The following is a 221800-nucleotide window of genomic DNA, read 5'->3' on the forward strand; positions in this document are numbered from 1 at the left end:
CTCCGTGGCCTGCTGGGTCCCGCTCTGCGCAGCAGCGTAAGAACGCTGCAGCGCGTCCGGGACACGCCCGTATCGCCTTCGCACGACCGTCATAGTGTCTAACGCGCACTAACCAACGCCCGACTTAAAACTGTCATAATCGCCGAATGGAACCCGGACCCCCGCGCTTTTTACATGTCGTTAAGTGCGCCTGCATTGGATGCGGCGGGAAAGTGCGTTGGGGACTGCCATGAATACCGCGAAGAAAGTGTCGGGAAAACCGGCCGCCGAAATGTTCGACGACATTCCGGTGCTTCAGCGCAAATGGCGTGCCGCGCTGAGGCCCGGCGATCGGCTGCCACGCTACGAGGATGTGATGCTCGGCAGTCTCGGACGGCTCGCCGATCACATCGCGCTGCTGAGGAACGACGGCGCGCTCGAACTGTCGCGCAGCGGACGCTACGTGCAGAAATGGCTCGGCGACGAGCGCTGGGATATCCCCGTCGCCGAACTGTCGCCGGATTGCGCCACAGCGCTGTCGCAAGCGGCGACGAGCGCGCTTGCCAAGGGACGACCGCATCAGGCCAGCGCACATTGCGTGCGCGACGGCATGGTGCGGACCTACGACGTGCTGGCGTTGCCGACGGCCTCGCGCTGGGGCTCCACGCTGGTCGGCGCCTATGTCAACGAGCGCGGCGCGCAGTACAATCTGCTGGACGCGATCTTCGCTTCCACCGACGACGCGGTGGTCTCGCTGGCCGTCTTGCGCGATGCCGGGGGCAAGCCGTTCGATCTACAGATCGTGCATCACAACAACAGCGCGGGCGCAATGCTGAAGGTTGCGAGCGAAAGCCTGTTGTGGCGGCGAATTGGCGAGGGGACCCCGCTGCTGGCCTTGCCCGACGTCATGGACTTCCTGCTCAAGGCCGTCGCGGGCGGCCGCGGCGAGCAGCTCGAGATCGAGAGCGAGGGCCGGCACCTTCGCCTCGGCGCCACGGCTTTCGCCGACGTGGTCTCGCTGACGATCTCCGATGTTACCGCCTTGAAGCGGCGCGATGCCTCGTTCCGCCTGCTGTTCGACAGCAATCCCATGCCGATGTGGGTGTTCGACGCGCGGACCAAGGAATTTCTTGGCGTCAACGATGCCGCGGTCCAGCATTACGGCTACAGCCGCGCCACCTTCCTGCGCATGAAGCTGCATGAGATCTGGCCGGAAGACGAGTGGGACAGCCACGCCGAGGCGCTCGAACGCGTCGGCGATGCCTATCATTCCTCACGCAACTGGCGGCACCTGCGCGCCGACGGCAGCGAGATCGAAGTGCTCACCTTCGGCCGCCGCGTCGCCTTCGACGGTCGCGACGGCTATCTGGTCGCGGTGGTCGACATCACCGAGCGGCGCAAGGCCGAGGCGCGCATCGCGCACATGGCCCACCATGACGGGCTCACCGACCTGCCGAATCGCGAATATTTCCAGGAGCGTCTGAAGCAGGCCCTGGACCAGGCGGGGGACAAGCGCGTCGGCGTGCTCTACATCGATCTCGACCTGTTCAAGAACATCAACGATTCCTTCGGTCATCCCGTGGGCGACCGCCTGCTCAAGCAGGTGGCCGAACGCCTGACCAACGCGGTCCGCGGCGCCAATCTGGCGGCCCGGCTCGGCGGCGACGAGTTCGCGGTGATCCTTGCGGCCGACGTCTCGCCGAACGAGGCCAGCGCCTGCGCAGGCCTGCTGATCGACATGCTGAAGGCGCCCTATGATCTCGACGGTCAGGAGATGGTGATCGGCGCCAGTATCGGCATCGCGCTGTCGCCCGGTGACGGCACGACGCCGGAAGAGTTGATGCGAAACGCCGACATGGCGCTGTACCGGGCCAAGTCCGACGGCGGCAGCGTGCACCATTTCTTCGAGCGTGAGATGGACCTCCAGGCGCAGAAGCGCCGCGACATGGAGCTCGATCTGCGCCGCGCGTTCGCCAATGGCGAGTTCGAGCTGCACTACCAGCCGCTGGTGTCGATCGCCTCCGACCGCATCTCCGGCTTCGAATCGCTGCTGCGCTGGCGTCATCCGGACAAGGGCATGATCTCGCCGGCGGAGTTCATCCCGGTCGCAGAGGACATCGGACTGATCACCCAGTTGGGGGAGTGGGTGCTGCGCGAAGCCTGCGCCGAGGCGGTCAAATGGCCTGCCGACGTCAAGGTCGCGGTCAATCTGTCGCCGGCGCAATTCCGCAGCCGCAATTTGGTTCAGGTCGTGATCTCGGCCCTGGCGCAGTCAGGCCTGTCGCCGAGGCGGCTCGAGCTCGAGATCACCGAGTCGATCTTCCTCGCCGAGACCGATGCCAATCTCGCCATCCTGCACCAGCTCCGCGAACTCGGCGTCAGCATTTCCATGGACGATTTCGGCACCGGCTATTCCAGCCTCAGCTACCTGCGCAGCTTTCCCTTCGACAAGATCAAGATCGACCGTTCCTTCGTCAAGGATCTGGCGCTGCGGCCCGATTGCGGTGCGATCGTGCGCGCGATCTCGGGCCTCGGCCGCAGCCTCAACATCACCACGACCGCCGAAGGGGTCGAGACGGAGGATCAGCTCGACTGGCTCCGCGCCGAAGGCTGCAACGAGGTGCAGGGTTTTCTGTTCAGCGCGGCGCGGCCCGCCGGCGAGATCGCAAAGCTGCTCGCAGATTTCGGCCAGCGCGCCTCACGGGCGGCGTAGCCCCTCGGGGTAGCAGTCGTAGACCAGCGCCTTGAACGCGGGTGTGATGCGGCCGCGCTCGTTCTGGGTCTGCTGCATCATGAGGTAGACCATGTCGAGCTTGGGATCGACGCCGAAATAGGTGCCGCTGCCACTGTCCCATTTCAACTCGCCGAGCGAGCCCGGCGGCGGCGGTTTTGCGTTGCCCGGATCGGTCCGCACCGCAAGGCCGTAGCCATAGCCGAAGCCGTCGCCCGGGTAATAGAAGTAATCGCGTCCGACGCCGGAGCCTGGCCCGATATGATCGGTCGTCATGGCCTTGAACGCGGCGGGGCTCAGGTAGCGCTTGCCCTCGAATTCGCCGCCGTTGAGGAGCATTTGCGAAAATCGCTGATAGTCGGTGATGGTCGAGAGCAGGCCGCCGCCGCCGGACTGCCATTCGGGATGGTCGAGACGCTCGCGCTCGCCGGCGAGCAGGATGAAATCGTTCGGCAGCGGTCGCGCCATCCGCGCCAGCTCGTCCTCCGTCGTCAGTGCGAATTTGGTGCTGCTCATGCCGAGCGGATCGAAGATGCGCTGCTTCAGGAACTGATACAGCGTCTGGCCGGAGATGATCTCGATGACGCTGCCGAGCACGTCGGTGGAATGGCCGTAGCGCCACAGCGTTCCAGGCTGCCGCGCCAGCGGCAGCCTGGCGATGCGATCGGCGAATTCCCTGTTGTTGAAGGGGCCCGCGAAAATGTTGGCCATCTTGTAGGCGTGCTCGACCCATTCGCTGCCGATGTAATCGTAGCTGATGCCCGAAGTATGCCGCAGCAGATCCTCGATGTTGACGGGGCGGTCCGGTGGGTCGAGGTCCAGCTCCACCGTGCCGTTGGGCAGGGTAACCTCGCGGCCCACCTTGGTCTCGGCGAACAGCGGGACGTATTTCGACACGGGGTCGGTCAGCGCAAGCCTGCCGTCGTCGATCAGCATCATCGCGCCGAGGCACGTGATCGGCTTGGTCATCGAGTGGATGGCGAAGATCGTGTCCGGCGTCATGGCAAGGCCGGTTCGGGTGTCACGCACGCCGAACGTCTTGAGATAGACCGGCTTGCCGTGCTGCTGCACCAGGATGACGGCGCCGGGCAGCCGGCCGCTCGTGACCTCGTTGTCGAAGAAGGCCGTGATGCGGTCGAGCCCCGCGGACGAGGGGGCGGGGATGTCGGCGGCCCGGCTTCGCGCCATCGAGCCGGCGAGCAGCGCGGCTCCGACCAGAAAATCACGACGTCTCATCCGGGCTTCCTCCCTGCTCGGGAACAAAGCCGCAAGACGTCGAACGCGTCAACAAGACTCCGATTAAAATCGTGTCACGATTCGGCGCGGACGGTCTTGCTCGGCTGATGGGCTGGCAGACATGGACGACCCGGGCGAGCTCTCGTCCGGATCGAGGCTGACATCGCCGGGCATCTCGCCAACCGAAGGTACTCCGGCCGCTCGACCAGCAGATCGTTCCGGCCTCAATGGTGCAGTTGGAGCTCCGGCTACATAGCGCGAACGCTCGCGAGGAATTTATCGACTTGAACCTCCAACGCGGATGCATTCTTGGCCAGGCTGCCGGAGGCGGTCAGAACATTCCCCGCTGCGTCGCTTGTGTCGCCGACGGCCTGGTTGGTGCTGCTGATATTGGTCGAAACCTCCTTGGTGGCCGCGACTTGTTGCTCGACCGCACTCGCGATTGCCGTGCTGATCTCGCTTATGCGATTGATGGTCTGGGAAATCGCCTTCAGCGCTCCGGCCGTGTTGCCTGTCGCGGATTGCATCTCGTTGATCTGGGCGCCGATCTCCTCCGTCGCCTTGGCCGTTTGGCTTGCAAGTGCCTTCACCTCCGATGCAACGACGGCGAAGCCTCTGCCAGCCTCGCCGGCCCGCGCGGATTCGATTGTTGCGTTCAGTGCGAGGAGGTTGGTCTGACCGGCAATCTGGCTGATGAGGGCCACCACGTCGCCGATCTTCTGTGCCATTTTCACCAGGCCGGAGACGAGTTGATCGGACTTTTCCGCCTCTTCGACCGCCACCCTTGCGACTTTGCTCGCCTCGGCAACTTGCCTGCTGATCTCGTTCACGGAGGAGCTGAGTTGCTCGGAAGCCGATGCCGCTCCAGCGGATCGCTGGCTGACAAACTCGGCGGTGGAGGACAGCGACCGCGCAGTCGCCTGCATCTCGGATGAGGCGGAAGCCAGTGTGCCCACCAGGCTCTTCACGTCGCGTTCAAAATCATCCGCAAGCCGCACATTGGTTGTGACGACGGACCAGTTGAGCATCGCTCCGGTGTAGTTGCCCTTCCGGTCGTACAGGGGCGAAACGCGCAAGTCGAGAGTCTCGGGTCCCAGCTTGATCTTGGCGGCGTGGGGCAGGCGGGTCGGGTCGCCGACGATGCGACGTTGGTGCTGTGGGTTCTTGTGGAAGATGTCAAATGACTTGCCGACGAGCTCGTCCGGGGCGGCCGGAAGCAGGTGCCGCAGAGGCGTGAGAGTCTTGACACTGGTTTTGTTGACGTAAGTGATATTGAAATTGGTGTCGCACATCATGATATTGAGCGGCATGTTGTCGAGCATCTGCAACTGCCGTTCGGTCTCGGCTTCGAGCTTGGCCTTCTCAGTCGCAAGCTCCCAAGTGAGCATCGGGCCAGTGTAGCGGCCGCGCGCATCGATCATGGCGGTCACGGTGAGATCGAGCGTCTCGCCGCCAATGGTGATGCGGGCCCGGTGCGGGAGATTTTTGGGATCGGACAGAAGTCGTCGCTGGTGCTCGGGATTCTTGTGGAAGATGTCGATCGATTGGCCGATCAGGGCGTCGACTTTGACGGGCAGCACGTGTTCGATTTTCTTGAGATTGTTCCTCGTCGATTCATTCAGGTAAATGATCTTGAAATCTGTCATCTCGCAGATCATCACGCTGATCGGCATCCGGTCGAGCAGACCGAACGAGCTGTCAGATTTGAAACGGGAAAGCATGTTTTAAGACCCCCAGTTGAGAACGTTCAAATTAAGATGACATCGGGCCAGGACTGGCCAATTCCGAATTGCGGAATGACTCAACGCAACTTGCTACAATGATCGTGCGGTGCCTGAATTGGATCGCGGCACTGGGTCAATTGACGAGCACGGCACCGTCGCATCTGACGCCGGAAACCCATACGTCCGCTTGCCCAATACCGACGCCGAGCGCAGCAAGCGTGCCTGCGAGTATCTGATCAATCGAACTGGTAGCGCCGGAGAGAATGTTGGCGACTGTCGACCCGACGCCCGGTAGAGGAAGCGCGAGAGGACCCGACGTGACCGTCAGACTCATGTCCCTGAGCAGGCTCGACATCAGCGAAGAGGTGAAGTTCGTCGTCGTGACTGTCTTGATCGTCTGGGCCTGAATGTCAGAGTAGGTGAAATCGACCTGCTTTGCGGTGGAGTTGCTTATTTCAGCATGCGCGCGCCCAGTGACGCTTACGCCGGCTACGCTGAGCAACGTAGCGGGCGGAGGATTTGGCTTGGTCCTGAAATTGGTCATGTCGGCTATCGTGACATTGCCGACCCATGCATCGACGACGCCCGGGGTGACGCCGAGCGATACAGTCGTGCTGCTGATGTCGGGTCGTCCGCAGGAGATGGCGGACAGCGTGGCCGTACCTGCCGCGACTTCGACATAGATCGGCAGGTTGACAGCGGGAATTCCGCCGCTGCCGGCGAGCTGGATCGTAATCAGGACGCGCGTTTGAGCCGTGTGGACGCTCGCTCCCTGCGCGCCGACGGCGAACCAGCCCGAGCCCACAGGACGTTCACCGATCGTGGCGACCACGGAAACTTGCGTGATGCCCGGCAGGTTGAGGTTCACGCTGGTTGCGATCTGATTGGTCCCATTCGCTACTGCGGCAGCGCCGGACAGCAGGTTCAAGAGCGAGAGGCTGACTCCGATCTTGGGCTTCTGGCCAACGGCGAGGCTGCCGTAAGGCCCAAGATTCAGAAGCGATCCCGGGGCAATCCGGGTTGACTGTCCCGAGATTGCTTGCGCTATATTCGACAAAGTGATCGTGGCCGCGTTGTTGCCATTCGTACTCTGTTGCGTCGCCAACATTGCCGTAATGAGATCGGCCATCTTGATGTTGCCGGTCAAGACATTGTCGTAAGTGGGGCCAGTCACGCTGGCGCGGGTGGCGAGCGCAGAAAGGAAATCGAACGCATCGATCCGCGCGTTCGCGAGTGCCTGATAATCCATTGCCGTAAGTGAAAGGTTTGTGCCCAGCATCGATCCAAGCACGGCATTGATCAGCCCGCCGTTCACCGCAAGCAGGCGTGAGCCGATCGCAAATGAAGCGAGTGCCGTGCTCGATGCCGTTGCTGACGTCCTGATCGTGTATTCGCTCGAACCGGTGATGTAACGGGCAAAATGAAGCGGGGTCTTTGTTTCGAGAGTGACGCGCGCGGCCGTCGGAGCGCCGGTTGCCGGCGTGACGAAGCGTTTGTCCGGCGCTACGGCAGCGTTCGGCGCGTAGGTTCCAAGCTCGACGCTGACCAGCGCTTTCGCTGGATAGTTGTTGCGTACGACAGTTGCCGAGGCGGCATTCGTCGCATTGTTCAGATTGCCAGCGGCGACGATCGCGGCAAGATCCGCTGCGCTCTGAGCTTTGCGCCTGTCGGCAAAGATCGAGCCGACATCGACGCCCAGGGCCGCACAGCCGATGACCAGCGTCATCATACTCGCTCCGATGATTGCAACGTTGCCGCGATCGTCAGAGGCGAACCGAAACAGGAGGTGCCGAGCCAATTTCATCCTAGAACCCTCCGTAGGGAATGGCGGCGGACCGAATGATCGTTGATGTGGGAGCCCGTACGAGTGGAAGGGCGAAAACGATGCTGCCGGACGCATCATATGTGACGGTCACCACGTACACGTTTGCGGCGCTGCTCGATGGAGCCGCGCTGACGGCAAGCTTACCGGGATCCAGCAGAGGGTAGGTCGAAGCGTGTGCAGAGACGTAACCGGTCGCAATCGTGTTGCGTTCGCTGTCGGAGATTCCAGCGACCGAAGACCGCGCGGCTTCCGCGGCGAGCTGCTGGACTCCGTGGACCATCGTCAGATAGCCACCGAAGATGACGATCCCGAACAGCATCAACAGAAAGAGAGGAGTGATCAGAGCGAATTCGACGGCGGAAGCGCCACGTAGGCAGAGCACGAATCTAAGCATGTCAACCTCAACCCTTTGTTGTGGCTGAGGATGGGAGCATGCTCGTTACGGGTTATTGTATGCTTTGTTCCGTAAATTTGCGGATACCATTGCAAGCTTTGGGCCTCCAAGAATCTATGGGCCCATAAAAGTGTTGTGGCACATCAACGTTTCAGGGGGGGTATGCCGTAAGAGAAGCAACCATTGGTTAAATATCTTAAAGGGGATTTTGATTAAATGAATCACCGCAAGAGGCACGTAAATATCCCAACAGAAATCGTGCGTACCGCGATTGTGATCTCCGAAACCGGGAGCCTTTCGAAGGCCGGTGAACTGTTGGGCTTGAGCCAGCCGGCGATCAGTTCACAGATGAAAAGGCTTCAGAATCTCGTGGGAGGACCGCTGTTTGAGCGGAGTTCAACCGGTACGACTCTCAGCGACCTCGGCAGGCTTGCGCTGCAACAAGCCAGGCGGATGATCGAGGCGAATGACCAGTTAATGAGACTGTCCGGCAATACTGAGCGCTCGCAGCCGGTCAAGCTGGGCCTCAATTCGCTCTTCGCGACCGATTTTTTCAAGGCACCACAGTCAGTTGGTAGCCTTTCTGGCATCTTCATCCAGGTCGACCAGTCAGGCACCCTCGCCAAAGCCTTGATCGAGGGGTATCTCGATATTGCCTGCTTGTTTGATCATCAACGCATGGATGGCGATCTTCGCCAAATGATAGTAGCGGCAGATGACGAGCCGCTCGTCTGGGTCAGGGCGAAGCAGTTTGTGGTAAGTCCGGGATCTCCCATTCCGATCCTGACTTGGCCCGGAGACGACTGGATGGTGCGAACGCTCGAACGTCACGAAATTTCTTACCGGATTGTTTTCAGCAGCCCCGATTTCGAAGTGAAGCTACGAGCGGTGGAAGCTGGCATGGGGTTCACCGCCGTCCCTGCCAGCAAGGTGCCGGGCACGGTGGTCGTCGCTAAGGATTATTATCTTCCTGAACTGCCTCCCATACGCCGGATCATGTGCGTTCGAACGAATCCCGGCAACGCGCTCATGGCTGAACTCACGAAGCAGCTGACGTCGTTGTTCTTCGAGCCGAAATAAATCGTCGGCCTTGGAAGCAGACTTTCCGGCCCTAGAATTTGGTCACGATAGTGGACAGATCGGGTCGCGGACGGTCGTCGCTGGGCTTGGTCGGCGTGCCGATATGGACGAAGCCGGCGAGCTTTTCGTCCGGCTTGAGGCCGAGTCCGTCGAGCACGTCGCGATCGAAGGAGAACCAGCCGGTCAGCCAGCAAGCGCCGTAGCCGAGCGCGGTCGCGGCCGTGACGATGTTCATGGCGCTGGCGCCCGCCGACAATTCCTGCTCGAACGCCGGCACTTTCGGATGCGGTTTGGTGAAGCTGACGATGCCGATCACCAGCGGCGCGTCGGTGAGGCGCTTGCGCTCGACCTCGACGTCGGCCGCGGGCGCGCCGGGATTCTTCCGCGCAAAGACCTTCGCGATCACCTCGCCGGCGCGCTGGCGGGCATCGCCCTCGAAGATGATGAAGCGCCAGGGCGCGAGCTTGCCGTGATCGGGCACGCGCGCGCCAATGGTGAGGATCGTCTCGAGCTCGGCCGGCGAAGGGCCAGGGCCGGTCATCTCGCGCGGCTTGACCGAGCGGCGGGTCTTCAGGAGTTCGATGGCGTCGGGCACTGCAATATCCTCTTCAGCTCGTCGTCGGGCGTGCCATGCCGAGATAAGCATGCACGCCCGCAACCGGAAGCGAATTTAGATCGATTTCAGGGATCAGCCCGCTTCCCGCATCCGCCGGACGTCCGGCGGCGTCGCCTCGTCGACCAGCGCGGCGATGGCTTCGGCGGTCGTCATCACCGTCTGGCCGTCGCTGCCGAGGCGGCGGACCGAGACCGAATGTGTCTCGGCCTCTTTCTTGCCGACCACGAGCAATGCGGGGATCTTGGCCAGCGAATGCTCGCGGACCTTGTAGTTGATCTTTTCGTTGCGCAGGTCGATCTCGACCCGCAGCCCGGCGCGCCGCGCCTGTTCCATCACCACCTTGGCGTACTCGTCGCCTTCCGAGGTGATGGTGGTGACCACCGCCTGCACCGGCGACAGCCAGAGCGGGAAGTTGCCGGCATAGTGCTCGATCAGGATGCCGATATAGCGCTCCATCGAGCCGCAGATCGCGCGGTGCACCATGACAGGCGGTTTCTTGCCGCCGTCATGGTCGATGTAGAACGCGCCGAACCGTTCCGGCAGGTTGAAGTCGACCTGCGTGGTGCCGCACTGCCAGTCGCGGCCGATGGCGTCGCGCAGCACGTATTCGAACTTCGGTCCGTAGAAGGCGCCTTCGCCCGGATTGATCTCGGTCTTGATGTGATTGTTCTGCGCCTGGATCGTGCTCAGCACGGTCGCCATCACCCGTTCGGCATGATCCCACATCGCGTCCGTGCCGACGCGTTTCTCCGGCCGGGTCGACAGCTTCACGGTGAGGTCGCCGGTGAAGCCGAAGTCCGCATAGGTCGACAGAATCAGGTCGTTGATCTTCAGGCATTCCGCGGCGAGCTGGTCCTCGGTGCAGAAGATGTGCGCGTCGTCCTGAGTGAAGCCGCGCACGCGCATCAAGCCGTGCATGGCGCCGGAAGGCTCGTAGCGATGCACCACGCCGAACTCGGCGAGGCGCAAGGGCAGGTCGCGGTAGCTCTTCAGGCCGTGCTTGAAGATCTGCACGTGACCCGGGCAGTTCATGGGCTTGAGCGCGAACCAGCGCTTGTCCTCGGCCTCGTCGCCGGCCGACTGCGCGGCGAACATGTTCTCGCGATACCAGCCCCAATGGCCCGAGGTCTCCCACAGCACCTTGTCGAGGATCTGCGGCGCGTTGACCTCGCTGTAATCACCGGTCAGGCGCCGGCGCATATAGGCGATGAGCTGCTGGAAGATGGTCCAGCCCTTCGGGTGCCAGAACACGACGCCCGGACCTTCCTCCTGGAAGTGGAAGAGGTCGAGCTCGCGTCCGAGCTTGCGATGGTCGCGCTTTTCGGCTTCCTCGATCTGCCTGAGGTAGGCGTCGAGGTCCTCCTGCTTGGCGAAGGCCGTGCCGTAGATGCGGGTCAGCATCGGATTGTTGCTGTCGCCGCGCCAATAGGCGCCGGCCACCTTCATCAGCTTGAAGGCGTTGCCCACCTTGCCGGTCGAGGTCATGTGCGGGCCGCGGCAGAGGTCGAACCAGTCGCCCTGATAGTAGATCTTGATCGGCTCGCTGCCGGGAATGGCGTCGACCAGCTCGACCTTGAACGCCTCGCCCTTGTCGCGGAATACCTGCTTGGTCTTCTCGCGGTCCCAGACCTCCTTGGTGAAAGGCTTGTCGCGCGCGATGAGCTCGCGCATCTTCTTCTCGATCGCGGCAAAGTCTTCCGGGGTGAACGGCTCGTTGCGGAAGAAGTCGTAGTAGAAGCCGTTCTCGATCACCGGACCGATGGTGACCTGCGTGCCCGGCCACAGCGTCTGCACGGCTTCGGCCAGCACGTGCGCGCAGTCGTGGCGGATCAATTCGAGGGCGCGCGGGTCGTCGCGGTTGACGAGCTCGAGCTTGGCGTCGGCCTCGATCGGGTCATTGAGATCGGTGAGCACACCGTCGAGCGCCATCGCAACCGTACGCTTGGCCAGCGACGGCGAGATGCCCTTGGCGATGTCGAGGCCGGTGATGCCGTGGTCGAACTGGCGCTGGGCGCCGTCGGGGAAGGTGAGGGTGACTTTAGCGGCGGGGGTCACGGGCTTCAGATTGGAGAGGCTGTACTGGAAGCCGGACTCGGATTTGGGCTGGTCGGTCATTGCTTTTCTCCTGAGGCTCACTCCTGCGAACGAGCGCAGGTAAGCGGGAACGAGCGATATATCAGGCGATTCGGCCTGCGCAATCCGGCAATTCCAAGAAATCGGCGCGCAAAAGCCGGGACGGTGCACCAACTATTTCGAGCGGCGGCCTTTAACGGGTGCCGGGCCCGCGCTACATGCACCTGCATGGAAAATGCGCGCGCCCGGCGTTTCGCGCCAACCGCCCTGATGCTTGGCAATCTCGTCACCGGCTGCTCCGTGCTGGCCCCGGCGGGCATGCTGCCGGAGTTGGCGGGCGGGCTCGACGTCAGCATTCATGCAGCCGGGCTGCTGATCACCTTCGGCGCGGTGACGCTCTGCATCGGCTCGCCGCTGACGGCCTGGCTGACCAGTCGCATCGAACGTCGGACGTTGCTCACGACGACGCTGGCGGTGCTTGCCTTGGGCAATCTCGCCTCGGCCTTTGCGCCCGACTACACCAGCCTCCTCGTCATTCGTCTCGTGATGCTCGCGGTCGGCGCACTCTATACGCCGCAGGCCGCCGGCACGGGGGCCTTGATCGTGCCGGCCGAGCGGCGGGGCAGCACCATCGCCTATATCTTTCTCGGCTGGTCGCTCGCTGCTGCCGTTGGCCTTCCGCTGATCACCTTCATCGCCAGCCGCTATGGCTGGCGCGCGGCCTATGGCGAAATCGGAGTGCTCGGCTGCATCAGCTTCGTGCTGTTGCTGCTGCGGCTTCCGGCGGGCCTGAAGGGCGCGCCGGTGGATTTGAAGACCTGGCGCGAGGTCGGCGGCAACAGGACGATTCTGCTGCTGCTTGCGATCACCATGCTGCAAATGTCGGGTCAGTTCGTGGTGTTCACCTTCATGGGCCCGCTGCTCAACAAGCTCACCGGCGCCGGCCCCGATGCGATTGGCACGGTGTTCGCGCTCTACGGCGTCTGCGGTTTCCTCGGCGTCGTCATCGCCACCCGCATCGTCGACACCTGGGGCCCTTATCGCACCTCGCTGCTGTTCGCCTGCTTGTTATTGACCGGGATCACGGGCTGGGCGCTCGGTGCGGGCACGCTTGCTTTCATGACGTGCGGGGTCGCGATCTGGGGCCTCGGCTTTGCGTCGACCAATTCGATGCAGCAGGTGCGGCTGGTCGCTGCCGCGCCGCCGCTGGCATCGGCGACCGTCGCGCTCAACACCTCCGTCCTCTACATCGGCCAGGCGGTCGGCTCTGCCATCGGCGGACTGTTGTTCGCCCGCGAACTCCTGCATACGCTCGGCTTCGTCGCGGTCGGTTTCGTCGCGGTGGCGCTGATCCTGCTGATCCTGACCCGGCCCCGGTCCGCTGCCGCAGCGGCCTGAATCTCGCGGTTTCGCATGTGCAAGGTGCTTGGCAAACCGCGCGCGGGAGCGTTAGAACGCGGTCATGGGGACCAAAGAGAGTTGACTGAAATGAGGATGATTCTGGCGGTTGCCGCGGTGCTCTATTCAGCCTCCGCGTTCGCGCAAGCCGACAAGCCACCGATGGTGGGGGACAAGCCGCTGGTGCAGGTCAAGCCCAAGGGAACCAAGGAGGCGGCGGCAAAGCCTGCTGCAGCGCCGAAGGGCAAGCCGCAGTCGATCGCCGTGCGGCTCCAGGCCTGCCTCGAGATCGACGACGGCACCAAGGATCGTCTCAATTGTTACGACGCCGTGATGCCGCCGGCCCCGAAGCCGAAGCCGGCGAAGGCCAAGGGCTACGCCGATTGCCGGTTCTTCAAGGAAGAGGACGAGCGGCTGACCTGCTACAACGGCTTCGCCGAGGCCATTCCGAAGCTGCCCAAGACCTGAAGCAAGACCTGAAGCACGCACGGCCACAGCCGCCCCGGTCGCGCTGAGCAGCTTGCAGGCCTAGCGGCTCGAGGCGACGCGCGTCAGCGCCAACGCTGGCGTCGCCGCCATCTTCACCAGCACGTCCTTGAGCGGATCCCGCGTCCAGGCGCGGGTGACATAGTCGCGATGGGTGATGCCGTCGCCGGTCTCGACGAACACCACGCTGCCGGGCCGCAATGGTCCGTCCATGTCCTCGGCGACGCTGATGCCCTTTTGCCGCAGCATGCTCATCAGCTCGCGGTCCCGCCGCGCGGTGTGGCGGGTGTAGGCGCTGACGAAGAAGCCGGAGCGGTGGCTCTCGATCCAGGATGCGAACTTGTCCATTTCGCCGTAGACGGCATCGAGCAGCACGACGCCGCGGACGCGGTCGCTGATGCCGCCGACTTCCAGGCTCCAGGCCGTCGGCAGGAAGCCGCCGCTGTAGCCGACGATCACGATCGGCATGTTGGCGAAGGCGCGCGCGCTGGTGGGATCGCCGGTGACGCGAGCGAGGTGGTCGGCCGCTTCCGCCATGAAGCGCTTGAAGCCGCCCGGTTGCCAGAACTTGCCGGCGCTGGAATCGGCGGCATCGACCGCCATCTGCGGTGCAAGCAGCACGGCATTGGCGCCGGAATCGGTGATCTGCTTGGGCACGAGCTGACGATCACGCACGTCGCGCTCGAGCGTTGCGCCATTGCCGTGGAAGAACACCACGATCACCCCGGGCTTGCGCACGTCGAAATGCTCGGGCACGTGCATCAGCACGCGGCTGTCATTGTAGGTCTCGTCCTGCCAGAACACGCGACCGGAATAGCTGCGATGGCCACGGCGATCGCCCTTGGAGATGTTGAGGAAGGGCGCGTCGGAGGCGGGGTTGTTGCCGAAATAGGGAAAGGCCGACGATTTCATGCTGACGAGCGTCGTCAAATCGTCGCGTGGCGGACGCTTGTAGGGGACCTGCGGCTCCAGCGAAGCGACTTTGTAGGGGGCCTGCTCGGGCGCCTGTGGCTGCACAGCGTGCTTGGGCGAGAAGTCCGACATCTGCCGTTGCAGGAGGCTTTCGCTCGCCGAGGGGAAGCGTTCCTTGAATTGCGGAGCAGGGAAGCGATCCTCGAAGGTGTCGCCGCTTGCCACTTGGGGATGGGTTTTCGCGACGACCTGACTGCCTCCTTGGACATTGGCCTGCGAATTCGCAGCGAGCGCCGCCGGGTTCGGCGCCTTGCCGCATTGACCCAGTGACAGCGACATCGGCACCAAGGCTGAGATCAGGCCGATCCTGAGCGCACGACCGCGCCGACCGGACCGCGTCCGGCCGGCATGGCTGTCAGCTCTCATTTTCGGAACGGCCCCGACCATCCACCCATGACCCCAAAGTCACGTCCATCGGCAATCTTTCGACAATTGAGCCGACTGGCGTTTAGGCGACGTTAAGCGTCCGGAGAAACTTCCCCACATCCGGAACGCTCAAAGGGACCACGCAATCGTGTCCTGATTGTGGGGGAGAGGGACGGGATTTCCCGGGGCAAACGCAGCTTTTTCGCGCGGGAGCCGGAAATGCGGTGCCCAAATACCTGTTTCGGCCGCCTCATTTAACCCTTGTTAACCCTGCTTGAATTGACTGGGCCAAACTGCACGATGCCCGCAAGGCATGACGCCTGAGGTGAAGGACCCCGATGACGGCATCAGATGCGGGCACCACACCCTGGACTCGCCGGCTGACCGGAAACGGGACCGGGGTCTCGGCCCTTGTCGCAACCGCCATCGTCGTGGCCGACATGATCGGGGTCGGCGTCTTCACCAGCCTCGGCTTCCAGGTCAAGGATATCCCGTCCGGCTTCTCGATCCTGCTGCTCTGGACCGTCGGCGGCATCGTCGCGTTGTGCGGGGTGTTCGCCTACAGCGAACTCGGGGCGATGTTTCCGCGCTCGAGCGGCGAGTACAATTTCCTCGGCCGTGCCTATCATCCGGCCTTCGGCTTTCTCGCCGGCTGGGTGTCGGCCACGGTGGGGTTTGCGGCGCCGGTCGCGCTCGCGGCGATGGCGTTCGGCGAATATGCCAAATCGGTCCAGCCCGATCTGCCGCCGATCCCGCTCGCCATCGCTGTGGTGTGGCTGGTCTCGCTTGTGCAGCTGACCGGCGTCAGGCACTCCTCGACCTTCCAGCTGATCTCGACGATCATCAAGGTCGCGCTGATCGTCGCCTTCCTGGTCGCCGGTTTCGTCATCGGCGTGCCGCAACCGATCGCCTTCACCCCGCAGCCGGGCGACATCGCCCACATCGTCAGCGCACCCTTCGCGATCGGGTTGGTCTTCGTGATGTACTCGTTCTCGGGCTGGAATGCCGCGACCTACATCATCGGTGAGATGAACATGCCGCAGCGGAATCTGCCGCGCGCGATGCTCGCCGGCACGCTGATCGTGCTCGTCCTGTATGTCGCGTTGAACGCGGTGTTTCTCTACTCCACGCCGGTCGGCGAACTCGCCGGCCAGCTCGACGTCGCCAGTGTCGCCGGCAGCGCCATCTTCGGCGACTTCGGCGGCCGCATCGTCGGCGCGATGATCTGCGTCGGCCTGATCTCCTCGATCTCTGCGATGATGTGGATCGGCCCGCGTGTGATGATGACCATGGGGGAGGACATTCCCGCCTTGCGTGTCTTCTCGAAGCGATCGGCCAGCGGCGCGCCGGCCTATGCCATCCTGTTTCAGCTCGTCGTCGCCAATCTGCTGCTGTTCACGCGCAGCTTCGAGGCCGTGCTCGACTTTATCCAGTTCGCACTCTTGTTTTGCTCGTTTTTCACGGTCGCCGGCGTCATCAAGCTGCGCATCACCGATCCCGATTTGCCGCGGCCCTATCGCACCTGGGGATACCCGTTCACGCCGCTCGTTTTCCTGCTCGTGACAGGGTTCATGATGTACTACCTGTTGACCGAGCGGCCGGTGCAGTCGCTCGCGGGGATGCTCGTCATGCTCTCGGGCCTGTTGATTTATGCTGTTTTCCGCAGGCGGCCGGTCGCCGCTGGCAATTCACACAATCGCGAATAGTCATGCTTCGACCCCTCAGAATTGCGGCCGCAGCTCTCGCCTTGCTGGCGGCGGCCGTCTCGTCCGCAAATGCCGCCGACGTGACCTTCGATGACACCGCGCGCTTCCTTGCGGGCATGCAGCCCTCGGCGGACTCGCCGCTGGTGCCGCTCACCAAGGAACCGGGCTGGCAGCGCCATGCAAAGTTCTTCGACGGCGCCTTCGCGCAGCTCGAACAGCGCCAGCTCTCGAAGATCCGCAATTGGGCCGACGTCAATCTCGCCGCGCCCCGGCCGACCATGTTCTACATGTTCAGCGGCCCCGATTTCCTCTACGCCAACACCTTCTATTCCAAGGCCAGCACCTACGTGCTCGGCGCGCTGGAGCCGGTCGGCGCCGTGCCCGATCTGACGCGGCTGCCGCGCGGCTCGGTCGGCGCTGCGCTCTACAATGTCGAGCGTTCGCTCGGCTCGATCCTGAGCTTCTCCTTCTTCATCACCAAACAGATGAAAGTCGACCTGCGCGCCAATCAGGTCAACGGCACCTTGCCGATCCTCTATGTCTTCCTCGCGCGTTCCGGCAAGACGATCCGCAATGTCGAGATGGTCGCGCTCGACGACAAGGGCGGGGTTCATGTCGGCGACGACAATCCGGGACGGAACGCGACGCGCGGAGTCCGCATCACCTTCGCCGGCAGCGATGGGGAAGCGCGCACGCTGTATTACTTCTCGACCGATCTTTCCAACTCCGGGGCGCGCGCGACCGGTTTCCTGAAATTCTGCGAGACGCTCGGGCCCGGCAACAGCCTGCTCAAGAGCGCGTCCTATTTGTTGCACTCCGGCAATTTCACCGTCGTGCGCGATTGGCTGCTCGCCAACAGTGCCACCATCATCCAGGACGACTCCGGCATTCCGCTTGCGAATTACAGCGCGCGGCAGTGGCAGTTCTTCCCGTTCGGCCGTTATCTCGGGCCAATCGACGAATTCCCCGGCCGCTACCAGGAACGCTATGCCCGGCTGTTCACGCGCGCCCAGCCGATCGATTTCGGTGTCGGCTATCGCTGGCGGATGCACGAATCGAATTTGCTGCTGTCGGTGAAGGTGCCGGGCAGCGAGACCGCGCCGGCCGCGGAGGCCAGCCCGGCTGCCGAGCCGGCGCCAAAGCCGCCACGTCCGAAGCGGTTGCGGCCGCCAGAATCGATCCCGCCGCAGTCCGGGCGCACCTTCTGGTTTCGCTAGGCCGTGAACTCAAGAATCGACCGGGCGGACAGCTCAAGGGCTTCCGCTGCGCCGATGAGATATGACCTAAGTTCCCAACAGTATTGGTTCGCGCCTGCCTCCGCGGATTACTTCCGCACGTGATGCTTGGTCGACGTCACCGTGCTCGCTGGCGGCGCGGGCGAGATGGAGAACGTCAGCCAGGTGTTCCAGCCGGACGGCCGATTTGCCGCGTCGAACTCTCCATAAGCTTTCACGTTCAAATAGCCCTGCATGTCTCCGACGGGAAACAGGTAGCCGAATTGCGGGCCGATGCCCAGGACGCGCGAGCGGAATGGGCCGAGAATGGGGTGCTGACCGGAATCGTCGGTGATCTGCTGATAAGCATATCCAACGAAGCCCACGAACGCGTGCTTGGAGAGAAACTTGGACACGCCCCAGTCGAAATGAAAATCGATTCCGCTCTGGTACTGGGTGTCAGGGTTCTTGAAATTGTAGGTGAACCCGGCAACACCGGAGAATTCCTGCCCGGTCGCGAGATCGAGATAGGTGTATCCGCCGCCGGCATCGATGGCGCCGTGACCGAGGCCGGTGTTGGCCAGACGGGTCGATTGATAATCTCCGACGGGAATGTCGCCAGTCGCATACGTCATCCAGTTGTGAACGCCGTTGTGCCACTTCAGCGACATCACCGGATAGAGATCGCCGACGGACACTAGCGTGTCGGAGAGACTGCCGGTTCGAGTCGAGCCGAACGGGCCGACGTTGGTGGTCAGCGTTCCGTCGATTCCGACGGCGCTCCGCGCGAATGTGCCGGTGAGACCCACGGCCAATTGTCCGCCCAGCACCGGCGTGCCGAACGTATAGCTCGGCGCCAGGATCAGGATATCGGCTTGTGCGTTGAGGCTGGCGTTGAGGCTGACATTGACCGTCGCCGGAAGTCTGCCGGTCGAGATCTGCCGCGACGCGGCGACCCCGCCGGAGCCGCCGACGGAGGTATGATAATAGACGGTGCCGAGCGACCACCCAGGCATCATCGGCACGGCCGCCAGGCTGCCAAACTGGCCCGGAAGCCAGAACGAGATGCCGTTTTCGTCGGCGAGGGCCACCTGCGGAGAAAGCAAAGCAAGCGCGGCGGCAGCGAGAGCGCCACTCAGCCGACGCGCGGGTGCAGCATTGTGCGTCATGATTGCCGCCTCACAGCCAACTTGATGAAGTCGAGCGATCCCGCCGGGGCGAACCGGAGCTTCCGCCATGCGATTGCTCAATCCGACAATCCTCTCTTCAACATGGCCGCCTTGCGACCTTCTGCAGCTTCTTCGCTGTCGGCCTTCTTCATTTCCTTCAGCTCGATCGTCACCTGGCTGATCTTTCCGGAGAATTTGAACGGCACCTTGTAGGCTTCAGTTACGGGAGTACCCTCGTCAGCACCGACGTCCGCGCCCTCGTCAGCGGAGAAGCCGCAGCATTGCGTCCGATCGATCCGACCTGTGGCAACACTCTTTCCGTTGACGAAAAGCGTGCCCACGGCGCCCTTGCCGATTCCGCCCCCATCGTAGGCGAACTCGAAACGGATCGTAGACTTGCCGGCAGGTAACCCCTGCGGGGCAGATATCGTAAATCGCTGGAGACCAAGGAAATTGTAGGTGTAGGTCGGTTTGCCGTCCTTCAAATACAAGCTCCAGCCGCCGAACCGGCCGGCCTGGGCGAGGATGGCACCGCTGGTTCCGGCCTTGGGAATTTCTACATCGGCGGTGATCACATGCGAGCGGTTCTTCGTGTTGATGAAGACGTTCTCCGACATGCCGAGCATGCCCTCATGAACCGTCAACGAGGTGCGGCCCGCCATCAAGTCGGGGCGGCCGACGAGGGCCGGGTTCAGTCGCTCCAGAGTTCGGTCGTCGAGCGGCAGCACGGAATATTTGACGGCTTCCTTGAGGAAGAGATCCTGAAGCTCTTTCAGCTTGTCCGGATTCTTTGCTGCCAGATCGTTCGTCAGGCTGAAGTCCGATCGCGTGTCGTACAGCTCCCAGATATCCTGCTCAAGCGGCCTGCGGTTCGTCGTTTCCCACGCTGCACGGTGAATCGTGCCGGCCAGCCAGCCGTCGCTGTAAATTGCGCGGTTGCCGAATATCTCGAAGTACTGGGTGGTATGCCGGCTCGCAGCGCCGGCGTTGCCAAAACTGTAAGCCATGCTCACGCCCTCGATCGGGGCTTGCGGCGTTCCATTCACGCTCTTCGGTTCGGGAATCTTCGTGGCTTCGAGGATCGTCGGCACGATATCGATGACGTGATGCCACTGCGAGCGTACTTCACCCTTCGCCGCAATGCCCTTGGGCCAGTGAACGACCATGCCGTTGCGGGTGCCGCCATAGCTCGAAGCTACCTGCTTGGTCCACGTGAAGGGCGTGTCGCCAGCGACGGCCCAACCGGCAGCATAGTGACTATACGTCATCGGGCTGCCCAGTTCATCGTAGTGCTTGAGAATGTCCTGAACGCTCTCCTGCACGCTGTTGAAATAGGTCATCTCGTTGAACAGCCCGTTCATGCCGCCTTCTGCACTCGCGCCATTGTCGCCGACGATGTAGAAGACCAGGGTGTTGTCGAGTTGACCCGTCGCTTTGACGGCGTCGACGAGGCGGCCGATCTCGGTGTCGGCGTATTCGCCAAAGCCGGCGAACACCTCCATCTGGCGAGCGAACAGCTTCCTTTCGTCAGGGCTCAGCGCGGCCCAATCCTTGATGGCTTCCGGCTTGGGCGCGAGCTTCGTCCCCGACGGCACCACACCGAGCTTAATCTGGCGGGCCAGCGTCTCCTCACGCAGCTTGTCCCAGCCCTGATCGAACTTGCCCTTGTACTTCGCGATCCATTCCTTCGGCACGTGGTGCGGCGCATGGGTAGCGCCCGGCGCGAAGTACATGAAGAACGGCTTATCGGGCGTCAGCGACTTCTGGTATTGCATCCAGTCGATCGCCTTGTTGGTCATGTCCGTCATGAAGTTGTAGTTGGGATCCTTCGACGGCTCGACCTGCGTCATGCCGTCATAGATGAGGGGAGCCCATTGGTTGGTCTCGCCGCCCATGAAGCCGTAGAACTTGTCGAAGCCCTGGCGGGTCGGCCAGCGATCGGTTGGCCCGGAGGGACTCACCTCCCATGCCGCCGTCTCGTGGTTCTTGCCGAAATGGGCGGTGCTGTAGCCGTTCAGTCTCAGCATCTCCGCGATCGTGGCGACGCTGTTGGGGCGCTGTCCGGTCTGCCCCGGAAAGGTCGTCGCGGTTTCCGCGATCGATCCAAAGTTGTTCATGTGATGGTTGCGGCCGCTCAACAACGCGGAGCGAGTCGGCGAACAGAGCGCCGTGGTATGGAATTCGTTGTAGCGCAGCCCTTCATTCGCCAGCTTCTCCACCGTCGGCATGCGGATCGGACCGCCGAAGGCGCCGGACTGGCCGAAGCCCATGTCGTCGATCAGCACAATGAGCACGTTGGGTGCACCGACAGGTGCCTTGACCTCGAAGCGTGGCGGCGGCGTTGCGTTGCGGGCGTCGAAGACGGTGCTGTGCGGATATGACGGCTCGGGAATCGGCAGCACTGCGCGATCGGTCGGAAGCACGACCGCGGGTGGGGCAACCTGCTGGGCATTCGCCGGAATGGGCAGCAGCACGATCAAGGACAGCGCGGTGACCGCCGTCGTCATACGTCTCATGTCGGCTACCTCAGCGAAGGAGGAAAAACAGAAATCAATTGATCAAATGGCTGGTGATCAAATGGCGGGATGCGACCAGCGCATCCCGCAGTTCGACAACAGTTCGATGCGGTCTCAGCGCCGCCCGGCGCGATTGACCGGACCGCCGCGATTCATGGGGGTGCCCACCGCTCCAACTCCGGGGGTCACCACGGCACGCGCGACCGGCCGCGGCCGTAGCACGACGCCGGGCCTGACGATGCATCCGACGGGATAATCGACATACTGGCAGTAGACGACCGCACCGGCCTGGTCTGTGCTCGCGGCTACGAAGCCGGCGACCAGTCCAGCTGTCAGCAGGGCAGACAATGCGATTGAGCGCTTCATCCCGGTGTCCTCTATTGTTGATTGCCGAATTTACCCGATCGAACGACCGGCGTATTGAGCTGGATCAAGTGCTTCGATCACGATCGTGATCCGAGGCATGATGATGCGCGAAGGAATTCGTTGGTGTCGGCCCTTCCTCATTGGGGAGCGCAGTGGAATGAGGCGAACCGTTGCGCGCAGCTCGATGCCAAATGATCCTGCAGACTTGACTCGCAGAGCCTGCAGCCGAAGATAGACAAGCCTATGCCGACCGGATGCAGATACCCGCATTTCGGTGAAGGGGAAGGCTGAAAGGCTGTCGTTGGCACGCAAACGTCGCAAAGCCGGCAGCAAGACTGTCTTGCGGCAAGAACCTGCCGCCAAGCTGTCGCATGTTGTGTCGTCGCAAGCGCAAGCCTCGGAAACATCGAGAACCACGCAGTTCTCGAAGCTCTATATATTGTTTTCGATGCTGGCAGTGGCGGCGGCTGTCCTCGTCATAGGCCTCGCCGTTCATCTACTTGGCGGCGGCCCGGCTTGGGATGCCCAATCACCGTCTACGGCGGCCTATGTCGGGAGCGACGCCTGCGCAGGCTGCCACCAGGCCGAAGCACAATCGTGGGCCGCCTCGCAGCACAAGGCGGCGATGCAGCACGCCAACGACAAGACCGTGCTCGGCAACTTCAATGATGCGAGTTTCGAATATTACGGCGTACGTTCACGTTTCTTCCGCAGGGCCGGAAAATTCCTGGTCGAGACCGACGGCGCCGACGGCAGCCTTTCCGAGTTCGAGGTCAAGTACACTTTCGGCCTCGATCCGCTGCAGCAATATCTCGTCGCGTTCCCGGATGGGCGCGTCCAGGCACTGCCGATCGCATGGGACGGTCGGCCGCAAGACAAGGGCGGCCAGCGCTGGTTTCACCTTTCGCCCAATGAGGCCATCAAGCATGACGATATCCTGCACTGGACCAAGCTGAACCAGAACTGGAATTTCATGTGCGCGGAGTGCCACTCCACCGGCTTGCGCAAGAACTACGACGCCGCAAGGGATCGCTTTTCGACGACCTGGGCGGAGATCAGCGTCGGCTGCGAGGCCTGTCACGGTCAGGGCTCGCGCCATGCCGCCTGGGCGCGAGAGCAGCAGAGCTGGTGGCCGTTTGGCAAGCAACAGGACGCCGCCAAGGGCTTGCTGGTGCGTTTCGACGAGCGGCACCGCATCACCTGGCCGATCGATCCGCAGACCGGAAACGCAAGGCGTTCCGCCGAGCCGGCAATGCTCCGCAAGGAAGTGGAGACCTGTGGCCTCTGTCACGCACGGCGGGGTGCCTTCGACGAGAATTGGGTTCCCGGCCAATGGCTGTCGCAAACCCATGTCGTCGAGCCGCTCGCGCGCAACACCTATCATGCCGACGGGCAGATCCGCGATGTCGAGGAGCCCTATAACTATACACCCTTCAAGCAAGGCAAGATGTTTGCGGCCGGTGTCACCTGCAGCGACTGCCACGAGCCGCATAGCGCGAAGCTTCGTTTGCCGGGCGAGGGAGTCTGTCTGCAGTGCCATGCGTCCGACAAATATGCCGGCGTGACGCATCGCCAGCACGCCGAGGTCGAGCCGTCGCCGACCTGTATCTCATGTCACATGCCGGTCAGGACCTACATGGTGATCGATACCAGGCACGATCACACCTTCAGGGTCCCGCGTCCCGATCTGTCCGTCACCCTCGGAGCGCCGAACGCCTGCAACGACTGTCACCGCGACAAGTCACCGCAATGGTCGGCGGCAGCCGTCGAGCGATGGTTCGGTCCGCTCCGGAAGGGCTTCCAGAATTACGGAACGGCATTCCATGCCGCCCGCACCGACCAGACCGATGCCACCGCGCTGCTTGCCGTCCTTGCGGCGGATCGCAAAGCGCCCGCCGTGGCCCGCGCCAGCGCACTCGACGAACTTGCATCGCGCGTGACGCCGGCGAACATCGCGACGGTCCGTGTCGCGCTGGCCGATCCCGATCCGATGGTGCGGATAGGCGCGCTCGACATGCTGGGCAACGTGCCCGTTGATCGGGTCTGGTCCCTCGTGTCCTCGCTGTTGTCTGATCCCGTCCGCGGTGTCCGCATCAGGGCGGTCTCTCTGCTCGCGGGCGTTCCTTCCGCAAGCCAGCCTCAGCCGGATCGTGCACGCTTCGATCAGGCGGCAGCGGAGTTCGTCGCCGCCCAGCGCGCCAATGCCGAGAGACCGGAGGCCCGCACCGCGCTCGGAGACTTCCTCGCGCGGCGCGGAGAGATGCAGGAAGCCGAGGCCGAATACAGAGCGGCCCTCAGGCTGAGCCCGCAATACGCGACGGCGGCGATCAATCTCGCCGATCTCGATCGGCAACGCGGGCGGGACGGCAACGGCGAATCCGTCCTTCGCGCCGCGCTTGCGAGTTCACCGCGCGACGCGGCGCTGCACCATGCGCTCGGCTTGACGCTGACGAGGCTGAAACGGTCCGAGGACGCGCTCAACGAGCTCCGTCGGGCGACGGAGCTGGAGCCGGACGGGCCGCGTTACGCCTACGTCTACGCCGTCGCGCTGCATTCCGGCGACCGACGCGAGGAGGCCTTGAACGTCCTGAAGGAAGCCTTACGCCGTCATCCGAACGACCTCGATATTCTTCAGGCCCTCGTCTCGTTCAACCGAATGGCCGGAGATATGGCGTCGGCGCTGAAGTACGCGGAACAGCTCGCGAGTTTCCGGCCAGCTGACCAGGGTCTTACGACACTGATTCAAGAACTTCGCCGAGCCGTCCGGCCCCGCGCGCAGTGAGCAAAACCAGGAGTAGTGGCTGCTGGGGCTTGGTCGGCAACCGGTGGCTCGCGCAATGGGTCCACGCCTGAGCTACCAATGCACGCTCTGGCTCGGCACGATGAAGGTCGTCGTGCTCGGCGCCGTCGCAAGGCTCGATGCGAGATACCAGCCCGAGCCGAGCACGAGTGCCAGCAAGGCGACGATGGCGAGCAGATCCATGGTTCTGGGGTCGTGATGTCGCCTGAAGCCGGGGGCGGGCCCAGGTTTGAGGTGAAGATGGGGGCTGATTTTCCAGCGCATTGTTGTTCCTCCCGAGGGAGCGTCAAAACAACGCAGGAAGGAAGTCCAAGGTTCCTCGGGCCACCGATGCGCAACGCATCGCGGCAATCTCAGGATGCATTGACGCCCCGCCATCGGGCATAGCGCCATGGCAGATACCAGCGCGCGCCTTGCGGCGCCGTGAGCGGCACGTTGTCGATGCCGGACGTGCCGAACGGATGGCAGCGCAGCAGCCGCGCGAGCGTCATCCAGCCGCCGGCCCAGAGCCCGAACCGTTCGATCGCCTCGTCGCCATAGACGGAGCAGGTCGGCAGGTGCCGGCAGTTGTAGCCAACCAGAGGCGACAGCGTATGCCGATAGAGCCAGATCAGCGCGCGGCCGAGTCTGCGCGGGAGCCGAAGCGCCCCTTCCACCGAACTTGAACAATGCCCGCAGGCTGAATGCTTCATGTGCGCTGTGATGCTACGTTAGGCGAGATATTGCTCGGTTCCGAGGCAGGGAACTGTAAGCTGTTGTTTCCACGCCATATTTTGCATGCTTTTTGGGAGCAGTGCAGCAAGTGCCTATGGACGATCTGTATTCCCCCGGATACCATTTTTGTGACGTCCATGTGTAGACTCATCGGGCGCAAGACGGGGCTTACCCGAATCGCTTTGGGGCTTGGGGAAGGGACCAGTTTGAAAGTACTGACGTCGCTCAATCTTCGCGGCTGGTTGCTGGTGGGAACCGCCGTCTGTGGAGTCGTGCTGGCTGGTGCCGTCGCGACACTCGGGTCGTCGGCCCGCGCGGGTAGCGCTCTCGAAGAGCGCAAACTGCCGATGAAGTTCAACTGGATCGCCTGCGAGCCGAACTGCCGCGGCTGGGTCAGCGCGGTGGGCATCATCACCGCCGATACGCCGAAGGATTTCGAAGAGTTTTCCCGTGGGCGCCAGCTCGGCGGCGCCACCGTGGTGCTCGATTCCAGCGGCGGTTCCGTCAATGACGCGATTACGCTCGGCCGGCGCTTCCGCAATCTGGGGCTCCTGACCACGGTCGGCGTAAGCCTCCGCGGCGGGCCATCGGCTCGTCCGGCGGTCGCGCCCGAGGCCTATTGCGAATCCATGTGCGTGTTCCTGCTGCTGGCCGGCAAGAAGCGCTACGTGCCCGAAGCGGCCCATGTCCGCGTTCACCAGATTTGGATGGGCGACCGCGCCGACGATGCCAAGGCGGCAAGCTACAGCGCGCAGGATCTGATGATCGTGGAGCGCGACATCGGCCGGCTCGCCAAGTACACCTTCGACATGGGCGGAGCGGGCGATCTGCTGTCGCTCGCGCTCAGCGTTCCGCCCTGGGAGGATCTGCACGAGCTGGACGCCGGCGAGCTCAAGCTCACCAATCTCGTGACGACGGATCTCGTTGCCGACGTGCTGCCGCATGTGGACATCTCCGCGCCGGCGATGGCGGACCTGGCGCCGAAGACACAGGCCAGGTTCGGCACGGAACCCGAGCAGTCTGCCAAGTCGACCAAGACGGCGGAAGCCGTGGTGCCGACGGGCGGTGTGGCCGCGCCTGCTGCGGCGGCGCCGAAATAGGCTCTTCAATCTCGGCAGTCAGGCGCGCGTGGCGCAACTATCGTGCGCAATTGCACACCTGAGAATCTTGGCCCCGCAATCTCTGGATTCCGGGTTCGATGCTGCGCATCGCCCCGGAATGACGGGAGAGGTCTCAGCCCTGCGCCACAGCCGGCTGCTTGGTCTTGGCTTCGATCTGGCCGATGGCATCAACCACGGCATCGAAGGTCAGAAGCGTCGAGGCGTGGCGCGCCTTGTAGTCGCGGACCGGTTCAAGGAACTTGATCTCCTCCCATTTTCCCTCAGGAGGCGCACCGTTTTCTTTCAGCATCTTGCGAACAGTCTCGCGTAACTCACGGAGTTCGCTCGCAGTCGACCCGACGATCCGACTTGCCATGATGGATGAGGAGGCCTGGCCCAGGGCGCAGGCCTTCACGTCGTGAGCGAAGTCGGTGACGGTGTCCCCGGTCATCTTGAGATCGATCTTGACGGTCGAGCCGCACAGCTTGGAGTGAGCGGTGGCGGAGGCATCGGGGTCCGACAGCCGTCCGAGGCGCGGAATATTCCCGGCCAGTTCGATGATCCGCTTGTTGTAGATGTCGTTCAGCATGTGATGGAGTCCAGCACTTCCGCACCCGATCGGCCTTGGCGGGCGGCGTCCACGGTCCTATATAGGGTCGGAACTGGTGGAAAAACAGTCCAGCAGCGCGCCGGCGGCGATTTCCAACTGTGCGGCCGGCATGACAGCCTGCGGACCCTTTGCGCCAAAACTGTTCTCTTCAGGCGTCCGGCGGCTTGGCCGCCCCGTCTGCCGGTGACACTCCGGCCGCGAGGCCGTCGAACGGAGTCGATATGGACGCTGCAATCAAATCCATCCGCCCTGGCAAACCCTCCGACCGGCAGCCCGAGAGCCGCCCGGCGGAGCTTGATCCCGCCGAATTCCTCGCGGCCGCCGTCCGCGCCGACCAGCCGCGCCCGGCGCGTGCCGAGGCGGAAGCAGCGGTCAAGACGCTGCTCGCCTATATCGGCGAGAACACCGAGCGCGAGGGCCTGCTCGACACGCCGCGCCGCGTGGTCGAGGCCTTCGACGAACTCTATCAGGGCTATCATCAGTGCCCGGCCGAGGTGCTCGACCGCACCTTTGGCGAGACCGCGGGCTATGACGATTTTGTCCTGGTGCGCGACATCGAATTCACCTCGCAATGCGAGCATCACATGATGCCGTTCTATGGCAAGGCGCACATCGCCTATACGCCGGTGGAACGCGTCGTCGGCCTGTCCAAACTGGCGCGCCTCACCGACATCTTCGCCCGCAGGCTCCAGACCCAGGAGCATCTGACGGCGCAGATCGCGGCGGCGATCGACGAGGTCCTCAAGCCGCGCGGCGTTGCGGTGCTGATCGAGGCCGAGCATACCTGCATGTCGGTGCGCGGCGTCGCCAAGCATGGCGCCTCCACCTTCACCAGCCGATTCACCGGCATGTTCCGCGACAATCCGGCGGAGCAGGCCCGTTTCCTGTCCCTGGTGCGAGGCACGCGCTGACCTCGCGAATAGATCGGCAAGGTCGTGTCCGCTCACTCTCATGAGATCGAGGAAGGTCTGTCCTTCCGGCCGCGGTTCGACGCGGCAGGGCTCGTGACGTGCGTCGCGACCGACGTTGCCACCGGCGACGTCCTCATGGTCGCGCACATGAACGAGGAGGCGCTGCGCAAGACGATCGCGACCGGCGAGGCCTGGTATTTCAGCCGTTCGCGCAATGCGTTGTGGCGAAAAGGTGAGACCTCAGGTCAAACCCAGCGCGTGGTCGAGATGCGCACCGATTGCGATCAGGACGCGGTCTGGATCCGCGTCGAGCAGATCGGCGCGGCCTGCCATACCGGGCGAAGGTCCTGCTTCTACCGCAAGGTCGAGGGGGAGGGTGGAGGTGCCAAGCTGGTCTTCACCGATGCCGACAGGCTGTTCGATCCGGACGCGGTCTACAAGAAATAGCCGGCTGTCATTCCGGGCCTGCACCTACGGTGCGCCCCGGAATGACGACCATGGCCGATTAACCCCGCATTAACCATAGCTGTCCCACGGTGAGACGACAGGGCGTCCGAATTGCCGGCGCCGTTCAACGCCGCGCGGGGCGGGGCACCTCATCATGTCGGTCGACAATTTCAGTGCGACGCAGACGGCCGGTCTCGATCCGTCGCGCGCGCGCGTCGCTGGTGCGATCAAGCAGGCCTCGAACGTCTCCGGCGTCAGCTTCCACTACATGCTGACCACGGCCAAGATGGAATCGGACTTCAATCCGACGGCGGGTGCGACGACGTCGTCCGCGCATGGGCTCTACCAGTTCATCGACCAGACCTGGCTCGGCACCGTGAAGGAGGCCGGCACCCAGCTCGGCTACGGCAACTACTCCGCCGCCATCACCAGGACATCGTCGGGCAGCTACACCGTCGATGATCCCTTGATGAAGCGGTCGATCATGAAGCTGCGCGACGATCCCGAGGCCGCCTCCAGCATGGCGGCCGCGCTGACGCAGTCGAACAGCTTCAAGCTCACCGGCCTGCTCGGCCGCAGGCCGAGCGATAGCGAGCTCTATATGGCGCATTTCATGGGCGTCGGCGGAGCCGCAAAACTGATTGCCAATGCCGAGGACAACCCGCAGGCGGTCGGCGCGCGGCTGTTTCCCAACGCGGCGTCCGCCAATCGTTCGATCTTCTACGCCAGAGACGGCCGCGCCCGCAGCGTCTCCGAAGTCTATTCGGTGCTGGACGCGCGCTATGCCAGCGCGGCCAATTCGAAAACGACCCGCAGCGCGATGGCGATGTATGGCGGCACGCCGTCGACCACCGAGGTCGCGAGCGCGAGCGGCATGCAGCCCACGGCGCCCGTCATCGACAATGCCGCCTATCTCCAGACCTTCCCGAACACACGCGCGGTGACGCCCGTCAGTGCATCGGCGCCCACGACGCTCGCGGATAATGCGCCGGGCACGCCGGTGTTTCGTTCGATCTATCAGCCCGGCGACGCCACGCAGCCGGTCTCGACCACCGTGCAGAAATTGTGGGGCAACAACGCCTCGCTGACATCCGTCGCTTCAGCGACGCCGGATGTGCGGCCGCCGCAGCCACTCGATCTCTTCAGCGATCGCAGCGGCACGTTCTCGAGCTAGCCTCTACTCTCATGTCCCCGACGCGCCGCGGCGTGAAACGCGGCTGCGCTGAGCCGGGACCACGCCACCAACTCCTCTCGAATTTCTGGGTCCCAGCTCGGCGGCGCTTCGCTGGCGCGCTGCGCCGCGTCCGGGACACGAGAGCGGACGCCATTTGTTCCCTTAACAAAACGTCAATCAAACCAGTCAGTTATGGTGAACGCTTTGTTAAGCGTCGTGGTTTATTTTGTGTTGCAGGTGACGAGCCGTCACCATTTTCGTTTGTTGTGTAAGCCGGAAGCAGCATGATTGTTCGGCAGTTCATCAATTGGATCAGGACGGCACCCGCCGGCGAGCGGGCCGAGGCCACACGGGCGTTGGCCCGGGCCTGGCTGATCTCAGACCTTTCGACCGACGACCGCATCGCCGCCGAAGGCGCGCTTTTGATGCTGCTCGACGATCCCTCGCCGCTGGTGCGGCAGGCGATGGCCGAGGCTTTCGCGCACAGCACGGATGCTCCGGCGTCGATCGTGCGGGCGCTGTCGTCGGACCAGCCGACGGTCGCGCTTCCCGTGCTCGAACATTCCCCGCTGCTGATCGACGCCGATCTCGTCGACATCGTCGCGACCGGCAATGACGAGGTGCAATGCGCGGTTGCCCGCCGCGTCGCGCTGCCGGTCTCGGTCTGCGCCGCCATTGCCGAGGTCGGCTGCGCGGCGGCCGCGCTGGAGCTGATCGAGAATCCCCATGCCGAGCTTGCTCCGTTTTCGTGGAATCGCATAGTCGAGCGCCATGGCCATCTCGCCGCGATCCGCGAGGCGATGCTGGTGCTGGACGATCTGCCGTCGGCAACCCGCGCTGCGCTGGTCGCGAAGCTCTCCGAGACGCTGGCGCAATTCGTCGTGGCGCGAAACTGGCTGAGCGCCGATCGTGCCGATCGCATCACGATCGAGGCGCGCGACCGCTCCACCATGAACATCGCAGCGCGCTCGCGCGGCGATGACATGCAGGGCCTGGTGCACCATCTGCGCGTCACGGGCCAGCTCACTGCCGGCCTGATCCTGCGCGCGCTGCTGTCCAGCAATCTCGACCTGTTCGACGCGGCGCTGGCCGAGCTCGCCGATCTGCCGCTGGCGCGCGTCACCGCGCTGCTGCACGACCGCGGCGGCAACAGCCTGCAGGCGCTGCTCCGCCGCGCCGGGCTTCCAGAGGCGACGTTCGCGGCGTTCCAGGTCGCGCTCGAGGCCTGCCACGAACAAGGCTTTGTCGACAGCGACGCCGGCGCGGCGCGGTTGCGCCGGCGCATGGTCGAGCGCGTGCTCACCCATTGCGAGACCGATGGTGGTGCCACCGAGCCGCTGATGGTCCTGCTGCGCCGCTTCGCCACGGAATCGGCGCGGGAGGAGGCTAGGCTGTTCTGCGACGAGCTGGTCGCCGACGAGGACGGCTACGATCTGATCGCGGCGTAGCGGGAGCTGTGGGGTGAGTTAGGCGAAGCCGTAACCCACCAATTCTGTCTATGCGGCAATCAAAGCGGTGGATTGCGCTGCGCTAATCCACCCTACGATCTGATCGTGGGGATAGGCCCAGCCTCCCAACCACCGTCATTGCGAGCGCAGCGAAGCAATCCAGAGTCTTGCCGCGGAAAGATTCTGGATTGCTTCGTCGCAAGTGCTCCTCGCAATGACGGGGAGAGAGACGAAGGCCTTACTCCGCCGGCACGATGCTCGGCGCCAGGATCACCTCGAGATGCTCGGGGCGGTCGCGGTTGACGTGGGCGAGGTAGTCGTCGGCGACTTTGCGCAGGCGGCGACTGAGCTCGGCGGAAACGCTGATGCTGTCGAGCCTGGTGTTCTCGTGCACGATCGCGAGGATGGCGTTGATGTGGTGCGTGAACAGCTCGCTCGGCACCTTTTCGAGATCGGGCGCGTGCTCGATGACGCGGCACAGGCTCTCGGCTACCCCAGCCGCGGCCGGATAGCCGAAGGTCGGGGCGTCGCCCTTGACGTCGTGGGCGGCGCGAAACAGTTCGTCGCGCCTTTCCTTGGTGAAGCCGTCATTGCGGATGGCGACATAGGCGGCCGATAACCGGTTGACCTCGATTGCCATCCAGTCCTTGAACTCGCCGGCGAGGCCCGCAAGCGCCTGCTCGGCGCGGCTGACCGGATCGTCCAGGTCCTTCGCATCGACGCGGCGCATAACCTTGCGCAGCGGGTTGGGCTGCGTGATGATCTGATGCGTGGCGAAGGCCTTGACCTCGATGTCCTTTGCGCTGTTCTTCGCCATGATGCCTGCCTCGTCTGAAGACGTTGCGCTAGATGGTGGATCGGGCTTTGTCGAGCAACGAGGGCTGCTGCAGCACCTCGTGCTTTTCGCCGACGCGACGCTCGGGACCCATATAGGCGGAATTGGTGTTGCGGCGCCGGTCCGGTCCGAAATAGGTCTTGGTCTTGATGAAGGGGCGGGGATTGGCGACCACGTTGAGGATGCGCTGATAGAGTCCCTTGGCCGAGATCGGCTTGGCCAGGAATTCGGTGACGCCGGCATCGCGCGCCACGGTGACGCGGCGCTTCTCGGAATGACCGGTCAGCATGATGATCGGCGCGTAGGGATTGCCCTTGGAGTCCGGCTGCCGGATCATCTGCGCGAGCTCGAGCCCGTCGAAGATCGGCATGGCCCAGTCGGTGATGACGATGTCGGGCACGTAATGGCTGTACATTTCGAGCGCGGTGGCGCCGTCCTCGGCCTCGTAGACCTCGCGCGCGCCAAAGGAATGCAGCAGCGTCCGCAGGATGCGGCGCATGTGCGGATTGTCGTCGCAGACGAGGAAGCGCAGCTTGTTGAAGTCGATGCGGAACATGACGCCCGGGCCAGAACGGTCAACCTTCGTTAACCATATCGTGGCGGGGGTTAACGAAGGGTTGCGAGCGAAGCGCCGGCGGCGGGCGGGGCGGCGGTTTCAGTAGCCGAACTGCTCGCGCAGGATGCGCTCTTCCAGGCTGTGGCCGGGGTCGAACAGCATGCGCATCGAGATGCTCTTGTCGGACAGGATCTCGACGCGCCGGACCCTGCGGACCTCCTCATGGTCGGCGACGGCCGCGACCGGACGCTTGTCGTCCTCCAGCACCTCGATCACCACATAGGCGGTGTTGGGCAGCAAAGCGCCGCGCCAGCGCCGCGGGCGGAAGGCGCTGATCGGGGTCAGCGCCAGAAGGGCGGCGTTGATCGGCAGGATCGGTCCCTGCGCCGACAGATTGTAGGCGGTCGAGCCGGCCGGCGTCGCCACAATGATCCCGTCGGCGATCAGCTCGGGCATGCGCTCGCGCTCGTCGATCAGGATCCGAAGGCGCGCCGCCTGGGAGGTCTGCCGGAACAGGTAAACCTCGTTGATGGCGTGGTGCAGATGAACGCGGTCGTTGACGTCGGTCGCGCGCATCAGGAGCGGATTGATCTCGGATTCATGCGCCGTCTCGAGCCGCGCGCGCAGATCGTGCGGCGAATACTCGTTCATCAGGAAGCCGACGGTGCCGCGGTGCATGCCGTAGATCGGCTTTCCCGTGCGCATGTTCTGGTGCAGCGTCTGCAGCATCAGCCCGTCGCCGCCGAGTGCGACCACGATATCGGCCTCTTTGGGATCGCAATTGCCATAATCCCTGGTGAGCTGGTCGAAGGCGGCCTGCGCCTCGCTGCTCGGGCTGGCGACGAAGGCGATGCGGTCGTATCGCTGGGGCTTTGTCATGGTGTCCGGGCAGGGCCGCTGGCTGGAGGAAGTTCCGCCGCGCTCGTCTATACGAGGTGGGCCTCCATTGTCGAGGACGACCGGCGCTCAAGGCAAACGGGGACTGCCCGCTCCTGGACAAAACCAGGGCGTTTCAGGTCCGATCGGCCTCCTTGCGAGCGCCGAACCAATGATCCCTAAACCGTCGCATTTTTCGCTAGGCTATCGACCTCGCCGGCGCTTGCGGCCGGGCTGGGAGGACGATCATGACCACGAAGGTGCGGGCGCTTCGCCGCGCGACTCTGGTGCTGGCGGTGTCGGCTTTCGCGCTTGCAGGATTTGCGTGCGCGGATGATCTGCCGCAGCCGCGCTCCGAGACGACAGCGCCCCCCGGTCAGAAGGGCGGCCGCGCCAGCGCCGCGCAAAGCGGACCACAGAGTTCGTCCTCGGCCGCAGAACTACATCGCCTCCCGCCGGATTCCACCACCAGGCAGACGCTCGATCTGCCCGGCCGCACCCTCAACTTCGCTGCGACGGCCGGCTCCATCCGCGTGTTCGACGGCAAGGGCGAGCCGCTGGCCGACATCGCCTATACGTCCTACCAGCTCGACGGCGCCGACCGTGCCTCGCGCCCGGTCACGTTCCTGTTCAACGGCGGTCCCGGCGCGTCCTCGGCATGGCTCCAGTTCGGCGCCGCCGGTCCGTGGCGGCTGCCGCTCGATGGCAATGCGCTGTCGCCGTCGGCCTCGCCTGAGGTGAAGCCGAACGCGGAGACCTGGCTCGACTTCACCGATCTCGTCTTCGTCGATCCCGTCAGCACCGGCTACAGTCGCTTCGTTGCGAGCGGCGAGGACGCGCGCAAATCGTTCTACTCCGTCGACGGCGACGCCAATGCGATCGCGCTCGTGATCCGCCGCTGGCTCGAGAAGCACGACCGGCTGACCTCGCCGAAATACGTCGCCGGCGAGAGCTATGGCGGCATTCGCGGGCCGAAGGTGGTGCGCCAGCTGCAGCTCCAGCATGGCGTCGGCGTCAGGGGCTTGATCCTGGTGTCGCCGCTGCTCGACTTCCGCGAATTCACCGGCACGAGCCTCCTGCAATATGTCGCGACTCTGCCGAGCTATGTGGCAGTGGCGCGCGAGGCCAAGGGCCCGGTCAAGCGCGCCGATCTCGCCGATGTCGAGGCTTACGCACGCGGCGAATTCCTGGCCGACCTGGTCAAGGGGCAGGCGGACAAGGAGGCCACCAATCGGCTTGCCGACAAGGTCGCCGAGCTCACCGGCATCGACCAGGCGGTGAGCCGCAGGCTCGCCGGCCGTTTCGACGTCGGTGAATTCCGCCGCGAATTCGACCGCAAGAACGCCAAGGTGACGGGACGTTACGATGCCTCGGTGCGCGGCTTCGATCCCTATCCGGATTCGAGCAGCTCGCGGTTCGGCGACCCCTCGGGCGATGCGCTCCAGGCCCCGCTGACGAGTGCTGCGGTTGACGTATTGACACGCAAGCTCAACTGGCGGCCGGACGGCTCATACGAAGTGCTGAACGGCACTGTGGAAGGTCACTGGGATTTCGGCCGCGGCATCAACCCGCCGCAATCGGTGACCGAGTTGCGCCAGATCCTCGCGACCGATGCCAAGCTGAACGTGCTGGTTACGCACGGCCTGTTCGACCTTGCCACGCCTTATTTCGGAACGAAGCGGGTGCTCGATCAACTGCCGGCTTTCGTGACGCAGCGCGTGAAGTTCGTCGTCTATCCCGGTGGCCACATGTTCTATTCGCAGGGCGGCTCGCGGCAGGCGTTGCGCAGCGAGGTCGAGGCGCTCATTCGGGAGTAGGTCGCCGCTTGCGCGGCTTGTATCGACGCGCGATCTCGCGTGCCACGGCTTTTTCGGGCTTCACGTTGGCGCCGGCGATCCAGATGTCGGTGATCCTCCCGCGCTTGTCGCGGACGCGCCGCACCGACTCGCCGTGACTTGAATAGCCCGCGGCCCAGGCGAGCTTGCCGATATCTCGGCCGGTGACCTCGATCTCTGCGGCGTCCATGAACGGGTTGTTGAATTGCGGATTGGCGACCAGCACACGGTTGCCCGCGGGGACGAGGTCGGTCGCGCCCCAGATCGTCCACCAGCGGCCGGTCCAGTCGCGCAGGCGCCGGTCGGCCACCCCGCGCGTCTTGAACACACGCAGGATCTGCATCGCGCCGTCCATCCAGAACGGTGCCGCGCCGTCGATGGAGTTGCTGAGGATACTGATCGAAAGCTCGCAGGCGGGAATGCAGCAGGTCCGCGAAATGTATCCCTGGAAGCCACCGCCATGGCCGAACCAGTCCCAGCCGTCGGTCTTGCCGGCGCTGACGCCGAGACCGTAATAGCCTTCGAAGCTCTGCGGGATGCGCCAATGATGGCGCGTCATCTCGCGGCGGCTTGCAGCCGACAGCACACTTCCTCTGGCGTTGGGCGCAAGCTGCGCGAAGAAGCGCGCGGTATCGCCGGCGGTCGCAACGAAGCCTGCGGCCGATGCCATCGCGCGCGCGGGATTGTCACCGGGGATCACGCAGCGCTCGCCGAACGGAACCTTTCGCGTGTGGCCGCGCGCGAACCGCGCGCCTTTGGGAAGGGGCGCGTCCGGCTCGGTCTCGCGCAGGTCCGCCGGCTCGACGATCTCGCGCTTGATCCAGACCGTGTAGGGCTCCTTCGTCACCGCTTCGATCACGAGTCCGATCAGGCCGAAGCCGTGATTGGAATATTTGAAGCGGGTGCCGGACTCGATTGCGGTCGGCTGCTTCAATTCCGCCATCAGCTCTTTCGCGTCGAGATAGGGGCGGCGGTCGATGAACTGGCCGGAATCGGCGCCGTCGCGCGTCAGCCCCGCGCTGTGCGACAGCACCTGTGCGATCGTTGTCTCGGCGACGCGCGGATGCAGTCCGCCGACATATTGGCCGACCGTGTCGTCGAGCCGGATCCTGCGCTGCTCGCGCAGCTTCATGACGCCGGCTGAGGTGAAGCTCTTGGAATGCGAGGCGATCCGGAAACGGTGGCGCGGGGTGAGCTTTTCGCCGGTGTCGAGATTGGCGAGGCCGAACGCACGTTCTGCGACGACCTCGCCGCGATGGGCGAAGGCGAGGATGACGCCTGGTTGTTGGATTGTGGTCAGCTGGAATTCGATCCAGGAGCCGATGTAGTCGATCGCGGATCGCAGCCACGGGTCCATTGCGCACCAATTTGCGAGGGAAGGTTGGTGCGAGAGGCTAGCCGAGAAAGCGGAACGGGCACAACCAGAAGGTTGTGCCCGTTCGCTTCATGCAAAGCTGCGATGTCGTCAGTAGACCAGCGTCGCGCCGGTCGGCTTGTCGAGCGCTGCGGCAAGAGAGCGATACTCGGAGCTGTCGGTGCCGGCGAGCGAGGCGATCTTGTTCAGATGATACTGCGCCTGTTCGCGGTTGCCCTGCTCGAGCTGCCAGAGGCCGTAATACTGCCAGGTGCGGACGTGGTTCGGATCGTCCTTCAGCGCCAGCTCGTAATAGGCCTTCGACGACTGGTAATCGCCGAGCTTGCGATAAGAGTAGCCGATCAGATTGGCGACGTCGGCGACGTCGTCGCGCTTCAGCGACTTCAACTGGCCGATCGCGCCGCTGTAGTCGTGGTTGTCGTAGATCGCAGTGTAGGCGGTGCGATAGGCCGCCAGGAACTTGGGATCACTGACGGATGAGCTCTTCTTCTTGCCCTTCTTGGCCGAACTGTCGGACTTCGGTGGCGGTGAGGGTTCATCGCTGCCGGCGGCATAGGCGCTGGTCAGCATCGGCCCGGCCGCCAGCGCCATCGAGACGAGTCCCGGCACCAGAAGCATTGAGAGTCTGCGCATTGATGTTCTCCCGTATGGAACGTGGCGATCCTACACGATTGCCCGAAGACCGAAACACCCATAGGGCAAAAACATTCCCGCTTCGCGCGATCTATTCGCCCCGTGGGGATGACAAACTTGTCATCGAGATGAACGGAAGCCTGTAAGGGCCTTCAGAACGGGTTCAGCGGGTGCCCCCTAGGCTCGCACCCACGATCGAGAGGTGACGAGGGTGCCGCCTCGAGATCCTTCCAAGAGGAGACCACCATGTTGAAGACCATTTCCGCAGCCTTGCTTGCAGCTTCCGTGATCGCAGCGCCGTCCTTTGCGGCCGAGGCCAGCAAGACCACCGGCACCGCACCGACGATCAAGGCGGACCAGAGCCAGACCAAGGCGGCGACCACTGCAGCCGACGTCAAGACGGATGCCAAGGTGGACGGCAAGTCGAGCGCAATGAATGCCAACGCCGCCGCCAAGCCCGACGAGCACAAGACCGCAGGCAAGCATCACCACCAGGACAAGCAGGTCTCTGAAAAGCAGTCACAGAAGGTGCAGCCGGACGTGACCAAGCCGGGAACGACCGACAAGCGCAACTGACGACTGATCCTGCGCGGCGGCATCCCGACATTGCCCCGCCGCCGCGTGCGGAATCCAGGGCCCGGCCCGTTCGTCATGCCTCGTGCGGAAGCCGAGGTGTCGGCGGCGGGCCGGTGCGCCATTGCGCCGCTGCAAGCGAATTCCCTTCGCCCAGGGTTGGGGCTAGAACGTGCTCTGGTCTGATCGAGCGGAGAGCGGGGCCCGTGGGGCGGTTGGCGAGATGTGCGGTGATCCTGGCGTTGCCCTTTGCGCTTGCGGCATGTCTCGGCACCGGCAGTGACCGGCCGTCACTCTGGGGTGGGGGCCAAGCCGGAGGCCCGCAGCCGTTTCCGGACAATTTCCGCAGCGACACGCTGGCTCTGATGCGGACCTATCTCAACAACCCGGTCGGCGTGCGCGAGGCCAGCATGGCCGAGCCGGTGCAGCGCGAGGTCGGCGGCCGGCAGTTCTATGTGAGCTGTCTGCATTTCACCCCGCGCGAGACCGATGGCAGCTACAAGGCCATGCGCGAGCGAGCCGTGATCTTCGTCAACGGGCGGGCCGATCGTGTCGTCGACCGGACGAACGAGCTCTGCGCCGGCGCGGTTTACGTACCCTTTCCGGAACTGGAAAAGATGACGCGGTAGCGCAAAGACCGCTTTCATCGCCTCGTGGTACGACAGACCACGCCGGAGCCGCTGGATCACATTTCGGCGAGCTTTGAACGGGGTGGTCTCGGCTTGCGACAAATCGTTACGGCAGGCCTCGCGCAGGCGACAGAAACAGTCGGCGCAGGGTCGCGGGACGGAACAAAATCGCGTTGTTGCCACCCCGTCACAGTAGCGAACGATCAACGTTCCGGCATTGCCGCGAAGCAACCCAATTCACGCCACGTTGTTTCCTGAGTGTCGTAGATGAAAGAACGGGGATGATCATGAAATCGATTTTGCTGGGCGCAGTCGCTCTGCTCGCGCTGGCCGGACCGGCCGCAGCAGCCGACATGCAGCCGCGCCCTTACACCAAGGCGCCGGCCTATACGCCGCCGCAGGTGATCTATAACTGGACCGGCTTTTACATCGGCGGCCATGTCGGCGGCGCCTTTGCCGGCGACAGCAGCTTCCAGTCCAGCGACGCCCGCTTCCTGGGCGGCGTGCAGGGCGGCTTCGACTACCAGTTCGCGCCCAACTGGGTGGTGGGCATCGAGGCCCAGTATTCCTGGCTGCCGACCAACAACAACGGTGCGACGTTCCCGCTGGGCACGCAGGTGACCTCCAACACCGACCAGCTCGGGTCGGTGACCGGCCGCATTGGCTACACCTGGGGTCCGGCGCTGCTCTACGCCAAGGGCGGTTACGCCTGGCGCAATGGCGGCCTGGGCGTCAACGTCGCCGGCGTGCCGCAGACCTTCACGGCCACCGGCAACAACAAGGACGGCTACACCGTCGGCGCCGGCCTCGAATATATGTTCGCGCCGAACTGGTCGGCCAAGGCCGAGTATCAGTACTATAATTTCGGCAGCACCACCTTCACCTCCGGTCCGGCCGACATCGTCGGCGTCCGCGGCCGGGAGGACGAGCATACCGTCAAGGCCGGTGTGAACTACCGCTTCGGCTGGGGCGGGCCGGCAGCCTCGCGCTACTGACCGCCTTCCGCGAGATCTCGCTCTGACAAAAGGCCGGCTCTGCCGGCCTTTCGTTTGCCCGCCGCCCCCTTCGCCAGCCCTGTGTTTGCAATGCGTGAACCATCTGGCGCGTCATTTGCAGGCAAACAGTCCAGCGCGCGCCTTCTCACGCGCGTCATGGGATTGGCGTAAAGCAAAAATAATTTTTGCCGCTTACGGAACTCGCGCTCCGGAACGCGTTATAGAGAATTACCGGGCTGGTGGGACGACGGACATGCGTATCTTGGTGTCGGTAGTGGTGCTCTCGTGGTTCGCCTGTCTGCCGTGCTCTGCACAGGCAATCCTCAGATCCGAGCCTTTGGTGCTGGCACCTTACGAGGTGGCTTTCGTCAAGGACGCGGCCTGTCCGTCGGGCAAGGTGATGAAGGTGACCGGGGCCATCCGCGGGCTGCATCGCCGCAAGGCCTGCGTGTCGCTGCCTGGCGAGCAGGCCTCGCTGGTAGCCGCAACGCCCTGACCCTCTCGGACTTGCTCCGGCAGAACCTCAAGAATTCAACTCGAGCTCCATCCCGGACTGGCGTTCGGCCTCAGCCTTGTTTTTGGCGGGGTCCTCGCCCTGGGCGGCCCGGCAGGGCTTGATCTCGTAGTCATTATCGAGCACCCGGCGCGGCCCCGGGCGATCCTCGTCGGCGCCGACATCCACGACCAGGCCGCTGCGGTGGGCGAGCTTCCAGACGTCGGTTTCGCTCGGATAGGCCTTGCTGATCTGGGCGTCGTTGCAAAACAAGGCGTAGGGCATTCTTCCCGCTCCCGGAAAGCGCGTTAACAACCTCATCTACCAATGGGTTCCAGGTTGCCGTTCGTCGATCACGGATCCGTGATCGACCTTACGGGCCCTGAGTCCTTAACGAGTCCTGAATCGCGAAAAAAAGAATCCCTGGGACTCGTTTGGCGGAATCAGCGGATGTTTCCGCCATGACGAGCGACCTGAAGACCTCCTGTGGGCACATGCTCCTGCCGCTAACGCTGGCGCTATTCGGCGCCTGCGCGGCCAATCTTTGGCTGGTGTGGTCTTGGTTATAGGTCCTGGCTGCAGGCCCCTGACGGGAGGCGGCGTTATTTCTTGACCAGTGGGCCCGAGGCGTCGCGGATGGCGGCGCGCAATTTGGTCAGGGTACTGGCACAGTATTCCTCGCGCTCACGCTCGAACCGCTCCTGATGCTTGCGGAAATTGGCAATGCGGGCCTGCATCTCGGTGCGGACGTCACTGCTCGCTCGCGGCGGCGAAAGCTGGATGGGCTGAGACTGAGGAGGGGGCTCGGGCGGCTTGATCTCGACCCTGAAGGCCTCGATCGCGACGGTTGCCGCAGGAGAATCCAGCGGAGCGTCCGGCCGAAGGACGTCATCCTTCTTGCCGGTCACCGATTGGACGAAGGCCATCGTCTGCGCGATCAGTGCGTCGCGCTCGCTGATCCACTTCATGGTCCACCTCAGCCGTGCCCCATTCCAGCAAAGCGGCTGCGCCGAATCAAGGTCTCTTGCAAGGGATTGCATATTTTTCCCGATCGCCCGACATTGGACGGATGGACGCCGAAGACGAACGGGTGGACGAAGCGGAGGGCCTGAGGCTCATCCGCGCGTTCCTGTCGCTGCCGCCCGCCAAGCGGGCGGAGGTGATCGCGTTCGTGGAGGAATTGGCGCGGGTTCATGGCCAGCCCGGGGAGGGCACGAAGGTGTCGCCGAGGTGAGCGCTATCGCTGGCGCGGGTTGACGTTGAGCTCGAACGGCGCGCCGACCACCCGAACCGGTGTCTGAACGTTGACGTCGCTCGCCACCCTCACGTCGGCCGGTCTTTCGGGGGCAGAGCCAAGAGCAGGTCCAGGCACGGGGTCGAAAAGCGTCAACGTGCCGGCCACGGCGCCACAGCACAGTGTCACCGCCGTCAGCAGAAAGATGTTCCGGTTTTCTTCTTGGATACGCATGCCTCCAGAACGACTGATGCCTGCTTTTGGTTCCGGTCCGGCCCTATGGTCCTGTATGGTGTGCCCGCGCGGAATTTCCATTCGGGTCCCAACCGATGATCGCCAACCGTCGACCCGTGCTCGCCCACGAACGTTTCCTCGCCGACCGCGATAATTTCGCGGGCCTCGATCTCGCTGCGCGGTTCGAGCGGATCGAGCGGACGAACCTTTGGGGCGCTGCCAGCTCGGTGTCGGGCCTCGGCTCGGAGGATACCGCCACGGCTGCGATCCGGGAGGCGCTTCCGCCGTTGCTCCAACGGCTCGGCGTGCGCTCGCTGCTCGATGCGCCCTGCGGCGATGCGGGCTGGATCGGACGCATCAAGCTCGACCTCGACTATATCGGCATCGACATCGTGCCGTCGCTGATCGAAGCCAACAACCGGCGTGTGGCGGGCGGCGAATTGGCCGGCCGATTCCTGGTTGCCGACATCACGCGCGATGCGCTGCCGCGTGCCGATCTGATTCTATGCCGGGATTGCCTGGTGCATTTGAGTTTTCGGAACATCGCCGGCGTCACCGCGCGCTTTCGCGAGAGCGGCGCGCAATTCCTGCTCGCCACGACGTTTCCGGAGTGGGAGGACAATCGCGATTGCGAGGATGGCGACTGGCGTGCGCTCGACATGACGAAGGCGCCGTTCAATTGGCCGGTGCCGCACACGTTGATCGACGAGCGCTGCGAAGAGGGCGACGGCGGCTGGCGCGACAAGAGCCTCGGGCTGTGGCGGCTGGACGAGTTGCCGGATCGCGTCTGCATGACCACGAACGTGTGACAGAAGCGGTGCGACGTCGAGCGCATCCGCCATCGGGCCGAAGCGCGCGGGCTGAGACCTGGGCCTGCCTTTCGTCGTCGTCGATGTCTTCAGCTACGCCGCTTTCCTGCGGGGCTTCGGCTTTGCCTTCTTGTCGAGCAAGGCTGTCTCTGCTGCCGGGCGCGCGCCCGGACCAGGATGGACATGAACCTCCTTGGCCGAAAGCGGCTCGCCGCATTCCGAGCACACCATCACGGGGTCGAACATCTTGCCGCATTTGCGGTGCTCATGCAGAAGGGGCCGCCCACGTTCGTCGACCATATGGGTGTCGCCCCAATGCACCAGCGCCATCATGATCGGATAGAGGTCGAGGCCCTTCTGCGTCAGGATGTACTCGTGGCGTTTGGGCGATTCCTGATAGGGAATGCGGCGCAGGACGCCTTGCCGAACCAGCTTTTTCAGCCGCTCTGCGAGCAGATGGCGCGTGATTCCCAGCGCTGACTGAAAGCCCTCGAAACGGCGCGTCCGCAGAAAGCATTCGCGGAGAATAAGAAGCGTCCAGCGGTCACCGATCACCCCGATGGTGCGAGCCATCGAACATGGCTCTGCCTCAAGCTCATCCCATTTCATTCCTGCTCTCCGGTCGACCGGTGCCCGTTCCACTCGCATTCGGGAAAGGGCTGCGCCGCCATACCATTCTAGATAGGTACTAAAGTTGATACAATACCCCCGCCGGTCCCATCAAACCCCAAGCATTCAGGTGGATTTGACAGTTCGATTTTAGAACTATAAGACCGAGTAGCCTGCGCTCGGCCTAGAAGATCACCGGACCATCGTTGCACTCTGCGGGAGGAACTGACATGTCTCTGAAGGTTGAATTTCTGTTCGATTTCGGCAGTCCAAACGCTTATCTCGCGGAATTGGCCCTTCCGGGAATCGAACGGCGCACCGGCGTGAAATTCGATTACGTCCCGATCCTGCTCGGCGGCATCTTCAAGGCGACGGGCAACATGTCCCCGTTCGAATCCCTTCAAGGCATCAAGAATAAGCCGGAATACCAGGCGCTGGAGACACAGCGCTTCATTCGCCGCCACAATGCAACGAAGTTCCGGACCAATCCGTTCTTTCCGGTCAATACGCTGATGTTGATGCGCGGCGCCGTGGCGGCGCAGCTCGAAGGCGTGTTCGAGCCCTATTTCCGCGCGGCCTACCACCACATGTGGGAGGAGCCGAAGAAGATGGATGATCTCGAAACCTACCGAAAGGCATTCACCTCCTCAGGGGTCGATATCGATCGGTTGCTTGCGCGTGCGCAGCAGGACGACGTCAAGAAGGGGTTGATCGATCGGACCACCGACGCGGTCAACCGCGGCGCATTCGGCTCGCCGACCTTCTTCGTTGGAAAGGAAATGTTCTTCGGCAAGGACCAGCTCCGCGATGTCGAGGAGTCGATCGTCGAGCAGATCGGCCAGCCCGTTTCGAAGACGGCCTAGGGACAGAACCTGAAGCCTGCAGAGCCGGACGGATATCCGGCGCCTGCAGGGGCGAAAAATCCGGTCGGCCTCATAACAAAACCAAATCGAGGGAGAGAGATCATGCCCGGTCCACTCAACGGCGTCCGTGTCCTCGATCTGACAGGTGTGGTGTCGGGCCCGTTCGCGACCATGTTTCTGGCGGATCAGGGCGCCGACGTCCTGAAGATCGAGCCGATCGGCGGTGATATTACACGCCGGAGCCGTGCGACGATCGACAAGGACGGTGAGTTTTCGGCCCTGTTCATTTCGTCAAACCGCGGCAAACGCTCGCTGTCGATCGACGTCAAGAGCGCGGCTGGCCGAGAGGTTCTCGCCAAGCTGGTCGCGCAGGCGGATGTCCTGGTGCAGAATTTCCGGCCCGGCACCATGGAGCGTCTCGGTCTCGGCGTCGAAGAGTTGCGCCAGCGCCATCCGCGCCTGATCTATGTGTCGATCAGCGGTGTTGGTGACACCGGACCCTATGTGAAGAAGCGCGTTTACGACCCGATCATTCAGGGGCTCTCGGGCTTTGCCGATATCCAGTCGCAGCCGGTCACCAACCGTCCGCAGATGATCCGTACCATCGTATGCGACAAGACCACCGCCGTGTTCACCGCCCAGGCGGTCGCAGCGGCGCTCTATGCCCGCGAGAAGACAGGGCGGGGCGACCACATTCAGGTCGCTATGCTGGATGCGATGATCTCGTATCTGTGGCCCGAGGGCATGATGCAATACACGGTGGTGGGTGCCGAGGCCGCAGCTGCCGATCCCAACGATCGCCCCGATCTCGTGTTCAAGACCAGCGACGGCTACATCACCGCCGGTACCATTTCCGATTCTGAATGGCAGGGCTTTTGCAAGGCGTCCGGCGATCCCGAGCTTGCCAACGATCCCCGGTTTGCGACGCCTGCGGCGCGTTCGGTCAACGCCACGGCACGCATCAACAAAATGGCGGAGTATATCGGCCAGCACACCACCGCCGAATGGCTGGAACGCCTGGATGCCGCCGATGTCCCTTGCTCGCCGATCCTGCGGCGAGGCGAGATCATCCACAATGAACAGGTGGTCGCGCGCGAGATCATCGCGGAGTTCGATCAACCCAAGGTCGGTCGGGTGCGTCAGCCAAAGCCGGCAGCGCGCTTTGCAATCAACGAGGCCGTGATCGGTGGACCTGCTCCCAGGGTCGGCGAGCACTCCCGCGACGTGTTGCGCGAGCTGGGTTACGACGACAGCGCCATCGACAAGATGGTCGCCGAGCGCAGCGTACGCGTCGCGGTCTAGCCGCGAAGCCCGTTGGCAGTGGTCTTCTAGGCCTTCGCCGGCACCGGCGTGATCGGTGCCATCGCGACATTCGCCGCGAGGGCTCGCTGAAATGCATCCCGTTTCCTGATGCGCTCGAGATAGGGCTGAGCGTTGTCGCAAATGGGCACGCCATAAACGATGGCCCACTCAAGGCAGGTCGTGAGCAGGATGTCTGCGCTGGTAAACCGGTCGCCCATCAGAAATTGCCGGCCGTCCGAGAACGCGACCTCGACATGGCGCAACTGCTGGCGGAAATACTCGCCGGCTTGGGCAACGACCTCGGGCGCGACGCCGTAGATCGGGCCGAGCGCGTCGGCACGATGGCGGCGCATCACGTAAAGGCTGGTGGAATCCAGCTCCGCGACGATAAAGAAGCACCATTCCAGCCACGCTGCATATTCGCGGGGGGCTTCCGGAATCAGCGAGCGTTCCGTCGTGGAATACATTCGCGACAAATAAGCAACGATCGCCGCGCTCTCGCCGATGCAGAAGTCGCCGTCCTGAAGCAGCGGGATCTTCTGGCGCGGATTGAGCTTCGAGTATTCTGCGGTCTTGGTCTCGCCGGTTCGCGGCCCAATGGGCTTTGTCTCGTAGACCAGACCCAGCTCGTGCATGGCCCAATGCGGACGAATGGTGCGGCTTGTTCCAACGCCCCATAGTGTCAGGTTTGGCGTCGCGCTCATGCTACCACTTCTCCACGGCGGGGCGGAGATCGAGTTCGTGGGTCCAGCCATCTCTGCTTTGCTGGTGAGTGAACCAATAGGCTTCGGCAATGGAGGAGGTCTTGGTCAGACTATCCGGCGGAATGTCGCTTGCTTCGATCCCCTTCGCTGCCTTCATGCGCTGGTGAATCGCCTCGCTGTCCACGCCAGCGTCGATCAGGAGGTGGACGACGTGAATGTTCTTCGGTCCAAGCTCGCGCGCCATCGCCTGGGCAACTGCTCGAAGTCCGAACTTCGCCGACGAGAACGCGGCAAATCCCTTGCCGCCACGCACACTGGCCGTCGCTCCGGTGAAGAAAATGGTGCCGCGTCCGCGCGGCAGCATCACGCGCGCAGCCTCGCGTCCGACCAGGAAGCCGCCGTAGCAGGCGAGTTCCCAGGCTTTGAAGAACAGCTTCTCCGTGGTGTCGAGCAGGGGCTTGTTGACGTTGGAGCCGGCATTGTAGAGGCAGACCTCGACAGGCCCGAGCTCTTTCTCGACCCGCGCGAATATGCCTTGGACGTCCGCTTCCTGGCGGGCATCGACGCTGAAGGCGTGAATGTCATGCCCGAGAGCCCTCAGCTCCGCCACGAGCCCCTGCGATTTGGACGCGTCACGCCTGCAGATGCAAACCGTATAGCCGCCCTTGGCAAAACGCCGGGCGACCGCAGCGCCAATGGCATCGCCTGCGCCCACAAGCATCGCTACACCGCGGCTCGTTGCCATTTTCGTTCCTCCTTAAGTTCTTATTTGATACGTTATGCACACTAGCTGCCGAATGACGCGCTGTAAACGACGGCCGCTCTTGCGATCGTCGTAGCTTCGCTCTTTTGTATGAGAAGAGGCAGACGGGTTGCCCAGACGATCCCGGGAAAGACGACGACATATCGATTGACGAGTTCTAAAAAAGAACTATATTCCGACGCCAGATGCCGGGTCGCAAAAGCCGGCATGGGTTCGATCGGGAGGTCAGTCGTGGTGGAGCTGTCAGAGGCGATCGGTCTCGACGAGATTGCTGTCGGCTTGCCGAGCCGCATCCATGAAGTCACGGCAAGCCAGGTTGCCAGAGCGCCCAGCCGGATTGCGCTGGTCGAAGACGGGGCTTCCTGGACTTACGGGGACCTGGAGCAGCGCGTTGACGGGATCGCCACCGTACTCTCGTCCCTGGGGATCAGAGCCGGCGATCGGATGATCCTCGTCAGCGAAAACTGTATTGCGCTTGCCGCTTTGCTGTTGGCGTCGAGCCGGCTCGACGCCTGGGCGATTGTCGCCAACCCGCGCTTGTCGGCGCGCGAACTGGACCAGATCCGCGACCACAGCGGCGCCCGCCGGATGTTTTTCACGTCGGGCATTTCGAAGGAGGCCGCTGCTCACGCCTCCCGCCATGGCGCCGAGAACCGGCGAATTGGCGCACTTGCAGACATTGGTGTCGGTCCGCTCAACGAAAGCGCGACCGTCGAGCCGGTGCAGGCCAATCCCGCAAAACAGGTCGCGGTGCTGATCTACACCTCGGGCACGACGGGGACTCCCAAGGGGGTGATGCTCTCGCACGACAACCTGCTGATCAGTGCGAAAACCACCGCATATTTCCGCAGGATGACCGAGGACGACAAGATCTATCTGGTGTTGCCGATCTCGCATATCGTCGGCATCTCGCTCCTGATCATGACGCTGATGGTCGGCGGCACGGTGCGGATGGTCAGCAAGTACGATCCGGCAACGACCGCAAAGGCGATCGCGGAGGAGGGTGTCACCATCCTCAATGGCGTGCCTGCCACCTATCAGCGCCTGCTGGAGTACAAGACCGTATCAGGCGTGGAGCAGCTCGCCCGAGGCTCGTTGCGCCTGATTGCCGTCGCCGGCGCGCCGCTGGATTTGAATCTGAAGTTGCGTGTGGAAAGGGAGTTCGGGCTTTCGTTGCTCAACGGCTACGGGATCACCGAATGCTCGCCGGGAATATCAGGCGTCCGTTTCGACAGGCCGCGCTCGGATCAGGCGGTTGGTACGCTGTTGCCGGGTGTGGAGGCGCGGGTGCGAACCCTGGAAGGGTTTCCGACGGCCGCAGGTGAAGTCGGCGAGTTGCATGTTCGCGGGCGCAACGTGATGCTGGGGTACTATCGTGCCCCCGAGCTTACCGCGAAGGTGATTGATAGCGAGGGTTGGTTCAATACCGGCGATCTCGCGCGTTTCGACGGCGATTGTCTGTACATCGTGGGCCGCTCCAAGGAAATGATCATCCGATCCGGGTTCAACGTCTATCCCGCGGAGGTCGAAGCGGTCCTCAATTCACACAAGGACGTCGTGCAATCGGCTGTGGTCGGTCGTGCCGCGGACGGCAACGAGGAGATCGTCGCCTTCGTGCAATTGCTGCCGAGATCGCGCACGACGCCCGAGACTCTGAAGAGTTTCGCCCGATCCCAGCTGACGTCCTACAAACGGCCGTCCGAAATCATCGTACTTGATGCCTTGCCGGCGACCTCGACCGGCAAGATACTCAAGCACAAGCTGGCGGAGTCCTTGCGCGAAGGTGGCGCAGTCCCTCCGGTGCAGTCCGAACTCCGCCGGCAACATATCTAACCTTACCGGGAGGCATCCTTGCAAAAGAGAAACGCAACCGTGGCCGTGATCGGCGCCGGAGACTATATCGGCGGCGAGATCGCCAAGAAGTTCGCTTCAGAGGGCTTCACCGTGTTCGCCGGGCGCCGCAATGGCGCCAAGCTCGAGCCCCTGGTCAAGGAGATCGAGGCGGCAGGCGGCGAAATCCACGCGCGCTCTCTCGATGCGCGCAAGGAAGAGGAGATCATCTCCTTTCTCGGCGACGCGGACAAGCACGCGCCGCTCGAGGTTTGTATCTTCAACATCGGCGCCAACGTCAATTTTCCGATCCTGGATACGACCGAACGCGTGTTCCGCAAGGTCTGGGAGATGGCCTGCTATTCCGGCTTTCTCGCCGGCCGTGAGGCCGCCCGCCTGATGCTGCCCCGCGGCAAGGGCAATATCTTCTTCACCGGTGCGACCGCGAGCCTTCGCGGCCGAAGCGGCTACGCAGCCTTCGCCAGCGCGAAGTTCGGCCTGCGGGCCGTGGCGCAGGCGACCGCGCGCGAACTGGGTCCAAAGAACATCCACGTGGCCCATCTCATCATCGATTCCGGAGTTGATACCGAATGGGTCCGCCAGCGGCGGATCGAGGCGCTCGGTCCCAATGCGCTGGATGACCCCAATCTTTTGATGCCGCCCTCGTCGGTCGCTGAGTCCTATTGGCTGCTCTATCAGCAGCCCAGAAGCGCCTGGACTTTCGAGCTCGAGATTCGCCCCTTCGGCGAGAAGTGGTAGCGGGAGCCGCTTGCGGTGTGATGGAGCTCGACTGGCGAGCGATCGCCGACTATCGGCGACCTCGGGAAAGGGACCTTATGGATCCGTCAGACTTCCACTATTACGAGCCATCGAAGGGCCACGGGCTCCGGCATAATCCGTTCAACGCGATTGTCGCGCCGCGTCCGATCGGCTGGATCTCGTCGCGTAATGCGGCTGGTCAACTCAACCTCGCGCCGTACAGCTTCTTCAACGCGTTCCTCTACGATCCTCCGATCATCGGATTCTCCTCGATTTCGTGGAAGGACACGGTCAAGAACGTCAGCGAGACCCGCGAGTTCGTCTGGAATCTGGTCACCATGGATCTCGGCGAACGCATGAACGTGACAGCGGCACCGCTCGATCACGGCGTGAGCGAGTTCGAAGCAGCCGGACTGACGCCGATACCCGGGCGCCATGTTGACGTGCCGCGAGTGGGCGAGAGCAGGGCCGCCATGGAATGTAAGGTCGTCGAGGTCTCCCAACTGGCCAACGCACGCGGTGAAAAGGTCGAAGGTTGGTTCGTGCTTGGCGAGGTTGTCGCGGTCTACATCGACAAATCCTTGATCGAGGACGGCGTCTACAACACGGCACTTGCGCGTCCGATATTGCGTGCCGGCCGGGGTGGAGATTACCTCGAGGTCAGGACCGAAAACATGTTCGAGATGAAGCGCCCGCCGGGTAGCAGCAAGCCGGAATTCCACGGCACCTGATGCCGTGCCGGGAGCGCGTGTGGCTTCACAAGCTGATCAAGATCCGGGGCCCCCCGCGTACAGGCCAAGGGCCAGCAGGGAAAACCCGCTCAGCACGACGCCCAGCGCCAGCATCGCTTCATGCGACACCGTGGCAGCAAGCCACACGCCGATCGCGGCGGTCATCATCTGCCAGAAGCCCAGCAGCGCCGAGGCCGCGCCGGCCTTGTTGCCGAATGGCGAGAGAGCGCGTGCGGTGGCCAGTGGGCTGACAATCCCCATGCCGAGGAGATAGACGCTCATCGCGCCCAGGAACGGCAAGAAAGTCGGGTTGACCACCGAGATGAGCAGAACCGCAAGGCTGCTGGCCGCTGTCGCCAACAATGCTGCCCGGATCGGGCTATCGAGCCCGTAGCGTGGCGCCAATCTCGTCGCCAGCATGCCAGCCGCGAATACGATAAAGACGGTGCCGGCGAAGAAGAGGCCGAGCTGGATCGGCGTGAAGTGCAGTGCTTCGATGAACAAGCGCGGTGCGGCCGAAAACATCGAGAACAAGCCGCCTATGATGAGGCTCGAGGTGGCCGCGGGGACAGCGAAGCGACGGTCGCCGATGAGGCCGGCATAGGTCCTGCCGATGACAATCGGATTGAACGGCGTTCGGATCGAATGGTGGGTTTCGCCGAGAACGATGCTGTAGGCGACGGCGCCGACTGCGGCAAAGGCCGCGACCAGCGCGAATTCGGCGCGCCATCCGAAGCTGTGGTCGAGTGCGCCGCCCAGCAGCGGCGAGAACCCGGGGGCGGCGGACATAACGATCATGATGAGCGCCATTGCGCGTGCCAGAGCCGCGCCGCTGAACATGTCGCGGGCGATGGCGCGAGACAGCACCGACGTCGCGCAAGCACCTGTCGCCTGCACGACGCGGCCGGCGAGGAGATTAGGCAGATCGGTTGCCAGACCGCACCAAGCGCTGCCGGCGAAGAACACGGCAAATCCGATCAGCACCGGCCAACGTCTTCCGTAGCGATCCGAGAGCGGTCCGACCAGGAGCTGGCCCACCCCGAACACGGCAAGAAAGACCGTGATGGCGGACGTGACCGCCGCAGTCGTGACGTTCAATGAGATCGCAATCTGCGGCAGCGACGGCAGCAGAATGTTGGTCGCCAGCGTGCCCATCGCGGCCAGGACGGAAAGGACCGCGATCGGCAGGGCGCCGGAGCTGGGAATGTCCCGCGGCCTGTTCCTGATCTGGACGGGCATGAAACTTTGCACTGATAAAGGAGAGTTGGTTGCGAGGCGACGAGTGACGCGGTTCGCGCCGCTCGCCGAGTCGCTTCTTGTCCGGTCAGCCGGTGTCAGCGGACGACGCGCTCGATCGCTATGGCAGTGGCTTCGCCGCCGCCGATGCAGAGCGAGGCGACGCCGCGCTTGAGGTTCTGAGCCTCGAGCGCGTGCAGCAGTGTCACGATCAGCCGCGCGCCGGTGGCGCCGATGGGATGACCCAGCGCGCAGGCGCCGCCGTTGACGTTCAGCTTCTCTCTGGGGATGCCGAGGTCCTTCTGCGCCGCCATCGCCACGACGGCAAAGGCCTCGTTGATCTCAAACAGATCGACGTCGCCAACGCTCCAGCCGACCTTGTCCAGCAGCTTACGAATAGCCGGGATCGGGGCCGTGGTGAACCATTGTGGCTCCTGGCTGTGGGTGGCATGGCCCTTGATCTCGGCGAGCACCGGGAGGCCGTCACGATCGGCCAGCGAGCGCTTCGCCAGGATGAGCGCCGCAGCGCCGTCAGCATTGGCGGAGGACGCGGCGGGCGTGATGGTGCCGTTGGCGCGGAACGCGGCCTTCAGCCCGGGGATTTTGGCAGGATCGACCTTGAGCGGATGCTCGTCATTGGAGATGATCCGAGGTCCGGCCTTCTCGGTCAACGTGATCGGAACGATCTCAGCCTTGAACGCGCCGCCTTCAACCGCCTTGCGGGCGCGGGTCAGGGTCTCGATCGCATAATCGTCCTGATCCTTGCGGGTGAATTGATAGGCCTCCGCCGTGGCTTCGCCGAAGTCGCCCATCGAGCGCCCGGTCTCGTAGGCGTCTTCCAGTCCATCCATCAACATGTGGTCGATGATCCGATCGTGGCCGGCGCGATAGCCGCCACGCGCCTTGGCCAGCAAATACGGCGCATTGCTCATGCTCTCCATGCCGCCGGACAGAACGATCTCGGCGGAGCCGGCATTGATGATGTCGTGAGCGAGCATGGTGGCCTTCATGCCGGAACCGCAGACCTTGTTGACGGTGGTGGCGCCGGTGGCATCCGGCAATTTGGCGCCACGAGCGGCCTGGCGCGCCGGCGCCTGGCCTTGTCCGGCCGGCAGCACGTTGCCCATGAACACCTCGTCGATCCGCTCGGGCGCCAGCTTGGCCCGTTCCAGAGCAGCCCCGATCACATGAGAGCCGAGCCTGTGTGCGCTAAGCGGCGAGAGCTCGCCCATGAAGCGGCCGAGTGGCGTACGGGCGGCGGAAAGGATGACGACGGGATCGGAAGCGGCCATGGCCAATTTCTCCTGTTGATCGCTGTTGTTATATGACGATAGTCATATAAGATAGTGGGCATTGCAATGAAATGTTGCCGTGGTCTGAAATAGCGCGGTTCCAGAATTGCAGGGAGGGAATGGGAACGGCTCGTGCGGCCGGTCACCCATGAGCTTGCAGGGAGGGTCGATGCGTTACGTCGAAGACCACAGGCGCCAGACCCACAGCCGGATCGTCGAAAATGCCTCTTACGGCTTGCGTCAAAACGGCGCCGAAGGGCTTAGCGTTGTCGAGTTGATGAAGCTCGCGGGTCTGACGCACGGCGGGTTCTATAACCATTTCGATTCGCGTGCCGCGCTTGTCGGCGAGGCCATCGCCTTTGCCATGGACCAAATGGTCGAACGGTGGAAGAAGCTGGCGAACGGGAAGGGCGACGAGGATCGGTTCGAGGCGTTGATCGCCGATTATCTCAGCCCTCGGCATCGCGACAATCCAAGACACGGTTGCGCGCTTCCGGCCCTGGCCGCCGATGTCGCGCGATCGAGTGCCGGCGAGCGGCGGGCCTTAGCTTCCAAACTGGAAGATATGATCGACGTCTTTGTCGAGCTGCTTCCCGATGAGACGCCCCAACAGGCTCGCCAAATCGCGACGGGCGCCATTGCGGCCATGGTTGGATCGATCGTGCTGTCGCGTGCTGTCGGTGCCGGGAAGCTCTCCGATAGCATCCTCGATGCCGGACGCATGACCGCAGACCGCCGGAGACAGAAGCCCCGGCGCAGAACAAAAAAGGCAATACGCGATAAATAGGGAGGCGCCCATGATGGCCGGTAAGTGGCTCAAGACGGCCTGCAACCTGTGTTACGTCAATTGCGGTATCGAGGTCTTGGTAGATGACGGCCGCCTCGAGAAAGTGCGGGGCGACCGTTCAAACCCGAAGTCGCAGGGCTATCTGTGCAACAAGGCGACCCGTATTCCCTATTATGCGCATCACAGGGATCGGCTCACGACTCCGCTGCGTCGCCGGGCCGATGGCGGCTTTGACGAGATCGAATGGGACGTGGCGATCGCAGAAATCGCGCAGCGGCTGCGGGACATCTGCGACAGGTTTGGCGGCAAGAGCATTGCCCTTTATGGCGGCGGTGGGCAGGGCAACCACGCTGGCGGCGCCTACGCCAGCGGCTTGTTGCGTGCGCTGGGCTCGCGCAGCGTCTTCAACGCCCTTTCGCAGGAGAAGACCGGCGATTTCTGGGTCAACGGCCACATGTTCGGCAGCCAGACCTGCCACACGACAGAAGACGTTCATCATTGCGATCTCCTGCTCGTCATCGGTGCAAATCCCTGGATCGCGCACGGCTTCCCCAATGCGCGCGACCATCTCAATCAGATCCGCAAGGATCCCGCACGCAAGCTGATCGTCATCGACCCCAGGCGAACCGAAACCGCCGAAATGGCGGATCTGCATCTTGCGGTTCGTCCCGGCGCCGATGCGTTTCTCCTTGGCGCGCTGCTGGCCACGCTCGTCCGCTCCGACCGGATCGATCACGCGTTCATCGAGAAGCACACGATCGGATTCGCGGAAGTGAGGCAGGCGCTATTGAACATCCCGGTTCAGGAATGGGCGGCCGCCGCCGACGTTTCCATCGCGGAGCTGGAGCGTTGCGCCGCCATGATTGCGGCGGCGAAGGCCATGGTGGTTCGGGTCGAGCTCGGCATCCAGCAGGGCATCAACTCGACTCTCAACTCCTATCTTGAAAAGCTCCTGATCATGCTTTCCGGCAATTTCGGCCGCGAAGGTACCAACCAATTGCATAGCTGGCTTCAACCGCTATGGGCAAACTCTCCGAACCAGACATTCGCGCCGACCGGCGACGCGATCATTGGGGGCTTATTGCCGCCCAACATTTTCCCCGAAGCGGTGCTCAAGGATCATCCAGAGCGGTTGCGTTGCGCCTGGATCGATAGCTCCAATCCCGCCAACACCGCCGCGAATACCCTGGCGGTGGAACGCGCGTTGCAATCGTTAGAGCTATGCGTTGTGGTCGACGTTGCGATGACCGAAACCGCACGGCTCGCGCATTACGTTCTCCCGGCGTCCACACAATACGAGAAGACCGAATTTACTCTCTTCAACTTCGAATTTCCGACGAACTATTTTCATGTCCGTGCCGGCGTCTTGCCGCCGCTCGCCGGCACCTTGCCGGAACCCGAGATCTACACGCGGCTTGCCATCGCCCTGGGGCTTCTGCCGGGTGACAATGTGCTCGCGCCGCTACGGGAAATCGCACGGCGCTCGCGACCTGAATTCGCCGCGGCCTTTCGTGCTTTCATTGCGGAAAACCCTGCAGCAGTGCCTGCCCTGGTGCTCTATCATACGCTGGGGCAGACGCTTCCGGACGGTACTGCGGCCGCGGCGCCGATGTGGAGCGCAGCGCTGGCTTGCGCGAAGCGATCCCCGCAAGCGGTGCGGCGGGCGATCGGCGCCTCCGACGAGGTGACGGACCAGCAGCTCGGAGATCTCCTGTTCGACACCATCGTGGCCGCCCGGCAGGGCACTGCGGTGACCCGGCACGAATATGACGAGGTCTGGTCATTGATCAGCCATTCGGATCGCAAGGTTCGGCTGGTCGTCCCGCAGATGCTGGAATGGTTGGCGCGTCTCGATCCGCAAGCTGCAGGCGCGCCAAAAGCGTTTCCGTTCATACTGGCGGCTGGCGGCCGACGCATGTTCAACGCCAACCAGATCTTTCGCGATCCGGCCTGGCGTCGCGAGGATCCGGACGGCGCCCTGTTGATCAATTCGAGCGATCTGCGCGAGTTGGGTGCGAAGGATGGCGACTGGATCGCCGTCGAGTCGGCCGTCGGGCGGCTCGTCGTCCGCTGCAAGATCGACGACGCCATGCGGAATGGCCAGCTGGCGCTGCCGCACGGCTACGGCCAGGCTTATCCCTCGCCGGACGGTGAACGCCTGATCAACGGACCGCGCATCAATCTGCTCACCGAGAGCGGCAACCGCGATCCCATTGCGGGCACGCCCTACCACAAGAACGTCGCGGTTCGCCTGACTCTGGTGTCCGCACACGAGGCTGCGGCCTATCAGTCGCAGTCCGAGCGAATTCATGAGAGAGCGGCGGGACAATAGCTCGAAGGGAGCGTCAAATGACCGAGAAACCAATCGCGATCGTGACTGGAGTGGGGCCGGGCACGGGCGCGGCCATCGTCAAGCGCTTCTCTGCTGGCGGGTTTCGTATCATCGCGCTTGCCCGCTCAGCGGAGCTCATCAATCGGCTTGCGCAAGAGCTTCCGGACGTGCACGCGGTGACTTGCGACGTCTCGGACGAGGGCCAGGTGCGGACCGTGGTCGCCGACGTAAAGCGACGCTTTGGCGCGGCCGAAGTTCTCATCCACAACGCGGTCGGTGGGGGCTGGGGGAGTTTTCGCGAGATCGATCCGAAGATGCTGAAGGGCAACTTCGAGGTCAACGTGATGGGCCTGTTGTACCTGTCGCGGGAACTGGCGCCCGACATGATCGATCGGGGCAAGGGCGCAATCCTGGTGACTGGCAACACGTCGTCGATCCGAGGCAAGGCCAATTTCGCCGGCTTCGCGCCGACGAAGGCGGCGCAGCGCATTCTGGCCGAGTCGATCGCACGTGACGTCGGGCCTCTCGGCGTCCACGTCTCCTATGTTCTCATTGACGCCGTGATCGACACGCCCCGGATGCGCGCGCGGATGAGTGACAGACCGGACGATTTCTTCATCAAGCCTGCCGCGATCGCCGACGAACTGTACCATCTCTACGGTCAGGATCGATCGGCCTGGTCATTCCTGACGGAACTGCGGCCATTCAACGAAACGTGGTGATGCTCGGCCGACGAGAAAGACGGTCACAATCGCTAACGCGCTTGCTCATTTTGAGAGGTCGCGCAGAGACTTGAAGGGTCAGAAACCATGACTGATGGGCCAATCTCAGTTGATACCGGAACGGACGAGCTGCTGTGTGTTATTCGGGATCGCGTCGCCGTGATCACCTTGAATCGGCCGGAGGCCCGGAATTCGCTGTCCGACCATCTCACGCCGGCATTGCGCCGGATGATCAAGCAGAATGGAGACGATCCCGAAGTCGGAGCTCTGCTGATTACCGGCGCCGGTACCGCTTTCTGCTCGGGCGGCGACGTCAAGGGGATGGGCAGCAACTCTGCCGCGCCGGCGATGTCATTCAGCGACAAGGTTGCGCGATTGAGGGAACGTCAGCGCACCTTGACCGGCGTACTCGTTTCGGTGCGCAAACCCACCATTGCGGCCCTGCCGGGTCCGGCGGCCGGCGCCGGACTTGCGATCGCGCTCGCCTGCGACATTCGTATTGCAGCCGAATCCGCCATCATGACGACTGGCTACGCCAGGATTGCGCTTACCGGCGATTACGGCATTTCGTGGCTCTTGACCCGGCTGGCCGGAACGTCGCGTGCCCGCGAACTGATGTTTCTGTCTGAACGGATCAGTGCACGGCGCTGCGAAGCATTGGGGCTGGTCAATCGCGTGGTACCTGAGTCCGAACTGCAAAGCGAAGCATTCGAAATGGCGAGAGCATTGGCGAATGGTCCGGCGAGCGCCTATGCCTCCATGAAGGATAATCTCGACCTTGCGCTGTCGGCCGACTTCTTGACGTCACTGGATCAGGAGGCCGAGAGGATGGTCCTCGCGGCGGGCACTGCGCAGCACACCGAAGCCGTCCGGGCATTCATCGAGAAACGTCCGCCGTCCTACAGGTGAAACTCTCTCAGGTTTATTGCTTCGAAGTCTATGTTGCCGCGCTCGGGATCGCACAAGCTGAAGATGCCAAGCGAATTGCTCATTCGACTGCGGCGACACGAATGGAACGCGTTCCGATCGGAGCGCCGGTCGCGCGGTCGATGGTGAGGGGATCAATCTCCGTTCCGTTCTCGGCATCGAAGAACCGGGTCACCTTGCCGCCGCCGCGATGCTTGCGTCCCCACGCGCCAATCGCAAACAGGACGGGCAAGAAGTCGCGTCCGGCTTCCGTCAGCACATATTCGTCCCGTGGCGGACGGTCTGAATAACGGCGTTTCTCCAACAACCCTTCGTCAACCAGCGTTGAAAGCCGCCCCGTTAGCATCGTCGGCGCGATACCGAGACTCTTGCGAAAATCGTCGAAGCGGGTCAGCCCCGCATGGGCATCGCGCATGATCAGCATGCTCCATGCGTCCCCGACCAGCGCCAGGCTCCGGGCGATCAGGCAAGGTTGGGACGAAAGTTTCTTCATGTAAGTCTCATTTTGGTAGTGACTTGATACTAAATTGATAGTAACAGATCGATCGTCGGTGTTCCACAGCAAATTGAGAAAACGGACCCGAGCAAACAGGGCGGCGCTGATCCCGGGGTGCTTCCGCCAGCATTGGGCTGGCGTCGGGGCCAGCGCTGCGGCGCGATCAACACGTGCACTTCGGTGCGCATAGGAAGAGCGTGCCCCCCGGTCAATGTCCCTCCGACTTTGGGATTCCGGTGTCAGCCGAACGATGGAGTAAGCGATGTTAGATCATGTCAGCCACGCCGGATCGGTCGTGCGCTATGTCGATGCCCCGAATCTTTCGATCCGTGCTGGGGGAATGATCTTTGCCTATCGCGATATCGGTCCGCGTACTGGCGTGCCATTGGTTCTTCTCAACCATTGGGGTGCGGTTCTCGACAATTTCGATCCAGCGATCGTCGATGGGCTCGCCACCAGGCATCGCGTCATCGCGATCGACTACCGCGGTATCGGCGCTTCAAGCGGGAAAGCGCCTGTTACGGTCGGCGAAATGGCGCAAGATACGATGGCTTTGATCGCCGCGCTGAGCTTTGAAAAAGTCGACCTACTCGGCTTTTCCCTCGGCGGTTTCGTGGCGCAAGATATCGCGCTGAAGTCCCCGGGTCTCGTGCGAAAGCTGATCCTGACCGGCACGGGCCCGGCAGGCGGCAAAGGTATCGAGAAGGTTGGGCCGGTGTCATGGCCGCTGATGATCAAGGGCTTGCTGACACTGCGAGACCCGAAATTCTACCTGTTCTTCACCTCCACCGCCAATGGTCGCCGGGCCGCAAAGGCCTTTCTGGGAAGGCTAAAGGAGCGGAAGGCAGATCGGGACAAAGGGAGCCACGCCAGGGGCCTTGTTGCGGCAACTCAAGGCGATCAAGAACTGGGGCCAGCAGGCGCCTCAGGATCTCGGCAGCCTTCGCATCCCGGTCCTGATCGCGAATGGCGATAACGACATCATGGTGCCGAGCGCAAACAGCACCGACATGGCACGGCGGATCCCGGGCGCACAACTGGTCATCTACGAAGATGCCGGGCATGGCGGGATTTTCCAGTACCACGCCGATTTCGTGCCGAAGGCGCTGTCCTTCCTCGACGCCTGACCCCGCAACGAAGCTTCAAATTGGAGATGAGATCATGAAGGCATTCGTTGTCGACAAGTACCAGAAGAAAGGCGCTCTGCGCCTGGCAACGATGCCAGAACCGGAGGTGCGGGACGATGATATCCTGGTTCGGGTTCATGCAACGGCCGTAAACCTTCTGGACTCCAAGGTCAGGGATGGAGAATTCAAACTCATACTGCCGTATCGTCCGCCTTTCATTCTGGGCCACGATGTTGCCGGGACAGTCATCAGGGTCGGCCGCAATGTCAGGCGGTTCAAGGTCGGCGACGAGGTCTATGCACGGCCGCGCGATCATCGGGTCGGAACATTCGCCGAATTCATTGCGATCGATGAAGCGGATGTGGCGCTACGGCCTAAGAATATCAGCATGGAAGAGGCCGCCTCCATCCCGCTGGTGGGGCTGACCGCCTGGCAGGCGCTGGTCGAGGTGGGGCAGCTGAAACCGGGCCAGAAGGTCTTCATCCAGGCCGGCTCCGGCGGGGTGGGGACTTTCGCGATCCAGCTCGCCAAGCATCTCGGTGCGATCGTCGCGACGACGACGAGCGCGAAGAATGCCGAGCTGGTCAAGAGTCTCGGTGCGGACCTCGTCATTGATTACAAGACCCAGGATTTCGAGAAGGTTCTGTCGGACTACGATCTGGTCCTGCACAGCCAGGACGCCGAGGCGCTTGGAAAATCCCTGCGCGTGCTCAAGCCGGGTGGCCTGCTCATTTCGATCACCGGGCCGCCCGACCCCGAATTCGCCAAGCGGCAGGGCATGAACCTGTTCCTGAGGCTGGTGATGCGCCTGCTGAGCCGTGGTGCGCGGAAGAAAGCCAGGAGCCTTGGTGTGCACTTCTCATTCCTGTTCATGCGCGCGCAGGGGCAGCAGCTGAGCGAAATCACGTCCTTGATCGAATCCGGGGTGATCCGCCCGGTCGTGGACAAGGTTTTCCCGTTTGAAAAGACCGGTGATGCGCTGGCTTATGTCGAGACCGGGCGTGCGAAGGGCAAGGTCGCGATTGCGGTGAGGCAATAGGCCCTGCCCACGTGGCGACGCCACGACTTAAAGCCAACTGGAGGAAGCAACATGACTCAGTCCACTCCGAACACCCAAACTTCCGCACCCGAGGTCGCACTCATTGTCGGCGGCGGCCCCGGCATCAGTTCGAGTTGCGCCAGGCTGTTCGCGGACAATGGGATGCGTGTCGCCGTCGCAGCCCGGAATCCGGAAAAAGCGGTTCTTCAGTCCCTCGAAAAGTCGCATGGCGTGCGTCGATACGCCTGCGATGCAAGCGAACCGGCAGCTGTGGCACGGCTGTTCGAGAATGTCGTTCACGAGATCGGGACGCCAAGGCTTGTCGTGCATAACATCGATGGCCGGGTTCCCGGCATCTTCCGCAAGAACGTGATCGAGGCCGATCCGGTCATGGCGCTCGAGACACTTCGAAACGCGGCGTTCTCAGCGTTCCTGGTGGGACAACAGGCCGCTCGGCTCATGCTCGGAAACGAGCCTGACGCCAATGGGGCGAGAGGAACGATCATCTTCACGAACGCCAGCGCGGCGCTCAAAGGCTTTCCGTCGAGTGGTCCGTTTGCAATGGCATGTCATGCCAAGTCCGGACTTGCGCAAAGCATGGCAAGGGAACTGATGCCGCAGGGAATCCACGTGGCAAATGTGCCGATCGACGCTGCGATCGGCTGGACCCAGGAGGACGGGACCCGCGCGCACCGGCTGGCGGGAACGACCGTCGACGACAACATGGCCGACCCCGCCCATATCGCGAAAACCTATCTGCAGCTGCACCGTCAGCATCGGTCGACCTGGGCCTTCGAAGTCGTGCTCCGGCCGTGGGTCGAGAAATGGTGACTGGCGCCAACTTCGGTGCGAAGTTCAGGTAGGGCCTGATCGCGCTTTCCCGCTGCCAGCTTCAAACAGTCGTCGCGCGATAGCTCATGTCGCAGCGGTATGGCGCCACGCTTATTGCGAGCGCCGCGCTTCCTCGAGCCAGCCTTGTCTTGCTGGTTCTACGAACGCTCGCGCCGAGGCACCAAATTCTAAATCAGAATTTCATGCCTGTAGCAGAATTTCGCCTGTTATAGCTCATTCGGCGTCCGCTCGGCTTGACAGTTCTATTTTAGAACGATTTACTCCACCGGCCAACAGAAGAATGCGGACCGCCCTCGGTTGAAGGGGGCCGCGCAACGCTGCCGAAAACAAGGCACGAGGGAGGATGGCATGAGGAGCGTGGACGATCTCACCGCAGCCGAACTGCTGGACGGCCTGCCGTCCCGAGTGCACGAGGTCTACGCGCCGTTTGTGCGGGATATTCCGGATCATCCGGCCTTCGTGGAAGGCGGGCGGTCCTGGAGCTACCGGCAGTTCTCGGACGCAGTCGACGCTGCAGCAAAGGACCTCGCTGGTTTGGGCATCAGGCCCGGTGATCGCGTGATGATCGCCAGCGAGAACAGCGTGGCCCTGGGAGCGATGCTGTTCGCGGCGAGCAAGCTCGATGCCTGGGGTATTCCGGTCAATCCCCGTCTTTCGCCCCGAGAGATCGACCTGATCGGAACGCACAGCGGCGCCAGACGCGTGCTATTCAACGCGGCGCTGTCGAAGGAAGCCGCCGATCACGCCAGCCGCGTCGGCGCAAAAATCGATGCGGTCGGGCCGTTTGGTGGAATCGGTATCGGTCCGCTCAATGCGGATGCGCAAGCGGAGCCCGTCGAGAAGGATGGCGCGCGCCAGGTCGCGGGCCTTCTGTACACGTCGGGCACGACGGGTGCACCGAAGGGCGTCATGCTGAGCCACCGCAACCTCCTCTTCACCGCGAGGACGTCGGGAATCCTCCGCCAGAACACTCCGGACGACCGCATCTATGGCGTGCTGCCGATGTCGCACATCGTCGGATACGCGATCCTGCTGATCTCGACCCTGATGCACGGCAGCACGCTGCATGTCGTGGCCAAGGCCGATCCCGCTGCGCTGGCTCGTGCCATCGCCGAGGAGGGGATCACGAGCCTGTTCGGTGTTCCCGCGACATATCAACGAATGCTCGAACACAAGGCGGTCAAGGGCATCCAGCGGCTCGAACGGGGCAGGCTGCGGATCATGGCCGTTGCCGGCGCTCCGCTCGATCTCGATCTGAAGAAGCGAATCGAGGACGAGTTTGGAATCCCGCTGCTGAACAACTACGGCATAACGGAATGCTCGCCAGGTCTGTCGGGCGTCCGTTCGGAACAGCCTGTTTCGGATGAGTCGGTCGGACCGTTTCTTCCCGGCATCGAGCACCGGATCGTGGACGGGCAAGGAAAGAGGGTGGCGACCGGCGAGGTGGGCGAACTGCACGTTCGAGGTCCGAACATCATGCTCGGCTACTATCGCGCGCCCGACCTGACGGCGGCGGCGATCGATGACCTGGGATGGTTCAACACAGGGGATCTCGCCCGCGTCAACGACAAGGGGCATCTCTACATCGCCGGCCGCACCAAAGAGCTGATCATCCGCTCCGGCTTCAACGTCTATCCCGCCGAGGTCGAGGCGGTCCTGAACGCGCACGAGCAGGTCGTTCAGTCGGCCGTCGTCGGACGGAAGGCCGATGGCAACGAGGAGGTCGTCGCGTTCGTGCAGCTTCTTCCCGGTGCCAGCATCAGTGCTGAAGACCTCAAGACGTACACGGCTCAATTGCTCACGTCCTACAAGCGTCCGACCGAATTGATCGTGCTCGACGCTCTGCCCTCGGCCTCCACCGGCAAGATCCTGAAGCACAAGTTACGGGAGATGGCGGACGCGCGCGTGAGCCCAGGGAGGTCCAACGCGGCCGCGGGCTGAGGGGCGCCCGGAATCGAATTCCGCCAAGCAAGAATGTGAGCGACGGATCTGTCGCCGAAGGGAGCTGACAATGTTGAGAAATATCATGATTGGTGCCGCGCTCGCGGCATCGGTAGCCGGCGCGCATGCGCAGACGCCGGGCGTCACCGAATCCGAGGTGAAGATTGGGGCGACTTTCCCGTTCAGCGGGCCCGCTTCGCCGCTGAGCAACACCGGCAAGGGCATGATCGCCTACGTCAATTCGATCAACGATCGTGGCGGCATCAACGGACGGAAGATCAACCTCGTCACCTACGACGATGCCTACAGTCCTCCCAAGACGGTGGAGCAGACCAGGAAACTTGTCGAAAGCGACGAGGTGGCGTTCCTGTTCGGTCCGCTGGGTACGCCCGGCATCGCCGCCACCATCAAATACGTCAACGCGAAGAAGGTGCCGCATCTGTTTGTCGTGAGCGGAGTCACCAAATTCACGAACTTCGCTGAATTCCCCATGACCACGACGGGATTGCCGAGCTACGACACCGAGGGACGAATCTACGCGAAATACATCACCCAGACCCGGCCGGACGCGAAGATTGCCATCCTGTATCAGAACGACGATCTGGGTAAGGACTTCGTCAATGCATTCAAAGGCTATTTGAAGGACGATTTCGACAAGAAGGTCGTCGCCTCGTCCTACGAAGTGACCGAGCCGACCATTGATTCCCACGTCGTTTCGCTGAAATCGTCCGGCGCAGAGGCCTTCTTGGTGGCCGGCACGCCCAAATTCGCAGCGCAGGCCATCAAGAAAGCCGATGAGATCGCTTGGAAGCCGCTGTTCCTGATCAATTTCGTTTCGAGCTCGGTGTCGTCGACCATCGTCCCGGCGGGCCCGGAAAAGGCGGTGGGCATCGTCGCTGCGACCATCACCAAGGATCCGAATGACAAGAAATGGGCCGACGATCCCGGCATCAAATGGTACCGCGAGTTCTTTGCCAAATACCTCCCAGGCGCGGATATCGGAGACAACAATTATCTGTTCGGCACCCAGCAGGGGCAGCTCCTTGAGCAAGTGCTCAAGCAATGCGGCAACGATCTCTCGCGCGAGAACATCGTCAAGCAATCGAGGAACATACGCGGGCTGTCCCTTCCCACTGTCATACCGGGTGTCGTCATCAATACGGGCCCGGAAAGCAGCATGGCCTACACGCAGCTGCAACTGCAGCGCTGGAATGGGACCACGTGGGACCAATTTGGTAGCGTACTCAGCGCCGACGGAAAGTGAGTTGCGCCTCCTGAACATGCCGCGCGGGTGATTTGAGCCAGCAACACGACCAACTTACTCATGGAGCACGGATGTCCATTGACGTTCTTTTCCGGCCTTTCAAGCTGAAAGGGCTGAGCCTGCCAAACCGGGTCGTGATGGCGCCGATGACGCGATCATTCTCTCCGGGCGGCATTCCGACCGAAGACGTCGCGCAATATTACCGCCGCCGTGCCGAAGGAGCGGTTGGGTTCATCATCTCGGAGGGGACGGGCGTGGACCGTCCGGCATCCCTGAACGATCCGAATGTTCCCCGCTTTCACGGCGAAAAGGAGCTGGCCGGGTGGCGCCGCGTGGTGGACGAGGTGCATGCCGCGGCCGGCCTGATGGCACCGCAGCTTTGGCATGTCGGAGCCGTTCGCACCCGCGCCAAGGATTGGTCTCCTCCGGGGGCTTATGACAGCCCGTCGGGTCTGTCGCGACCGGAGAAGAAGTTCGGCGAGCCGATGAGCGAAGAGGACGTCGCTGATGCCATTCGCGCATTCGCCGACGCGGCACTTGCCGCGAAGCGCCTGGGCTTCGACGCCGTCGAGCTGCACGGTGCGCACGGCTATCTGATCGATCAGTTCTTCTGGGACGGGACCAATCGCCGCGAGGACGCCTATGGCGGCAAGGACCTGCCGGGCCGGGCCCGGTTTGCCGCTGACATCGTTCACGCGGTGCGCAAGTCGGTCGGACCGGACTTTCCGATCTTGCTCCGCATCAGCCAGTGGAAGCAGCAGGACTATGAAGTGAAGCTGGCCGAGACGCCTCGCGCGTTGGAAGCCTGGCTCAAACCTCTGGTCGACGCCGGCGTAGACGTTCTGCATTGCTCGCAGCGGCGGTTCTGGGAGCCGGAGTTTGACGGCTCCGATCTGAATTTCGCCGGTTGGGCGAAGAAGGTGACGGGGGTGCCGACGATCTCGGTCGGGTCGGTCGGCTTGACCGGCGAGTTCATCGCCGCATACGGCGGGGAGAGCTCCCGTCCGGCGTCCCTCGACGAGCTGATCCGCCGCCTCGATCGCGAGGAATTCGATCTTGTCGCGGTGGGGCGCGCGCTGCTTCAGGATCCGCAATGGCTCCTGAAGATACGCGAGGGCCGGACGGAAGAACTGATGGCCTTCGAACGGACGGCGTTCGCTGCGCTGAGCTAGGCGGAGCAATGAAGGATCGGACGCGGGTGCTACCGGGCGCAGCCTGCGGGCGTGCAGTCGCCTGGAAGAAAACTTGGAGACGAGCAATGAGCGACACCAAAGCCAAAGTCGGTCAGATTCGCACCGAGGTGCACGGGCATGTGTTCAAGATCATCATCGACAACGTCGCAAAGAAGAACTCCTTCAGTCCGCAGATGATGGCGCAGATGTCGGATGCGATGACGCTTCTCGATCGCTCCGACGACTATTGGGTCGGGGTCCTCTGCGCCGAGGGTCCGGATTTCACGGCCGGGTTGGATATGCCGAAGTTCTTCGGACCCAAGGCCGAGAATACCGAGCTCAAGCCCGGCAGCATCGATGCATTCGCGTTGAAGAGCCGGTGTCGCAAGCCGATCGTGACGGCCGTGCAGGGGATCTGCTTCACGATTGGCATCGAAATGATGCTCGCTGGCGACATCGTCGTGGCGGCCGACGACGCACGGTTCTGTCAGATGGAATCCAAGCGTGGGATCGCGCCCCTTGGTGGTGCCCATTTCAGATATCTGACGCGGGCAGGATGGGGAGATGCGATGTATCACCTGTTCCTGTGCGATGAGTTCAATGCCGCGCGGGCTCACAAGGTCGGGTTTGTTCAGGAAGTCGTCGCTCCCGGCCAGCAGATTGCGCGCGCGATGGAGATTGCGAATTTGATCGCCAGGAACGCGCCGATCGGCATTCAGGTAACCAAGGAAGCCGCGTTGAAATACATCGAGGCCGGCGAGAGAGCTGCGATCGATTACATTCCCAGCATCAAGGATCGCGTCTTCAGCAGCGAAGACATGAAGGAAGGCATCCAGTCCTTCGTGGAGCGTCGCTCGGCGGTGTTCCGCGGGAAATAGATCCGCGAAGCGCCCAGGGCAGCAGGTCGCCGAGAAATCTTCCGGAGCTCCATTTCAACAGCGAGCTAGGGAAGCAACTGGTGCCGGCTGAGGGGATTGAACCCCCGACCTTCGGTTTACAAAACCGCTGCTCTACCGCTGAGCTAAGCCGGCGACGCTGACGAAGCGGGCAGGGCCCGGCCGGTTGCCGGGGCTGTCCGCCCGTGCGCGCCGCAATACCAGACTTGATTGGAAAGTGCCAGAACCCGCGCGTCCCGCCACAAAACGTGGATCAGGCGGCCCCGGGGGCCGCCTGACGCGTCAGGTTCGATGTGGGGCCGCTTACTGGCAGATGTGCCGGCGGCCGTCTGAGCCCTTGAACCAGGTGCCAGGCGTACAGACGAACCCATTGCGCTCGGCATAGCTGCGGGTGTCCCAGCTGCGATTGTCCCAACCGCGGTTGTCCCAGGAGTTATTCCAAGAGTTATTCCAGCCGTTGTCGTAGGCGTAGGAATTATCGTAGGCGTACGAGTTGTCCCAGGCCCGGAACGGCGCAGAGGCGATTGCGCCGGCGGTGCCGATCGCGGCGCCGGCTACGCCAGCCGCGACGTCGGTGGGCCAGAAGCCGGTGCGGTTCCTGTTCCAGTCGTTATTCCAGTCGCCATTGGTCTGGCGGTAAGTCGCGCGCCGGTGGCGAGTGCCGCTATCGGTGTACGGATTTCCTGGGCCGAAGTTCTGGCAGTTGGCGTTGGGGAATTGCGCCGAGCAGCGGCCGGAATTGGTGACGACCGTCTGCGCCGTGGCAGAGCCAGCCAGCATGGTCGCCGCAATCGCCGTGGCCCCGAGAAGCTTGATGTTCATGGTTGTTGGCTCCCATTTTGTTGACGGGGGCTAAATGCCGAAGGCGTCGGACGTTCCGGTGAAACCGGTGGATTTCGTCATCCAATGGTCAAACGGATGTGAGCGCGCGGCGCGAGTTCCGTACGGCGGCGCGATGCGCCGTTAACGCTTTGCTAGCCGGCTTTGCGGCATTTGAGCGGCGCGCAATCCTTACACATTAGGCTTACCGGAAGTTGGTGAGCGGGCCTTAACCCTCTGTGCGCGGTGATCGGTTAGGTTGCCGCCGGATAACCGGGGTCCTCTCATGCGTGCTGTTGCGCTCGCCGCCTTTCTGATCGGATTGCCTGCGACGGCCTTTGCCGGCGGCTTCGACGTCGTCATTCCCGGCCGTCCCGGCGTCCCCATCATCATCAACAACATCGACGCGTCCTATACGGTGGCCGAGGGTGTCTGGGGTCTTGGCAAGAACCAGCAGGTGCAGCCCACGATCTACGGCGGGCGCTATGTCGCCGAGCGGCAACCTTCCGACGTCGGCCATTATTATCCGACGCTCGGCCTGCGGCCCGGCTATGGGCGGCTCGAGGTCGAGCCGCCGGCCAACCGCAAATTGCCCAAGCCCGCCGAGAGCTACCATCAGAGCTGGGGCGCCTCGTCCGCGCCGCTGCCGGCGCAGATGGACGCGCCCGTCGATCCGCCGCCGGTGATCTATGCGCCCGAGATCAACGACCGTCCTCGGCCGCCTCGGCCGCGGCCGCGCACAGAAATACCCGGCAGGCCGCCGGGTTAAGAAACGTCAAAATCCAACAAACGGAAATCAACAGGAGAGAGTAATGCGTCAGATGATTTCGGGACTGGTCGCGGCGGCTGCCGTGATGTTCGCCGCCACCGCGCCGGCCGCGGCCTGCGGCTTCAATCCGTGCCAGCCGGTTGCGCCGGTCTATTCCGGCTGCAACACCGGATGCGGTGGCTATGGATACGGCTACGGCACATATGAGCGTCTCGCCGAGCCGACCACGCAGTATTATTACGTCAACCAGGGCCCGACCTACACCGGCCCGGGTGCCTTCGCGCCGTATCCGACCTATCGTGAAGACGCGGTCGTCGCGCCCGCCAATTACGGCTATGGCTATCGCGCCACTGTCGCTCCCTATCAGCGCCCGTACTACCGTCCGTACCGCTACGGCTACGGCCCGCGTCATGGCTATCTGCCGCGCGTGCACTACGGCCACGCTCCGCGCTACGGCCATGCGCCGCGCTACGGCTACGCCCATCGCCACGCGCCCATGCCGTATTACGGCGGCCATCGCGTGCTGCGCCGCTATTACTGATCTCTGATCGGTCGAGTGACGAGACGCCCGTTCGCGCGATGCGGACGGGCGTTTTGCTTGCGCGGTGTGCGCATGATCACGATCGGAATCGATCTGGGCTGTCAGCCCGCCTACGCCTGTCGGCTACGGCGCGGCAGCCTTCATTCGCTTCGCACAATGCTGTGTCGGGATGGCTTGCCGAGCCGAAGCTCGCGAGGTGGAGAGATCCGCGTTGAGAGCGAGTCCGCCTACGCCCTTCGGGCTACGGCGTGACAGCCTTCGCTCGCTTCGCGCCACGAACACCTGTGCTGGCTTGCCGAGCCGTAGCTCGCGAAGCGAGCGAAGGCTGGTGGGGGAGGCAGGACTCGAACCTGCGAAGCCATGAGGCGGCTGATTTACAGTCAGCTCCCTTTGCCACTCGGGACACTCCCCCGCTCGACGGCAGCACAATCGGGCCGGACCTTGCCGGCGACCGAAGACGGCCATGGAACGTGAAGGCCGCGACAGCCCGGATGGGGGCGCGACCGGGCGCGGTTATGGGCGATCCGGTGGGGCAAAGTCAACCGAGGCGAACAGCTAAAATCGCCTTCGAAGCCACCCAAATTGCCATATTCCGGGACCCGTGACACAAGCGAGCCCATGAAGGATCGAAAATTCACCCCCAAGGGCTCCCGCGGCGGGGCTAAGCCCTTCAACAGGCCCGGGAAATCGGCCGGCCGGCCGGCCTGGCGCGACCGCGATTCGCACGCCGACGGGCCAGTCATCCTCTATGGCTGGCACACCGTGACCATGGCCCTGGCCAACCCGGAGCGGCGGATCCGCAAGCTGACGCTGACCGAGAACGCTGCGAAGCGGCTTGCGGACGAGAATATCGAAACCCGCGTCTCCCCCGAGATCGTCCGGCCCCAGGAGATCGACCGCCTGCTGTCGCCCGACGCGGTGCATCAGGGCCTGCTTGCGGAAGCCGATCCTCTGCATTCGCCCGATATCGAGACCTTGAAGCAGGAGGGCATGGTGCTGGTGCTCGACCAGATCACCGATCCGCACAATGTCGGCGCGATCCTGCGCTCCGCCGCAGCGTTCGCGGTGAAGGCGATCATCACCACTGCGCGCCACAGCCCGGAAGCCACCGGCGTGCTCGCCAAGGCCGCCTCCGGCGCGCTGGAGCTGGTGCCCGTTGTGACCGTGCAGAACCTCGCGCGCGCGCTGACCACGCTGAACGAAATCGGCTTCCAGACCGTGGGCCTCGACAGCGAAGGCAGCGAGGACCTGTCGGACGTCGCGCTGCGCGAGCCGCTCGCGCTGGTGCTCGGCGCCGAAGGCAAGGGTCTGCGGCAATTGACCCGCGAGACCTGCAGCGTCGTGGCGCGGCTCGACATGCCCGGCGAGATCAAGAGCCTCAACGTCTCCAACGCCGCCGTGCTCTCGCTCTATGTCGGCGCGAGCCGGCTCGGGTTGATGAAGTAGGCGGTTGCCACAAGCCGCTACCCCATCATCTCCCTGACCATCGGCACCACCTTCCGCCCATAAAGCTCGATGCTCCGCATCAGTTTCTCGTGCGGCAAGGGACCCGCCGAATACTTCAACTGAAACCGCGAAATGCCGAGCGCCTTCGCGGTCCTGGCGATCTTGCGCGCGACCGTCTCCGGCGAGCCGGCATAGAGCGAACCGTGCTCGGCCTCGCCGACGAATTCGTCGCGCCCCATCGGCGGCCAGCCGCGCTCCTTGCCGATGCGGTCGCGCATGGCCTTGTAGTCGGGCCACAGCTCTTCGCGGGCCTCTTCATCCGTCTCGGCGACGTAGCCGGGCGAGTGCACGCCGATCGGCTGCGCGGGGCGGCCGAATTCCTTGGCGGCGCGATGATGGAGGTCCACGAAGGGCGCAAAGCGCGCGGGATCGCCGCCGATGATCGCGAGCATCAAAGGCAGGTCGTAATGCGCGGCGCGCACCACCGATTGCGGGCTGCCGCCGACGCCGATCCAGGTTTTCAGCCGGCCGTTCTCGACCGGCGGATAGACCAGCTGGTCCCGCAGCGGCGGACGCAGCTTGCCGTCCCAGTTCACCGGCTGCTGCGACAAGAGTGCGGCGAACAGGTCGAGCTTCTCCTCGAACAGCTCTTCGTATTTGCGCAGGTCGAAGCCGAACAGCGGGAAGGATTCGGTGAACGAGCCGCGGCCGAGGATGACCTCAGCGCGGCCGTTCGACAGCGCATCGAGCGTGGCAAAGCGCTGGAACACGCGGATCGGATCGTCCGAGGACAGCACCGTCACGGCCGAGCCGAGACGGATGCGCTTGGTGCGCGATGCGATCGCAGCGAGCACGGTCTCCGGCGAGGAGGTCGCGAAATCGGCGCGGTGATGCTCGCCGAGGCCGATGAAGTCGAGGCCGAGCTCGTCGGCCAGCACGGCTTCGTCGACGACGTTGCGGATGACCTGGGCGTGGGGGAGCAAGGTGCCTGAAGCGTCCTTGGTGACGTCGCCAAAGGTGTCGAGGCCGAATTGAAGCGGTGCGGTCATTGATCAGGTCTCTGCGGGGAGGATCGATCACACCTAATGAATGGCCGCGGTGCCACAAGCCGGCTTTCGGAAATGCTCGGTTTCCGTTTGTGCGTTCTATCGCGCGATCCGCACCACCATCTTGCCGAGCGCGCCGCGCGTCTGCATGGTCCTGAACGCCTCGCGAAAATCCTCCAGCGCGAAAACGCGGCCGACCACAGGCTTCAGCTGGCCGTCGGCGAGCCAGCCCGTCAATTGCGCCATCAGGCGCTTCTGCAACTCGGGCTCGCGCAGCGGGATCTGCGCGAGGTCGACGCCGAGCAGGGCGCCGCCTTTCAGCAGCGGCAGGTTGAACGGCAGCGCGGGGATCGCGCCGGCGGCAAACCCGACCACGAGATGACGGCCGCGCCAGGCGATCGATCGAAACGCCTGCACAGAGATCTCGCCGCCGACCGGATCGAAGATCACGTCGGCGCCGTGTCCGCCCGTCAACTCCTTGAAGCCGTCGCGCCAGTCGGACTGCGTATAATCGATCACGGCGTCGGCGCCGTGCGTCTGCGCGAACGCGCGCTTGTCCGCTGTCGATGCCGCCGCGATCACACGCGCGCCGAGCAGCTTGCCGATCTGGACGGCCGCGATTCCCGTTCCGCCCGCCGCACCCAGCACCAGGAGCTGCTCGCCTGCGACCAGGACGGCGCGGGCGCTCAGCGCATAGAGCGCGGTCAAATAGTTGGCGCGAAACGAGGCGGCGACCTCGGCCGCGACGCCGTCGGGCAGCGGATGGAGTGCTTCGGGCTTGACGACGATCTCTTCAGCAAGCGCGCCCGACCGCGTCATGCCCATCACGCGCATGCCGGGTTGATAGCCGCCGGGCGCGCCGGGAGCTTCCGTCACGACGCCAGCGAACTCCGTTCCGGGAATGAAGGGGAGTGGATCCTTGGTCTGATAACGTCCCTCGATCTTCAAGCCGTCGACAAAGCCGATGCCGGCGGCTTCCACGCGGATGCGCAATTGCCCCGGCTCCATCGAGGGGGGCGGGATGTCCTTCAGGTCGATCTGATCGATGGTTGCGTATTGCTCGACGACGACGGCTTTCATATCGGGACCTCGGCTGTTCCACTTATCCTGACAGGTCCCGAAACCAGCCTCTTGCGTCTATCGCCACATCCCGCGCATCCGCGCGCCGATGTCGATCTTCGGCCCTTGCGCCGCGGTGCGGGCCGCACCCGTTGCGGCCTTCGGCCAGGCGGTGCGCTCGAACAGGTAGACCAGCGGCTCCGGGATGAAGCGGGTGCGCGAGGCGTAGACGTGGCGGTCGCCTCTGGCGGCCTGGCCGTGGGTGAAGAAGCGCTGGGGAACGACGAGGTGCAAATCGTCCTTGGCGCGGGTCATCGCGACATAGAGCAGGCGGCGCTCCTCCTCGAGCTCGGCCGAGGTGCCGGCGCCGAGATCGGAGGGCATGCAGCCGTCGACGACGTTGAGCACGAACACCGACTTCCACTCCTGGCCCTTGGCCGAATGGATGGTGGAAAGGATCAGATAGTCCTCGTCGCGCAAGGGCGGGCCCGACTTGTCGCTGGTCGCATCCGGCGGATCGAGCGTGAGCTCGGTTAGGAATTTTTCGCGGGATGAATAGCCGCTCGCGATCTGCTCAAGCTGCATCAGGTCGGCGCGGCGCGTCTCGGAATCCTCGTGCATGCGGTCGAGATGCGGCTCGTACCACAGCCGCACGCGTTCGAGATCGGCAGGCCATTCCGAATAGCGCAGGTTCTGGGTCGTGCGCACGAAGTCGGTCCAGTCAGCGCCGGTGCGTGCCGGCGCCGGGATCTGGCCGAGCGCGGCGAGCGGATCGGTGCTTTCCGCCATCTGGTCGAGCACCCGCTGCGCGGTGGCGGGGCCGATTCCCGGCAACAGATGCAGGATGCGGAAACCGGCGACGCGGTCGCGCGGGTTCTCGACGAAGCGCAGCAGCGCCAGCACGTCCTTGACATGCGCGGCGTCGAGGAATTTCAGCCCGCCGAACTTGACGAAGGGGATGTTGCGGCGGGTCAGCTCGATTTCGAGCGGGCCGGAATGCGAGGACGTCCGGAACAGCACCGCCTGGTGCTTGAGCAGTGCGCCTTGCTCGCGGTTCGCCAGCACCTCCTCGACGATGTAGCGGGCCTGGTCGGCCTCGTCGTGCACGGTGACGAGCTGCGGCTTCTGCCCGGAGCTGCGGTCGGTCCAGAGGTTTTTCGTGAAGCGCTCGCGCGCAAGGCCGATGACGCCGTTGGCGGCAGCCAGCACGGCTTGCGTCGAGCGGTAATTGCGATCGAGCGTGATGATCTCGGCGCGCGGCGAGAAGCTCTGGGGAAAGTCCAGGATGTTGCGCACCGTGGCGGCGCGGAACGAATAGATCGACTGGGCGTCGTCGCCGACCACGGTCAGGCCGCGGCCGTCCGGCTTCAGCGCCAGCAGGATCGAGGATTGAAGGCGGTTGGTGTCCTGATATTCATCGACCAGCACGTGATCGAAGCGGCCGCCGATCTCCTCCGCGATCAGCGCATCGCTCATCATCTGCGACCAGTAGAGCAGCAAATCGTCGTAGTCGAGCACGTGCTGGGCCTGCTTGGCCTCGACGTAAGCCGCGAACAGGCCCTTCAGCTCGGCGGCCCAGCCTGCGCACCAGGGATAGTGCTGCCCCAGCACCTTCTCGATCTCCATCTCGGCGTTGACGCAGCGCGAGTAGATCGACAGGCACGTGCCCTTGGCCGGAAAGCGGCTCTCGGTCTTCGACAGGCCGCGCTCGTGCCGGACCAGGTTCATCAGGTCGGCGGAATCCTCGCGGTCGTGGATGGTGAAGGCGGGGTCGAGGCCGATCCGTTCGGCATATTCGCGCAACAGACGCGCGCCGATGCCGTGGAAGGTGCCGGCCCAGCTGAGCGCATCGCGCATGATCGCGGCGTTGTTCTCGCCCAGCACCTTGCGGGCGATGCGCTCGACCCGGCCGGCCATCTCTGCCGCCGCGCGGCGGGAGAAGGTCATCAACAGGATGCGGCGCGGATCGGCGCCCGCCACGATCAGATGTGCGACGCGGTGCGCCAGCGTGTTGGTCTTGCCGGAGCCTGCTCCTGCAATGACGAGCAGGGGAGCGCCCACGGTCGCACCCTCGGCCACGCCATGCTCCACGGCGCGGCGCTGCTCCGCATTGAGCGTGTCCAGATATGCTGCCACGAATCGCCCCAGTGAAAGGGCGAGAGTCGGCGATCCCGCCGCGAATCGCAATGCGGCTGGACGAAACCGGCTTTAGGATTTAGGGGGAGGACGGCCCAAGGTTCCAGTTTCGAAAAGCGCCCCCGGCATGACCGAGCTCAAGCCCGACCTGTTCGAGATGCGACGGCTGGAATCGCTCAGCAACACCATTTTTGGTGTCGCCATGACGCTTCTGGCGTACGACCTGCCCAAGGCCGCGGTGTTCACCAGTGCGCCCGGCTGGAGCGACCTCGCCCATGTCTATTCCGGCAAGCTCGCCGGCTTCGCGCTCAGCTTCATCATCGCCGGAGTGTTCTGGATCAGCCATCATCGCCGGCTGGCCCGCCAGCCCGTCGGCAGCCGCGGCGTAGTGGTCCTCAACCTGTTCTTCCTGCTCTCGATCGTGCTGCTGCCGGTGACCAACGGCCTCTACACCAATTTCGCCATGAGCAGCGCGGTCGCGGTGCTCTACGGCCTGCATCTGACCGCGATCGCCGGCCTCAATGTCTGGCTGTGGTGGACAATCCTGCGGGGGTGGGGCCGCGAGATCGTCGCCTCGATGTTTCCGCTGTTGGTGTTCATCCCCGGCACGATCGTTGCGGCGTTTGCGCCGCATATCGCGCCTTACGTGTGGTGCATCGCCTTTGGCGGGCTGCTGATCCAGCGCTTCTATGTCGCGCCGAACCCATCGGCAGGCACGTAAAGCTTGACCGGGCGGATTTCATAGACCGCGGTCGGATTGACCGCCCGCAGCTTCCGCGCCGCCGCGATCGCCTCTTCCTCGGTGCCGCATTCCATCAGGTGAAAGCCCAGAAGCTGCTCCTTGGTCTCGGCAAACGGGCCGTCCAGCACCATGCCGGCGCCGGGGCCCCGCAGGGTGCGGGCCTTTCGGGTCTCATCCAGGCGGGCGGCCGGCCCAAACTGGCCGCTGGCCCGCAAGGGGGCCTGAACCTCGATGACTTTGGCCACCACCGCGGCGTCCTGCTCGGGCGTCCAGGACATGACCTCGTCTTCCACGTGATAGGCCAGGATGGCGTAAAGCATCGTCACCTCGTTGTTTTTCTGCACGGGTCCCAAGGACGTCGCACCGACGGCGGTGCCGACAATTCCGAAGCAAAATATTGCGTAGCCCGCAAGCGACGAAACCGTCCTGAAACCCGATTGCGGCGTTGCCGTGTGAACGCCGCCGGAACCGGTCGCGACTGATGACCACAACAACAAGATTTTCGCTGGAGGCGGCAATGTCGGGTCACAACACCAGGAATGCTTGCAAGATCATCTGCGATGCGCGTCGGGCCGGACTATCGGAGCCTGCCGACCTGCACGACCAGGCCGGCCATCACCGCTATTACGGCAGCTCGGCCGAGAACGGCGGCGAGCGGATCGTGGAGAGCCGGCGCGGCAAACGCCCGCGCATGTTCGGCATCTTCGGCTTCTGAAGTCCTGCGTCCCCGATATGGACGTCCTGCAAATATCGATCGCCGCGATGCCGTTCCTGCTTGCACTCATGAGCCGGACGGGGAAGGTCATCGCGCCGTGCCTGCTGACGAGCCTCTTCACGGTGCTGCTCGGCGCGGAGCCCCACCGCGCGGTCGTGGCCTGGTGCGTCGGGATTCTCATCGCAGCCGTTGCGCTGCGCGAGCGGATTCGCGTGGGCTGGACCGGCGAGCGGCCGCGATCCACAAGTCAAATCTGAAACGAGCAAATCCGAAAAGAAAGGCGCGGCGGGGAGGCCCCGTCGCGCCCGATTTCTTGCTCGCTGGTCCAGGGCTGAGAGCGCCCCGATGCCAAGCCCTTTAGCCGGAGCTCAGCGGGCGATCCCAGCGAGGTGACAGCGCTTGGTAAGAGACACTGGATCACCTCCTTTCGTTGGTTTCGGAAGATCTCAATATAGGCGGCATTCCTGGCGCTGTTAAGGGGCGCCGGGTCGGGAAGGAACCAGGGCGCTCGCACGGGGCGCAAGACGTTGCAAGGCGACCTCCTGGGCAGTTGAGACCGCCGCCCGGCCGTGTTAGGGAGCCCCTCATGCGGGTGTAGCTCAATGGTAGAGCAGCAGCCTTCCAAGCTGAATACGAGGGTTCGATTCCCTTCACCCGCTCCAACGTCTCCGTAAATTTCACTTGCAACTCAGTAAGTTGCACAGCGGAGTCGCGCGGCCAAGGTCGATGGTCGACTTATTCACTGCAGATCGGGCGCAAGTCGGGCGCACTTAGAGCATCTTTTTTTCGGGCTGCTGCTCTTCCGACTCACGATGACTGCGTGATCTTTTGTGTTCACTCGATGTCACGCGAAGCCTGCAAGGCTGGCGTCAAGCGAACCGACTCAGGCGGACTTATTCGCCGCAGCCTGATTGGTCGTGAATCCAGAATAGGCCGATGCTGATCTATTCTTCAAATCCGCAAGCGACGTCGGGACCTAATGGAAGTGAGTCTGGGGGTCTGAATGCTGCTTCAAGTTAAAGATGAAGACTGACCCAGGAATCCGCAACTCTCCTTCAGCCTCGAACTCAATTTTCAGATCGAGGGATTGGACGAAGAAGTGGGTCATCGTCAAAGAATCCTTCATGTCAGAAGGAATTATCCGGCGCCCTCGCGGTTTGGATCGCTGCAAGGGGAAGAGTCGCTCTGCGTAGATTATCCCGAGCAGTATCTTCATAACCCATATCAGGATGTCACCAGAGTGTTGCCTGGCAACGCTGATTGGTTCGTCGAACAAGTAGCGCTTAGGCACCCATGACTCAGCGACTTCCGGTAGGCGAAGCTTTTTGTCCATCGACGAATCCTGCCAAAAACGCGCTTCGTATGGTGCTAGTAGCCGGCGATCCAGACAACCAGAGATTGGTCGATGTGCCCATGTTTTCGGGCGCTCACCGGGCGCAAGATACCGTGACGGGGACCGATTTTGAATGAAGCCCGGTGAAGTGAGGTTTGGGTCTAAAGCGTTGAAACGTGATTAGAAATGACGCTGAGTGAAGTTTGGTGACTGAACCGAAATCGGACTTCCAAGCTGAATACGAGGGTTCGATTCCCTTCACCCGCTCCAACACGTGCCGCGCCAGAATTGTCCGGCACCTGAGCATATCCGCGCGATCCCCTGCACCTGACGCGTTTCGAGTGGTCGTCGGCGCTCGCTGTGCGCTGACGGCGAACCCGCTGGACATCCTCGGAGCAAGTGTAGCATCCTCAAGTTGCAGGCGGGCGGACACAATCTCGCTAGATTGATCGAGTTCTGCCGGGCGTGCCGTGAGGCCGTGGGGCTGGAGTGGCGAAGCGCATCATCTTGTTGCTGGATGGCACGTGGAACGACGCTGATGATGGCGGGGCCGACACCAACATCGTTCGCCTCAGGCAGAAAATCGCAGAGCATCTCTCCAGCTCGCTGCTTCATCACCGATTTGCGCCATGCCGATCTTCGCGGCGTCAACTTCGAGGACGCATCCCTGGGAGGCGCCGATTTCAGGGCGCGGATCTGACCGGCGCCAATCTGTGCGGTGCCACGGTCAGCCGGGCCAATTTCAGGGGCGCCAAGGCGGAGTTCGGCGTGGCGATTGCCAGCCAAATGCCCAGACGTCGAAAGCCCTGAACCGGCCACGTCGCTGAGAGGGGCTCACCTAAGCGAATTTCGGGAGGAAAGATGTACGCAATCACGTTCGCCGCGGCGGCCATCATCTGGCCGTTCATCGTGGCCATGATTTCGAGCCGGTTTGGCGCCGATGTGGGCGCTCGCTTCCTCGAACGCCCAGGACCGATTCCATCGACCGGCGAGGCGCTTACTCCAAGATCGCTCGAGCAGTGGCTGCGGTCGCCCGCCAATGGTCCTTTCCGCAGGCCTTATGCCCAGTGCATCATGCCTCTGGATGTCGTCTACATTTTTCTTGTCGGAGGGTTTTTCGTCGCTGGCTCGCTATGGCTCGTTTCGGCGCTGACATGGCCTGACCCGGCCGATAGGTGGTATTGCGTCGCGGTAAGCATCGTGCCGACCGCCTATATCATCAGCGATCTCGTGGAAGACGCCATGATCGCGCACGTCCTCCTGCGCCACGACGTGAGCGACACCAAATTCAACCTGATGCGTCTGGCGACGACCATCAAGATCGTGACCTTCGGAGCGTCCGCGGCTCAGACCGTTGTCCTCGGCTTTTGTGCGCTGCTGCTGAGTGCGGCCTGATGTTCCTTCGAGACGTTGCCTTGCGGGCCACGCTCCCATGCAATTCGCAACCGGGTTACGGTGAAACTCAGTTGACTGTGTGCTGTATCGCGACCTGATCGTGGCGAATTGCAAAGCCGCCGTGGGGCTGGTGTCCGATGCCCACCCAGGCCCGCAAGAACAAGGACGGCCCGGCCGCCGGGCCTGATCCAGGTCAATGTCCCGCGCGGCGGATAGTCTATTCGTCGGCCCTGACTTCGGGGTACACACGACATGACCGACAAGCCTATCGATTGGACGCCGGATCTCTCCTTGCCGACGTCGAAGTCCACCGTCCAGCACTTCACTGCAAATGCCGGCGGCGATCGCCTCGCGATCGACACCACGCCTTGGGGCGAGGCCGATCTCACGGTCAACGGTCAGTCGATTGCTCACATTGAGACGGCACCGAGCGCCGGGGACGCATTTCGCACGCTCGAAACGTTCGCGGAAGATTTCGAAGACGGCAAGGATGCGCGCCTCGGTCGGGCGATCGAGGACGACGAGGTTCGCCAGAGGCTGGGCCTGACGCGCCGCTAGGAACCATCACACGGCGCACGAATTGGCCGGTCGGGCAGGGCCTAAAGTCCCACGAGGCCGACCGTGCAGGAAAACGTGCGCGGGCGCACCACCGCGCAGATCGCCGGTCATCCCATTCATCCGATGCTGGTGCCGATCCCGATCGCGTGCTGTGTCGGGGCGCTGCTGACCGACATCGCCTATGCCGCAAGCGCCGAGATCATGCGGGCGATTTTTCCGCCTGGCTGACGCCCACCGTGGCGCAAGGCCTGCACTTGGGGCGTGCCAGAGTAGGGGCCCGCGCGCAGCCGTGCTTGAGGCAGCTCAAACCGCCTCCGCGCGTCGTTGATAGCCTATAGAGGCGCCAGGAGTTCACCCATGCGTTCCGGTACGGTCAATCGCGTCGCTGCAGCCGCCGAGAAGGGTTCGCGAGGCGGTGACCGACATCGAGTGACGGCCGCGCCGTCTTGCTTTTGATCCCGGTTGGGGTGCGTGATGGAGGGCTTCTCAGATGCATGCGATGATCCTGACTGCGCGAGGAAAGCCGCTTTCATTTCAAGAGCGACCGGATCCCGTTCCCGGACGAGGCGAGGTTCGTATCAAAGTCAGCGCTTGCGGAGTTTGTCGAACCGATCTGCACGTCGTTGACGGTGAGCTGCCCGACATTCCTTATCCGATCGTTCCGGGTCATGAGGTCGTCGGCCGCGTTGATGCACTGGGCGAGGATGTCGAGAATCTGGCCTTGGGCACGCGCGTCGGCGTACCTTGGCTTGGTTACACCTGCGGAGAGTGCCTTTACTGCCGCACCGGCAAGGAAAATCTCTGCGATCGGCCCCAATTCACCGGCTACACGCGTGATGGTGGCTTTGCGAGCCATCTGGTGGCCGATGCAAGGTATTGCTTTCCACTTGGCGAGGACGGCGATGACGTAGCCGTCGCCCCGCTGCTCTGCGCCGGTCTGATCGGTTGGAGATCCCTGATCATGGCGGGCGAGGGCAAAGCGTTGGGCATCTATGGTTTTGGCGCGGCGGGCCATATCGTAGCGCAGGTTGCTCGAGATCAGGGGCGGACCGTCTATGCCTTCACACGTGCCGACGATCGGGACGCGCAGCAGTTTGCGCTTTCTCTCGGTGCGAATTGGGCTGGCGCTTCGGAGGATCGGCCACCGGCCGAGCTCGACGCCGCAATCATCTACGCACCTGTTGGCGCGCTGGTGCCTCTTGCCCTGCGCGCGGTGCGAAAGGGCGGCCGGGTCGTCTGCGCCGGCATTCATATGTCCGACATTCCCGCATTCCCGTACGATATTCTCTGGGGAGAGCGACAGATTATGTCGGTAGCCAATCTGACGCGGCGCGACGGAATCGATTTCCTCGCAGCTGCTGCTAAAGCCAACATTCGGATACAGACAACAGTATTCCCGCTGACGCAGGCGAACGAAGCACTCGCTCACCTTAGGGAGGGTAAGCTCGTTGGCGCTGCGGTGCTCCGTTCGTGACTGTATCGTTGCGGCTTCATCGTCTGATCTAGACAGCTGTCGATTGGCAGCAGTTTCAGCGACCGGCCTCAGACGGCCGTGCTACCTCAACGAATTGCGAGTTCGCTGACGGGCTTGTGGCCGTCTTTCCCGGTTTGACTATGCAAGTTGGCGTGGACGGTCTTATCCGCTCGCTTTGACCATGATCTGTAATAGGCAACCGCGGTCATGACCGACAGGCCACCAGCTCCAACGAGGAGCTGAGAAGGAACATTGTCGGAAGTCGCTTGCAGTATAAAATATGCGATGAATGACAGGTAGATTCCAACGCAAAACACTTCAAGCGACTGTTGGCCGCATTTGATCAACGGTTGCCAGATGGCTGCGCGCAGTCCCGGTGCATCGATCGGTATGAGTCGCGTTACGACGATTGTCAGAAGCGCCAGATGCAGGAAACGGTAGGGCGCTAAATTGGTTTTGTCGTTCGGATTAAATATCTCGAACAGAGCGCGCGGAAATATCGTCCGAAGCTCCGGCAGAATCCCCGCCAGGGTCATTGCCGCCGCGAAAAGCAAATAGATCACACTGACGCAGAAAACCACTCGGGAGCGAACCAGGAAATTCAACGTTCCGGCTCCACCGAGCGCCAGCCACGCACCGATGACGAAGAGAAGTTGCCACGTGAAAGGATTGAAATACCACCAGCCCGAGGGATAGGAGGGAAGATTCCAGCCAAATTGTCGAGCGGCGAAATACAGAAGGACGGATCCTGCCATGATCCAGTTTCGGTGCCGTAGCATCATCCAAAGGATTGGCGGAAAGCTACCCATCAGAACCACATACAGGGGCAGCACATCGAGATTCACCGGCTTGTATCTCAGCACCAGTCCCTGCAACAGCGTTTCGACCGGCGCATTCGTAAGAGGTGCAACATTGAATTGATCGATGAAACGGGGAACGTTGAACTCCTGCGAGAGAAAATGGATGGACGAGATATAGAACACGAACAGCAAGACGTGCGCGGCGTAGATCTGCCAGACCCGCTTCAAGAGTCGGGTTGCTCCGAAAACGAAGCCTCGCTCGGACATGTGCCTGGTGTACACAAGGGCCGAGGTATAGCCTGAAATGAACACGAACAGATCAGCGCCATCGCTGAAGCCATAGTTCCGGAACGTCAGCCAAGCCAGCACGGTGCTGGGAATATGGCCCAGGAACATCGCCCAGTTTGCGAGTCCGCGAAACAGGTCGAGGCGCAAGTCCCGTGTCGAAGGTGGCAGGGCGATGGCGCTCATTGTCTAAGCCGATTGTGATGATTGCGGGAGCTTGAGTGACGTCGGCCTGGATTGCCGGGCGTACGCGACTACCCGCGAGGTCTGGTATCGAACCGGTTTGCAGCAACGATAATCCTAGAAACAGCTTCGGCGATCTTATTGAGGCAAATCAATCTTTTGGCGCGGTGGAGACCGCCCTGTATTCAACTCGCCGACGAGATAGTCATTGCCGCAACCAGGATGTCGACCAGCAACGTTTTGGGGGCCGCCGACGACAGCGGCAACGGTGTGGCAGGTGAGTGCGATCCATCCGCAGCTGACGCAACGTTAAGCCCGCCGGCGCGTTATCGGACAGGCGGTCTTTTGAAAGCCAAGCCAGGAGTTCGACAATGGGCCTTGCTCAATATGCCATCGTGCCGGTGCGGGACGAATGGGGCGTGCTGCACGACGGCGACGTCAAGAACACATATGCCACCAAGGAAGCTGCTTTCGAGTCGGCGGTCGCGGCCGCATCCCTCGCGCTGCGTGAGGGGCATGAAGTTCAAGTCAGCGTGCCCGGCCGGGAGGCCGGCGACAACGCGCTGGGCGTGAGGCCGGGATGACCAAGCCCCGTGAGCCGAACGGCGTGGAGCCATCCCGCTCCGAGGACGACATCCAGCGCGAGCAGCTGGGTCCGCGCGGGGTCCCCGGCGCGCCGGATCCTGCCAGGATGACGCCCCAGCGCGACAAGAAGACGCCGAAGCACGTCGATCCCGGCCATACGGCCTGATGCGGCGAGGCCGCGTCGCGAGGTGGCGCTCATAGCCGCTCAGGGCGATGTTGGTTGCCGCGGCCGGTTTTCAGGCGTTATGTGATGTTCGTTCGAACATTGCGCTCGAGCGCGATCATCATGAGGATGCAGGATGAACCCCGTCGTCGTTGCTGTTGCTATTACCGGCTCTGTTCCGCGCAAGAAGGACAACCCCGCGGTGCCGATCCTGCCGGCGGAGCAGATCGAATCGACGCACGAGGCCTTCGAGGCTGGCGCCACCCTTGCGCATATCCATGTTCGCAACGACGACGAGACGCCGTCCTCCGACCCGGAGCGCTTCGCGCTGGTGCAGGAGGGGATCAGGAAGCATTGTCCCGCCATGATCGTACAGTTCTCGACCGGCGGGCGAGGGCGCGATCCCTCGGCGCGTGGATCGTCGCTCTATCTGAAGCCGGATATGGCCTCGCTGTCCACAGGCTCAGTCAATTTTCCGACCATCGTCTACGAGAACAGCGCCGCTCTGGTCGAGACTCTTGCCACCGGCATGAAGGCAAATGGCATTCGTCCGGAAATCGAGATCTTCGATCTCTCGCATCTGCATGGTGCTCGGCGTCTGATCGAGGCGGGGCTGATCGACGCCCGTCCGCACGTGCAGTTCGTTATGGGCGTCAAGAATGCGATGCCCGCGGACGAACACGTCCTCGACATCCTTCTGGCAGAGCTGAGGCGGCTGATCCCGAACGCGACGTGGACCGCGGCCGGGATCGGACGTCATCAGGCCGAGGTCATGGGCTGGGCGCTGGCGCGGGACGCCGATGCGGTTCGCACCGGGCTCGAGGACAATATCAGGGTCGACAAGACGCGCCTCGCCGCCAGCAATGCGGAGCTCGTGAGCATCGCCTGCGAGGCTGTCGCCCGCCACGGACGGCGCGTCGCGACTGCGGCAGAGGCGCGCTCCTTGCTCGGGATCGCCCGATAAGGACGATCATCCCGCGCCTGACGTGTGCCTGACATGCTCCTGGCCGCCTTCTGCCATTCGGCGGTCGGCGTTCCCGTGGGCTCGGTCCCCGGCTAAGCATGGCTCACAGGCGCGATCTGCGCCTGTCGGCCAGGCGACGTTTGGAATGCGGTTCTTGAAATCTGACGGCAGGCTGATCGGCGTCCTGCTGGTGCTCGCCATCACGCAGCTGGTCGGATGGGGCACGATCGGGCTGCCTGCCATCGTCGGGCGCGACCTCGCCGCCGACCTCGGCATGAGCCTGCCGGCGGTGTTCGCCGGGACATCCGTTCTCTATGTCTCGATGGGCCTGTGCGCCCCGTGGCTCGCCAAATCATTCGCGCTTCATGGCGCACGGACTGTCATGATGGTCGGCACGGTCGTCACCGCGCCGGGCTTCGTGCTGCTGTCCCTCGCGCGCGAGCCGACGATGTATTTCGCCGCCTGGATCGTCCTCGGCATCGCCGGCAGCGCCACGCTGTCGACCGGCGCCTATATCATGCTGAACGAGATTGCCGGGCGACAGGCCAAGAATGCGATCGGGGCCTTGATGCTGGTGACGGGCCTGTCCAACAGCATCTTCTGGCCGACGACCTCGTTACTGAGCGCTCACCTCGGCTGGCGCGGGACGTGCCTCGTCTATGCCGCGATGATGCTCGTCGTCAGCCTTCCGCTCTATGCGCTCGCGCCGCGCCGGAAAATCGCCGGGGATGATGGCGGCGAGCCGGTCAAGGCGCCGCCGCCGCCCACGATTCCACGGAGCACTTTCGGCCTCGTCGTCGCCGCGATCACGCTCAACGCCTTCGTCAATTTCGGCATCAGCGCCATCATGATCGAGCTCCTGCGCGCGGAGGGGCTGCCGCCGGCGCAGGCGCTTCTGTGCGGCTCGATGCTGGGCGTGATCCAGGTCAGCGCCCGCGGGCTGGATCTTCTTGGCGGCGGGCGGTGGGACGGGATCACGACCGGGCTGGTTGCGGGCACGGCGCTGCCGTTGGCCATGCTGCTGCTGATGCTGAGCGAGGGCGCGACCTGGGCCGTCGCGGTCTTCATCCTGCTCTATGGCGCCGGCAGCGGCGCGATGGCGGTGGCGCGGGCCACCATCCCGCTCGTGTTCTACGACCAGACTGAATTCGTCAAGGCGATGTCGATGATTGCGCTGCCGCTCAATCTCGCCTCCGCGATCTCGCCGCCGCTCCTTGTCGGCCTGCTCACCGAATTCGGCAGCCGCGGCGCGCTCGGCCTCACCTTCGTCTGCTCCTGCGCGACCGTGCTGATCCTGGTCCTGCTTGGGCGGAGGCGGCCGCAGGTGGCGGTGGCCGCGACCTGAGCCCTCCAGGCAATATCGCGGCGCGGAAAGTTGCGGCCGGCGCCGCCCTCCGTGCCCGGCAGGAGATAGCCGTATGCCGCCAGTGCAGTGCTCACCGCGCTAAAATGGTGTATCCGCAGGGAGCGCGGACCGCGATCTCGCCGCCGCGCCAATATCCAGTTCCCGGAGGAAGCTTACATGTCGGCCCTGCCGCTTTCAGGCATCAAGATCCTTGATCTCACGCGCGTCCTCGCCGGGCCGTTGTCGGCCCAGATGCTGGGCGATCTCGGTGCGGAGGTGATCAAGATCGAGCGACCGGGCACCGGCGACGATGCGCGCGCATTCGGGCCGCCTTACCTGACCGATCCGGAAGGCAAGGCCAACAACAACAATTCCTTCTACCTCTGCGCCAACCGCAACAAGAAGTCGGTCACGGTCAATATCGCCAAGCCCGAGGGGCAGGCGATCATCCGCGAGCTCGCCAAGGACGTCGACGTCTTCATGGAGAACTACAAGGTCGGCGACCTCAAGCGCTACGGCCTCGATTACGAGACCATCAAGGCGGTCAACCCCGGCATCATCTACTGCTCGGTGACCGGCTTCGGCCAGACCGGTCCCTATGCGCCGCGCGCCGGCTATGACGCCATCCTGCAGGCGATGGGAGGGCTGATGAGCGTCACCGGCCACATGGACGGCGAGCCGGGCGAGGGCCCGATGAAGGTCGGTCCGTCTATCGTCGACTACATGACCGGCATGAACACCTCGATCGGCATTCTCTCCGCGCTCTATCACCGCGACGCCAATGACGGGCAGGGGCAGCACATCGACGTCTGCCTGTTCGACACCGTCATCGCGTCCCTGTCGCACTGGCTGCAGATCTACCTCGTCAACGGCAAGACCCCGCCGCGCCGCGGCACCTGGGGCAATGGCGGCATGCCGGCCGGCGTATTCCGCTGCACCGACGGCGAATTGATGCTGGTGGTCGGCAACGACGGCCAGTTCCGAAAGACCTGCGCCGTGCTCGGCGAGCCGGAGCTCGCGAACGATCCGCGCTTCGTCCAGAACAACGACCGTGTCGTGCACGGCAAGGAGATCATGGCGATCTTCGCCGGCCTGTTCCTCAAGCAGCCGGTGGCCTACTGGCTGGAGAAGCTGGAGGAGGCGGGCGTGCCCTCCGGTCCGATCAACAATTTCGAGCAGGTGTTTTCCGATCCGCACGTCCAGTCGCGCGGCATGCGGGTCAAGACTCAGCACAAGTTCGAGCCCGAGCTCTCCCTGATCCGCAACGCGCTGACCCTCTCGGGCACCCCCATCACCGACTACCACGCCCCGCCGCTGCTCGGCGAGCACACGCAGGAGGTGCTCGGCGGTAAGCTCGGCTATGATGCGGGAAAGATCGAGGAGTTGAAGAAGCAGGGGATCATCTAGCGCTTTTCTCCCCTTCTCCCGAAAGGCGAAAAGGGGAGCGACGCTTGGCCTTGCCTGAGGCCTGCGGGCCATCCCCAGATAAGTCCGGTCCGTAGTCGCACAGGCTTTCGCTTTGCGCGCGACTCTGATTCGATCCCTCTACTTGAGTTCGGGGAGGGAAGCGAATGTCCTACACGATCGGGTTCCAGGCCAAGAACCAGAAGGCAATTCTGGCGACCGAGGCGGCCACCGCCAATCAGGCCGTCGCCATTGTTGCCGCACTGCGGCAGAGTGCCGACGAGATCAAGTTCATCCGCTCGCCGCAGGAAGGCGAGATGGGCATCGAGATGCTGCTGCTGCTCGCCAAGGAAGAGGCCGAGGAGATGCCGCAGCGGGCCTGATCACCCGCTCACACTTCGGTCAGAAGCGAAACATGCCGGCTGCAGGATGATGTAGCACGGCGTCAGTCTCGCTCGAACCGAAGGTGGCTGCCCATGAAACGCGAAGCGCTCCGCGTCGAACCGATTTCGACGTTCCTCGATCGCGTGAAAGCGCCGGCCTCGCCGGTGACGCGCGCCGGCAACATGATCTTCGTCGCCGGTCTGCCGCCGTTCGATCCCGCGACCGGCGAGATCGCGGAAGTGCCGATCGAGCGGCAGAGCGAGCTCGTCATGGAGCAGATGAAGCTGTGCCTCGCTGCGGCCGGCGCTTCGCTCGACAATGTCATGAAGTGCAACGTCTACTGTACCTCGACCAAGCACTTTGCCGCCTTCAACGCCGTATACGCCCGCTATTTTCCCACAGATCCGCCGGCGCGGATCTTCGTCTGCACGCCGGAATGGTTCGGCCCGTTCGACGTCGAGATCGACTGCATCGCGATGGCGTGAGGACTATCGCGCCGCCACCCGCGACGGCGCCTTCGCCTCGATCTTTCCCGCCGTCAGCGCCATTGTCGCGACGCTGACGACGCGCGCGACGACATCCTCAACGTCGTCGAGATTGCATTTGCCTTCCGAAAGCTTGGTCAGCCGCTCGCTCTCGCGGATGGTGTGGTGCGCCATCGCGAGCGCGAAGTTGAGGCCCCAGTAGATATCGACCTCGCTGCGCTCGGGCAGGGCGCGGCGCATCGCGCCGGCGAATTTCCGCAGATGGTCGATCTCGCGGTTCTTGATGCGGCGGATCGGCGGCACGGATTCGATCGAGGCGCGGATCATGAAGCGCGCCGCCGTGGAGCGCTGGTTCTCGGGGCCGAGACAGCCGCGCAGCGTCGGCCCGACCAGCGCGTGCAGGATCACCTCGATCGGCGCGCGGCCGCCACCTTGTTCTTCCGCCGCCTTCAACTCGCGCAAACGCTCGCGGTTGGTGGCGATCGAGCGCGTGACAAATAATTCCGCGATCAACTCGTCCTTCGAGCCGAAATGATAGTTCACCGCCGCCAGGTTGACACCGGCCTCCGCGACGATGTCGCGCAGCGTCACGTCGCCGAAGCCGCGATCGGCATAGAGCCGTTCGGCGGCGGCGAGAATGGCAGACCTCGTATGATCGCTGGCCATGAGTGCCCCTGAGGGGAGGGAGTTGCAATTCAAACAGTTGTATGAAACTATCGTTTGAAGGCCGGAGATGTCAATCCGCAATCGGGACTCGTTCGCAACTCCAAAGGTTGGTTCCGAAGGCACCGCAAGCGCGCTTGCGGGCTGCGCGCAAGCGGTGGACAGTCCGGCGCAAAACAGGCCCGCGAAGCCAGCAGGCTCGCAAAGAGAGAGACGAGGAGCGTCCTATGGATTTCGATCTGTCCCCCAAGCAGAAGGAATGGCTCGACCGCGTGAGGTCCTTCATGGCCAAGCACGTGCGCCCGGCGGTGCCGATCTATGACCAGCAGGATCACAGCGGCGAGCGCTGGAAAGTGATCCCGATCCTCGAGGACCTCAAGAAGAAGGCCAAGGCCGAAGGCCTCTGGAACATGTTCATGCCGCCGAGCGAGCATGAGGACGACGAATTCCGCGGCGCGGGATTGACCAATCTCGAATATGCGCTGCTGTCGGAAGAAATGGGCCGCATCACCTGGGCCTCGGAAGTGTTCAACTGTTCCGCGCCCGACACCGGCAACATGGAGGTGTTCATCCGCTACGGCTCCAAGGAGCAGAAGCGCAAATGGCTGCGTCCGCTGATGGACGGCGAGATCCGCTCGGCCTTCCTGATGACGGAACCGGCGGTTGCGTCCTCCGACGCCACCAATATCGAGACCCGCATCGAGAAGGACGGCGACCATTACGTCATCAACGGCCGCAAATGGTGGTCGTCCGGCGTCGGCGATCCCCGCTGCAAGATCGCGATCCTGATGGGCAAGACCGATTTCAAGGCGGCCAAGCATCAGCAGCAGTCGCAGATCCTGGTTCCGCTCGATACCCCCGGCATCAAGGTCGAGAAGATGCTGCCGGTGTTCGGCTTCGACGACGCGCCGCACGGCCACGCTCAGGTGCTGCTCGACAACGTCCGCGTGCCCAAGGAGAACATCCTGCTTGGCGAAGGCCGCGGCTTCGAGATCGCGCAGGGCCGTCTTGGTCCGGGCCGTATCCATCACTGCATGCGCACGATCGGCAAGGCCGAGGAGGCGCTGGAGAAGATGGTGAAGCGTCTGTCCTCGCGCAGCGCCTTCGGAAAGAAGATCGTCGAGCATTCCGTGTGGGAGCAGCGCATCGGCGAAGCCCGCACCAACATCGAGATGACGCGCCTGCTCTGCCTCAAGGCCGCCGACATGATGGACAAGGTCGGCAACAAGACCGCGCAGGCCGAGATCGCCATGATCAAGGTCGCAGCGCCCAACATGGCGCTGAAGATCATCGACGAGGCGATTCAGGCGTTTGGCGGCGCCGGTGTCTCGGACGAGGCGGGCCTTGCCAAGGACTACGCCCACATCCGCACACTCCGTCTCGCCGACGGCCCGGACGAGGTGCACAATCGCGCCATTGCCAGGCTTGAGGTTCGGAAGTATGCAAACTCTCCAAGTCACTAAGGACGGCGGAGAGCGCTGACCGCGCTCTCCCCACCGTCATTCCGGGGCTCGCGAAGCGAGAACCCTGAATCTCGAGATTCCGGGTCTGGTCCTTCGGACCATCCCGGAATGACCGACAAGAAAAAGAGGGAGCGTCATTGTGGCGGACGGCGTCAGGAAAGACGAAGAGTTTTCGGGCACCAAGCCGGTCGAGGAGCGGCATCGTTTCGACGAGCTGCGCCTGGAAGCCTGGATGCGCAATAACGTCGAAGGCTTCGAGGGTCCGCTGGTAGTGCTCCAGTTCAAGGGCGGCCAGTCCAATCCGACCTACCGGCTGAACACGCCGAACCGTTCCTACGTGATGCGCCGCAAGCCGTTCGGCAAATTGCTGCCGTCGGCGCATGCGGTCGACCGCGAATATCGCGTGATCGCAGCGCTCGGCAAGCAGGGTTTCCCGGTCGCGCGTGCCTACGCGCTGTGTCAGGACGATAGCGTCATCGGCGCCGCTTTCTACATCATGTCGATGGAGGAGGGCCGGGTGTTCTGGGATCCGACGCTGCCGAGCCAGGATCGCGATGCGCGGCGCAAGATCTTCACCAGCAAGATCGAAACGCTGGCGAAACTGCACATGTACGATCCCACGGCGATTGGCCTTGGCGATTTCGGCAAGCCCGGCAACTATTTTGCGCGCCAGATCGACCGCTGGACCAAGCAATATCGCGCCTCCGAAACGCAGCACATTCCGGAGTTCGAGAAGGTCGCCGAATGGCTGCCCAAGACCGTGCCGGAGCAGGCGCGCGTCTCGATCGTCCACGGCGACTATCGCCTCGACAACATGATTTTCCACGCGACGGAACCGCGCGTGCAGGCCGTGCTCGATTGGGAGCTGTCGACGCTCGGCGATCCCATGGCCGACTTCACCTATCTGTTGATGCAGTGGATCATGCCGGGCCTCGATGGCGCCGACCTCAAGGCGCTCAACATCCCGAGCGTGGAAGAGGCCGCGCAGATTTATTGCAACGTCACCAAAATGACGGTGCCCGATCTCAACTGGTATTTCGCCTACAATCTGTTCCGCCTCGCCGGCATCACGCAAGGCATCGCCGGCCGTGTCCGCGACGGCACCGCCGCCAACGCCAAGGCCCTCGAATCCGCCAAGCGCACCGTGCCGCTGTCGCTGGCGTCGTGGGAGTATGCGCAAAAAGCGGGCGCGGTGTAGCAAGAGCGAAGGCGCGGCTGACGGCCGCGCCTTTCGCTTTCGGGAGTTCGTCATCCCGCACATTCGCTGTCATTGCCCGCGAAGGCGGGCAATCCAGTATTCCAGAGACGCCAGTGCTTGAACCGAGACGCCGCGGCGTACTGGATGCCCCGGTCAAGCCGGGGCATGACAGCAGTGATGAGGTGGGTTTATTCCGCCGTCATTGCGAGCGGAAGCGAAGCAATCCAGGATCTTTCCACGGCAGTAGTCTAGATTGCCTCGTCGCTACGCTCCTCGCCATGACGGGCGGCGGGTGGCGAGCCCAGCATCGGTTCAGGTAGAGACGGACGCATGATCGACCAGATCACCCTCACCACCTACATCCTCATTGTCCTCGGCTTCGTCTTTATTCCCGGGCCAGCGACGCTGCTGACAATAGCGCGTGCGGCGAGTTCCGGCACAAAGGTAGGCATCGCGACCGGAGCGGGAATTGCTGCGGGCGACATCATCCACACCTGCATGGCCATCGTCGGGCTGTCGGCGATCATCGCGACCTCGGCGCTGCTGTTCAGCATCGTCAAATATGCCGGCGCTGGCTTCCTGATTTATCTCGGCATTCGCGCCATGCTCGACAGGGCCCCGGTCGAGTTGAACGGCGCCGCGCCCCCGATCGGTGCGGGCCGCGCATTCCGCCAGGCCGTGCTGGCCGAAGTGCTCAATCCCAAGACCGCACTTTTCTTCCTGGCGTTCCTGCCGCAATTCGTGAAGCCGGAGCACGGCGCGCCCGCACTTCAGCTTGCCATTCTCGGTGTCGTCTTCGTACTGCTCGGTCTGTTCAGCACCGTCGTGTTCGCCGTCGGCGCCGGCCGTCTCGGCAACCTCCTGCGCCGCCATCCGGCGGTGGTGAAGTGGCAGGGCAAGGTGGTCGGCGCCATCTACTGCGCCGTCGGTGTGCGGCTGGCCTTGCAGGAGCGGTGAGGCAGGTTGGCTCGCGTAGGGTGGGCAAACGCGCGTACCGCCGTGCCCACCATCTCTCCGCGATCACTCGAAAACGGTGGGCACGCTTCCGCCTTCGCTCTTCGAGCTACGGCGGACAAGCCGATTTGCCCACTCTGCGGCAGCGCCTAAGAGGCGCCCTCCGCACAATGCGCGATCAGCCTCTCCACGAAGCCTGCGCATTTCTCCAGTTCGGCCATCTCCACGAACTCATCCGGCGTGTGCGCCTGCGCGATCGCGCCGGGGCCGATCACGACGGAAGGCACATCCGCCATGCTCGCGAACAGGCTGGCCTCGGTACCGAAGGCGACCTTGGCGTGGTCGTTGCGACCCGCAAGGCTCTTGGCGAGCGTGACGATGGCCGCGTCGGCAGCGGTGTCGAGCGCGGGATAGTCGAGGATCTCCTCGAAATCGATGCCGCAATCGGGATGCCGTGTTTTCATCGCCGGGTCGAGCTCGGCCTTGGCCCAGGCGACGATCGCATCCGTGACCTCGCGCGACTCGGTGATACCGATGCCGCGGCATTCGAAATCCACCGTGCAGGTGTCGGGCACGATGTTCAGCGCCGCGCCGCCATGCACGATGCTGGTGAGCAGCGTCGAGTGCGGAACGTCGTAGAGGCTGTCCGTCGCGCGCGCGGCCGCGAGTTGCTCGGCGCGGCGGCGGATCTCGACGATCAATTCGGCCGCATATTCGATCGCGTTGACGCCGTCGGGCGCGATCGAGGAATGGCGGGCGAGCCCGCGAAACGTCGCGCGCACGCCGTGCTTGCCCTTGTGGCCGATGATCACCTTCATCTCGGTCGGCTCGCCGATGAAGGCGCCGAGCGGCTTGATCTTCTTCTTCGCGACCTCGCGTAGCATCGGCCGCACGCCGACGCAGCCGATCTCTTCGTCATAGGAGATCGCCAGGTGAATCGGCGTTGCGAGCTTCGCTTCCACCATCTCCGGCACCATGGCGAGGCACACCGCGACAAAGCCCTTCATGTCGGTGGTGCCTCGGCCATAGAGCTTGCCGTCGCGCTCGATCAGCTTGAACGGATCGTGGCTCCAGTCCTGGCCGACGACCGGCACGACATCGGTGTGTCCCGACAGGACGAAGCCTGGCCGATCCTGCGGTCCGATGGTGACCCACAGCGAGGCCTTCTGTCCGGTCTCATCGATGATGCGCTCACCCTTGATGCCGAACGCGGCGAGGTAGCTCTCGATATGGGCAATCAGGGGCAGGTTGGTGCGGTCGCTGATGGTGTCGAAGCCAACGAGGTCGGCGAGGAGTTTGCGGATGCGATCTGGTCTTGAGCTTGGCATTGTCTCGTTCTGTCAGGAATTAAGGAGGCTGATGTGCTTGCAGGAACCATACCAATGTGGCGGGTTAATAGGCAAACCAACAACGCAGCCGTCATTCCGGGCGATGCGCAGCATCGAACTATGGTGCGCAATTGCGCACCTGAGAATCTATCGGGCCGCATCGCGCGGGGTGAAATGGATTCCGGGTTCGGGACGTCGTCGCGCCCCGGAATGACGGGGGACGAGCTACCAAAGCTAGTGTTGCCCGACAGGCAAAACACCCAACTGGTCGGTCAATCCGCGCCGCCGAAAATATTCCACTTTACCGAAATTCGGAAAGGGCGTATGTGTCGCGGCATCCCGGCCCAAGGAAGAGGGGCGTATCGCGATCGTCACGAACGCGGGCCGGGTGGCGGTGGACGCAGGTCACATCGGCGCAAAGGATTTCGCAGGGCGGGCAACCGTGAGTGAAGCACCTTGCGCACACGACCGGTGTGATCGGCGTACGGCAAAATCGTGTGGTCCTGACGCCCGGGGTCTGTGCGTCAAGTCTCAGCGGTGATGTGGCGGCCCAACCGGGCGCGCATCGATCATCCGCAAGGCGACGGGGGCAATAGTGCAACGCTCCCCGAGGAGAGCACGACATAAGCCGTAAAACCACTGCGCAGGGAAGGCCGGGATGTCCTGGCTACACCTGTATGCCGCTGTGCAGTTTCTTGTCACGCAGGTTTCGCACAGTGGACCGCGGGTGCCAGCCGGCGCCCGGTCTTCCCTGCGCCCTCTTTCAATCGAGGGCGAAGCGATGAAGCAAAGCTCGGGCGACATGCGCCGCGAGGATGATCAATCATGTGTATCGTTGAACAAGGTGTCGTGCCGCGGACACAACGCAGCGTCCCTTCGACGATGCGCTGCAGAGCCGGGGCCCATGCATCAACGAGGGCCGTGGCTTCCTTGAGTCCCGGCTCTGCGCAGCAGCGTAAGAACGCTGCAGCGCGTCCGGGACACGAGCGGAGCTCGTTACACGGGCTTGCCCGTATACGGCATCGACGCCGTCAAGCCGCCATCCACGGGGAACGCCTGGCCGTTGACATACGAGGCTTCGTCGCTGGCCAGGAACAGGCCCATCGCCGCGAGCTCGTGCGGCTGGCCGGGGCGCTTGAGGGGATTGAGCTGGCCGATCTTGTCCTGGGTGCCGCGCTCCTTGGCGCGGTCGAAGATCGGCTTGGTCATGCCGGTTTCGATCAGGCCCGGGCACACCGCGTTGATGCGCACGCCGGTGCCGGTGAGCGAATAGGCGGTGGTCTGCACCAGGCTGATCACGCCAGCCTTGCTCGCGGCGTAGGGATGTCCGCTGGCGCCGGCCTTGAGGCCCGCGACGGAGGCGGTCAGCACGATAGCGCCGGACTGCTGCTTCACCATGTGCGGCATCGCATGCTTCACCGCCAGGAACGGCCCGATCAGATTGACGCGCAACACCTCCTGCCAATGCTCCACGGTCTGCTCGCCGAGCGGGATCAGCCCGCCGGAGACGCCGGCATTGGCCCAGATCACGTCGAGCCGGCCGTGGGTCTTCACTGCCTTGTCGATCACGGCAATGACGTCAGTCTCGGAGCCCGCGTCGGCGATCATGGCCTCCGCGACGCCGCCGGCCTTTTTCACCTCCTCGACGGTCTCCTTCACCGCCTCGGTGCGATCGACCGCAATGAGCTTTGCGCCTTCCCGGGTGAACAGGAGCGCGGCGGCGCGACCGATGCCACTGCCGGCGCCGGTGATGATGACGGATTTGCCTTGCAGGCGGCCCATGCGTTTCTCCCTTGTGGTGCCTCGCGCGGCCCTTGCCGCGCGACGGAATTTCAAACAAGATTTCAAACGGTAAAGTGTCTTGAGACACGTTCTCTACTGACGTACAGCGACATCACACGGGATGGAAGAGCTTCGATGACAGGTGCAGACAAGCCCAAGGTGGTCACGACGCGGTGGTGGTGGGTCCGTCACGCGCCGGTGCGCAACGACGGCGGCAACATCTACGGGCAGTCCGACATCGCCTGCGACACCAGCGATACCTATGTGTTCAACGCTGTTGCCAAGGTGCTGCCACGCACTGCAGTCTGGTTTTCCAGCAATCTGAAGCGCACGCATCAAACGGCCGAAGCGATCTGGGCGGCCGGCTTTCCACGGCCGGCGTCGATGAAATGGGAAGCTGATCTCGCCGAGCAAAATCTCGGCCGCTGGCAGGGCATGAACCGCGCCCAATTCATCGCGAGCCGTCCCGTCGGCACCAGCTGGTTCGCCGATATCAACGAGCCCGCACCCGGCGGCGAGAGCTTCATGGATCTCTATCACCGCACGCGCCGCACCATCGAGCGGATCAACAATGAGGCAGCAGGCCAGGACATCATCGCGGTCGCCCATGGCGGCACCATCAAGGCGGCCGTTGGTCTTGCGCTCGGCGGTTTGCCGGAGCAGGGGCTCGCATTCGACATCGACAATGTGTCCGTGACGCGGCTCGATCATTTCGCAAGCGCCGAGCGCACGGTCTGGCGGTTGCCGATGGTGAACCAGCAGCCATGGATCGCGGATGACGCTCACGCGGCGATGCATCAGCCCGCGGGACCGGAAGTCAAGAAGCTCGCCTGAAGAAATTGCGCGCTCGCACCGACGCGACGTAAGCTCGGGGCCAAATCAATCGTAATCTGGGAGAGAAACATGACCTTGTTCGACATGAAGGGGAAAGTCGCCGTCATCACGGGATCGACGCGCGGCATCGGGCTTGCGATCGCCGAGCGCATGGCCGAGCACGGTGCCAAGGTGGTGATTTCCTCGCGCAAGGCCGATGTCTGCGAGCAGGTCGCCAAGGGCATCAATGACAAGTACGGCAAGGGTACCGCGGTCGCAATCGCCGCCAACATCTCGTCGAAGGAGAACCTGCAAAACCTCGTCGACGAGAGTAACCGCGCCTTCGGCAAGATCGACGTGCTGGTCTGCAATGCCGCCTCGAACCCCTATTACGGTCCGCTCGCGGGCATCTCCGACGATCAATTCAGGAAGATTCTGGACAACAACATCGTCGCCAACAACTGGCTGATCTCGATGGTGGTGCCGCAGATGATCGAGCGGAAGGACGGCTCGGTCATCATCGTGTCCTCGATCGGCGGTTTGAAGGGCTCGACCATCCTCGGCGCCTACGCGATCTCCAAGGCCGCCGACATGCAGCTCGCGCGCAACCTCGCGTGTGAGTATGGCCCGCACAACATTCGCGTGAATTGCATCGCGCCCGGCCTGATCAAGACCGACTTTGCGAAAGCGCTGTGGGACAATCCGGAGAATTTGAAGGCCTCGACCGCGCGCTCGCCGCTGCTGCGCATCGGCATCCCCGACGAGATCGCCGGCGCCGCCGTGTTCCTGGGATCGAAGGCCGGCGACTTCATGACCGGCCAGACCATGGTGATCGACGGCGGCGCAACGATTAGTTGACGCGATAGAGCGTCATCCCGGGGCGCGCTTAGCGCGAACCCGGGATCTCGAGATTCCGGGTTCGATGCCTTGCATCGCCCCGGAATGACCCTTCGGGTCACTCCACCGCCGCGTAAACCAGATCCCGCACCAAGGTCCGCGTGTAGTCGCGCTGTCCCGGGCCCTGGCTCATGAACACCGCGAACAAATCCTCCTTCGGATCGATCCAGAAGAACGTGCCGGCAATGCCGCTCCAGAAATACTGGCCGACGCTGCCGGGGAAGGGCGCGATGCCGGCCTCGCGGCGCACGGCGAAGCCGAGACCAAAGCCGTGGCCGGGCGACAGCAACGTGCCATTCGTCACGACATGCGGCCCGAGGTGATCGGACGCCATCAGCTCCAGCGTCTTGCGGCCGATGATCCTGTTGCCGTCGAGCGTGCCGCCGTTGCGCAGCATCAGGCAGAAGCGGGCATAATCCATCGTGGTTGAAACCAGCCCACCGCCGCCGGACTCCATTACCGGTTGTTCGAGCATGTTGAACAGAGCGACCTTGTCGCCGGTCCAGGGATCGGCCGCGAACGGGTCGGCAAGCCTGGTGGCGTTGGACTCGGCTGTCGAGAAGCCGGTCTCGGCCATTTGCAGCGGTGCCAGCACGCGCTCTGTCAGGAACGCGCCGAGCGACTTGCCGCTGGCGACCTCGATGATGCGACCAAGGATGTCGGTGGAGCGGCTGTAGTTGAATTCCGCGCCGGGCTGGCAGACCAGCGGGAAGCTCGCCACCAATGCGGCATGCTCGGCATTGGTGATCTTGCGGCTGCGCACGCGGGACTCCTGGTAGAGCTTGTGCACGGGTCCGTCTCCCTGGTGCTCGTAGGTGAGGCCCGAGGTGTGGCGAAGCAGGTCCTGCACGGTCATCGGCCGCGCCGGCGGCACCAGCTCGAGCTTGCCGTCCTTGACGATGCCGACCTGCTGGCCGGCGAATTCCGGGATGAACTTTGCGACGGCGTCGCTGAGCAGGAGGTGGCCGTCCTCGACCAGTGCCATGACGGCGACCGAGACGATCGGCTTGGTCATCGAGAAGATTCGGAAGATCGAATCCCGCGCCATCGGCGCAGGCCCCGCCGGGCTCTGCCTGCCGAGCGCCTCGAACCAGCCGATTTGGCCGCGCCGGGCCACCAGCACGGTGACGCCGGGAACGGTTCCCTTGTCGATCTCGCGCTTGAAGGCGTCCGACATGGCCTGCAGGCGCGGCCGCGACAGCCCGAGCGTCTCCGGGCGGGCCTCCGGCAAGGGCGGAGTGTGGACCGCGGAGGCGGCAGTGGTAGCAGCTTGAGCGTTCATGGGGGCTCCCGGGCTCTTGTTTTTTGGTCGGGAAAGTGTGGCCCAGAAACCCCGGTACAAACAAGCGAAGCGGGCGCGGTTCACCCTTGCAAACCGGTCGTCGCCTGTGCTTGAAAGCGGCCCTGATCCCAAGGCGACGCGGGGTCCGTAGGAGTGTAGCTCAATTGGTAGAGCACCGGTCTCCAAAACCGGGGGTCGCAGGTTCGAGCCCTGCCACTCCTGCCAGTCAAATCAATCAGTTAAGTTCGATGCTGGCGGGATAGGGACGAGGACGTCCCATGGACGAATCGCCACGCGCTGGCCCGTATCCCGAGGGCCAGGCCGGCGAGGCGCCTCTTAGCGCGCCGGCGCCCGTTCCGCATCGGCGGGACCCTGGCTGCGATCGACGTCCCGGATGGGGACGCGGCGCAGCAGCGAGACGATGGTGCCGCCGAGCTCGAAATAGGTGCGCAGCCGCAGCGCACGGGACGACCCCTTCAGCTCCGCGTTCAGGCTCACCGGCACTTGGGCGTAGGTGAGGCCAAGCTGGAGCAGCGAGATCAACGCGCAGATCTGATAGCCGTAGCCGTCGGCCTTGACCGCGATCTGGCGCAGCCATTTCACGGGGTAGACGATCATGCTGTGGTAGTCGGACAGCCAGAAGCCGAACAGGCAGTTCAGGATGAACCGCAGCGAGTGCGACTGCAGCGAGCGGTTGACGGAGCGATCCGACTGGTTGTCGCGATAGGTGATGACGAGGTCGGCGGCGCCGGCCGCCTTGAACATCCGGGCAATGCCCTCGTTCTGAAAGGCGTGATCGCCGGGAATGAGCGTGATGGCATCGAATTTCGCGCGCGACAGCGCGTATTCGAAGCCGGCACCGACGCCGCGCCGCTCGGCGTTATGTTGCACGATGATGCGCGGCTCGCCGGCCGCAAACTCGTCCATGATCGCGCCGGTGCCGTCGGTGCTGCCGTCGTCGATCAGGAAAATCTCGAAATCGTCGAGCAACTCGCGGGCGAGCGGCAACACGCCGTCGATGGTATCGGCGATCTTGTCCTGCTCGTTCAGTGCAGGGATGACGATCGTAAGCCTTTTTGCCGCCCTGGAAGGTGTCATCTCATGCCGCCTGTCGCCGGCCACTCGTTACTGGTGGAACCCTGGCGCGACTCTAGGTCATATGGGCCGGGCGAACAATAAGGGGCCCGCAGATATGCCCCGTACGACCGGTATGAATCCGGTGATGTGTGTGTTCTGCGCAACTAATCCGAAAAATCATAGAGGCTGGTATCGCCGATGCCGAAGGCGCGGCGAAGCCGTCCGACGCGGTCTGCCATGGTCCGGCCCGCGATGGTCGGGGCGAAGTGCGTATCGAGCGGTTCGACCAACCCGCCGTCGACCAGGTTCCTAATTCGTCCCTGGAACAGAGCTGGAACCTGCCGCTCGATGATGTCTGTAAGCGGTGCTCTCCGCTCGGGCCGGTCGACGACATCGAGCAGGATGTCCAGGGAAACCGATTTGTACACTGCGCCGAAAGCGAAGACGTAACCCATGACGAGAAAGCCGAAAATCGACGCGGCGTCCCAGTACTGAAATTCCGGAACGACGAAGATTCCGAACATCATGCCGAGACCATGGGTGACGACCGCGGCGATCGCGAGCAGCATCACGGCTCCAAGCGTCCATCCGCGAGTGCGGGCCATCGACTGCAAGGCAGGAGCCAGCAGGGCGAAGATGACGGCGGCGAGGAATCCGACAACGAAGGACATCGCGGCCGCTCACCCAAGTCCGGTCGACAGGCGGACGAGTTTGACGAGACGCGCGACCGCCACGCCCTTCGCCGTCGGGACAAGCCTGCCGTCTGCCGTGACCACCATCCCGGCGCCGACGAGCAGCTTCAGGCGGTTGTGCGTGAAGGTGCCGAGATCGCCGCCCTGCATATAGGCGACCGCCCATTGCTCCAGGGTGAGGGGGCGCCCGGCCCGGACGAGTGCCGTGAGCAGCGTCAGCGTAAAGCCCCAGGCCAGCAGGCTGAAGAGGATGTAGCAAAACATCATCGCGGTCGCCAACAGGAACAGGCCGCTGAGTACGTCGTCGAAATGGCGTTGACCTGGGAGTGCGATGCAGGCGACCGCGTAAAGGGCGATGACGCTGACGCAGCCGAGCCGAAAGCGGCGGCCGGATCCGCCGGTGGCGGCGATGCGCGCGTAGCACAGCAACAGCAGCGGCAGCGCGACGCTGAGACCAATCGCGGCGGCTTGCGCCGGGCCCGGTAGCATGTTCATTCGGAAAATCGCCCCGGACGCCTCTCAGGCCCAGCCAGAGCGAAAGTCTATAGGAGGTCGTATTTTTCGGGTCAAGGGAGCCCGTCCTCCCGCCCTTGCGGACGTCTCGTGGGCGTGCGAATCCTTGCAGGGATGCCGTTCCTCCATCCGAGATGTTCCCATTGCTGCGTGCGATAGTCGTTCTCCTCGTCGTCTTGGTGGCAGCGCATGCGCCGATGCTCCTGAACGACGGTCTCTTCATGGACGACTGGCTGGTGCTCAAGCCGCGCCCGGACTATTTCATCGACATCGATTTCCTGCTGAACGGCGCCGGTCATCCGATCTTCTACAGCTACGACACGTTCGCAAACTGGACGGGCGCCCCCGTCGCCGTGATGGTCTCGCTGGCGTTCGCCGGAATCGTCTTCGGCGCAATATCGCTGGCGCTGACGGCAACGCGTCTCAATCTGCTCGACCGCGCAGAGGCGGTCGGTTTCGCGCTGATCGTCTGGACCTATCCCGGCTATCAGCTTTGGGCGGGCAAGGCGAACGCGGTCTACGTCTTCAGCTTCGGACTCCTGTTCGTCGGTGCAGGGTTGTTGACGCTGGCCTTCAGCGCGCGCGGCCTGCGGCGTGTGCTGCTTCGCGTGGCCTGTGCGCTCGTGTTCCTGCTGAGCTTCGCGCTCAACTCGATCATCGTGCTCTATGCCTTCGTGGTGCTCGGCCTCTTTGTCGCGATCTGGCGAAGCGGCAACGCGGCGGAGGGCTTCGTTCGCCGCACATGGTTCGCAGCCTGGCGCACTGCCTTGGGATATCCGGAGCTGATCATGCTTCCGCTGATCTACTGGGGCACGCTCAACATCTGGTTCAAGCGGATCGGCGTGTACGCACAGCATTATGATGCGCATTTGCCGACCCTGCTCGAACTGGTCGGGGGATGGTCGGCATTTCTGGTCACGGCTTACTTCGACCTCCTGGGTCATGCTGTGCGCGCGGCGATCAGGGTCCCGACGATCTTCATTCTGGCGGCCGTGCTCGTCGGCATCGTCCTGCTGATGCTGCGTTCCGACACGAAGCCGGCCACGTCCAGGCTCGCGACCATCGTGCCGCTCGTGCTTGCCGGGATCTTGTTCCTCGCATTGTCGTCACCCTATCTGATCGCGGGCCTGCGGCCGTCGTCCACGCATTTCTACGAGAGCCGCCATCTGCTGATGTTCGGCGTGCCGATGGCATTGGCGCTTCTCGCACTCAAGCGGCTGGCCGAACGTTGGACCGTTCCCAACACCGCCTTTGCGGTCGTGTTCGGCTTGGGCCTGATCGTGTCGATCGGGATGCTGTGGAGCGACTACGTCTTCATGCAGGCGAGAACGCTGAAGCAGGAGGCGCTGGCGCGCGACCTTGCCGGCCGGGTCCAGCCCGCGGCCACGGTCTATGCGCTCGACGACGGCTTTGTCGACTACCCGTCTCGGCACGTGCCGTTCGGCCTCGCCGAGGTCACCGGCATGCTCCGCCTTGCCTGGGGTAACCAGCCCTTTTTCGGATTCGCGCTGCGCGCGGAGCGACCCGACATCCTGCAGGGAATGGACGAAGCGAGGAAGGCTCCGGGAAGTGCATTCCATCATTTCGATCCGTCGGGACCGCAGGCGACGATCTCGTTCCAGCCGGGCCCTGGAGCCGCGCCGAACCAGACCCTGGTGCGAAAATACTACGCGTGCCGGTTGCTGGCGCGCTGCGATGTTGCAGAGTTTCTGGCTCAACTTGCGCAGGTCACGATCAAGCTGGGCCCGATCGCCGGCGTCCTGCCGCTCGACGGCGCAAGCAAGAGTGCCGCGCCTAGCCGCTAGGACGCTGTTTCCAAACCGTCTCTGCAAGCGCGATGTCGGTCACCGAATCCTCGCCGGAGGCCAGAGGTATGGCTCGCGCGGCGATGTCGGTAACGAAGGCGTCGGCCTGTCGACGAAATGCCCAGCTCTTTTCGCCCGTCAGCCGCGTGCCTTGGCCATCGTGATCGATGATGACCTCCGCCTCTTGCTCGGCGAAAGGTGGGGGCAACTCCAGGCTCAGCGCGCCGCGCTCGAAATCGATCGTCAGTCCCTCGCGCCAGGCACCCTCTGACCCGTTCACGAGATCCAGCGTGCATTCGGTGCCGTCGAAATCGAGGATGATGCGCCCGGCACCCGAAGCCTCGATCGCGCTTTCGGCCACCGTCGGCGACGATCCGAGCAGGTAGCGCGCCAGATTGATGATGTGGCTGAAGACGTTCAGAAAATTGTCGTAGCCGGGACGCATCGCCCGCGGCATCCAGTCGGGACCGTCCGGCCAGAGCTCGAGCCCGTCCGGTCGCGCTTCACCGGTCATCACGAAATTGTCGTGCGAGCGGCCGGTGTCGCCGCCGAAGCACCAGCCCTTTGCCCGGACGATGCGACCGAGCGACTGGTCGTTGCGCACGCGCGCCAGAACCTGCAGCGCCCGTGCCACGCCGGCATCGTGACGCTTCATGTAGCCGATACTGTAGACGAGGTCGTGCCGCCGCGCAGCTTCGACCAGCGAGATGGCCTGGGCCGTGGTGTAAGCCATCGGCTTTTCCGACAGCACGTGCCGGCCGCTGTTCAACGCGTCCAGCACGATCGGGCCGGTGGCGCGACGCTTGGTCACGACCACGGCCGCGGACACCGCGCTGTCCGCGAGCAACTCGCGGTGCGTGCCGTAAACCCGGGGAATGCCGAACTTCTGCGCCGCGGCGGCAGCGAGGTCCGGCCGGAGATCGGCAATCGCGACGACGCGGCAGGCGGGATTGGCAGCGAAATTGGCGAGGTGGCACATCTGGCCGACCATGCCCGTTCCGATGATGCCAATGCCTGGCTTCACTGGCTACGACCCCTTAGCGCTTCCGAACCACGAGGAAATGCGCCGGTTGTCCCCACGTGTTGATGAATGCCGGATCCGCCCGGGTGAGGGCGGCGACCGCGGCCGCATCCCGTCGCCCGATCGCGCCAAAGATGCGATGGAAGCTGTCGAGCGTCGCCATGATGGCTTCGATGTCGGCGGCATCGTCGGCGAGGATGTCCGCGGTGCGGATGGTCTCGCGCAGGGCCGCAAGGCCCGAGATGACGCGCGGCAGGCTCGCGCCGAGGGGATCGTCGATCATGCCATCGACGTCGAGAACCAGCGCCTCGATCGATGCCGAGATTGCCTGCACGGCATCGGCTTTGCCGACCAGATAGAGCTTTCGTCCGCCGAGGAAGCTCAGGCGGCTGCGGTCGAGATGGCGTCTGGCGCGAAGCAGCTTGTCGTCGCCGGACAGGACCTTCTTGTGCCAGTAGATGTCCAGGCTGTCGCGATAGGCCGGCCATGCCGAATGGATGTCGAACCCCTGTGCGTGCGCCGCCGCGCACAAGCTGGCCGCATCGAGGAAGTAGCGATGCCGGACGAACGGATTTTCCAGCACGTCCATCAGCCAGGATTCGAAGCTGCGGGTGTGCGGAATGCTGTCCCACTTCGCCTCGAACAGCATCTTCGCCGTGTCGAGCGCGGCGCGACCGCTCAACGCCTTGCCGGCCGCATGGATCGCCTTGAGCGCGAGCTCAAAGAAGCCGCCATAGCGCTCGTAATAGGACACGACGGCATAACCGTCCGGATTGAGCAGCCGGTGGAAGATGCCGAGCCATTTTTCGCTCGGCTGCACGGTGTAGATGAAGCCCTCGGCATCGATGATGTCGAAGCGGCGATCGCTGCTGAAGCCCTCGACATCGGCGAGTGCGAGCTCGCGGAGACGTTGGGTCAGGCCGAAATGTGCGAAGTAGGCCTGGATTTTCGGGTGTGCATGCCGGTTCGGCTCGGCGAGCGTCATGTTGGCGCCCCAACCGGCAAACACCAGCGCATTCTCGCCGGAATCGGGACCGAATTCGAGCACATCGGCATCGCGGAACAGCCGCGGCGGCAGCACCAGCTTGTCCGAAAACAGCTCGCGCCGCTGGCTGGCGTAGGCCTCTAGCTCGGTGGACGATTTGAAATTCCCGAACGTCGGAAGAACGTCCTGACGTTCGTAATAGTTGAAGAGCTTGTCCTCAGCCATGCCGCGACCTTAGCGCCGCTTCGAGACGGTCGAGCTCGCTCCAGATGTCGTTCGGCGCGAAGATCGAAACGATATCGAGCGGACGCTTCACGCTATCGCGTAGCCGGCTGCTGACCTTGGCCTCGTTCTCCTCGTTTACGGCCAGGAGACAGATGAGAGGGCCCGACTTGCCGGCGAGATCCTCGGGCGAGCGGATCGGAATGCCGGTGCCGGGCAGGAACAGCCCCTGGCGCTCTTTCTGGTCGTCGACTGAGAGGTCGACGAGATCCGCCAGCTCGTGGGCGTTGGTGAAGGTGCAGGCGCGGCAGCCGGCGCCGTAGATGGCGATCTCGGCGCCGTCGGCGCGGGCCTTCGCGAGAATTGGGCGGAGACGTGCGCCATATTCGCGTGCGCGCTGACCGAATCTCTCGCCGACGCCGGATGGCGCGGGCGGCGGCGTCACGACGCCCTTGGCGCGACGGGCCGCGATCGCGAGGCTGCCGCCGCTGAAATTGTATTTCTTCACCGACACCGCCTCGAAGCCGTGGCGCGCCAGCAGGGCGAGCAGGGTCGGTTCGGTGAAATAGCTGACGTGCTCTTCCCAGAGAACGGAGAGGTCTCCCACCGCCGAGCCGGGGGCGAAATCGGGCACATCGATGAACAGCAGCCCGTCGTCGCTCAGCGCGATCTTGACGCAGTCGAAGAAGTTCTCGAAATCGACGATGTGCTCCAGCACCTGACGCGATATGACGAGGTCGAACTTGCCGGACTGAGCGACGGCATCGTGGGCCATCTCCGGGCTGAGCATGTCGGCATAGAGCTTGATGCCACGCTCGCGGGCGATCTTGCCCGACACCGGATTGGGCTCGACGCCGACCATGACCTTGGTGCCGCGCTCGCGGAGCTTGTCCATGAACAGGCCGTCGTTGCATCCGATCTCGAACACGGACTGATGCTTCGAGAATTTCGCAATGGTGTCGAGCTCGTCCACCTGGTGCGGTTCGGGCTTCCAGCTGCTGAAATTGTAGTTGAACTGGCGGTACAGAATGTCGGGATCGATCGGCTTGACGATCTGGGGCAGGCCGCAATCGCCGCAGGCCAGCACCTCGAACGGATACCGTTCATCCTGCTCGTTTCGGCTGTGCCGCAGCCGATGTGCAATCGGCATCAGTCCGAGGTCGATGACCGGACGCAGGTTGGTGGAATGGCAAAGGCGGCAATGGTCGGTCACGGCTTTAACTCTTTGCAGGAAAAGCAAGGGAACATCGGCGCCACGGCGATACGCGGCGCAGTTGAACGCTATATAGCGCCGCAGGCTGTGCCACAATTCTTAAGTTGCCCGGGGTGGGCTATTCACAAGCCCGGAGGCCCCTCTGAAGCTGGTACCCCGCGGCCTTCATTGCGGGCTTCCCCGCCGACAGGCACGGAACCGCGCGAAGCCGACTAATGGCAGGTCATGAGTTGATCGAGAGCCCTGATGTCCGCTCGCTGACCGTTGGGAGACAGACGGTGCTTTACCACCTCGAATGGCTCGATGCCGTAGGCCTGCCGGTAGATCTCTTTCGACCTCGTCCGGAGCGCGGAAACGCCGGCCTCGGCTTGGGGAGCGAGTGCTTGCTCGCCATCCCTCCACGTCAACAGCCAGTAGTCCGGGGTTTCGCTATGCAGGGCGAATCGCTTCACCAGTTCGGTGCTCTGAAAGAGATCGGAGAAGCCGTTGAGCCAGAAATCGCAATTCTGCTTCTGGACATAGAACAGCTTGACACCGAGTGACCGGAGGGTGGCTTCGGCCGTGTCGGCAGTTCCCAGTGCGATCTTCCTGAAGTCGCGCGCGACGTCACTCTGATAGGTGTGGATGATCTTGCCCCGCGTCAGCAGCGGCGAGAAATAACAGGGCACCATGGCGCGGTAACCGTTGAGCGCGAGAATCCGCTCGGAGCCCGTCGATTGCTGCAGTTCATCACAGCGCTGCCAGTTCAGGCTGACACGAGGCATCTGGATGAGTGAGCGCCCGCCGCCCGCAAAGGCAATGGCTCCGTCATCCCTGAAGCTCTGCCAAGGATAGGAGATTGTCATCCAGCCGCACGCGGCGAGCAGCGCCAGGATGGCAACATTGGGTGCAAAGCGCCCGACGAATATGGCCGGGATTAGCCAGCGCACGATGATAAGAGCCCAGCACGCGATCGCGACGGCCGCGAGCGGGAATAGCGCATTGACGTGAATGGATAGACGGATCAGGCTCGGAATGTTCAGCGTCATGTCCAACAGCCGCACGCTGGCGACATAGGCGATCACGATGAAGACGCCCGCAATGCTGGGCAGGGCCAGAGACTTCGTGACACTGGCGCGATCCGGAAAAAATCTAGAATCGAGGAAAGAGATCGCGCAAGTCGTCGCCGCGATCAGAGCTGCAACCTGCAGAACGGATTTGGCCTGCCTGATGAAGTTGACCACTCCGACCTTGCTGAGAAAGTCGGTGACCTCCAGCGATTGCGACAGCACGAAGAAGTCAAGAATCTCCAGGCTGCCGAACTGCGAGAAACGTTCGACCAATGCGATCTTTCGAAAGAGCGAGTACGGATTGGTTGCGGGGATTCCGAGATAGAAGTAGTTGATGGAGAAGGCGAGGATGCACCCGCAAACCGCTCCCAACCCGAGCAGCAGGCTGGTAACGAGACCGGATCGATCGCGCTGAAGGAGCCTGGTGAATACGCCTAGCAACGAAATCAAGAACACGAACGCTGCATAGAGCGGATAGGAGGCAGAGACGGCAAGGCCGCAAAGGCCGGCGGCAAGGCGGTCGCGAGCCTGGGAAGACCGAATGACGACCAGCAGGAAATAGACGAAGAATGCCGCGGTCTGAAGGTGGTACTTGCCGAACTCCATGATGTAGAGGCCAGCCTTGACGCTCGGCATCGTGCGGGGCCACGCAAGGCCGAGGATCGCTACGCCGAGTGCAATTGGTATCGCCGCGTCTTCCCAACGGCGTCCGAGAGCCTGTAACGGCAGAATGAGTCGGGCGAGCTCAAAAATGACCGCGCCGATCCCGACGAAGTAGAGAAACGAAACGATCTGGGCAACGTGGGGCGGCAGGAACGTCGCCAGCAACAGATGCAGGCCGTTGCCGTGACCAATTTCAAAGTCGGAGAAGATGGGATTGTCGGCCGCAAGCCAGATGCTGTGATTTCTCGCAACCTCCGCGAGATACGGGGCGTAGAGCTGTTGGACGTCGGTCGAAACGACGTCCGGTATGACGGCGCGATCGAGGAACACCGTCGCTAGAAGCCAAAGACCCATCAGGCATGTTGCGGCCAGCGGCAGGGTCACCGCGAGTTTCTGCGGCTTCCCGAAGCTTCGGCTGTCCCACAGCAGCGCCAAGGTCGCAAATCCGAGAACGATTTGCGGGTACAGGATGGAAAGAGCGCCGAAACCAAATCCGGTCAGGATCAGCGCGGCTGCGCCGACAAAGAACTCGTCGACGCGCTGAGTGGGCTCGTGCCTGATGAGCGAGAACGTCAGGCGTCCGGTCGCCATGATGAGCCAGCCGAGATACGGCGTCAGGACGATCCAGGCGAGCACGTAAAGTCGCGTGGTCCAGCCACCGTCGTACAGCAGGATGCGATAGGTGCCGGTTCGGTTCACGAACCAGATGGCAAGTGCCGCAGGCACGAAGACGAGGGCGCGCGGCCACCACGCCTCGACGATGGCGCGCATACGCAACTCGCCGGCCGTCATCGTTTGATCTTGTCCAGGACTGCTCATGCTAGACCGGCGCGACATCAGTTCGTTCGGCGATGGCCCGCGCCTGGTCGGGGTTGAAGCTGGTGCGCTCGGGGGCGATCAGCCATACCAGCCCGCCAACCAGCCCGATGATCAGGCCGCCAAGACCCAGGAAGACGGATATCGCAAGCGCCTTGTCGGATGCGATTCCAGCGAGACCGAGCGCGGCAACCATTGCGCCTTCTCGCACGCCCCATCCTCCGATCGAGATCGGAACCGCGGACGACAGAATGACAAGCGGAACAAGAGCGAACGCATCAAGCGCAGAGAGTGGCGCGTCGAGCCCGATCGCAAGGACCTGACAGGCTGCGACCGTGATCAGGTGGATGATGACGGCCGACGCCATCAGCGTTCCGCGCCCGTCAGCCGCCAGCGGAGCCCTGACCAGCAACGCGAATTGCACGATCCTGGCCGGCAGCGCGGCGATGATGCGAGGCGGCCAGCGGTCCAGCATGAGCAGAGCGATCAGGCCGAAACACGCCATGACGAGAACGACGATGATCGCGAACAGGAGCGACCTGTCGCTGATCCGTTGCAGCAGGAACGGCAACCCTGCCAATATGACGACACCCAGCGCCAGCAGCGCCAGAAACCGATCGGCCACGATGCTGCTGATGGTCGGCGACCATTGCACGCCATGGCGCCGCAGCATCCAGATCCGAACCGCGTCACCGCCTGCGGGCAGCACCTGGTTGAAGAAGGTGCTGACCATGAGAATGCGCCAGCCGGACAGCCAATCCAGAGGCACGTGCATGGCGCGGAGGATCAGAATCCAGCGGTGGCAAAGCACGAAGGTCTGGACAAACAGCAGCAGCACCGCGAGCGCCAGCATGTCCAGTCTGACGGCGAGAAGATCGGCTTGCAGGGAGGACAAATCCTGGGTCCGCAACAATAATACGAGGATTCCGATCGAGACGGCGAACTTGGCCAGAGTAAGCAGTGCTTTTGCAGGCGGCTTCATCGGCTGGTGTCGTCCTCGATCATTCGCGGCGGTATCGTCGGGCAGCGATAGCGGCCGGAGTCTATTTTCTCGCCAGATGCTCCGTGGCGAGCGTGGCAATCCTTGTGACGTAGTCCTGGACCTCGGCGGCGTCGCCGCCATCGGGGGCCCAGTCGGGAAATGCGGTGCGGGCGGGATCGAACGGGCCGGCCGTGGTTTCGTGAAACACCAGCCACTCCGAGGTGATCAGGATCGAGTGAAAGACCTGTTCGGGCATGCGGTAGTAGCAGCGCTTGCCCTGGCCGTAGGGCGCCATCTCGAGCACCTGGCGAATGCCGCCGTCGTCCTCGAAGATCACAACCTGCGCGGTGCCCTCGATGACGTGGAACGATTCAGGTTTGCCAAAATGCTTGTGAGGCCGCACATAGGCCTCGCGATGATGCACGATCAGCATTTCGTGCAGGCTGGACGAGGGATCGGGATGAGTGCACAGCCGGCTGCGTAGACGCGGGTTGCCGGCGGCGATGCGCTTCAGCTCCGCGATCGTGGCGTCATCGGCCGTGACGATGGCGTCGTCCGAATAATAGACTTCGGGATTCTGCGCGCGCAGCGACGTCGGCCGGCGCGGGCTCGTCGCCTCATTCGAAGAAGATGAACCCATGGTCGCCCCGGTACCCGCATTTGTCGTAGATCCAGGCCCAGGTTTCCGGGCCGTGGAAGCTCAGGCAAGTGAGCTGCCAGTAGAGGAGGTTCGCCTTCTCGCGCTCGTTGCGGAAGGATTCGACCATCAGATATTTCGAGGTGCCGCGTCCGACGCGCTCGATCTCAGGCACCGCGCGGAAGACGTCCTCAAGCGGAAGGTTGTGCAGCACGCCGAGCGACACCACGAGATCGAAACTGTGATCGGGGTAGGGGAGCTCCACGGCGCTGCCGACTTTCAACAGCGGCCGCACCTCCTCCTTGGCATTGGCGATGCCGTAGTCGGAAATGTCGATGCCGGCGACCGTGAGGTCGGGGACGAGCTGGGTGAATTCGTAGAGCAGGTAGCCCTTGCCGCAGCCGACGTCGAGCACACTCATTCCGGGCTTGATGCCGTAGCGATCGATCAGGGTCTGGGCGAGCGGACGCCAGCGTCCGTCGTAGCGATAGCCGCCATAGCCGTAGCGCCGGTCGCCGTCCCAATAGTCGCGCCCCCACTGCCGCGCCACAGTGGCGGATTCCGCCTTGTCGTGCTCGACCACGCGCTGAACGTAGTTCCGCCTGGTCGATGCGTGCATTGGCTGGAGCAGGTTGATCTCGGTCATGGCGCCGAACCGGTCCGCGGCATCGTCACAGGATGGTCGCGTATTTATTGACCAGCAGGATGTCCTCGACGGCCTGGATGTCCTTCTGCGATGACAGCGTGATCTCCTCGACGGCTGCGTGGAGGTCGCAGCCTTCGCGCAGCACGCGGTCGTAGATCTGTCGTCGCCGGGCCTCGTCGGGTGGCAACATGAAGATGCTGTAGAGGATCAACCCCTTCAGGCGGGGCAGCTCGTCCAGGATGTCCTCGAGCACCATGTAGCTGCCGGGCATGATGTGCTCGACGGCGCTGAGCAGAAATTGCAGGTTTTTCCGCCGCGCGTAGTCGCGAATCACGATGTTCTGGACGTGCTGCGGGGTGCGACTGCCGTTTAGCGGCCGCGCGCCGATATAGCCGCGATGTCCGGCTCGCTCAGCCATGGAAGCCCCCCGGCAGCTTGTATTGCATGCCGACCCGCGTCGCCGGGCGCAGCAGGATCGGCTCGAAGAATTCGCCGAAGCGCTTATCCGCGTAGGGCGACATGATGCTCTTGAAGCGGCAATTCATGCTCCAGCGCGTGCCGGGCTCCTCGTTGACGCGATTACCGTGCATCAGGGTCTGATTGAACAGCATCACGTGACCGTAGGGAATCTCGATGAAGGTCGCGTGCGGCTTGATCGTCTTGTACAGCTCCTCGGCGCTGCGCAGGCTTGCCATCCGGTCCTGCATGTCACCGTTCAGCGACGGCGGCAGCAGATACATCGCCTTGGTGCTGTGGACGTCGACCAGCGGCACCCACACCACGACCTCAAACGGCGAGTCGCCCGACCAGACGTCGGAATGGGTGGCGAGCAGCGAGGAATCGTCGCCTGGCATCTGGATGCTGAGATTGACGCGGCGCTGCATGCAGAGCTCGTTGCCGACGATGGTCTCGATCGTCGAGCGTGCCAGACGGAAATAGGTCGGCCGGAACCACGGCTCGGCGTTGAGGCCATTGAAGACGTGCAGCCGCAGGCCGTTGAGATCGTCGACGCTCACCCGCGTGTGGATGCTGTCGAGCATCGCGTAGGGATCGTTGCTGTGCGGCAGCTTCAGATAGTCCGCCGCAAGCTCGGCGGCGCGCCGCTGGATCCGGTCGAGGCCGGCGCGGTCGTCCGCCGGCGTGGTGACGAAGCCGTGGTCGATGAAGCGCTGCGCCAGCGCCTGCTCGTCAGCCTGAAGGAAGTCCGTATCCGTCATGCAAAATACTCCCGGGCGGTCGCGCAGATATAGCTGATATCGGCGGCCGACAGGAACTGGTTGATCGGAAGCGTGAGGATCTGGTCCGCCTGTCGTTCCGTCACGGGGAACGCGCCGCGGCCGTGGCCCAGATGCGCCGCCGCCGGCTGCAGGTGGATCGGGACCGGATAGTGAATGGCGGTCTCGATGCCCTTGTCGGCAAGATATTTCTGGAAGTCGTTACGGCGGTCGGTCTGCACCACGAAGGTATGGAAGGTGTTGAACTCGATGTTGCGGCAGGGCGGAATGAACAGAGGGAGCCCTGCGAGCTCGGCGCGGTATTGCGCGGCGTTGCGCCGCCGTCGCTCGATCACCGATGGCAGGTTGCGCAGGCGAATGCGCAGCACTTCCGCCTGCAACGTGTCGAGCCGTGAGACGATGCCCCATTCCTGGACGTCGCTGCGGTTGATCAGACCGTGATTGCGCAGCCGGCGGATTCGCGCGGCGAGCTCGGCGTCGGCGGTGACGAGGAAGCCGGCATCGCCCGCGGCATTGAGATTCTTCAGGGGATGGGCGGAGAAGCAGCCGAACGTTCCGATGGTGCCGCTCATTCGGCCGTCATAGGTCGAGCCGACCGCCTGGGCGCTGTCCTCGATCACGGCGAGCGCGTGCTTGTCCGCGATCGCCATCAGCGGGGCCATGTCGGCCATGCGCCCGGTCAGATGCACCGGCATGATCGCCTTGGTGCGCGGCGTGACGGCGGCCTCGACCGCGGCCGGATCGATGTTCTGGTCCGGCAAGACGTCCGCAAACACCGGCGTCGCGCCGACCGCGACGATCGCGGCGGTCGATGCCACGAACGAATTCGGCGGGGTGATGACCTCGTCGCCGGGACCGATATTGAGCGCCCGCAAGGCGAGGATCAGCGCGTCGGTGCCGGAATTCAGCGTCACGACATGCGGCGAGCCGAGATAGGCGGACAATTCCTCTTCGAGTTTTCCAACGGCGGCTCCGCCGATGAAATCGCCGCGCTGGAACACGCCCTCGACCGCCTGCATGATCTCGGCGCGCTCTTCCTCGAACTGTGCGGGAAGATTGACGTAACCGATGCGCCGGCGGCCGGTGTCAGCGTCCATGGCAGAACTTCCTGACGGTCTCGATGACGCGATCCTGCTGGGCGCGCGTCAGATGCTGGTCGACGGGGAAGCTGATGACTTCCTTGGCGTGGCGGTCGGTGACCGGGAAGGTGCCGGGCGCGTAGCCGAGATGCCTGAGGCCTTCCTGCTGGTACAGCGGGATCGGATAATGGATCTTGGCCTCGATGCCGTTGTCCAGGCAATGTTGGTAGAGCTCGTCGCGGCGCTCGGCGAACATCATGTAGAGATGGTAGACGTGCTTCACGTTGGGCCGGCGCGGCGGGACGCGCAGGCCGGGCAGGCCGGCAAGGCCGGCGTCGTAATAGGCCGCATTCTCGATCCGGCGCCGCGTGATCTCGCTGGTCTGGCCGATCAGCCAGTTGCCGACCACGGCCTGCAGGGAATCGAGCCGCGAGTTGCAGCCGAGGATCGCAATCTCGTCGCGATTCTTCATGCCGTGATTGCGGATCAGACGGAGCTTTTCGTTCATGCCGTCGTCATTGGTGACGACGACGCCGGCATCGCCCCAGACATTGAGGTTCTTGAGCGGATGCAGGGAGAAGCCGGCCGCGATGCCGTGGGTGCCGGAGCGCTTGCCCGCAAACTCGGAGAGGATGCCCTGGCACGCATCCTCGACGACGGGCAGGTTGTGGCGCTGCGCGATCGGCATCAGCTTGCCCATGTCGGTGACCTCGCCGGTCAATTGGACCGGCATGATCGCTTTGGTCTTCGCAGTGATGGCGGCCTCGACCTGGTCGACATTCATGCAGAAGGAATCGTCGCAGTCGACCAGCACCGGCGTCGCGCCGGTTTCCGCGATCGCGCCGACAGTGGCGATGAACGTGTTGGCGGCGGTGATGACCTCGTCGCCATGGCCGATGCCGAGCGCCTTGAGCGGAAGCTTGAGTGCATCGGTACCGGATCCGACGCCGATGGCGTGACGCACGCCGATCAGCTCGGCAAAGCGCTTCTCGAATTCGGCAACCGGCTTGCCAAGGGTGAAGTCCCCGGTCGCTACCAGACGGCCGATCTCGGCCAGGATCGGAGCGGGGTCGGAAAATTGCTCGAGCAGATAGGAATATCGAACGTCGTACATGTGACCCGTCAGGTGGAATGGAGTTGAGGAGAGGGGGTGTGCGAGGCGGCATGCGCGCGCTCGATCGAGGTCGCGATCGCGGCCGCGGAAAGTCCGTGCTTCTTCAGCAGAGAGTCCTGCGAGCCGTAATTGTGCATGAAGCGGTCCGGCAGCGACAGCCGCAGCATCGCCGGCAGGCCCGAACCGAGCTTGTCGATCAGCGTCTCGGCAACCGCGCTGCCGAGGCCGCCGGAGGGCACGTGCTCCTCCAGCGTTGCCAGGAGCTTGACGCCGCGGATCGCCTGCAGCAGCGCTTCGGTGTCGAGCGGCTTCACGGTGTGCATGTGCAAAATACCGGCGCGAATGCCTTGCGCGGCCAGCAGGTCGGCTGCAGCGATGGCGCGCTGAAGCATGATGCCGGTCGTCACCATGAGGACGTCGCCGGGCGGCCGCATCAGGATGGCCTTGCCGATCTCAAAGCCGTGCTCGGCCTTCGAGACGATCGCGTCGCCGCCCTTGCCGAGCCGGATATAGATCGGTCCGGTCCAGTCGAGCGTCTTGTCCATCATGCGCGCGGCCTCGTCGGCGTCGCACGGGCAGATCACCGTCATGTTCGGCAGCGCCCGCATGATGGCGATGTCCTCGATCGCCTGGTGCGTGGGGCCGAGCGGTGCGTAGACGAGCCCGCCGCCATTGGCGATCAACCGCACCGGCAGGTTGTGCAGGCAGAGATCGACCGCCACCTGCTCGTAGCAGCGGCGGGTGAGGAAGGTCGCGATGGTGTTGACGTAGGGCACGAAGCCTTCCATCGCGAGACCGGCCGACATGCCGATGATGTGCGCTTCCGAAATGCCCTCGATCAGATGGCGCTTGGGGAATTCCTTGCTCATCGCGCGCAAGGTGCCGGCGCCGGGATCGGAGCCGATGTAAAGCACTCGCTCGTCGCGTGTGGCGAGCTTGTGGACCATGTTCATCGCGGTGTTGCGCATGGGGAGCCGATCAAAAATCGCCGACGGCGACGCGGATGGCGTCGAGCTCGCTGTCGGTCAGCTTGTTCTTGTGATGCCAATCGGCGTTGGATTCTGCTGCCGGCAGACCCTTGCCCTTGACGGTATGGCAGATGATCGCGGTGGGCTTGCCCGGAACGGCCGGGACCTGCTTCAGCACGGTGCGCAGGGTGCCGACGTCGTGGCCGTTGAGCTCCTGAACTGCGAAGCCGAAGCTGCGCCATTTGTCCGCGAGCGGCTCCAGCGGCAGGACGTAATCGGTCGGGCCGTAGCTCTGGAGTTTGTTGTAGTCGATCATCGCGACCAGATTGTCGAGCCCGTGCTTGGCCGCGCCCATCGCGGCTTCCCACACCGATCCCTCGTTGATCTCGCCGTCGCCGAGCAGGACGAAGGTCCGGTAGCTGCGCTCGCGCATGCGTGCGGCGAGCGCAAGACCGACGCCGATCGACAGACCATGTCCGAGCGCACCGGTCGAGGCCTCGACGCCCGGCACCATGCCGTATTCGGGATGTCCGCCCAAGATACTGTCGGGGCCGCAAAAGCCGTCCAGCTCCGACAGCGGGAAGAAGCCGCGATCGGCGAGGAGCGCATAGAGCGCCAGACAACCGTGTCCCTTGCTGAGGATCGCGCGGTCGCGATCGGGATCGCGCGGGTTGTTCGGATCGATCCGCAGCACGTCGTCGTAGAGCACGCGCACCATCTCGATCAGCGACAAGGCCGGACCGACATGGCCGCGTCCAGCCGAACGGACAGAACCGAGGACCAGGCGGCGCAAATAAAGACTGCGCTCGTCCAGCGTGCAGGTGAGGGCGGCTTCAGCGTGGGGTGAGATCTGGATCACGTTGGCAAATCGTTTGATGGAGCCGGCGGGCTTTGTCGAGCTGGCCGGCAAGGCGGACCGTCAGATCGCCACCCTGCGCAGCCAGGGCGCGCCGGGAGCGGCTTTCCGGCAAATAAGCATTCAGGACAATCAGGCACCAAATCGCCCCGAACACAGGATACAGTACGTCACGGCGGATCGCAAACGCGTCATCCCCAGCCTCGAAGGCGTGCGAGAGCCGTTCGATCAATCGGTTCGCGCTGGCCTCCGGCAGATCGCTGCCCGGGTGAATCGCGGTGTCGGACACGAGCTTGACCGGATCGTCCCAGCCGAAATATTCGAAGTCGATGAAGCGCAGCCTGCCGTCTTCGGTGCGCAGCGCGTTGTGCAATCCGAAATCCGACGGGCTCAATGCGCGATGGGCGGGTGCCAGGTCCGCGGCGGGATCCCGGCCCAGTTCCGCGTAGCGTCGACGGAGCCGTTGAATGGCGGCGGCAGTGCTGGGAACCAGGTCGCGGTCGATGAACGCGCGCAGGTCCGGATGATCGTCCGAGGCCCGTCTCAGTCCGGCGAGACGCTGCTCGTACTGGGCGACGGCTTCCTCAGGCGAAAAGATGCTGGCTGAGGCGTTCCGCAAAGTCTGCGCGCCCTCGGCCTCGCGCAGCTTCTGCAATTCGATCAGGAAATCGGCCAGCTGATCGGCATCGCCGTTCTGGGGGCGCAGCACCGCCGCTTCGCCGTCAAACCATTGATACAGCGCGCAGCATGCATCCGCGTCCTTCGCGATCGGACGCGGTGTCGATGTGATGCCGTGGCGCGACAGAAACGACAAGGCGTCATATTCCTGTCCCAGGCGATCGCGCCCGTCGGACGGATATTGCTTGAGGGCGAGGGGCGGACCCTCCGTCATCTCCAGCCGAAACACTCGGTTATTGCCGCCGGACCGTGCCGGTTGGGCAGCCGCGACCTGTACCCCGGCGAGGCGGCTGCCGATCGAGATCGCATCCTGCGCGCTCAAATCCGGTTCGCTCATTGCGCGAACACTCCGCGGCTTATGCCCGCCCAGGTCGCGATCGGCTCGCAATGGCCGGGATGGGGCGGCCGCGACTGTGTGAACAGGATTGAGCGCGTCGCCCTCGGAAAATGCGGTTGCTCGAAGACGTCGACGAGATCGTCAATGAAGATATCGAGCTTGAGGCTCGCGAGCCGCTCGACCTTGGCTGCCAGCGTGTCCTCGAAATAGACATCGCCCGCCGCCAGCGCGGCTTCGGCGACGTCGATGAGGCCGGCGCCCTTCAGCCAGCCGCGCGCGGCCTCGCGCAGATCGACGCGCTCGGGATCCTGATGGCCGAACTGCGTCTTGTGACTGACGATGTAGACGCTCGTGCCGGTCTTGCGGCAGCTTGCGAGAAACTCGCGGACTCCAGGATAGATCTCGGCGCCGCCAATGCCCTTGCCGTAGACGAAGCCTTGCAGCCCCTGCCAGGCAAGCTCGCCGCCCGCGCGGGACCGCAAGAGATCCCGCACATCGGTCTTCAGCCCGACCCAGCCCTCCGGCACCAGCCCACGCTGGCGCGCGACGGCGGCAAAGACCTTGTCGTAGCAGATGATCGTGTTGTCGAAATCGATGCCGATCCGCACGCCGCTCACTTCAGGCTGATGTTCTGCATCATCTTGATGTTGAAGTACCGGGGATCGTTGAGCGAGTTCGGCAGGCGGCCGGCCCTGAAGGCGTCCACCAGTCCGGACACGGCCTGCTCGATGGTGTGCGTCGGCGCAAATCCGAGCTCGCGGCGGATCTTCTCCGAGGAGACATGGTAGGAGCGCAGATCGTCGGTCGGCTCGACGGCCACGTCGACGTTGCTTCCGACCACCGATTTGACGATGTCGGCGATCTTCATCAGCGAGTGGTTTTCGTAGCCGATATTGTAGATCTTGCCGTCGATCTTCGCGTCATCCTGCTGAAGCAGGAACAGATAGGCCGCCGACATGTCCTCGATGTGCAGATTGGGCCGCTTCTGCGTTCCGCCGAACACGCGGATACGGCCGGTGTTGACCGCAAGGTTGGTCAGGATGTTGACGACGACGTCGAGCCGCTGCCGCGGTGCGTAGCCGCAAACCGTGGCGGGACGAACCGTGCAGGTGACGAAGCCGGACGCGGCCTCGTCGGCGAGGTCGGTCTCGCACATCGCCTTGAACTTGGAGTAGTCCGTGAGCGGCTCGCAAGACAGCTCCTCGGTGACCTCGGCCTCGTCCTTGATGCCGTAGACGCTCGACGAGGAAGCGTAGATGAAGCGCTTGATGCCGGCTTTCTTCGCGGCGCGCACCATCGGACGGAAGCAGTCGTAGTTGATGGACTTGCCGAGCCCCGGATCCAGCTCGAACGAGGGGTCGTTGGAGATGCAGGCGAGGTGGATCACCGCGTTGTTGCCGCGCAGGGCCTCGTTGATCGCGGCCTCGTCGCGGATGTCGCCCTTGATCAGGCGCAGGTTCGGATTGTCGCGTACGGCGTTGAAGACGTCGTCACCGTACATGAAGAGGTCGAGCACGGTGACCTTGTGTCCGGCCGCCAGCAGCCGGGGAACCAGCACGCTGCCGACATAGCCGGCGCCACCGGTGACCATCACGTTCCATTTCTGATCAATCACTGTCGTTCTCCAGATTCTTTTATCGCGCTACTTCAACAACGCGGTGACAAACTTGACCAGCGGCGCCTTTTCGACCGAGCTGCGGTGACCGACGATGCCGACCTTGATCGCGCCCGCCGCGTTGCCGATGAAGGCGACGTCCTCGATATTGCCGCCGGCCGCCACCAGCGGCGCCGTAATCGTCAGGAAGGCATCGCCGGCGCCGACCGTGTCCACCACGGTCTTGGTGAAAGCGGGCACGCGCGCGACGCCTGTCTTCGACGAGAAGGGGTAGCAGCCGAAGGAGCCGTGCGTGATGATCATGTTGTCGCAATCGATCTTGCCGTGCAGGCCGTCCTCGATCACCGATGCGATATCGTTGAATTTGTCGGTCGCGGCCAGGCGCGCTTCCGGCGCGTCGATGCAGACGTAGTCGGCCCGCGGATACTTCGTGATCAGATTGTAGCCATGGTTGCCGCTGTTGCTCTGGGCGTTGACCGCCAGGAACTTGGAATTCGCGATCAACGTGTCGATCGTGCTGGGTGCGATCATCCCGTGACCGAAATCGGTGACGATGACCACGTCCCCGCCGCGCACGCGTTCAGCTGTGACCTTGTCGATCTCCCTGCGCGTGGTCTCGTCCAGCGGCGTGTCGTCCATGGTGTAGACTTCGAACAGCTTGTGCAGATAGCCCATCTCGACGTACCGCAATTTGCGCGTCGTAGGGCGGCCCTGAATGCGGATCGACGTGAGCGTGACATTCGGCCGAACATGCGCGCGAATGAATTCTTCGGGGTAGTCGTTGCCACCCAGCGTCGTGACGATCTCCACCGACTTGCAGAAGCTCGCCACGTGATTGGCTGCGGCAATGACGCCGCCGGCAAATTGCTCGCCATTCCTGAACAGCGTCGCGACGATGTTCTCCTTCGAGGCCTTCCCGAGCGCCGTGACGTACTGGTATTCGTCGATGATGGTATCGCCGACCAGGACGACGTGCATGTCCTGGATCTTGTCGATCAGCTTCAGCAGGCGTTCGGCGCCGCCGCCTTCGCGCACCTTCTGGAGGTAGTCGCGCAGAGGTGGATCGTAGATGTCGAAGTAGCGGTTCAGCAGCGACGACGAGCTGAACGTCACGTCGCGCGTGAAGACGACTCGCCCGCCATGACGTTCGACCGCCTCGCGTTCGGTGGCGATCTTGCCGGTGACGTCATCCTCGGGGTTTTCGTAGTCCGAGCCCTTCACGTAGATGTCGGGGCGCACGGTATCGAGGACCGGCTCTGCGCTGGACGTCCGGTTGATGCCGACCCAGTCGACCGTGCCGAGCGCGGCGAGCATCTCGGCGCGCATGTTCTCCGGAAAGATCGGCCGTCCCGGACCCTTGTTGACGAAGCGGTCGGCGGTGATGGTCACGATGACCACGTCGGCCTCGTTGCGCGCCGCCAGGATGTGCCGGACGTGGCCGAGGTGCACGAGATCGAACACGCCGTGGCAGAGCGCGACCGTCAGGCCCTTGGCCTGCGCGGCGCGCGCAACCTCGCCGAGCTCCTCGATCGACTTGATCTTGTCGTGCGGTGCCGGATGGCCGGTCGGCTTGTCTGGAGCATTACCCATATGAATTACCCAAAGCGCCGGCAGGTCTCAGATGGCCGGCCCGAAATTGATCGACTCGCAGCAACGATATCCCGCGAGCCTGTTCAAGAGCTTGCCTTCGGCGAGCTCTTGTCGTCACCGAGATATTTGAACCAGTCCTTGGTGGCGTCGGCGATCTTGTCGACCGTCCACAGCGGAGCGTCCTTGTACTGATCCATCGATTTCAGCATCGTCGCAACGCCGTCCTCGAACTTCACCTTCGGCGTCCAGTTCAGGACCCGCTTGATCTTGGTGATGTCGGCGTAGGTGCAATCGGGCTCGCCCGGACGCTTGGGAATGTGGACCTTGTCGCCGCCGAGAAGCTCGACCAGCCGGTTGACGCTGTAGGTGTTGTCCGAGCCGACATTAAATATCTCGTGCGAAATATCGGAGCGCGCTGCGGTCACGAAGGCGTCCGCGACGTCGCTGACGAAGGTGAAGTCCCGCGTCTGCTCGCCGTCGCCGACCACCGTGAAGGGCTTGCCGGCGAGCTTCTGCGCCATGAACACGCCGAACACGGCACCGTAAGTGCCGGTGGTGCGATGGCGCGGCCCATACACGTTGAACAGGCGCAGCGCGACCGCGGGCAGCTTGTAGACCCGGCACCAGTGCATGGCGCACTGCTCGCCGAGATTCTTGGTAAGCGCGTAGGGATACATCGGCCGGATCTCGGCGCTCTCGGGCGTCGGATAGGCGTCGGGAATACCGTAGCAGGACGAGGATGCCGCGTAGACGAAGCGCTTGGCGCCAGCGTGCCGTGCCGCCTCGAGAACGTTGACCGTGCCGTCGACATTGGCGCGATGATACGGGATCGGGGACTCGATCGAGGGAACGATGTCGGCAAGTGCCGCGAGGTGGAAGACCCAGTCGACACCGTGGAAATACGGCTTGATGGATTCGAGGTCGGTGACGTCAGCCCGCACGACCTTCAACTGGCTCGAATTGGCGCGCGAGGCCAGATTTTCGGGGCGGCCGATCACGAAATTATCGAGCGCGACGACCTCGTGGCCATCATCGAGGAGGCGATCGACGAGGTGACTTCCGATGAAACCTGCGCCACCGGTGACAATGCATTTCATGGGGAACATCCGTGACGCGAATGCCCAGCGAAACAGGCCCGCCAATGTTAAGTGAAACCCGAAAGCCGACTATCAGCCGCTCGCCGACTTTGCAAGCATTATACCTTTGCAATCCCTAGTAATAGCCGGTATCAGGGCGTCATGTTGCAGCCGAGCCGCCAGCCCATGCCTGTCGAGTCCGTCGATCCCGATCACAAGGCTTTTCTCGACGATTACGTGGGGCGCCTCCATCGCGCGACGGCGGTCGACGACGGCGTTCTTGCCTCGATCTCGGCTACGCGCGCCACCTGGTTGCGCACGCGCGAGCAGGGCGGCCGCGTCATCTTCATCGGTAACGGCGGCTCGGCCGGCATCGCCTCTCATCTGGCGATCGATCTTGCGAAGAACGCATCGGTGCCTGCGCTCTGCTTCAGCGACGCGAGCATGATGTCGTGCCTAGCCAACGATTATGGGTTCGAGGCTTGGATCGCGCACGCCGTGCGGCTGAACGCCCGTGCCGGCGACTGCCTCGTCGCGATCAGCTCGTCGGGACGCTCGAAGAACATCCTCAATGCGGTGGCGCAGGCGAAGACGATGAAGCTTGATGTGATCACGCTGTCGGGGATGAATGTGGACAATCCCCTGCGCAATCTCGGCGATGTCAATTTCTGGGTCGACAGCCGCAGCTACAACATTGTCGAGACCACGCACCAGTTCTGGATGATGGCCGCGATCGACCTCGTCATCGGTCGCGCGGAATATCCGGCATCCTGAGGCGGGCACCGGATGCAGTCGCGGTTCAAACAGGCGGCCCTGTTTTCGGTAAAGCTGCTGCTGTCGATCGCCGTGCTGGTCTACATCGCGCGCGGTCTCGACCTGCAACAATTGCGCAACCATATCGTCTCGGTCGATCCTTTCCTGTTTGTCCTCGCGCTGGCGCTGATCTTCTTCCAGACCTTCGTGCTCAACGGCCGGTGGGCGCTGATCATGCGCGCGCTGGGCGTGTCGCTGGACTGGCTCGCGGGCTGGCGCATCCTCATGATCAGCCTCTGGTTCAATCAGGTGTTGCCCTCGTCGGTCGGCGGGGACGCGGTGCGGATGTGGCTGCTGCGCCAGCGTGGCGTGCAGTGGCCGGAGGCGGTCAAGGGCGTCGCGGCCGACCGTTTCACGGCATTGATCGGGTTGATCGTGCTGATGGTGGCCGGATTGCCGTTGCTGCTGTCTCGCGTGTCCAATCAGGCCGCGATCCTGGCAATCGGCGGGCTGACTCTGGCAGGCGTCGCCGGTACCTTGGTCCTGTTGACGCTCGACCGTCTGCCCAAGCGCCTCATTGCGCATCCGGCGATCGCGAGCTTCGTTCGGTTCGGAGCACTGGTGAGATTTCTTCTGCTGCAGTCCGAGCGCCGCGCTCTGCTGTTCGGATCGGCGCTTCTCATCCATCTCGTGACCGCGGCCGCCTGCTACGCCCTGGCGCGCGGTGTCGGAGCGCAGCTCTCGGTGCTGGACGCCGTCGTCCTGATTCCGCCGGTGGTGCTGTTGACGGCCGTCCCGATCTCAATCAGCGGCTGGGGCGTTCGCGAGGGTGCGATGGTCGCCTGCCTCGGTCTGGCGGGCGTGCCTTCCGAGGAAGCGCTGTCGGTTTCGCTCCTGCTGGGCGCCATCAGCGTGATCATCGGGCTCGTCGGCGGTGCGATCTGGCTGGCAAGTCCGGAGCGCGGCTCGTATTCCGCGGACAAGGCTGCCAAGGCGGCGGAGGAAGCTCCCAGCTACGGGCTGGGGAAGGAAGTCTCGAGCCACCCATGACCCGTTTGAGCCCATTGCTGCAGGTCTGGTTTTCACAGGGTGGGATTGCCTCACCCGCCCGCGCATCTCATTTTTCGGTTCCACGATGAAAAATCTGTTCTACGTCCGCCAAACCTGCCGCCTCTGTCATTCGGACAAGCAGGAGCTGGTCGTCCCGATGGCAGGCATGCCCATCGGCACGCCGAACTTCCAGGTCCCGGACGCCAGCGTCGACGATCCCGTCTTCCGGGCCGCGGTGCCGATGGCGCTGCATCTGTGCCGGGATTGCGGTCACCTGCAGATTCTCCATGTCGGCAATCCCGAGATCCAATACCGCAACTACGTCTACACCACCTCGCTCTCGCTCGGCCTGCGGGAGCACTTCGCCGGTTATGCGAACGACGTCGTCAGCCGCTTCGGCATCGCGCCGGGCTCGCTGGTCGTCGAGCTCGGCAGCAACGACGGATCGTTGCTCGGCTTCTTCAAAGAACGCGGCATGCGGGTGCTGGGTGTCGATCCCGCCGTCGACATCGCGCGGCGCGCGACCGAGGCAGGGATCGAGACCATCGGCGATTTCTTCACCGATGCCATCGGTCACCGCATCCTGCAGAGCCATGGCGCGGCGAGCGTCGTGATCGCCAACAACATGATCGCCAATGTCGACAATCTCGATCCGCTGGTGATCGGGGTTCGCGACGTGCTCGCGCCGGACGGGTTGTTCGTCTTCGAAACGCAATACGGCGTCGACGTCACCGAGAAGAACCTGCTCGACACCGTCTATCACGAGCATCTGTCGTATTTTAACATCAAGCCGCTGATCCGTTTCTTTGCCCGGCTCGGCATGGAGCTGATCGACGTCCAGCACATCTGGACCAAGGGTGGCTCGATCCGCGTGACGGTGCAGCGCGCCGGCGGTGCCAAGAAACCGTCGGCCGAGGTCGCGCGCTTCGTTGCCGAGGAAGAACGGCTCGGTGTCGATCAGCCAGCCTATTATGCGCCCTACGTGAAGAGGATCGCCGCGATCCGCGACGAGTTGGTCGCGATGGCCGATGCCGCCCATGCGCGCGGGCAGCTCGTTGCCGGCTACGGCGTCTCCGTCGGCACCACAACTCTGCTGCCGCAGTTCGGCCTGGAGAGCAAAATCGACTTCCTCGTGGACGACGACCCCAAGAAGGGGAACGTGATGGCCGGCCCGGGTTACGACATCCCGATCCTGCCGCCTGCCGCCCTTTACGAGCGCAAGCCGGCATTCGTCGTTGTCTTCGCCTGGCGCTATGTCGACCCGATCCGGGCCAAGCACGCCCGCTATTTCGCCGAAGGTGGAAAATTCGTGGTTCCGCTGCCGGGCATTTCGATGGTCGACCGGGCCGACTGACCGCGTTTGGGCAGGCAAGGGGCAGGGCGCCAGGCTGGCCCCGGCACCAGCAGATCATCGGACCGGTAAAGCTTTGATTCGCTTGGAATCTGCCGGAGCCCGGTGCGGATCAGGGGGCTTGGCGGGCCCGCCGCTATCTTGACCTTTGGTCCCATCCGCAGTAGATACCCCGCACTCGCAGCCGGCCCGTTAGACGCGGATCTCCGGCGCGGCTTTGAAATCCCCGAACAATCGAGCCCGGTTTCCGGCTCATCCTTCGCGACAGAGGGCTGGGCCAACGGCGGCTGTTCGGATCCCTGAAATTCAATCGCGTCTGTCGACGGACGTTGGACATCAAAACGATGGCAGTCAGCCCGTTCAAGTTCTTGCAGGAAGTGCGCTCGGAGACGGCCAAGGTCACCTGGCCGACCCGCCGCGAGACCACGATCACCACCATCATGGTGTTCGTCATGGTCGCCGTGGCCTCGATCTTCTTCTTCGCCGCCGACCAGATCATCCGTGTCCTCATCACCTTCCTTCTGGGCATTCACTGATGGCAACAGCAACCGCTCAACTGTCTGACAAGCGCTGGTACATCGTCCACGCCTATTCGAACTTCGAGAAGAAGGTCGCCGAATCGATCCGCGAGCAGGCCAAGCAGCGCGGGCTCGAGGAGCTGTTCGAGCTGGTGCTGGTGCCGACCGAGAAGGTCACGGAAGTGCGCCGCGGCCGCAAGATCGACGCCGAGCGCAAGTTCTTCCCGGGCTACGTGCTGGTGAAGATGAAGCTGACCGACGAGGCGTTTCATCTGATCAAGAACACGCCGAAGGTCACCGGCTTCCTCGGCGCCGAAAACAAGCCGATGCCAATCTCGGAGGCCGAAGCCATGCGCATCCTGCACCAGGTGCAGGAGGGCGTGGAACGGCCGAAGGCGTCGGTGTCGTTCGAGATCGGCGAGAACGTGCGCGTGGCCGACGGCCCGTTCGCCTCGTTCTCGGGTGTCGTCGAGGAAATCGACGAGGCGCGCTCGCGCGTGAAGGTCGCGGTGTCGATCTTCGGCCGCGCCACGCCGGTCGAACTGGAATTCGGTCAGGTCGAGAAGGTCTGATCGGGTCGCGCGTGAAGCCGAAAAGCTTCGCGCAAAGAGAGGCCGTGGGAGGGAGAGGGCGGTTGCCAGCCGCATCCGACCCAGACCACGAACCTGAAACCGCCGGCCATGCCGGCACAACAGGAGTGATACATGGCAAAGAAAGTGACCGGATACCTGAAGCTTCAGGTCCCGGCCGGTGCGGCGAATCCTTCGCCCCCGATCGGTCCCGCGCTCGGTCAGCGCGGTCTCAACATCATGGAGTTCTGCAAGGCGTTCAACGCCCAGACCCAGAAGGAAGAGAAGAACACCCCGATTCCCGTCGTGATCACGATCTACGCCGATCGTTCGTTCACATTCGAGATGAAGACGCCCCCGATGTCGTTCTTCCTCAAGCAGGCCGCCAAGATCCAGTCCGGCTCGAAGGCGCCGGGCCGTGACAAGGCCGGCAAGGTGACCAAGGCGCAGGTGCGCGAGATCGCCGAGAAGAAGATGAAGGATCTGAATTGCGACTCGATCGAATCGGCCATGAAGATGGTCGAGGGCTCTGCCCGTTCGATGGGTCTGGAAGTGGCGGGGTAAGCGGCTATGGCAATCGGAAAGCGTTTGAACAAAGCCCGCGAAGGTGTTGATCGCGAAAAGCTTTATCCGCTCGCGGACGCCATCAAGATGGTCAAGGAACGCGCGAAAGCGAAGTTCGACGAGACCATCGAGGTCGCGATCAACCTCGGCGTTGATCCGCGTCACGCCGACCAGATGGTCCGTGGTGTCGTGACCTTGCCGAACGGCACGGGCCGTACGCTCCGCGTCGGTGTGTTCGCTCGTGGTGCCAAGGCTGATGAGGCCAAGGCTGCGGGTGCCGACGTCGTCGGCGCCGAAGACCTGGTCGAGAAGGTGCAGAACGGCTCGATCGATTTCGACCGCTGCATCGCCACCCCCGACATGATGCCGCTGGTCGGTCGCCTCGGTAAGGTGCTCGGCCCGCGCGGCCTGATGCCGAACCCGAAGATCGGCACCGTGACCATGGACGTCACCGGTGCGGTGAAGGGTGCCAAGGGCGGCTCGGTCGAGTTCCGCGTCGAGAAGGCCGGCATCCTGCAGGCCGGCGTCGGCAAGGCCTCGTTCACCGAGGAGAAGCTGGTCGAGAACATCAAGGCCCTGGCTGACGCTGTCACCAAGGCCAAGCCGGCCGGCTCCAAGGGCACCTACATCCAGCGCGTTGCCGTGTCCTCGACGATGGGCCCGGGCGTGAAGGTCGAGCCGGGCACCATTCTCGGCTGAGGTTTGGAAATTGCATGCGGCGAGGGGCGGAATCGGGCAACCGATTCCGCCCCTCGTCGTTTGTGAAGGCTTTCACCGGAAACAAGAACAATGGCTGACAAAGTCCTGATCTATTCGCGCTTTCCCAAGTCGATGATGGCGCGCTTCGCCGAGCGGTTCGATCTGCTCGACACCGGCGGCAAGCCCGCGAGGGAGGTGTTTTCGGCCGACGAGCTCGGCGGCGTCCGCGCGATGTTGACGGCGGGCGGCACGCCGCTCGGTGCGGAAGCGATGGATCTGTTCCCAAAGCTCGGCGCCATCGTCTGCTACGGCACGGGCTATGACGGTGTCGATCTGAAGGCGGCAGCCAGCCGCAACATCGCGGTCGGCCACAGCCCCGGCGCCAATGCGGCCTCGGTCGCCGATATCGCGATGACCCTGATGCTGGCGACGACGCGGCGGATCCTGGTCGCAGACCAGTATGTCCGCAGTGGCGACTGGGCCGCCTCGAAACAATCTCCGATGATGCGCCCGCAGGCCGGGATGCCCGGCCGCCGCATCGGCGTCTACGGGATGGGCGAGATCGGCCGCAAGATCGCGGCGCGCTGCGCCGCTTTCGAGAGCGAGGTCGGCTATTTCAGCCGGAGCAAATACGATCTGCCCTATCAATATTTCCCGTCGCTGGAGGCGCTGGCTGACTGGTGCAGCGTGCTGATGGTCGCGGTGCGGGCGGGGGCTGAGACCCAGCATGTCGTCAATGCCGACATCCTAATGCGGCTTGGGGCGGACGGTTACGTCGTCAACATCTCCCGCGGTTCCGTGATCGACGAGAACGCCCTCGTGGCGGCCCTGACCGAGAAGACCATCGCCGGCGCCGGCCTCGACGTCTTCGAGACGGAACCGCACGCGCCCGATGCGCTGACCGCGCTCTCCAACGTGGTGTTCGCCCCGCATATCGGCGGTCACACGCTCGAATCGCACGTTGCCATGCAAGCCTGTGTGCTGGCGAACCTGACCGCGTTCTTCGAGGGCAAGCCGCTGCCCTACGCGGTCAAATCGGCCTGAATCGGTCTTTATCGGCCTAGGTCAAGCCCCGCCGGCAACAGATTGGAACTGGTGTGAATTTTGCTCTTGGCAAGCAGGCTCCGAGCAGTTAAAGAGCCGCTTCCGGACGTGCCGGCCTCGGCTGGCGTGTTCGTGCACGCATTCAGAAAACCCGACACGACAGGAGATCATTCCTTTTCAGGACGTCCGCGAGGATTTGCCCGAAAAGGAAGGAAAACCCGTCGGTTGGTGGAATGCGGGCAGAGGTCGGACGGTTCGCCGGCTGACCTTGTCCTGTCCAAGACTGCAGGCGCCCGTGAGGAATTTCGATTTCTCAATGGCTTAATTGCATGGCCTGCATAGACGGGTGAAGACCGGATTTCACTTCGCATCCAGCTTTAGGGCTGGTTCGCGAAACGGGTCTGGTTCGGACCTCGACACGCCGTGGGCCCAAGGGCTCCCGGAGGGCAGGCTTTGAATCGTCGTTTTGCCCGGCGTGTCCTGGGGGGATTTGCCCCGAGGTTCAGGTTTGGGTGGGACGATGGGTGCAACCCGGCGGTCCCGCTTCCCGCGATGACCGCCAACCGGAGAGAGCTTGCTGTGGAACGAGCGGCAAAAAAAGAGGCGGTCGAACAGCTCAATGAGGTCTTCAAGACCACGAGCGTCGCGGTCGTTGCTCAATATTCCGGCCTGACCGTTGCCCAGATGCAGAAGCTGCGCATGCAGATGAAGCAGGCTGGTGCCTCGGTGAAGGTCTCGAAGAACCGTCTCGCCAAAATTGCTCTTGAAGGCACTGACGTCGTTGCCATCGGCCCCATGCTGAAGGGACCGACCGTGATCGCCACTTCGAACGATCCGGTAGCGGCGCCAAAGGTCGCCATCGAATTCGCCAAGACGAACGAAAAGTTCGTCATCGTCGGCGGCTCGATGGGGAAGACCGTCCTGAATGTCGACGGCGTGAAGGCGCTTGCCTCGCTGCCGTCGCTTGATGAACTGCGCGCCAAGATCGTCGGCCTGCTTGTGGCCCCGGCGACCAAGATCGCTCAGCTCGCCAATGCGCCCGCGGGCAAGCTCGCGCGCGTCATCCAGGCTCATGCCTCAAAGGGCGAAGCGGCCTGACGCCCTTCGCAAAACTCAAACCCGAACCAGACTTACACGTAAGGAAACTGAACAATGGCTGACTTGCAGAAGATCGTTGACGACCTCTCGAGCCTCACCGTGCTCGAAGCTGCTGAACTGGCGAAGCTCCTCGAAGAAAAGTGGGGCGTTTCGGCTGCCGCGGCCGTCGCCGTGGCCGGCCCGGCCGGTGGTGGCGCTGCCGCCGCTCCGGCTGAAGAGAAGACCGAGTTCACGGTTGTCCTGGCCTCGGCCGGCGACAAGAAGATCGAGGTCATCAAGGAAGTCCGCGCCATCACCGGCCTGGGCCTGAAGGAAGCAAAGGACCTCGTCGAGGGCGCGCCGAAGCCTGTCAAGGAAGGCGTGAACAAGGAAGAGGCCGACAAGATCAAGGTCCAGCTCGAGAAGGCTGGCGCGAAGGTCGAGCTCAAGTAAGCGGCGCTTGCTGCGAGATCCCGGGCGAGCGTCAGCGAAGCCCGGGACCTTGGCTTGCCCCTCAAAAGGGGCGAGCCGGATGCAAAAGGCGTGCGACGGAACGTTCCGACGCGGGTCAAACACGAAAAAGTGTGGGGATTTGCGGGTTTCACCCTCGAATCTGCATTATTGTCGCCCCATATCGGGTCGGCAGCACGAAAGCGCGGTGGGCAGGGATGCCGGATTTCCCTGTAAGCCGTTGGGAGAGCAAGCTATTTCGGGCTTTTGCAGTCCGTGAAGACGATGGTTGTGACGGGCGGGCGCGCAGCAGCGCCCCGCGCGTCGTTTTGCGTTTTGAAGGTCTGAAGAACAGATTCAGGACATTCTCGCCTGAAACTGAGTCTCCGGTCCCCAAAACGGGTTCGAAAAATTCAACCCGGGGAGCGGTGGCAGCCGCGTCCCGGACGGCGCGCCCGGAGCGGGCGACGAAAATGAGAGGCCACGATGGCGCAGCAGACATTCACCGGTCGCAAACGCGTTCGCAAATTTTTCGGACACATCAAGGAAGTCGCCGAGATGCCGAACCTCATCGAGGTTCAGAAGGCGTCCTATGACCAGTTCCTGATGGTCGATGAACCGCAGGGTGGCCGTCTCGACGAGGGTCTGCAGGCGGTTTTCCGCTCGGTGTTTCCGATCTCCGACTTCTCGGGCACCTCGATGCTGGAGTTCGTCCGCTACGAGTTCGAACAGCCGAAATACGACGTCGACGAGTGCCGCCAGCGCGGCATGACCTTCGCGGCCCCCCTCAAGGTGACGCTGCGCCTCATCGTGTTCGATATCGACGAGGAAACCGGCGCGAAGTCGGTCAAGGACATCAAGGAGCAGGACGTCTACATGGGCGACATCCCGCTCATGACGATGAACGGCACCTTCATCGTCAACGGCACCGAGCGCGTCATCGTCTCGCAGATGCACCGTTCGCCCGGCGTGTTCTTCGATCACGACAAGGGCAAGACCCATTCCTCGGGCAAGCTGCTGTTCGCCGCCCGTGTCATCCCGTATCGCGGCTCCTGGCTCGACATCGAGTTCGACGCCAAGGACATCGTCTATGCGCGTATCGACCGTCGCCGCAAGATTCCGGTGACGTCGCTGATGTTCGCCCTCGGCCTCGACGGCGAAGCGATCCTGTCCACCTTCTACAAGAAGATCCTCTACAAGCGGACCAAGGAAGGCTGGCGCGTTCCGTTCGACGCCAACCGTTTCCGCGGCTACTCGACCGTCAACGATCTGATCGACGCCGACACCGGCAAGGTCGTGCTCGAGGCCGGCAAGAAGCTCACCGTCCGTGCCGCCCGCCAGCTCCAGGAGAAGGGGCTGAAGGCGTTGCGCATGTCCGATGAGGAGCTGGTCGGCAACTACATCGCCGAGGACCTCGTCAATCCGAAGACCGGTGAGATCCACGCCGAGGCCGGCGAGGAAATCACCGACAAGTCGATGAAGGTGCTCAACGAGCACGGCTACAAGGAATTGCCGCTGCTCGACATCGACCACGTCAATGTCGGTCCCTATATCCGCAACACGCTCTCGGCCGACAAGAACATGACGCGCGAGGATGCGCTGTTCGACATCTACCGCGTGATGCGTCCGGGCGAGCCGCCGACGCTGGATTCGGCGCAGGCCATGTTCCAGTCGCTGTTCTTCGACGCCGAACGCTACGACCTCTCCGCGGTCGGCCGCGTCAAGATGAACATGCGCCTCGACCTCGATGCGCCCGACACCCAGCGCACGCTGCGCAAGGAAGACATCCTCTCCGTCATCAAGACGCTGGTGGATCTGCGCGACGGCAAGGGCGAGATCGACGACATCGACCATCTCGGCAACCGCCGTGTGCGCTCGGTCGGCGAGCTCATGGAGAACCAGTACCGCATCGGCCTCCTGCGCATGGAGCGCGCGATCAAGGAGCGCATGTCCTCGGTCGACATCGACACGGTCATGCCGCAGGACCTGATCAATGCGAAGCCGGCGGCTGCCGCCGTGCGCGAGTTCTTCGGCTCCTCGCAGCTCTCGCAGTTCATGGACCAGACCAACCCGCTGTCGGAGATCACCCACAAGCGCCGCCTGTCGGCACTTGGACCGGGCGGTCTGACCCGCGAGCGCGCCGGCTTCGAGGTGCGCGACGTGCATCCGACGCATTACGGCCGCATCTGCCCGATCGAGACGCCGGAAGGTCCGAATATCGGCCTGATCAACTCGCTCGCGACCTTCGCGCGCGTGAACAAGTACGGCTTCGTCGAGACGCCGTATCGCAAGGTCAAGGACGGCCGCGTCACCGACGAGGTCGTCTATCTCTCGGCGATGGAAGAGGGCCGCTACACGGTCGCGCAGGCCAACGTGCCGCTCGACCCGAAGGGCCGCTTCACCGAAGACCTCGTGGTCTGCCGTCACGCCGGCGAAGTCTTGCCGGTGACGCCGGACAAGGTCGACTACATGGACGTGTCGCCGAAGCAGCTCGTCTCGGTCGCCGCGGCCCTGATCCCGTTCCTCGAGAACGACGACGCCAACCGCGCGCTGATGGGCTCGAACATGCAGCGCCAGGCGGTGCCGCTGGTTCGCGCCGAGGCGCCGTTCGTCGGTACCGGCATGGAAGGCGTGGTTGCGCGTGACTCGGGTGCCGCGATCGCGGCGCGCCGTTCGGGCGTGATCGACCAGATCGACGCCACCCGCGTCGTCATCCGCGCCACGGAAGATCTCGATCCGACCAAGTCGGGCGTCGATATCTACCGTCTCATGAAGTACCAGCGCTCCAACCAGTCGACCTGCATCAACCAGCGTCCGCTGGTGAAGGTCGGCGACATCGTCAAGAAGGGCGACATCATCGCCGACGGTCCCTCGACCGATCTCGGCGAGCTCGCGCTGGGTCGGAACGTGCTCGTCGCGTTCATGCCGTGGAACGGCTACAACTTCGAAGACTCGATCCTGCTCTCCGAGCGGATCGTGAAGGAAGACGTCTTCACCTCGATCCACATCGAGGAGTTCGAGGTGATGGCCCGCGACACCAAGCTTGGCCCCGAGGAAATCACCCGCGACATTCCGAACGTCTCGGAAGAAGCGCTGAAGAACCTCGACGAAGCCGGTATCGTCTACATCGGCGCGGAAGTGCGCGCCGGCGACATCCTGGTCGGCAAGATCACGCCGAAGGGCGAGAGCCCGATGACGCCGGAAGAAAAGCTCCTGCGCGCCATCTTCGGCGAGAAGGCCTCCGACGTTCGCGATACCTCGCTGCGCGTTCCGCCGGGCGTGCAAGGCACGATCGTGGAAGTGCGCGTGTTCAACCGTCACGGCGTCGACAAGGACGAGCGTGCGCTGGCGATCGAGCGGGAAGAGATCGAGCGTCTGGCCAAGGACCGCGACGACGAGCAGGCGATCCTGGACCGCAACGTCTACAACCGTCTTGCCGAGCTCCTCGAGGGGCGGCAGGGCATTGCAGGTCCCAAGGGCTTCAAGAAGGACACCAAGATCACCCGTGCGGTGCTCGAGGAGTACCCGAAGTCGCAATGGTGGCTGTTCGCTTCGCCGAACGACAAGCTGATGGCCGAGATCGAGGCCATGCGGAAGCAGTACGACGAGTCGAAGAAGGGGCTTGAACAGCGCTTCCTCGACAAGGTCGAAAAGCTTCAGCGCGGTGACGAATTGCCGCCCGGCGTGATGAAGATGGTCAAGGTCTTCGTCGCGGTGAAGCGCAAGATCCAGCCCGGCGACAAGATGGCCGGCCGCCACGGCAACAAGGGCGTGGTGTCGAAGATCGTGCCGATCGAGGACATGCCGTTCCTCGAAGACGGCACGCATGCCGACATCGTGCTCAATCCGCTCGGCGTGCCCTCGCGCATGAACGTCGGACAGATCCTCGAGACCCATCTCGGCTGGGCCTGCGCCGGCCTCGGCAAGCGTATCGGCCAGACGGTCGATGCCTATCTGTCGAAGCAGGACATCAAGCCGCTGAAGGAAACCTTGAAGAAGGTCTACGGCGAGGACGAGACGATCAAGTCGCTCAACGACAACGAACTGATCGAGCTCGGGCACAACCTCAGCCGGGGCGTTCCGATTGCGACGCCGGTGTTCGACGGCGCCAAGGAGGCCGACATCGAGGAGATGCTGAAGCTTGCCGGTCTGGACGCTTCGGGCCAGTCGACCGTCTATGACGGCCGCACCGGCGATCCGTTCGATCGGAAGGTGACGGTCGGCTACATCTACATGCTCAAGCTGCACCATCTGGTCGACGACAAGATCCACGCGCGTTCGATCGGGCCCTACTCGCTCGTCACCCAGCAGCCGCTGGGCGGCAAGGCGCAGTTCGGCGGCCAGCGCTTCGGCGAAATGGAGGTGTGGGCGCTCGAGGCCTACGGCGCGGCGTACACGCTCCAGGAGATGCTGACGGTGAAGTCGGACGACGTCGCCGGCCGTACCAAGGTGTACGAGGCGATCGTGCGCGGCGACGACACGTTCGAGGCCGGTATTCCGGAATCGTTCAACGTGCTGGTCAAGGAAATGCGCTCGCTCGGCCTCAACGTCGACCTGCACAACTCCAAGGTTGGACCGGCGCCGACGTCGGAAGCGGCCGAGTAATCCGACCTGTCATGCCCGGCCTTCCAGGCCGGGCACCGGCGCCCCGTCCGAGGCCTTGAGGGCAGGGCGCCTGCTCGAGTGATTTTCGAATTTGCGGCCGGAGGCGACCGGCACGCGAGGAGAAGACGATGAACCAAGAAATTATGAATCTCTTCAACCCGACGACGCCGGCTCAGGTCTTCGACCAGATCCGGATCTCGATCGCGTCTCCAGAGAAGATTCTGTCCTGGTCCTACGGCGAGATCAAGAAGCCGGAGACCATCAATTACCGTACCTTCAAGCCCGAGCGCGACGGCCTGTTCTGCGCCCGCATCTTCGGGCCGATCAAGGATTACGAGTGCTTGTGCGGCAAGTACAAGCGCATGAAGTACAAGGGCATCATCTGCGAGAAGTGCTCGGTCGAGGTCACGCTGTCGCGCGTCCGGCGCGAGCGCATGGGCCATATCGAGCTCGCAGCCCCCGTCGCCCACATCTGGTTCCTGAAGTCGCTGCCCTCGCGCATCGGCCTCCTGCTCGACATGACGCTGAAGGATCTCGAGCGGATCCTCTATTTCGAATACTACGTCGTGCTCGAGCCGGGCCTCACCGCGCTGAAGGACCGCCAGCTGCTGTCAGAAGACGAGTATCTGAAGGCGCAGGACGAGTACGGCCAGGATTCCTTCACCGCCATGATCGGCGCCGAAGCGATCCGCGAGCTGCTCAAGGGCATGGACCTCGAGAAGCTCGAGGCTTCCCTGCGCATCGAGATGCAGGAGACAGACTCCGACATCAAGCACAAGAAGCTCGCCAAGCGCCTGAAGATCGTGGAAGCGTTCCGCCACTCCGGCAACAAGCCGGAATGGATGATCATGACCGTGGTTCCGGTGATTCCGCCGGACCTGCGTCCGCTCGTGCCGCTCGACGGCGGCCGCTTCGCGACCTCGGACCTCAACGACCTCTACCGCCGCGTCATCAACCGCAACAACCGCTTGAAGCGGCTGATGGAGCTGCGCGCGCCCGACATCATCATCCGCAACGAGAAGCGCATGCTTCAGGAAGCGGTCGATGCGCTGTTCGACAACGGACGCCGCGGCCGCGTCATCACGGGTGCCAACAAGCGCCCGCTGAAGTCGCTCGCCGACATGCTCAAGGGCAAGCAGGGCCGTTTCCGCCAGAACCTGCTCGGCAAGCGCGTCGACTATTCGGGCCGTTCGGTGATCGTGGTCGGTCCCGAGCTGCGCCTGCATCAGTGCGGCCTGCCGAAGAAGATGGCGCTCGAGCTGTTCAAGCCGTTCATCTATTCGCGGCTTGACGCCAAGGGCCTGTCCACCACCGTGAAGCAGGCCAAGAAGCTGGTCGAGAAGGAGCGGCCCGAGGTCTGGGACATCCTGGACGAGGTCATCCGCGAGCATCCGGTGCTGCTGAACCGCGCACCGACGCTGCATCGTCTCGGCATCCAGGCGTTCGAGCCGGTGCTGATCGAGGGCAAGGCGATCCAGCTTCACCCGCTGGTCTGCTCCGCGTTCAACGCCGACTTCGACGGCGACCAGATGGCCGTGCACGTCCCGCTGTCGCTCGAAGCGCAGCTGGAAGCGCGCGTCCTGATGATGTCGACCAACAACATCCTGCATCCGGCCAATGGTCAGCCGATCATCGTGCCGTCGCAGGACATCGTGCTCGGTCTCTATTACGTCTCGATCATGCGCGAAGGCCTGCCCGGCGAGGGCAAGGCGTTCGGCGAGATGGCCGAGCTCGAGCACGCGCTGCACGCGAAGGTCATCCACCTCCACACCAAGATCAAGTACCGGTGGGAAGGCATCGACGAGACCGGCAAGATCTCCAAGCGCTGGATTGAGACCACCGCCGGCCGCGTCATGCTCGGCAATCTGCTGCCGAAGAACCCGCGCGTCCCGTACGAGATCATCAACAAGCTGATGACCAAGCGCGAGATCTCCGGCGTCATCGACCAGGTCTACCGCCACTGCGGCCAGAAGGAGACGGTGATCTTCTGCGACCGCATCATGGCGCTCGGCTTCTACAACGCGTTCAAGGCGGGCATCTCGTTCGGCAAGGACGACATGGTCGTGCCGAACTCCAAGTGGAAGATCGTCGACACCACCCGTACGCTGGCGAAGGATTTCGAGCAGCAGTACAACGACGGCCTGATCACCCATGGCGAGAAGTACAACAAGGTCGTCGACGCCTGGTCGAAGGCCACGGAGGAAATCGCCAAGGCGATGATGAAGGAGATCTCCTCCACCAAGAAGACGGCGAGTGGAGCGGACGCCGACATCAACTCGATCTACATGATGGCCCACTCCGGCGCCCGCGGTTCGCCGGCCCAGATGCGCCAGCTCGCCGGCATGCGCGGCCTGATGGCCAAGCCGTCGGGTGAGATCATCGAGACGCCGATCATCTCGAACTTCAAGGAAGGCCTCTCGGTTCTCGAGTACTTCAACTCGACCCACGGCGCCCGCAAGGGCCTCGCGGACACCGCGTTGAAGACCGCGAACTCGGGCTATCTGACCCGTCGTCTGGTCGACGTCGCGCAGGACTGCATCATCACGCAGAGCGACTGCGGCACCAAGCTCGGCATCAAGATGCGCGCCATCGTCGATGCCGGCACCGTGGTTGCTTCGCTGGGTTCGCGCATCCTCGGACGCACGGCCTGCGAAGACATCCGGGACAGCTCGGGCAAGGTGATCATCAAGCGCGATACGCTGATGGAAGAAAGCCATCTGGACGCCATCCAACAGGGTGGTGTGCAGGAGGTGAAGATCCGCTCGGCTCTGACCTGCGAGCTCGTCAACGGCATCTGCGGCAAGTGCTACGGCCGCGACCTCGCCCGCGGCACGCCGGTCAACCACGGCGAAGCGGTCGGCGTCATCGCGGCGCAGTCGATCGGCGAGCCGGGCACCCAGCTCACCATGCGTACCTTCCACATCGGTGGTGCGGCGCAGCTCAACGAGCAGTCGTTCGTCGAAGCCAATTTCGACGGCAAGATCGTGATCAGGAACAAGGCCATCGCCCGCAACAGCGAAGGTCACCTGGTCGCGATGGTGCGCAATATGGTGGTGGCGATCGTCGATGCCGACGGCACCGAGCGTGCGACGCACCGCGTCCAGTACGGCTCGCGTCTGCACGTCGACGAAGGCGACATGGTCAAGCGCGGCCAGCGCATCGTCGAGTGGGACCCGTACACCCGTCCGCTTCTCACCGAGGTGGAAGGTACCATCGGCTTCGAGGACCTGATCGAGGGTCTGTCGATCTCGGAAACGCTGGACGAGGCCACCGGCATCGCCAAGCGCGTGGTCATCGACTGGCGCTCGACGCGCGGCGGCGGGGACCTGCGTCCCACCATCGTGGTCAAGGGCAAGGACGGCAAGGTGCTCAAGCTCGCCCGTGGCGGCGATGCCCGCTACATGCTGTCGGTCGACGGCATTCTGTCGGTCGACATCGGAGCCAAGGTCCAGGCGGGCGACATTCTCGCCCGTGTCTCGACCGAAAGCGCCAAGACGCGTGACATCACCGGCGGTCTGCCGCGGGTGGCGGAACTGTTCGAGGCACGGCGTCCGAAGGACGCGGCGATCATCGCCGAAATCTCGGGCACCATCCGGTTCGGGCGCGACTACAAGAACAAGCGTCGCATCTCGATCGAGCCGATGGACAAGACCGACGAGGCGCGCGAGTACCTGATCCCGAAGGGCAAGCACATCCACCTTCAGGACGGCGACGTCGTCGAAAAGGGCGACTTCATCGTGGAAGGCAATCCCGCGCCGCACGACATCCTGGCGGTCAAGGGCATCGAGGAGCTCGCGGCCTATCTGGTCAACGAGATCCAGGAGGTTTACCGGCTCCAGGGCGTGCTCATCAACGACAAGCACATCGAGGTGATCGTCCGTCAGATGCTCCAGAAGGTGGAAGTCACCGACCAGGGCGATACGGACATGATCTCGGGCGAGCAGGTCGACAAGATAGAGTTCGACGCGCTGAACGAGAAGGCCAAGGAAGAGGGCAAGAAGCCCGCCACGGGGACGCCGGTTCTGCTCGGCATCACCAAGGCGAGCCTCCAGACCCGCTCGTTCTTCTCGGCGGCCTCGTTCCAGGAGACCACCCGCGTCCTCACGGAAGCGGCGGTCAACGGCAAGGTCGATCCGCTCGAAGGCCTCAAGGAGAACGTCATCGTCGGCCGGCTGATCCCGGCAGGCACCGGCGCTTCCATGGCCAAGATCCGCGAAGTCGCCGTGAAGCGCGACAAGATGATCCTGGACGAGCGCGAGAAGCAGGCGGCCGTCGTGTCGCCCGCGCCGGAGGCGGAGCTTCCCGCACTGCCGCCCGCGGAATGATGGTTCATCCGTAGGAATACCGAGGACAATAAAAGGCCGGCGCAAGCCGGCCTTTTTGCTGCTTTCATTGCCTGCTGCGATGCGGGATCAACCTTTGTTCATCTTTCCTTCAGGCGCAAAAGCGCTTCTGCTAGGAGAGTTTAGACCGGTGGAACCCGCGACGGGGCTGGGCCGGAGACCACGGAACTCACATGCTCGATCTTGCAATCGTAGGCGGCGGCCCCGGTGGGCTGATGAGCGCCTGGTATCTGAAGCGCAAGCTTGGCGATCTCTGCCGTGTCACCATCTACGAAGCCTCCGACCGGCTCGGCGGCAAGATCGCCACGCGCAAGTTCGATTCGGCGCCTGCGATGTACGAGGCCGGCGTTGCCGAGATCTACGACTACTCGATGACCGGGCCCGACCCGCTGCGCGAGCTGATTCAGCATTTCGGACTGCAGACCATTCCGATGGATGCCGAGCAGGTGCAGTTCGGCGGCGAACTGCTGAGCGACGTGCCCGGCATGCGCCGCAAATACGGCGCCAAGACCGCGGCGGCAATCGAGGCGTTCCGCAAACGTTGTGCCGAGGTGATGTCGCCGATCGAATATTACGAGGGCGTCGGCGCGCACGACAACGACAACCCCTGGGCCTACAAGACCGCCGAGCAGGTGCTCGACGAGGAGGTCGAGGACGAGACCGCAAAGCGCTTCTTCAAGGTGATGGCGCGCTCCGACATCGCGACCGAGAGTCACAACACCAACGGCCTCAACGCGCTCAAGAACTATCTGATGGATGTCGACGGCTACATTGGCCTGTATTCCATCCAGAACGGCAACGAGCAGCTGATCGAATGCCTTCAGTCGGAAGTCAACGCCGACATCCAGCTCAATCACCGCGTGCTCACCGTGGGCAAGGCGCCGTCCGGCCGCTATCAGCTCAAGATGATGAACGGCAAGGGACCCGAGACCCGCGACTTCGATCTCGTGCTAGTCTGCCTGCCGCATTCCTGGCTCGCCACCATGGGGTGGGAAGGCGAGCAACTGCGCAGGTCGATGGTCAAGCACGTCTCCTATTTCGACCGTCCCGCGCATTATCTGCGCGTCTCGATCCTGTTCGAGACGCCGTTCTGGGGCGAGAAGATTCCCGGCGCCTGGTTCATGTCGGAAGCCTTCGGCGGCTGCTGCGTCTACAATGAGGGCGCGCGCCACGATGTCGGCAAGCACGGCGTGCTGAACTGGCTCATTCCCGGCTCCGACGCGCTGGCCTTTGCCAATCTGTCGGATCAGGAGCTGATCGACGCCGCGCTCAAGTCGCTGCCGGCTTCGCTCGGCGATGCGCGTTCGCATTTCATGGAAGGCAAGATCCATCGCTGGCTGTCGTCAGTGAACGCGATTCCGGGCGGTCTGCCCGTGCGCGACGTCATGACCAACCACCGGCCGGAGCCGAAAGAGCATCCCGGCATCGTGGTGGTCGGCGACTATCTGTTCGACTCGACGCTGAACGGCCTGCTCGATTCCTCGGACGCGGCGACCGACATCATCCTGACCGAGATGATGCGTCTGCGCCGCAAGGGCGCGCAGGATGGCAAGCCCGTCTCCGACAAGATCGACCGCGATTATTTCGAGAACTATCGGGGCCTTGGTTCCTATCACGAGGCATGGCGCCACTTCACCGACCCCGATTATCTCACCAAGCTGCTCGGCATCGTCTGGGGCAGGACCAAAGGCGCCAAGCTGCTCGTCGCTGGCTCGGCCAGCGGCGAGCTGGTCGGCGCGCTGCGCGAGCGCGGCATCGATGCCTTCGGCATCGAGAACAACCGTGCCATCCACGGAAGGACGCCGAAGGCGCTGAAGAAGTACAACAAGCTTGGCTCGATCACCGACATGCCGTTCAAGGACGGCGCGTTCGACTTCGTGTTCGAGACCAGCCTTTGCCACGTTTCCCCGAAGCAGGTGGTCCGCGCGATCAAGGAGCTGAACCGCGTGGTCAAGACCGGCCTCGTGTTCGGCTCGATCACCTCGGACATGGCTCCGGCTTTGATTGATCGCTACGATCTCCTGCGCGGGGTCAAGAAGCTCGGCACCTGGTGGGAATGGTCCGAGCTGTTCTTCGGCAATGGCTTCGACCTCGCGATGCACCGCAAGGATTGCACCGATGCGCTCTGGGAGGCGACGCTCGCCGCCAACAAGGGGCCGGGGCAGTGGTACGCCGACGCCGACAGCTTGCGCTATTCCTTCTTCGACAAGGTCGAGGACGAGGACGACGACGACGACGACGACTGAACGCTTGGCGCGAGCGCCTTCGCCAATTGTTTTTGCCGAATTCATCTTGATCGCATAGAATCGGTGCAATAGCGGTTACCGCTATCTCCTGCTTTCTCTGCGGTCATGCCGGCCGTCAGCATCGGTTGGTTTCATGGCGTCCAAGCCCCTCCCGCCCGACAAACAGAAGCTCGCCGCCGAAGAGGCGGCCGAGCTCGACGACAAGCTCGCCGCCGCCGCCAGGCCGGACCTCGAGAATGATGAGGAAGACGAGAGCGAGGACGAGCTGGGGCTCGATGATGACGATGAGGATGAAGACCTCGTCGTCTTTACGGCGCGCGAGGCCGCCGGCGCGCTCGCCACCATCGTCGGCTTCGTCAAGCCCTATCTGACCAACTACAAGCGGATGCTGTCCTACGTTGCGTTCGGCGTCTTCGTCGAGACGCTCTTCAACGTCATCATGCCGCTCAGCCTGAAGTTCCTGATCGACGACGCGCTCGGTGAGGAGGATTTTCAGGCACTTTACAAGATCCTCGGCGTGCTCGCGGTAACGGGCATCTTCACCTCGATCGTCGCGGTCTGGTACGAGCGCTGGGATGCGCGGCTGGCCGCTTGCGTCATCTCCGACATTCGCTCGCGCCTGTTCGAGCATGTCCAGGACCTGCCGGCGGCCTATTTCGGCCGCACCAAGCGCGGTGAGATCCTGTCCCGCTTCTCGGTCGACCTCTCGGCCGTCGAAGGCTCGATCAAGACCTTTGCCAACAGCGCGGCGCTGCCGTTCCTGGAGCTGATCGCCGGCATCATCCTGATGCTGTTTCTGAACTGGCAGCTCGCCGTCGTTGCGCTGCTGGTGTTCCCGATCACCCTGATCGGGCCGCGCATCCTCACGCCAAAGGCCGTGCAGGCCAATTACGAGCAGAAGCAGAACGAGAGTGCGCTGCTCGGCATGGTCCAGGAGAACGTGGCGGCGCAGGCCGTGATCAAGGCCTTCAGCCTGCAGCGCAAGATGTTCGGCTTCTTCCGGTCCCGCAACGACGAGACCCGCGACAGGATCGCTTCAGCGACCTTCCTCTCGACCATGGTGGAGCGCACGGTCACCATTTCGGTTCTGCTCCTGCACCTCGTGGTGCTCGCGATCGGCGCCTATCTGGCAACAACGGGCCAGATCACCATCGGCACCTTCGTCACCTTCGAAAGCGCGTTCTGGGAGGTCTCCTACAACATCGCCCACGTGATGCATTTCATTCCGGTGTCGATCTCCTCGGCCGCCGCGATCCGCCACATCCAGGAACTGCTCGACGAGCCCACCCGCGGCGCCGATCGTCCTGGCGCGCCCGACCTGCCGCGCATCACCAACGACATCACCTTCGATCACGTCACCTTCCAGTACGAGGGCAGTCAGACGCCGGTGCTGGATAATCTCAGTCTCAAGCTCAATGCGGGCAAGCGTATCGCGATCGTCGGCCCGAGCGGATCCGGCAAGAGCACGCTGCTCAACCTGATCCTGCGGCTGTACGTGCCCAACGAGGGGCGCGTCACCATCGACGGTGTCGACGTCCGCAAGGTGACGCTGGATTCACTACGCCGGAGCATGGCGGTGGTGTTTCAGGAGAACATGTTGTTCAACATGTCGATCCGCGAGAACATCCGGCTCGGCAAGGAGGGCGCGAGCGACGCGGAGGTGGAGGAGGCGGCCAGGAAGGCCGAGATCCACCGCTACATCATGAGCCTGCCGCAACGATACGACACACCGGTCGGCGAGCGCGGCGACACCCTGTCGGGCGGCCAGCGCCAGCGCATCGCGATCGCGCGCGCGATCATCCGCAACCCCTCGGTGCTGTTGCTGGACGAAGCGACCTCCGCTCTGGACCAGACCACGGAAGCTGCGATCAACCGGACGCTGCTCAAGGTGGCCAAGGGGCGCACCATGATCTGGTCGACCCACCGCCTGACCTCGGTGGTCGAGATGGACGAAATCATCGTGATCTCCGCGGGCAGGGCGATCGAACGCGGCTCGCATGCCCAGTTGCTCGCCAAGAACGGCATCTATCGCAAGCTGTGGAACGACCAGATCCACCAGCCGCATGGCGCGGCGGCTCACGCCGACGACGGCAGAGACGATGATGACGAAGAGGATGACGAGGACGACGACGACCGGGAGGAGTGACCCGGGCGGCACCGATTCTGTGATCCCGTCATCGATGCTCACTCGCTCCGCACGGGACGGTGAGTTCTTCGATTCGAAAACCGGGTCTGATTAACCCGCATGCGGATCGGCAGGGCGTCGAAAAAGCCCACGGCCAGCATCGGGACTGTCGGTTGAACCGGACAATCCTCCGACGATTATGACGGTGTCCCGGGGCGCCAATTGCTGCCGAAGCGAGTAGATTAACGCCTCAAAAGCAATAAAAGCCTCTCCGAGTGAAAGAAAAGTACTTTTAACCCGGATATAAATAGCCTCGCAGGCTAGCGACGTGAAGGGCGCCATCCCATATGAAGCTGGCGCGGCAAGGGCGGCAAACAGCGATTTTGACAGGCTCCTGAGCGCTTTGTGACTGTCGTTTCGCCTTGACTTGATCGATTCTCACTTATAGAAAGCGCCTCACTTAACGACAGGCGGTGAGCATCGCCAGCGTCGGAACGGGCCACCCGTTAGATCCCCAAGAACTAGATCCACAAGGACTAGATCCACAAGGGTCGCTCAAGGCGGGCACCAACCTCGACGAATGCCGCTCAAACGCTGTCGATCATAGCTAGGCAATGCCAGTGCGACTTTAGTTCTCTCGAGCACGTTCTCTTGAGATCGAATTCGGATGCATGACCTCAGTGCGTGGGCCGCGGCATTACGCTGACCGGCCTCAATACTGCGGTCCTCTGTGGCGTCGAAGCGCTTTCCGCTCGTTGATGGAGCGGTTGGCGCAATTTCGCTTTGTGCGGATTGTTCCGCTAAAGGCGACCTCGTCGGGCGGGTAGCTCGAAAGAATTTGCAGTCCCGGCAACGGGCTGCGGCAAGACAGCGGATCCGAACAGGATCCGCGACAGAACAAAGGGTAAGGCCAGGATGCCGACGATCAACCAGCTGATCGCTCAACCGCGTGAAGTGCAGAAGTCGCGCAAGAAGGTGCCGGCGCTGCAGCAGTCGCCGCAGAAGCGTGGTGTTTGCACCCGCGTCTACACCACGACCCCGAAGAAGCCGAACTCGGCGCTTCGTAAGGTCGCCAAGGTGCGCCTGACCAACGGCTTCGAGGTGATCGGCTACATCCCCGGCGAGGGCCATAATCTCCAGGAGCACTCGGTGGTCATGATCCGCGGCGGCCGCGTCAAGGACTTGCCGGGCGTGCGCTACCACATCCTCCGCGGCGTTCTGGATACCCAGGGCGTCAAGAACCGTAAGCAGCGTCGTTCGAAGTACGGCGCGAAGCGTCCGAAGTAAGCGGGAACCAGGTCCATGTCTCGTCGCCACTCAGCGGAAAAGCGCGAAGTCCTTCCCGATCCGAAGTTCGGGAACATCATCGTCACGAAGTTCATGAACTCGGTGATGTACGCCGGCAAGAAGTCGGTCGCCGAAGGCATCGTCTACGGTGCGTTCGGTATCATCGAAACCAAGACCAAGCAGAACCCGCTCGGCGTGTTCGAGCAGGCACTCGAGAACGTCATGCCGACGATCGAAGTGCGCTCCCGCCGCGTCGGCGGCGCGACCTACCAGGTCCCGGTCGAGGTTCGTTCGACCCGCCGTCAGGCGCTGGGCATCCGCTGGCTGATCTCCGCTGCGCGCGAGCGCAACGAGAAGACCATGACCGAGCGGCTGTCGGCGGAGCTCCTGGACGCGTCGAACAACCGGGGCAACGCCGTCAAGAAGCGCGAAGACGTGCACCGGATGGCGGAAGCCAACCGCGCCTTCTCGCACTATCGCTGGTAACGGCGAAACACGGAATCTAAGGAACACCCCATGCCCCGCGTTCATGCCATAGAGAATTACCGCAACTTCGGTATCATGGCGCATATCGATGCCGGCAAGACGACGACGACCGAGCGCATCCTCTATTACACCGGCAAGAGCCACAAGATCGGCGAAGTGCACGAAGGTGCCGCGACGATGGACTGGATGGAGCAGGAGCAGGAGCGTGGCATCACGATCACTTCGGCCGCGACCACCGCGTTCTGGGCCGGCAAGCGTCTGAACATCATCGACACCCCCGGCCACGTCGACTTCACCATCGAAGTCGAGCGTTCGCTGCGCGTGCTCGACGGCGCCGTCTGCGTGCTCGATTCCAACCAGGGCGTCGAGCCCCAGACCGAGACCGTCTGGCGCCAGGGCGACAAGTACAAGGTTCCGCGCATCGTCTTCGCCAACAAGATGGACAAGACCGGCGCCGACTTCTTCAAGTGCCTGGCCGACATCGTCGACCGCCTCGGTGCCAAGCCGATCGCGATCCAGCTTCCGATCGGCGCCGAGAACAACTTCAAGGGTCTCGTCGACCTCGTGAAGATGCAGGGCATCATCTGGAACGATGAATCGCTCGGCGCGAAGTTCGACTATGTCGACATTCCCGAGGATCTCGTCGAGCAGGCCAAGGAATACCGCGAGAAGATGGTGGAAGCCGCCGTCGAGCTCGACGACGACGCCATGGCCGCCTATCTCGACGGCAAGGAGCCGGACGAAGAGACGCTGAAGCGGCTGATCCGCAAGGCTGTTCTGACCGGCGCTTTCTATCCCGTGCTGTGCGGCTCGGCCTTCAAGAACAAGGGCGTGCAGCCGCTGCTCGACGCCGTCGTCGACTATCTGCCGTCGCCGATCGACGTGCCCGCGATCAAGGGCACCGACGACCACGGCAACGAGGTCGTGCGCAAGGCGGACGACAAGGAGCCGCTCGCGCTGCTCGCGTTCAAGATCATGGACGACCCGTTCGTCGGCACCATCACCTTCTGCCGCATCTACTCCGGCGTTCTGCAGAGCGGCACCGGCGTCGTGAACTCGACCCGCGAGAAGAAGGAGCGCATCGGGCGCATGCTCCTGATGCATGCGAACAACCGCGAAGACATCAAGGAAGCCTATGCCGGCGACATCGTCGCGCTGGCCGGCCTGAAGGAAGCGCGCACCGGTGACACGCTGTGTGATCCCGACAAGCAGGTGATCCTGGAGAAGATGGAATTCCCCGAGCCGGTCATCGAGATCGCGATCGAGCCGAAGTCCAAGGCTGACCAGGAAAAGCTGGGCGTGGCACTGGCCAAGCTCGCCGCGGAAGATCCGTCCTTCCGCGTCTCGACCGACCAAGAGTCCGGCCAGACCATCCTCAAGGGCATGGGCGAACTCCATCTCGACATCAAGGTCGACATCCTCAGGCGTACCTACAAGGTCGACGCCAACATCGGCGCGCCGCAGGTTGCGTTCCGTGAGCGCGTCACCAAGAAGGCCGAGGTCAAGTACACCCACAAGAAGCAGACCGGCGGTACCGGTCAGTTCGCGGAAGTGTCGATCGTGGTCGAGCCGAACGAGCCCGGCAAGGGCTACGAGTTCGAGTCCAAGATCGTCGGTGGTGCGGTTCCGAAGGAATACATCCCCGGCGTCGAAAAGGGCCTCAACAGCGTGATGAGCTCCGGCGTGGTCGCGGGCTTCCCCGTGGTCGACGTCAAGGTTCAGCTCGTCGACGGCAAGTACCATGACGTCGACTCGTCGGCGCTCGCCTTCGAAATCGCATCGCGCGCGGCATTCCGCGAAGCCTTGCAGAAGGGCAAGTCCGTCCTGCTCGAGCCGATCATGAAGGTCGAAGTGGTGACCCCGGAAGACTACACCGGCTCGGTCATCGGCGACCTGAATTCCCGGCGCGGTCAGATCCAGGGGCAGGACATGCGCGGCAACGCCAACGTCATCAACGCGATGGTGCCGCTCATGAACATGTTCGGTTACGTGAATAACCTGCGCTCGATGAGCCAGGGTCGCGCAACCTTCACCATGCAGTTCGACCACTACGCAGAAGCGCCGGCCAATGTGTCGGCAGAAGTCCAGAAGAAGTTTGCCTGATTGTCGTCGGTCACGAACTGACGATTGAACGGAGAGTCAAATGGCCAAAGCAAAGTTTGAACGTAACAAGCCGCACTGCAACATCGGCACCATCGGTCACGTCGACCACGGCAAGACGTCGCTGACCGCGGCGATCACCAAGGTTCTCGCCGAAGCAGGCGGTGCGACGTTCACCGCGTACGACCAGATCGACAAGGCGCCGGAAGAGAAGGCGCGCGGCATCACCATCTCGACCGCGCACGTCGAGTACGAGACGCCGAACCGCCACTACGCCCACGTCGACTGCCCCGGCCACGCCGACTACGTGAAGAACATGATCACCGGCGCCGCCCAGATGGACGGTGCGATCCTGGTCGTGTCGGCCGCCGACGGCCCGATGCCGCAGACCCGCGAGCACATCCTGCTCGCCCGCCAGGTCGGCGTGCCCGCGCTGGTCGTGTTCCTGAACAAGTGCGACATGGTCGACGATCCGGAACTGCTCGAGCTCGTCGAGCTCGAAGTCCGCGAACTGCTCTCGAAGTACGACTTCCCGGGCGACAAGATCCCGATCATCAAGGGTTCGGCGCTCGCCGCTCTCGAAGATTCCGACAAGAAGCTCGGCCACGACGCCATCCTCGAGCTGATGAAGAACGTCGACGAGTACATCCCGCAGCCGGAGCGTCCGATCGACCAGCCGTTCCTGATGCCGGTTGAAGACGTGTTCTCGATCTCGGGCCGCGGCACCGTCGTGACCGGCCGTGTCGAGCGCGGCATCGTCAAGGTCGGCGAGGAAATCGAGATCGTCGGTCTGCGTGCGACCCAGAAGACGACCGTCACCGGCGTCGAAATGTTCCGCAAGCTGCTCGACCAGGGCCAGGCCGGCGACAACATCGGTGCGCTGCTCCGCGGCACCAAGCGCGAAGACGTCGAGCGCGGCCAGGTGCTGTGCAAGCCGGGTTCGGTCAAGCCGCACACCAAGTTCAAGGCTGAGGCTTACATCCTCACCAAGGAGGAGGGCGGTCGCCACACCCCGTTCTTCACCAACTACCGTCCGCAGTTCTACTTCCGCACCACCGACGTGACCGGTGTCGTGCATCTGCCGGAAGGCACCGAGATGGTGATGCCGGGCGACAACATCGCGATGGAAGTGCACCTGATCGTGCCGATCGCGATGGAAGAGAAGCTCCGCTTCGCGATCCGCGAAGGTGGCCGCACCGTCGGCGCCGGCGTCGTCGCCTCGATCATCGAGTAATTACGAGAATAGGGATCGGCGAATAGCGAGTGGTGACATTCGCTATTCGCTATTCGCCACCCACTGAAGAAAGACCACGGCAATGAACGGCCAAAACATTCGTATCCGTCTCAAGGCGTTCGACCATCGTATCCTCGATACGTCGACCCGCGAGATCGTGAACACGGCGAAGCGCACCGGCGCGCAGGTCCGCGGACCCATTCCGCTGCCCACCCGCATCGAGAAGTTCACCGTCAACCGTTCGCCGCACGTCGACAAGAAGAGCCGCGAGCAGTTCGAGATGCGCACTCACAAGCGCCTGCTCGACATCGTCGATCCGACCCCGCAGACCGTCGATGCTTTGATGAAGCTCGACCTGGCCGCCGGTGTCGACGTCGAGATCAAGCTCTAAGATTTTTGGATCCCGTTCGCGCAAGCGGACAGAAAGAACAGGAAGCAAGCCGATGCGCTCCGGAGTGATCGCACAAAAGGTCGGGATGACGCGGGTCTTTACAGAGGCCGGCGAACATATCCCCGTGACCGTGCTGAAGCTCGGCAATTGCCAGGTCGTAGGCCACCGTACCGAAGAGAAGAACGGTTACGTCGCGCTCCAGCTTGGTTCTGGCAGCCGGAAGACCGTTTACATGCCCAAGGCGGAGCGCGGCCAGTTCGCGGTCGCCAAGGTCGAGCCGAAGCGGCAGGTCGAGGAATTCCGCGTCACCGCGGATGCCATGATCCCCGTCGGCGCCGAGATCCTTGCCGACCACTTCGTCGTCGGCCAGTTCGTCGACGTCACCGGCACGTCGGTCGGTAAAGGCTTCGCCGGCGGCATGAAGCGCTGGAACTTCGGCGGTCTGCGCGCCACCCACGGCGTCTCGGTCTCGCACCGCTCGATCGGTTCGACCGGTGGCCGTCAGGACCCCGGCAAGACCTGGAAGAACAAGAAGATGCCCGGCCACATGGGTGTCGACCGCATCACCACGCTCAACCTTCGCGTCGTTCAGCTCGATGTCGAGCGCGGCCTGATCCTCGTCGAAGGCGCCGTTCCCGGCTCCAAGGGCGGCTGGATTCGCGTGCGCGACGCCGTCAAGAAGCCGCTGCCGAAGGAAGCTCCGAAGCCCGGCAAGTTCAAGGTTGCGGGTGGCGAAGCCGAGGCTGCGGCCCAGCAGGAGGGTGCGTGAGATGGAATTGAAGGTCACCACCCTCGAAGGTAAGGAAGCCGGCTCGGTCCAGCTGTCCGACGCCATTTTCGGCCTCGAGCCGCGCCAGGACATCATTGCGCGTTGCGTGCAGTGGCAGCTCAACAAGCGCCAGGCCGGCACGCACAAGGCCAAGGGCCGCGCCGAGATCTGGCGCACCGGCAAGAAGATGTACAAGCAGAAGGGCACCGGCGGTGCTCGTCACGGTTCGGCCCGCGTGCCGCAGTTCCGCGGCGGTGGTCGTGCCTTCGGTCCGGTGGTGCGTTCGCACGCCACCGACCTGCCGAAGAAGGTTCGCGCACTCGCGCTGAAGCATGCGCTCTCGGCCAAGGCCAAGGACGGCGATCTCGTCGTGATCGAGAAAGCCGCGCTGGAAGCCGCCAAGACCAAGGCGCTGCTCGGTCACTTCTCGGGCCTGGGTCTGACCAACGCGCTGATCATCGACGGTGCCGAGCTCAACAACGGCTTCGCCGCGGCGGCCCGCAACATCCCGAACATGGACGTGCTGCCGATCCAGGGCATCAATGTCTACGACATCCTGCGCCGTCAGAAGCTCGTTCTGACCAAGGCCGCCATCGATGCGCTGGAGGCGCGCTTCAAATGACGAAGAACATCGAGGCTCGCCACTACGACGTGATCGTCTCGCCGGTCGTGACCGAAAAGGCGACGATCGCCTCCGAGCACAACAAGGTGCTGTTCAAGGTGGCCGCGAAGGCGACCAAGCCGCAGATCAAGGAAGCGATCGAGAAGCTGTTCGACGTCAAGGTCAAGAGCGTCAACACGTTGGTCCGCAAGGGCAAGACCAAGATCTTCCGCGGCCATCTCGGCTCGCAGTCGAACACCAAGCGCGCGATCGTGACCCTCGAAGAGGGCCACCGGATCGACGTCACCACCGGTCTGTAAGGTCGTACGACGATGGCACTGAAGACATTCAATCCTACGACGCCGGGCCAGCGCCAGCTGGTCATGGTCGATCGTTCGGCCCTGTACAAGGGCAAGCCGGTTAAGGCGCTCACCGAGGGCAAGCACTCCTCGGGCGGTCGTAACAACACCGGTCGCATTACCGTGCGCTTCCGCGGCGGTGGTCACAAGAAGACGCTGCGCACCGTGGATTTCAAGCGCGAGAAGATCGACGTTCCGGCGACCGTCGAGCGTCTCGAGTACGATCCGAACCGCACCGGCTTCATCGCGCTGATCAAGTATCAGGACGGCGAGCAAGCCTACATCCTGGCGCCGCAGCGCCTGGCCGTGGGTGACACCATCATCGCCGGCAACTACGTCGACGTGAAGCCGGGCAACGTCATGCCGCTCGGCAACATGCCGGTCGGCACCATCATCCACAACATCGAGGTCAAGATCGGGAAGGGCGGCCAGCTCGCCCGTTCGGCGGGCACCTACGCCCAGCTCGTCGGCCGCGATCAGGACTACGTGATCATCCGCCTGAATTCGGGCGAGCAGCGCCTGGTGCACGGCCGTTGTCGCGGCACGATCGGCGCGGTGTCGAACCCGGATCACATGAACACCTCGATCGGCAAGGCCGGCCGTAACCGTTGGCTGGGCCGCAAGCCGCATAACCGCGGTGTCTCGATGAACCCGATCGACCATCCGCACGGCGGTGGTGAAGGTCGTACCTCGGGCGGCCGCCACCCGGTCACCCCGTGGGGCAAGCCGACAAAGGGCAAGAAGACCCGTACCAACAAGTCGACCAACAAATTCATTCTCCTAAGCCGCCACAAGCGGAAGAAGTAAGGAACGCCGGACATGGTTCGTTCAGTCTGGAAAGGCCCGTTCGTCGAGGGTTCTCTGCTCAAGAAGGCAGATGCCGCCCGCGCGTCCGGCCGTCACGACGTCATCAAGATCTGGAGCCGTCGCTCGACGATCCTGCCGCAGTTCGTCGGCCTGACCTTCGGCGTCTACAACGGTCAGAAGCACGTGCCGGTGGCCGTCAACGAGGAAATGGTCGGTCACAAGTTCGGCGAGTTCTCGCCGACCCGGACCTTCCATGGCCACTCCGGCGACAAGAAAGCCAAGAAGGCTTGAGGATTGAACGATGAGCAAACCTAAGCGCGAACGGAGCCTCGCCGAGAACGAGGCCAAGGCGGTCGCCCGGATGCTGCGGGTGAGCCCGCAGAAGCTCAACCTGGTCGCCCAGCTCATTCGCGGCCGGAAGGCGGCTGCTGCGCTCGCCGATCTGCAGTTTTCGCGCAAGCGGATCGCGGTGGACGTGAAGAAGTGCCTGGAATCGGCTATCGCCAACGCCGAGAACAACCACGACCTCGACGTCGATGATCTCGTCGTGGCGCAGGCCTTCGTCGGCAACGGCCTCGTGATGAAGCGCTTCGCCGCTCGCGGCCGTGGCCGCTCGGGCCGTGTCTACAAACCATTTTCGCAGCTGACGATCATCGTTCGTCAGGTCGAAGCCGAAGCAGCCGCTTAAGGGCGCAGGAGAACACGATGGGTCAAAAGATCAATCCGATCGGTCTGCGTCTCGGCATCAACCGTACCTGGGATTCCCGCTGGTTCGCCGGCAAGCAGGAATACGGCAAGCTGCTGCACGAGGACGTCAAGATCCGTGAGATCCTGCACAAGGAGCTCAAGCAGGCGGCCGTCGCCCGCATCGTGATCGAGCGTCCGCACAAGAAGTGCCGCGTCACCATCCACTCGGCCCGTCCGGGCGTGGTGATCGGCAAGAAGGGCGCGGACATCGACAAGCTGCGCAAGAAGGTCGCGGACATCACCTCGTCCGACGTCGTCATCAACATCGTCGAAATCCGCAAGCCGGAGCTCGATGCGACGCTGGTGGCCGAGTCGATCGCGCAGCAGCTGGAGCGCCGCGTGGCGTTCCGCCGCGCCATGAAGCGCGCCGTGCAGTCGGCGATGCGTCTCGGCGCGGAAGGCATCCGCATCAACTGCTCGGGCCGTCTGGGCGGTGCGGAAATCGCGCGCATGGAGTGGTACCGCGAGGGTCGCGTGCCGCTGCACACGCTGCGTGCCGACATCGACTACGGCGTTGCGACCGCGTTCACGACCTTCGGCACCTGCGGCGTCAAGGTCTGGATCTTCAAGGGCGAGATCCTCGAGCACGATCCGATGGCCCAGGACAAGAGAATGGCCGAAGGCGAGACCAGCGGTGGTGGTGATCGCGGTGGCCGTGGGCGCCGTGACAACGCTGCGGCCTGATCCGCACTGAGAATTTGAGGGCTTGAAGCCATGATGCAACCTAAGAAAACGAAGTTCCGGAAGGCGCATAAGGGCCGCATCCACGGCGTTGCGTCTTCGGGCGCGACGTTGGCGTTCGGCCAATTCGGCCTGAAGGCGACCGAGCCTGAGCGCGTCACCGCGCGCCAGATCGAGGCCGCCCGCCGCGCGCTGACCCGCCACATGAAGCGTGCCGGCCGCGTCTGGATTCGCGTGTTCCCGGACGTTCCGGTGTCGAAGAAGCCGGCCGAAGTCCGCATGGGCTCCGGCAAGGGTTCGCCGGAATTGTGGGTCGCGCGCGTCAAGCCGGGCCGGGTGCTGTTCGAGATCGACGGCGTCAACACCCAGACGGCGCGTGAGGCGCTGACCCTGGCGGCCGCCAAGCTGCCGATCAAGACGCGCTTCGTCGAGCGCATTGCGGAGTAATGGCCATGGCCCAGATGAAGATCGAAGACATCCGCGCGATGAGCCCCGACCAGCAGGATGACGCCGTCCTGAACCTGAAGAAGGAGCGCTTCAATCTGCGCTTCCAGCGCGCCACCGGGCAGCTCGAGAACACCTCGCGCCTGCGCGAGGCCCGCCGTGACATCGCCCGGATCAAGACCGTCGCCGCGCAGACGCGCGCGAAGAAGAAGTAAGAGGCTTACGAAGATGCCGAAACGTACTTTGCAGGGCGTGGTCGTCAGCGACAAGCAGGCCAAGACCATCGTGGTGCGCGTTGATCGCCGCTTCACGCACCCGATCTACAAGAAGACGATCCGCCGTTCGAAGAACTACCACGCGCACGACGAGAGCAACGAGTTCAAGCCGGGCGACATGGTGTGGATCGAGGAATCGAAGCCGATTTCGAAGTTGAAGCGCTGGGTCGTGATCCGGGGCGAACACAAGAAAAGCGCCTGATCTGTTGGCTTTAGCCGACTGACTTCAGGGAAATGTTGAGCGCCGGCTGGGCTGGCGCAAATAGAAGAGGACGAGGTGCATCAATGATTCAGATGCAGACCAACCTCGACGTGGCCGATAATTCTGGCGCACGCCGTGTCATGTGTATCAAGGTGCTCGGGGGCTCCAAGCGCCGCTACGCCACGATCGGCGACATCATCGTCGTTTCGATCAAGGAAGCGATTCCGCGTGGCAAGGTGAAAAAGGGGGACGTGATGAAGGCCGTCGTGGTGCGCGTCCGCAAGGACATTCGCCGCGCCGACGGTTCGGTCATCCGCTTCGACCGCAACGCCGCCGTCCTGATCAACAACCAGTCCGAGCCGGTCGGCACCCGTATCTTCGGGCCCGTGCCGCGCGAGCTGCGCGCGAAGAACCACATGAAGATCATCTCGCTCGCGCCGGAGGTGCTGTGATGGCTGCGAAGATCCGCAAGGGCGACAAGGTCGTCGTGCTGACCGGTCGCGACAAGGGCCGCACCGGCGAAGTGTTCGAAGTGCGTCCCGACGCCGGCACGGCGCTCGTGCGCGGCATCAACATGGTCAAGCGTCACCAGAAGCAGACGCAGGCCCAGGAGGGCGGCATCATCTCGAAGGAGTCGCCGATCCAACTGTCCAACATCGCGTATGTCGGCAAGGACGGAAAGCCGACCCGCGTCGGATTCAAGATTCTGGCGGACGGCAAGAAGGTCCGCATCGCCAAGAGCTCGGGAGCTGAGATCGATGGCTGAGGCCGCTTACACCCCGCGCCTGCGCGCGGAATACGATGCGAAGATCCGCACGGCCATGACCGAGAAGTTCGGTTATGAGAACGTCATGCAGGTTCCTCGCCTGGACAAGGTCGTGCTGAACATGGGCGTTGGCGATTCCGTCAACGACCGCAAGAAGGCCGAGACCGCTGCTGCCGAGCTGACCCAGATCGCCGGCCAGAAGGCGATCGTGACCTATTCGCGTATCGCGATCGCGACCTTCAAGCTGCGCGAGAACCAGCCGATCGGCTGCAAGGTCACGCTGCGCAAGGCCCACATGTACGAGTTCATCGATCGCCTGGTGACGGTCGCGCTGCCGCGCGTCCGCGACTTCCGCGGCCTGAACCCGAAGAGCTTCGACGGCCGCGGCAACTACTCGCTCGGCATCAAGGAGCACATCATTTTCCCCGAGATCGACTTCGACAAGGTCACCGAAGCCCGCGGCATGGACATCACCGTCTGCACCACGGCCAAGACCGACGAAGAGGCGAGGGCCTTGTTGACCGCTTTCAATTTCCCGTTCCGGCAGTGAGACGCTGACCTAAAAGCCTCTCAAACGCGGATACCCAGGAGCCAAGCATGGCAAAGAAGAGTTCAGTCGAGAAGAACAACCGGCGCAAGCGGATGGCGAAGAACGCCGCCCCGAAGCGCGCGCGGTTGAAGGCGATCATCGCCGACAAGACGCTGCCGATGGAGGAGCGGTTCGCCGCGACCCTGAAGCTTGCAGAGATGCCGCGCAATTCGTCGGCGACCCGCATCCGCCTGCGTTGCGAGCTGTCGGGCCGGCCGCGCTCGAACTACCGCAAGAACAAGCTGTCCCGTATCGCGCTGCGCGAACTTGGCTCCAAGGGCATGGTCCCGGGCCTCGTGAAGTCCAGCTGGTAAGGAGGGTCGTTTAGATGTCTACGCACGATCCAATCAGCGATCTGATCACCCGTATCCGCAACGCGCAGATGCGCTCCAAGAACAAGGTCTCCACGCCTGGCTCGAAGATGCGCGAGAACGTGCTCGAGGTCCTCAAGAGCGAGGGCTACATCCGTGGTTACGCCACGCTCGAGCATTCCTCAGGCCGCAGCGAGATCGAGATCGAGCTGAAGTATTTCGACGGCGAGCCCGTCATCCGCGAGATCGAACGTGTCTCCAAGCCCGGGCGTCGCGTTTACGCCTCGGTGAAGAACCTGCCGCGTGTGAACAACGGACTCGGCATTTCCGTGTTGTCGACGCCGAAGGGGATCATGGCCGACCACAGTGCGCGTGAAGCGAACGTGGGCGGTGAAGTTCTCTTCACGGTGTTCTGAGAAGGATTTTTGATCCATGTCACGAGTTGGCAAAAGGCCTATTCCGGTTCCGTCGGGTGTGACCGCGACCGTCGATGGGCAGACCGTCAAGATGAAGGGTCCGAAGGGTCAGCTTCAGTTCGTCGTCCATGACGACGTCGAGGTGAAGCTCGAGAACGGCCAGGTGAAGGTGAATCCGCGGGTCGAGACCAACCGCGCGCGCGCGCTGTACGGTACCGCTCGCGCCCAGGTCGCGAATCTGGTCGAAGGCGTCACCAAGGGCTTCGAGAAGAAGCTCGAAATCACCGGCGTCGGTTACCGCGCCGCGATGCAGGGCAAGAACCTGCAGCTCGCGCTCGGCTACAGCCACGACGTGGTCTACGCGATCCCGGAAGGGATCACGATCACCGTGCCGAAGCCGACCGAAATCACCGTGACAGGCAGCGACATCCAGCGTGTCGGCCAGGTCGCCGCCGAGATTCGCTCCTATCGTCCGCCGGAGCCCTACAAGGGCAAGGGCGTGAAGTATGTTGGCGAATTCATCTTCCGCAAGGAAGGCAAGAAGAAGTAACGGAGCCGGTCATGTCGAAAGCCAAGGTTACGAATGCCCGGCGCAAGCGGAGTGTGCGGCTGAAGCTGCGCCGTTCCGGTGGTGGTCGTCCGCGTCTGTCGGTGTTCCGCTCGTCCAAGCACATCTATGCCCAGGTCATCGACGACCTGAAGGGCGAGACGCTGGCCTCTGCCTCGTCGCTCGAGAAGTCGATGCGCGACGGCGGCAAGACCGGCGCCGACATCGATGCGGCGAAGGCGGTCGGCAAGCTGCTGGCCGAGCGCGCCGCCGAGAAGGGCGTCAAGGAAGTCGTGTTCGATCGCGGCAGCTACCTCTATCACGGGCGCGTCAAGGCTCTTGCCGATGCGGCGCGTGAGAGCGGGCTGAACTTCTAACGGAATTTGAGGATTGAGGCGTAAGCCTCTGAAGGATTGGAAAAATGGCAGAACGCGAACAACGTGGTGGACGCGATCAACGCGGCGGACGTGACCGTCAGCAGCGCGAGGAGCGCGACAGCGAGTTCGTCGACAAGCTGGTCCACATCAACCGCGTGGCCAAGGTCGTCAAGGGCGGTAAGCGCTTCGGTTTCGCCGCGCTGGTCGTGATCGGCGATCAGAAGGGCCGCGCCGGCTTCGGTCACGGCAAGGCGCGCGAAGTGCCTGAAGCGATCCGCAAGGCCACCGAGTCCGCCAAGCGCAACCTGACCCGCGTGTCGCTGCGCGAGGGCCGCACCCTCCATCACGACATCGCCGGCCGTCATGGCGCGGGCCGTGTCTACCTGCGTGCAGCTCCGGCCGGTACCGGGATCATCGCCGGCGGTCCGATGCGCGCCGTGTTCGAGACGCTCGGCGTCCAGGACGTGGTGGCGAAGTCGATCGGCTCGTCGAACCCGTACAACATGGTGCGCGCGACCTTCGACGCGCTGAAGCATCAGGATTCGCCGCGTTCGGTCGCAGCCCGCCGCAACATCAAGGTGTCCACCCTCCAGTCGCGCCGTATCGGTGGCGATGCCGAGGCGGCTGCCGACTAACGGAAGCTTTCGGAGTAGACTCCCATGGCCAAGGCCGTAAAGACGATCAAGCTCGAGCAGACCGGCAGCGCGATCCGCCGCCATCACTCGCAGCGCTCGACGCTGATCGGGCTCAAGCTCAACAAGATCGGCCGCACCAGCGAACTGCCCGATACCCCGGCGGTCCGCGGCATGATCGAGAAGGTTCACCATCTCGTCCGCATCGTCGACGAGAAGTAAGCAAAGGCGCATGATCCCGAAGAGCGGGCACCGTTCCTCGGCGAAGATCATGCGCAAGACACAAGGAGAAGGGCGATGAAGCTCAGCGATATCGCCGACAACGCCGGCTCGCGCAAGAAGCGTATGCGCGTCGGCCGCGGCATCGGTTCGGGCAAGGGCAAGCAGTCCGGCCGCGGCGGCAAGGGCCAGACCGCGCGTTCGGGCGTGCGCATCAAGGGTTTCGAAGGCGGTCAGATGCCGATGCATCGCCGTCTGCCCAAGCGCGGCTTCAACAACATCTTCCGCGTCGAGTTCGCCGAGATCAATCTCGACCGGCTCCAGGAAGCGGTCGATGCCAAGAAGATCGACGCCGGCAGTGTCGTGAACGTCGAGGCCCTGGTGAAGGGCGGCGTGCTGCGCCGCGCCAAGGCCGGCCTGCGGCTGCTCGGCCGCGGCGAGCTGAAGTCCAAGCTCAACATCGAAGTGCACGGCGCCACCAAGACCGCGATCGCCGCGGTCGAGAAGGCCGGCGGCTCGGTGAAGATCCTCGCCCCTGCCAAGGAAGAAGGCGAGGCGGCGTAACAACTGCGTCATCGGCCCGCAGCTCGCGGGCCTTTACGCATGCGGAACGTGGACTTATCGAAGCCGAGCCCCAGATAATGTCCGGCGTCCGCGAGAGTAGCCCGGCCGCGGGCATGACGGCGCAATAGGCGGCGGGAGAAAGTCCAAGATGGCCTCTGCAGCGGAACAACTGGCAGCCAATCTCAATTTCGGCGCGTTTGCCAAGGCCGACGAACTGAAGAAGCGCATCTGGTTCACCCTGGGTGCGCTGCTCGTTTATCGGCTCGGGACCTACATTCCGCTGCCCGGCATCGACCCGAGCGCCTGGGAACAGGTGTTCCGCTCGCAGGCCGGCGGCATCCTCGGCATGTTCAACATGTTTGCCGGCGGTGGCATCAACCGCATGGCGATCTTCGCGCTGAACATCATGCCGTACATTTCGGCCTCGATCATCATCCAGCTTCTCACCACCGTCTCGCCGCAGCTCGAGGCGCTGAAGAAGGAAGGCGAAGCCGGCCGCAAGACGCTGAATCAGTATACCCGCTTTCTCACGGTGATTCTGGCCGCGTTCCAGTCCTACGGCATTGCGGTAGGACTTCAGGGCGCCGGCAATGTCGTCAGCGAACCCGGATTGTTCTTCCTGCTCTCGACCTCTGTCACGCTGACCGGCGGCACCATGTTCCTGATGTGGCTGGGTGAGCAGATCACCTCGCGCGGCATCGGCAACGGCATCTCGCTGATCATTCTCGCCGGCATCGTCGCCGAGCTTCCCGCCGCGCTCGCGGGCATGCTCGAACTCGGCCGTCAGGGCGCGATGTCGACCGGCCTGATTCTGGTCGTCATCATCATGGCGGTCGCCGTGATCGCCTTCATCGTCTTCATGGAGCGCGCGCAGCGCCGCCTCCTGATCCAGTATCCGAAGCGCCAGGTCGGCAACAAGATGTTCGAGGGCCAGTCCTCGCATCTGCCGCTCAAGCTCAACACCTCCGGCGTGATCCCGCCGATCTTCGCATCCTCGCTGCTGCTGCTGCCGACCACGGTTGCCAACTTCAATGCGGGCAGCGGGCCGGAATGGTTCCAGTGGATCACCACCCAGCTCGGCCACGGCCGTCCGCTGTTCCTGATCATGTATCTGGCGCTGATCGTGTTCTTCGCCTTCTTCTACACCGCGATCGTGTTCAACCCGACCGAGACCGCGGACAATCTGAAGAAGCACGGCGGCTTCATACCGGGCATCCGTCCCGGCGAGCGCACCGCGGAATATATCGACTACGTGCTCTCGCGCGTCACGGTGCTAGGTGCGATCTATCTGGCGATCGTCTGCTTGATCCCGGAGATCCTGATCTCCTACGCCTCGGTGCCTTTCTACTTCGGCGGCACCTCGCTGCTGATCGTCGTCAGCGTGACCATGGACACGGTGGCGCAGGTGCAGGGTTATCTGCTGGCGCATCAGTACGAAGGCCTGATCCGCAAGTCGAAGCTGCGCGGCCGCCGTAGATGAGCAGGGAGCTCGCGCGCCGGATCGCTTTCACGATTGGCGCGCTGCTCCTTTTCAGGCTCGGCACACAGATCCCGATCCCGGGGCTGGATGCTTCTCGCCTGGCGTCGTTGCCCGGCTTCAACGACCGCCTGTCGCTCTTTTCGCTCGGCCTCATTCCCTATCTGACCGCGGCGATCTTTCTCCGGTTGCTGTCCGTGGTGTGGCGCGGCCTGAGTTCGCTCGAGCGGTCGGGCGATGCGGGCCGGCGCAAGCTCGTCCGTGTCACGCTCGGCCTCACGCTGGCTCTTGCTGCCTTTCAGGCGTACGGCATCGCGTCCACGCTGATTTCCTTTCCCGAGCTCGTCAGGAATCCCGACGGTTGGTTCGTGATGACCGCCACGGCCTCGATGGTTGGTGGTGTCTTCCTGCTGGTGTGGCTGAGCGAGCAGATCACCCGCTACGGGATCGGCAACGGCCTGGCGCTGATCTTGAGCGTCGGCATGCTCGTCTCCCTGCCGCGAGACGTCGCCGGCATCGCCGATGTCGTGCGGAGCGGGGCGCTCTCGGGCAATCTCGTGTTCATCCACGCCGTGTTCTGGGTCGTGACCGTCGCCGTGATCGTGCTTGTCGAAGGCGCACGGCGAAATATCAGGGTCGAGTTCGGGGCGCGCGATGTCGGCGCGCGGCAATTGCCGGGGCGCGATGCCGTGCTGCCGATCAAGCTCAACAGCGCCGGATTCCTGATTCCGGTCACCGTTGCGCCGTGGACTTTCTTTCTGCCGCTTGCCTTTGCCGGCTTCGTCCTGGGCGGCGATCATCCGCTGGTCGTCGCGGCGTACCGGCATCTCCAACTGGGCCAGCCGGCGCACATGATCCTGGTGTCGATCGCCGTATTCCTGCTCGCCTTCGTCTACACCGCCTACGTTGTCGATCCCGAGCACACGGCCAAATCCCTGGCGCAGCATGACGGCACAATTCCCGGTGTGGCGCCTGGCGAAGCTACGGCCGGCTATCTCGATCGCGTCGTATCATTGACGACGGTCGTCGGAGCCGTCTACCTGACGGCATTGCAGTTGATTCCGCAGGTGTTCGACCTTTACGGGATCGGTCTGCCTTATAGTATGATCGTCAATGGTGGTGCGGCGCTGGTTGTGGTTTGCACCGCTCTTGATATCAAAACACAGGTGCGCGACGTATCGCTCACCAATCCGGGGGGCGTACGCCGATGAGAATTATACTTCTGGGACCGCCGGGGTCGGGCAAGGGGACCCAGGCGCAGCTCTTGGTGCAGCGCTATGGCATCGTCCAGCTCTCCACTGGCGAGATGCTGCGTGCGGCGGTTGCCGCGGGGACGCCGGTCGGGCTGAAGGCCAAGGAGATCATGGCCAGCGGCGGCCTCGTGCCCGACGAGGTCGTGGTCGGAATCATCTCCGACCGGATCGACCAGCCGGACGCCAAGAACGGTTTCATCCTCGACGGCTTCCCGCGCACCGTGCCGCAGGCCGAGGCGCTGGACGAGTTGCTCAAGCACAAGCATCTCAAGCTGGACGCCGTGATCGAGCTTCGCGTCAACGAGAGCGCGCTTCTGAGTCGTGTCGAGACCCGCGTTGCCCAGATGCGGGAGCGCGGAGAAGAGGTCCGGCTCGACGACACCCCGGAAGTTCTGACCAAGCGCTTGGCCAGCTACCGGAATCAGACGGAACCGCTGATTCACTACTATTCCGAGCGGCGGAAGCTTTCGACCATCGACGGTATGATGGCCATCGACGAGGTCACCCGCGCCATCCATCGCCAGCTGCTGGCACTGGGGGCGGTCGAGCCCAAGACCCGGGCCAAGAGCGCGGCCAAGGCTGCGCCGGCCAAGAAGGCCAGGGCGGGAAAGACGGTGGCCGGGAAAGCAGCCAAAAAGGCGAAAACGGCCAAAAAGAGCGCCAAATCGGCCAAAAAGGCTGTGAAGGGCCCCAAGAAGGCGGCCAGGAAGGCCGGCAAGAAGACCGTCAAGAAAGCGGTGAAAAAGGCAGCCAAGAAGGCCCACAAAAAGGGTGCCAGGAAGGCTGCAAAAAAGGTCACGAAAAAGCGAGCCAAACGCTAGCAGCGGTTGACGAAAGCCCCTGGAATCCCCTAATAAGCCCCGCATCCAAGTCGGATAGTTTCAGACGATGCCGGGCCCCAGGAAGACCGGGGGTGGGCGTCGTGTTCGCGTTTGTGAACACCTGCCCGAGAACACAAGCACTTAAGCCCGATCCTGACGAGGATCGGCGACAGGAGAGAAGGCCTTGGCCCGTATTGCCGGCGTGAACATTCCCACCAACAAGCGCGTGCTGATCGCGCTCCAGTACATCCACGGCATCGGTCAGAAGATCGCCGGCGAGATCCTGGAGAAGGTGAAGATCCCCGTGGATCGTCGCGTCAATCAGCTCAGCGATGCCGAAGTGCTCCAGATCCGCGAAGTGATCGACCGCGACTATCTCGTCGAGGGCGACCTGCGCCGCGAGGTCGGCATCAACATCAAGCGTCTGATGGACCTCGGCTGCTATCGCGGCCTGCGTCATCGCCGCGGTCTGCCGGTGCGCGGCCAGCGCACCCACACCAATGCGCGTACGCGCAAGGGTCCGGCGAAGGCCATCGCCGGCAAGAAGAAGTAAACTGGCGAATTCGCAGTAGCGAGTGGCGAGTAGGGACGTCTCCCTATTCGCCACTCGCTACCGCTATTCGCTTCCACAGGTGTAGCCGCTGGCATTACGGCGGCGTTCGAGATCTCCAGGAAAGGTACTCAATGGGCAAGGAAGCCACCCGCGTTCGTCGTCGTGAGCGCAAGAACATCGCCTCCGGCGTCGCGCATGTGAACTCGTCGTTCAACAACACGACCATCACCATCACCGACGCGCAGGGCAACACGATTGCCTGGTCCTCCGCCGGCACGATGGGCTTCAAGGGCTCGCGCAAGTCGACCCCCTACGCCGCGCAGGTTGCCGCCGAGGACGTGTCCAAGAAGGCGCAGGAGCACGGCATGCGCACGCTGGAAGTCGAAGTTGCCGGTCCCGGTTCGGGCCGTGAATCGGCGCTCCGCGCGCTCCAGGCCGCAGGCTTCACCGTCACCTCGATCCGTGACGTGACCACGATCCCGCACAACGGTTGCCGTCCCCGCAAGCGTCGGCGCGTTTGATACGAAATTGCGGGCGCATCGGCGCCCGCGATTGTTTTTTGCAAAGCCGCGGGAATCTGCGGCCTTTCTCCAACGCCAGTATCTGCAATCGCAGTATGACTGGCCTGTATGGGTGAAACAGTGACGATCCAGAAAAATTGGCAAGAACTGATTCGACCGAACAAGCTCCAGGTCACGCCGGGCAGCGATTCGAACCGCTTCGCGACCATCGTCGCCGAGCCGCTCGAGCGCGGCTTCGGCCAGACCCTCGGCAACGCGCTGCGCCGCATCCTGCTCTCCTCGCTCCAGGGCGCGGCGGTGCAGTCGGTGCACATCGACGGCGTCCTGCACGAGTTCTCCTCGATCGCGGGCGTCCGTGAGGACGTCACCGACATCGTGCTCAACATCAAGGACATCTCGATCAAGATGCAGGGCGAGGGCCCCAAGCGCATGGTCGTGAAGAAGTCCGGCCCGGGCGTCGTCACCGCCGGCGACATCCAGACTGTCGGCGACGTCGTGGTGCTCAACCCGGACCTGCAGATCTGCACCCTCGACGAGGGCGCCGAGATTCGCATGGAGTTCACGGTCGCGACCGGCAAGGGCTACGTGCCCGCCGAGCGCAACCGCCCCGAGGATGCGCCGATCGGCCTGATCCCGGTCGACAGCCTGTACTCGCCGGTTCGCAAGGTCTCCTACAAGGTCGAGAACACCCGCGAGGGCCAGATCCTCGACTACGACAAGCTGACCATGACGATCGAGACCAACGGTGCGATCTCGCCGGATGACTCGGTGGCTTACGCTGCCCGCATCCTGCAGGATCAGCTCAACGTGTTCGTCAACTTCGAAGAGCCGCGCAAGGAAGTCGCCCAGGAGATCATCCCGGACCTCGCCTTCAACCCGGCCTTCCTCAAGAAGGTGGACGAGCTCGAGCTGTCGGTGCGTTCGGCCAACTGCTTGAAGAACGACAACATCGTCTACATCGGCGATCTCGTGCAGAAGAGCGAGGCGGAGATGCTCCGCACCCCGAACTTCGGCCGCAAGTCGCTGAACGAGATCAAGGAAGTGCTGGCCCAGATGGGTCTGCATCTCGGCATGGAAGTGCCGGGCTGGCCGCCGGAGAACATCGACGAGCTCGCCAAGCGCTTCGAAGATCATTACTGAGCATTCGTCATTCCGGGGCGGCTCGCAGAGCCGAACCCGGAATGACGAGATTCCGGATCGTCGCTTCGCGCCGTCCGGAATGACTGACAGGGCGAACGCAGGAAGCCCACCTGAAAACCAGTCGCTGAACCACCGCGACACAATCGAAAAAGGACTACACACATGCGTCACGGCAAGGTTCATCGGAAACTCAACCGCACGGCCGAGCATCGCCGCGCAATGTTCGCCAACATGTGCGCCGCGCTGATCAAGCACGAGCAGATCGTCACCACGCTGCCCAAGGCCAAGGAGCTTCGTCCGATCGTCGAGAAGCTCGTCACCCTCGGCAAGAAGGGTGGCCTCGCCATGCGCCGCCAGGCGATCTCCGAGATGCGCGACAAGGACCAGGTCAAGAAGCTGTTCGACGTCTTGGCGCCCCGCTACAAGGATCGCCAGGGCGGCTACACCCGCATCATCAAGGCTGGCTTCCGCTACGGCGATAATGCCGCGATGGCCGTGATCGAGTTCGTCGATCGCGACGTCGATGCCAAGGGCCAGGATTCGGGTCCGGTGCAGGAAAAGGAAGCCGAGGCGGCGTAAGCCACTCAGCATATGAATTGAAAACGGCGCCTCGGGCGCCGTTTTTGTTTCCGGTACAGGTCGATTCCCCCGCGGGACTATTCTTCCTTGATCCCCGCCTTTTGCGCGATCGCCTTCATTTCAACGGTCTCCTTGCCGATGGCGCCCGGCCAATCGCTGTAACGCGCGAAGCCGGGCTCGAAGCCGACCTTGGCGAAGCGCTCGGCTACGGAGGGATTGTTGATCGTCCCCTCCAGGGTCGACGAGAGCTTGTCGTGAATGGCCGGCGGCAGGCCCTTGGGAGCGACGACGGCGCCCCATGAGGCGAAATCGATGTTGCCGTAGCCGAGCTCGGCGAGCGTCGGCGCGTCGGGCAGGAAAGGCGTGCGCTTGCCCGAGAACACCGCGAGCACCTTGACGGTGCCGGCCTCGATCTGCGGCTTGACGGCGATCACCGTGTCGACGTGGTACTGGATGTGCTTGCCGATCAGGTCGTTCATTGCCGGCGCGCTGCCCTTGTAGGGCAGGTGGACCATCTTGATCCCGGCGGCCGATTTGAACAGCTCACCGGCAAAATGCGACACGGTCGCCACGCCAAAGGACGCGAGCGACAGCTTGTCGGGATTGGCCTTCGCCTCGGCGACGAGCGCAGCCACGTCCTTGATCGGGTTGTCCTTGTAGGTGACCAGCACCAGCGTGATCTTGCCGACCTGGCCGAGCGGCTCGAAATCCTTCGCCGCGTCGTACGGCACACTTTCCTTCACGGCCGCCGGCAGCGTGAAGCTCGAGTTCGAGCTGAAGAACAGGGTGTATCCGTCGGGCGCCGCGCGCGCGACTTCCTTGGCCGCGATCGTGGTGCCGCCGCCGGGACGGTTCATGATGAGCACGGGCTTGCCGAGCCGCGTCTCCAGTTCGCCGCCGATGATGCGCGCGACCACGTCAGAGGCGCCGCCCGGCGGAAAGGGGACGATCAATTGCAACGATTTTTCCGGATAGACTGCTTGCGCCGGCGCGAGCGAATTGCCGCCCATCAGGCCGAGAAACCCGAGCGCAACAGTGAGGGCGGTTCTCTTCATCGCTTGGTCCTTCCGTGTTCGCATGAGCAACGATGTTCGGATCTGGCTTAGCAATAATCATTCCACCTGCGGACGAGCCGGAGGCGTGAGAACCAAATTGCTGCCGGAACAGCGCCCGATCGTCTCACTGATTGGTGAGCGCCGATTGCGGCGAAGTCCACCGCGTCCGATATCCCCGTCATCGATCTGATGGAGATACTACATGAACATCGAGCTTTCCGGGAAAACTGCTCTCGTGACCGGTTCGACCGCCGGCATCGGCCACGCCATTGCCAGGGGCCTGGCCGCTTCCGGCGCCAGCGTCGTGATCAACGGCCGCGGCCAGGACAAGGTCGACGCCGCCGTCCGCAAGCTGGAAGGGGCGGGAGCCAAGGTGCGCGGCATCGCTGCCGACGTCTCGACCGCGGCAGGCTGCAAGGCGCTCGTTGCGGCGCTGCCTGATGTCGACATCCTCATCAACAATGCCGGCATCTTCGAGCCGAAGGATTTTTTCGACATCCCGGACGAGGACTGGAGCCGCTTCTTCGAGGTCAACGTCATGAGCGGCGTGCGGCTGTCGCGGGCCTACATGAAGGGCATGCTCAAGCGCAATTGGGGCCGCATCGTCTTCATCTCCTCGGAGTCCGGGCTCAACATTCCCGTCGAGATGATCCACTACGGCATGAGCAAGACGGCCCAGCTCTCGGTCGCGCGCGGCCTCGCGCAGCTCACGCGTGGCACCGGCGTCACAGTCAATTCCGTGTTGCCGGGCCCGACCATGTCGGAGGGCGTCGAGACCTTCGTGAAGGATCTCGCGAAGCAAAACGGACAGTCCGTGGACGAGGCCGCGGCCAATTTCGTCAAGCAGCATCGCCCGAGCTCCTTGATTCAGCGCTTCGCCAGCGTCGATGAGATCGCCAACATGGTGGTTTACGTTGCCTCGAAGGAAGCCTCTGCCACCAACGGCGCGGCGCTGCGCGCGGAGGGCGGCATCGTGAATACGATCGCCTGAGGCAGCGCATGACAGCCTATGTGATCTCGGAAGTCGAATTGCGCGATCTCGATGGATTTGAGGCCTATCGAACGCTCGCCGCGAAGACGATCGCGCAGTACGGCGGGCGCTATCTCGTCCGCGGCGGCAAGGCCGAACTGGCGGAGGGCAATCTTCCGCCGAAGGCCATCGTGATCGTCGAATTCCCTTCGATGGCGAGGCTGAAGGAATGGTACGCCTCGCCGGAATATGCCGAGGCGCTCAAGCTGCGGCAGACGGCGCTGGAGCGGCGGCTGCTGTTCGTCGAGGGCGTGCCGGAAGCCTAGCTGCCGTAGGGTGGGCAAAGCGACAGCGTGCCCACGCATTTTTTTAGCAACCGAGAGAGGTGGTGGGCACGGCGCAAGTGCGCCTTTGCCCACCCTGCGACTCCTTCGCCTACCATCCCTCCAGCACGATCTTGCCGCGCGACTTGCCGCTCTCGAGCAGCGCATGCGCGCGTTTGAGATTTGCTGCGTTGATCGTGCCAAATGTCTGGTCAAGCGTGGTGCGCAAGACGCCCTTGTCGATGAGGTCGGCGACGTCGTTCAGCAGATGATGCTGCGCGATCATGTCCGGCGTCTGGAACGAGGAGCGGGTGAACATGGATTCCCAGTGCACCGAGATCGCCTTGCCCTTGAACGTGCTCATGACGAACTCCGGTGGATCGTCGATCAGACCGAACCGGCCCTGCGGCGCCATGAACTCGGCGATGGCCTTGTAGTGTTGGTCCGTGAAGGTGAGGCTCGCCACCAATGCGACCGGCGGCAGCTTTAGTTTCTCGATCTGCTCCTTCATCGGCTTGCCGTGGTCGATCACGGCATGCGCGCCGAGATCGAGGCACCATTTCTGCGATTCCGGCCGCGTTGCGGTCGCGAGCACCGTCAGCCCGGTGAGGCGGCGCGCGAGCTGGATCAGGATCGAGCCGACGCCACCGGCGCCGCCGGTGATCAGCAGCGTGCGCGGATCGAGGCTCTTGCCCGGCACGGCGCCGAGCCGGTCGAACAACAGTTCCCAGGCGGTGATGGAGGTCAGGGGGAGGGCGGCTGCCTGAGCAAACGAGAGCGACTTCGGCTTGTTGCCGACGATGCGTTCATCGACGAGATGGAATTCGGCATTGGTGCCCTGGCGCAGGATCGAGCCGGCGTAAAACACCTCGTCGCCCGGCTTGAATAGAGAGACCTCGGGCCCGACAGCGTCCACCACGCCGGCCGCGTCATAACCCAAGATCTTGGTCTCGCCCGCGGGCGGGGCGGCGCGCTTGCGTACCTTGTAATCAACCGGATTGGCCGAGATCGCCTTCACGGCGACGCGGATGTCGCGCCCCTTGGGCTCGGGTTTTGCGGTCTCGAAATCGATCAGCGAATCCGCGTCCTCGATCGGAAGCGATTTCTTGTAGCCGATGGCCTTCATGGTTTGTCTCCATCAGATGGGCGCCCAGCTTGGGGACATGCGCCTGTCCTGCTAACTGTCGCTCTGGCTCCGATTTGGCAAGTACTGTAAATTCGGGGATATAGTCCCCGTTTGGATACTATTGGGAAAACACGCATGAAGCGGCGCGATTTTGCCCGGCGCCCGGGCTGCTCGGTCGAGGCGACGCTGGACCTGATCGACGGCAAGTGGAAGGGCGTCATCCTCTATCACCTGCAGAGCGGCACCCAGCGTTTCGGCGAATTGCGCCGCCGCATGCCCGGCATCACCCAGCGCATGCTGACGAAACAGCTTCGCGCGCTGGAGGAGGACAAGCTCGTCATCCGCAAGGTCTATGCCGAGGTGCCGCCGCGGGTGGAGTATTGCCTCTCCGAGCTCGGCGAGAGCCTCAGGCCGGTGATCGATATCCTCAAGGCCTGGGGCGAGAGCCATCAGCAGCGACTGTCCTGCGCGCCAGCGCCAGTGGTCGTGAAGAAGCCGAAGCGCGCGGCATAGATTATCGAGGAGCGCGTTCCTCAAGCTTGGTGTCATCCCCGCGGACGCGTCATCCATATCCACAGGGCGAAGTTTTAGCGCGACCCGGCAACTCCGGGGTCTTCGCCAAACTCCATCCTGTGGTGATGGGCCCCGGGTTCGCGCTGGCGCGCGCCCCGGGACGACGAGTTTGCCTAGAACGCGAACTGCGTTCGCATCGCGACGGCGTCGAACGTCGAGCCGACGTTTGCGGTCGAGATCGGCGAGGCCTGCCGCGACACCGTTCCGTGCAGGTAGTCGAGCATGAAACGGACGTTGCCGTTGACGTACCAATTGAGCGCGAGCGTATAGACAGTCTGCCGGCCGCCGGCGACACCGCTCGCGGTCGCGAGCTGATCGTTGAGATCGATGGTCGAGAAGCGTCCCGCAATCTCCCACGCGCCCCAGCCGCCGCCGTCGAGCGAGAACGGATGTGCCGGCTTGACGCCGTGATAGGCCGCGTTCGCCGCATTGTAGCTCCGGCCTTCGCCCGTCAGCACGTAGCCGGCCTGCGCGTAGCCGCCCTGGAATTTGAGGCTCGGCGCGCCGACCAGCGGAACGCCGGTATTGGCGGTGCGGTCGACATTGTACCAGAAGTACTCGCCCTGGACGACGAGCGGACCATAGGTTGCCGCCGCCTCGACGCTGTAGACCTGCGCGCCCGAAGCGTTGGCGATGGCGCCCGTCGAGATCAGCGTCGTCGGATCAAGCCGCAGTTCCGGACGATCGCTGAGCGTGACCGTCTGCGTGTTTGCGATCAGATTGCGCGGCGGCTGGATCAGCCATTGCGCATTGGCGCCGATATGCACCGAGTAGTCCTTGGCGCTGATCGGATTGCCGGCCACGCGCGCCACGGCGCCATATTGCTCGCTCGTGCCCGCCGGCGTCGCGCTGGAGGCGGAGTGGATCGCACCCGTCGACGGTCCCGTGACATAGCCGCCGATCCAGAGCTGGTCGTTGTACCAGCGCGCACCGGCTGCGGAGCGAAAGTCGCCTGCGGCGATGTTGGTGGCGATCACGCCGGGCGAGGCGCGCTCCATGAACATGATGTCGTTGGAACTCGTGGCCTCGTCCAGGGTGTAGGGCAGGTCCATGATGCCGGCCTCGATCGCCATCCGTCCGCCGAACGGCTTCAGACCGGTGTAGCTGAGATAAGCGTTCTCGACACCGGAGAGGCCACCGCCCGGGAGAGATCCCGGCGCGGCGCCGCCAAATCCATCGGACGAGCCACCGAAATCGTAGACCAGCGCAAAATTCCAGTCGTTGAAGAACTTGCCGGTGACGCCGATGCGCGCGCGGCGAACGTTCTGGCCGCTGTCGAGCTTCTGCGGCACGGTCGCTGCGGTGTTGGGACGGTAGTCATAGCCCCCCACATCCCAGTGCAGGCGACTGGTGATGGCGACGCAGTTCGCCTGGTCGGCGGTGCAAATGGTCGGCCGGTTGTTCGGCATCGTCACGACGACGCCGGAGGCCGGCGCCGGTCCCTTGACGGGGATCGCGGCATTGGCGTTGGCAACTGCGGCCTTTGCTTCCGAGCGCGCTTCGGCCTTGGCCTCGGCCTTCGCTTCGGCCTTGGCCTTCGCGGTGGCCGCCGTGTTCGCGGCGGTCTGGCTCTGGAGCTTGTCGAGCTTTTGCTCCAGCATCTTCAACTGTTGCTTGAGCAGGGCAATCTCCTGCTCGCTGCTGCTTGCCGATTGGGCCTGGGCCTGCGAGGCCGCCAGCGCGCCGGCGAGACCGATCGCCGTGGCTGCAATTCTTGTTCTGCTCCTGCTCACGTTACGCCTCCATCGTTTGACGAACTTTCCCAAAGTCCGTGATAAGTCGCTGGCGGAGAGCCTAGGTATGATCGATGACCGGCCCGCGACGCTGCGACGCGCTTGTGTGGGTTCCGACTGATGCAAATTCGCCGCAACCGAATCCGCTCGACATCACAATGCGGGATGATGCGCATCATGCCAATCGAGCCATGATGCAAATTGCCGATTCGCACGCTCGGCTTGCGTCCCGGACACACCGGAAAAGGGGCCCGAATTGCCGCCCGGCGCCCTTCTATTGGGGGGCGAACGCGCCTATATTCCGGCGTCTTTTCCAAGAGGTAGGAATGTTTCGAACGAGCTGGACCGCCGCCGTCACGGCCTTGTGCATAGGCTTTTCCGCCCACTTCAATCCGGCTCCGGCGCAGGATCGCCGTGTTCCGTCCTCGCCGGCCGAGCTGCGGCTATCCTATGCGCCGATCGTGCAGCGGGTGCAGCCGGCCGTCGTCAACGTCTATGCCGCCAAGGTGGTGCAGAACCGCAATCCGCTGCTTGATGACCCCGTCTTCCGCCGCTTCTTCGGCGTGCCCGGCCAGCAGCCCGAGCAGATGCAGCGCTCGCTTGGCTCCGGCGTCATCGTTGATGCCTCCGGCCTCGTCGTCACCAACGTTCATGTCATCGAGGGTGCGGACCAGGTGAAGGTATCGCTGTCCGACAAGCGCGAGTTCGAGGCCGAGATCCTCTTGAAGGATTCCCGCACCGATCTCGCCGTGCTGCGGCTGAAGGACAGCAAGGAGAAATTTCCGACCCTCGATTTCACCAATTCCGACGAATTGCTGGTCGGCGACGTCGTGCTTGCGATCGGCAATCCCTTCGGCGTCGGCCAGACCGTGACTCATGGCATCATCTCGGCGCTCGCGCGCACGCAGGTCGGGATCACGGACTACCAGTTCTTCATCCAGACTGACGCTGCGATCAATCCCGGCAATTCCGGCGGCGCGCTGGTCGACATGAGCGGCAAGCTCGCCGGCATCAACACCGCGATCTATTCGCGCTCCGGCGGCTCGCAAGGAATCGGCTTTGCGATCCCCGCCAACATGGTGCGTGTCGTCGTCAGCTCCGCCAAGAGCGGCGGCAAGGCGGTGAAGCGGCCGTGGCTCGGAGCAAAGTTGCAGGTGGTGACGCCGGAGATTGCCGAGAGCCTGGGCTTGCGGTCGCCGACCGGCGCGCTGGTGGCGAGCGTGGTCTCGAATGGCCCCGCCGCGAAGGCCGGCCTGAAATCCTCCGACCTCATCACCGGAATCGACGGCCAGATCGTCGATGATCCCAACGCCTTCGACTATCGCTTCGCCACCCGTCCGCTTGGCGGTAGCGCGCAGATCGATGTGCAGCGTGGTGGCAAGCCCGTCAAGCTGACGGTGGCGCTCGAGACCGCACCCGATACGGGACGCAACGAACTCGTCGTCACCGCCCGCTCGCCGTTCCAGGGCGCGAAGGTCTCGACCATCACCCCGGCGGTTGCCGACGAGTTGCATCTTGACGCCGATACCGAGGGAGTCGTGATCACCGATCTCGGCGGCGACAGTGCGGCCGCGAATGTCGGCTTCCAGAAGGGCGACATCATCCTCGCCGTCAACAACCAGAAGATCAGCAAGACCGTCGACCTGGAAAAGGCGGCGGGCGAGCGCGCGAGGATCTGGCGCATCACGCTGGTGCGCGGCGGCCAGCAGATCAACGTCACGCTGGGCGGATGAGTCCGAAGCGACCACAGCAGACGCCAACTCTCTTCGCTGCGGCGGGGCTCGACCACGACGCGCCGCATCCGCTGCCGGACCGCTTACGCCCGCGGGTGTTGTCGGAGGTCGTCGGGCAGGACCATATCCTCGGTCCCGACGGCGCCCTGACGCGCATGCTGGAGACGCGCACGCTGGGATCGCTGGTGTTCTGGGGACCGCCTGGCACCGGCAAAACCACGGTGGCGCGGCTGCTGGCGGATGCGACCGATCTGCATTTCGAGCAGATCTCCGCGGTGTTCTCCGGCGTCGCCGACCTGAAGAAGGCTTTCGACGCCGCGCGTGCCCGTCGCGAGATGGGCAAGGGCACGCTGCTGTTTGTCGACGAGGTGCATCGCTTCAATCGCGCGCAGCAGGATTCGTTTCTGCCCGTGATGGAAGACGGCACGGTGGTCATGGTCGGCGCCACCACCGAGAACCCGTCCTTCGAACTCAACGCGGCGTTGCTCTCTCGCGCGCGCGTCCTGGTGTTTCGCTCACTCGACGCTGCCGCCATCGAAAAGCTGTTCGCGCATGCCGAGGCGGTCGAGGGCAGGAAGCTGCCGCTCGATGAAGAGGCGCGCGCGGTGCTGGTGCGCATGGCCGACGGCGATGGCCGTGCTTCACTCACGCTCGCCGAAGAGGTCTGGCGCTCGGCGCGGGCGGACGAGATTTTCAATGCCGCGCAATTGCAGGACATCCTGCAGCGCCGCGCTCCGATCTACGACAAGTCGGCCGACGGCCATTACAACCTGATCTCGGCGCTGCATAAGTCGGTGCGCGGCTCCGATCCCGATGCTGCGCTGTATTACCTCGCGCGCATGCTGGATGCCGGCGAGGACCCGTTGTTCCTGGCCCGCCGCGTCGTGCGCATGGCGGTGGAGGACATCGGCCTCGCCGATCCGCAGGCGCTCGTCATCGCCAACGCAGCCAAGGACGCCTTCGACTTCCTCGGCCATCCCGAAGGTGAGCTCGCGATCGCGCAGGCGGTGGTCTATCTCGCCACCGCGCCGAAATCGAACGCGGTCTACACCGCCTTCGGCACGGCGATGCAGGTCGCAAAACAGGCCGGCTCGCTGCTGCCGCCCAAGCACATCCTCAACTCCCCGACCAAGCTGATGAAGTCGGAAGGCTACGGCGCATCATACGAATACGACCACGATATGCCGGATGCCTTCTCCGGCCAGGATTACTTCCCGGAAGCCCTGGGCCGCCAGACCTTCTACGACCCGCCCGAGCGCGGCTTCGAGCGCGAGATCAGGAAGCGGCTGGATTACTGGGCGAAGTTGCGGAAAGAGAGGGGCGGGACAGGCTAGAAACGGCCATTTCGCCGTGACGGCAGCCGGCTTTTAGGGTACGCAGGCAGCCATGAGCCGCCGTATCAAAAGAACCGATCCCAAGCCCCGTTCGCGCGACGAGCGCAAGGAAGCACGCCCTCATCAGGCGCGCAGCGCAAAGACAGCCGGCCTGCGTCCGGGCGGCAAGCCCGGTGGAAAGCCGCCGCGCTTTGCGGGCGAGCGCGCGGAGCGGCGTCCGCCGAAAGTTGTCCAGGAAAGACCTGAGCCGGCAAAGCCCGTCGAGGCATTGCTGCCGACCAAGGTGCAGACCGTCATCGTGACGGCCGACGAGAACAATATGCGCGTCGATCGCTTTCTCGAAGCGCGGTTTCCCGGCCTGTCGTTCTCCCACATCCAGCGCGTCGTGCGCAAAGGCGAGCTGCGCGTCGACGGCAAGCGTGTCGACAGCAAGGACCGCCTGGAGGAGGGCCAGAGCGTCCGCATTCCACCGCTCAAGCTCGACACGCCGAAGGTCGTCGGCGAACTGTCGGAGGCTGCGCAGAAGACGCTCAGGGCGCTGAAGGAAATGACCATCTGGGAGGACGACGACGTCCTCGTCCTGAACAAGCCCGCCGGCCTTGCCGTGCAGGGCGGCTCGGGCATGACGCGGCACATCGACCAGATGCTGGAGGTGATGCGCGACTCCAAGGGCCAGAAGCCGCGCCTCGTGCACCGCATCGACAGGGAGACGTCGGGTTGCTTGCTGGTTGCGAAGACGCGCTTTGCCGCCTCGCATCTGACCGGCGCGTTCCGCTCGCGGTCGGCGCGCAAGGTCTATTGGGCGCTGGTGCCGGGGCTGCCGAAGCCCAAGCAGGGCCGCATCTCGACCTTTCTTGCCAAGGAGGAGAGCGAGGACGATACCATCATGCGCATCGCCCAACACGGTGACGAGGGCGCTAGCCACGCGGTGACGTACTACGCCGTGGTCGAGACCGCCGGCAACAAGCTGACCTGGGTCTCGCTGAAGCCGGTGACGGGCCGCACCCACCAGCTGCGCGCCCACATGGCCCATATCGGCCACCCCATCGTCGGCGATCCCAAATATTTCAACATCGAAAACTGGCAGCTGCCGGGCGGCCTGCAAAACCGATTGCATCTGTTGGCGCGCCGCATCGTCATCCCGCATCCGCGCGGCGGCGTGATCGACGCGACCGCGCCGCTGCCGCCGCACATGCAGCAATCGTGGAACCTGCTCGGTCTCGACGCAACCAGATTTGATCCGATCGAAAACGCTCCGGAGGAATAGCCGGGTTGAATGAGGACATTGGGCGCACGACATATCCGCCATGACGCGGCTTTCGATCGGTGTGGTGCTGTTTGTTGCTCTGTTCATGGGGCGAGCTGTCCAGGCGCAATATGTGTCTCCGGGCGCCTCTAGGCTTGCTCCTTCGCAGCCTGCGCCGCCACCGCCGCCGAAGATCGAGGTGCCGAAAGTTCCGCAATTCGATGCGCCGCTGCGCTACAATTACGGGCCACTCCCGCGCAATTCATTCAGCGATCGCGTCACGAAGTGCCTCGACGACGCTGCAGCTGCGGGGCTTGGGCCGGCCGATCGCGGCACATATGCGCGCAGTTGCGCGAACTAATGCAGTCATCGTCGCCTGGCCTTCGCCGGGACGGCGGCGGTAATTTGTTGAGGACAGGGACCGAAGAACCGACATGCGCGAATTGTTCGAAGAAGCTGCGGGGCAGCCCGCGCCGGATCCCCGGGCATCGGCGCGCGCATCCGCGCGCACGCCGCTGCGCAAGCGCTTCTACAAGACGGCCGGCGTCACCGAGGCCGAAGGCGGCTTCGCCATCGCGCTCGACGGCAAGCCGATCCGCACACCCTCCGGCCGTCAGGTGGTGATCCCCTCGCGCGCACTGGCCGATGCGGTGGCCTCCGAATGGGCGGCCCAAGGGGAGACGATCGATCCCGTGACCATGCCACTGACGCGGATCGCGAACAGCGTCGTGGAGAGCGTCGTCGACCGCGTCGAGCTCGTCAGCGACGATCTCGCAAGATACTTCGAGTCCGATCTGCTGTTCTATCGCGCCGGCCATCCCGAGGGGCTGGTGGCCCGCGAGGCCGCACATTGGGATCCGGTGCTGTTCTGGGCCGCGGAGACTTTGGGCGCGCATTTCATCCTGTCCGAGGGTGTCATGCATGTGAAACAGCCGGACGAAGCGGTCAGGGCCGCGCGCGCCGCGCTGCCCGGGGATGCCTGGTCGGTCGCCGCACTCCATGTGGTGACGACCCTGACCGGCTCGGCGTTGCTGGCGTTGGCCCTGGCGCACGGCGCGCGCGACACCGACCAGGTCTGGGCCGCCGCCCATGTCGATGAGGACTGGAATATCGACCAATGGGGCGTGGACGAGGAGGCCGCTCACCGGCGCGCGGCCCGCTTCAGGGATTTCGAGGCCGCCGTGGCGGTTTTGGCGGCGGTAAAGCCGCCTGCGGCCTGAGGTTCTTAACGAGACGATCCGGATGTCCGGTTTTTCTGCGGGAACTGATCGTCAGCTGGCGGCCTCTTGCATCGATCGCGGCGTTTGGGACTTGGAAAGAAAATGACGGAAGACGGTGTAAGGAAGTTCTTTGAGCGATACGAGACGTTCTTCAATAGATCGCTCGAGGGCAACGTCGATCCAGATGAGGTCGCATCGCTTTATGCTTCCGACTTCATCGCCGCATCGCCTGCCGGGGTGACGGCTGGAAAGAACGACGATCAACTCAAGAAGGTTATGGCGCACGGTTACGAACGCTATCGGGCGATCGGGACGAAGGAAATGCGGATACGCAATGTACGCCTCTCACCGATAGACGAGCATCATTGCATGGCCCATGTCGCCTGGACGGCAACCTACGCCTGCAAGGATCAACCGGACGTAGCGATAGATTTTGACGTCCACTACTTCATTCAGGATCTGAATGGGTATCCGGCGATGAGCGAGCGCTGTTGAGGAAGCACGGCATCATCTGAAGGCGGCTGCCCACACACCTCGTCGAGGGTTGCGGTCCCTCAAGTCGGCTTGGCGCCCAGGCGGAACTCCCATTGAGACATCGCCCAGTTTGCCTGCGCAGGTCGGGAATGACCGCAGATTTGTCCCCCATCCGGCGCAACGGCATTAACGAAATCAGAGCCGTAGACTTAACGAGAGGTTTACGAGGGGGCGTTAGGGTGGGCCAGCATTCCCCGGGCCCCTGAGATGCCGACGCCGATCAGCTCGATCCTTCCGGTCAGTGCCGCCAGCTCCGTGGCTGATGCGACGACGCCCGATCTCGCATTGCAGCCCGGCAGCGTCGTGAACGCCAAGGTCGTCAGCGTGCTCGCCGACAATCTGGTGCGGATCGCGATCGCAAACCTGTCGATGGACGTGATGTCGGAGGTGGCGCTCACGCCCGGGCAGAACCTCCAGCTCGCGGTGTCGAAGAACGACGGGACCGTCCGGCTCGCGGTCATGGGCGGGGCCGGCGAGACCACTCCCGACCAGGTCACGTTGACGGCCCGCGCGGCCTCACTGGTGGACAGCCCGCCGCTGGCGCCGTCGGCAAGCGCAGCGCGCAATGCGCTGACGCCGACCGAACGGATTGCAGTCACATTGGCTTCGGCCGAGGCCGCGGCGAAGCAGGGCAGCCAGGCGCCGCTGTTTGCCAATCTGGCATCCGTCGTTACCGGCAGCAATTTGCCGGCGGGGCTCAAGCAGGCCGTGCTGAACGTGCTGGCGCAGCAGACGCCGCTCAATCCCGGGCTCGATGGCGCCGATGTCGAGTCCGCGTTCCAGAAATCCGGCCTGTTCCTCGAGGCCTCGCTGGCCGCGGGCGCGACGCCGTCGTCCGGCGCAGGGCCGGATCTGAAAGCGGCGTTGCTCGTGCTGCGCCAGACGCTGGCCACGCTCGAGTCCTCCGCGCCAAGGGCGCAAGCTGCAGCGCCTGCGTCCAACGCGACGGGGACAGCCGCGCCGGCTCAGGCAACCGGCGGGGCAGTACTGGCCGCGGTGCCGTCGCCCGAGGCCGAGATCGCTCAACCGCAGCAAATGCCGCGCAGCGCCACGCCCGCGGCCGCCGTCCTGGCTGATACCGCCGACGGCGCTGCGCAGGCCGCGATGCCGCGGATCATGTCCGCAGGCCTTGCCGCCAGCCTCTTGCAGGAGATGACACAAAACCTGCCGCGCATGCTCGGCAACGTGCCAGGGTCCAACAAGGCCGTGCCTGATGGCCACGTCTTCGAGGCGGCCGCTCACGCGACCACACCGCCGCCGTTTCGCGGAGCATTGCCGGCGTCGCAGGCCATCGCCTCGCCGTCGCTCGCGCCGGATACGCCGCTGGCGGCCACGGTACATCGCCTGCTCGACGACACCGATGCCGCGATCGCGCGGCAGACCCTGCTCCAGGTCGCTTCGCTCCCCGATCGCACTGACGCGTCCGGCCACCGCATCGACCCGGCCGTGCCGCAGTGGAATTTCGAGATACCCTTTTCAACGCCGCAAGGCACCGCGATGGCGCAATTCGAGATCTCGCGCGACGGAGGCAACGAATCCGCCGATGCCGCCAAGCAAGCCTGGCGCGCGCGCTTTTCGCTCAACGTCGAGCCGGCCGGCCCGGTGCATGCGCTGATCACACTGAGCGGCGACAAGACGTTCGTGCGGATGTGGGCGGAGCGGCCCGTGACCGCGCAGCAGCTCCGCGCCGGCATCGGTGAGCTCAACCAGGCCCTGATGAGGGCCGAGCTCAAGCCCGGCGACATCATCGTGCGCGACGGCACGCCGCCGCAACCGGCACCGGCCCGCGCCGGCCATTTTCTGGATCGCGCCACATGAGCGACCCATCCAAGCTCGCGATTGCGCTGCACTACGAGAAAGGCTCTGGCGCGCCGGTCGTCGTCGCCAAGGGCAAGGGCACGATCGGCGAAAAGATCGTCGAGATCGCCAAGGCCCACGACATTCCGATCGAGGAGAACGAGGTCTTGGCCGGCGCACTGTCCAAGGTGGAGCTCGGCGAGGAGATCCCGCCGGATCTCTACAAGGCGGTCGCCGAGGTGCTTGTGTTCGTGCTGCGGCTGTCGGGCCGAGGGCGGTAGAGCATGATCCGGACCCGAAGGGCCGCGTCAGCGCAAAGTGTGCAGCGGTTTTCCGGACAGATCATGCTCAAGAAGCAATCCGTCATCGTTTGACCAGATATCGGCGGCATTGTAGCCGTCACCTTCATCGTTCAACGGACATCGCTCTTGCTCACCCGCCGTTCCACCCTCGGCCTGCTCGCCGCAGCCGCCACCATGCCGCAGCGCGCGCTCGCCCACGTCGCGCCGCCGCGCAACGAGATCCGCAACAGCCTGGCAAAGCGCTTCACCGACCTCGGCACATCGGGCACCTTCGTCGGCTACAAGGTCGAGGACTATCTGGTCGTCGCCTCCGACAAGGAGCGTTCGGGCGAGGGGAAGCTGCCGGCCTCGACCTTCAAGATCCCGAACTCGCTGATCGCGCTGGAGACCGGCGTCGTCACCGATCCCGACAAGGACGTGTTTGCCTGGGACGGCGTGAAGCGGCCGATCGAGGCCTGGAACAAGGATCACACGCTGCGCAGCGCGATCGCCGTGAGCGCGGTGCCGGTCTATCAGGAGATCGCGCGCCGCATCGGCCAGGAGCGCATGCAAAAATACGTCGACGAGTTCGACTACGGCAACCGCGACATCGGCGGCGGCATCGACCAGTTCTGGCTCACCGGGGCGTTGCGCATCGATCCGGTCGAGCAGATCGATTTCGTCGATCGGCTGCGCCGCCGCGCACTGCCGGTCAGCAAGCGCAGCCAGGACCTCGTCGCTGACATCCTGCCGGTGACCAAGGTGGGCGACAGCGTCATCCGCGCCAAGTCGGGCCTGCTGGGTGCGGAGCGCGGTGAACCGTCGCTCGGCTGGATGGTCGGCTGGGCCGAGAAGGGCGAAGCGCACACGGTGTTCGCGCTCAACATGGACTGCAAGGAGCCGCGCCACATCAGTGAGCGCATGTCGCTGACGCAGGCCTGCCTCGCCGAGATCGGCGCGATCTAGCGCGACCACGCCGACGCCTCACTCCAATGTCATTGCGAGCGCAACGAAGCAACCCAGCCGTAGGGTGGGCAAAGGCGCAAGGCGCCGTGCCCACCATCTCCCTCTAATGGGCTACAATCCGTGGGCACGCTACGCTTTGCCTACCCTACGACATTGCATTTGGAGCGGGCACTCACCCCAGCTCGAACAACACCTGCAAAAATTCCTCCACCGCCTTGCGCGCTTCAGCGGCCGTCTTCGGACAACGGAGTCGCGCGCTGTCAATTTGACGCAGACGGCGACCGCCTCAGGCGGTGTCGGTCTTCTTCGCCGCCAGCGCCTGGTCGATGGCAAAGCCGCCGATCTCGCTCATCGCCTGCGAGATCACGTCGCCGCGTCTGGCAAAGCCGGTGGAGAGATAATCGAACTGTGTCCGTGCCAGCCGCAGCGCCTCGATGGGCACGGAGACCGCCGTCTCGTTGAAGCTGTCGACGGAGGCGCGCACGCTATCCAGCTCGCTCGTGAGCTTGCCGATATGGCTCTCGGCATTCTGCATCAGGCCGATCAGCTTGCCGCGCTCGGCATCGAAGGCGGCGCGCTCGGCTGCGGCCGCTGCGGTGACCTCGGAAAGCTGCGTCCGCAGCGCCTCGATCTGGCCGACCATGGCATCGGTGGCGAGTTCGGCGGCCTCGCGCAGTTCGGCGTTGCGCGTGCTCTCGACCTGCTGCTGGTGATAGAGCCGCTCGGCTGACATCGCCCGATGCGTCAGCGACTCGATCAGGCTTGCGGCACGCAGCAGCGTTTCGCCATTCCGCCCCGACACCATGCTGGCCATGCGCCGCAGGAAGTCGACGGTTTCTGACGATGAGTTCGGCGGCAGGGGGACGACCGTCGCGGACATGTGTGACGCTTGAGCCAGGCTGTGGTGACCGCCGCCGTACCGAACCGGGCTCACGCAACATTCGGCGCCTGATCGTAAGCTCGGAGCAAGCCTGAATCGGCCGGCCCGGTCAACTGGCTGGCGCCGGCGTCAGGCGTCCTTTTGCCGTCCGATCCGGCCCAGATGGGTAAAGCCAAACCCCGCAGAATATTTCAGGCCATAGCCGAGGGCCCGGTCGATGCCGATATGGGCGAGCCAGATCAAGGCGATGGACAAGGTGAGCGGCGAGCCGAGGCCGAAGCCGAGCGTCAGCAGCGATACCGGCGCCATGTAGCTGTGGGCAGCGTTGTAGACCAGCGCGCCGAATTTGGCGTCGGACAGGTATGCCAGGAAGCTGAGATCCGGGACGAAGAAGAGCAGGGCAAAGACCAGCCAGGAGCCGTCCCAGGCCCAGTAGAGCATCACCATCCCGATGAACAGGGTGAGGCCCTCCAGCCGCAGCAGGATGTTGACGCCGCCCGTTGCAGCCCCTGTCTCGGCCATTCTCTCGTCCATGCTCGCCTCCCGGGCAAAACCTTGTAATCTCTCACGCTTTAAGCCCGGACAGGGCAGCCCTGCGACGCGGAAAGGCGCTTTCCGGGTCGCAAAATGCCGTGTTAGAACCCCGCATCACTTAAGAACTGGCGGGAGCAAATGAAACACATCCTGGACGCCCTTGAAGATCGTCGTGCCGGCGCAAAGCTCGGCGGCGGGGAGAAGCGCATCGAGGCGCAGCACGCCCGCGGCAAGCTGACGGCGCGCGAGCGGATCGAGCTGCTGCTCGACAAGGGATCGTTCGAGGAATTCGACATGTTCGTCGAGCACCGCTCCACCGAGTTCGGCATGGAGAAGAACAAGATCCCCGGCGACGGCGTCGTCACGGGGTGGGGCACGGTCAACGGCCGCAAGACGTTTGTCTTTGCCAAGGATTTCACCGTGTTCGGAGGGTCTCTCTCGGAAACGCACGCGCTGAAGATCACGAAACTCCAGGACATGGCGATGAAGGCGAGGGCGCCCATCATCGGCCTCTATGACGCGGGCGGCGCCCGCATCCAGGAAGGCGTCGCCGCGCTCGCCGGCTACTCCTACGTGTTTCGCCGCAACGTGCTGGCCTCGGGCGTGATCCCGCAGATTTCCGTCATCATGGGGCCCTGCGCCGGCGGCGACGTCTATTCGCCTGCGATGACCGACTTCATCTTCATGGTGAAGAACACCAGCTACATGTTCGTCACCGGCCCGGACGTCGTGAAGACCGTGACCAATGAGGTCGTGACCGCGGAAGAGTTGGGCGGCGCCTCGGTGCACGCCACGCGCTCCTCGATCGCGGACGGCGCCTTCGAAAACGACGTCGAGACGCTGCTCCAGATGCGTCGGCTGATCGACTTTCTGCCCTCCAACAACACCGACGGCGTGCCGGAATGGCCGAGCTTCGACGATATCGGCCGCGTCGACATGTCCCTGGACACGCTGATCCCCGACAATCCGAACAAGCCCTACGACATGAAGGAGCTGATCCTGAAGGTCGTGGACGAGGGCGACTTCTTCGAGATTGCGGACATGTTCGCCAAGAACATCGTCACCGGCTTCGGCCGCATCGCGGGCCGCACCGTCGGCTTCGTCGCCAACCAGCCCATGGTGCTGGCCGGCGTGCTCGACAGCGACGCATCGCGCAAGGCGGCGCGCTTCGTCCGCTTCTGCGACGCCTTCAACATCCCGATCGTCACCTTCGTCGACGTGCCGGGCTTCCTGCCCGGCACTGCGCAGGAATATGGCGGTCTGATCAAGCACGGCGCGAAGCTGCTGTTCGCCTATTCGCAATGCACCGTGCCGCTCGTCACCGTCATCACCCGCAAGGCCTATGGCGGCGCCTTCGACGTCATGGCGTCCAAGGAAATCGGCGCCGACATGAACTATGCCTGGCCGACCGCCCAGATCGCGGTGATGGGCGCCAAGGGCGCGGTCGAGATCATCTTCCGCAGCGACATCGGCGACCCCGACAAGATCGCCGCCCGCACCAAGGAATACGAAGACCGCTTCCTGTCCCCCTTCATCGCGGCCGAGCGCGGCTATATCGACGACGTCATCATGCCGCACTCGACGCGGAAACGGATCGCGCGGGCGCTGGCGATGCTGAAGGACAAGAAGGTGGAAACGCCAGCGAAGAAGCACGACAATTTGCCGTTGTGAGGGGAGGGCACGCCGGTGGCAATTTGGCGTCGACGATCAAGATTATCGCGGCGCGCCGTTGGACCGTGTGACCTGATATTGGGCGTGTTGTCCGCAGTCCTGGCGATGGACGTCTCGTGTTTCGCGCAAGACAGCGAGATGACCGTCACCGCCCGGACGTCGGAAGAGACTGTTATCGAAGGCTACGCCGACGCCGACAGTACGTGCGCGCCAGTCGAGCTTCCCCGGCTCTTGCTTGTGAAGTCGCCAGAACATGGGATCGTCTGCTATCGCATTGAGGATTTCGCGGTGGCAGGCGACACCGGAAGCGATCGAGCCTGTATCGGGCGCTGGATTCGCGGCATAAGCCTGTTTTACCTGGCACGACCTGGGTACAGCGGGCGGGATAGTCTCCGCTACGAAGCGGTCACCGATCGAAGGCGAGACCGAGTGGCTGTTCGCGTCAGGGTCTTGCCCGGTCCCGCAAACGATTCCGATGTACCGGTCAACACTGCTGATTCTTCGCGCGAGCCCGCGATGTCGATTGGGCCCATCCCTGCGTGCGTCGTGCCGGTGTCCTAGGCGGTGGCGCCCTCTATAACCGACGTTTCGCTTGTCCCCCGATCCGCTCGCTCACAAGTTCCAATGACCGAAGACGATCCCACCGACGAAATCTCCGACATCGAAGATCGCATCGAGCGGCTCGCCGAGATCGCCGAGCGCTGCCGCAAATACATCCTGGCGTCGAAGATCGCGATTGGGGGCGGAGCGGTGCTGCTGTTGGTGACGATCCTCGGTCTGTTCGGCTTCGGTCAGACGGCAGCCCTCGGATCGATTGCACTGGTGCTGGGCGGCATCGTCTCGCTCGGCTCGAATGTCTCGACGCTGCGGCAGACGGACGAAGCCATCAGCGCTGCGGAGGCGCGCCGTGCGGCGCTGATCGGCAGCATCGACCTGCGAGTCGTCGCGGACGCGCCGCTAAAGCTGGTTTGACGCACCGAGCGCCGGCGCGTCTCACGCGGCGGACTTGAGCGTCAGCTCCGAGAGCTCCGTGCGGCATTCGGCGGCGAAGGCTTGCAGCCGATCGGCGGTCTGCCGGTCGAGGATGGCTTTGGCCAGCCGCTCGGCACGGGCGATCTGTTGCTTGAGATATTCGATGCGGACCATGGGTCACCTTTCGAACTGCTTCCTTGTTGGCGACAGTAGGCCAGGCGCTTGATTGATTATGTGAGACGCATCACGTTTCGCGTGCCTTATCCCCCGCGGCGAAATGCGCCATCTGGTCGGCGTGGGCCTTGAGAAAGGCCGGGCGGCCGGTGGCGCGTGCGGCGTAGGCGCGGCAGGCGGGGCTATCCGCCAAGCCTCCGAAACCATCGACGACGCGCAGCACATCCGACATCAGGATGTCGGCGACGGAAAACGAGCCCGCCAGCCATTCGCGGCTGGCCAGCACCGGCTCGAGATGCTTCAGGCGAAGCTTGAGGAAGTCGTCCACGAACTTCCACGCCTGCGTGTCGGTCGGATGTCCCATGAACTTCGACATGGCCCAGGGCAGGGCGGCCATCTCGACCGAATTGAGCGCTGCGAACACCCATTCCGTCGCCTCGCTACGACCGCGCGGGTCGGCAGGCATCAGCTTCTCGCTGAGCCTGCCGAGATGCAGCAGAATCGCGCCGCTCTCGAAGATCGAGAGGTCGCCATCGGTCAGCCACGGCACCTGGCCAAAGGGCTGGTGCGCGAAATGCGCAGGCCCGCGATCCTCGAACGGCACGCCGGCGACCCGATAGGGCAAGGCGGCTTCTTCGAGGGCCCAGCGCACGCGAAGGTCGCGCACGAAGCCGCGCGGCGCTTCGGGAACCCAATCGAAGGTGGTCAGGGTGAGGTCGGCCATTTGCAGTCTCCGTGTCCTGGTTCGACACAAAGGACGAGCAAAGGGCGCCCATCCCGACAGGGGTGCCGACTTTTTTTGTCGCCGGTGGTTTAACCGGTTAGTCTCGTCGGACATAACAGGAGGAAATCCGATGCCTGCAGCCTTCTTCGTCGTCCGTGCCATTGTCTCCGACGCCAGCAAACGCGCAGCCTTCGACAGATGGTACGAGACCGAACATCTGCCCGACGCGGTGAAGGCCTTTGGCGTGAGCAAGGCGTGGCGGTTCTGGAGCCTCGATGATCCCTCGCTGCACCAGGCGACGTATCAGTTCGATGACGAGGCCAAGCTCGCGGCGATGCTGAAGGGAGACGCGTTGCAAAAACTCGTCGCCGATTTCGACCGCGACTGGCCCGACGTGAAGCGCTCGCGCGAGACGCTGGTGCTCGCGCAGGAGTTTTCGCAGTAGGGCACGCCGAATGTCCGCGTCGCAACGAATCTGAACCCACGATTCAGCCTTGGTTGATTCAGCCTTGGTTCATGTCGTGAGCCCGACAATTCCTCTGCATCACTTGGTTGGTAGCCTAGAGGACATGTCATGGAGCGTCGAAACTTTTTGAAACTCGCATTGGGGCTGACGGCGGGCGCCGCCGTCTTCGCCGCGACCGCGCAGGCCGCGCCGCTGTCGCCGCCGCCGCTCAGTGACCCCGCTCGCACGCCGCAGGGAAATTCCGACGCTCATCCCGCGGTCACCACCAGCGAAGAAGCCGCCAGGCTGACGCCCGAACAGGTTCACTGGCGTGGCCGCCATCGTGGCTGGGGCCATCGTCATTGGCGCCGGCATCGTCGGCGCCGGCACCGCCACCATCACTGGTGAGCGCGCAGTAAACAGCGAATCGGACGGGGATCGCCGCTGGGCGGTCCCCGTTTCGATTCTGGAAGCGCTCCGGTTGGGCATACGAATCGCCGGCGGCAGGCAAAAAAATGGCCGCGCAGGCTTTCGCCGCGCGGCCCTTTCGCGAACGGAAGAGATCAGTACGGGCGGCAGCGGCCGGCGTACCAGTGCAAGCCATAGGGGCACGTGCGCGCGCGGGGCACGACGACGACCGGCGGGGCGACAATCACGGGGGCAGGGCGCACCACGACCGCGCCACGCATCGGGCGGCAGTTTCCATAGGGACCGCGATAGTACCCTCGGCCGCAGCCCTCGGCGGCACTGGCCGCCTCGCTGAAACCGACCACCGAGCTGGCGAGCATGGCGGCGGCTAACAGGTATTTCATTTGATCTTCCTTCTCGTCCTTAGGGGAAGTCTTTGGGTTTGGCGCTTGTGGCGCACAATGAATCAAGAGACACGATTCGATATGTCAAATCTTGCAACACATCGACACGGTGCGATCCAAACCTGCCAGTCATGACCTGAATGCGGCATGAACGTTTCCCGCATGCGGCTTTGGACGACAGAAACTGGCGAAGGCGGCCGGGAAAATGCGGCATCAGCTCGCTGTGTTGCTCCGGCGCCTTCAGGAAGCCGACGGGAGCAGTTGACGCGCGCCTTCAGTTCTTTCCGTCGCCGAACAGCGCGGCAAACTGCTTCTCGCCGGTACGGGTGAAGTTCACGACGCGGCTGCCGGGCGTCGCGTCGCGCGCCGCCCATTTCAGTTCGGCGAAGCGCCGCATCATGGCTGCCCCGAGCGTGCCGGCGAGGTGATGCCGCCGCTCGCTCCAGTCGAGGCAGGCCTTGCACACCGGGCGGCGCGGGTGGGTCAGCATGTCGGACGAGATCTGCAGATGTTTGGCGAGGAAGCGCTCGCCCTCGGCCGTCAGCTCGATGTCCTGCTTCTTCTGCCGGATCAGATTCCGCTCGCGCAGGGAATCGAGCATCTGCACACCGAGATCGCCGGCGAGATGATCGTAGCAGATCCGCGCGCGCCGCAATGCCGGATCCTTTGGCCCGGTGCGCACCCGCATGTGGCCGGTCCGCGCCGCAAGTCCCGCCAGACCTTCGAGCACGCCGGCGACGTCGTCGTCGGTGAGGCGATAGTAGCGGTGGCGGCCCTGCTTCTCCGGCTCGACCAGTCCGCCGGCCTCGAGCTTGGACAGATGCGAGCTCGCAGTCTGCGGCGTGATGCCGGCCTCCTGCGCCAGCTCGCTCGCGGTCAGCGCGCGTCCGTTCATCAGCGCGGTGAGCATGTTGGCGCGGGCGGGGTCGCCGACCAGTGCAGCGACCATGGCGATGTCGGGTCCAGCTTTCATGCTTCGATGGTAGCCGAAGCATGGTGGTCGGGCAAGCGCGTAGCGTGTTGGCACGAACACGTCATTGCGAGCGACGCCAAGCAGTCCAGATGCTTCAGCGGCGACGGTGCTGCTCGCGCTTCTCGCAACCAAAATTCAGGAGCCCATCATGTCCGTCACCGTTTTCATTCGCTACCAGCTCGATCCCTTCAAGCGCGCGCAGTTCGAGGAATATTCCAAGCGCTGGCTCACCATCATCCCGAAATGCGGTGGTGACCTGATCGGCTATTTCATGCCGCATGAGGGCACCAACAACATCGCCTTTGGGCTGATTTCCTTCGACAGCCTGGCGGCGTACGAATCCTATCGCAAACGGCTGCGCGCCGATCTCGACGGCACGGCCAACTTCAACTTTGCGGAGGCCGAGAAATTCATCTTCGCGGAAGAGCGCACCTTCCTGCGCAAAGTGGTATTGTAGGCCAACACGCCGTTTGCAGGAGATGCCCATGATCGCCGTGATTTTCGAGGTCTGGCCCAAGCCCGAACACCGCCAGGATTATTTCGACCTCGCGGCCGACCTGAAGCCGCTGCTGCAAACCATCGACGGCTTCATCTCGGTCGAGCGTTTCGAGAGCCTGACCGAGAAGGGCAAGATCCTTTCGGTGTCATTCTGGCGCGACGAGGCGGCGGTGCAGGCATGGCGCAACACGATGGAGCACCGCCGCACCCAGGCCAAGGGCCGCGCAAAGATCTTTGCCGATTATCATCTGCGCATCGCCAGCGTGATCAGGGATTACAGCATGAACGATCGCGAGCAGGCGCCGAAGGACAGCCGGGCGGTGCACGACGCGCACTAGCGCTGGCGTGAATGCGCGCCTATGTCTTCGCGGCAAATAGGGGAGAGAAACATGCACGTGACAACTGCTGACAAACGCGCGACCTTCAGGAAGATGCACGAGAGCGGGTGCTTCATCCTGCCCAATCCGGTCGACGTCGGCAGCGCCAAGGCGTTGCAGCATCTCGGGTTCAAGGCACTCGCCTCGTCGAGCGCGGGCTTTGCCTGGACCATCGGCAAGGCCGACAACCACGTCACCGTCGAGGACGTCTGTCAGCATCTGGCAGCATTGAGCTCGGCCGTCGATATTCCTGTCAACGCCGATTTCGAGGGCGGCTTCGCGGTCGAGCCGGACAGGGTCGCGGACAATGTCGAGCGCGGCGTGCGCACCGGCGTTGCCGGTCTGTCGATCGAGGATTCCACCGGCGACAAGGACAGGCCGATTTACGAGCGCACGCTCGCGGTCGAGCGCATCAAGGCCTCGCGCAAGGCGATCGGCGACAGCGGCACGCTGCTGGTCGCCCGCTGCGAAGCCTATTTGTGGGGTGTGACTGATCTCAAGCTGGTCATCGACCGGCTCACCGCATACGCGGACGCGGGGGCGGATTGCCTTTATGCACCGGGCCTGAAGACCCGCGAGGACATCAGTGCTGTGGTGAAGGCTGTCGCGCCGAAACCGTTCAACCTGCTGATCGGTGCGTCCGGCCTGTCGCTGCAGGAAGCCGCCGATCTCGGCGTACGCCGGATCAGCGTCGGTGGCTCGCTTGCGCGCGCCGCCTGGGGCGGCTTCATGCGTGCGGCAAAAGAGATGGCGGAGAAGGGCACGTTCACCGAGCTCGGCAGCGGCTATTCCGGCGGCGAGCTCAACAAGATGTTCAGCTAGCAAACGAAGAGCGGCGGGACAATGTCCCGCCGCTCTCACGTCTCATTGCGAACTCTTACTTCGCGCCTTCAGACGGCGCCGGCGTATCCGGCGCCGGCTTTGCAGCAGGCGTATCCGGGGCAGCCGGCCTGCTCGGCGCAGCGCCCGTGGTCACGCCTGGGCCGGTGTTGGTGCGCGGCGTCACGTCGCGCATGCCGGAAGGCGCGGCCGGATTGGCGGGCTGCGTCTGTGCCGTCTGCGAGGCCGGTGCGTTGCTGGCCTCATTGGTCGTGCTGGTATTGTTCAGGCCGTAGAACACGGCACCCAGCACCAGTGCGATCGCAACGGCGAACAACGCAACCTTGCCGCTGGAGGCGGGGCCTTCGCCAAGCTCGGGGTCGGCCTGAAGGTCGGCATCCCGGCGCGCCGTGCGAAGATACTCATCGTCGGCGAGGTTCGGGCGGTACGGATCGTTGGGAAAACGGTCGTCAGCCATCGATTGGATCTCCTCGGTTAAGACGCCTGGACAACCCGTGGATGCGAGATTCTGTTCCGCGCTCCCTATGCTTTCGTCGCATGTTGCCCTCATGCCGGGAATCGGGAACCTGTGGGGGCAGGGAACCGAATGCGAGTTCCATGGCCGAGACGAAGGGAACTAGCCCAGGGGGTTTAAGCTATGTGGAGCCTGCCGCCGACGGATAGCGTGTTGCATCTTCTGGGATACGTCGCCATCACGGCGGAGGGCATGACCGCGGCGCTGGCCGCCGGCCGGCGCAGCATGGATTATGTCGGCGTTTGTCTTCTCGCCTGCGTCACGGCGCTGGGCGGCGGCACGCTGCGCGATTTGTTTCTCGGTCACTATCCGCTGGTGTGGGTGGCCAACCCGATCTATCTCGCGCTTCCGGGTGGCGCGGCGCTGCTGACCATCCTGATCGCGCGGCTGGTGCATCGGCTGCACCTGGCCTTCATCGTGCTCGATGCCATCGGCCTCGTCGTCTTCACCATGATCGGCTGCAATGTCGGCTGGCAGATGGATGCCTCGCTGCCGATCGTGATCGTCGCCGGCATGGTGACGGGCTGCGCCGGCGGCGTCTTGCGCGACGTGCTCTGCAACGACGTGCCGTTGTTGTTCCGCGCCGAGCTCTACGCCAGCGTCTCGGTGGTCACCGGATTGTTCTACGCGACGGCGTTCGGCCTCAATCTCAATGCCGAGCTCTGGACGATCCTGACCTTCGTGCTCGGTCTCAGCTTCCGCCTGCTCGCTGTGCGCTACAGATGGGAGATGCCGAAATTCGTGTTCACGGGGGATGAGGAGCGGTGACGCTGTCGCGCGCGATTGGCGAATGGCGAACAGATCCGGTCATTCGCTACTCGCTACTCCCCATTGGCCCCTTCCTTCCTCGCCTTCGCCACTTGCGACGGCGTCACCAGCAGGCCGGCATTGCCCCAGGAATTGCGGATGTAGTTCGTCACCGCCGCGATCTCACCATCGGACAGTTGCTTGGCATAGCCCGGCATCTCGCCAGTGTTGGGCGCGCGCGGAGTGGTCACGGTGTGGGCGCCGTCGAGGATGATGCGCAAGGTGGAGGAGGGATTGTTGGATTGCAGCAGCGCGTTGCCCGGTAGTGGCGGATAGATGCGCGGGGCACCTGAGCCGTCGGCTTCATGGCAGGCGATGCAGAGTTTTGCGTAGACGGCCTGGCCGGCCTTCATCTCGGCGTCGCCAGGCGGCGTCACGATCGTTTCGCGCCGTGCCGGCGGCAAGCTCTTCAAGTAGACCGCGATCGCGCGCACATCGGCATCGCTCATCTTCGAGGTCGAGTTGACGACCACCTCCGCCATCGGCCCGCCGGCATGGCTCCGAGCGTTGCGTCCGCTCTGCAGATACTCCGTGATGTCAGCCTCGCTCCACGACTTCAGCCCGGTGCGGGCGGCGCCGTCGAGCCTTGGTGCGAACCAGCCGCTCACCTCGTTGCCCGAGAGTGCTTGCGCGCTCTTGTCCGCGCCGAAATAGGTCTTGGGCGTGTGGCAGGCGCCGCAATGACCTAGCCCCGTGACGAGATAGCCGCCCCTGTTCCAGGCCGCGCTCTTGCCCTGGTCTGGCTCGAAAAGGCCGGGCTTGAAATACATCGCGTTCCAGATCCGCATCAGTCCGCGATAGCCGAACGGCCAGCGCAGCTCCGGCGGCTTGTTGCGGCTGACGACAGGCGCGAGCGTGCCGAGATAGGCGCGGATCGCCAGCGTGTCGTCCTTGGTCATCTTCGTGAAGTAGGGGTAGGGAAAGGCCGGGTAATAGTTCGAGCCGTCGGGCGCGATGCCGGTGCGCACCGCGCGCACGAAGTCGGCGTCCGTCCAGGCGCCGATCCCGGTGTCGCGGTCCGGGGTCAGGTTCGGCGCATAGATCGCGCCGAAGGGCGTATCGATGCGCTTGCCGCCCGCGAACGGTTTTGCGGGATCGGCGGTGTGGCAACCTGCGCAGCCGCCGGCCTCGACCAGCGTCTTGCCGTAGGCGATCTGCTCCGGTGATGGCGCGGCGGCGAGGGCCGCATTCGCAACCGCACTGCACAACGCGATCACAGCCAGAATCGTCCGCATCGAAGCCTCTCCCGCGACCAATCCCCGTCATCGCACCATAGCGGCGCATCCATTCATTTCGCCACGGTGGGGGGATGGTGACACAAATTGAAAACGCCCGGCGTATTTCAGGCCACGAAATTGCGATTTTTACCCGGCGCCGCCTTTGGTCCAGAATTGTGATGCGGAGCGTTAAATATCCGACATAGAGTGGCGCAGGTGGTCGGCGCGCCCTAGCTAAAAAAGACGGGCAGGCAACGGCTTAAGCGGCAAGACCTGAACAGGGCGTTGGAAAGAGGACAGCATGGGCATCAACCAGGGTCCGATCAGTCTCGATCAAAAATACACCCAGGAAACCGGACACGTCTTCACCACGGGCATCCAGGCCCTGGTCCGGCTGCCCATGGCCCAGATCCGGCGCGACCGCGCCAGCGGCCTCAACACCGCGGGCTTCATCTCAGGCTATCGCGGCTCGCCGCTCGGCGGCTACGACCAGCAGCTCTTCGCGGCGCGCAAGCATCTCGAACAGTACAACATCAAGTTCCAACCCGGCGTGAACGAGGATCTGGCGGCCACCGCCGTCTGGGGCTCGCAGCAGCTCAACCTCTCGCCCGGTGCCAAATACGACGGTGTGGTCGGCATCTGGTACGGCAAGGGCCCCGGCGTCGACCGCTGCGGCGACGTGTTCCGCCACGGCAACGCCGCGGGCTCCGCCAAGAACGGTGGCGTGCTCTGCCTTGCCGGCGACGACCACGGCGCGAAATCCTCCACCGTCCCGCATCAATCCGACCATGCCTTCATGTCGGCGCTGATGCCGTATCTCTATCCCTCGAGCATCCACGAGATGATCGAGATGGGCCTCTTGGGCATCGCGATGTCGCGCTATTCCGGCTGCTGGGTCGGCATGAAGGTGATCACGGAGACGGTGGAGACCACCGCCGAGATCGACCTCACCGACGAGATGAAGCCCTTCATCATCCCCGCCGATTTCGAGCTGCCGCCCGGCGGCCTTAACCTGCGCTGGCCCGACGACCGCTTCGAGCAGGACCGCCGCCTGCAGGACTACAAGGGCTTTGCCGCCATTGCCTTTGCGCGCGCCAACAAGGTCAACCGGGTCACCATGGATTCGCCGAACGCCCGTTTCGGCATCATGGCATCAGGCAAGAGCTACGAGGACGTGCGGCAGGCGCTGCGCGAGCTCGGGATCACCGAGGAGGTCGCCGCCAAGATCGGCCTCCGTCTCTACAAAATCGGCATGCCCTGGCCGCTGGAGCCGGAAGGCGTGCATGAATTCGCCGTCGGGCTCGAAGAGATCTTCATCGTCGAGGAACGGCGCGAGATCGTCGAGAACCAGGTCAAGCAGGTGCTGTTCAACTGGCGCGACGACGTCCGCCCGCGCATCGTCGGCAAGATGGACGAGCACGACAAGCGCTTCCTGACCTTCGCCGCCGAGCTCAGCGTCGCCTCGCTGGCGACCTCGCTCACCGAGCGACTTCTGAGGCTCAATCTGAACCCCGAAATCGCGGAGATGCTCCGCGTCAAGGCCGACTGGTTCAACGGCCGTCAGGCGACCCAGATGCAGGCGGTCGCCCCCGTGTCCCGAACACCGTATTTCTGCTCCGGCTGTCCCCACAACACCTCCACGAAGGTCCCCGAAGGCAGCCGCGCGCTGGCCGGCATCGGTTGTCACTTCATGGCGCTGTGGATGGACCGCTCGACCGAGACCTTTACGCATATGGGCGGCGAGGGCGTGCCATGGGTCGGCATCGCGCCCTTCACCAACGAGAACCATATTTTTGCGAACCTCGGCGACGGCACCTATTTCCACTCCGGGCTTCTGGCGATCCGGCAAGCAGTCGCCTCCAAGACCAACATCACCTACAAGATCCTCTACAACGACGCGGTGGCCATGACCGGCGGCCAGCGCCATGACGGCGATCTCTCGCCGCAGCAGATCACCTTCCAGCTCCACGCCGAAGGCATTCGCGAGATTTATCTGGTCTCGGAGGCGCCCGACGCCTATCCGGCGGACAGCATCGCGCCCGGCGTGAAGCTGTATCATCGCGACGAGCTGCAGAACGTCATGAAGATGTGCCGGGAGCATAAGGGCACCTCGGCGATCGTCTTCGTGCAGACCTGCGCCGCGGAAAAGCGCCGCCGCCGCAAGCGCGGCCTGATGGAGGATCCGGCGCGCCGCGTCATGATCAACCCGGCGGTCTGCGAAGGCTGCGGCGACTGCTCCGTGCAGTCGAACTGCATCTCGGTCGAGCCGCTGGAGACCGAATTCGGCCGCAAGCGCGCCATCAATCAATCCTCCTGCAACAAGGATTATTCCTGCCTCAAGGGTTTCTGCCCGTCCTTCGTCACCGTGGACGGCGGCAAGCCCCGCCACCGCGCGCCGGCTGAGCTCAGTGAGATCGGCGAGCTGCCCGAGCCGGCTTCGCGCCCGACGCTGGACAAGCCCTACAACATCGCGGTCGGCGGAGTCGGCGGCACCGGCGTGCTCACCATTGGCGCGCTGCTCGGCATGGCAGCCCATATCGAAGGCAAGGCCTCGATGATCCTCGACATGTCGGGCCTCGCGCAAAAAGGTGGCGCGGTGCTCAGCCACGTTCGCCTGTCGGACCATCCGGCGGAGGTGACCTGCTCGCGCATCGTCACCGGCACGGCCGATCTGGTGCTCGCCGCGGACGAGGTGGTCGCGGTTGCCAAGGACACGATCTCGCTCTGCGATAGCAACCGCACCCACGGCATCATCAACAGCCACGTCATCCCGACCGCCGACTTCGTCCTCAACCGCGATTTCAACTTCCAGACCCGCAAGCTGAACGGATTGCTCGAGACGGCGCTGCACAAGGACTCCGTCTTCTTCGATTTCACCAAGCCGGCCGAGCAGCTGCTCGGCGATGCCATCGCCACCAACATGATGATGATGGGTTACGCCTACCAGAAGGGGCTATTCCCGCTGTCGGCTGAATCGATCGAGCAGGCGATCGAGATCAACGGTGTCTCGATCAAGATGAACAAGGAGGCGTTCCGCCTCGGCCGCCTCGCGGTAGCAGATCCCCAGCGCCTCGCCGACATGCTGAAGGGAACCGACGAGGTGGTTCCGCCGAAGACGCTGGACGCAATGACGCTCGACGAAGTGATCGAGCATCGCGTCAAGCACCTGATCGCCTATCAAAACGGCCGGCTGGCACGGCGCTATCGCAAGTTGGTCGATCAGGTTCGCGATGCTGCCAAGCAGGGCGGCTATGGCGAGGCTCTGCCGCGTGCGGTCGCGGTGAACTACGCCAAGCTGCTTGCCTACAAGGATGAATACGAAGTCGCACGCCTCTACACCGACGGCGCTTTCGAGCAGCAGCTCCGCGATCAGTTCGAGGGCGACTTCAAGTTCAACTTCAATCTCGCGCCGCCGATTTTGGCGAGCGGCGTCGACGCGCTCGGTCGCCCGAAGAAGCGCGCCTTCGGCCCATGGATGCTGAACGTGTTCCGCGTGCTCGCAAAATTCAAAGTCCTGCGCGGCACCCCGTTCGACATCTTCGGCCGCAGCGCCGACCGCAAGCTCGAGCGCGATCTGATCGCCGGCTACGAGAAGGACGTCTCAACCGTGCTCGGCCTGTTGTCGCCCGTCACGATCGACACCGCAGTCGAGCTGCTCTCGCTGCCCGACCGCATCCGAGGCTACGGCCCGGTCAAGGAGAAGGCCGTGAACGACGCCAAGGCCCGCTATGCGCAGCTTGCGGCCGATCTCGCCAATCCGCCGCCCGCGCCAAGGCAGATCGCAGCGGAGTAAGAAGGTCCCGTAGGGTGGGCAAAGGCGCACTTGCGCCGTGCCCACGATCTCGTCCAAATTGCGCAAAAGACGTGGGCACGCTTCGCTTTGCCCACTCTACGACACCATCCCTTGCGTTGCCCGTCGGGCAAAACACACATGCCGTGGGTCAATCCGGACGCGCAAAAATATTCCACTTTACCGAAATTCGGGATTGTCGTAATTGTTTACCACCTCATCCCTCTCAGAGGGGCGTATCGCGATCGTCACGAAACGCGGGGTGAGTGGCGGTGGACGCGGGCTGCGTCGCACGAGCAATCGTGCACACGACAGGCGCGGTCGCGCGTACGGCAAAATCGTGTGGTCCTGACGTCCGGGGTCTGTACGTCAAGTCTTGCGTTCATCCGCAAGGCGACGGGGGCAATAGTGCAACGCTCCCCGGGGAGATCACGACATAAGCCGTAAAACCACTGCGCAGGGAAGGCCGGTTGCTTGGCCGCACCTGTATGCCGCTGTGCATCTGTTCTTCGCGCATTCGCGCACAGCGGACCGTGGGTGCCCAGCCGGCACCCGGTCTTCCCTGCGCCCTCTGTTTTCAGAGGGGAGCAAGACGGACGCAAAGCTCGGGCGAGACGCGCCGCGAGGATGCGGGCGTGTGTCTGCTGAAGCGTTGCAGCGTGTCCGGGACACGAGAGCTCGCCACTTGCGCCAACCCGCCATCCTCTCGCCCGACGGAATATTTCCGCGCTTGCCAATCTGCCCACCGCGGTTCAGAAAAACGGGGCAATAAGAAACGCGAGCGGAGACCTCTGTTTTGACCATCAAGGGCAAGGCCTACATTGCCGGGATATTTGAACACCCGACCCGGCATGCGCCGGACAAATCCACAGCGCAGCTCCATGCCGAGGTCGCCAAGGGCGCGATCGAGGATGCCGGGCTCTCCAAGGACGATGTCGACGGCTATTTCTGCGCGGGCGACGCGCCCGGCGGCGCCTGGCCGATGGTCGATTATCTCGGCCTGAACACCAAGAAGCTCCGCCACGTCGATTCCACCGAGACCGGCGGTTGTTCCTACATCATCCATCTCGGCCACGCCGCCGAGGCGATCGCCGCGGGCAAATGCTCGATCGCGCTGATCACGCTCGCCGGCAAGCCGCGCACCGGGGTGATGCCACCGCGCGCAGCCGGCGCCGAGGCCGATTTCGAATCCGCTTACGGCGCGACCACGCACAATGCCTACGGCATGTGTGCCATGCGCCATATGCACGACTACGGCACCACCTCGGAGCAGCTCGCCTGGATCAAGGTCGCGGCCTCGCATCACGCGCAATACAATCCGCATGCGATGCTGAAAGATGTCGTCACCGTCGAGGACGTGCTGAACTCTCCGATGATCTCCGATCCCTTGCATCGCATGGATTGCTGCGTCGTCTCCGACGGCGGCGGCGCGCTGATCGTGACGACGCCGGAGATCGCCAAGAGCCTGAAGAAGCCGCTTGTGCGCTTGATCGGCCACGGCGAAGCCATGAAGGGCCCGCGCGGCGGCAAGGATCTCGATCTCACATACTCCGCCGGCATCTGGTCCGGCCCGCGCGCGTTCGAGGAAGCCGGCGTCACGCCGAAGGACATCAAATACGCCTCGATCTATGACAGCTTCACGATCACGGTGCTGATGCAGCTCGAGGACCTCGGCTTCTGCAAGAAGGGGGAGGGCGGCAAGTTCGTTGCCGACGGCAATCTGATCTCGGGCGTCGGCAAGCTGCCGTTCAACACCGACGGCGGCGGCCTCTGCAGCAACCATCCGGTCAATCGCGGCGGCATGACCAAGATCATCGAGGCTGTCAGGCAGCTGCGCGGCGAGGCGCATCCGAAGGTGCAGGTCAAGAATTGCGATCTCGCGATCGCTCACGGCACCGGCGGCCTTCTGGGCGTTCGCCACGCCGCCTCGACCGCCATTCTGGAGCGCGTGTGATGAACGAAGCAAAGAAATACCCGGCACCGGTGACGAACCCCGAGACCGCGGCGTTCTGGGACGCGGCCAAGCAAGGCAAGTTCATGATCAAGCGCTGCACCGCCTGCGGCGAAGCGCATTACTTCCCGCGCTCGATCTGTCCGTTCTGTTACTCCGACAAGACGGTGTGGGAGGAGGCAACGGGCGAGGGCACCATCTACACCTGGAGCCTGATGCGGAAATCGCCGACCGGCCCCTACGCCATCGGTTATGTCACGCTGAAGGAGGGGCCGTCGGTGCAGACCAACTTCGTCGACTGCGATCTCGAGAAGCTGAAGATCGGCCAGAAGGTGAAGGTGGTGTTCAAGCCGACTGACGGCGCGCCGCTGCCGTTCTTCACACCGGCTTGACTGTTTTCTTCCTTCTCCCCTTGCGGGAGAAGGTGGCGCGAAGCGCCGGATGAGGGGTACCGCTCCGCGGAGAAAGTTTTCGATGAGGAAGCAACCCCTCACCCAAACGAGTTTGTTGCGGGCAGCATCTGGCCCTCTCCCACAAGGGGAGAGGGCGCATTAACGAGCGCCGCCGCTTGCTGAGACGAATGCCGGGAGGAAACCAGAAGAATGTCCGCCAGATACGAAGAACTGAAATCCCTCAAGAACCTCGGCCAGAAATACGCCTACACCGACCGCGAGGTGATGCTCTACGCCTACGGCATTGGCCTCGGCGCCGATCCCATGGACGAGAAAGAGCTCGCCTTCGTCAACGAGGGCACGCTGACGCCGCGGCCGCTGAAAGTGGTGCCGACATTCGCGTCCGTCGCGGCGTGGGGCTCGGGTCCGGGCGAGATGAATCTCAACCGCGTGATGGTGGTGGACGGCGAGCGTGACATCACCTTCCATCAGCCGCTGCCGGTTGCCGCGAACATCACCGCCGATTCCTCCGTCGTCGAGGTCTACGACAAGGGCAAGGACAAGGGCGTCGTCATCGTTCACCAGACCGTGCTGAAGAACGAGAAAGGCGAGAAGCTGGCAACGCTGGTCGCTTCACGCTTCGCTCGCGGCGACGGCGGCTTTGGCGGGCCAAGCCTGACCCAGCCCGATCCGCACAAGATTCCCTCGCGCAGCCCCGACAAGACCATCGACATCACCACGCGTCCCGACCAGGCGCTGGTCTACCGCCTCTGCGGCGACCGCAACCCGCTGCACTCCGATCCCGAGTTCGCCAAGAAGGCCGGCTTCCCGCGCCCGATCCTTCACGGCATGTGCACCTACGGCATCACCTGCCGCGGCGTGCTCCAGACCTATGCCGACTACGATGCGAGCGCCTTCCGTCAGCACGTCGCCCGGTTCTCCTCGCCGGTCTATCCCGGCGAGACCGTGACCATGGACCTCTGGAAGGACGGCAACGTGATCTCGTTCGAAGCCAAGGTGAAGTCGCGCGGCGTCACCGTGATCAAGAACGGCAAGACGGTGCTGGGTTAGGCTGCTCTCGTGCCCTGGGCGCCGCGCACCGCTACGCGCTGCGTCGCGGCCGGGACACGACAAAGCACAAACAGGGAGAAGCCACCATGGGACTGCTCGACGGCAAGGTTGCGCTGATCACCGGGGCGGGCGGGGGGCTCGGTGAGGCCTATGCGAAGCTGTTCGCGCGAGAAGGTGCATCGGTCGTGGTCAACGACCTCGGCGGGCCCCGCGACGGCTCCGGCGCCGACACCTCCATGGCGCAGCAGGTCGTGAACGCGATCACGGCCGAGGGTGGCAAGGCCGTCGCCAACGGCGCCGATATCTCCACCATGGAGGGCGGCCAGTCGGTCTTCGACGACGCCATCAAGCATTTCGGCCGGGCCGACATCCTGGTCAACAATGCCGGCATTTTGCGCGACCAGACCTTTCACAAGGCCTCCGAGGCCGATTGGGACAAGGTCATCAAGGTGCATCTGAAGGGCACCTTTTGCTGCACAATGCCGGTGTTTCGCTGGATGCGGGAAAACGGCGGCGGCGTCATCGTGAACACCTCCTCGACATCGGGTCTGATCGGCAATTTCGGCCAGACCAACTATGGCGCGGCCAAGGGCGGTATCTGGGGCCTGTCCAACGTGCTGGCGATTGAGGGTCGCAAATACAACATCCGGATCTGGACGCTGGCGCCGGGCGCGCTGACCCGCATGACCGCAGACCTGCCCCGCTATAAGGAGAACCCGGGGGCGGCGCTGGGGCCGGACGGCATCGCGCCGGCCGTGCTATACATGGTCAGCGATTTGTCGGGCGACCAGACCGGCAAGGTGCTGGGCGTGTCCGGGCCCCGCGGCGTGCGCGAGATGCGGATGATGGAAATGGAAGGCTGGAAGCCGCCGCACACGGGCTGGAAGGCCCAGGACATCGCCGATCATGCCAAGGAGATCTTCTTCTCCGAGGAGCAGATCAAGATGGGGGCGCGGCGGTTTTAGGCTGACTTGTCGTTCCGGGCGATGCGAAGCATCGAACCCGGAACCTCGAGATTCCGGGTTCGCGCTTTGCGCGCCCCGGAATGACAACAGAGAGAGACGAAGACCGATGAAACTCACCGCCGACGCCAAGGGCACTTTCGCAATCGCGCCGACGCCGTTCCACGACGACGGCCGGATCGACGAGCGCTCTATCGACCGCCTGACCGATTTCTACGAGGAGGTCGGCTGCGACGGCGTCACCGTGCTCGGCATCCTCGGCGAGGCGCCCAAGCTTGACGCCACTGAAGCCGAGCAGGTGGCGGTGCGCTTCGTCAAGCGCGCCAAGAAAATGCAGGTGATCGTCGGCGTCTCCGCACCGGGCTTTGCCACCATGCGCTCACTGGCGAGGGCCTCGATGGACGCGGGCGCGGCCGGCGTCATGATCGCGCCGCCGCCGTCCCTGCGCACCGACGATCAGATCGTCGGCTATTTCAAGCAGGCGGCGGAAGCGATCGGCCCCGACGTACCCTGGGTGCTGCAGGATTATCCGCTGACGCTCTCGGTGGTGTTCACGCCCGCCGTGATCCGCAAGATCGTCATGGACAATCCGAACTGCGTGATGCTCAAGCACGAGGACTGGCCGGGGCTGGAGAAGATCACGACACTGCGCGGCTTCCAGAAGGACGGTTCGCTCCGTCCGCTCTCGATTCTCTGCGGCAATGGCGGCACGTTCCTGGACTTCGAGATGGAGCGCGGTGCCGACGGCGCCATGACCGGCTACGCCTTCCCGGAGCTTCTGATCGACGTCGTGAACCTTTCCAAGGCCGGCAAGCGCGATGCCGCGCATGACCTGTTCGACGCGCACCTGCCGCTGATCCGCTACGAGCAGCAGCCCGGTGTCGGCCTGAGCATCCGCAAATACGTGCTGCAGAAGCGCGGCATCATCGCCTCCAGCGCCCAGCGCAAGCCGGGCGCGACCATCACGGCGACGGCGAAGGCGGAAGTCGAATATTTGCTGTCGCGCGTCGCCCGGGTCGACAAGCGCGCCAATCTCGGCCCGCAATCCAGCGCCGCGGGTTAGTCGCATGGCCGAGACATCAGCATCACGCCCGGCCTCGACGATCCTCCTGTTGCGCGACGGCGAGAAGGACATCGAAATCTTCATGATGGTTCGCCATCATCAGATCGAGTTCAACTCGGGCGCGCTGGTGTTTCCCGGCGGCAGCGTCGATGCCGGCGACAAGGAGATCGTCGCCCGCACCGATCTGTATTCGGGCGGCGAGGGCTTGAGCGAAGCGGACCGCGGGTTTCGCATCGCCGCGATCCGCGAGACCTTCGAGGAGAGCGGCATCCTGCTGGCGCGATCGAAGGAGACGGGCCTGTCGGTCGATGCCAGGCGTGCGGGCGAGATTGCGGATGCGCATCGCGTCGCGCTCAACGACCACAAGATCAGCTTTCTCAGGATCCTGGCCGACAACGGTCTGGAGCTCGCGCTCGACACGCTCCTGCCTTACGCGCACTGGATCACGCCGGAGGGCATGCCGAAGCGTTTCGACACCTGGTTCTTCCTTGCCGCCGCGCCGCCCGATCAGCTCGGCGCCCATGACGGCCGGGAGTCGACGGATTCGATATGGGTCTCGCCGCGCGAGGCGGTGGAGGGCGGCGAGAGCGGCCGCTTCAAGCTGCCGTTCCCGACCACGCGCAATCTGATCCGGCTGGCGAAGCAGCCAACGGTGCAGGCCGCGATGGAGCATGCCCGGGGCATGTCGATCGTCACGGTGATGCCGGTCATGACCAAGACCGAGACCGGCCGCCAGCTCCGCATCCCTCGCGAGGCCGGCTATGACGGCGAGGTGTTTGAGGTGGGGGCGCTGGGCTAGTACACTTCGACGTTCGACGAAGTATTGAGGGCTCGGTCACGCTAGGTTCCGTCCATCGCGAATGGATGGGACGCGCAGGATGGACGTCAGGCAGGATACCAACATCGCCGTCGAGCTGGCGCTCCTCGTCACGCTCGCAACGCTCTGGGGCGGATCCTACACCTTCATCAAGCTTGGTGTCGCCACCATCCCGCCGATCACGCTGATCGCGGCGCGCACCGCGATCGCGGGACTCTTGCTGCTGGCCGTCATGCGGGCGCGTGGCATCCGCATGCCGACGGATGCCGCGACCTGGCGGCGTTTCGCGTTCCAGGCCGTGCTCAACAGCGTGATTCCCTGGACGCTGATCGCCTGGGGCGAACGCCATGTCGATGCCGCGCTTGCCACCATCCTCAACTCGGCCGGCCCGATCTTCACCTTCCTGCTCACCGCGGTGGTGACCCGTCACGAAGCGACGACCCCTCGAAAATTGTTCGGCGTGGTCGCCGGCATGGCCGGCATCCTGCTGATCGTCGGAGTCGACGCCTTTCACGACATCGGTAGCGGCCTCGTCGCGGAGGCGGCGATCGTCGCCGCCACCATCTGCTACGCCTGCGCCGCGATCTTCGGCCGCAGCTTCAAGGGCCTCGATCCCATGGCGCCGGCGGCCGGCTCGCTGCTGGCCGGGGCCGCCGTCCTGATCCCGGCCTCGCTCTTGGTCGAGCAACCCTGGACGCTGGCGCCCTCGCAAAGCTCGGTGCTGGCACTGCTCGCGCTCGCCGTGTTTTCGACGGCCGCGGCCTTTGCGATCTATTTTCGCCTGATCCAGACCCTGGGCTCGGTCGGCACCACGGCGCAGGCCTATCTGCGCGTCCCGATCGGGGTGGCGATCAGCGTCGCCTTCCTCGGCGAGATCTTGAGCCGGACCGCCTGGATCGGGCTGGCCTGCGTCGTCCTCGGCGTCGCCGCCATGACGATCCCGGCCGGGCGGCGGGCAAGCGTCAAGCCGTCATAGAGGGCGAGAGGGGGTGGGCCAGGAGCACGATATTAACGATATTGCGAGGCGCGAGGCATGTTCCCCCGAGGGCGCAATACGTCGTATATTGGGGCCTCCATTAGCCCGGTCCCCCAAGACATCCTATGTCCGCCGAATTGACGCCGACCCCTGAGAAAAAGCGAACATTCTCGCTCTCCATCGGCCAGCTCACCTTCGGCAGTTTCCTGCTCGTGCTGGCGGTGATCATCGTCACCTCGACCGCGAGCGTGATCGCGATCCGGCACATCGACACGACCTTTGCCGAGCTGCAGCGGCTCCAGAGCGTCGGCGACCTCGCCGAGGACATCGACCGCCGCATGAACGAATTGCGCCTCGCCGCGCGCGATTTCGTCACCGATCCCGGCGCCGGCACCCAGTTCCAGCAGGTGGGCGAGGCGGCCTCGACGCTCAGCGACATCCTGAAGAAGACCCGCATCGAGCTCGCACCCGAGCAGCAGGACATGATCGACGGGGTCACCGAGCGCCTCGCGACCTATCGGACGGGCCTCGAGCGGATCTCGACCCTGATCGATCGCCGCGCCCAGCTGCTCGCCGGCCTGCCGCCGCTGCGCGACCAGTTCGATGTGGCCGTCGCCGGGACCGCCGACCGCGAACTGGCCTCGCGCCTGTCGGAGGCGCAGAGCCGCATCGCGACCGGGCTGCTCGCGCGCAACCCCTCCGCGGCGGAGCAGGCCGCGCAGAACATGCGGGCACTGAACATTGGCGATGCCGGGCTGAAGGCGGCGGTGAACGATTATGCCGAGGCCATCATGGCCGTGGCCGTCAGAGAGCGGCAGATCGCCGATATCGACCGCGAGGTGCTGGGAACCGAGGGCCGGCTGATCGGCCGCGTCACCGAGTTGCTGCGCGAAGTCAGTGACCGGCGCGGCCACGTGCTGTCGCGTGACTTTGCCCGTACGCTGACGGAGGCGCGATGGCAGAGCATCGCGCTCGGCACCATCGGGGTCCTGATCGGCATTCTGGCGGCCGGCTTCGTGGTGCGCAGGACGGTCCGTCCGCTTGCCCAGATCGCACGCTCCATACGCGCGCTTGCGGCGGGCCGGAAAGACACCTCCATCCCGTCCGCCGACCTCGACAACGAGATCGGCGACATCGCGCGTGCGGCCGAAGTGTTCCGCCGCGCGCTGGAGGAGGCCGACACCGCGCGCGAGGCGGCGGTGCGCGCGCTCACCGAGCAGCGCCTCGCCGAAGAGAGTTACCGGAAACTGTTCGAGGGCTCGATCGACGGCATCTATGTGACGACGCCGGCCGGCGACCTCCTCAATGCCAACCCGGCGCTGGCGCGGATGATGGGTTATGACAGCCCGCAGCAGCTCATCGACAGCATCAACGACATCGCCCACACGATCTACGTCCATCCCGAGGCGCGCGTCGAATACCAGCGGCTCATGACGCGCGACGGCATGGTGCGCGAGTTTGAGTATCAGGTGCGCCAGCGCAGCGGCGACATCCTGTGGCTTTCCGACAGCGCTACCGGCGTGCGGGACGAGCAGGGCAATATCGTCCGCTATGAGGGCACGCTGCGCGACATCACCGACCAGAAGCGGGCGGAAGACGCCATTGCCGAAGGCCGGCGCCTGCTCCAGCAGGTCATCGACACCGTGCCCGCGGTGATCAACGTCAAGGACCGCAATCTGCGCTACGTGCTGATGAACCGCTACATGGCCGGCATCTTCGGCATCGAGCCGGGCGATGCGCTCGGCCGCACCACGGCCGACCTGATGTCGCGCTATGGCGCGGCCAAGTCCGACGAGAGCGACAAGAGGGTGCTCAAGCTCCGCAAAGGCCTCGGCTTCTACGAGGAGGAATACAAGGACGCCTCCGGCAACATGCGGCAATGGCTGGTCAACAAGCTGCCGCTGCTCGATGCCGAGGGCGAGATCGAGCGGATCGTCACGGTGGCGCTCGACATCGGCGAGCGCAAGCGCGGCGAGCAGGAGATGCGCAAGGCCAAGGAATCCGCCGAGACCGCGCTGCGCAATCTGCGCGAGACGCAGGCCTCGCTGATCGAGGCCGAGAAGCTCGCCGCGCTCGGACGCCTGGTCGCCGGCGTGGCGCACGAGGTCAACAATCCCGTCGGCATCAGCCTCACGGTCGCGTCCGCGCTGGAGCGCAAGACCGCGATGTTCACTGCCGAAGTCGAGCGCGGCGAGCTCCGCCGCTCCACGCTCAACGATTTCCTGAGCACCAGCCGCGACGCATCCTCGCAGCTCGTCTCCAATCTCAACCGCGCCGCCGAGCTGATCCAGTCGTTCAAGCAGGTTGCCGCCGACCGCAACTATTCGGACCAGCGTACGTTCGATCTCGGCGACCTCACCGAGCAGGTGGTGATGAGCTTGCGGCCGGGCCTGCGCAAGCACAACCTGACGCTCAACGTCGAGTGCCAACCCGATCTCGCCATGAACAGCTATCCGGGTCCGTACGGCCAGGTGCTGACCAATCTGTTTCTCAATTCGGTGGCGCACGCCTTCCCGGACGGCCGGCCAGGGACCATCGACATTCAGGTGCGGGAGTCCGGCAAGGACAATGTCGAGATCATCTTCTCCGACAATGGCTGCGGCATGTCGCTCGACGTCCGCCGCCGCGCCTTCGATCCGTTCTTCACGACGCGGCGCGACCAGGGCGGCACCGGCCTCGGCCTGCACATCGTCTACAGCATCGTCACCAACCGGCTCGGCGGACGGCTCGATCTCGATTCCGAGCCGGGCAGCGGCACGCGCATCCAGATCATCCTGCCGCGCACGGCGCCGCTCGAGCAGGCTGCGGAATAGCTAGTCGGCGTCGGCGAGCTTGTGCAGAGTCGCGCCGAAAATCTGGCTGGCCTTGCCGACCAGCGCCGTACCCGTCATCTCGCCGCGCGTCTCTGTGAATGTGCCGCTGACGCCGATGCCGACCGGGGCAGGGCCGCCGAACAGTGGATTGTCGTTGCCCCGAGGCGAGGTGTGCCGTTGCACCAGCACTTCGCCCTTGAAGGTGTTGTTGTCCTTCACCACGTAGCTGCCGGTGTAATAGAGATAGGCATCGCCGCCAAGAATCTTGCCGTCGCGAAAAAGAATGACGCCGCTGCCCTTGCCGGCTCGACCATCGAGCAGGGTCACATGAATCGAATAGAGACCGTTTTTCATAACGTCCCGCAGGCCGGCCGCCATCGCCCAATGGCGTAACCGGTCCTGCTTTTATGCCAAAGCGCATCCGCTCGCGCAACGCGGCAGTTTGCCGGCCGGCCGCGGGAAGTTGCCGCCGCGAGCCGCACGCGTCCCAGCTTGTGCCTGGATTCTCAAGTGTATTTCTTGTCGCGCTCCAGCAGCTCGATGGAGATGCCTTCGGGACCGCGGATGAAGCAGATGCGCACGCCGGGCCGGATCGTGGTCGGCTCGCGCGTGAAGGTGACACCCTTGGCCTTGATCTCGGCCGCGACGGCATCGATGTCCTTCACCGTCAACCCGAAATGGTCGAGGCCCTGATGTGGATGCGGAGGCGGCGGGTTGACGTCGCTATCGCCCTCGAGCGGCGCGATGAAGATCCTGGCGCCTCCAAGGTTCACGTCGATCCGTCCCGGCGCATGCACGACCTCGCCGCCGAGGATGTCCCGCAGCCAAGCCGCCGTGGTCTCCGGATCGGGGCTGCGCAGATGGACGTGATCCCAAGTGACGACGAATGGCATTCCAATTCTCCCGACGCGCGATGGCTCGATGTTTCAGCGTATGTTAACGGCCCCGGCCGGCGATCGCCACTGCCATTGCCGATTCGCAGGGAACCTTAGTTCGTCTTCCGGATTGAAGTAAGCTGTGGCCGAGTCCGTCGGCGCAATCGGTCGTCGAACGTGCTTCCGCCGCCATCGGTACAACCATGAACGCCAGGCTCGACCGGATTGGATTGGGGCGCTTCGCCGGGACCGGCGAGAGATTGGCGCGGGCCGTGACGATGGCCAGCGTATCATTTGGCCGAAGCCTGCTGTGGCTGTTGGCCGCCATCATCGTCGGCTGCGGCGTCTGGATGTTGCTGCCTCTCTCCAAGGGCAATAGCGCTGAGCAGGTGAAGTCGGAGCTGGCCGCAGTCGAGCCGGCTCCTTCGGGAGATCCGGCGGCAGCGGGCTCGCTGGCGACCGAAGCTCAGGTCCCGGCTATGGCAGACCTAGATCGTCTCAGGATTTCATCGCAAACCTGGCGCCGTGGCGGCCTCGGCTCAAAAGCCCTGGTGACGTTCACGCTGCGAAACGACAATGACTATGCCGTAAACAATGTCGAGATCGTTTGCGCCTTCACGCGCCGCGACGGCAGTCATCTCACGAATCGCAGCCGCGTGCTGGCAGATCCGGTCAGCATGAAGAGCCGCAAGACCTTTGCCCGGATTCCCGTCGGCGTCGTTAACGTGAATGCCGATCAGGCGAAATGCTCGCTGGTTGCGGCACGCCGCGCGTAAGGGCTGCATGTTCCGGTAGCGGAAAAGTTACCCTCCCGGGTCCTTGGCAAAAAACCTCGCGTCGCCATTTGAACCGAACGGCTGGGCCAGGAACCAATCTAGTGATCGCCTGTTGAAGGCGAAGAGCCCACGTGGGGGCGGAGCGCGGCCAATGCCAATCTTTCGGTATTTCGTCTTTGTCGGTGGAGCGTTGCTCGCACTGCTGTTCGCTGCGGATTTCGTCTTTCCGGCGGCGCCGGTGGCGCAAGCCGTTGCGACCGCAAGCAACGATCAGCCCCTGATCCGGATCCGCTCCGACCGCCATCTGCCCGAGCGCGTCGTGCTCGACACCACCCAGCCCACGATCGTCCCGCCTGCGGTGAAGACCGCCGCTGTTGCTGCGCCTCAACCGCCCGTGCAGGACAGCGCGTCGGCAGCTCTCGCCGAGATGTCGGCCAAGGCGCGGGTACGCGAGACGTTCGCCCAGTTCACGCCGCCGAAGGCCGATACCGCCGGCTCCAGGAACCCCGAGGCCAAGCCGCAGGCTTCACAAGCTCAGGCGTCTCAGGCCCAAATTGCTCCGGTCCAGGCTAAGCGCAAGGCCGCCAGGGCGTATCAGGCCCCGCAGCCCGGCCGGCCGATGATGCAGGTCGCCCAGCAGCCGCATTTCGGTCTCTTCAACACGACCTGGTGAGAGCGCCCTCCATCCGTCTCCAGGGAGGCGAGGAAGGGCTTTTTATTGGTCAGCCTCTCTGCTAATCCGAACCCGTCCGAACACCGCCCGGAGTGCTGGTTCGTCAGCGGCCGGTCCGGCAGGTTTCGGTTTGCGGCCCGGTAGCCCGGGCCAGGGCGCTCGTAGCTCAGCTGGATAGAGCATCGGATTTCGATTCCGAGGGTCGGAGGTTCGAATCCTTCCGAGCGCGCCAGTCCTTGGCGTTTCAGATATGTTCCGAATGGCGCCGATACCGGGTCCGCAGGCGCGAGGGGCTGCAGCGTCAGGTCATGACCCCGCTTGTCGCCCCCTTGCCAATGTGTCCGAGGGCGCCTCATGGAAGATCGCGCGGTAGGCTGCGGCAAATTCACCGAGATGATGGAAGCCCTGGGCACGTGCGCACGTGGCCACGGTGGCGCCGCCGCCCTTGAGGAGGCGGACGCGGGTCGCCCACAGCCTCTTGAGGCGAATATACTGGTGCAGGCTCATGCCGCGCACCTTGCTGACTGCGCCGCCGAGCGTCCGGATCGAGACGCCGAACTCGCTGGCGAGATCGGCGGTGTAGATCGGTGCGGTCGGATGGGCTGCGACGTAGTCGTCGATCCGCTGCACGAGCCTGATCGCTCGCTCACCCTGCACCGAGGCGCTCAGGTCCGACGTCGGATCGATCCGAAACAATTCGTCGAGCGCGAGCAACAGGCCCTCCTGGAGATGGGCAGCCACCTCGGTGGTTTCGAACAGGCCGGGCTGCACTGATGCGGTTCGCAGGATGTCGAGCAGAAGCTGCCGCGTGTGGAGCAGGGCGGGCCGGTTTGCGATACGGGCCCGCAAGTCGTCGGCGTGATCGAACCAACCCCGGTCCCTCAGCCCGGGGGAGAGGATGATCATTGCATAGTGATTGGTCTGAGGCTCGACGAAATGGCAACCATCGTTGCCGCGGAGCGCAATGAAGAAGCGCGCATCGAGATCCAGGCCCTTGAAGTTGACCTGGAGGCCGTCGGTCATGGACAGGACCACCATCCCGCCCGGCATCCGATAGGCGGTGTCGAGAATCCGCGCGAACGATCTCATCACGATGATGCGGCAGGCCGGCAGGGCGACGACGGCGCGGGCCGCGGCAAAGTTTGGGACGTCGAGCGGAATGCTCCTCGCGTCCTCCATCGACTCGATCGGGCGAAACGCATCGACGTCGGCAAAGCCGATCAGTTGCAGCGCGGAGGATGGAGCGAGGGCGTCGAACAACATGGGCCTGGCCGGCTGCTGAAATGTGACAATCAAATGAACGTCGATACGTCGCCATCAATGGCGAAACATCGCGTCTCAGTAAACCGAATTTCAGACCGTAGTATTGCGGACATCATGCCATGGCGCCTGTCAGATCGATGTCGCCGTCAACGTTCCCGGCTGAGGTTGTGCCGGAAGCGATGTCGATGAAGTGCAGGCGCGTGCACGCAGAGGGCGCGAGCTTCGCCCCCCTGTCTCAGCTGCCTCTCGAGATGCGTCTGCTGGTCCATGCCCGTCTGCGGGCACTGAAAGCGTTCAACTCGGCCGTCACCGCAGAATGACGGTGCGGGCCGATTTATCCTTGATCCAGATCAGTTTTGGAATCGCTTCAGGCCGGCGACACCCGTGCGAGGAATGATCTCGCAAAAGCGAGGGGGCCCAAATGGCCCCCTGAGATGTCACCAGTGGCGATAGCGTGGGCCATAGCCATAATACCGTGGAGCGTAGTAGCGGGGCGCATAATACCGCGGGGCGTAATACGGCCGCGGAGCGTAGTACCCATAGTAGTTCGGACGCCACCAGCAGCGTCCCCAGGCGTCGCAGACCATGCGAACCTGCTCGACACCGGAGACCCCAGGTGTGGCAGGCGCCGGCGCGATGGGCATGGCGGACGCCGCCGGCGATACCGCCAAGCCTCCCAACATGGCACCGAACAGGGACGCGGCGACGAGGCCGATCTTGCGAGTCATGATGTCTTCCTCCGCTTACGCGGGACAGGATATCGAAGTTGTTCTGATCAAATTGTGGCGGAGCCGAAATGTAATGCTGATGAACGGATCTTCAGCAAGTCCGCTCGGCTAACCCCGCGTTGATCGTATCGCCGATGCCATGCCGTAGACCTTGATCCTGCGCAATTCGCAAGTCTGCCTCGGCTCTTAGTGTTGCCGGCGTGGCAGCGGCGTGGTGCTTGCTGCGGGGCAAGGTGAACTGGATGCTGGTCGTTCCAAATCTGTCGATCTCGCCGGAGAAAGTCTTCTTCGTCATCTCGAAATCGCGCCGGTCCGACAGCGAGGCGGTCGGAGCGGGCGTCATCCCGGCCTTCGGCGACGATGACATGAGCTATGGGCGAGGCGGGACCACCGACCGGGCGGAGCTCGCGGGCTTCATCCGCGATCTCAATGTCGACGAGCAGATCGACCTCGTGGCGCTGACCTGGCTTGGTCGCGGCGATGGCGATCTCTCCAATTGGCGCGAATTGCAGACCCAGGCCGCGCAGGCGCACAACCAGCGCACCGCTTCCTACCTGATCGGCACGCCAATGCTCGCTGACTATCTGGAGGAGGCGATGGCGCAATTCGGCAAGTCCTTCGAGGATTTCGAAGAACATCTCTGATGCCGACGCGGCCTCGACAAGTGTTTCAAGGAGAGTTGCAATGGACAAGATGAGAATCGACAAGGGCGACTGGCTGGTCGTGTGCGATGGGCGCAAGGCGCTCATTCTGGAAAATCTCGGCGACGAGATGTTTCCGAACCTTCACACCAGGGAGGTGCACGAGCAGCCCAACCCCTCGACCAGCGCGCAAGGAAGCGATGCGCCAGGGCGCCTGCATGCCGCTGCCGGCGGCGTGCGCAGCTCGGCCGAGCAGACCGACTGGCATGACGAGGCCGAGCGCGCCTTCCTGCGGAGCTTGGCCAGCCGGCTCGATGCCGCCGTCAGCGCGGGCGAGACCTCGGCCCTGACCATGGTGGCCTCGCCGCGTGCCCTCGGCATGATCCGTGCCGATTACTCGGAGGTCATGCGCAAGGCGCTTCGGGGCGAGATCGGCAAGGATCTCGTCAAGCTGCCGGTCTACGAGATCGAAAAGCAATTGCTGCTGTCGGGCGCCGCCAAATAGAGGCGCCCTGCAGAGGCCGCGCCAGCGTCCCTCAGTAGCAGGGGTGCCGGCGGCGGTCCTGACCGACATAGGCGGCCGCGCTCTGGTAGCAATGGTTCGTCGACGGGCCGTCGTAATAGGCGAAGGTGCCGGGGGTGATGCCGGGACCGTAATTGTGGATGTAGCTGATCGGGTAGGGCAGCGGGTTGACGTAACGGTGGTGCCGGTGGTGTCCCCGCGCTTCCGCGAGGCCAGGGGCTAGGATTGCGGCCGACAGGGCAGCAACCGCGGCTACAAGCGTCAACTTGCTCATCTTGATTCTCCGGGACCCGCGCGAATAATCACCCATCTATAGCCACTTCGAGCCTCCGGGGCACCCGTCCGGCGCCCGGAAATCAGGGATAATCCCGCAGATTCCCGGATGGGTGTGACAGAATTGCCTGAAATGCCGTCGAGGCTTGCCCATTTTTGGCCTTTTCGGGATGCTTAACGAATTCCCCACACAAGTATGACCAAAGACTATTCGGTTAAGAATCCTGTCGCCGGCCTGTTGGGGGTCCTTCGAGGCCGGTGCATTCCTGAAGGCTTTCGCCGTCACCTCGCCATGCGCATCACGCTTCTGAGCCTGCTGTTGCTCTGCCTCGCCGCCGCTACGCCGGCGCGGGCCGAGCTGCGTATTACCCGTGACCACGGTGGCTATGTCGAGGAATACAAGACCAAGTACAAGCGCGTGCGCGAGAAGGGCGAGCGGGTCATCATCGACGGTATCTGCAATTCGGCCTGCACGCTGGTGCTCGGCATGGTGCCGATGAACAAGATCTGCGTGACGCCGCGCGCCAGCCTGGGCTTCCACCAGGCCTATTACGACAAGGCCTTCACCTTCGGCATCAAGGTCACCAGCTCCGAGGGGACGTCTGACCTGATGTCCTACTACCCCAATACGGTGAAGGACTGGATTCGGCGCAATGGCGGGCTCACCACCGACATGAAGAAGATCAAGAACGGCGTCGAGCTCTGGAAGATCGTCGACCCCTGTCCGGAAGAATGGTGAGCGGCCGACCTGAGTCGGTGTCCATCGCAGCGCAGCATCGTCCGGACGAAATTCGCGTTGCCGCATAGCCCCCGGTGGGGCAATGAAGGCGGCAATGGATCGCAATCAAGAAGCCCTGACCGCCCGCGCCGCGCCGATCCTGTTCGTCCTGCTCTGGAGCACCGGCTTCATCGGCACCAAATACGTCGTCGACAACGCCGATCCCTTGACCTATCTCGCCATCCGCATGGCGATCGTGGTCGGCCTGATGGCGATCATCGCGGGCGTCGCGCGGCCGAAATGGCCTGATGGCATCGGCATCGCGCACAGCGCGGTCGCCGGCATTCTCGTCCACGGCTTCTATCTCGGCGGTACCGCGATCGCGATCGCGCATTCCATCCCGGCCGGACTCTCCGCTCTCATCCCGGGCCTTCAGCCGATCCTGACCTCGACCATTGCCAATCGCTGGCTCGGCGAGCGGGTGACACCGCTGCAATGGGCAGGGCTCGTGCTCGGCCTCGGCGGCGTGGTGATGATCCTGCACAACCGTCCCATGACCGGCGAAGCCGGGCTTGGCTGGCTCGCCTCGGTGGTTTCGCTGATCAGCATCACGCTCGGCACCCTCTATCAGCGCCGCTACTGCAACCAGATCGACTGGCGCGCCGGCAATCTCGTGCAGTATGTCGCTGTCACCATTTTCTTCGCGATCGGTGCCTTCCTGTTCGAAGACCGCGTGGTGCATTGGACGCGGGAGTTCGTGCTCGCGCTCGCCTGGCTCGCCGTAGCACTCTCGATCGGATCGATCGGGCTGTTGTACTGGCTGATCCGCCACGCCGCGGCGACCTCGGTCGCGAGCCTGTTCTATCTGGTGCCTGCTGTGACCGCGCTGATGGCATATCTGCTGTTCGGCGAAAAGCTCGATGGGCTGGCGATTGCCGGCATGGCGACGTGCGCGGCCGCGGTGTTCGTCGTCAACCGGCGCTCCTAGGCCGGTACGCCCGGTCGGCAAATACATCCCTGACGTGCGGGGCGCGCTCGTGTTAGGCTGGGCTGGTTTCAGCTTCCCTTTCACACGGTGATTTCATGAAGAAGGCGCGGCGCGCACTACTCGCAAGGTCATTGAAGCCGGTCCGGATTGCCTGCATCAACTACGCGGAGGAGATGATAAGCGACCGGATGATGGCGAGGCTCACGGCCGCGCTTCAGAAATGCTACGACGAGCACTTCCTGCCCGTGTGGGGCTACCCCGTCGATCTCGACGTCACCCGCAAGCCGAAGCCGACGGACTGGCAGCTCGTCTATTTCGACGATGCCACCCACAAGAACTTCCTCGGCCGGCACGAGTTGACCCATCGGGGACAGCCGATCTCCAAGATCTTCGTCAAGGCGCTGGGCGAGAACGATCCCGTCAGCCTGGCGGCGTCGCACGAGTTGTTCGAGATGGTGCTCGATCCCATGGCCAATCTGTGGGCCGACAAGACCCGCCATACCCAATATGCCTACGAGGTCTGCGACGCCGTGGAGGAGGAAGCTTTTCTCGTCAACGGTTTTCCGATGTCGAACTTCGTCTACCCGTCCTGGTTCGAGCCGTTCGGGCATCCCCGTGGCACCAAATTCGACCATATGGGGTCGCTGAAGGAGCCGTTCTCGATGACCGAGGGTGGCTACGTCATCAAGAAGGTCAACGGCCGGCGGGTGATCAAGCAGTTCGGCTCAGCGGAAAAGCGCAAGCGCTTCCACGCCGAGGACCGGCGCGGCCATCGCAGCGAATTCCGCGATCCTAAGGGAGAACACTACCCGGGCCGACGCGCATTGAGGCGGCGAGGGTAGGGCCCCGACGTCTCCGGGTGCGTCCGCACCCGGAGACCTCTCCAGGCGGCGCGCTCAGCGCTTGGCCTTTTTGGCCTTCTTCTTAGACTTGGTGGCTTTCTTGGCGGCCTTCTTCGTGGCCTTTTTTGCGGCTTTCTTTGAAGCCTTCTTTGCTGTTTTCTTCGTGGTCTTCTTCGCAGCCTTCTTGGTTTTCTTCTTGGCTGCTTTCTTCGGCGCTACTTTCTTCGCGACCTTCTTGGCTGCTCTCTTCACCTGCTTGACGGCGGTGACTGCGGCGTCCTTGGTCGCTTCCACGGCGTTGGTGATGGTGTCCATCGCCTGCTCGGTGATCGGCTTCTCGTCGTCCATATCGTCCCCCATTGTTTGAATGGAGCGATAACGATAGCGGGATTCGAAATTGTGTCAAAGCAGCGCTCAACCTTTGCGGATCTTTGCGTAAGCGGCGAGCGCGCGCTCGCGTCCCCTGGCATGATCGACGATCGGCTGCGGATAGGTCTTGCCGGGCGTGATGCCCGCGCTCGCAAGCTCGATCGGGGTTGCCCGCCAAGGCTGGTGGATCAGCTTCACCGGCAGATCCTTCAGCTCCGGCACCCAGGCCCGAACATAGGTTCCATCCGGATCGAACTTCTCGCCCTGGAGCTGGGGATTGAACACGCGGAAATAGGGCGCAGCATCGGCGCCGCAGCCGGCGACCCACTGCCAGTTCGCGGGGTTGCTGCCCGCGTCGGCATCGACCAGCGTATCCCAGAACCAGGCTTCGCCCTCGCGCCAGTCGATCAGGAGGTGCTTGACCAGGAACGAGGCCACCACCATCCGCACCCGGTTGTGCATCACCCCGGTGTGCCAGAGCTCGCGCAGGCCAGCATCGACAATGGGATAGCCGGTGCGGCCGCGCCGCCAGGCGGCAAGGGCCTTCTGGTCCGGTGTCCAGGGGAAGCCGTCGAAGTTCGCCTGCAGGTTTTCGGTGGCGAGGTCGGGGTGATCGTGGAGCAGATGGCGGCAGAACTCGCGCCAGCCGAGCTCACTCAGGAACTTTTCGATGCCCGATCCGAGTGCCGGGTCTTCATCCGCAGCGAACCGCGCCGCGTGCCAGACTTGCCGGGGGCTGAGTTCGCCGAACCTCAAGTGCGGCGACAGGCCTGAGGTCCCGTCGCGATCCGGGCGGTCGCGGTCGCCGACATAACGGCGCGCGGTGTGCTTGAGGAAGTCGCGCAGGCGTCTGCGGGCCGAGGCCTCGCCCGGTGTCCAGCTCTCGCGCAGGCCGCCGGCCCAGTCGGGTTTGGTCGGCTCGAGCCTCCAGCTCTCCAGCCCGTCGCCCGCAATTGTCGCAGCCGGGCGAAGCTCTTTCGGAGCAGACAGGGGTTTTGGCGGATCGCCGAGCGCCAGCACGCGCCGCCAGAATGGCGTGAACACGCGCAAGCCGCGGCCCTCCTTGGTGCGGATCGCCGAGGGCGGGATAAGGAGGTCACCAGGGAAGCTCTGTGAGTCGACGCCGAGCCTTGCCAGCGCTGCCCCGAGTTGGCGCTCGATCGCCTGATGCGGCGCCTGCGCGATCCCGTTCCAGTAGACGGCGCGGGCGCCGCTCTCTTGCGCCACCTCGGGGATCACCCTGGCCGCGGGTCCCCTGCGCAGGACCAGCGCTCCGCCGCGCGCGGCGATCTCGGCCGCAAGCGCCCGCAGCGACTGCGCCAGCCACCAGCGCGTTGCGGCGCCGGGTGGCCGCCCGACCCCGTCGTCCAGGACGAAGAGGCAGAGCACAGGTGCGCCGGTTTTCGCGGCGGCGTGGAGGGCGGGATGGTCGGACAGCCGAAGATCATCGCGGAACCAGACGATGATGGGCGGCGCGCTTGGCGTGGTCAGGGAGGGCCTCGTTTGCGATTTGGAAACCATTCCGGGTGGGGCGATTGGAATCGCCGTTAATGCGGCCGTAAGCCGATTGCATGAATATGCAGGAATTACGGGGGTCATTCCAATCATGTCCAATCTTCTAACGGCGAAGTTCCTGCCGCAGTTCAAGCTCGGTACCAAGGCGGTCCTCTGTGCCGTGCTGCTGATCGCCGTGAACACGGCGCTCGTGGTCGGCGCCGGCTATTGGTCGCTGACATCCGCCTTCAATGATCGCGCATTGCGCGACATCGAGGTCAATCTGCGCACGCTGGCGCTGGCCTTTACCGAGATCGTTCCGGACGCCAAGGTCACAATGAGGGATGGCGCGGTGGTGCGCGCCGAGATCCCCAAAATGCCCGACCTCAAGGACCACGCCATCGTCGATCGGGCCGTGTCCTATGTCGGCGGCAATGCGACCCTGTTCGTGTTCGACGACGCGAGCGGGCAGTTCGTGCGACGCTCGACCAACGTGAAGAAGGAAAATGGCGATCGCGCCGTCGGCACCCAGCTTGCCGCCGACCATCCCGGGCAGGCGCCGCTGCGCCGGGGCGAGGCCTATAAGGGGCCGGCCACGCTGTTCGGCAAGTCGTTCATGACCGCCTACTTCCCGGTCGCGGACGCGGCCGGCAAGGTCGTCGGCATTCTCTATGTCGGCATTCCCATGATCCAGTACGAGAGCATGCTGGCCCACGCCATCGAGAGCATGGCAGTGGCCGCCGGGCTCGCCGCATTGCTGGTTCTTGTCCTGACGATGCTGGTCGTCCGCCGCGTCACCCGGCCGCTGATCTCGGTCACGCGCTCGCTCACCGCGCTTGCCAACGGCCAGAGCGACGTCGAGATCGAATGCGAGGATCGCGCCGACGAGATCGGCGAGATCGCCCGCACGGTCGCGGTATTCAAGAGCAATTCGCTGGAGCGGGCGCGCATGCGCAGCGAGCAGGCGGCAGCCACAGCTGCGGCGGCCGAGCAGCGCAAATCCGACCTGCGCAACTTCGTCGAGGAGTTCCGCGGCAGCGTCGGCGGCGTCCTCGACAAGGTGCTCACCTCGTCCGGCGAGTTCGAGCGCGCGGCGCGGCAACTCACCGACGTCGCACGCTCCACCGCCGATCTGTCGGCTCAGTCCGCCGGCGCTTCCGAAAATGCCTCCGAGCACGTGCGTTCGGCAGCGTCAGCCTCGGACGAGCTGTCTCAATCGATCTCCGAGATCGCCCGGCGGGTCCAGGAATCGAACGCGATTTCCGCGGAGGCGGTGCAGCAGGCCGAGGCGACCGACCAGCGCATCGCGCAGCTTTCCGAGGCGGGCGCGCGCATTGGCGACGTCGTCAAGCTGATCACCTCGATCGCCGAGCAGACCAACCTGCTGGCGCTGAACGCCACCATCGAGGCCGCGCGCGCGGGCGATGCCGGTCGCGGCTTCGCGGTGGTGGCCCAGGAGGTCAAGACGCTGGCCGGCCAGACGGCCAAGGCGACCGACGAGATTTCGAACCAGATCGAGAGCATGCAGCTCGCGACCGAGGAATCGGTCGCCGCCATCAAGGCGATCAGCCAGACCATCGAGCGCATCAGCGGGATCGCAGGCTCGATCTCGGCTGCGGTCGAGCAGCAGAAGAGCGCGACCCACAACATCGTGGCCAGCGTTCGTGCCGCGGTGTCCGGCACCGCCGATGTCGCCGTCAATGTCCGTCACGCGGCCAAGGGCGCCAGCGAGACCGGCGAGACCTCGAGCCGGATGTTCGTCTCCGCACAGGCGCTCTCGGGCGAGAGCCTGCATCTCAAGGCTGAGGTCGACAGGTTCATCGACCGCGTGCGCGCGGCGTAAGTTGTCACCGTCATTCCGGGTTCGGTCCTGCGGACCGCCCCGGAATGACCGTTCGTTGTTATTCGTTGTTATTTGGGCTGCGGCACGATGCGAATGTAGGGTTTCGGTTCCTTCCAACCCTGCGGATAGATCGTCTTGGCCTCGTCATTGGAGACCGAGCCCGCGATGATGACGTCGTCGCCCTGCGACCAGTCGGCCGGGGTCGCGACGCGATGCTTGGCGGTGAGTTGGAGCGAGTCGATGACGCGCAGGATCTCCTGGAAGTTCCGCCCCGTCGTCATCGGGTAGACCAGCACCAGCTTGATCTTCTTGTCCGGCCCGATGACGAAGACGTTGCGGACGGTCTGGTTGTCGGCGGCGGTGCGGGTGAGGGGATCGCCCGAGATCGCGGCCGGCAGCATGCCGTAGAGCTTCGAGACGTTGTAATCGGTGTCGCCGATCATCGGATAGTTGGGAGCCGCGCCTTGCGTCTCCTTGATGTCCTCCGACCACTTGGCATGGCGGTCGACCGGATCGACCGACAGGCCCATCAGCTTGACGCCGCGCTTGTCGAACTCCGGCTTCAATTTGGCGAGCGCGCCGAGCTCGGTCGTGCAAACCGGCGTGAAGTCCTTGGGGTGCGAGAACAGCAGTGCCCAGCTGTTGCCGATCCAGTCGTGGAACTTGATCTTCCCTTCGGTGGTCTCGGCTTCGAAGTCGGGTGCGGTGGTGCCGATCGGAAGTGTCATGGTTCTACCTCATCGCATTGAATTTACTAGGAAATTCAGTTCTGGCCGTCATCCTCAGTATAGAGGTCTTGCAAAGCCAAGTGAACGCCCGCTGAACCGGTTCAAGTAAAATGTGAATTCCTTCCTTGAAGAGCCGATTTCCTAGCAACTTTTTGTTACAGCCGCACCTGCGGCGAAACATCTCCACCCGGGGTCACACGGTCTCGCTCGCCCCGATTAAGCCTTTTATGACTTTCATCACACTCGCCCCGGCGCTCCCAGAACCAAAGCGGTCCTGACAGCGACCAATTGGCAACCATCTCGAAAAGTCGCGATCACCGTATCGAATCGTTAACCACCCCTTTACGCCGGCATGAAAATGCTGGTCGATCAGAAGAAGTCTGGAAGTGAACTATGTCTGCCGCTGCGCCTAAGTCTGTCCAATCGCCGTCCCTGGAACCGTCCTGCCGCGATACCGCGGCCCATGCGCTGAGCATCGTGCGCGACGGCGTGATCACGGGCGAAGGCCCGACCACCAAGGGAAGGGTGCACTTCTCCCGCTCGCTCGATGCCGATGACACCGCCTGGTGCACGCGCATCCTGACCGCAACCGCCGTCAACGACCAGCCCGTCAGCCGCACCGAGGCTGAAATGCTGTTCGAGATCAACGAGGCCGCGACCGAGCGCACCGATGGCGGCCGCTTCGACGATTTGCTCGCCAAGGCCGTTGCCCATTATGCGGCAAGCGCCTCGGGCCTGAAGGTGCCGCCGCGCAGCGTCGCGTTGTCGGCCGATACCGACATCGAGAGCTGGGCGCCGTCCTATGCCTCCAAGGTCAACAGCGAGATGCTGGAGTGGATCGCCGGCCAGATGCGCGGCAAGCGCCACAACAACCGTCGCCTGATGGCGATGGTGGCGACCTTCCTGGGCGCCACCGCGCTGCCTCTGGCGGGCCAGTTGCCGAACGTGTTCGACATCGGCATGTAACAACCGAGATCCTCTTGCGTCCCGTGCGGGGCGCGAGCGAAAGCGGCGGGGTTATTCCCCGCCGTTTTTTTGTTTGCGGGCGTCCGGCTCGAGCCCGAGCGTGCGGCCCGGAAGCCGGCGGCGTCGTTTGGCGCGCCGCTCGAAGTCAGCCATCCAAAATCTCCGTACTGGCATCCTGAGGTGCGATGCGTGCGATGCGGATGCATCGCGTGCGGAGCCGCGGGGGATGAGCGGCTGCCGAGTCGGGGCAGCGGGGGGCGTCGCCCTTCGAGGGCGCTGAAGAAGCGGCTGCCTCAGGGTGACGGTCCGAGATGATGCATGCTGCAGCATTCGATAAACGCTTTTGACGTACAGACACACCTTCGCATCCTCGCGGCGCATCTCGCCCGAGTTTTGCTCGTCGCCTTGCCCTCGATTGAAAGAGGGCGCAGGGAAGGCCGGGAGCCGGTTGGCTCCCGTGGACGGCCATGCCAAGAGCAGACTGCGTGTGCTTCATGCATAGCGGGAAACAGGGCAACCGGAGCATCCCGGCCTTCCCTGCGCAGTGGTTGGAACGGCTTATGTCGTGCTTTCCCCGGGGAGCGTTGCACTATTGCCCCCGTCGCCTTGCGGATGACTGACGCGTGCGTCCGGTTGGACGACACACCTCACCACAAGCCTTGACGCACAGACCCCGGGCGCCAGGACCACACGATTTTGCCGTACGCTGGAATCACACCGGTCGTGTGCGCGACGCTCTCGCTCACGGTTGCCCGCCCTGCGAAGCTCTTCGCGCCGATGTGACCTGCGTCCACCGCCGCCCGGCCCGCGTTCGTGACGATCGCGATACGCCCCTCTTCCTTGGGCCGGGTTGCCGCAACACATGCGCCCTTTCCGAATTTCGGTAAAGTGGAATATTTTCGGCGGCGCGGATTGACCCAGCGCTCGCGTGTTTTGCCCGACGGGCAACGCAAGGGGTTGTGTCCGGCGTTCAATCCGGCGCGGTTTGCACCGGTGGACTTGGAGCAGGCGTCGGCGCGGGCTTTGGCGCCGTCGGACGGCGGTCGGCCCTGGCAAGATCGCGTCGCAGCGACAATGGCGCTGCGTGCAGGGCAAACGCGATCGCGATCTGCGTTCGGTTCGAGAGCCGGTATTTGCGCATGATGTTGCCGATATGCGCCCGCACCGTGTTCTCCGAGATCTTGAGCTCGTAGGCGATGTTCTTGTTCTGCAGCCCCCGCGCGATCAGCATCATCAGCTCACGCTCGCGCGGTGTCGGGGTAATCGAATCCTTCGGATCCGGGCTCATGATGGGCTCCTCCCTGGTCTTCGGGCCGAATTCGCCGCGTCCGCCATCATCTCACTCCGTTTTGAGCGCCTCGATCGGGCTGAGCTTGGATGCTTTGTGGGCGGGATAGAAACCGAAGACGATTCCGGTGGCGATCGAGAAGGCGAGGGCGAGGCCGATCGCCTGGCCGTCAATCGAGGTGACCCAACCCGCCATGCGGGCGACCGTCATCGAGAGCGTGACGCCGCCGGCGACGCCGATGGCGCCGCCGAGCAGGCAGAGCACGAGGGCCTCGCAGAGAAATTGGAGCCGGATGTCCCGCATCCGCCCGCCCAGCGCGCGGCGGATGCCGATCTCCCTCGTGCGCTCGGTGACCGACACGATCATGACATTCATGATGCTGATGCCGCCGACGAGCAGCGAGACCGAGGCGATGGCGACGAGCAGCAGCGCGACAGTGCGGATCGCGCCCTGCTGCGCTTCCATCGCGGCGGCCGGATCCTGGACCTTGAAGTCGTCCTCCTGGCCGGCGGGGATGCGGTGGCGCTGCCGCAGCAGGTTCTCGATCTCCGATCGCGCCCCCGCCATCTGTCCGTCGCCGGTCACCTTGGCGATGATATAGGCAACTGAATCCCGATTGATGTTGCTGGCGCTGCCGAGGAAGCGCAGCTTGGCGGTGGCGAGCGGAACGAAAGCGACGTCGTCCTGCGCCGGTCCCTTGCGATCGAGCACGCCGACCACTTCGAGCGGCACCTTCATGATCCGGATCTGCGCGCCGATCGGGTCGTCGCCGGGCGCGAACAGCTCGCGTGCGACCGTGCTGCCGAGGATCACGACCTTGCCCGCACCTGCCTCCTCGGGGCCGGAAAAATATCGCCCGCTCGCAAGCTGCCAGTCGCGCACCATGAAATGTCCCGTCGTCGTGCCGTTGATCGTCGTGTTCCAGTTCTTGCCCTCGTGGATGACCTGCGCCGTCCCGGCGATCGAGCCGGCCGCGGCCTGGATTTCCGGAATCTGCTCGAGGATGGCCTGTACGTCACTCTCGGTCATCGTCAGCTTGCTGCCGTCCTTGAGACGCACGCCGCCCTGATAGACCGCGCCCGGGGTGATCATCAGCACGTTGGCGCCGATCGCGCGGATCTGCTCCTGCAGGCGAAGCTGCGCGCCGGCTCCGATCGCAAACACCGTCACGATGGAGGCGACGCCGATCACGATGCCTAGCATGGTGAGGAAGCTGCGCAGCGGATTGAGGCGCAAGGCGTGCAGGGCGATCTGGAAGCCCTGGAGCATGGTCATGACAGCGCACTCCGTTTCGGCAGGATCGGGACCAGGGTCTCGTCACTGACGAGCTCGCCGTCATGCAGGCGGATCGTGCGGCGGCACCGCGTCGCGATGCCGGGATCATGCGTGATCATCACGATGGTCTGACCGGTCCGGTTGAGCGCGGCGAACAGGGCCAGGATCTCGGCGCCGGTGCGGCTGTCGAGCGCGCCGGTCGGCTCGTCGGCGAGCACGATCAGCGGGGAGGCGATCAACGCGCGCGCAATCGCGACGCGCTGCTGCTCGCCGCCGGAGAGCTGCCGCGGGAAGTGATGGGCCCGGTGCAGCATGCCGACGGCCTGAAGGCTCGCTTCCGCGCGCGCCAGACGTTCCTTGCGAGCGATGCCGCAATAGACCAGCGGCAGCGCGACGTTCTCGATCGCGTTGTGGCGGGCGAGCAGATTGTAGGACTGGAACACGAAGCCGATGCTGCGGGCACGCAAGGACGACCGGCGATCTTCCGACAGAGCGGCGACGTCGGCTCCCTCCAGATAGACGGCGCCCTCGTTCGGCAGGTCGAGCAGCCCGATCATGTTCATCAATGTCGATTTGCCGGAGCCGGACGGTCCCATCACGGCGACGATCTCGCCTTGCGCGATCTCGAAACTGACATTGCGCACCGCGGTGACCGCGACCCCGTCGGTGCGATAGGTCCTGCTGACCGACTGCAGGCTGATGAGCGGCGGGGAGGCGGTCATGATCCGAACCTGATTCCGAGAAATTCAAAGCCCGCCGGCCGGATCGCCTGGCCGACGGCGACCTGGCTGCCCTCGTCGAGATCTCCGCTCTTGAGTGCGACTTGTTCGACGCCGGCCGCGCCGACCGTCACGGCAATGCGCTGGAGCGCGCCGCTTGCGGTGCGCACCCACACCCCGCTGCGCGTGCTGGCCGGGTCCGGGCGCGTGCCGGAAGGCTGGAAGCGCAGTGCGGCGAGCGGCACCTTCAGAACGTCTTCCTGGCGCTCGATCACGATCTTCACCAGCGCGGTCATTCCGGGGAGCAGCGCGCCGTCCAAATTGGAGGTCGCCAGGACCACGGTGTAGGTGACGACGTGCTGCTGGTTCTGCGGCGCCTTGCGCACCTGCCGCACCACTGCTTCGAAGCGGCGGTCCGGATAGGCGTCCACGGTGAAATGCGCGCGCTGGCCGGGGGCGATGCGGCCGATATCGGCTTCGTCGACCTGTGCGTGGATCTCCATGTCTTCCAGGCGATGCGCCACCACGAAGGTGGTGCGCGATTCCAATCCGACCGCGAGCGTCTGGCCCTCGTTGACAAACCTGCCGACGACGACGCCGTCGATCGGCGAGCGGATCACGGTGCGGTCGAGATCGGCCTGGGCCGCGGCGAGAACGGCCGCTTTCTCCGGCACGGCCATGCGTGCCTGCTGCAGCTCCGCCTCGATCCGGCGGACGTCGGCCTGTGCCCCCTCCACCGAAAAGGAGTTGAGGGACATCAGGACCTCGGCTTCGCGCTCCTGAGCGAGGCGTGCGGTGAACTCCGTCTGCGCGTCGTCGACCGCCGTCGTCGCCACGACGTTCTGCGACTGGAGCGCCAGCTTGCGCTGCAGGGTCTTCTGCGCCGAGCTCTTGACCGCCTGCGCGCTCTCGAGCTTGGCAACGAGCACGTCCCGGCTGCCCCTGGCATTTTGCAGGTCGATCCTCGCGCGATCGAGCTTGGCCCTGGCGATGTCGACCAGGGAATTGGCAACGGCGAGGGAGGCCCTGGCCTCGTCGACCTTGGCCGCAAAGCTGCGCGGATCGATCAAGGCGAGCGGCTGATCCTTGGTCACGGTGTCATTGAAGTCGACATAGACTCGGGCTAGCTGCCCGGACAATTGGGAACCGACCTCAATCGTCTTCACCGGCTGCAGGGCGCCGGTGACGGTGACGGTCTGCTCGATGCTGCCGCGCTGGATCGAGGCATAGCGGAACATGGGTGCATCCGACCCGAAGGTCGGTGCTTCGCGGCGGCCGGGCACGAGCAGCCGCTTGGTCTCGTCGTAGGCGTGAGCCGCCTTGTCTGCCGCGCTCCCGGCAGCGCCGGTGATGACGGCCGGCCCCGCGGCGTAGATCGCGGCGAGACCGCATGCAGTTCCTAGCAAGGCAATCGCTGGCACAAATCGCATATCAAAACCCGCCACGTTCAAATGATTTCGTTGTCGGCAGGAAAAAGTGGCAACTCGCTATGGTTGTAAATCATCTAAAAGTAGTATCGATCGTCAGTATGTCGCGCTTGCGGGGGCGACGGTCGGGTGCGCATCGTCATCCAGAAGTAAAGTCTGCGGGGTGAGACGTTTCGTGATTTGCCGACAATGCATATGCATCGTATCGATACGAAGCGCGCGGTATCGAACTCGATAAGCTGACTGAACGCCTCGTATGATCCGGTCGATACGGCCGGTGGCCGGCGTTCACGCCGGCACGTGGTTGTAAATGCCATGACGCAGTTGGCGATGCTGCGGCCAAGATACCGGACTGTCGTATTCGCGATAGCGCGCTTCGCCATGATGCCGCCTGTGGCGCGTCGAAATCCCCGCGATCACGAAGCCCAATGTGTGAACGCCTTCACTCGCCTCCGGCGAGCGTTGGCCCTAAGACGTCGAACCGGCGGACGGACGCCGATCGTTCGATTCCCGCGAGTTGATCCAAGCACCTTGTCTTCGCTTGCAAGAAGAATGGACGGCGTTTTGCCGGTCCATCGAGCCCAAGCCGGGAGTTTGTTGAAATGAATTCAGGCCAGGCCACCGTCTATGTCGTCGACGACGAAATCCAGATTCGAAATGCGATTGGAAGCCTCTGCGAGGAGACCGGCCACCAGGTGAAGTTGTTCGCCTCGACGGACGAGTTTCTCGCGGAGGATATTTCGCCCGGACCTTCGTGCCTCGTGCTCGATGTCCGCTTCCCCGGCACGTCGCCGACCGGCCTCGAGCTTCAACGCCGGCTCGCCGAGACGGGTGTGTCGATCCCGATCGTCTTCATCAGCGGCCATTCCGACGTCCGCGTCTCGGTCGAAGCCATGAAGCGCGGTGCGGTCGAGTTTCTGCCGAAACCGTTTCGCGAGCAGGAGATCCTCGATGCCATCAGGCATGGCATCGAGCGCGATCGCAGGCGGCTGGAGCGCGAAGACAGCGTGCGTGAAGCGCGCCAGCGCG

Annotated in this window: 224 protein-coding genes, 5 tRNA genes and 3 pseudogenes (1 of these 232 cut by a window edge); 148 read left to right on the forward strand and 84 right to left on the reverse strand. The window is 63.7% G+C overall.

Going from position 1 to position 221800, the window contains the following annotated elements; translation table 11 throughout:
• Window positions 1-229 precede the first annotated feature (229 nt).
• Window positions 230-2692: a putative bifunctional diguanylate cyclase/phosphodiesterase gene (locus ACFDR6_RS27840; protein WP_375860242.1), complete on the forward strand. Its 2463-nt coding sequence runs from the start codon at window positions 230-232 to the stop codon at window positions 2690-2692.
• Here ACFDR6_RS27840 and ACFDR6_RS27845 read toward each other — a convergent pair.
• From ACFDR6_RS27845 to ACFDR6_RS27865, 4 genes are all read right to left on the reverse strand, one after another.
• A complete protein-coding gene (locus ACFDR6_RS27845; RefSeq protein WP_375860245.1) occupies window positions 2678-3946 on the reverse strand; it encodes a serine hydrolase domain-containing protein in 1269 nt (422 codons plus the stop codon). The two genes, ACFDR6_RS27840 and ACFDR6_RS27845, sit on opposite strands and share 15 nt — an antisense overlap.
• Before the next feature lie 248 nt (window positions 3947-4194).
• The gene (locus tag ACFDR6_RS27850; RefSeq protein ID WP_375860247.1) at window positions 4195-5667 is read right to left on the reverse strand and encodes a methyl-accepting chemotaxis protein; all 1473 of its coding nucleotides are present in this window, start codon (window positions 5665-5667) and stop codon (window positions 4195-4197) included.
• A gap of 136 nt (window positions 5668-5803) precedes the next feature.
• Window positions 5804-7474 (reverse strand): pilus assembly protein TadG-related protein, encoded by a 1671-nt coding sequence (locus tag ACFDR6_RS36365; protein WP_212092317.1) that lies wholly within the window; start codon window positions 7472-7474, stop codon window positions 5804-5806.
• Window position 7475: 1 nt separating this feature from the next.
• Window positions 7476-7889 carry a TadE/TadG family type IV pilus assembly protein gene (locus tag ACFDR6_RS27865; protein WP_317243529.1) on the reverse strand — a complete coding sequence of 138 codons (414 nt, stop codon included), beginning with the start codon at window positions 7887-7889 and terminating at the stop codon, window positions 7476-7478.
• 216 nt (window positions 7890-8105) lie between these two features.
• Between ACFDR6_RS27865 and ACFDR6_RS27870 the strand changes: the two genes are divergently transcribed.
• Window positions 8106-8969, forward strand: coding sequence for a LysR family transcriptional regulator (locus ACFDR6_RS27870; RefSeq protein ID WP_249153806.1), 864 nt, complete (start codon window positions 8106-8108; stop codon window positions 8967-8969).
• 31 nt (window positions 8970-9000) lie between these two features.
• Here ACFDR6_RS27870 and ACFDR6_RS27875 read toward each other — a convergent pair whose 3' ends face one another.
• Both ACFDR6_RS27875 and thrS read right to left on the reverse strand, forming a co-directional pair.
• A complete protein-coding gene (locus tag ACFDR6_RS27875) occupies window positions 9001-9564 on the reverse strand; it encodes a nitroreductase family protein (protein WP_375860248.1) in 564 nt (187 codons plus the stop codon).
• Window positions 9565-9657: 93 nt separating this feature from the next.
• Window positions 9658-11700 (reverse strand): threonine--tRNA ligase, encoded by a 2043-nt coding sequence (thrS, locus tag ACFDR6_RS27880; RefSeq protein ID WP_212092314.1) that lies wholly within the window; start codon window positions 11698-11700, stop codon window positions 9658-9660.
• A gap of 186 nt (window positions 11701-11886) precedes the next feature.
• Between thrS and ACFDR6_RS27885 the strand changes: the two genes are divergently transcribed.
• Together ACFDR6_RS27885 and ACFDR6_RS27890 are read left to right on the forward strand one after the other, a co-directional pair.
• Complete coding sequence (locus tag ACFDR6_RS27885) at window positions 11887-13056, forward strand: MFS transporter (protein ID WP_375860249.1); 1170 nt, start codon at window positions 11887-11889, stop codon at window positions 13054-13056.
• Window positions 13057-13146: 90 nt separating this feature from the next.
• Entirely contained in the window at window positions 13147-13524 is a 378-nt protein-coding gene (locus tag ACFDR6_RS27890; protein WP_212092312.1) for a hypothetical protein, read from the forward strand.
• A gap of 60 nt (window positions 13525-13584) precedes the next feature.
• Here the strand turns inward: ACFDR6_RS27890 and ACFDR6_RS27895 are convergent, their stop codons facing one another.
• Window positions 13585-14901, reverse strand: coding sequence for an alpha/beta hydrolase (locus ACFDR6_RS27895; protein ID WP_375860250.1), 1317 nt, complete (start codon window positions 14899-14901; stop codon window positions 13585-13587).
• 317 nt (window positions 14902-15218) lie between these two features.
• On the opposite strand from ACFDR6_RS27895, the gene ACFDR6_RS27900 reads away from it, so the two are divergent.
• Both ACFDR6_RS27900 and ACFDR6_RS27905 read left to right on the forward strand, forming a co-directional pair.
• Complete coding sequence (locus ACFDR6_RS27900) at window positions 15219-16586, forward strand: APC family permease (RefSeq protein ID WP_212092310.1); 1368 nt, start codon at window positions 15219-15221, stop codon at window positions 16584-16586.
• A gap of 2 nt (window positions 16587-16588) precedes the next feature.
• Window positions 16589-17803 carry a hypothetical protein gene (locus tag ACFDR6_RS27905; RefSeq protein WP_375860251.1) on the forward strand — a complete coding sequence of 405 codons (1215 nt, stop codon included), beginning with the start codon at window positions 16589-16591 and terminating at the stop codon, window positions 17801-17803.
• 107 nt (window positions 17804-17910) lie between these two features.
• Here the strand turns inward: ACFDR6_RS27905 and ACFDR6_RS27910 are convergent, their stop codons facing one another.
• The 3 genes from ACFDR6_RS27910 to ACFDR6_RS27920 form a co-directional block, all read right to left on the reverse strand.
• Window positions 17911-18969: a SphA family protein gene (locus ACFDR6_RS27910; protein ID WP_375860252.1), complete on the reverse strand. Its 1059-nt coding sequence runs from the start codon at window positions 18967-18969 to the stop codon at window positions 17911-17913.
• Between the two features lie 77 nt (window positions 18970-19046).
• The gene (locus ACFDR6_RS27915) at window positions 19047-21485 is read right to left on the reverse strand and encodes an arylsulfatase (RefSeq protein WP_375860253.1); all 2439 of its coding nucleotides are present in this window, start codon (window positions 21483-21485) and stop codon (window positions 19047-19049) included.
• A gap of 114 nt (window positions 21486-21599) precedes the next feature.
• Complete coding sequence (locus ACFDR6_RS27920) at window positions 21600-21851, reverse strand: hypothetical protein (RefSeq protein WP_212092306.1); 252 nt, start codon at window positions 21849-21851, stop codon at window positions 21600-21602.
• Between the two features lie 448 nt (window positions 21852-22299).
• Here ACFDR6_RS27920 and ACFDR6_RS27925 point away from each other — a divergent pair, with 448 nt between their 5' ends.
• Window positions 22300-24633: a tetratricopeptide repeat protein gene (locus ACFDR6_RS27925; RefSeq protein ID WP_375860397.1), complete on the forward strand. Its 2334-nt coding sequence runs from the start codon at window positions 22300-22302 to the stop codon at window positions 24631-24633.
• A 72-nt stretch (window positions 24634-24705) separates the two neighbouring features.
• Here ACFDR6_RS27925 and ACFDR6_RS27930 read toward each other — a convergent pair whose 3' ends face one another.
• Together ACFDR6_RS27930 and yidD are read right to left on the reverse strand one after the other, a co-directional pair.
• Window positions 24706-24915 (reverse strand): hypothetical protein, encoded by a 210-nt coding sequence (locus ACFDR6_RS27930; RefSeq protein ID WP_212092305.1) that lies wholly within the window; start codon window positions 24913-24915, stop codon window positions 24706-24708.
• Window positions 24916-25004: 89 nt separating this feature from the next.
• Window positions 25005-25343: a membrane protein insertion efficiency factor YidD gene (yidD, locus tag ACFDR6_RS27935; protein ID WP_212092304.1), complete on the reverse strand. Its 339-nt coding sequence runs from the start codon at window positions 25341-25343 to the stop codon at window positions 25005-25007.
• Between the two features lie 228 nt (window positions 25344-25571).
• Between yidD and ACFDR6_RS27940 the strand changes: the two genes are divergently transcribed.
• Complete coding sequence (locus ACFDR6_RS27940; protein WP_212092303.1) at window positions 25572-26465, forward strand: COG3904 family protein; 894 nt, start codon at window positions 25572-25574, stop codon at window positions 26463-26465.
• 133 nt (window positions 26466-26598) lie between these two features.
• Here ACFDR6_RS27940 and ACFDR6_RS27945 read toward each other — a convergent pair whose 3' ends face one another.
• Entirely contained in the window at window positions 26599-27054 is a 456-nt protein-coding gene (locus ACFDR6_RS27945) for an iron-sulfur cluster assembly scaffold protein (RefSeq protein WP_212092302.1), read from the reverse strand.
• Window positions 27055-27296: 242 nt separating this feature from the next.
• On the opposite strand from ACFDR6_RS27945, the gene folE reads away from it, so the two are divergent.
• From folE to ACFDR6_RS27965, 4 genes are all read left to right on the forward strand, one after another.
• A complete protein-coding gene (gene folE, locus ACFDR6_RS27950; protein WP_028137199.1) occupies window positions 27297-27986 on the forward strand; it encodes a GTP cyclohydrolase I FolE in 690 nt (229 codons plus the stop codon).
• A gap of 24 nt (window positions 27987-28010) precedes the next feature.
• Window positions 28011-28433: a phosphoribosyl-AMP cyclohydrolase gene (gene hisI / locus ACFDR6_RS27955; protein WP_212092301.1), complete on the forward strand. Its 423-nt coding sequence runs from the start codon at window positions 28011-28013 to the stop codon at window positions 28431-28433.
• A gap of 154 nt (window positions 28434-28587) precedes the next feature.
• Entirely contained in the window at window positions 28588-29607 is a 1020-nt protein-coding gene (locus tag ACFDR6_RS27960; RefSeq protein WP_212092300.1) for a lytic transglycosylase domain-containing protein, read from the forward strand.
• A gap of 284 nt (window positions 29608-29891) precedes the next feature.
• A complete protein-coding gene (locus ACFDR6_RS27965) occupies window positions 29892-31055 on the forward strand; it encodes a DUF2336 domain-containing protein (RefSeq protein ID WP_212092299.1) in 1164 nt (387 codons plus the stop codon).
• 238 nt (window positions 31056-31293) lie between these two features.
• Here the strand turns inward: ACFDR6_RS27965 and ACFDR6_RS27970 are convergent, their stop codons facing one another.
• From ACFDR6_RS27970 to ACFDR6_RS27980, 3 genes are all read right to left on the reverse strand, one after another.
• Complete coding sequence (locus ACFDR6_RS27970) at window positions 31294-31872, reverse strand: Hpt domain-containing protein (protein WP_375860255.1); 579 nt, start codon at window positions 31870-31872, stop codon at window positions 31294-31296.
• Window positions 31873-31900: 28 nt separating this feature from the next.
• Window positions 31901-32446: a response regulator gene (locus ACFDR6_RS27975; protein WP_212092297.1), complete on the reverse strand. Its 546-nt coding sequence runs from the start codon at window positions 32444-32446 to the stop codon at window positions 31901-31903.
• A gap of 99 nt (window positions 32447-32545) precedes the next feature.
• Window positions 32546-33325 (reverse strand): NAD kinase, encoded by a 780-nt coding sequence (locus ACFDR6_RS27980; RefSeq protein ID WP_317243538.1) that lies wholly within the window; start codon window positions 33323-33325, stop codon window positions 32546-32548.
• A gap of 245 nt (window positions 33326-33570) precedes the next feature.
• Between ACFDR6_RS27980 and ACFDR6_RS27985 the strand changes: the two genes are divergently transcribed.
• Window positions 33571-35139: a S10 family peptidase gene (locus tag ACFDR6_RS27985; RefSeq protein ID WP_375860257.1), complete on the forward strand. Its 1569-nt coding sequence runs from the start codon at window positions 33571-33573 to the stop codon at window positions 35137-35139.
• On the opposite strand, the gene ACFDR6_RS27990 is transcribed toward ACFDR6_RS27985, so the two are convergent.
• Window positions 35126-36514, reverse strand: a complete 1389-nt coding sequence (locus ACFDR6_RS27990) for a serine hydrolase domain-containing protein (RefSeq protein WP_375860258.1) — start codon at window positions 36512-36514, stop codon at window positions 35126-35128. The genes ACFDR6_RS27985 and ACFDR6_RS27990 overlap by 14 nt on opposite strands.
• 108 nt (window positions 36515-36622) lie before the next feature.
• On the reverse strand, window positions 36623-37165 hold the full coding sequence (locus ACFDR6_RS27995; RefSeq protein ID WP_212092293.1) for a tetratricopeptide repeat protein: 543 nt from the start codon (window positions 37163-37165) through the stop codon (window positions 36623-36625).
• 246 nt (window positions 37166-37411) lie between these two features.
• On the opposite strand from ACFDR6_RS27995, the gene ACFDR6_RS28000 reads away from it, so the two are divergent.
• The 4 genes from ACFDR6_RS28000 to ACFDR6_RS28015 all read left to right on the forward strand — a co-directional run bounded on the left by ACFDR6_RS28000 (window position 37412) and on the right by ACFDR6_RS28015 (window position 39858).
• On the forward strand, window positions 37412-37741 hold the full coding sequence (locus tag ACFDR6_RS28000; protein WP_212092292.1) for a His-rich protein BRANT: 330 nt from the start codon (window positions 37412-37414) through the stop codon (window positions 37739-37741).
• A gap of 230 nt (window positions 37742-37971) precedes the next feature.
• The gene (locus tag ACFDR6_RS28005) at window positions 37972-38367 is read left to right on the forward strand and encodes a hypothetical protein (protein WP_375860398.1); all 396 of its coding nucleotides are present in this window, start codon (window positions 37972-37974) and stop codon (window positions 38365-38367) included.
• Window positions 38368-38654: 287 nt separating this feature from the next.
• Complete coding sequence (locus ACFDR6_RS28010) at window positions 38655-39362, forward strand: outer membrane protein (RefSeq protein ID WP_212092291.1); 708 nt, start codon at window positions 38655-38657, stop codon at window positions 39360-39362.
• A gap of 253 nt (window positions 39363-39615) precedes the next feature.
• On the forward strand, window positions 39616-39858 hold the full coding sequence (locus tag ACFDR6_RS28015; protein WP_375860260.1) for a hypothetical protein: 243 nt from the start codon (window positions 39616-39618) through the stop codon (window positions 39856-39858).
• Between the two features lie 27 nt (window positions 39859-39885).
• On the opposite strand, the gene ACFDR6_RS28020 is transcribed toward ACFDR6_RS28015, so the two are convergent.
• Both ACFDR6_RS28020 and ACFDR6_RS28025 read right to left on the reverse strand, forming a co-directional pair.
• A complete protein-coding gene (locus tag ACFDR6_RS28020) occupies window positions 39886-40140 on the reverse strand; it encodes a hypothetical protein (protein ID WP_212092289.1) in 255 nt (84 codons plus the stop codon).
• 317 nt (window positions 40141-40457) lie between these two features.
• Window positions 40458-40823, reverse strand: a complete 366-nt coding sequence (locus ACFDR6_RS28025; protein WP_212092288.1) for a hypothetical protein — start codon at window positions 40821-40823, stop codon at window positions 40458-40460.
• A gap of 101 nt (window positions 40824-40924) precedes the next feature.
• Here ACFDR6_RS28025 and ACFDR6_RS28030 point away from each other — a divergent pair, with 101 nt between their 5' ends.
• Window positions 40925-41089 carry a hypothetical protein gene (locus ACFDR6_RS28030; RefSeq protein ID WP_375860262.1) on the forward strand — a complete coding sequence of 55 codons (165 nt, stop codon included), beginning with the start codon at window positions 40925-40927 and terminating at the stop codon, window positions 41087-41089.
• Window positions 41090-41092: 3 nt separating this feature from the next.
• Here ACFDR6_RS28030 and ACFDR6_RS28035 read toward each other — a convergent pair whose 3' ends face one another.
• On the reverse strand, window positions 41093-41323 hold the full coding sequence (locus tag ACFDR6_RS28035) for a hypothetical protein (protein ID WP_249153821.1): 231 nt from the start codon (window positions 41321-41323) through the stop codon (window positions 41093-41095).
• Window positions 41324-41418: 95 nt separating this feature from the next.
• Here ACFDR6_RS28035 and ACFDR6_RS28040 point away from each other — a divergent pair, with 95 nt between their 5' ends.
• Window positions 41419-42132 (forward strand): class I SAM-dependent methyltransferase, encoded by a 714-nt coding sequence (locus ACFDR6_RS28040; RefSeq protein WP_375860264.1) that lies wholly within the window; start codon window positions 41419-41421, stop codon window positions 42130-42132.
• A gap of 93 nt (window positions 42133-42225) precedes the next feature.
• Here ACFDR6_RS28040 and ACFDR6_RS28045 read toward each other — a convergent pair whose 3' ends face one another.
• Window positions 42226-42741: a winged helix-turn-helix transcriptional regulator gene (locus ACFDR6_RS28045; RefSeq protein WP_212092286.1), complete on the reverse strand. Its 516-nt coding sequence runs from the start codon at window positions 42739-42741 to the stop codon at window positions 42226-42228.
• A gap of 230 nt (window positions 42742-42971) precedes the next feature.
• Between ACFDR6_RS28045 and ACFDR6_RS28050 the strand changes: the two genes are divergently transcribed.
• A complete protein-coding gene (locus ACFDR6_RS28050; protein ID WP_212092285.1) occupies window positions 42972-43604 on the forward strand; it encodes a 2-hydroxychromene-2-carboxylate isomerase in 633 nt (210 codons plus the stop codon).
• A gap of 102 nt (window positions 43605-43706) precedes the next feature.
• Window positions 43707-44906 (forward strand): CaiB/BaiF CoA transferase family protein, encoded by a 1200-nt coding sequence (locus ACFDR6_RS28055; RefSeq protein ID WP_212092284.1) that lies wholly within the window; start codon window positions 43707-43709, stop codon window positions 44904-44906.
• Between the two features lie 26 nt (window positions 44907-44932).
• Here ACFDR6_RS28055 and ACFDR6_RS28060 read toward each other — a convergent pair whose 3' ends face one another.
• Both ACFDR6_RS28060 and ACFDR6_RS28065 read right to left on the reverse strand, forming a co-directional pair.
• Entirely contained in the window at window positions 44933-45610 is a 678-nt protein-coding gene (locus ACFDR6_RS28060; protein WP_212092283.1) for a glutathione S-transferase family protein, read from the reverse strand.
• 1 nt (window position 45611) lies between these two features.
• Window positions 45612-46355: an SDR family NAD(P)-dependent oxidoreductase gene (locus ACFDR6_RS28065; RefSeq protein ID WP_375860266.1), complete on the reverse strand. Its 744-nt coding sequence runs from the start codon at window positions 46353-46355 to the stop codon at window positions 45612-45614.
• A gap of 249 nt (window positions 46356-46604) precedes the next feature.
• Between ACFDR6_RS28065 and ACFDR6_RS28070 the strand changes: the two genes are divergently transcribed.
• From ACFDR6_RS28070 to ACFDR6_RS28080, 3 genes are all read left to right on the forward strand, one after another.
• Window positions 46605-48206, forward strand: a complete 1602-nt coding sequence (locus ACFDR6_RS28070) for a class I adenylate-forming enzyme family protein (RefSeq protein ID WP_212092281.1) — start codon at window positions 46605-46607, stop codon at window positions 48204-48206.
• An 18-nt stretch (window positions 48207-48224) separates the two neighbouring features.
• Entirely contained in the window at window positions 48225-48962 is a 738-nt protein-coding gene (locus ACFDR6_RS28075) for an SDR family oxidoreductase (RefSeq protein WP_375860267.1), read from the forward strand.
• Window positions 48963-49039: 77 nt separating this feature from the next.
• Complete coding sequence (locus ACFDR6_RS28080) at window positions 49040-49693, forward strand: flavin reductase family protein (protein WP_212092327.1); 654 nt, start codon at window positions 49040-49042, stop codon at window positions 49691-49693.
• 36 nt (window positions 49694-49729) lie between these two features.
• Here ACFDR6_RS28080 and ACFDR6_RS28085 read toward each other — a convergent pair whose 3' ends face one another.
• On the reverse strand, window positions 49730-50932 hold the full coding sequence (locus ACFDR6_RS28085) for a multidrug effflux MFS transporter (protein WP_375860268.1): 1203 nt from the start codon (window positions 50930-50932) through the stop codon (window positions 49730-49732).
• A 95-nt stretch (window positions 50933-51027) separates the two neighbouring features.
• Window positions 51028-52221 (reverse strand): acetyl-CoA C-acyltransferase, encoded by a 1194-nt coding sequence (locus ACFDR6_RS28090; RefSeq protein WP_317243549.1) that lies wholly within the window; start codon window positions 52219-52221, stop codon window positions 51028-51030.
• Between the two features lie 169 nt (window positions 52222-52390).
• Here ACFDR6_RS28090 and ACFDR6_RS28095 point away from each other — a divergent pair, with 169 nt between their 5' ends.
• The 4 genes from ACFDR6_RS28095 to ACFDR6_RS28110 all read left to right on the forward strand — a co-directional run bounded on the left by ACFDR6_RS28095 (window position 52391) and on the right by ACFDR6_RS28110 (window position 56971).
• Entirely contained in the window at window positions 52391-53008 is a 618-nt protein-coding gene (locus tag ACFDR6_RS28095) for a TetR/AcrR family transcriptional regulator (protein WP_212092277.1), read from the forward strand.
• Window positions 53009-53018: 10 nt separating this feature from the next.
• Window positions 53019-55340 carry a molybdopterin-dependent oxidoreductase gene (locus ACFDR6_RS28100; RefSeq protein ID WP_317243550.1) on the forward strand — a complete coding sequence of 774 codons (2322 nt, stop codon included), beginning with the start codon at window positions 53019-53021 and terminating at the stop codon, window positions 55338-55340.
• Between the two features lie 17 nt (window positions 55341-55357).
• Window positions 55358-56062 carry an SDR family NAD(P)-dependent oxidoreductase gene (locus ACFDR6_RS28105; RefSeq protein ID WP_317243551.1) on the forward strand — a complete coding sequence of 235 codons (705 nt, stop codon included), beginning with the start codon at window positions 55358-55360 and terminating at the stop codon, window positions 56060-56062.
• A gap of 87 nt (window positions 56063-56149) precedes the next feature.
• Window positions 56150-56971: an enoyl-CoA hydratase-related protein gene (locus ACFDR6_RS28110; protein ID WP_317243552.1), complete on the forward strand. Its 822-nt coding sequence runs from the start codon at window positions 56150-56152 to the stop codon at window positions 56969-56971.
• Between the two features lie 79 nt (window positions 56972-57050).
• On the opposite strand, the gene ACFDR6_RS28115 is transcribed toward ACFDR6_RS28110, so the two are convergent.
• Entirely contained in the window at window positions 57051-57482 is a 432-nt protein-coding gene (locus ACFDR6_RS28115) for a winged helix-turn-helix transcriptional regulator (RefSeq protein WP_212092326.1), read from the reverse strand.
• 343 nt (window positions 57483-57825) lie between these two features.
• Here ACFDR6_RS28115 and ACFDR6_RS28120 point away from each other — a divergent pair.
• The 7 genes and pseudogenes from ACFDR6_RS28120 to ACFDR6_RS28150 all read left to right on the forward strand — a co-directional run bounded on the left by ACFDR6_RS28120 (window position 57826) and on the right by ACFDR6_RS28150 (window position 65758).
• A pseudogene (locus ACFDR6_RS28120) lies at window positions 57826-58612 on the forward strand (alpha/beta fold hydrolase).
• A gap of 34 nt (window positions 58613-58646) precedes the next feature.
• Entirely contained in the window at window positions 58647-59651 is a 1005-nt protein-coding gene (locus tag ACFDR6_RS28125; RefSeq protein WP_375860269.1) for an NADP-dependent oxidoreductase, read from the forward strand.
• 51 nt (window positions 59652-59702) lie between these two features.
• Window positions 59703-60482 carry an SDR family oxidoreductase gene (locus ACFDR6_RS28130; protein ID WP_317243554.1) on the forward strand — a complete coding sequence of 260 codons (780 nt, stop codon included), beginning with the start codon at window positions 59703-59705 and terminating at the stop codon, window positions 60480-60482.
• Between the two features lie 369 nt (window positions 60483-60851).
• Window positions 60852-62444 (forward strand): class I adenylate-forming enzyme family protein, encoded by a 1593-nt coding sequence (locus ACFDR6_RS28135; RefSeq protein WP_375860270.1) that lies wholly within the window; start codon window positions 60852-60854, stop codon window positions 62442-62444.
• Window positions 62445-62514: 70 nt separating this feature from the next.
• Complete coding sequence (locus tag ACFDR6_RS28140; RefSeq protein WP_375848758.1) at window positions 62515-63708, forward strand: ABC transporter substrate-binding protein; 1194 nt, start codon at window positions 62515-62517, stop codon at window positions 63706-63708.
• Between the two features lie 71 nt (window positions 63709-63779).
• Window positions 63780-64880, forward strand: a complete 1101-nt coding sequence (locus ACFDR6_RS28145) for an NADH:flavin oxidoreductase (protein WP_375860399.1) — start codon at window positions 63780-63782, stop codon at window positions 64878-64880.
• An 86-nt stretch (window positions 64881-64966) separates the two neighbouring features.
• Window positions 64967-65758: a crotonase/enoyl-CoA hydratase family protein gene (locus ACFDR6_RS28150; RefSeq protein WP_375860400.1), complete on the forward strand. Its 792-nt coding sequence runs from the start codon at window positions 64967-64969 to the stop codon at window positions 65756-65758.
• 78 nt (window positions 65759-65836) lie between these two features.
• Here ACFDR6_RS28150 and ACFDR6_RS28155 read toward each other — a convergent pair.
• Both ACFDR6_RS28155 and ACFDR6_RS28160 read right to left on the reverse strand, forming a co-directional pair.
• A tRNA-Thr gene (locus ACFDR6_RS28155) sits at window positions 65837-65911 on the reverse strand.
• Between the two features lie 168 nt (window positions 65912-66079).
• Window positions 66080-66598 carry a hypothetical protein gene (locus ACFDR6_RS28160; protein WP_375860272.1) on the reverse strand — a complete coding sequence of 173 codons (519 nt, stop codon included), beginning with the start codon at window positions 66596-66598 and terminating at the stop codon, window positions 66080-66082.
• Window positions 66599-66881: 283 nt separating this feature from the next.
• Here ACFDR6_RS28160 and ACFDR6_RS28165 point away from each other — a divergent pair, with 283 nt between their 5' ends.
• Together ACFDR6_RS28165 and ACFDR6_RS28170 are read left to right on the forward strand one after the other, a co-directional pair.
• On the forward strand, window positions 66882-67364 hold the full coding sequence (locus ACFDR6_RS28165) for a hypothetical protein (RefSeq protein ID WP_375860273.1): 483 nt from the start codon (window positions 66882-66884) through the stop codon (window positions 67362-67364).
• 43 nt (window positions 67365-67407) lie between these two features.
• Entirely contained in the window at window positions 67408-67905 is a 498-nt protein-coding gene (locus ACFDR6_RS28170; protein ID WP_375860274.1) for a hypothetical protein, read from the forward strand.
• Window positions 67906-68231: 326 nt separating this feature from the next.
• On the opposite strand, the gene ACFDR6_RS28175 is transcribed toward ACFDR6_RS28170, so the two are convergent.
• Window positions 68232-68317, reverse strand: a tRNA-Tyr gene (locus ACFDR6_RS28175).
• 206 nt (window positions 68318-68523) lie between these two features.
• On the opposite strand from ACFDR6_RS28175, the gene rlmB reads away from it, so the two are divergent.
• Window positions 68524-69351 (forward strand): 23S rRNA (guanosine(2251)-2'-O)-methyltransferase RlmB, encoded by an 828-nt coding sequence (rlmB, locus tag ACFDR6_RS28180; protein WP_375860275.1) that lies wholly within the window; start codon window positions 68524-68526, stop codon window positions 69349-69351.
• A 17-nt stretch (window positions 69352-69368) separates the two neighbouring features.
• Here rlmB and ACFDR6_RS28185 read toward each other — a convergent pair whose 3' ends face one another.
• The 3 genes from ACFDR6_RS28185 to ACFDR6_RS28195 all read right to left on the reverse strand — a co-directional run bounded on the left by ACFDR6_RS28185 (window position 69369) and on the right by ACFDR6_RS28195 (window position 73592).
• Window positions 69369-70400: an LLM class flavin-dependent oxidoreductase gene (locus tag ACFDR6_RS28185; protein WP_375860276.1), complete on the reverse strand. Its 1032-nt coding sequence runs from the start codon at window positions 70398-70400 to the stop codon at window positions 69369-69371.
• 96 nt (window positions 70401-70496) lie between these two features.
• Complete coding sequence (locus ACFDR6_RS28190) at window positions 70497-71477, reverse strand: NADPH:quinone oxidoreductase family protein (protein ID WP_375860277.1); 981 nt, start codon at window positions 71475-71477, stop codon at window positions 70497-70499.
• 57 nt (window positions 71478-71534) lie between these two features.
• Window positions 71535-73592, reverse strand: a complete 2058-nt coding sequence (locus tag ACFDR6_RS28195) for an ATP-dependent helicase (protein ID WP_375860278.1) — start codon at window positions 73590-73592, stop codon at window positions 71535-71537.
• 127 nt (window positions 73593-73719) lie between these two features.
• Here ACFDR6_RS28195 and ACFDR6_RS28200 point away from each other — a divergent pair, with 127 nt between their 5' ends.
• Window positions 73720-74313 carry a TMEM175 family protein gene (locus ACFDR6_RS28200; protein ID WP_375860279.1) on the forward strand — a complete coding sequence of 198 codons (594 nt, stop codon included), beginning with the start codon at window positions 73720-73722 and terminating at the stop codon, window positions 74311-74313.
• Here the strand turns inward: ACFDR6_RS28200 and ACFDR6_RS28205 are convergent.
• The gene (locus ACFDR6_RS28205; protein ID WP_375860280.1) at window positions 74280-74654 is read right to left on the reverse strand and encodes a YciI family protein; all 375 of its coding nucleotides are present in this window, start codon (window positions 74652-74654) and stop codon (window positions 74280-74282) included. The genes ACFDR6_RS28200 and ACFDR6_RS28205 overlap by 34 nt on opposite strands.
• A gap of 197 nt (window positions 74655-74851) precedes the next feature.
• Here ACFDR6_RS28205 and ACFDR6_RS28210 point away from each other — a divergent pair, with 197 nt between their 5' ends.
• The 3 genes from ACFDR6_RS28210 (at window position 74852) to ACFDR6_RS28220 (ending at window position 75711) form a co-directional block, all read left to right on the forward strand.
• A complete protein-coding gene (locus tag ACFDR6_RS28210) occupies window positions 74852-75049 on the forward strand; it encodes a hypothetical protein (protein WP_212092259.1) in 198 nt (65 codons plus the stop codon).
• 17 nt (window positions 75050-75066) lie between these two features.
• Complete coding sequence (locus ACFDR6_RS28215) at window positions 75067-75306, forward strand: hypothetical protein (RefSeq protein WP_212092258.1); 240 nt, start codon at window positions 75067-75069, stop codon at window positions 75304-75306.
• Window positions 75307-75637: 331 nt separating this feature from the next.
• Window positions 75638-75711, forward strand: a tRNA-Gly gene (locus ACFDR6_RS28220).
• A gap of 314 nt (window positions 75712-76025) precedes the next feature.
• On the opposite strand, the gene ACFDR6_RS28225 is transcribed toward ACFDR6_RS28220, so the two are convergent.
• Window positions 76026-76382, reverse strand: coding sequence for a hypothetical protein (locus tag ACFDR6_RS28225; RefSeq protein ID WP_375860282.1), 357 nt, complete (start codon window positions 76380-76382; stop codon window positions 76026-76028).
• A gap of 541 nt (window positions 76383-76923) precedes the next feature.
• Here ACFDR6_RS28225 and ACFDR6_RS28230 point away from each other — a divergent pair.
• The 6 genes and pseudogenes from ACFDR6_RS28230 to ACFDR6_RS28255 all read left to right on the forward strand — a co-directional run bounded on the left by ACFDR6_RS28230 (window position 76924) and on the right by ACFDR6_RS28255 (window position 79809).
• Window positions 76924-77082 (forward strand): pentapeptide repeat-containing protein, encoded by a 159-nt coding sequence (locus ACFDR6_RS28230; protein ID WP_375860401.1) that lies wholly within the window; start codon window positions 76924-76926, stop codon window positions 77080-77082.
• Window positions 77046-77192 carry a pentapeptide repeat-containing protein gene (locus ACFDR6_RS28235; RefSeq protein WP_375860403.1) on the forward strand — a complete coding sequence of 49 codons (147 nt, stop codon included), beginning with the start codon at window positions 77046-77048 and terminating at the stop codon, window positions 77190-77192. The genes ACFDR6_RS28230 and ACFDR6_RS28235 overlap by 37 nt, the downstream gene beginning before the upstream one ends.
• A gap of 51 nt (window positions 77193-77243) precedes the next feature.
• Window positions 77244-77777: a hypothetical protein gene (locus ACFDR6_RS28240; RefSeq protein ID WP_317243591.1), complete on the forward strand. Its 534-nt coding sequence runs from the start codon at window positions 77244-77246 to the stop codon at window positions 77775-77777.
• 252 nt (window positions 77778-78029) lie between these two features.
• Window positions 78030-78335 carry a hypothetical protein gene (locus ACFDR6_RS28245; RefSeq protein ID WP_212092255.1) on the forward strand — a complete coding sequence of 102 codons (306 nt, stop codon included), beginning with the start codon at window positions 78030-78032 and terminating at the stop codon, window positions 78333-78335.
• A gap of 63 nt (window positions 78336-78398) precedes the next feature.
• Window positions 78399-78562, forward strand: a pseudogene (locus ACFDR6_RS28250) (DUF2231 domain-containing protein); the annotation flags it as partial.
• A 263-nt stretch (window positions 78563-78825) separates the two neighbouring features.
• Complete coding sequence (locus ACFDR6_RS28255) at window positions 78826-79809, forward strand: zinc-dependent alcohol dehydrogenase family protein (protein WP_375860283.1); 984 nt, start codon at window positions 78826-78828, stop codon at window positions 79807-79809.
• Window positions 79810-79895: 86 nt separating this feature from the next.
• Here ACFDR6_RS28255 and ACFDR6_RS28260 read toward each other — a convergent pair whose 3' ends face one another.
• On the reverse strand, window positions 79896-81080 hold the full coding sequence (locus ACFDR6_RS28260) for an OpgC domain-containing protein (protein ID WP_375860284.1): 1185 nt from the start codon (window positions 81078-81080) through the stop codon (window positions 79896-79898).
• A 368-nt stretch (window positions 81081-81448) separates the two neighbouring features.
• Between ACFDR6_RS28260 and ACFDR6_RS28265 the strand changes: the two genes are divergently transcribed.
• The 7 genes from ACFDR6_RS28265 (at window position 81449) to ACFDR6_RS28295 (ending at window position 86407) form a co-directional block, all read left to right on the forward strand.
• Window positions 81449-81661, forward strand: a complete 213-nt coding sequence (locus ACFDR6_RS28265) for a hypothetical protein (RefSeq protein WP_212092252.1) — start codon at window positions 81449-81451, stop codon at window positions 81659-81661.
• Window positions 81658-81828, forward strand: coding sequence for a hypothetical protein (locus tag ACFDR6_RS28270; protein WP_212092251.1), 171 nt, complete (start codon window positions 81658-81660; stop codon window positions 81826-81828). The genes ACFDR6_RS28265 and ACFDR6_RS28270 overlap by 4 nt, the downstream gene beginning before the upstream one ends.
• Window positions 81829-81961: 133 nt before the next feature.
• Window positions 81962-82789 carry a 3-oxoadipate:acetyl-CoA acetyltransferase gene (locus ACFDR6_RS28275; protein WP_317243596.1) on the forward strand — a complete coding sequence of 276 codons (828 nt, stop codon included), beginning with the start codon at window positions 81962-81964 and terminating at the stop codon, window positions 82787-82789.
• Window positions 82790-82934: 145 nt separating this feature from the next.
• Window positions 82935-84134, forward strand: a complete 1200-nt coding sequence (locus ACFDR6_RS28280) for an MFS transporter (protein WP_375860286.1) — start codon at window positions 82935-82937, stop codon at window positions 84132-84134.
• 177 nt (window positions 84135-84311) lie between these two features.
• Complete coding sequence (locus tag ACFDR6_RS28285) at window positions 84312-85541, forward strand: CaiB/BaiF CoA transferase family protein (protein WP_375860288.1); 1230 nt, start codon at window positions 84312-84314, stop codon at window positions 85539-85541.
• A gap of 164 nt (window positions 85542-85705) precedes the next feature.
• Window positions 85706-85921, forward strand: a complete 216-nt coding sequence (locus ACFDR6_RS28290; protein WP_212092247.1) for a hypothetical protein — start codon at window positions 85706-85708, stop codon at window positions 85919-85921.
• A 93-nt stretch (window positions 85922-86014) separates the two neighbouring features.
• The gene (locus tag ACFDR6_RS28295; protein WP_375860289.1) at window positions 86015-86407 is read left to right on the forward strand and encodes a RidA family protein; all 393 of its coding nucleotides are present in this window, start codon (window positions 86015-86017) and stop codon (window positions 86405-86407) included.
• Window positions 86408-86410: 3 nt separating this feature from the next.
• On the opposite strand, the gene ACFDR6_RS28300 is transcribed toward ACFDR6_RS28295, so the two are convergent.
• A complete protein-coding gene (locus ACFDR6_RS28300; RefSeq protein ID WP_375860290.1) occupies window positions 86411-87073 on the reverse strand; it encodes a TetR/AcrR family transcriptional regulator in 663 nt (220 codons plus the stop codon).
• Window positions 87074-87297: 224 nt separating this feature from the next.
• Between ACFDR6_RS28300 and ACFDR6_RS28305 the strand changes: the two genes are divergently transcribed.
• The 3 genes from ACFDR6_RS28305 (at window position 87298) to ACFDR6_RS28315 (ending at window position 90688) form a co-directional block, all read left to right on the forward strand.
• Window positions 87298-88533, forward strand: a complete 1236-nt coding sequence (locus ACFDR6_RS28305) for an acyl-CoA dehydrogenase family protein (protein WP_212092244.1) — start codon at window positions 87298-87300, stop codon at window positions 88531-88533.
• A 139-nt stretch (window positions 88534-88672) separates the two neighbouring features.
• Window positions 88673-89731: a phosphotransferase family protein gene (locus ACFDR6_RS28310; RefSeq protein ID WP_317243601.1), complete on the forward strand. Its 1059-nt coding sequence runs from the start codon at window positions 88673-88675 to the stop codon at window positions 89729-89731.
• Window positions 89732-90061: 330 nt separating this feature from the next.
• On the forward strand, window positions 90062-90688 hold the full coding sequence (locus ACFDR6_RS28315) for a LysE family translocator (RefSeq protein WP_375860291.1): 627 nt from the start codon (window positions 90062-90064) through the stop codon (window positions 90686-90688).
• Window positions 90689-90834: 146 nt separating this feature from the next.
• Here ACFDR6_RS28315 and argE read toward each other — a convergent pair whose 3' ends face one another.
• Entirely contained in the window at window positions 90835-92013 is a 1179-nt protein-coding gene (gene argE / locus ACFDR6_RS28320; protein ID WP_375860292.1) for an acetylornithine deacetylase, read from the reverse strand.
• A gap of 996 nt (window positions 92014-93009) precedes the next feature.
• Complete coding sequence (locus ACFDR6_RS28325; protein WP_375860293.1) at window positions 93010-93795, reverse strand: SDR family NAD(P)-dependent oxidoreductase; 786 nt, start codon at window positions 93793-93795, stop codon at window positions 93010-93012.
• Between the two features lie 135 nt (window positions 93796-93930).
• Here ACFDR6_RS28325 and ACFDR6_RS28330 point away from each other — a divergent pair, with 135 nt between their 5' ends.
• Window positions 93931-94629, forward strand: coding sequence for a histidine phosphatase family protein (locus ACFDR6_RS28330; RefSeq protein WP_317243605.1), 699 nt, complete (start codon window positions 93931-93933; stop codon window positions 94627-94629).
• Window positions 94630-94698: 69 nt separating this feature from the next.
• The gene (locus tag ACFDR6_RS28335; protein WP_375860294.1) at window positions 94699-95466 is read left to right on the forward strand and encodes an SDR family NAD(P)-dependent oxidoreductase; all 768 of its coding nucleotides are present in this window, start codon (window positions 94699-94701) and stop codon (window positions 95464-95466) included.
• Window positions 95467-95563: 97 nt separating this feature from the next.
• Here ACFDR6_RS28335 and ACFDR6_RS28340 read toward each other — a convergent pair whose 3' ends face one another.
• Window positions 95564-96787, reverse strand: a complete 1224-nt coding sequence (locus ACFDR6_RS28340) for a serine hydrolase domain-containing protein (protein ID WP_212092237.1) — start codon at window positions 96785-96787, stop codon at window positions 95564-95566.
• A 149-nt stretch (window positions 96788-96936) separates the two neighbouring features.
• On the opposite strand from ACFDR6_RS28340, the gene ACFDR6_RS28345 reads away from it, so the two are divergent.
• Window positions 96937-97012, forward strand: a tRNA-Trp gene (locus tag ACFDR6_RS28345).
• Between the two features lie 111 nt (window positions 97013-97123).
• Here ACFDR6_RS28345 and ACFDR6_RS28350 read toward each other — a convergent pair.
• The 3 genes from ACFDR6_RS28350 to ACFDR6_RS28360 all read right to left on the reverse strand — a co-directional run bounded on the left by ACFDR6_RS28350 (window position 97124) and on the right by ACFDR6_RS28360 (window position 99051).
• Complete coding sequence (locus ACFDR6_RS28350; RefSeq protein ID WP_375860295.1) at window positions 97124-97885, reverse strand: glycosyltransferase family 2 protein; 762 nt, start codon at window positions 97883-97885, stop codon at window positions 97124-97126.
• Window positions 97886-98028: 143 nt separating this feature from the next.
• Window positions 98029-98535: a hypothetical protein gene (locus ACFDR6_RS28355; RefSeq protein WP_212092235.1), complete on the reverse strand. Its 507-nt coding sequence runs from the start codon at window positions 98533-98535 to the stop codon at window positions 98029-98031.
• 9 nt (window positions 98536-98544) lie between these two features.
• Window positions 98545-99051, reverse strand: a complete 507-nt coding sequence (locus tag ACFDR6_RS28360; RefSeq protein ID WP_212092234.1) for a hypothetical protein — start codon at window positions 99049-99051, stop codon at window positions 98545-98547.
• Between the two features lie 152 nt (window positions 99052-99203).
• Here ACFDR6_RS28360 and ACFDR6_RS28365 point away from each other — a divergent pair, with 152 nt between their 5' ends.
• Window positions 99204-100874: a hypothetical protein gene (locus ACFDR6_RS28365; RefSeq protein WP_375860297.1), complete on the forward strand. Its 1671-nt coding sequence runs from the start codon at window positions 99204-99206 to the stop codon at window positions 100872-100874.
• On the opposite strand, the gene ACFDR6_RS28370 is transcribed toward ACFDR6_RS28365, so the two are convergent.
• The 18 genes from ACFDR6_RS28370 to ACFDR6_RS28455 form a co-directional block, all read right to left on the reverse strand.
• Complete coding sequence (locus ACFDR6_RS28370) at window positions 100864-101898, reverse strand: Gfo/Idh/MocA family protein (protein WP_375860298.1); 1035 nt, start codon at window positions 101896-101898, stop codon at window positions 100864-100866. The two genes, ACFDR6_RS28365 and ACFDR6_RS28370, sit on opposite strands and share 11 nt — an antisense overlap.
• Before the next feature lie 13 nt (window positions 101899-101911).
• Window positions 101912-103105: a class I SAM-dependent methyltransferase gene (locus ACFDR6_RS28375; RefSeq protein ID WP_375860299.1), complete on the reverse strand. Its 1194-nt coding sequence runs from the start codon at window positions 103103-103105 to the stop codon at window positions 101912-101914.
• The gene (locus tag ACFDR6_RS28380) at window positions 103098-104315 is read right to left on the reverse strand and encodes a class I SAM-dependent methyltransferase (RefSeq protein WP_375860300.1); all 1218 of its coding nucleotides are present in this window, start codon (window positions 104313-104315) and stop codon (window positions 103098-103100) included. Before ACFDR6_RS28380 ends, ACFDR6_RS28375 begins: the two co-directional genes overlap by 8 nt.
• Before the next feature lie 212 nt (window positions 104316-104527).
• Window positions 104528-106819 carry a hypothetical protein gene (locus ACFDR6_RS28385; RefSeq protein WP_249153795.1) on the reverse strand — a complete coding sequence of 764 codons (2292 nt, stop codon included), beginning with the start codon at window positions 106817-106819 and terminating at the stop codon, window positions 104528-104530.
• A gap of 28 nt (window positions 106820-106847) precedes the next feature.
• Window positions 106848-107966 (reverse strand): lysylphosphatidylglycerol synthase transmembrane domain-containing protein, encoded by a 1119-nt coding sequence (locus ACFDR6_RS28390; RefSeq protein ID WP_375860301.1) that lies wholly within the window; start codon window positions 107964-107966, stop codon window positions 106848-106850.
• Entirely contained in the window at window positions 107887-108465 is a 579-nt protein-coding gene (locus ACFDR6_RS28395) for a WbuC family cupin fold metalloprotein (protein ID WP_212092228.1), read from the reverse strand. Before ACFDR6_RS28395 ends, ACFDR6_RS28390 begins: the two co-directional genes overlap by 80 nt.
• Window positions 108443-109108 (reverse strand): class I SAM-dependent methyltransferase, encoded by a 666-nt coding sequence (locus ACFDR6_RS28400; protein WP_212092227.1) that lies wholly within the window; start codon window positions 109106-109108, stop codon window positions 108443-108445. Before ACFDR6_RS28400 ends, ACFDR6_RS28395 begins: the two co-directional genes overlap by 23 nt.
• Window positions 109109-109133: 25 nt before the next feature.
• A complete protein-coding gene (locus ACFDR6_RS28405; RefSeq protein WP_212092226.1) occupies window positions 109134-109526 on the reverse strand; it encodes an LIC12192 family sporadic carbohydrate cluster protein in 393 nt (130 codons plus the stop codon).
• Window positions 109519-110325 carry a sporadic carbohydrate cluster 2OG-Fe(II) oxygenase gene (locus tag ACFDR6_RS28410; RefSeq protein WP_212092225.1) on the reverse strand — a complete coding sequence of 269 codons (807 nt, stop codon included), beginning with the start codon at window positions 110323-110325 and terminating at the stop codon, window positions 109519-109521. Before ACFDR6_RS28410 ends, ACFDR6_RS28405 begins: the two co-directional genes overlap by 8 nt.
• Complete coding sequence (locus ACFDR6_RS28415) at window positions 110322-111440, reverse strand: DegT/DnrJ/EryC1/StrS family aminotransferase (RefSeq protein WP_212092224.1); 1119 nt, start codon at window positions 111438-111440, stop codon at window positions 110322-110324. Before ACFDR6_RS28415 ends, ACFDR6_RS28410 begins: the two co-directional genes overlap by 4 nt.
• Window positions 111430-112536, reverse strand: a complete 1107-nt coding sequence (locus ACFDR6_RS28420; RefSeq protein ID WP_375860302.1) for a DegT/DnrJ/EryC1/StrS family aminotransferase — start codon at window positions 112534-112536, stop codon at window positions 111430-111432. The genes ACFDR6_RS28415 and ACFDR6_RS28420 overlap by 11 nt, the downstream gene beginning before the upstream one ends.
• Window positions 112537-112544: 8 nt before the next feature.
• Complete coding sequence (locus ACFDR6_RS28425) at window positions 112545-113504, reverse strand: transketolase family protein (protein WP_212092222.1); 960 nt, start codon at window positions 113502-113504, stop codon at window positions 112545-112547.
• A gap of 10 nt (window positions 113505-113514) precedes the next feature.
• Window positions 113515-114363: a transketolase gene (locus ACFDR6_RS28430; protein WP_212092221.1), complete on the reverse strand. Its 849-nt coding sequence runs from the start codon at window positions 114361-114363 to the stop codon at window positions 113515-113517.
• A complete protein-coding gene (locus tag ACFDR6_RS28435; protein WP_212092220.1) occupies window positions 114338-115375 on the reverse strand; it encodes an aminoglycoside phosphotransferase family protein in 1038 nt (345 codons plus the stop codon). Before ACFDR6_RS28435 ends, ACFDR6_RS28430 begins: the two co-directional genes overlap by 26 nt.
• Entirely contained in the window at window positions 115372-115983 is a 612-nt protein-coding gene (locus tag ACFDR6_RS28440; RefSeq protein ID WP_375860304.1) for an HAD family hydrolase, read from the reverse strand. Before ACFDR6_RS28440 ends, ACFDR6_RS28435 begins: the two co-directional genes overlap by 4 nt.
• Before the next feature lie 5 nt (window positions 115984-115988).
• Complete coding sequence (locus ACFDR6_RS28445; RefSeq protein ID WP_375860305.1) at window positions 115989-116990, reverse strand: NAD-dependent epimerase/dehydratase family protein; 1002 nt, start codon at window positions 116988-116990, stop codon at window positions 115989-115991.
• A gap of 27 nt (window positions 116991-117017) precedes the next feature.
• The gene (locus tag ACFDR6_RS28450; protein WP_212092217.1) at window positions 117018-118580 is read right to left on the reverse strand and encodes a PfkB family carbohydrate kinase; all 1563 of its coding nucleotides are present in this window, start codon (window positions 118578-118580) and stop codon (window positions 117018-117020) included.
• Between the two features lie 83 nt (window positions 118581-118663).
• Window positions 118664-119677 carry an SDR family oxidoreductase gene (locus ACFDR6_RS28455; RefSeq protein WP_375860306.1) on the reverse strand — a complete coding sequence of 338 codons (1014 nt, stop codon included), beginning with the start codon at window positions 119675-119677 and terminating at the stop codon, window positions 118664-118666.
• A gap of 51 nt (window positions 119678-119728) precedes the next feature.
• Here ACFDR6_RS28455 and ACFDR6_RS28460 point away from each other — a divergent pair, with 51 nt between their 5' ends.
• The 46 genes from ACFDR6_RS28460 to rplQ all read left to right on the forward strand — a co-directional run bounded on the left by ACFDR6_RS28460 (window position 119729) and on the right by rplQ (window position 162198).
• Window positions 119729-120430 carry an SIS domain-containing protein gene (locus ACFDR6_RS28460; RefSeq protein ID WP_375860308.1) on the forward strand — a complete coding sequence of 234 codons (702 nt, stop codon included), beginning with the start codon at window positions 119729-119731 and terminating at the stop codon, window positions 120428-120430.
• A gap of 12 nt (window positions 120431-120442) precedes the next feature.
• Entirely contained in the window at window positions 120443-121459 is a 1017-nt protein-coding gene (locus ACFDR6_RS28465; RefSeq protein WP_212092214.1) for a lysylphosphatidylglycerol synthase transmembrane domain-containing protein, read from the forward strand.
• 85 nt (window positions 121460-121544) lie between these two features.
• Window positions 121545-122813: a class I SAM-dependent methyltransferase gene (locus tag ACFDR6_RS28470; protein WP_212092213.1), complete on the forward strand. Its 1269-nt coding sequence runs from the start codon at window positions 121545-121547 to the stop codon at window positions 122811-122813.
• A 341-nt stretch (window positions 122814-123154) separates the two neighbouring features.
• A complete protein-coding gene (gene secE, locus ACFDR6_RS28475; RefSeq protein WP_007602984.1) occupies window positions 123155-123346 on the forward strand; it encodes a preprotein translocase subunit SecE in 192 nt (63 codons plus the stop codon).
• Window positions 123346-123900 carry a transcription termination/antitermination protein NusG gene (gene nusG, locus ACFDR6_RS28480; protein ID WP_007602985.1) on the forward strand — a complete coding sequence of 185 codons (555 nt, stop codon included), beginning with the start codon at window positions 123346-123348 and terminating at the stop codon, window positions 123898-123900. Before secE ends, nusG begins: the two co-directional genes overlap by 1 nt.
• A 132-nt stretch (window positions 123901-124032) precedes the next feature.
• Window positions 124033-124461 carry a 50S ribosomal protein L11 gene (rplK, locus tag ACFDR6_RS28485; RefSeq protein WP_006611824.1) on the forward strand — a complete coding sequence of 143 codons (429 nt, stop codon included), beginning with the start codon at window positions 124033-124035 and terminating at the stop codon, window positions 124459-124461.
• Between the two features lie 6 nt (window positions 124462-124467).
• On the forward strand, window positions 124468-125160 hold the full coding sequence (gene rplA / locus ACFDR6_RS28490; protein WP_018322253.1) for a 50S ribosomal protein L1: 693 nt from the start codon (window positions 124468-124470) through the stop codon (window positions 125158-125160).
• A gap of 90 nt (window positions 125161-125250) precedes the next feature.
• Window positions 125251-126204, forward strand: coding sequence for a 2-hydroxyacid dehydrogenase (locus ACFDR6_RS28495; protein WP_375860309.1), 954 nt, complete (start codon window positions 125251-125253; stop codon window positions 126202-126204).
• Between the two features lie 579 nt (window positions 126205-126783).
• On the forward strand, window positions 126784-127302 hold the full coding sequence (gene rplJ, locus ACFDR6_RS28500) for a 50S ribosomal protein L10 (protein ID WP_212092211.1): 519 nt from the start codon (window positions 126784-126786) through the stop codon (window positions 127300-127302).
• 54 nt (window positions 127303-127356) lie between these two features.
• On the forward strand, window positions 127357-127734 hold the full coding sequence (gene rplL, locus ACFDR6_RS28505; RefSeq protein WP_212092210.1) for a 50S ribosomal protein L7/L12: 378 nt from the start codon (window positions 127357-127359) through the stop codon (window positions 127732-127734).
• Window positions 127735-128217: 483 nt separating this feature from the next.
• Window positions 128218-132336, forward strand: a complete 4119-nt coding sequence (gene rpoB / locus ACFDR6_RS28510) for a DNA-directed RNA polymerase subunit beta (RefSeq protein ID WP_194402796.1) — start codon at window positions 128218-128220, stop codon at window positions 132334-132336.
• Window positions 132337-132464: 128 nt separating this feature from the next.
• Window positions 132465-136661, forward strand: coding sequence for a DNA-directed RNA polymerase subunit beta' (gene rpoC / locus ACFDR6_RS28515; protein ID WP_375860310.1), 4197 nt, complete (start codon window positions 132465-132467; stop codon window positions 136659-136661).
• Window positions 136662-136852: 191 nt separating this feature from the next.
• Window positions 136853-138925: an FAD-dependent oxidoreductase gene (locus ACFDR6_RS28520; protein WP_375860311.1), complete on the forward strand. Its 2073-nt coding sequence runs from the start codon at window positions 136853-136855 to the stop codon at window positions 138923-138925.
• A gap of 133 nt (window positions 138926-139058) precedes the next feature.
• Window positions 139059-141071, forward strand: a complete 2013-nt coding sequence (locus ACFDR6_RS28525) for an ABC transporter ATP-binding protein (RefSeq protein WP_375860312.1) — start codon at window positions 139059-139061, stop codon at window positions 141069-141071.
• An 894-nt stretch (window positions 141072-141965) separates the two neighbouring features.
• Window positions 141966-142337: a 30S ribosomal protein S12 gene (gene rpsL / locus ACFDR6_RS28530; RefSeq protein WP_007603006.1), complete on the forward strand. Its 372-nt coding sequence runs from the start codon at window positions 141966-141968 to the stop codon at window positions 142335-142337.
• A 15-nt stretch (window positions 142338-142352) separates the two neighbouring features.
• Window positions 142353-142823, forward strand: a complete 471-nt coding sequence (gene rpsG, locus ACFDR6_RS28535; protein WP_027520967.1) for a 30S ribosomal protein S7 — start codon at window positions 142353-142355, stop codon at window positions 142821-142823.
• Between the two features lie 30 nt (window positions 142824-142853).
• On the forward strand, window positions 142854-144926 hold the full coding sequence (gene fusA / locus ACFDR6_RS28540; protein ID WP_212092206.1) for an elongation factor G: 2073 nt from the start codon (window positions 142854-142856) through the stop codon (window positions 144924-144926).
• A 40-nt stretch (window positions 144927-144966) separates the two neighbouring features.
• Window positions 144967-146157 carry an elongation factor Tu gene (tuf, locus tag ACFDR6_RS28545; RefSeq protein ID WP_008136415.1) on the forward strand — a complete coding sequence of 397 codons (1191 nt, stop codon included), beginning with the start codon at window positions 144967-144969 and terminating at the stop codon, window positions 146155-146157.
• An 82-nt stretch (window positions 146158-146239) separates the two neighbouring features.
• Window positions 146240-146548, forward strand: coding sequence for a 30S ribosomal protein S10 (rpsJ, locus tag ACFDR6_RS28550; RefSeq protein ID WP_002712302.1), 309 nt, complete (start codon window positions 146240-146242; stop codon window positions 146546-146548).
• A 52-nt stretch (window positions 146549-146600) separates the two neighbouring features.
• Window positions 146601-147317 carry a 50S ribosomal protein L3 gene (gene rplC / locus ACFDR6_RS28555; protein ID WP_028141005.1) on the forward strand — a complete coding sequence of 239 codons (717 nt, stop codon included), beginning with the start codon at window positions 146601-146603 and terminating at the stop codon, window positions 147315-147317.
• Window position 147318: 1 nt separating this feature from the next.
• Window positions 147319-147939 (forward strand): 50S ribosomal protein L4, encoded by a 621-nt coding sequence (rplD, locus tag ACFDR6_RS28560; RefSeq protein ID WP_212092205.1) that lies wholly within the window; start codon window positions 147319-147321, stop codon window positions 147937-147939.
• Window positions 147936-148238 carry a 50S ribosomal protein L23 gene (locus ACFDR6_RS28565; protein ID WP_212092204.1) on the forward strand — a complete coding sequence of 101 codons (303 nt, stop codon included), beginning with the start codon at window positions 147936-147938 and terminating at the stop codon, window positions 148236-148238. The genes rplD and ACFDR6_RS28565 overlap by 4 nt, the downstream gene beginning before the upstream one ends.
• Window positions 148239-148250: 12 nt before the next feature.
• Window positions 148251-149084: a 50S ribosomal protein L2 gene (gene rplB, locus ACFDR6_RS28570; RefSeq protein WP_018322265.1), complete on the forward strand. Its 834-nt coding sequence runs from the start codon at window positions 148251-148253 to the stop codon at window positions 149082-149084.
• Window positions 149085-149096: 12 nt separating this feature from the next.
• Window positions 149097-149375: a 30S ribosomal protein S19 gene (gene rpsS / locus ACFDR6_RS28575; RefSeq protein WP_008136357.1), complete on the forward strand. Its 279-nt coding sequence runs from the start codon at window positions 149097-149099 to the stop codon at window positions 149373-149375.
• A 10-nt stretch (window positions 149376-149385) separates the two neighbouring features.
• Window positions 149386-149772 (forward strand): 50S ribosomal protein L22, encoded by a 387-nt coding sequence (gene rplV, locus ACFDR6_RS28580; RefSeq protein ID WP_008136353.1) that lies wholly within the window; start codon window positions 149386-149388, stop codon window positions 149770-149772.
• Window positions 149773-149789: 17 nt separating this feature from the next.
• Complete coding sequence (gene rpsC, locus ACFDR6_RS28585) at window positions 149790-150515, forward strand: 30S ribosomal protein S3 (RefSeq protein ID WP_129268065.1); 726 nt, start codon at window positions 149790-149792, stop codon at window positions 150513-150515.
• A gap of 30 nt (window positions 150516-150545) precedes the next feature.
• A complete protein-coding gene (gene rplP, locus ACFDR6_RS28590; protein WP_008136349.1) occupies window positions 150546-150959 on the forward strand; it encodes a 50S ribosomal protein L16 in 414 nt (137 codons plus the stop codon).
• A 5-nt stretch (window positions 150960-150964) separates the two neighbouring features.
• A complete protein-coding gene (gene rpmC, locus ACFDR6_RS28595) occupies window positions 150965-151171 on the forward strand; it encodes a 50S ribosomal protein L29 (protein WP_026202715.1) in 207 nt (68 codons plus the stop codon).
• A 13-nt stretch (window positions 151172-151184) separates the two neighbouring features.
• On the forward strand, window positions 151185-151433 hold the full coding sequence (rpsQ, locus tag ACFDR6_RS28600; protein ID WP_007603028.1) for a 30S ribosomal protein S17: 249 nt from the start codon (window positions 151185-151187) through the stop codon (window positions 151431-151433).
• A gap of 83 nt (window positions 151434-151516) precedes the next feature.
• Complete coding sequence (gene rplN / locus ACFDR6_RS28605; RefSeq protein WP_007603030.1) at window positions 151517-151885, forward strand: 50S ribosomal protein L14; 369 nt, start codon at window positions 151517-151519, stop codon at window positions 151883-151885.
• Window positions 151885-152199, forward strand: a complete 315-nt coding sequence (rplX, locus tag ACFDR6_RS28610; protein ID WP_007603031.1) for a 50S ribosomal protein L24 — start codon at window positions 151885-151887, stop codon at window positions 152197-152199. Before rplN ends, rplX begins: the two co-directional genes overlap by 1 nt.
• Entirely contained in the window at window positions 152192-152749 is a 558-nt protein-coding gene (rplE, locus tag ACFDR6_RS28615; protein ID WP_018322267.1) for a 50S ribosomal protein L5, read from the forward strand. The genes rplX and rplE overlap by 8 nt, the downstream gene beginning before the upstream one ends.
• A gap of 47 nt (window positions 152750-152796) precedes the next feature.
• Window positions 152797-153102, forward strand: a complete 306-nt coding sequence (gene rpsN, locus ACFDR6_RS28620; RefSeq protein ID WP_212092203.1) for a 30S ribosomal protein S14 — start codon at window positions 152797-152799, stop codon at window positions 153100-153102.
• Between the two features lie 14 nt (window positions 153103-153116).
• Window positions 153117-153515 (forward strand): 30S ribosomal protein S8, encoded by a 399-nt coding sequence (gene rpsH, locus ACFDR6_RS28625; RefSeq protein ID WP_007603034.1) that lies wholly within the window; start codon window positions 153117-153119, stop codon window positions 153513-153515.
• A gap of 16 nt (window positions 153516-153531) precedes the next feature.
• Window positions 153532-154065, forward strand: a complete 534-nt coding sequence (gene rplF, locus ACFDR6_RS28630; RefSeq protein WP_212092202.1) for a 50S ribosomal protein L6 — start codon at window positions 153532-153534, stop codon at window positions 154063-154065.
• Window positions 154066-154076: 11 nt separating this feature from the next.
• The gene (gene rplR, locus ACFDR6_RS28635) at window positions 154077-154439 is read left to right on the forward strand and encodes a 50S ribosomal protein L18 (protein ID WP_027520949.1); all 363 of its coding nucleotides are present in this window, start codon (window positions 154077-154079) and stop codon (window positions 154437-154439) included.
• A gap of 44 nt (window positions 154440-154483) precedes the next feature.
• On the forward strand, window positions 154484-155074 hold the full coding sequence (gene rpsE / locus ACFDR6_RS28640; RefSeq protein WP_015685409.1) for a 30S ribosomal protein S5: 591 nt from the start codon (window positions 154484-154486) through the stop codon (window positions 155072-155074).
• Window positions 155075-155098: 24 nt separating this feature from the next.
• A complete protein-coding gene (gene rpmD, locus ACFDR6_RS28645; RefSeq protein ID WP_375860313.1) occupies window positions 155099-155293 on the forward strand; it encodes a 50S ribosomal protein L30 in 195 nt (64 codons plus the stop codon).
• Between the two features lie 75 nt (window positions 155294-155368).
• Window positions 155369-155854, forward strand: coding sequence for a 50S ribosomal protein L15 (rplO, locus tag ACFDR6_RS28650; RefSeq protein ID WP_018322273.1), 486 nt, complete (start codon window positions 155369-155371; stop codon window positions 155852-155854).
• Window positions 155855-156002: 148 nt separating this feature from the next.
• Entirely contained in the window at window positions 156003-157334 is a 1332-nt protein-coding gene (gene secY, locus ACFDR6_RS28655) for a preprotein translocase subunit SecY (protein WP_212092201.1), read from the forward strand.
• Complete coding sequence (locus ACFDR6_RS28660) at window positions 157331-158542, forward strand: preprotein translocase subunit SecY (RefSeq protein WP_375848725.1); 1212 nt, start codon at window positions 157331-157333, stop codon at window positions 158540-158542. The genes secY and ACFDR6_RS28660 overlap by 4 nt, the downstream gene beginning before the upstream one ends.
• A complete protein-coding gene (locus ACFDR6_RS28665) occupies window positions 158539-159405 on the forward strand; it encodes an adenylate kinase (protein ID WP_212092199.1) in 867 nt (288 codons plus the stop codon). Before ACFDR6_RS28660 ends, ACFDR6_RS28665 begins: the two co-directional genes overlap by 4 nt.
• A gap of 184 nt (window positions 159406-159589) precedes the next feature.
• Window positions 159590-159958 carry a 30S ribosomal protein S13 gene (rpsM, locus tag ACFDR6_RS28670; RefSeq protein WP_008549231.1) on the forward strand — a complete coding sequence of 123 codons (369 nt, stop codon included), beginning with the start codon at window positions 159590-159592 and terminating at the stop codon, window positions 159956-159958.
• Window positions 159959-160089: 131 nt separating this feature from the next.
• Window positions 160090-160479, forward strand: coding sequence for a 30S ribosomal protein S11 (rpsK, locus tag ACFDR6_RS28675; RefSeq protein WP_007603045.1), 390 nt, complete (start codon window positions 160090-160092; stop codon window positions 160477-160479).
• A gap of 108 nt (window positions 160480-160587) precedes the next feature.
• Window positions 160588-161619, forward strand: coding sequence for a DNA-directed RNA polymerase subunit alpha (locus ACFDR6_RS28680; protein WP_063195091.1), 1032 nt, complete (start codon window positions 160588-160590; stop codon window positions 161617-161619).
• A gap of 162 nt (window positions 161620-161781) precedes the next feature.
• Entirely contained in the window at window positions 161782-162198 is a 417-nt protein-coding gene (gene rplQ / locus ACFDR6_RS28685) for a 50S ribosomal protein L17 (RefSeq protein WP_018322277.1), read from the forward strand.
• A gap of 77 nt (window positions 162199-162275) precedes the next feature.
• On the opposite strand, the gene ACFDR6_RS28690 is transcribed toward rplQ, so the two are convergent.
• Window positions 162276-163253, reverse strand: a complete 978-nt coding sequence (locus ACFDR6_RS28690; protein WP_375860314.1) for a Bug family tripartite tricarboxylate transporter substrate binding protein — start codon at window positions 163251-163253, stop codon at window positions 162276-162278.
• A gap of 202 nt (window positions 163254-163455) precedes the next feature.
• On the opposite strand from ACFDR6_RS28690, the gene ACFDR6_RS28695 reads away from it, so the two are divergent.
• Both ACFDR6_RS28695 and ACFDR6_RS28700 read left to right on the forward strand, forming a co-directional pair.
• Window positions 163456-164244: an SDR family NAD(P)-dependent oxidoreductase gene (locus ACFDR6_RS28695; RefSeq protein ID WP_375860316.1), complete on the forward strand. Its 789-nt coding sequence runs from the start codon at window positions 163456-163458 to the stop codon at window positions 164242-164244.
• A gap of 8 nt (window positions 164245-164252) precedes the next feature.
• Complete coding sequence (locus ACFDR6_RS28700) at window positions 164253-164549, forward strand: DUF1330 domain-containing protein (RefSeq protein WP_212092196.1); 297 nt, start codon at window positions 164253-164255, stop codon at window positions 164547-164549.
• A 109-nt stretch (window positions 164550-164658) separates the two neighbouring features.
• On the opposite strand, the gene ACFDR6_RS28705 is transcribed toward ACFDR6_RS28700, so the two are convergent.
• On the reverse strand, window positions 164659-165672 hold the full coding sequence (locus ACFDR6_RS28705; protein ID WP_317243634.1) for a zinc-binding alcohol dehydrogenase family protein: 1014 nt from the start codon (window positions 165670-165672) through the stop codon (window positions 164659-164661).
• A 135-nt stretch (window positions 165673-165807) separates the two neighbouring features.
• On the opposite strand from ACFDR6_RS28705, the gene ACFDR6_RS28710 reads away from it, so the two are divergent.
• The gene (locus ACFDR6_RS28710) at window positions 165808-166185 is read left to right on the forward strand and encodes a winged helix-turn-helix transcriptional regulator (protein WP_212092194.1); all 378 of its coding nucleotides are present in this window, start codon (window positions 165808-165810) and stop codon (window positions 166183-166185) included.
• A 173-nt stretch (window positions 166186-166358) separates the two neighbouring features.
• Here the strand turns inward: ACFDR6_RS28710 and ACFDR6_RS28715 are convergent, their stop codons facing one another.
• On the reverse strand, window positions 166359-167978 hold the full coding sequence (locus tag ACFDR6_RS28715; protein ID WP_375860317.1) for an OprO/OprP family phosphate-selective porin: 1620 nt from the start codon (window positions 167976-167978) through the stop codon (window positions 166359-166361).
• A 326-nt stretch (window positions 167979-168304) separates the two neighbouring features.
• Between ACFDR6_RS28715 and ACFDR6_RS28720 the strand changes: the two genes are divergently transcribed.
• The 9 genes and pseudogenes from ACFDR6_RS28720 to blaOXA all read left to right on the forward strand — a co-directional run bounded on the left by ACFDR6_RS28720 (window position 168305) and on the right by blaOXA (window position 177089).
• Entirely contained in the window at window positions 168305-169711 is a 1407-nt protein-coding gene (locus tag ACFDR6_RS28720) for a DegQ family serine endoprotease (protein WP_212092192.1), read from the forward strand.
• Complete coding sequence (locus ACFDR6_RS28725; RefSeq protein WP_212092191.1) at window positions 169708-171045, forward strand: replication-associated recombination protein A; 1338 nt, start codon at window positions 169708-169710, stop codon at window positions 171043-171045. Before ACFDR6_RS28720 ends, ACFDR6_RS28725 begins: the two co-directional genes overlap by 4 nt.
• Before the next feature lie 52 nt (window positions 171046-171097).
• Entirely contained in the window at window positions 171098-172312 is a 1215-nt protein-coding gene (locus ACFDR6_RS28730; protein WP_375860318.1) for an RluA family pseudouridine synthase, read from the forward strand.
• Between the two features lie 40 nt (window positions 172313-172352).
• The gene (locus ACFDR6_RS28735) at window positions 172353-172652 is read left to right on the forward strand and encodes a hypothetical protein (protein ID WP_317243638.1); all 300 of its coding nucleotides are present in this window, start codon (window positions 172353-172355) and stop codon (window positions 172650-172652) included.
• 73 nt (window positions 172653-172725) lie between these two features.
• Window positions 172726-173511, forward strand: coding sequence for an ATP12 family chaperone protein (locus ACFDR6_RS28740; protein WP_375860319.1), 786 nt, complete (start codon window positions 172726-172728; stop codon window positions 173509-173511).
• 102 nt (window positions 173512-173613) lie between these two features.
• Window positions 173614-174026: pseudogene (locus ACFDR6_RS28745) on the forward strand (DUF6841 family protein).
• A gap of 226 nt (window positions 174027-174252) precedes the next feature.
• Window positions 174253-175863, forward strand: coding sequence for a flagellar hook-length control protein FliK (gene fliK, locus ACFDR6_RS28750; protein ID WP_375860320.1), 1611 nt, complete (start codon window positions 174253-174255; stop codon window positions 175861-175863).
• Window positions 175860-176123, forward strand: coding sequence for an EscU/YscU/HrcU family type III secretion system export apparatus switch protein (locus tag ACFDR6_RS28755; RefSeq protein ID WP_063195078.1), 264 nt, complete (start codon window positions 175860-175862; stop codon window positions 176121-176123). The genes fliK and ACFDR6_RS28755 overlap by 4 nt, the downstream gene beginning before the upstream one ends.
• A gap of 147 nt (window positions 176124-176270) precedes the next feature.
• On the forward strand, window positions 176271-177089 hold the full coding sequence (blaOXA, locus tag ACFDR6_RS28760) for a class D beta-lactamase (protein WP_375860321.1): 819 nt from the start codon (window positions 176271-176273) through the stop codon (window positions 177087-177089).
• A gap of 286 nt (window positions 177090-177375) precedes the next feature.
• On the opposite strand, the gene ACFDR6_RS28765 is transcribed toward blaOXA, so the two are convergent.
• Together ACFDR6_RS28765 and ACFDR6_RS28770 are read right to left on the reverse strand one after the other, a co-directional pair.
• A complete protein-coding gene (locus ACFDR6_RS28765; RefSeq protein ID WP_375860322.1) occupies window positions 177376-177969 on the reverse strand; it encodes a hypothetical protein in 594 nt (197 codons plus the stop codon).
• Between the two features lie 129 nt (window positions 177970-178098).
• Window positions 178099-178503, reverse strand: coding sequence for a DUF4260 domain-containing protein (locus tag ACFDR6_RS28770; RefSeq protein WP_028140985.1), 405 nt, complete (start codon window positions 178501-178503; stop codon window positions 178099-178101).
• 138 nt (window positions 178504-178641) lie between these two features.
• Between ACFDR6_RS28770 and ACFDR6_RS28775 the strand changes: the two genes are divergently transcribed.
• Together ACFDR6_RS28775 and ACFDR6_RS28780 are read left to right on the forward strand one after the other, a co-directional pair.
• The gene (locus tag ACFDR6_RS28775) at window positions 178642-180174 is read left to right on the forward strand and encodes an acyl-CoA carboxylase subunit beta (RefSeq protein WP_317243644.1); all 1533 of its coding nucleotides are present in this window, start codon (window positions 178642-178644) and stop codon (window positions 180172-180174) included.
• 624 nt (window positions 180175-180798) lie between these two features.
• Window positions 180799-181146: a hypothetical protein gene (locus ACFDR6_RS28780; RefSeq protein ID WP_212092181.1), complete on the forward strand. Its 348-nt coding sequence runs from the start codon at window positions 180799-180801 to the stop codon at window positions 181144-181146.
• A 21-nt stretch (window positions 181147-181167) separates the two neighbouring features.
• On the opposite strand, the gene ACFDR6_RS28785 is transcribed toward ACFDR6_RS28780, so the two are convergent.
• Complete coding sequence (locus tag ACFDR6_RS28785; protein ID WP_375860323.1) at window positions 181168-181320, reverse strand: hypothetical protein; 153 nt, start codon at window positions 181318-181320, stop codon at window positions 181168-181170.
• 70 nt (window positions 181321-181390) lie between these two features.
• Window positions 181391-182044 carry a glutathione S-transferase family protein gene (locus ACFDR6_RS28790; protein WP_375860324.1) on the reverse strand — a complete coding sequence of 218 codons (654 nt, stop codon included), beginning with the start codon at window positions 182042-182044 and terminating at the stop codon, window positions 181391-181393.
• Window positions 182045-182174: 130 nt separating this feature from the next.
• Here ACFDR6_RS28790 and ACFDR6_RS28795 point away from each other — a divergent pair, with 130 nt between their 5' ends.
• Together ACFDR6_RS28795 and ACFDR6_RS28800 are read left to right on the forward strand one after the other, a co-directional pair.
• On the forward strand, window positions 182175-182489 hold the full coding sequence (locus ACFDR6_RS28795) for a hypothetical protein (RefSeq protein ID WP_317243646.1): 315 nt from the start codon (window positions 182175-182177) through the stop codon (window positions 182487-182489).
• Window positions 182490-182618: 129 nt separating this feature from the next.
• Entirely contained in the window at window positions 182619-182897 is a 279-nt protein-coding gene (locus ACFDR6_RS28800) for a twin-arginine translocation signal domain-containing protein (RefSeq protein ID WP_317243647.1), read from the forward strand.
• A gap of 155 nt (window positions 182898-183052) precedes the next feature.
• Here the strand turns inward: ACFDR6_RS28800 and ACFDR6_RS28805 are convergent, their stop codons facing one another.
• Both ACFDR6_RS28805 and ACFDR6_RS28810 read right to left on the reverse strand, forming a co-directional pair.
• On the reverse strand, window positions 183053-183301 hold the full coding sequence (locus ACFDR6_RS28805; RefSeq protein WP_212092176.1) for a GCG_CRPN prefix-to-repeats domain-containing protein: 249 nt from the start codon (window positions 183299-183301) through the stop codon (window positions 183053-183055).
• A 274-nt stretch (window positions 183302-183575) separates the two neighbouring features.
• Window positions 183576-184274 (reverse strand): ArsR family transcriptional regulator, encoded by a 699-nt coding sequence (locus ACFDR6_RS28810; RefSeq protein WP_317243648.1) that lies wholly within the window; start codon window positions 184272-184274, stop codon window positions 183576-183578.
• A 148-nt stretch (window positions 184275-184422) separates the two neighbouring features.
• Between ACFDR6_RS28810 and ACFDR6_RS28815 the strand changes: the two genes are divergently transcribed.
• From ACFDR6_RS28815 to ACFDR6_RS28825, 3 genes are read left to right on the forward strand one after another with little or no spacing between them, the layout of a single operon-like run.
• Window positions 184423-184731 carry an NIPSNAP family protein gene (locus tag ACFDR6_RS28815; protein ID WP_212092174.1) on the forward strand — a complete coding sequence of 103 codons (309 nt, stop codon included), beginning with the start codon at window positions 184423-184425 and terminating at the stop codon, window positions 184729-184731.
• 28 nt (window positions 184732-184759) lie between these two features.
• Entirely contained in the window at window positions 184760-185110 is a 351-nt protein-coding gene (locus ACFDR6_RS28820; protein WP_212092173.1) for an antibiotic biosynthesis monooxygenase family protein, read from the forward strand.
• A gap of 51 nt (window positions 185111-185161) precedes the next feature.
• A complete protein-coding gene (locus ACFDR6_RS28825; RefSeq protein ID WP_212092172.1) occupies window positions 185162-185971 on the forward strand; it encodes an isocitrate lyase/PEP mutase family protein in 810 nt (269 codons plus the stop codon).
• Window positions 185972-186026: 55 nt separating this feature from the next.
• On the opposite strand, the gene ACFDR6_RS28830 is transcribed toward ACFDR6_RS28825, so the two are convergent.
• Window positions 186027-186446, reverse strand: a complete 420-nt coding sequence (locus tag ACFDR6_RS28830; RefSeq protein ID WP_212092171.1) for a hypothetical protein — start codon at window positions 186444-186446, stop codon at window positions 186027-186029.
• Between the two features lie 180 nt (window positions 186447-186626).
• On the opposite strand from ACFDR6_RS28830, the gene ACFDR6_RS28835 reads away from it, so the two are divergent.
• Window positions 186627-187271 (forward strand): trimeric intracellular cation channel family protein, encoded by a 645-nt coding sequence (locus tag ACFDR6_RS28835; RefSeq protein ID WP_317243652.1) that lies wholly within the window; start codon window positions 186627-186629, stop codon window positions 187269-187271.
• Window positions 187272-187324: 53 nt separating this feature from the next.
• Here the strand turns inward: ACFDR6_RS28835 and ACFDR6_RS28840 are convergent, their stop codons facing one another.
• On the reverse strand, window positions 187325-188545 hold the full coding sequence (locus tag ACFDR6_RS28840; protein ID WP_375860326.1) for a c-type cytochrome: 1221 nt from the start codon (window positions 188543-188545) through the stop codon (window positions 187325-187327).
• Window positions 188546-188828: 283 nt separating this feature from the next.
• On the opposite strand from ACFDR6_RS28840, the gene ACFDR6_RS28845 reads away from it, so the two are divergent.
• From ACFDR6_RS28845 to ACFDR6_RS28885, 9 genes are all read left to right on the forward strand, one after another.
• Window positions 188829-192320 carry an indolepyruvate ferredoxin oxidoreductase family protein gene (locus tag ACFDR6_RS28845; protein WP_375860327.1) on the forward strand — a complete coding sequence of 1164 codons (3492 nt, stop codon included), beginning with the start codon at window positions 188829-188831 and terminating at the stop codon, window positions 192318-192320.
• A 793-nt stretch (window positions 192321-193113) separates the two neighbouring features.
• Window positions 193114-194271: a thiolase family protein gene (locus tag ACFDR6_RS28850; RefSeq protein WP_375860328.1), complete on the forward strand. Its 1158-nt coding sequence runs from the start codon at window positions 193114-193116 to the stop codon at window positions 194269-194271.
• Entirely contained in the window at window positions 194271-194660 is a 390-nt protein-coding gene (locus tag ACFDR6_RS28855) for a Zn-ribbon domain-containing OB-fold protein (RefSeq protein ID WP_375860329.1), read from the forward strand. The genes ACFDR6_RS28850 and ACFDR6_RS28855 overlap by 1 nt, the downstream gene beginning before the upstream one ends.
• A gap of 210 nt (window positions 194661-194870) precedes the next feature.
• On the forward strand, window positions 194871-195731 hold the full coding sequence (locus ACFDR6_RS28860; protein ID WP_212092165.1) for a MaoC/PaaZ C-terminal domain-containing protein: 861 nt from the start codon (window positions 194871-194873) through the stop codon (window positions 195729-195731).
• An 86-nt stretch (window positions 195732-195817) separates the two neighbouring features.
• Window positions 195818-196696, forward strand: a complete 879-nt coding sequence (locus ACFDR6_RS28865; RefSeq protein ID WP_212092164.1) for an SDR family oxidoreductase — start codon at window positions 195818-195820, stop codon at window positions 196694-196696.
• A 106-nt stretch (window positions 196697-196802) separates the two neighbouring features.
• Window positions 196803-197756, forward strand: a complete 954-nt coding sequence (locus tag ACFDR6_RS28870) for a dihydrodipicolinate synthase family protein (RefSeq protein WP_317243657.1) — start codon at window positions 196803-196805, stop codon at window positions 197754-197756.
• A 4-nt stretch (window positions 197757-197760) separates the two neighbouring features.
• On the forward strand, window positions 197761-198555 hold the full coding sequence (locus tag ACFDR6_RS28875; protein ID WP_317243658.1) for an NUDIX hydrolase: 795 nt from the start codon (window positions 197761-197763) through the stop codon (window positions 198553-198555).
• 79 nt (window positions 198556-198634) lie between these two features.
• Window positions 198635-199549, forward strand: coding sequence for a DMT family transporter (locus ACFDR6_RS28880; protein WP_375860330.1), 915 nt, complete (start codon window positions 198635-198637; stop codon window positions 199547-199549).
• 125 nt (window positions 199550-199674) lie between these two features.
• Window positions 199675-202362 (forward strand): PAS domain S-box protein, encoded by a 2688-nt coding sequence (locus ACFDR6_RS28885; protein ID WP_212092160.1) that lies wholly within the window; start codon window positions 199675-199677, stop codon window positions 202360-202362.
• Here ACFDR6_RS28885 and ACFDR6_RS28890 read toward each other — a convergent pair whose 3' ends face one another.
• Both ACFDR6_RS28890 and ACFDR6_RS28895 read right to left on the reverse strand, forming a co-directional pair.
• Window positions 202363-202716 carry a GrlR family regulatory protein gene (locus ACFDR6_RS28890; protein ID WP_212092322.1) on the reverse strand — a complete coding sequence of 118 codons (354 nt, stop codon included), beginning with the start codon at window positions 202714-202716 and terminating at the stop codon, window positions 202363-202365.
• A 152-nt stretch (window positions 202717-202868) separates the two neighbouring features.
• A complete protein-coding gene (locus ACFDR6_RS28895) occupies window positions 202869-203255 on the reverse strand; it encodes a VOC family protein (protein WP_317243660.1) in 387 nt (128 codons plus the stop codon).
• Window positions 203256-203440: 185 nt separating this feature from the next.
• On the opposite strand from ACFDR6_RS28895, the gene ACFDR6_RS28900 reads away from it, so the two are divergent.
• The 3 genes from ACFDR6_RS28900 to ACFDR6_RS28910 all read left to right on the forward strand — a co-directional run bounded on the left by ACFDR6_RS28900 (window position 203441) and on the right by ACFDR6_RS28910 (window position 204918).
• Window positions 203441-204013, forward strand: coding sequence for a hypothetical protein (locus ACFDR6_RS28900; protein WP_212092158.1), 573 nt, complete (start codon window positions 203441-203443; stop codon window positions 204011-204013).
• 151 nt (window positions 204014-204164) lie between these two features.
• A complete protein-coding gene (locus ACFDR6_RS28905) occupies window positions 204165-204686 on the forward strand; it encodes a hypothetical protein (protein WP_375860331.1) in 522 nt (173 codons plus the stop codon).
• A gap of 155 nt (window positions 204687-204841) precedes the next feature.
• Window positions 204842-204918 (forward strand) — tRNA-Arg (locus ACFDR6_RS28910).
• A gap of 74 nt (window positions 204919-204992) precedes the next feature.
• Here the strand turns inward: ACFDR6_RS28910 and ACFDR6_RS28915 are convergent.
• Both ACFDR6_RS28915 and ACFDR6_RS28920 read right to left on the reverse strand, forming a co-directional pair.
• A complete protein-coding gene (locus ACFDR6_RS28915; protein WP_212092156.1) occupies window positions 204993-205949 on the reverse strand; it encodes an AraC family transcriptional regulator in 957 nt (318 codons plus the stop codon).
• 437 nt (window positions 205950-206386) lie between these two features.
• On the reverse strand, window positions 206387-206677 hold the full coding sequence (locus ACFDR6_RS28920; RefSeq protein WP_249153775.1) for a hypothetical protein: 291 nt from the start codon (window positions 206675-206677) through the stop codon (window positions 206387-206389).
• Between the two features lie 242 nt (window positions 206678-206919).
• Here ACFDR6_RS28920 and ACFDR6_RS28925 point away from each other — a divergent pair, with 242 nt between their 5' ends.
• Both ACFDR6_RS28925 and ACFDR6_RS28930 read left to right on the forward strand, forming a co-directional pair.
• Complete coding sequence (locus ACFDR6_RS28925) at window positions 206920-207321, forward strand: DUF3775 domain-containing protein (RefSeq protein WP_212092155.1); 402 nt, start codon at window positions 206920-206922, stop codon at window positions 207319-207321.
• 40 nt (window positions 207322-207361) lie between these two features.
• Complete coding sequence (locus ACFDR6_RS28930; RefSeq protein ID WP_212092154.1) at window positions 207362-207823, forward strand: host attachment protein; 462 nt, start codon at window positions 207362-207364, stop codon at window positions 207821-207823.
• A gap of 31 nt (window positions 207824-207854) precedes the next feature.
• On the opposite strand, the gene ACFDR6_RS28935 is transcribed toward ACFDR6_RS28930, so the two are convergent.
• On the reverse strand, window positions 207855-208115 hold the full coding sequence (locus tag ACFDR6_RS28935; protein ID WP_212092153.1) for a hypothetical protein: 261 nt from the start codon (window positions 208113-208115) through the stop codon (window positions 207855-207857).
• Between the two features lie 291 nt (window positions 208116-208406).
• On the opposite strand from ACFDR6_RS28935, the gene ACFDR6_RS28940 reads away from it, so the two are divergent.
• The 3 genes from ACFDR6_RS28940 (at window position 208407) to ACFDR6_RS28950 (ending at window position 210662) form a co-directional block, all read left to right on the forward strand.
• Window positions 208407-208853, forward strand: a complete 447-nt coding sequence (locus ACFDR6_RS28940) for a hypothetical protein (protein ID WP_212092152.1) — start codon at window positions 208407-208409, stop codon at window positions 208851-208853.
• A 94-nt stretch (window positions 208854-208947) separates the two neighbouring features.
• Entirely contained in the window at window positions 208948-209820 is an 873-nt protein-coding gene (locus ACFDR6_RS28945; protein ID WP_375860333.1) for a DMT family transporter, read from the forward strand.
• Window positions 209821-209915: 95 nt separating this feature from the next.
• Complete coding sequence (locus ACFDR6_RS28950; protein WP_212092150.1) at window positions 209916-210662, forward strand: hypothetical protein; 747 nt, start codon at window positions 209916-209918, stop codon at window positions 210660-210662.
• 54 nt (window positions 210663-210716) lie between these two features.
• Here ACFDR6_RS28950 and ACFDR6_RS28955 read toward each other — a convergent pair whose 3' ends face one another.
• Window positions 210717-211010, reverse strand: coding sequence for a histone (locus tag ACFDR6_RS28955; protein WP_375860334.1), 294 nt, complete (start codon window positions 211008-211010; stop codon window positions 210717-210719).
• 66 nt (window positions 211011-211076) lie between these two features.
• Window positions 211077-212552: a cryptochrome/photolyase family protein gene (locus ACFDR6_RS28960; protein WP_375860335.1), complete on the reverse strand. Its 1476-nt coding sequence runs from the start codon at window positions 212550-212552 to the stop codon at window positions 211077-211079.
• A gap of 85 nt (window positions 212553-212637) precedes the next feature.
• On the opposite strand from ACFDR6_RS28960, the gene ACFDR6_RS28965 reads away from it, so the two are divergent.
• Entirely contained in the window at window positions 212638-214368 is a 1731-nt protein-coding gene (locus ACFDR6_RS28965; RefSeq protein WP_375860336.1) for a methyl-accepting chemotaxis protein, read from the forward strand.
• A gap of 68 nt (window positions 214369-214436) precedes the next feature.
• On the opposite strand, the gene ACFDR6_RS28970 is transcribed toward ACFDR6_RS28965, so the two are convergent.
• Window positions 214437-215096 carry a peroxiredoxin gene (locus tag ACFDR6_RS28970; RefSeq protein ID WP_212092146.1) on the reverse strand — a complete coding sequence of 220 codons (660 nt, stop codon included), beginning with the start codon at window positions 215094-215096 and terminating at the stop codon, window positions 214437-214439.
• Between the two features lie 393 nt (window positions 215097-215489).
• Between ACFDR6_RS28970 and ACFDR6_RS28975 the strand changes: the two genes are divergently transcribed.
• Window positions 215490-216062 carry a hypothetical protein gene (locus ACFDR6_RS28975; RefSeq protein ID WP_375860337.1) on the forward strand — a complete coding sequence of 191 codons (573 nt, stop codon included), beginning with the start codon at window positions 215490-215492 and terminating at the stop codon, window positions 216060-216062.
• A 970-nt stretch (window positions 216063-217032) separates the two neighbouring features.
• Here ACFDR6_RS28975 and ACFDR6_RS28980 read toward each other — a convergent pair.
• The 4 genes from ACFDR6_RS28980 to ACFDR6_RS28995 are packed head-to-tail and all read right to left on the reverse strand — an operon-like array spanning window position 217033 to window position 220774.
• Entirely contained in the window at window positions 217033-217350 is a 318-nt protein-coding gene (locus ACFDR6_RS28980) for a response regulator transcription factor (RefSeq protein ID WP_212092817.1), read from the reverse strand.
• 51 nt (window positions 217351-217401) lie between these two features.
• Window positions 217402-218625 carry an ABC transporter permease gene (locus ACFDR6_RS28985; RefSeq protein ID WP_212092818.1) on the reverse strand — a complete coding sequence of 408 codons (1224 nt, stop codon included), beginning with the start codon at window positions 218623-218625 and terminating at the stop codon, window positions 217402-217404.
• Window positions 218622-219347, reverse strand: coding sequence for an ABC transporter ATP-binding protein (locus ACFDR6_RS28990; protein ID WP_212092819.1), 726 nt, complete (start codon window positions 219345-219347; stop codon window positions 218622-218624). Before ACFDR6_RS28990 ends, ACFDR6_RS28985 begins: the two co-directional genes overlap by 4 nt.
• Window positions 219344-220774, reverse strand: coding sequence for an efflux RND transporter periplasmic adaptor subunit (locus ACFDR6_RS28995; protein ID WP_375860338.1), 1431 nt, complete (start codon window positions 220772-220774; stop codon window positions 219344-219346). Before ACFDR6_RS28995 ends, ACFDR6_RS28990 begins: the two co-directional genes overlap by 4 nt.
• A gap of 599 nt (window positions 220775-221373) precedes the next feature.
• Between ACFDR6_RS28995 and ACFDR6_RS29000 the strand changes: the two genes are divergently transcribed.
• Window positions 221374-221800 carry the 5' portion of a response regulator transcription factor gene (locus ACFDR6_RS29000; RefSeq protein ID WP_317243670.1) on the forward strand. The gene runs 221 nt beyond the window's last position, so the window shows 427 of its 648 coding nt (coding positions 1-427); the start codon lies at window positions 221374-221376; the stop codon falls past the right edge of the window.

Source organism: Bradyrhizobium tunisiense, assembly GCF_042263385.1.
GTDB classification, from domain to species: Bacteria; Pseudomonadota; Alphaproteobacteria; order Rhizobiales; family Xanthobacteraceae; genus Bradyrhizobium; species Bradyrhizobium tunisiense.

Bases quoted from the DNA above. Each gene is read 5' to 3' on its own strand.
- ACFDR6_RS27840 (WP_375860242.1), top strand. From the start codon at position 230: ATGAATACCGCGAAGAAAGTGTCGGGAAAACCGGCCGCCGAAATGTTC.
- ACFDR6_RS27845 (WP_375860245.1), bottom strand. From the start codon at position 3,946: ATGAGACGTCGTGATTTTCTGGTCGGAGCCGCGCTGCTCGCCGGCTCG.
- ACFDR6_RS27850 (WP_375860247.1), bottom strand. From the start codon at position 5,667: ATGCTTTCCCGTTTCAAATCTGACAGCTCGTTCGGTCTGCTCGACCGG.
- ACFDR6_RS36365 (WP_212092317.1), bottom strand. From the start codon at position 7,474: ATGAAATTGGCTCGGCACCTCCTGTTTCGGTTCGCCTCTGACGATCGC.
- ACFDR6_RS27865 (WP_317243529.1), bottom strand. From the start codon at position 7,889: ATGCTTAGATTCGTGCTCTGCCTACGTGGCGCTTCCGCCGTCGAATTC.
- ACFDR6_RS27870 (WP_249153806.1), top strand. From the start codon at position 8,106: ATGAATCACCGCAAGAGGCACGTAAATATCCCAACAGAAATCGTGCGT.
- thrS (WP_212092314.1), bottom strand. From the start codon at position 11,700: ATGACCGACCAGCCCAAATCCGAGTCCGGCTTCCAGTACAGCCTCTCC.
- ACFDR6_RS27885 (WP_375860249.1), top strand. From the start codon at position 11,887: ATGGAAAATGCGCGCGCCCGGCGTTTCGCGCCAACCGCCCTGATGCTT.
- ACFDR6_RS27890 (WP_212092312.1), top strand. From the start codon at position 13,147: ATGAGGATGATTCTGGCGGTTGCCGCGGTGCTCTATTCAGCCTCCGCG.
- ACFDR6_RS27895 (WP_375860250.1), bottom strand. From the start codon at position 14,901: ATGGTCGGGGCCGTTCCGAAAATGAGAGCTGACAGCCATGCCGGCCGG.
- ACFDR6_RS27900 (WP_212092310.1), top strand. From the start codon at position 15,219: ATGACGGCATCAGATGCGGGCACCACACCCTGGACTCGCCGGCTGACC.
- ACFDR6_RS27905 (WP_375860251.1), top strand. From the start codon at position 16,589: ATGCTTCGACCCCTCAGAATTGCGGCCGCAGCTCTCGCCTTGCTGGCG.
- ACFDR6_RS27910 (WP_375860252.1), bottom strand. From the start codon at position 18,969: ATGACGCACAATGCTGCACCCGCGCGTCGGCTGAGTGGCGCTCTCGCT.
- ACFDR6_RS27915 (WP_375860253.1), bottom strand. From the start codon at position 21,485: ATGAGACGTATGACGACGGCGGTCACCGCGCTGTCCTTGATCGTGCTG.
- ACFDR6_RS27920 (WP_212092306.1), bottom strand. From the start codon at position 21,851: ATGAAGCGCTCAATCGCATTGTCTGCCCTGCTGACAGCTGGACTGGTC.
- ACFDR6_RS27925 (WP_375860397.1), top strand. From the start codon at position 22,300: ATGCTGGCAGTGGCGGCGGCTGTCCTCGTCATAGGCCTCGCCGTTCAT.
- ACFDR6_RS27930 (WP_212092305.1), bottom strand. From the start codon at position 24,915: ATGCGCTGGAAAATCAGCCCCCATCTTCACCTCAAACCTGGGCCCGCC.
- yidD (WP_212092304.1), bottom strand. From the start codon at position 25,343: ATGAAGCATTCAGCCTGCGGGCATTGTTCAAGTTCGGTGGAAGGGGCG.
- ACFDR6_RS27945 (WP_212092302.1), bottom strand. From the start codon at position 27,054: ATGCTGAACGACATCTACAACAAGCGGATCATCGAACTGGCCGGGAAT.
- folE (WP_028137199.1), top strand. From the start codon at position 27,297: ATGGACGCTGCAATCAAATCCATCCGCCCTGGCAAACCCTCCGACCGG.
- ACFDR6_RS27960 (WP_212092300.1), top strand. From the start codon at position 28,588: ATGTCGGTCGACAATTTCAGTGCGACGCAGACGGCCGGTCTCGATCCG.
- ACFDR6_RS27965 (WP_212092299.1), top strand. From the start codon at position 29,892: ATGATTGTTCGGCAGTTCATCAATTGGATCAGGACGGCACCCGCCGGC.
- ACFDR6_RS27970 (WP_375860255.1), bottom strand. From the start codon at position 31,872: ATGGCGAAGAACAGCGCAAAGGACATCGAGGTCAAGGCCTTCGCCACG.
- ACFDR6_RS27975 (WP_212092297.1), bottom strand. From the start codon at position 32,446: ATGTTCCGCATCGACTTCAACAAGCTGCGCTTCCTCGTCTGCGACGAC.
- ACFDR6_RS27980 (WP_317243538.1), bottom strand. From the start codon at position 33,325: ATGACAAAGCCCCAGCGATACGACCGCATCGCCTTCGTCGCCAGCCCG.
- ACFDR6_RS27985 (WP_375860257.1), top strand. From the start codon at position 33,571: ATGACCACGAAGGTGCGGGCGCTTCGCCGCGCGACTCTGGTGCTGGCG.
- ACFDR6_RS27990 (WP_375860258.1), bottom strand. From the start codon at position 36,514: ATGGACCCGTGGCTGCGATCCGCGATCGACTACATCGGCTCCTGGATC.
- ACFDR6_RS27995 (WP_212092293.1), bottom strand. From the start codon at position 37,165: ATGCGCAGACTCTCAATGCTTCTGGTGCCGGGACTCGTCTCGATGGCG.
- ACFDR6_RS28000 (WP_212092292.1), top strand. From the start codon at position 37,412: ATGTTGAAGACCATTTCCGCAGCCTTGCTTGCAGCTTCCGTGATCGCA.
- ACFDR6_RS28010 (WP_212092291.1), top strand. From the start codon at position 38,655: ATGAAATCGATTTTGCTGGGCGCAGTCGCTCTGCTCGCGCTGGCCGGA.
- ACFDR6_RS28015 (WP_375860260.1), top strand. From the start codon at position 39,616: ATGCGTATCTTGGTGTCGGTAGTGGTGCTCTCGTGGTTCGCCTGTCTG.
- ACFDR6_RS28020 (WP_212092289.1), bottom strand. From the start codon at position 40,140: ATGCCCTACGCCTTGTTTTGCAACGACGCCCAGATCAGCAAGGCCTAT.
- ACFDR6_RS28025 (WP_212092288.1), bottom strand. From the start codon at position 40,823: ATGAAGTGGATCAGCGAGCGCGACGCACTGATCGCGCAGACGATGGCC.
- ACFDR6_RS28030 (WP_375860262.1), top strand. From the start codon at position 40,925: ATGGACGCCGAAGACGAACGGGTGGACGAAGCGGAGGGCCTGAGGCTC.
- ACFDR6_RS28035 (WP_249153821.1), bottom strand. From the start codon at position 41,323: ATGCGTATCCAAGAAGAAAACCGGAACATCTTTCTGCTGACGGCGGTG.
- ACFDR6_RS28040 (WP_375860264.1), top strand. From the start codon at position 41,419: ATGATCGCCAACCGTCGACCCGTGCTCGCCCACGAACGTTTCCTCGCC.
- ACFDR6_RS28045 (WP_212092286.1), bottom strand. From the start codon at position 42,741: ATGAAATGGGATGAGCTTGAGGCAGAGCCATGTTCGATGGCTCGCACC.
- ACFDR6_RS28050 (WP_212092285.1), top strand. From the start codon at position 42,972: ATGTCTCTGAAGGTTGAATTTCTGTTCGATTTCGGCAGTCCAAACGCT.
- ACFDR6_RS28055 (WP_212092284.1), top strand. From the start codon at position 43,707: ATGCCCGGTCCACTCAACGGCGTCCGTGTCCTCGATCTGACAGGTGTG.
- ACFDR6_RS28060 (WP_212092283.1), bottom strand. From the start codon at position 45,610: ATGAGCGCGACGCCAAACCTGACACTATGGGGCGTTGGAACAAGCCGC.
- ACFDR6_RS28065 (WP_375860266.1), bottom strand. From the start codon at position 46,355: ATGGCAACGAGCCGCGGTGTAGCGATGCTTGTGGGCGCAGGCGATGCC.
- ACFDR6_RS28080 (WP_212092327.1), top strand. From the start codon at position 49,040: ATGGATCCGTCAGACTTCCACTATTACGAGCCATCGAAGGGCCACGGG.
- ACFDR6_RS28085 (WP_375860268.1), bottom strand. From the start codon at position 50,932: ATGCCCGTCCAGATCAGGAACAGGCCGCGGGACATTCCCAGCTCCGGC.
- ACFDR6_RS28090 (WP_317243549.1), bottom strand. From the start codon at position 52,221: ATGGCCGCTTCCGATCCCGTCGTCATCCTTTCCGCCGCCCGTACGCCA.
- ACFDR6_RS28095 (WP_212092277.1), top strand. From the start codon at position 52,391: ATGCGTTACGTCGAAGACCACAGGCGCCAGACCCACAGCCGGATCGTC.
- ACFDR6_RS28100 (WP_317243550.1), top strand. From the start codon at position 53,019: ATGATGGCCGGTAAGTGGCTCAAGACGGCCTGCAACCTGTGTTACGTC.
- ACFDR6_RS28105 (WP_317243551.1), top strand. From the start codon at position 55,358: ATGACCGAGAAACCAATCGCGATCGTGACTGGAGTGGGGCCGGGCACG.
- ACFDR6_RS28110 (WP_317243552.1), top strand. From the start codon at position 56,150: ATGACTGATGGGCCAATCTCAGTTGATACCGGAACGGACGAGCTGCTG.
- ACFDR6_RS28115 (WP_212092326.1), bottom strand. From the start codon at position 57,482: ATGAAGAAACTTTCGTCCCAACCTTGCCTGATCGCCCGGAGCCTGGCG.
- ACFDR6_RS28125 (WP_375860269.1), top strand. From the start codon at position 58,647: ATGAAGGCATTCGTTGTCGACAAGTACCAGAAGAAAGGCGCTCTGCGC.
- ACFDR6_RS28130 (WP_317243554.1), top strand. From the start codon at position 59,703: ATGACTCAGTCCACTCCGAACACCCAAACTTCCGCACCCGAGGTCGCA.
- ACFDR6_RS28135 (WP_375860270.1), top strand. From the start codon at position 60,852: ATGAGGAGCGTGGACGATCTCACCGCAGCCGAACTGCTGGACGGCCTG.
- ACFDR6_RS28140 (WP_375848758.1), top strand. From the start codon at position 62,515: ATGTTGAGAAATATCATGATTGGTGCCGCGCTCGCGGCATCGGTAGCC.
- ACFDR6_RS28145 (WP_375860399.1), top strand. From the start codon at position 63,780: ATGTCCATTGACGTTCTTTTCCGGCCTTTCAAGCTGAAAGGGCTGAGC.
- ACFDR6_RS28150 (WP_375860400.1), top strand. From the start codon at position 64,967: ATGAGCGACACCAAAGCCAAAGTCGGTCAGATTCGCACCGAGGTGCAC.
- ACFDR6_RS28160 (WP_375860272.1), bottom strand. From the start codon at position 66,598: ATGAACATCAAGCTTCTCGGGGCCACGGCGATTGCGGCGACCATGCTG.
- ACFDR6_RS28165 (WP_375860273.1), top strand. From the start codon at position 66,882: ATGCGTGCTGTTGCGCTCGCCGCCTTTCTGATCGGATTGCCTGCGACG.
- ACFDR6_RS28170 (WP_375860274.1), top strand. From the start codon at position 67,408: ATGCGTCAGATGATTTCGGGACTGGTCGCGGCGGCTGCCGTGATGTTC.
- rlmB (WP_375860275.1), top strand. From the start codon at position 68,524: ATGAAGGATCGAAAATTCACCCCCAAGGGCTCCCGCGGCGGGGCTAAG.
- ACFDR6_RS28185 (WP_375860276.1), bottom strand. From the start codon at position 70,400: ATGACCGCACCGCTTCAATTCGGCCTCGACACCTTTGGCGACGTCACC.
- ACFDR6_RS28190 (WP_375860277.1), bottom strand. From the start codon at position 71,477: ATGAAAGCCGTCGTCGTCGAGCAATACGCAACCATCGATCAGATCGAC.
- ACFDR6_RS28200 (WP_375860279.1), top strand. From the start codon at position 73,720: ATGACCGAGCTCAAGCCCGACCTGTTCGAGATGCGACGGCTGGAATCG.
- ACFDR6_RS28205 (WP_375860280.1), bottom strand. From the start codon at position 74,654: ATGCTTTACGCCATCCTGGCCTATCACGTGGAAGACGAGGTCATGTCC.
- ACFDR6_RS28210 (WP_212092259.1), top strand. From the start codon at position 74,852: ATGTCGGGTCACAACACCAGGAATGCTTGCAAGATCATCTGCGATGCG.
- ACFDR6_RS28215 (WP_212092258.1), top strand. From the start codon at position 75,067: ATGGACGTCCTGCAAATATCGATCGCCGCGATGCCGTTCCTGCTTGCA.
- ACFDR6_RS28225 (WP_375860282.1), bottom strand. From the start codon at position 76,382: ATGGACAAAAAGCTTCGCCTACCGGAAGTCGCTGAGTCATGGGTGCCT.
- ACFDR6_RS28230 (WP_375860401.1), top strand. From the start codon at position 76,924: ATGGCGGGGCCGACACCAACATCGTTCGCCTCAGGCAGAAAATCGCAG.
- ACFDR6_RS28240 (WP_317243591.1), top strand. From the start codon at position 77,244: ATGTACGCAATCACGTTCGCCGCGGCGGCCATCATCTGGCCGTTCATC.
- ACFDR6_RS28245 (WP_212092255.1), top strand. From the start codon at position 78,030: ATGACCGACAAGCCTATCGATTGGACGCCGGATCTCTCCTTGCCGACG.
- ACFDR6_RS28255 (WP_375860283.1), top strand. From the start codon at position 78,826: ATGCATGCGATGATCCTGACTGCGCGAGGAAAGCCGCTTTCATTTCAA.
- ACFDR6_RS28260 (WP_375860284.1), bottom strand. From the start codon at position 81,080: ATGAGCGCCATCGCCCTGCCACCTTCGACACGGGACTTGCGCCTCGAC.
- ACFDR6_RS28265 (WP_212092252.1), top strand. From the start codon at position 81,449: ATGGGCCTTGCTCAATATGCCATCGTGCCGGTGCGGGACGAATGGGGC.
- ACFDR6_RS28270 (WP_212092251.1), top strand. From the start codon at position 81,658: ATGACCAAGCCCCGTGAGCCGAACGGCGTGGAGCCATCCCGCTCCGAG.
- ACFDR6_RS28275 (WP_317243596.1), top strand. From the start codon at position 81,962: ATGAACCCCGTCGTCGTTGCTGTTGCTATTACCGGCTCTGTTCCGCGC.
- ACFDR6_RS28280 (WP_375860286.1), top strand. From the start codon at position 82,935: ATGCGGTTCTTGAAATCTGACGGCAGGCTGATCGGCGTCCTGCTGGTG.
- ACFDR6_RS28285 (WP_375860288.1), top strand. From the start codon at position 84,312: ATGTCGGCCCTGCCGCTTTCAGGCATCAAGATCCTTGATCTCACGCGC.
- ACFDR6_RS28290 (WP_212092247.1), top strand. From the start codon at position 85,706: ATGTCCTACACGATCGGGTTCCAGGCCAAGAACCAGAAGGCAATTCTG.
- ACFDR6_RS28295 (WP_375860289.1), top strand. From the start codon at position 86,015: ATGAAACGCGAAGCGCTCCGCGTCGAACCGATTTCGACGTTCCTCGAT.
- ACFDR6_RS28300 (WP_375860290.1), bottom strand. From the start codon at position 87,073: ATGGCCAGCGATCATACGAGGTCTGCCATTCTCGCCGCCGCCGAACGG.
- ACFDR6_RS28305 (WP_212092244.1), top strand. From the start codon at position 87,298: ATGGATTTCGATCTGTCCCCCAAGCAGAAGGAATGGCTCGACCGCGTG.
- ACFDR6_RS28315 (WP_375860291.1), top strand. From the start codon at position 90,062: ATGATCGACCAGATCACCCTCACCACCTACATCCTCATTGTCCTCGGC.
- argE (WP_375860292.1), bottom strand. From the start codon at position 92,013: ATGCCAAGCTCAAGACCAGATCGCATCCGCAAACTCCTCGCCGACCTC.
- ACFDR6_RS28325 (WP_375860293.1), bottom strand. From the start codon at position 93,795: ATGGGCCGCCTGCAAGGCAAATCCGTCATCATCACCGGCGCCGGCAGT.
- ACFDR6_RS28330 (WP_317243605.1), top strand. From the start codon at position 93,931: ATGACAGGTGCAGACAAGCCCAAGGTGGTCACGACGCGGTGGTGGTGG.
- ACFDR6_RS28335 (WP_375860294.1), top strand. From the start codon at position 94,699: ATGACCTTGTTCGACATGAAGGGGAAAGTCGCCGTCATCACGGGATCG.
- ACFDR6_RS28340 (WP_212092237.1), bottom strand. From the start codon at position 96,787: ATGAACGCTCAAGCTGCTACCACTGCCGCCTCCGCGGTCCACACTCCG.
- ACFDR6_RS28350 (WP_375860295.1), bottom strand. From the start codon at position 97,885: ATGACACCTTCCAGGGCGGCAAAAAGGCTTACGATCGTCATCCCTGCA.
- ACFDR6_RS28355 (WP_212092235.1), bottom strand. From the start codon at position 98,535: ATGTCCTTCGTTGTCGGATTCCTCGCCGCCGTCATCTTCGCCCTGCTG.
- ACFDR6_RS28360 (WP_212092234.1), bottom strand. From the start codon at position 99,051: ATGAACATGCTACCGGGCCCGGCGCAAGCCGCCGCGATTGGTCTCAGC.
- ACFDR6_RS28365 (WP_375860297.1), top strand. From the start codon at position 99,204: ATGTTCCCATTGCTGCGTGCGATAGTCGTTCTCCTCGTCGTCTTGGTG.
- ACFDR6_RS28375 (WP_375860299.1), bottom strand. From the start codon at position 103,105: ATGGCTGAGGACAAGCTCTTCAACTATTACGAACGTCAGGACGTTCTT.
- ACFDR6_RS28385 (WP_249153795.1), bottom strand. From the start codon at position 106,819: ATGACGGCCGGCGAGTTGCGTATGCGCGCCATCGTCGAGGCGTGGTGG.
- ACFDR6_RS28390 (WP_375860301.1), bottom strand. From the start codon at position 107,966: ATGGCGGCGACGCCGCCGAGGTCCAGGACTACGTCACAAGGATTGCCA.
- ACFDR6_RS28395 (WP_212092228.1), bottom strand. From the start codon at position 108,465: ATGGGTTCATCTTCTTCGAATGAGGCGACGAGCCCGCGCCGGCCGACG.
- ACFDR6_RS28400 (WP_212092227.1), bottom strand. From the start codon at position 109,108: ATGACCGAGATCAACCTGCTCCAGCCAATGCACGCATCGACCAGGCGG.
- ACFDR6_RS28405 (WP_212092226.1), bottom strand. From the start codon at position 109,526: ATGGCTGAGCGAGCCGGACATCGCGGCTATATCGGCGCGCGGCCGCTA.
- ACFDR6_RS28410 (WP_212092225.1), bottom strand. From the start codon at position 110,325: ATGACGGATACGGACTTCCTTCAGGCTGACGAGCAGGCGCTGGCGCAG.
- ACFDR6_RS28415 (WP_212092224.1), bottom strand. From the start codon at position 111,440: ATGGACGCTGACACCGGCCGCCGGCGCATCGGTTACGTCAATCTTCCC.
- ACFDR6_RS28420 (WP_375860302.1), bottom strand. From the start codon at position 112,536: ATGTACGACGTTCGATATTCCTATCTGCTCGAGCAATTTTCCGACCCC.
- ACFDR6_RS28425 (WP_212092222.1), bottom strand. From the start codon at position 113,504: ATGCGCAACACCGCGATGAACATGGTCCACAAGCTCGCCACACGCGAC.
- ACFDR6_RS28435 (WP_212092220.1), bottom strand. From the start codon at position 115,375: ATGAGCGAACCGGATTTGAGCGCGCAGGATGCGATCTCGATCGGCAGC.
- ACFDR6_RS28450 (WP_212092217.1), bottom strand. From the start codon at position 118,580: ATGGGTAATGCTCCAGACAAGCCGACCGGCCATCCGGCACCGCACGAC.
- ACFDR6_RS28455 (WP_375860306.1), bottom strand. From the start codon at position 119,677: ATGAAATGCATTGTCACCGGTGGCGCAGGTTTCATCGGAAGTCACCTC.
- ACFDR6_RS28465 (WP_212092214.1), top strand. From the start codon at position 120,443: ATGCAGTCGCGGTTCAAACAGGCGGCCCTGTTTTCGGTAAAGCTGCTG.
- ACFDR6_RS28470 (WP_212092213.1), top strand. From the start codon at position 121,545: ATGAAAAATCTGTTCTACGTCCGCCAAACCTGCCGCCTCTGTCATTCG.
- secE (WP_007602984.1), top strand. From the start codon at position 123,155: ATGGCAGTCAGCCCGTTCAAGTTCTTGCAGGAAGTGCGCTCGGAGACG.
- nusG (WP_007602985.1), top strand. From the start codon at position 123,346: ATGGCAACAGCAACCGCTCAACTGTCTGACAAGCGCTGGTACATCGTC.
- rplK (WP_006611824.1), top strand. From the start codon at position 124,033: ATGGCAAAGAAAGTGACCGGATACCTGAAGCTTCAGGTCCCGGCCGGT.
- rplA (WP_018322253.1), top strand. From the start codon at position 124,468: ATGGCAATCGGAAAGCGTTTGAACAAAGCCCGCGAAGGTGTTGATCGC.
- ACFDR6_RS28495 (WP_375860309.1), top strand. From the start codon at position 125,251: ATGGCTGACAAAGTCCTGATCTATTCGCGCTTTCCCAAGTCGATGATG.
- rplL (WP_212092210.1), top strand. From the start codon at position 127,357: ATGGCTGACTTGCAGAAGATCGTTGACGACCTCTCGAGCCTCACCGTG.
- rpoB (WP_194402796.1), top strand. From the start codon at position 128,218: ATGGCGCAGCAGACATTCACCGGTCGCAAACGCGTTCGCAAATTTTTC.
- rpoC (WP_375860310.1), top strand. From the start codon at position 132,465: ATGAACCAAGAAATTATGAATCTCTTCAACCCGACGACGCCGGCTCAG.
- ACFDR6_RS28520 (WP_375860311.1), top strand. From the start codon at position 136,853: ATGCTCGATCTTGCAATCGTAGGCGGCGGCCCCGGTGGGCTGATGAGC.
- ACFDR6_RS28525 (WP_375860312.1), top strand. From the start codon at position 139,059: ATGGCGTCCAAGCCCCTCCCGCCCGACAAACAGAAGCTCGCCGCCGAA.
- rpsL (WP_007603006.1), top strand. From the start codon at position 141,966: ATGCCGACGATCAACCAGCTGATCGCTCAACCGCGTGAAGTGCAGAAG.
- rpsG (WP_027520967.1), top strand. From the start codon at position 142,353: ATGTCTCGTCGCCACTCAGCGGAAAAGCGCGAAGTCCTTCCCGATCCG.
- fusA (WP_212092206.1), top strand. From the start codon at position 142,854: ATGCCCCGCGTTCATGCCATAGAGAATTACCGCAACTTCGGTATCATG.
- tuf (WP_008136415.1), top strand. From the start codon at position 144,967: ATGGCCAAAGCAAAGTTTGAACGTAACAAGCCGCACTGCAACATCGGC.
- rpsJ (WP_002712302.1), top strand. From the start codon at position 146,240: ATGAACGGCCAAAACATTCGTATCCGTCTCAAGGCGTTCGACCATCGT.
- rplC (WP_028141005.1), top strand. From the start codon at position 146,601: ATGCGCTCCGGAGTGATCGCACAAAAGGTCGGGATGACGCGGGTCTTT.
- rplD (WP_212092205.1), top strand. From the start codon at position 147,319: ATGGAATTGAAGGTCACCACCCTCGAAGGTAAGGAAGCCGGCTCGGTC.
- ACFDR6_RS28565 (WP_212092204.1), top strand. From the start codon at position 147,936: ATGACGAAGAACATCGAGGCTCGCCACTACGACGTGATCGTCTCGCCG.
- rplB (WP_018322265.1), top strand. From the start codon at position 148,251: ATGGCACTGAAGACATTCAATCCTACGACGCCGGGCCAGCGCCAGCTG.
- rpsS (WP_008136357.1), top strand. From the start codon at position 149,097: ATGGTTCGTTCAGTCTGGAAAGGCCCGTTCGTCGAGGGTTCTCTGCTC.
- rplV (WP_008136353.1), top strand. From the start codon at position 149,386: ATGAGCAAACCTAAGCGCGAACGGAGCCTCGCCGAGAACGAGGCCAAG.
- rpsC (WP_129268065.1), top strand. From the start codon at position 149,790: ATGGGTCAAAAGATCAATCCGATCGGTCTGCGTCTCGGCATCAACCGT.
- rplP (WP_008136349.1), top strand. From the start codon at position 150,546: ATGATGCAACCTAAGAAAACGAAGTTCCGGAAGGCGCATAAGGGCCGC.
- rpmC (WP_026202715.1), top strand. From the start codon at position 150,965: ATGGCCCAGATGAAGATCGAAGACATCCGCGCGATGAGCCCCGACCAG.
- rpsQ (WP_007603028.1), top strand. From the start codon at position 151,185: ATGCCGAAACGTACTTTGCAGGGCGTGGTCGTCAGCGACAAGCAGGCC.
- rplN (WP_007603030.1), top strand. From the start codon at position 151,517: ATGATTCAGATGCAGACCAACCTCGACGTGGCCGATAATTCTGGCGCA.
- rplX (WP_007603031.1), top strand. From the start codon at position 151,885: ATGGCTGCGAAGATCCGCAAGGGCGACAAGGTCGTCGTGCTGACCGGT.
- rplE (WP_018322267.1), top strand. From the start codon at position 152,192: ATGGCTGAGGCCGCTTACACCCCGCGCCTGCGCGCGGAATACGATGCG.
- rpsN (WP_212092203.1), top strand. From the start codon at position 152,797: ATGGCAAAGAAGAGTTCAGTCGAGAAGAACAACCGGCGCAAGCGGATG.
- rpsH (WP_007603034.1), top strand. From the start codon at position 153,117: ATGTCTACGCACGATCCAATCAGCGATCTGATCACCCGTATCCGCAAC.
- rplF (WP_212092202.1), top strand. From the start codon at position 153,532: ATGTCACGAGTTGGCAAAAGGCCTATTCCGGTTCCGTCGGGTGTGACC.
- rplR (WP_027520949.1), top strand. From the start codon at position 154,077: ATGTCGAAAGCCAAGGTTACGAATGCCCGGCGCAAGCGGAGTGTGCGG.
- rpsE (WP_015685409.1), top strand. From the start codon at position 154,484: ATGGCAGAACGCGAACAACGTGGTGGACGCGATCAACGCGGCGGACGT.
- rpmD (WP_375860313.1), top strand. From the start codon at position 155,099: ATGGCCAAGGCCGTAAAGACGATCAAGCTCGAGCAGACCGGCAGCGCG.
- rplO (WP_018322273.1), top strand. From the start codon at position 155,369: ATGAAGCTCAGCGATATCGCCGACAACGCCGGCTCGCGCAAGAAGCGT.
- secY (WP_212092201.1), top strand. From the start codon at position 156,003: ATGGCCTCTGCAGCGGAACAACTGGCAGCCAATCTCAATTTCGGCGCG.
- ACFDR6_RS28660 (WP_375848725.1), top strand. From the start codon at position 157,331: ATGAGCAGGGAGCTCGCGCGCCGGATCGCTTTCACGATTGGCGCGCTG.
- ACFDR6_RS28665 (WP_212092199.1), top strand. From the start codon at position 158,539: ATGAGAATTATACTTCTGGGACCGCCGGGGTCGGGCAAGGGGACCCAG.
- rpsK (WP_007603045.1), top strand. From the start codon at position 160,090: ATGGGCAAGGAAGCCACCCGCGTTCGTCGTCGTGAGCGCAAGAACATC.
- ACFDR6_RS28680 (WP_063195091.1), top strand. From the start codon at position 160,588: ATGGGTGAAACAGTGACGATCCAGAAAAATTGGCAAGAACTGATTCGA.
- rplQ (WP_018322277.1), top strand. From the start codon at position 161,782: ATGCGTCACGGCAAGGTTCATCGGAAACTCAACCGCACGGCCGAGCAT.
- ACFDR6_RS28690 (WP_375860314.1), bottom strand. From the start codon at position 163,253: ATGAAGAGAACCGCCCTCACTGTTGCGCTCGGGTTTCTCGGCCTGATG.
- ACFDR6_RS28695 (WP_375860316.1), top strand. From the start codon at position 163,456: ATGAACATCGAGCTTTCCGGGAAAACTGCTCTCGTGACCGGTTCGACC.
- ACFDR6_RS28700 (WP_212092196.1), top strand. From the start codon at position 164,253: ATGACAGCCTATGTGATCTCGGAAGTCGAATTGCGCGATCTCGATGGA.
- ACFDR6_RS28705 (WP_317243634.1), bottom strand. From the start codon at position 165,672: ATGAAGGCCATCGGCTACAAGAAATCGCTTCCGATCGAGGACGCGGAT.
- ACFDR6_RS28710 (WP_212092194.1), top strand. From the start codon at position 165,808: ATGAAGCGGCGCGATTTTGCCCGGCGCCCGGGCTGCTCGGTCGAGGCG.
- ACFDR6_RS28720 (WP_212092192.1), top strand. From the start codon at position 168,305: ATGTTTCGAACGAGCTGGACCGCCGCCGTCACGGCCTTGTGCATAGGC.
- ACFDR6_RS28725 (WP_212092191.1), top strand. From the start codon at position 169,708: ATGAGTCCGAAGCGACCACAGCAGACGCCAACTCTCTTCGCTGCGGCG.
- ACFDR6_RS28730 (WP_375860318.1), top strand. From the start codon at position 171,098: ATGAGCCGCCGTATCAAAAGAACCGATCCCAAGCCCCGTTCGCGCGAC.
- ACFDR6_RS28735 (WP_317243638.1), top strand. From the start codon at position 172,353: ATGACGCGGCTTTCGATCGGTGTGGTGCTGTTTGTTGCTCTGTTCATG.
- ACFDR6_RS28740 (WP_375860319.1), top strand. From the start codon at position 172,726: ATGCGCGAATTGTTCGAAGAAGCTGCGGGGCAGCCCGCGCCGGATCCC.
- fliK (WP_375860320.1), top strand. From the start codon at position 174,253: ATGCCGACGCCGATCAGCTCGATCCTTCCGGTCAGTGCCGCCAGCTCC.
- ACFDR6_RS28755 (WP_063195078.1), top strand. From the start codon at position 175,860: ATGAGCGACCCATCCAAGCTCGCGATTGCGCTGCACTACGAGAAAGGC.
- ACFDR6_RS28765 (WP_375860322.1), bottom strand. From the start codon at position 177,969: ATGTCCGCGACGGTCGTCCCCCTGCCGCCGAACTCATCGTCAGAAACC.
- ACFDR6_RS28770 (WP_028140985.1), bottom strand. From the start codon at position 178,503: ATGGACGAGAGAATGGCCGAGACAGGGGCTGCAACGGGCGGCGTCAAC.
- ACFDR6_RS28775 (WP_317243644.1), top strand. From the start codon at position 178,642: ATGAAACACATCCTGGACGCCCTTGAAGATCGTCGTGCCGGCGCAAAG.
- ACFDR6_RS28780 (WP_212092181.1), top strand. From the start codon at position 180,799: ATGACCGAAGACGATCCCACCGACGAAATCTCCGACATCGAAGATCGC.
- ACFDR6_RS28785 (WP_375860323.1), bottom strand. From the start codon at position 181,320: ATGGTCCGCATCGAATATCTCAAGCAACAGATCGCCCGTGCCGAGCGG.
- ACFDR6_RS28790 (WP_375860324.1), bottom strand. From the start codon at position 182,044: ATGGCCGACCTCACCCTGACCACCTTCGATTGGGTTCCCGAAGCGCCG.
- ACFDR6_RS28795 (WP_317243646.1), top strand. From the start codon at position 182,175: ATGCCTGCAGCCTTCTTCGTCGTCCGTGCCATTGTCTCCGACGCCAGC.
- ACFDR6_RS28800 (WP_317243647.1), top strand. From the start codon at position 182,619: ATGGAGCGTCGAAACTTTTTGAAACTCGCATTGGGGCTGACGGCGGGC.
- ACFDR6_RS28805 (WP_212092176.1), bottom strand. From the start codon at position 183,301: ATGAAATACCTGTTAGCCGCCGCCATGCTCGCCAGCTCGGTGGTCGGT.
- ACFDR6_RS28810 (WP_317243648.1), bottom strand. From the start codon at position 184,274: ATGAAAGCTGGACCCGACATCGCCATGGTCGCTGCACTGGTCGGCGAC.
- ACFDR6_RS28815 (WP_212092174.1), top strand. From the start codon at position 184,423: ATGTCCGTCACCGTTTTCATTCGCTACCAGCTCGATCCCTTCAAGCGC.
- ACFDR6_RS28820 (WP_212092173.1), top strand. From the start codon at position 184,760: ATGATCGCCGTGATTTTCGAGGTCTGGCCCAAGCCCGAACACCGCCAG.
- ACFDR6_RS28825 (WP_212092172.1), top strand. From the start codon at position 185,162: ATGCACGTGACAACTGCTGACAAACGCGCGACCTTCAGGAAGATGCAC.
- ACFDR6_RS28830 (WP_212092171.1), bottom strand. From the start codon at position 186,446: ATGGCTGACGACCGTTTTCCCAACGATCCGTACCGCCCGAACCTCGCC.
- ACFDR6_RS28835 (WP_317243652.1), top strand. From the start codon at position 186,627: ATGTGGAGCCTGCCGCCGACGGATAGCGTGTTGCATCTTCTGGGATAC.
- ACFDR6_RS28840 (WP_375860326.1), bottom strand. From the start codon at position 188,545: ATGCGGACGATTCTGGCTGTGATCGCGTTGTGCAGTGCGGTTGCGAAT.
- ACFDR6_RS28845 (WP_375860327.1), top strand. From the start codon at position 188,829: ATGGGCATCAACCAGGGTCCGATCAGTCTCGATCAAAAATACACCCAG.
- ACFDR6_RS28855 (WP_375860329.1), top strand. From the start codon at position 194,271: ATGAACGAAGCAAAGAAATACCCGGCACCGGTGACGAACCCCGAGACC.
- ACFDR6_RS28860 (WP_212092165.1), top strand. From the start codon at position 194,871: ATGTCCGCCAGATACGAAGAACTGAAATCCCTCAAGAACCTCGGCCAG.
- ACFDR6_RS28865 (WP_212092164.1), top strand. From the start codon at position 195,818: ATGGGACTGCTCGACGGCAAGGTTGCGCTGATCACCGGGGCGGGCGGG.
- ACFDR6_RS28870 (WP_317243657.1), top strand. From the start codon at position 196,803: ATGAAACTCACCGCCGACGCCAAGGGCACTTTCGCAATCGCGCCGACG.
- ACFDR6_RS28875 (WP_317243658.1), top strand. From the start codon at position 197,761: ATGGCCGAGACATCAGCATCACGCCCGGCCTCGACGATCCTCCTGTTG.
- ACFDR6_RS28880 (WP_375860330.1), top strand. From the start codon at position 198,635: ATGGACGTCAGGCAGGATACCAACATCGCCGTCGAGCTGGCGCTCCTC.
- ACFDR6_RS28885 (WP_212092160.1), top strand. From the start codon at position 199,675: ATGTCCGCCGAATTGACGCCGACCCCTGAGAAAAAGCGAACATTCTCG.
- ACFDR6_RS28890 (WP_212092322.1), bottom strand. From the start codon at position 202,716: ATGAAAAACGGTCTCTATTCGATTCATGTGACCCTGCTCGATGGTCGA.
- ACFDR6_RS28895 (WP_317243660.1), bottom strand. From the start codon at position 203,255: ATGCCATTCGTCGTCACTTGGGATCACGTCCATCTGCGCAGCCCCGAT.
- ACFDR6_RS28900 (WP_212092158.1), top strand. From the start codon at position 203,441: ATGAACGCCAGGCTCGACCGGATTGGATTGGGGCGCTTCGCCGGGACC.
- ACFDR6_RS28905 (WP_375860331.1), top strand. From the start codon at position 204,165: ATGCCAATCTTTCGGTATTTCGTCTTTGTCGGTGGAGCGTTGCTCGCA.
- ACFDR6_RS28915 (WP_212092156.1), bottom strand. From the start codon at position 205,949: ATGTTGTTCGACGCCCTCGCTCCATCCTCCGCGCTGCAACTGATCGGC.
- ACFDR6_RS28920 (WP_249153775.1), bottom strand. From the start codon at position 206,677: ATGACTCGCAAGATCGGCCTCGTCGCCGCGTCCCTGTTCGGTGCCATG.
- ACFDR6_RS28925 (WP_212092155.1), top strand. From the start codon at position 206,920: ATGCTGGTCGTTCCAAATCTGTCGATCTCGCCGGAGAAAGTCTTCTTC.
- ACFDR6_RS28930 (WP_212092154.1), top strand. From the start codon at position 207,362: ATGGACAAGATGAGAATCGACAAGGGCGACTGGCTGGTCGTGTGCGAT.
- ACFDR6_RS28935 (WP_212092153.1), bottom strand. From the start codon at position 208,115: ATGAGCAAGTTGACGCTTGTAGCCGCGGTTGCTGCCCTGTCGGCCGCA.
- ACFDR6_RS28940 (WP_212092152.1), top strand. From the start codon at position 208,407: ATGCGCATCACGCTTCTGAGCCTGCTGTTGCTCTGCCTCGCCGCCGCT.
- ACFDR6_RS28945 (WP_375860333.1), top strand. From the start codon at position 208,948: ATGGATCGCAATCAAGAAGCCCTGACCGCCCGCGCCGCGCCGATCCTG.
- ACFDR6_RS28950 (WP_212092150.1), top strand. From the start codon at position 209,916: ATGAAGAAGGCGCGGCGCGCACTACTCGCAAGGTCATTGAAGCCGGTC.
- ACFDR6_RS28955 (WP_375860334.1), bottom strand. From the start codon at position 211,010: ATGGACGACGAGAAGCCGATCACCGAGCAGGCGATGGACACCATCACC.
- ACFDR6_RS28960 (WP_375860335.1), bottom strand. From the start codon at position 212,552: ATGGTTTCCAAATCGCAAACGAGGCCCTCCCTGACCACGCCAAGCGCG.
- ACFDR6_RS28965 (WP_375860336.1), top strand. From the start codon at position 212,638: ATGTCCAATCTTCTAACGGCGAAGTTCCTGCCGCAGTTCAAGCTCGGT.
- ACFDR6_RS28970 (WP_212092146.1), bottom strand. From the start codon at position 215,096: ATGACACTTCCGATCGGCACCACCGCACCCGACTTCGAAGCCGAGACC.
- ACFDR6_RS28975 (WP_375860337.1), top strand. From the start codon at position 215,490: ATGTCTGCCGCTGCGCCTAAGTCTGTCCAATCGCCGTCCCTGGAACCG.
- ACFDR6_RS28980 (WP_212092817.1), bottom strand. From the start codon at position 217,350: ATGAGCCCGGATCCGAAGGATTCGATTACCCCGACACCGCGCGAGCGT.
- ACFDR6_RS28985 (WP_212092818.1), bottom strand. From the start codon at position 218,625: ATGACCATGCTCCAGGGCTTCCAGATCGCCCTGCACGCCTTGCGCCTC.
- ACFDR6_RS28990 (WP_212092819.1), bottom strand. From the start codon at position 219,347: ATGACCGCCTCCCCGCCGCTCATCAGCCTGCAGTCGGTCAGCAGGACC.
- ACFDR6_RS28995 (WP_375860338.1), bottom strand. From the start codon at position 220,774: ATGCGATTTGTGCCAGCGATTGCCTTGCTAGGAACTGCATGCGGTCTC.